This is a genomic window from Brevundimonas sp. (assembly GCF_035998205.1).
Lineage (GTDB): Bacteria > Pseudomonadota > Alphaproteobacteria > Caulobacterales > Caulobacteraceae > Brevundimonas.
Window position 1 is genome coordinate 1 of the sequence record NZ_DASYHT010000005.1, and the last position, 217944, is coordinate 217944.

Annotated in this window: 225 protein-coding genes, 1 tRNA gene, 1 other RNA gene and 1 riboswitch (1 of these 228 only partly in view); of the genes, 125 read left to right on the forward strand and 102 right to left on the reverse strand. The window is 73.0% G+C overall.

Annotation, left to right across the window (positions count from 1 at the left end; translation table 11 throughout):
- A partial coding sequence (locus VGN74_RS07230; protein ID WP_327446695.1) for an alpha/beta hydrolase occupies positions 1–880 on the forward strand: 880 nt, incomplete at its 5' end.
- A gap of 33 nt (positions 881–913) precedes the next feature.
- Here VGN74_RS07230 and VGN74_RS07235 read toward each other — a convergent pair.
- The 7 genes from VGN74_RS07235 to VGN74_RS07265 all read right to left on the reverse strand — a co-directional run bounded on the left by VGN74_RS07235 (position 914) and on the right by VGN74_RS07265 (position 7351).
- Positions 914–1429, reverse strand: a complete 516-nt coding sequence (locus VGN74_RS07235) for a CHAP domain-containing protein (protein ID WP_327446696.1) — start codon at positions 1427–1429, stop codon at positions 914–916.
- Between the two features lie 85 nt (positions 1430–1514).
- On the reverse strand, positions 1515–2636 hold the full coding sequence (locus VGN74_RS07240) for an acyltransferase (protein ID WP_327446697.1): 1122 nt from the start codon (positions 2634–2636) through the stop codon (positions 1515–1517).
- Positions 2637–2670: 34 nt separating this feature from the next.
- Positions 2671–3138: a hypothetical protein gene (locus VGN74_RS07245; RefSeq protein ID WP_327446698.1), complete on the reverse strand. Its 468-nt coding sequence runs from the start codon at positions 3136–3138 to the stop codon at positions 2671–2673.
- A gap of 69 nt (positions 3139–3207) precedes the next feature.
- Positions 3208–3465: a hypothetical protein gene (locus tag VGN74_RS07250; RefSeq protein WP_327446699.1), complete on the reverse strand. Its 258-nt coding sequence runs from the start codon at positions 3463–3465 to the stop codon at positions 3208–3210.
- Positions 3466–3497: 32 nt separating this feature from the next.
- Positions 3498–3857, reverse strand: a complete 360-nt coding sequence (locus VGN74_RS07255) for a DUF1318 domain-containing protein (protein ID WP_327446700.1) — start codon at positions 3855–3857, stop codon at positions 3498–3500.
- Positions 3858–3870: 13 nt separating this feature from the next.
- Positions 3871–4068: a YnbE family lipoprotein gene (locus VGN74_RS07260; RefSeq protein WP_327446701.1), complete on the reverse strand. Its 198-nt coding sequence runs from the start codon at positions 4066–4068 to the stop codon at positions 3871–3873.
- 115 nt (positions 4069–4183) lie between these two features.
- Entirely contained in the window at positions 4184–7351 is a 3168-nt protein-coding gene (locus VGN74_RS07265; RefSeq protein WP_327446702.1) for an intermembrane phospholipid transport protein YdbH family protein, read from the reverse strand.
- 315 nt (positions 7352–7666) lie between these two features.
- Between VGN74_RS07265 and VGN74_RS07270 the strand changes: the two genes are divergently transcribed.
- The 8 genes from VGN74_RS07270 to VGN74_RS07305 all read left to right on the forward strand — a co-directional run bounded on the left by VGN74_RS07270 (position 7667) and on the right by VGN74_RS07305 (position 17372).
- On the forward strand, positions 7667–9043 hold the full coding sequence (locus VGN74_RS07270; RefSeq protein WP_327446703.1) for a M23 family metallopeptidase: 1377 nt from the start codon (positions 7667–7669) through the stop codon (positions 9041–9043).
- Positions 9044–9139: 96 nt separating this feature from the next.
- Positions 9140–11584, forward strand: a complete 2445-nt coding sequence (locus VGN74_RS07275) for a DNA translocase FtsK (protein WP_327446704.1) — start codon at positions 9140–9142, stop codon at positions 11582–11584.
- 293 nt (positions 11585–11877) lie between these two features.
- Positions 11878–12519, forward strand: coding sequence for an outer membrane lipoprotein carrier protein LolA (locus VGN74_RS07280; protein WP_327446705.1), 642 nt, complete (start codon positions 11878–11880; stop codon positions 12517–12519).
- Positions 12520–12994: 475 nt separating this feature from the next.
- The gene (locus VGN74_RS07285; RefSeq protein WP_327446706.1) at positions 12995–13789 is read left to right on the forward strand and encodes an exodeoxyribonuclease III; all 795 of its coding nucleotides are present in this window, start codon (positions 12995–12997) and stop codon (positions 13787–13789) included.
- Between the two features lie 26 nt (positions 13790–13815).
- Positions 13816–14541 (forward strand): tRNA (guanosine(37)-N1)-methyltransferase TrmD, encoded by a 726-nt coding sequence (gene trmD / locus VGN74_RS07290; RefSeq protein WP_327446707.1) that lies wholly within the window; start codon positions 13816–13818, stop codon positions 14539–14541.
- Positions 14542–14543: 2 nt separating this feature from the next.
- Positions 14544–14963, forward strand: a complete 420-nt coding sequence (rplS, locus tag VGN74_RS07295; protein ID WP_327446708.1) for a 50S ribosomal protein L19 — start codon at positions 14544–14546, stop codon at positions 14961–14963.
- Positions 14964–14991: 28 nt separating this feature from the next.
- Positions 14992–16230, forward strand: coding sequence for a TIGR03862 family flavoprotein (locus VGN74_RS07300; protein ID WP_327446709.1), 1239 nt, complete (start codon positions 14992–14994; stop codon positions 16228–16230).
- Positions 16227–17372: a serine hydrolase domain-containing protein gene (locus tag VGN74_RS07305; protein ID WP_327446710.1), complete on the forward strand. Its 1146-nt coding sequence runs from the start codon at positions 16227–16229 to the stop codon at positions 17370–17372. The genes VGN74_RS07300 and VGN74_RS07305 overlap by 4 nt, the downstream gene beginning before the upstream one ends.
- Before the next feature lie 63 nt (positions 17373–17435).
- Here VGN74_RS07305 and acnA read toward each other — a convergent pair whose 3' ends face one another.
- The gene (gene acnA, locus VGN74_RS07310; RefSeq protein WP_327446711.1) at positions 17436–20132 is read right to left on the reverse strand and encodes an aconitate hydratase AcnA; all 2697 of its coding nucleotides are present in this window, start codon (positions 20130–20132) and stop codon (positions 17436–17438) included.
- Positions 20133–20394: 262 nt separating this feature from the next.
- Between acnA and ccmA the strand changes: the two genes are divergently transcribed.
- From ccmA to rlmN, 3 genes are all read left to right on the forward strand, one after another.
- Positions 20395–21006 carry a heme ABC exporter ATP-binding protein CcmA gene (ccmA, locus tag VGN74_RS07315; protein ID WP_327447690.1) on the forward strand — a complete coding sequence of 204 codons (612 nt, stop codon included), beginning with the start codon at positions 20395–20397 and terminating at the stop codon, positions 21004–21006.
- Positions 21003–21668 carry a heme exporter protein CcmB gene (ccmB, locus tag VGN74_RS07320; RefSeq protein ID WP_327446712.1) on the forward strand — a complete coding sequence of 222 codons (666 nt, stop codon included), beginning with the start codon at positions 21003–21005 and terminating at the stop codon, positions 21666–21668. Before ccmA ends, ccmB begins: the two co-directional genes overlap by 4 nt.
- A gap of 98 nt (positions 21669–21766) precedes the next feature.
- On the forward strand, positions 21767–22933 hold the full coding sequence (gene rlmN, locus VGN74_RS07325; RefSeq protein ID WP_327446713.1) for a 23S rRNA (adenine(2503)-C(2))-methyltransferase RlmN: 1167 nt from the start codon (positions 21767–21769) through the stop codon (positions 22931–22933).
- Here rlmN and VGN74_RS07330 read toward each other — a convergent pair.
- A complete protein-coding gene (locus VGN74_RS07330; protein WP_327446714.1) occupies positions 22905–23378 on the reverse strand; it encodes a hypothetical protein in 474 nt (157 codons plus the stop codon). The genes rlmN and VGN74_RS07330 overlap by 29 nt on opposite strands.
- A gap of 189 nt (positions 23379–23567) precedes the next feature.
- Here VGN74_RS07330 and VGN74_RS07335 point away from each other — a divergent pair, with 189 nt between their 5' ends.
- From VGN74_RS07335 to VGN74_RS07350, 4 genes are all read left to right on the forward strand, one after another.
- Entirely contained in the window at positions 23568–23798 is a 231-nt protein-coding gene (locus VGN74_RS07335; protein WP_327446715.1) for a hypothetical protein, read from the forward strand.
- Positions 23795–24841, forward strand: coding sequence for an SPFH domain-containing protein (locus tag VGN74_RS07340; RefSeq protein ID WP_327446716.1), 1047 nt, complete (start codon positions 23795–23797; stop codon positions 24839–24841). Before VGN74_RS07335 ends, VGN74_RS07340 begins: the two co-directional genes overlap by 4 nt.
- Positions 24842–24956: 115 nt before the next feature.
- Entirely contained in the window at positions 24957–25397 is a 441-nt protein-coding gene (locus VGN74_RS07345; RefSeq protein ID WP_327446717.1) for a DUF350 domain-containing protein, read from the forward strand.
- 9 nt (positions 25398–25406) lie between these two features.
- On the forward strand, positions 25407–26225 hold the full coding sequence (locus VGN74_RS07350; RefSeq protein ID WP_327446718.1) for a serine protease: 819 nt from the start codon (positions 25407–25409) through the stop codon (positions 26223–26225).
- A gap of 106 nt (positions 26226–26331) precedes the next feature.
- Here VGN74_RS07350 and VGN74_RS07355 read toward each other — a convergent pair whose 3' ends face one another.
- Complete coding sequence (locus VGN74_RS07355; protein WP_327446719.1) at positions 26332–27216, reverse strand: isoaspartyl peptidase/L-asparaginase family protein; 885 nt, start codon at positions 27214–27216, stop codon at positions 26332–26334.
- 111 nt (positions 27217–27327) lie between these two features.
- Between VGN74_RS07355 and VGN74_RS07360 the strand changes: the two genes are divergently transcribed.
- From VGN74_RS07360 to VGN74_RS07420, 13 genes are all read left to right on the forward strand, one after another.
- Entirely contained in the window at positions 27328–28329 is a 1002-nt protein-coding gene (locus tag VGN74_RS07360) for an NADPH:quinone oxidoreductase family protein (RefSeq protein ID WP_327446720.1), read from the forward strand.
- A complete protein-coding gene (locus VGN74_RS07365; RefSeq protein WP_327446721.1) occupies positions 28326–29036 on the forward strand; it encodes a 2OG-Fe(II) oxygenase in 711 nt (236 codons plus the stop codon). The genes VGN74_RS07360 and VGN74_RS07365 overlap by 4 nt, the downstream gene beginning before the upstream one ends.
- Positions 29037–29129: 93 nt before the next feature.
- On the forward strand, positions 29130–29699 hold the full coding sequence (locus VGN74_RS07370; RefSeq protein WP_327446722.1) for a NifU family protein: 570 nt from the start codon (positions 29130–29132) through the stop codon (positions 29697–29699).
- A gap of 95 nt (positions 29700–29794) precedes the next feature.
- Positions 29795–30346: a helix-turn-helix transcriptional regulator gene (locus VGN74_RS07375; RefSeq protein WP_327446723.1), complete on the forward strand. Its 552-nt coding sequence runs from the start codon at positions 29795–29797 to the stop codon at positions 30344–30346.
- 84 nt (positions 30347–30430) lie between these two features.
- A complete protein-coding gene (locus tag VGN74_RS07380; RefSeq protein ID WP_327446724.1) occupies positions 30431–30847 on the forward strand; it encodes a helix-turn-helix transcriptional regulator in 417 nt (138 codons plus the stop codon).
- A gap of 10 nt (positions 30848–30857) precedes the next feature.
- Positions 30858–31523, forward strand: a complete 666-nt coding sequence (tsaB, locus tag VGN74_RS07385) for a tRNA (adenosine(37)-N6)-threonylcarbamoyltransferase complex dimerization subunit type 1 TsaB (protein WP_327446725.1) — start codon at positions 30858–30860, stop codon at positions 31521–31523.
- Complete coding sequence (locus VGN74_RS07390; RefSeq protein ID WP_327446726.1) at positions 31520–31963, forward strand: GNAT family N-acetyltransferase; 444 nt, start codon at positions 31520–31522, stop codon at positions 31961–31963. The genes tsaB and VGN74_RS07390 overlap by 4 nt, the downstream gene beginning before the upstream one ends.
- 51 nt (positions 31964–32014) lie before the next feature.
- A complete protein-coding gene (locus VGN74_RS07395; RefSeq protein ID WP_327446727.1) occupies positions 32015–32488 on the forward strand; it encodes a Fur family transcriptional regulator in 474 nt (157 codons plus the stop codon).
- A 40-nt stretch (positions 32489–32528) separates the two neighbouring features.
- Positions 32529–33965 carry a tRNA (N6-isopentenyl adenosine(37)-C2)-methylthiotransferase MiaB gene (gene miaB / locus VGN74_RS07400; RefSeq protein ID WP_327446728.1) on the forward strand — a complete coding sequence of 479 codons (1437 nt, stop codon included), beginning with the start codon at positions 32529–32531 and terminating at the stop codon, positions 33963–33965.
- Positions 33965–34933 (forward strand): PhoH family protein, encoded by a 969-nt coding sequence (locus VGN74_RS07405; RefSeq protein WP_327446729.1) that lies wholly within the window; start codon positions 33965–33967, stop codon positions 34931–34933. The genes miaB and VGN74_RS07405 overlap by 1 nt, the downstream gene beginning before the upstream one ends.
- The gene (gene ybeY / locus VGN74_RS07410; RefSeq protein ID WP_327446730.1) at positions 34930–35415 is read left to right on the forward strand and encodes an rRNA maturation RNase YbeY; all 486 of its coding nucleotides are present in this window, start codon (positions 34930–34932) and stop codon (positions 35413–35415) included. Before VGN74_RS07405 ends, ybeY begins: the two co-directional genes overlap by 4 nt.
- Positions 35412–37055, forward strand: a complete 1644-nt coding sequence (lnt, locus tag VGN74_RS07415; protein ID WP_327446731.1) for an apolipoprotein N-acyltransferase — start codon at positions 35412–35414, stop codon at positions 37053–37055. The genes ybeY and lnt overlap by 4 nt, the downstream gene beginning before the upstream one ends.
- Before the next feature lie 174 nt (positions 37056–37229).
- Positions 37230–37631, forward strand: a complete 402-nt coding sequence (locus VGN74_RS07420; protein ID WP_327446732.1) for a helix-turn-helix transcriptional regulator — start codon at positions 37230–37232, stop codon at positions 37629–37631.
- A gap of 212 nt (positions 37632–37843) precedes the next feature.
- Here the strand turns inward: VGN74_RS07420 and VGN74_RS07425 are convergent, their stop codons facing one another.
- Positions 37844–38404, reverse strand: coding sequence for an S-type pyocin family protein (locus VGN74_RS07425; RefSeq protein ID WP_327446733.1), 561 nt, complete (start codon positions 38402–38404; stop codon positions 37844–37846).
- A gap of 130 nt (positions 38405–38534) precedes the next feature.
- On the opposite strand from VGN74_RS07425, the gene coaBC reads away from it, so the two are divergent.
- Positions 38535–39761 (forward strand): bifunctional phosphopantothenoylcysteine decarboxylase/phosphopantothenate--cysteine ligase CoaBC, encoded by a 1227-nt coding sequence (gene coaBC, locus VGN74_RS07430; RefSeq protein WP_327446734.1) that lies wholly within the window; start codon positions 38535–38537, stop codon positions 39759–39761.
- Positions 39758–40207: a dUTP diphosphatase gene (gene dut / locus VGN74_RS07435; RefSeq protein ID WP_327446735.1), complete on the forward strand. Its 450-nt coding sequence runs from the start codon at positions 39758–39760 to the stop codon at positions 40205–40207. The genes coaBC and dut overlap by 4 nt, the downstream gene beginning before the upstream one ends.
- Positions 40208–40223: 16 nt before the next feature.
- Here the strand turns inward: dut and dapB are convergent, their stop codons facing one another.
- From dapB to dnaK, 3 genes are all read right to left on the reverse strand, one after another.
- Complete coding sequence (gene dapB / locus VGN74_RS07440; RefSeq protein WP_327446736.1) at positions 40224–40970, reverse strand: 4-hydroxy-tetrahydrodipicolinate reductase; 747 nt, start codon at positions 40968–40970, stop codon at positions 40224–40226.
- A complete protein-coding gene (dnaJ, locus tag VGN74_RS07445; protein WP_327446737.1) occupies positions 40967–42154 on the reverse strand; it encodes a molecular chaperone DnaJ in 1188 nt (395 codons plus the stop codon). Before dnaJ ends, dapB begins: the two co-directional genes overlap by 4 nt.
- Positions 42155–42387: 233 nt before the next feature.
- On the reverse strand, positions 42388–44298 hold the full coding sequence (dnaK, locus tag VGN74_RS07450) for a molecular chaperone DnaK (RefSeq protein WP_327446738.1): 1911 nt from the start codon (positions 44296–44298) through the stop codon (positions 42388–42390).
- A 239-nt stretch (positions 44299–44537) separates the two neighbouring features.
- Here dnaK and VGN74_RS07455 point away from each other — a divergent pair, with 239 nt between their 5' ends.
- The 3 genes from VGN74_RS07455 to VGN74_RS07465 all read left to right on the forward strand — a co-directional run bounded on the left by VGN74_RS07455 (position 44538) and on the right by VGN74_RS07465 (position 48485).
- Entirely contained in the window at positions 44538–45164 is a 627-nt protein-coding gene (locus VGN74_RS07455) for an alpha-ketoglutarate-dependent dioxygenase AlkB (protein WP_327446739.1), read from the forward strand.
- Between the two features lie 77 nt (positions 45165–45241).
- Positions 45242–46147, forward strand: coding sequence for a dienelactone hydrolase family protein (locus tag VGN74_RS07460; protein WP_327446740.1), 906 nt, complete (start codon positions 45242–45244; stop codon positions 46145–46147).
- A 55-nt stretch (positions 46148–46202) separates the two neighbouring features.
- The gene (locus tag VGN74_RS07465; protein WP_327446741.1) at positions 46203–48485 is read left to right on the forward strand and encodes a S8 family peptidase; all 2283 of its coding nucleotides are present in this window, start codon (positions 46203–46205) and stop codon (positions 48483–48485) included.
- A gap of 190 nt (positions 48486–48675) precedes the next feature.
- Here the strand turns inward: VGN74_RS07465 and grpE are convergent, their stop codons facing one another.
- Both grpE and hrcA read right to left on the reverse strand, forming a co-directional pair.
- Positions 48676–49272, reverse strand: a complete 597-nt coding sequence (grpE, locus tag VGN74_RS07470) for a nucleotide exchange factor GrpE (protein ID WP_327447692.1) — start codon at positions 49270–49272, stop codon at positions 48676–48678.
- A 26-nt stretch (positions 49273–49298) separates the two neighbouring features.
- Complete coding sequence (gene hrcA, locus VGN74_RS07475; protein ID WP_327446742.1) at positions 49299–50366, reverse strand: heat-inducible transcriptional repressor HrcA; 1068 nt, start codon at positions 50364–50366, stop codon at positions 49299–49301.
- Between the two features lie 129 nt (positions 50367–50495).
- Here hrcA and rph point away from each other — a divergent pair, with 129 nt between their 5' ends.
- Positions 50496–51212, forward strand: coding sequence for a ribonuclease PH (gene rph / locus VGN74_RS07480; protein WP_327446743.1), 717 nt, complete (start codon positions 50496–50498; stop codon positions 51210–51212).
- Positions 51213–51381: 169 nt separating this feature from the next.
- Here rph and VGN74_RS07485 read toward each other — a convergent pair whose 3' ends face one another.
- On the reverse strand, positions 51382–51648 hold the full coding sequence (locus tag VGN74_RS07485; protein ID WP_327446744.1) for a DUF6356 family protein: 267 nt from the start codon (positions 51646–51648) through the stop codon (positions 51382–51384).
- Positions 51649–51759: 111 nt separating this feature from the next.
- On the opposite strand from VGN74_RS07485, the gene VGN74_RS07490 reads away from it, so the two are divergent.
- The 3 genes from VGN74_RS07490 to VGN74_RS07500 all read left to right on the forward strand — a co-directional run bounded on the left by VGN74_RS07490 (position 51760) and on the right by VGN74_RS07500 (position 55034).
- Complete coding sequence (locus tag VGN74_RS07490) at positions 51760–52932, forward strand: acyl-CoA dehydrogenase (protein ID WP_327447694.1); 1173 nt, start codon at positions 51760–51762, stop codon at positions 52930–52932.
- Positions 52933–53094: 162 nt separating this feature from the next.
- Positions 53095–54441: a trypsin-like peptidase domain-containing protein gene (locus VGN74_RS07495; RefSeq protein WP_327446745.1), complete on the forward strand. Its 1347-nt coding sequence runs from the start codon at positions 53095–53097 to the stop codon at positions 54439–54441.
- Between the two features lie 269 nt (positions 54442–54710).
- Complete coding sequence (locus tag VGN74_RS07500) at positions 54711–55034, forward strand: DUF2794 domain-containing protein (protein WP_327446746.1); 324 nt, start codon at positions 54711–54713, stop codon at positions 55032–55034.
- A 78-nt stretch (positions 55035–55112) separates the two neighbouring features.
- On the opposite strand, the gene VGN74_RS07505 is transcribed toward VGN74_RS07500, so the two are convergent.
- Positions 55113–55868, reverse strand: coding sequence for a Bax inhibitor-1/YccA family protein (locus VGN74_RS07505; protein ID WP_327446747.1), 756 nt, complete (start codon positions 55866–55868; stop codon positions 55113–55115).
- A 137-nt stretch (positions 55869–56005) separates the two neighbouring features.
- On the opposite strand from VGN74_RS07505, the gene thpR reads away from it, so the two are divergent.
- The 3 genes from thpR (at position 56006) to VGN74_RS07520 (ending at position 57488) form a co-directional block, all read left to right on the forward strand.
- A complete protein-coding gene (gene thpR / locus VGN74_RS07510; RefSeq protein ID WP_327446748.1) occupies positions 56006–56539 on the forward strand; it encodes an RNA 2',3'-cyclic phosphodiesterase in 534 nt (177 codons plus the stop codon).
- 11 nt (positions 56540–56550) lie between these two features.
- Positions 56551–57111 (forward strand): GNAT family N-acetyltransferase, encoded by a 561-nt coding sequence (locus VGN74_RS07515; RefSeq protein ID WP_327447696.1) that lies wholly within the window; start codon positions 56551–56553, stop codon positions 57109–57111.
- A gap of 146 nt (positions 57112–57257) precedes the next feature.
- Positions 57258–57488, forward strand: coding sequence for a DUF1902 domain-containing protein (locus VGN74_RS07520; RefSeq protein ID WP_327446749.1), 231 nt, complete (start codon positions 57258–57260; stop codon positions 57486–57488).
- Here the strand turns inward: VGN74_RS07520 and VGN74_RS07525 are convergent.
- Positions 57485–57679, reverse strand: coding sequence for a type II toxin-antitoxin system HicA family toxin (locus tag VGN74_RS07525; protein WP_327446750.1), 195 nt, complete (start codon positions 57677–57679; stop codon positions 57485–57487). The genes VGN74_RS07520 and VGN74_RS07525 overlap by 4 nt on opposite strands.
- A 72-nt stretch (positions 57680–57751) precedes the next feature.
- On the opposite strand from VGN74_RS07525, the gene mmcB reads away from it, so the two are divergent.
- Positions 57752–58198, forward strand: coding sequence for a DNA repair putative endonuclease MmcB (mmcB, locus tag VGN74_RS07530; protein WP_327446751.1), 447 nt, complete (start codon positions 57752–57754; stop codon positions 58196–58198).
- A gap of 35 nt (positions 58199–58233) precedes the next feature.
- A complete protein-coding gene (locus VGN74_RS07535; RefSeq protein WP_327446752.1) occupies positions 58234–58599 on the forward strand; it encodes a four helix bundle protein in 366 nt (121 codons plus the stop codon).
- 36 nt (positions 58600–58635) lie between these two features.
- Here VGN74_RS07535 and VGN74_RS07540 read toward each other — a convergent pair whose 3' ends face one another.
- Together VGN74_RS07540 and VGN74_RS07545 are read right to left on the reverse strand one after the other, a co-directional pair.
- On the reverse strand, positions 58636–59193 hold the full coding sequence (locus VGN74_RS07540; protein WP_327446753.1) for an ActR/PrrA/RegA family redox response regulator transcription factor: 558 nt from the start codon (positions 59191–59193) through the stop codon (positions 58636–58638).
- Positions 59194–59292: 99 nt separating this feature from the next.
- Positions 59293–60789, reverse strand: a complete 1497-nt coding sequence (locus tag VGN74_RS07545; protein WP_327446754.1) for an ActS/PrrB/RegB family redox-sensitive histidine kinase — start codon at positions 60787–60789, stop codon at positions 59293–59295.
- A 55-nt stretch (positions 60790–60844) separates the two neighbouring features.
- Between VGN74_RS07545 and VGN74_RS07550 the strand changes: the two genes are divergently transcribed.
- The 4 genes from VGN74_RS07550 to VGN74_RS07565 all read left to right on the forward strand — a co-directional run bounded on the left by VGN74_RS07550 (position 60845) and on the right by VGN74_RS07565 (position 63984).
- A complete protein-coding gene (locus tag VGN74_RS07550) occupies positions 60845–61462 on the forward strand; it encodes an SCO family protein (protein ID WP_327446755.1) in 618 nt (205 codons plus the stop codon).
- 87 nt (positions 61463–61549) lie between these two features.
- The gene (locus VGN74_RS07555) at positions 61550–61909 is read left to right on the forward strand and encodes a four helix bundle protein (protein ID WP_327446756.1); all 360 of its coding nucleotides are present in this window, start codon (positions 61550–61552) and stop codon (positions 61907–61909) included.
- A 97-nt stretch (positions 61910–62006) separates the two neighbouring features.
- A complete protein-coding gene (locus tag VGN74_RS07560) occupies positions 62007–63287 on the forward strand; it encodes a polyhydroxyalkanoate depolymerase (RefSeq protein ID WP_327446757.1) in 1281 nt (426 codons plus the stop codon).
- Positions 63253–63984, forward strand: a complete 732-nt coding sequence (locus VGN74_RS07565) for a SprT family zinc-dependent metalloprotease (RefSeq protein WP_327446758.1) — start codon at positions 63253–63255, stop codon at positions 63982–63984. The genes VGN74_RS07560 and VGN74_RS07565 overlap by 35 nt, the downstream gene beginning before the upstream one ends.
- A gap of 369 nt (positions 63985–64353) precedes the next feature.
- Here VGN74_RS07565 and VGN74_RS07570 read toward each other — a convergent pair whose 3' ends face one another.
- A complete protein-coding gene (locus VGN74_RS07570) occupies positions 64354–66411 on the reverse strand; it encodes a PBP1A family penicillin-binding protein (protein ID WP_327446759.1) in 2058 nt (685 codons plus the stop codon).
- Between the two features lie 102 nt (positions 66412–66513).
- A complete protein-coding gene (locus VGN74_RS07575; protein ID WP_327446760.1) occupies positions 66514–67452 on the reverse strand; it encodes an alpha/beta hydrolase in 939 nt (312 codons plus the stop codon).
- A 109-nt stretch (positions 67453–67561) separates the two neighbouring features.
- Here VGN74_RS07575 and VGN74_RS07580 point away from each other — a divergent pair, with 109 nt between their 5' ends.
- Positions 67562–68683 (forward strand): aromatic ring-hydroxylating dioxygenase subunit alpha, encoded by a 1122-nt coding sequence (locus tag VGN74_RS07580; RefSeq protein ID WP_327446761.1) that lies wholly within the window; start codon positions 67562–67564, stop codon positions 68681–68683.
- A gap of 22 nt (positions 68684–68705) precedes the next feature.
- Here the strand turns inward: VGN74_RS07580 and VGN74_RS07585 are convergent, their stop codons facing one another.
- Positions 68706–69365, reverse strand: coding sequence for a TetR/AcrR family transcriptional regulator (locus tag VGN74_RS07585; protein WP_327446762.1), 660 nt, complete (start codon positions 69363–69365; stop codon positions 68706–68708).
- A 135-nt stretch (positions 69366–69500) separates the two neighbouring features.
- Positions 69501–71342: a cation:proton antiporter gene (locus tag VGN74_RS07590; protein ID WP_327446763.1), complete on the reverse strand. Its 1842-nt coding sequence runs from the start codon at positions 71340–71342 to the stop codon at positions 69501–69503.
- Between the two features lie 119 nt (positions 71343–71461).
- On the opposite strand from VGN74_RS07590, the gene VGN74_RS07595 reads away from it, so the two are divergent.
- Positions 71462–73591 carry a M13 family metallopeptidase gene (locus VGN74_RS07595; protein ID WP_327446764.1) on the forward strand — a complete coding sequence of 710 codons (2130 nt, stop codon included), beginning with the start codon at positions 71462–71464 and terminating at the stop codon, positions 73589–73591.
- A gap of 867 nt (positions 73592–74458) precedes the next feature.
- Here the strand turns inward: VGN74_RS07595 and hisS are convergent.
- The 6 genes from hisS to VGN74_RS07625 form a co-directional block, all read right to left on the reverse strand.
- A complete protein-coding gene (gene hisS / locus VGN74_RS07600) occupies positions 74459–75928 on the reverse strand; it encodes a histidine--tRNA ligase (protein ID WP_327446765.1) in 1470 nt (489 codons plus the stop codon).
- A 204-nt stretch (positions 75929–76132) separates the two neighbouring features.
- The gene (locus VGN74_RS07605) at positions 76133–77365 is read right to left on the reverse strand and encodes a DUF418 domain-containing protein (RefSeq protein ID WP_327446766.1); all 1233 of its coding nucleotides are present in this window, start codon (positions 77363–77365) and stop codon (positions 76133–76135) included.
- 100 nt (positions 77366–77465) lie between these two features.
- Positions 77466–78029, reverse strand: a complete 564-nt coding sequence (locus VGN74_RS07610; protein WP_327446767.1) for a phthalate transporter — start codon at positions 78027–78029, stop codon at positions 77466–77468.
- Complete coding sequence (locus VGN74_RS07615; RefSeq protein ID WP_327446768.1) at positions 78026–78904, reverse strand: 3-hydroxybutyryl-CoA dehydrogenase; 879 nt, start codon at positions 78902–78904, stop codon at positions 78026–78028. The genes VGN74_RS07610 and VGN74_RS07615 overlap by 4 nt, the downstream gene beginning before the upstream one ends.
- Before the next feature lie 72 nt (positions 78905–78976).
- A complete protein-coding gene (locus VGN74_RS07620) occupies positions 78977–79900 on the reverse strand; it encodes an electron transfer flavoprotein subunit alpha/FixB family protein (RefSeq protein ID WP_327446770.1) in 924 nt (307 codons plus the stop codon).
- Positions 79901–79902: 2 nt separating this feature from the next.
- Positions 79903–80670 (reverse strand): electron transfer flavoprotein subunit beta/FixA family protein, encoded by a 768-nt coding sequence (locus tag VGN74_RS07625; RefSeq protein ID WP_327446772.1) that lies wholly within the window; start codon positions 80668–80670, stop codon positions 79903–79905.
- Positions 80671–80789: 119 nt separating this feature from the next.
- Here VGN74_RS07625 and VGN74_RS07630 point away from each other — a divergent pair, with 119 nt between their 5' ends.
- Positions 80790–81122, forward strand: a complete 333-nt coding sequence (locus tag VGN74_RS07630) for a hypothetical protein (protein WP_327446774.1) — start codon at positions 80790–80792, stop codon at positions 81120–81122.
- Positions 81123–81125: 3 nt separating this feature from the next.
- Here VGN74_RS07630 and VGN74_RS07635 read toward each other — a convergent pair whose 3' ends face one another.
- Positions 81126–81698 carry a cob(I)yrinic acid a,c-diamide adenosyltransferase gene (locus VGN74_RS07635; RefSeq protein WP_327446776.1) on the reverse strand — a complete coding sequence of 191 codons (573 nt, stop codon included), beginning with the start codon at positions 81696–81698 and terminating at the stop codon, positions 81126–81128.
- 4 nt (positions 81699–81702) lie between these two features.
- Positions 81703–81906 carry a twin transmembrane helix small protein gene (locus tag VGN74_RS07640; RefSeq protein ID WP_327446778.1) on the reverse strand — a complete coding sequence of 68 codons (204 nt, stop codon included), beginning with the start codon at positions 81904–81906 and terminating at the stop codon, positions 81703–81705.
- 131 nt (positions 81907–82037) lie between these two features.
- Between VGN74_RS07640 and VGN74_RS07645 the strand changes: the two genes are divergently transcribed.
- Positions 82038–83198, forward strand: coding sequence for a hypothetical protein (locus VGN74_RS07645; RefSeq protein ID WP_327446780.1), 1161 nt, complete (start codon positions 82038–82040; stop codon positions 83196–83198).
- On the opposite strand, the gene ahcY is transcribed toward VGN74_RS07645, so the two are convergent.
- A complete protein-coding gene (ahcY, locus tag VGN74_RS07650) occupies positions 83199–84590 on the reverse strand; it encodes an adenosylhomocysteinase (protein ID WP_327446782.1) in 1392 nt (463 codons plus the stop codon). It lies immediately after the preceding gene.
- 185 nt (positions 84591–84775) lie between these two features.
- Between ahcY and VGN74_RS07655 the strand changes: the two genes are divergently transcribed.
- The 4 genes from VGN74_RS07655 to VGN74_RS07670 are packed head-to-tail and all read left to right on the forward strand — an operon-like array spanning position 84776 to position 88587.
- Complete coding sequence (locus VGN74_RS07655; RefSeq protein WP_327446784.1) at positions 84776–86119, forward strand: amidohydrolase family protein; 1344 nt, start codon at positions 84776–84778, stop codon at positions 86117–86119.
- Positions 86120–86165: 46 nt separating this feature from the next.
- Positions 86166–87089 carry a glycerophosphodiester phosphodiesterase family protein gene (locus VGN74_RS07660; protein ID WP_327446786.1) on the forward strand — a complete coding sequence of 308 codons (924 nt, stop codon included), beginning with the start codon at positions 86166–86168 and terminating at the stop codon, positions 87087–87089.
- 54 nt (positions 87090–87143) lie between these two features.
- Positions 87144–88154 carry a biotin synthase BioB gene (bioB, locus tag VGN74_RS07665; RefSeq protein WP_327446788.1) on the forward strand — a complete coding sequence of 337 codons (1011 nt, stop codon included), beginning with the start codon at positions 87144–87146 and terminating at the stop codon, positions 88152–88154.
- 34 nt (positions 88155–88188) lie between these two features.
- The gene (locus VGN74_RS07670) at positions 88189–88587 is read left to right on the forward strand and encodes a Tat pathway signal protein (RefSeq protein WP_327446789.1); all 399 of its coding nucleotides are present in this window, start codon (positions 88189–88191) and stop codon (positions 88585–88587) included.
- Between the two features lie 216 nt (positions 88588–88803).
- Here the strand turns inward: VGN74_RS07670 and VGN74_RS07675 are convergent, their stop codons facing one another.
- From VGN74_RS07675 to ftsY, 3 genes are all read right to left on the reverse strand, one after another.
- Positions 88804–89457, reverse strand: a complete 654-nt coding sequence (locus tag VGN74_RS07675; RefSeq protein ID WP_327446791.1) for a MarR family winged helix-turn-helix transcriptional regulator — start codon at positions 89455–89457, stop codon at positions 88804–88806.
- A gap of 86 nt (positions 89458–89543) precedes the next feature.
- The gene (locus VGN74_RS07680) at positions 89544–90173 is read right to left on the reverse strand and encodes an inner membrane-spanning protein YciB (protein ID WP_327446793.1); all 630 of its coding nucleotides are present in this window, start codon (positions 90171–90173) and stop codon (positions 89544–89546) included.
- Positions 90170–91117, reverse strand: a complete 948-nt coding sequence (gene ftsY / locus VGN74_RS07685; protein ID WP_327446795.1) for a signal recognition particle-docking protein FtsY — start codon at positions 91115–91117, stop codon at positions 90170–90172. Before ftsY ends, VGN74_RS07680 begins: the two co-directional genes overlap by 4 nt.
- 191 nt (positions 91118–91308) lie before the next feature.
- On the opposite strand from ftsY, the gene VGN74_RS07690 reads away from it, so the two are divergent.
- The 4 genes from VGN74_RS07690 to VGN74_RS07705 all read left to right on the forward strand — a co-directional run bounded on the left by VGN74_RS07690 (position 91309) and on the right by VGN74_RS07705 (position 96442).
- Positions 91309–93351 (forward strand): NAD(+) synthase, encoded by a 2043-nt coding sequence (locus tag VGN74_RS07690; protein ID WP_327446797.1) that lies wholly within the window; start codon positions 91309–91311, stop codon positions 93349–93351.
- Between the two features lie 82 nt (positions 93352–93433).
- Positions 93434–94096, forward strand: a complete 663-nt coding sequence (gene rpe, locus VGN74_RS07695) for a ribulose-phosphate 3-epimerase (RefSeq protein ID WP_327446800.1) — start codon at positions 93434–93436, stop codon at positions 94094–94096.
- A gap of 2 nt (positions 94097–94098) precedes the next feature.
- A complete protein-coding gene (locus VGN74_RS07700; protein WP_327446802.1) occupies positions 94099–95892 on the forward strand; it encodes a heparinase II/III family protein in 1794 nt (597 codons plus the stop codon).
- Between the two features lie 55 nt (positions 95893–95947).
- Positions 95948–96442, forward strand: a complete 495-nt coding sequence (locus tag VGN74_RS07705; protein WP_327446804.1) for a hypothetical protein — start codon at positions 95948–95950, stop codon at positions 96440–96442.
- Between the two features lie 74 nt (positions 96443–96516).
- Here the strand turns inward: VGN74_RS07705 and VGN74_RS07710 are convergent, their stop codons facing one another.
- From VGN74_RS07710 to VGN74_RS07735, 6 genes are all read right to left on the reverse strand, one after another.
- Positions 96517–96900: a hypothetical protein gene (locus VGN74_RS07710; protein WP_327446806.1), complete on the reverse strand. Its 384-nt coding sequence runs from the start codon at positions 96898–96900 to the stop codon at positions 96517–96519.
- A gap of 96 nt (positions 96901–96996) precedes the next feature.
- Entirely contained in the window at positions 96997–97395 is a 399-nt protein-coding gene (gene arfB, locus VGN74_RS07715; protein ID WP_327446808.1) for an alternative ribosome rescue aminoacyl-tRNA hydrolase ArfB, read from the reverse strand.
- A 51-nt stretch (positions 97396–97446) separates the two neighbouring features.
- Positions 97447–98805: an amidohydrolase family protein gene (locus VGN74_RS07720; RefSeq protein ID WP_327446810.1), complete on the reverse strand. Its 1359-nt coding sequence runs from the start codon at positions 98803–98805 to the stop codon at positions 97447–97449.
- Complete coding sequence (locus VGN74_RS07725) at positions 98805–100295, reverse strand: amidohydrolase (protein WP_327446812.1); 1491 nt, start codon at positions 100293–100295, stop codon at positions 98805–98807. The genes VGN74_RS07720 and VGN74_RS07725 overlap by 1 nt, the downstream gene beginning before the upstream one ends.
- An 81-nt stretch (positions 100296–100376) precedes the next feature.
- On the reverse strand, positions 100377–100691 hold the full coding sequence (locus VGN74_RS07730) for a DUF167 domain-containing protein (protein ID WP_414643537.1): 315 nt from the start codon (positions 100689–100691) through the stop codon (positions 100377–100379).
- On the reverse strand, positions 100688–101017 hold the full coding sequence (locus VGN74_RS07735; RefSeq protein ID WP_327446814.1) for a YggT family protein: 330 nt from the start codon (positions 101015–101017) through the stop codon (positions 100688–100690). Before VGN74_RS07735 ends, VGN74_RS07730 begins: the two co-directional genes overlap by 4 nt.
- A 274-nt stretch (positions 101018–101291) precedes the next feature.
- On the opposite strand from VGN74_RS07735, the gene VGN74_RS07740 reads away from it, so the two are divergent.
- The 4 genes from VGN74_RS07740 (at position 101292) to VGN74_RS07755 (ending at position 102564) form a co-directional block, all read left to right on the forward strand.
- Positions 101292–101367, forward strand: a tRNA-Ala gene (locus VGN74_RS07740).
- A 118-nt stretch (positions 101368–101485) separates the two neighbouring features.
- Positions 101486–101713, forward strand: a complete 228-nt coding sequence (locus VGN74_RS07745; RefSeq protein WP_327446816.1) for a hypothetical protein — start codon at positions 101486–101488, stop codon at positions 101711–101713.
- 13 nt (positions 101714–101726) lie between these two features.
- On the forward strand, positions 101727–102050 hold the full coding sequence (locus tag VGN74_RS07750; RefSeq protein ID WP_327446818.1) for a hypothetical protein: 324 nt from the start codon (positions 101727–101729) through the stop codon (positions 102048–102050).
- A gap of 100 nt (positions 102051–102150) precedes the next feature.
- Entirely contained in the window at positions 102151–102564 is a 414-nt protein-coding gene (locus VGN74_RS07755) for a BLUF domain-containing protein (RefSeq protein ID WP_327446820.1), read from the forward strand.
- A 183-nt stretch (positions 102565–102747) separates the two neighbouring features.
- Here the strand turns inward: VGN74_RS07755 and VGN74_RS07760 are convergent, their stop codons facing one another.
- The 5 genes from VGN74_RS07760 to VGN74_RS07780 all read right to left on the reverse strand — a co-directional run bounded on the left by VGN74_RS07760 (position 102748) and on the right by VGN74_RS07780 (position 106303).
- Positions 102748–103026, reverse strand: a complete 279-nt coding sequence (locus tag VGN74_RS07760) for an HPr family phosphocarrier protein (protein ID WP_327446824.1) — start codon at positions 103024–103026, stop codon at positions 102748–102750.
- Complete coding sequence (locus tag VGN74_RS07765) at positions 103023–103427, reverse strand: PTS sugar transporter subunit IIA (protein WP_327446826.1); 405 nt, start codon at positions 103425–103427, stop codon at positions 103023–103025. Before VGN74_RS07765 ends, VGN74_RS07760 begins: the two co-directional genes overlap by 4 nt.
- A 131-nt stretch (positions 103428–103558) precedes the next feature.
- Positions 103559–104014, reverse strand: coding sequence for a serine kinase (locus tag VGN74_RS07770; protein ID WP_327446828.1), 456 nt, complete (start codon positions 104012–104014; stop codon positions 103559–103561).
- The gene (locus tag VGN74_RS07775; RefSeq protein WP_327446830.1) at positions 104011–105630 is read right to left on the reverse strand and encodes an ATP-binding protein; all 1620 of its coding nucleotides are present in this window, start codon (positions 105628–105630) and stop codon (positions 104011–104013) included. Before VGN74_RS07775 ends, VGN74_RS07770 begins: the two co-directional genes overlap by 4 nt.
- Positions 105599–106303, reverse strand: coding sequence for a response regulator transcription factor (locus VGN74_RS07780; RefSeq protein WP_327446832.1), 705 nt, complete (start codon positions 106301–106303; stop codon positions 105599–105601). Before VGN74_RS07780 ends, VGN74_RS07775 begins: the two co-directional genes overlap by 32 nt.
- A 167-nt stretch (positions 106304–106470) precedes the next feature.
- On the opposite strand from VGN74_RS07780, the gene VGN74_RS07785 reads away from it, so the two are divergent.
- Entirely contained in the window at positions 106471–108213 is a 1743-nt protein-coding gene (locus VGN74_RS07785) for a hypothetical protein (protein WP_327446834.1), read from the forward strand.
- Positions 108214–108319: 106 nt separating this feature from the next.
- Positions 108320–109066, forward strand: a complete 747-nt coding sequence (locus tag VGN74_RS07790) for a dienelactone hydrolase family protein (RefSeq protein ID WP_327446836.1) — start codon at positions 108320–108322, stop codon at positions 109064–109066.
- Positions 109067–109078: 12 nt separating this feature from the next.
- On the opposite strand, the gene VGN74_RS07795 is transcribed toward VGN74_RS07790, so the two are convergent.
- From VGN74_RS07795 to mutS, 6 genes are all read right to left on the reverse strand, one after another.
- Entirely contained in the window at positions 109079–109534 is a 456-nt protein-coding gene (locus tag VGN74_RS07795; RefSeq protein WP_327446838.1) for an OsmC family protein, read from the reverse strand.
- The gene (gene trpS / locus VGN74_RS07800; RefSeq protein WP_327446840.1) at positions 109531–110577 is read right to left on the reverse strand and encodes a tryptophan--tRNA ligase; all 1047 of its coding nucleotides are present in this window, start codon (positions 110575–110577) and stop codon (positions 109531–109533) included. Before trpS ends, VGN74_RS07795 begins: the two co-directional genes overlap by 4 nt.
- Positions 110577–112172 (reverse strand): murein biosynthesis integral membrane protein MurJ, encoded by a 1596-nt coding sequence (murJ, locus tag VGN74_RS07805; protein WP_327446842.1) that lies wholly within the window; start codon positions 112170–112172, stop codon positions 110577–110579. The genes trpS and murJ overlap by 1 nt, the downstream gene beginning before the upstream one ends.
- Before the next feature lie 27 nt (positions 112173–112199).
- The gene (glnD, locus tag VGN74_RS07810) at positions 112200–114959 is read right to left on the reverse strand and encodes a [protein-PII] uridylyltransferase (RefSeq protein WP_327446844.1); all 2760 of its coding nucleotides are present in this window, start codon (positions 114957–114959) and stop codon (positions 112200–112202) included.
- A gap of 58 nt (positions 114960–115017) precedes the next feature.
- Complete coding sequence (locus VGN74_RS07815; protein ID WP_327446846.1) at positions 115018–116832, reverse strand: methyl-accepting chemotaxis protein; 1815 nt, start codon at positions 116830–116832, stop codon at positions 115018–115020.
- An 81-nt stretch (positions 116833–116913) separates the two neighbouring features.
- Positions 116914–119619, reverse strand: coding sequence for a DNA mismatch repair protein MutS (gene mutS, locus VGN74_RS07820; protein WP_327446847.1), 2706 nt, complete (start codon positions 119617–119619; stop codon positions 116914–116916).
- 176 nt (positions 119620–119795) lie between these two features.
- Between mutS and VGN74_RS07825 the strand changes: the two genes are divergently transcribed.
- On the forward strand, positions 119796–120428 hold the full coding sequence (locus VGN74_RS07825; protein WP_327447700.1) for a DUF4328 domain-containing protein: 633 nt from the start codon (positions 119796–119798) through the stop codon (positions 120426–120428).
- 64 nt (positions 120429–120492) lie between these two features.
- Positions 120493–120666: riboswitch (cobalamin riboswitch) on the forward strand.
- A 173-nt stretch (positions 120667–120839) separates the two neighbouring features.
- On the forward strand, positions 120840–122687 hold the full coding sequence (locus VGN74_RS07830) for a TonB-dependent receptor plug domain-containing protein (RefSeq protein ID WP_327446848.1): 1848 nt from the start codon (positions 120840–120842) through the stop codon (positions 122685–122687).
- Positions 122688–122693: 6 nt separating this feature from the next.
- Here the strand turns inward: VGN74_RS07830 and VGN74_RS07835 are convergent, their stop codons facing one another.
- From VGN74_RS07835 to VGN74_RS07845, 3 genes are all read right to left on the reverse strand, one after another.
- Entirely contained in the window at positions 122694–123572 is an 879-nt protein-coding gene (locus VGN74_RS07835) for an aldo/keto reductase (protein ID WP_327446849.1), read from the reverse strand.
- Positions 123573–123666: 94 nt separating this feature from the next.
- A complete protein-coding gene (gene maiA / locus VGN74_RS07840) occupies positions 123667–124323 on the reverse strand; it encodes a maleylacetoacetate isomerase (protein ID WP_327446850.1) in 657 nt (218 codons plus the stop codon).
- Positions 124320–124979 carry a fumarylacetoacetate hydrolase family protein gene (locus tag VGN74_RS07845; RefSeq protein ID WP_327446851.1) on the reverse strand — a complete coding sequence of 220 codons (660 nt, stop codon included), beginning with the start codon at positions 124977–124979 and terminating at the stop codon, positions 124320–124322. The genes maiA and VGN74_RS07845 overlap by 4 nt, the downstream gene beginning before the upstream one ends.
- Before the next feature lie 258 nt (positions 124980–125237).
- Here VGN74_RS07845 and VGN74_RS07850 point away from each other — a divergent pair, with 258 nt between their 5' ends.
- The 3 genes from VGN74_RS07850 (at position 125238) to VGN74_RS07860 (ending at position 126256) form a co-directional block, all read left to right on the forward strand.
- Positions 125238–125582: a DUF883 family protein gene (locus VGN74_RS07850; protein ID WP_327446852.1), complete on the forward strand. Its 345-nt coding sequence runs from the start codon at positions 125238–125240 to the stop codon at positions 125580–125582.
- Positions 125582–125980 (forward strand): hypothetical protein, encoded by a 399-nt coding sequence (locus tag VGN74_RS07855; protein WP_327446853.1) that lies wholly within the window; start codon positions 125582–125584, stop codon positions 125978–125980. The genes VGN74_RS07850 and VGN74_RS07855 overlap by 1 nt, the downstream gene beginning before the upstream one ends.
- 96 nt (positions 125981–126076) lie before the next feature.
- Positions 126077–126256 (forward strand): DUF1328 domain-containing protein, encoded by a 180-nt coding sequence (locus tag VGN74_RS07860; protein ID WP_327446854.1) that lies wholly within the window; start codon positions 126077–126079, stop codon positions 126254–126256.
- A 46-nt stretch (positions 126257–126302) separates the two neighbouring features.
- Here VGN74_RS07860 and VGN74_RS07865 read toward each other — a convergent pair whose 3' ends face one another.
- Genes VGN74_RS07865 through VGN74_RS07875 form a run of 3 tightly spaced genes read right to left on the reverse strand, consistent with a single transcriptional unit; the run spans position 126303 to position 128492 of the window.
- Positions 126303–127157 carry a metallophosphoesterase gene (locus VGN74_RS07865; protein WP_327446856.1) on the reverse strand — a complete coding sequence of 285 codons (855 nt, stop codon included), beginning with the start codon at positions 127155–127157 and terminating at the stop codon, positions 126303–126305.
- Positions 127157–128104 (reverse strand): diacylglycerol/lipid kinase family protein, encoded by a 948-nt coding sequence (locus tag VGN74_RS07870; RefSeq protein ID WP_327446858.1) that lies wholly within the window; start codon positions 128102–128104, stop codon positions 127157–127159. The genes VGN74_RS07865 and VGN74_RS07870 overlap by 1 nt, the downstream gene beginning before the upstream one ends.
- Positions 128105–128147: 43 nt before the next feature.
- Positions 128148–128492 carry a hypothetical protein gene (locus VGN74_RS07875; protein ID WP_327446860.1) on the reverse strand — a complete coding sequence of 115 codons (345 nt, stop codon included), beginning with the start codon at positions 128490–128492 and terminating at the stop codon, positions 128148–128150.
- Between the two features lie 176 nt (positions 128493–128668).
- On the opposite strand from VGN74_RS07875, the gene VGN74_RS07880 reads away from it, so the two are divergent.
- The 7 genes from VGN74_RS07880 (at position 128669) to VGN74_RS07910 (ending at position 136879) form a co-directional block, all read left to right on the forward strand.
- On the forward strand, positions 128669–129022 hold the full coding sequence (locus VGN74_RS07880; protein ID WP_327446862.1) for a YMGG-like glycine zipper-containing protein: 354 nt from the start codon (positions 128669–128671) through the stop codon (positions 129020–129022).
- A gap of 70 nt (positions 129023–129092) precedes the next feature.
- A complete protein-coding gene (locus VGN74_RS07885) occupies positions 129093–129560 on the forward strand; it encodes an OmpA family protein (RefSeq protein WP_327446864.1) in 468 nt (155 codons plus the stop codon).
- A gap of 50 nt (positions 129561–129610) precedes the next feature.
- The gene (locus tag VGN74_RS07890; protein WP_327446866.1) at positions 129611–131851 is read left to right on the forward strand and encodes a protein-disulfide reductase DsbD family protein; all 2241 of its coding nucleotides are present in this window, start codon (positions 129611–129613) and stop codon (positions 131849–131851) included.
- A gap of 31 nt (positions 131852–131882) precedes the next feature.
- Positions 131883–134765: a DNA polymerase I gene (polA, locus tag VGN74_RS07895; protein WP_327446868.1), complete on the forward strand. Its 2883-nt coding sequence runs from the start codon at positions 131883–131885 to the stop codon at positions 134763–134765.
- A gap of 32 nt (positions 134766–134797) precedes the next feature.
- Complete coding sequence (locus VGN74_RS07900; RefSeq protein ID WP_327447702.1) at positions 134798–135247, forward strand: nucleoside-triphosphatase; 450 nt, start codon at positions 134798–134800, stop codon at positions 135245–135247.
- 67 nt (positions 135248–135314) lie between these two features.
- The gene (locus VGN74_RS07905; protein WP_327446870.1) at positions 135315–136112 is read left to right on the forward strand and encodes a cytochrome b/b6 domain-containing protein; all 798 of its coding nucleotides are present in this window, start codon (positions 135315–135317) and stop codon (positions 136110–136112) included.
- Complete coding sequence (locus tag VGN74_RS07910) at positions 136109–136879, forward strand: molybdopterin-dependent oxidoreductase (RefSeq protein ID WP_327446872.1); 771 nt, start codon at positions 136109–136111, stop codon at positions 136877–136879. Before VGN74_RS07905 ends, VGN74_RS07910 begins: the two co-directional genes overlap by 4 nt.
- 311 nt (positions 136880–137190) lie before the next feature.
- Here the strand turns inward: VGN74_RS07910 and nudC are convergent, their stop codons facing one another.
- Complete coding sequence (gene nudC / locus VGN74_RS07915; RefSeq protein ID WP_327446874.1) at positions 137191–138123, reverse strand: NAD(+) diphosphatase; 933 nt, start codon at positions 138121–138123, stop codon at positions 137191–137193.
- Positions 138124–138517: 394 nt separating this feature from the next.
- Between nudC and ffs the strand changes: the two genes are divergently transcribed.
- Both ffs and VGN74_RS07925 read left to right on the forward strand, forming a co-directional pair.
- An RNA gene (ffs, locus tag VGN74_RS07920) (signal recognition particle sRNA small type) lies at positions 138518–138611 on the forward strand.
- Positions 138612–139531: 920 nt separating this feature from the next.
- Positions 139532–141442 (forward strand): DNA polymerase III subunit gamma/tau, encoded by a 1911-nt coding sequence (locus VGN74_RS07925; protein WP_327446876.1) that lies wholly within the window; start codon positions 139532–139534, stop codon positions 141440–141442.
- A 152-nt stretch (positions 141443–141594) separates the two neighbouring features.
- Here VGN74_RS07925 and VGN74_RS07930 read toward each other — a convergent pair whose 3' ends face one another.
- The 6 genes from VGN74_RS07930 to VGN74_RS07955 form a co-directional block, all read right to left on the reverse strand.
- Entirely contained in the window at positions 141595–143160 is a 1566-nt protein-coding gene (locus tag VGN74_RS07930) for a DUF5677 domain-containing protein (RefSeq protein ID WP_327446878.1), read from the reverse strand.
- A gap of 216 nt (positions 143161–143376) precedes the next feature.
- The gene (locus tag VGN74_RS07935) at positions 143377–143655 is read right to left on the reverse strand and encodes a hypothetical protein (protein ID WP_327446880.1); all 279 of its coding nucleotides are present in this window, start codon (positions 143653–143655) and stop codon (positions 143377–143379) included.
- Between the two features lie 18 nt (positions 143656–143673).
- Positions 143674–144237, reverse strand: coding sequence for a hypothetical protein (locus tag VGN74_RS07940; protein WP_327446882.1), 564 nt, complete (start codon positions 144235–144237; stop codon positions 143674–143676).
- Positions 144238–144314: 77 nt separating this feature from the next.
- A complete protein-coding gene (locus tag VGN74_RS07945) occupies positions 144315–144557 on the reverse strand; it encodes a hypothetical protein (RefSeq protein ID WP_327446884.1) in 243 nt (80 codons plus the stop codon).
- A gap of 63 nt (positions 144558–144620) precedes the next feature.
- Positions 144621–144836 (reverse strand): hypothetical protein, encoded by a 216-nt coding sequence (locus tag VGN74_RS07950; RefSeq protein ID WP_327446886.1) that lies wholly within the window; start codon positions 144834–144836, stop codon positions 144621–144623.
- Between the two features lie 161 nt (positions 144837–144997).
- The gene (locus tag VGN74_RS07955; protein ID WP_327446888.1) at positions 144998–145612 is read right to left on the reverse strand and encodes a malonic semialdehyde reductase; all 615 of its coding nucleotides are present in this window, start codon (positions 145610–145612) and stop codon (positions 144998–145000) included.
- Between the two features lie 200 nt (positions 145613–145812).
- Between VGN74_RS07955 and VGN74_RS07960 the strand changes: the two genes are divergently transcribed.
- From VGN74_RS07960 to truA, 10 genes are all read left to right on the forward strand, one after another.
- Entirely contained in the window at positions 145813–146142 is a 330-nt protein-coding gene (locus VGN74_RS07960; RefSeq protein ID WP_327446890.1) for a YbaB/EbfC family nucleoid-associated protein, read from the forward strand.
- Between the two features lie 13 nt (positions 146143–146155).
- Positions 146156–146761, forward strand: a complete 606-nt coding sequence (recR, locus tag VGN74_RS07965; RefSeq protein ID WP_327446892.1) for a recombination mediator RecR — start codon at positions 146156–146158, stop codon at positions 146759–146761.
- A gap of 286 nt (positions 146762–147047) precedes the next feature.
- Positions 147048–148292 carry a DNA recombination protein RmuC gene (locus tag VGN74_RS07970; RefSeq protein ID WP_327446894.1) on the forward strand — a complete coding sequence of 415 codons (1245 nt, stop codon included), beginning with the start codon at positions 147048–147050 and terminating at the stop codon, positions 148290–148292.
- Positions 148293–148353: 61 nt separating this feature from the next.
- Entirely contained in the window at positions 148354–148764 is a 411-nt protein-coding gene (locus VGN74_RS07975) for an acyl-CoA thioesterase (RefSeq protein WP_327446896.1), read from the forward strand.
- A 57-nt stretch (positions 148765–148821) separates the two neighbouring features.
- Positions 148822–149385 carry a peptide deformylase gene (gene def / locus VGN74_RS07980; RefSeq protein WP_327446898.1) on the forward strand — a complete coding sequence of 188 codons (564 nt, stop codon included), beginning with the start codon at positions 148822–148824 and terminating at the stop codon, positions 149383–149385.
- Positions 149382–149609 (forward strand): hypothetical protein, encoded by a 228-nt coding sequence (locus tag VGN74_RS07985; RefSeq protein ID WP_327446900.1) that lies wholly within the window; start codon positions 149382–149384, stop codon positions 149607–149609. Before def ends, VGN74_RS07985 begins: the two co-directional genes overlap by 4 nt.
- Before the next feature lie 32 nt (positions 149610–149641).
- Positions 149642–149851, forward strand: coding sequence for an antitoxin MazE family protein (locus VGN74_RS07990; RefSeq protein WP_327446902.1), 210 nt, complete (start codon positions 149642–149644; stop codon positions 149849–149851).
- Positions 149848–150171: a type II toxin-antitoxin system PemK/MazF family toxin gene (locus tag VGN74_RS07995; protein ID WP_327446904.1), complete on the forward strand. Its 324-nt coding sequence runs from the start codon at positions 149848–149850 to the stop codon at positions 150169–150171. The genes VGN74_RS07990 and VGN74_RS07995 overlap by 4 nt, the downstream gene beginning before the upstream one ends.
- 15 nt (positions 150172–150186) lie before the next feature.
- The gene (gene fmt / locus VGN74_RS08000) at positions 150187–151116 is read left to right on the forward strand and encodes a methionyl-tRNA formyltransferase (protein ID WP_327446906.1); all 930 of its coding nucleotides are present in this window, start codon (positions 150187–150189) and stop codon (positions 151114–151116) included.
- The gene (gene truA / locus VGN74_RS08005) at positions 151116–151853 is read left to right on the forward strand and encodes a tRNA pseudouridine(38-40) synthase TruA (RefSeq protein WP_327446908.1); all 738 of its coding nucleotides are present in this window, start codon (positions 151116–151118) and stop codon (positions 151851–151853) included. Before fmt ends, truA begins: the two co-directional genes overlap by 1 nt.
- 504 nt (positions 151854–152357) lie before the next feature.
- Here truA and VGN74_RS08010 read toward each other — a convergent pair.
- The gene (locus tag VGN74_RS08010) at positions 152358–152495 is read right to left on the reverse strand and encodes an entericidin A/B family lipoprotein (protein WP_327446910.1); all 138 of its coding nucleotides are present in this window, start codon (positions 152493–152495) and stop codon (positions 152358–152360) included.
- A gap of 110 nt (positions 152496–152605) precedes the next feature.
- Between VGN74_RS08010 and VGN74_RS08015 the strand changes: the two genes are divergently transcribed.
- Together VGN74_RS08015 and VGN74_RS08020 are read left to right on the forward strand one after the other, a co-directional pair.
- Positions 152606–154285 carry a thiamine pyrophosphate-binding protein gene (locus VGN74_RS08015; protein WP_327446912.1) on the forward strand — a complete coding sequence of 560 codons (1680 nt, stop codon included), beginning with the start codon at positions 152606–152608 and terminating at the stop codon, positions 154283–154285.
- Positions 154286–154562: 277 nt separating this feature from the next.
- Positions 154563–156407, forward strand: a complete 1845-nt coding sequence (locus VGN74_RS08020; protein ID WP_327446914.1) for a DUF885 domain-containing protein — start codon at positions 154563–154565, stop codon at positions 156405–156407.
- Positions 156408–156536: 129 nt separating this feature from the next.
- Here the strand turns inward: VGN74_RS08020 and VGN74_RS08025 are convergent, their stop codons facing one another.
- Complete coding sequence (locus VGN74_RS08025) at positions 156537–157223, reverse strand: response regulator transcription factor (protein ID WP_327446916.1); 687 nt, start codon at positions 157221–157223, stop codon at positions 156537–156539.
- 87 nt (positions 157224–157310) lie between these two features.
- Positions 157311–158003: a YggS family pyridoxal phosphate-dependent enzyme gene (locus VGN74_RS08030; protein WP_327446918.1), complete on the reverse strand. Its 693-nt coding sequence runs from the start codon at positions 158001–158003 to the stop codon at positions 157311–157313.
- Between VGN74_RS08030 and VGN74_RS08035 the strand changes: the two genes are divergently transcribed.
- Complete coding sequence (locus tag VGN74_RS08035; protein ID WP_327446920.1) at positions 158002–158682, forward strand: thiamine phosphate synthase; 681 nt, start codon at positions 158002–158004, stop codon at positions 158680–158682. The two genes, VGN74_RS08030 and VGN74_RS08035, sit on opposite strands and share 2 nt — an antisense overlap.
- Here the strand turns inward: VGN74_RS08035 and VGN74_RS08040 are convergent.
- Positions 158679–159083 (reverse strand): NtrZ family periplasmic regulatory protein, encoded by a 405-nt coding sequence (locus tag VGN74_RS08040; protein WP_327446922.1) that lies wholly within the window; start codon positions 159081–159083, stop codon positions 158679–158681. The genes VGN74_RS08035 and VGN74_RS08040 overlap by 4 nt on opposite strands.
- A gap of 286 nt (positions 159084–159369) precedes the next feature.
- Between VGN74_RS08040 and VGN74_RS08045 the strand changes: the two genes are divergently transcribed.
- From VGN74_RS08045 to holA, 4 genes are all read left to right on the forward strand, one after another.
- Complete coding sequence (locus VGN74_RS08045) at positions 159370–159813, forward strand: DUF3576 domain-containing protein (RefSeq protein ID WP_327446924.1); 444 nt, start codon at positions 159370–159372, stop codon at positions 159811–159813.
- 43 nt (positions 159814–159856) lie between these two features.
- Positions 159857–162445 (forward strand): leucine--tRNA ligase, encoded by a 2589-nt coding sequence (gene leuS / locus VGN74_RS08050; protein ID WP_327446926.1) that lies wholly within the window; start codon positions 159857–159859, stop codon positions 162443–162445.
- Entirely contained in the window at positions 162445–162933 is a 489-nt protein-coding gene (lptE, locus tag VGN74_RS08055; RefSeq protein WP_327446929.1) for an LPS assembly lipoprotein LptE, read from the forward strand. Before leuS ends, lptE begins: the two co-directional genes overlap by 1 nt.
- A 207-nt stretch (positions 162934–163140) precedes the next feature.
- Positions 163141–164196 carry a DNA polymerase III subunit delta gene (gene holA / locus VGN74_RS08060; protein ID WP_327446931.1) on the forward strand — a complete coding sequence of 352 codons (1056 nt, stop codon included), beginning with the start codon at positions 163141–163143 and terminating at the stop codon, positions 164194–164196.
- Positions 164197–164411: 215 nt separating this feature from the next.
- On the opposite strand, the gene VGN74_RS08070 is transcribed toward holA, so the two are convergent.
- From VGN74_RS08070 to hemE, 11 genes are all read right to left on the reverse strand, one after another.
- Entirely contained in the window at positions 164412–165035 is a 624-nt protein-coding gene (locus VGN74_RS08070; protein ID WP_327446933.1) for a class I SAM-dependent methyltransferase, read from the reverse strand.
- Positions 165014–165907, reverse strand: a complete 894-nt coding sequence (locus tag VGN74_RS08075; RefSeq protein WP_327446935.1) for a ParB/RepB/Spo0J family partition protein — start codon at positions 165905–165907, stop codon at positions 165014–165016. The genes VGN74_RS08070 and VGN74_RS08075 overlap by 22 nt, the downstream gene beginning before the upstream one ends.
- Positions 165908–165948: 41 nt before the next feature.
- Complete coding sequence (locus tag VGN74_RS08080) at positions 165949–166767, reverse strand: ParA family protein (protein WP_327446937.1); 819 nt, start codon at positions 166765–166767, stop codon at positions 165949–165951.
- The gene (gene rsmG / locus VGN74_RS08085) at positions 166757–167371 is read right to left on the reverse strand and encodes a 16S rRNA (guanine(527)-N(7))-methyltransferase RsmG (protein WP_327446939.1); all 615 of its coding nucleotides are present in this window, start codon (positions 167369–167371) and stop codon (positions 166757–166759) included. Before rsmG ends, VGN74_RS08080 begins: the two co-directional genes overlap by 11 nt.
- Positions 167372–167383: 12 nt before the next feature.
- On the reverse strand, positions 167384–169267 hold the full coding sequence (gene mnmG, locus VGN74_RS08090; RefSeq protein WP_327446941.1) for a tRNA uridine-5-carboxymethylaminomethyl(34) synthesis enzyme MnmG: 1884 nt from the start codon (positions 169265–169267) through the stop codon (positions 167384–167386).
- Between the two features lie 210 nt (positions 169268–169477).
- Positions 169478–170776, reverse strand: a complete 1299-nt coding sequence (gene mnmE, locus VGN74_RS08095; protein WP_327446943.1) for a tRNA uridine-5-carboxymethylaminomethyl(34) synthesis GTPase MnmE — start codon at positions 170774–170776, stop codon at positions 169478–169480.
- A 163-nt stretch (positions 170777–170939) separates the two neighbouring features.
- Entirely contained in the window at positions 170940–171179 is a 240-nt protein-coding gene (locus VGN74_RS08100; protein ID WP_327446945.1) for a DUF6489 family protein, read from the reverse strand.
- A 153-nt stretch (positions 171180–171332) separates the two neighbouring features.
- Positions 171333–172736, reverse strand: a complete 1404-nt coding sequence (rho, locus tag VGN74_RS08105; RefSeq protein WP_327446947.1) for a transcription termination factor Rho — start codon at positions 172734–172736, stop codon at positions 171333–171335.
- Between the two features lie 588 nt (positions 172737–173324).
- Positions 173325–173792 carry a CopD family protein gene (locus VGN74_RS08110; protein WP_327446949.1) on the reverse strand — a complete coding sequence of 156 codons (468 nt, stop codon included), beginning with the start codon at positions 173790–173792 and terminating at the stop codon, positions 173325–173327.
- Positions 173789–174847 (reverse strand): ferrochelatase, encoded by a 1059-nt coding sequence (gene hemH, locus VGN74_RS08115; protein ID WP_327446951.1) that lies wholly within the window; start codon positions 174845–174847, stop codon positions 173789–173791. Before hemH ends, VGN74_RS08110 begins: the two co-directional genes overlap by 4 nt.
- The gene (gene hemE, locus VGN74_RS08120; protein WP_327446953.1) at positions 174844–175884 is read right to left on the reverse strand and encodes a uroporphyrinogen decarboxylase; all 1041 of its coding nucleotides are present in this window, start codon (positions 175882–175884) and stop codon (positions 174844–174846) included. The genes hemH and hemE overlap by 4 nt, the downstream gene beginning before the upstream one ends.
- A gap of 495 nt (positions 175885–176379) precedes the next feature.
- Between hemE and VGN74_RS08125 the strand changes: the two genes are divergently transcribed.
- From VGN74_RS08125 to dnaQ, 5 genes are read left to right on the forward strand one after another with little or no spacing between them, the layout of a single operon-like run.
- Positions 176380–177237: a pyruvate, water dikinase regulatory protein gene (locus tag VGN74_RS08125; protein WP_327446955.1), complete on the forward strand. Its 858-nt coding sequence runs from the start codon at positions 176380–176382 to the stop codon at positions 177235–177237.
- Entirely contained in the window at positions 177234–177830 is a 597-nt protein-coding gene (locus VGN74_RS08130; RefSeq protein WP_327446957.1) for a Maf family protein, read from the forward strand. Before VGN74_RS08125 ends, VGN74_RS08130 begins: the two co-directional genes overlap by 4 nt.
- Positions 177827–178651, forward strand: coding sequence for a shikimate dehydrogenase (locus VGN74_RS08135; RefSeq protein WP_327446959.1), 825 nt, complete (start codon positions 177827–177829; stop codon positions 178649–178651). The genes VGN74_RS08130 and VGN74_RS08135 overlap by 4 nt, the downstream gene beginning before the upstream one ends.
- On the forward strand, positions 178648–179289 hold the full coding sequence (gene coaE, locus VGN74_RS08140) for a dephospho-CoA kinase (protein ID WP_327446961.1): 642 nt from the start codon (positions 178648–178650) through the stop codon (positions 179287–179289). Before VGN74_RS08135 ends, coaE begins: the two co-directional genes overlap by 4 nt.
- A 6-nt stretch (positions 179290–179295) precedes the next feature.
- Positions 179296–180042, forward strand: coding sequence for a DNA polymerase III subunit epsilon (gene dnaQ, locus VGN74_RS08145; RefSeq protein ID WP_327446963.1), 747 nt, complete (start codon positions 179296–179298; stop codon positions 180040–180042).
- Between the two features lie 12 nt (positions 180043–180054).
- Here the strand turns inward: dnaQ and secB are convergent, their stop codons facing one another.
- The gene (secB, locus tag VGN74_RS08150) at positions 180055–180567 is read right to left on the reverse strand and encodes a protein-export chaperone SecB (protein WP_327446965.1); all 513 of its coding nucleotides are present in this window, start codon (positions 180565–180567) and stop codon (positions 180055–180057) included.
- Between the two features lie 185 nt (positions 180568–180752).
- Here secB and timA point away from each other — a divergent pair, with 185 nt between their 5' ends.
- From timA to VGN74_RS08165, 3 genes are all read left to right on the forward strand, one after another.
- The gene (gene timA / locus VGN74_RS08155) at positions 180753–181379 is read left to right on the forward strand and encodes a TIM44-related membrane protein TimA (RefSeq protein WP_327446967.1); all 627 of its coding nucleotides are present in this window, start codon (positions 180753–180755) and stop codon (positions 181377–181379) included.
- A complete protein-coding gene (locus VGN74_RS08160; RefSeq protein WP_327446969.1) occupies positions 181376–182512 on the forward strand; it encodes an MltA domain-containing protein in 1137 nt (378 codons plus the stop codon). Before timA ends, VGN74_RS08160 begins: the two co-directional genes overlap by 4 nt.
- Positions 182513–182588: 76 nt before the next feature.
- Entirely contained in the window at positions 182589–182825 is a 237-nt protein-coding gene (locus VGN74_RS08165; protein WP_327446971.1) for a hypothetical protein, read from the forward strand.
- 61 nt (positions 182826–182886) lie between these two features.
- Here the strand turns inward: VGN74_RS08165 and VGN74_RS08170 are convergent, their stop codons facing one another.
- Both VGN74_RS08170 and VGN74_RS08175 read right to left on the reverse strand, forming a co-directional pair.
- On the reverse strand, positions 182887–183411 hold the full coding sequence (locus VGN74_RS08170; protein ID WP_327446973.1) for a hypothetical protein: 525 nt from the start codon (positions 183409–183411) through the stop codon (positions 182887–182889).
- A complete protein-coding gene (locus tag VGN74_RS08175; RefSeq protein ID WP_327446975.1) occupies positions 183408–184916 on the reverse strand; it encodes a helicase HerA-like domain-containing protein in 1509 nt (502 codons plus the stop codon). The genes VGN74_RS08170 and VGN74_RS08175 overlap by 4 nt, the downstream gene beginning before the upstream one ends.
- Before the next feature lie 114 nt (positions 184917–185030).
- Between VGN74_RS08175 and VGN74_RS08180 the strand changes: the two genes are divergently transcribed.
- The 4 genes from VGN74_RS08180 to hslU all read left to right on the forward strand — a co-directional run bounded on the left by VGN74_RS08180 (position 185031) and on the right by hslU (position 193176).
- Positions 185031–186182 (forward strand): AI-2E family transporter, encoded by a 1152-nt coding sequence (locus tag VGN74_RS08180; RefSeq protein WP_327446977.1) that lies wholly within the window; start codon positions 185031–185033, stop codon positions 186180–186182.
- A gap of 271 nt (positions 186183–186453) precedes the next feature.
- Positions 186454–191334, forward strand: a complete 4881-nt coding sequence (locus tag VGN74_RS08185) for an NAD-glutamate dehydrogenase (RefSeq protein WP_327446979.1) — start codon at positions 186454–186456, stop codon at positions 191332–191334.
- A 23-nt stretch (positions 191335–191357) separates the two neighbouring features.
- Positions 191358–191822 carry a universal stress protein gene (locus VGN74_RS08190; protein ID WP_327446981.1) on the forward strand — a complete coding sequence of 155 codons (465 nt, stop codon included), beginning with the start codon at positions 191358–191360 and terminating at the stop codon, positions 191820–191822.
- A 52-nt stretch (positions 191823–191874) separates the two neighbouring features.
- Positions 191875–193176 (forward strand): ATP-dependent protease ATPase subunit HslU, encoded by a 1302-nt coding sequence (gene hslU / locus VGN74_RS08195; RefSeq protein WP_327446983.1) that lies wholly within the window; start codon positions 191875–191877, stop codon positions 193174–193176.
- Between the two features lie 6 nt (positions 193177–193182).
- Here hslU and VGN74_RS08200 read toward each other — a convergent pair whose 3' ends face one another.
- A complete protein-coding gene (locus tag VGN74_RS08200; RefSeq protein ID WP_327446985.1) occupies positions 193183–194376 on the reverse strand; it encodes an NAD(P)/FAD-dependent oxidoreductase in 1194 nt (397 codons plus the stop codon).
- A gap of 65 nt (positions 194377–194441) precedes the next feature.
- Between VGN74_RS08200 and VGN74_RS08205 the strand changes: the two genes are divergently transcribed.
- Entirely contained in the window at positions 194442–195449 is a 1008-nt protein-coding gene (locus VGN74_RS08205; RefSeq protein ID WP_327446987.1) for a calcium/sodium antiporter, read from the forward strand.
- A gap of 9 nt (positions 195450–195458) precedes the next feature.
- Here VGN74_RS08205 and VGN74_RS08210 read toward each other — a convergent pair whose 3' ends face one another.
- The 5 genes from VGN74_RS08210 to VGN74_RS08230 are packed head-to-tail and all read right to left on the reverse strand — an operon-like array spanning position 195459 to position 198322.
- Positions 195459–195941: a hypothetical protein gene (locus VGN74_RS08210; RefSeq protein ID WP_327446989.1), complete on the reverse strand. Its 483-nt coding sequence runs from the start codon at positions 195939–195941 to the stop codon at positions 195459–195461.
- A 26-nt stretch (positions 195942–195967) separates the two neighbouring features.
- On the reverse strand, positions 195968–196162 hold the full coding sequence (locus tag VGN74_RS08215; protein ID WP_175359511.1) for a Trm112 family protein: 195 nt from the start codon (positions 196160–196162) through the stop codon (positions 195968–195970).
- 9 nt (positions 196163–196171) lie between these two features.
- On the reverse strand, positions 196172–196825 hold the full coding sequence (locus VGN74_RS08220; RefSeq protein ID WP_327446992.1) for an LON peptidase substrate-binding domain-containing protein: 654 nt from the start codon (positions 196823–196825) through the stop codon (positions 196172–196174).
- Between the two features lie 14 nt (positions 196826–196839).
- Positions 196840–197736, reverse strand: coding sequence for a co-chaperone YbbN (locus VGN74_RS08225; protein WP_327446994.1), 897 nt, complete (start codon positions 197734–197736; stop codon positions 196840–196842).
- A gap of 31 nt (positions 197737–197767) precedes the next feature.
- Positions 197768–198322 (reverse strand): prolyl-tRNA synthetase associated domain-containing protein, encoded by a 555-nt coding sequence (locus tag VGN74_RS08230; protein WP_327446996.1) that lies wholly within the window; start codon positions 198320–198322, stop codon positions 197768–197770.
- An 84-nt stretch (positions 198323–198406) separates the two neighbouring features.
- On the opposite strand from VGN74_RS08230, the gene VGN74_RS08235 reads away from it, so the two are divergent.
- Positions 198407–199150, forward strand: coding sequence for a DUF6065 family protein (locus tag VGN74_RS08235; RefSeq protein WP_327446998.1), 744 nt, complete (start codon positions 198407–198409; stop codon positions 199148–199150).
- Between the two features lie 109 nt (positions 199151–199259).
- On the opposite strand, the gene VGN74_RS08240 is transcribed toward VGN74_RS08235, so the two are convergent.
- From VGN74_RS08240 to htpX, 6 genes are all read right to left on the reverse strand, one after another.
- A complete protein-coding gene (locus VGN74_RS08240; RefSeq protein WP_327447000.1) occupies positions 199260–199790 on the reverse strand; it encodes a CC0125/CC1285 family lipoprotein in 531 nt (176 codons plus the stop codon).
- A gap of 338 nt (positions 199791–200128) precedes the next feature.
- Positions 200129–200776: a LysE family translocator gene (locus VGN74_RS08245; RefSeq protein ID WP_327447002.1), complete on the reverse strand. Its 648-nt coding sequence runs from the start codon at positions 200774–200776 to the stop codon at positions 200129–200131.
- Positions 200777–201036: 260 nt separating this feature from the next.
- Entirely contained in the window at positions 201037–201573 is a 537-nt protein-coding gene (locus VGN74_RS08250; protein WP_327447004.1) for a hypothetical protein, read from the reverse strand.
- A 79-nt stretch (positions 201574–201652) separates the two neighbouring features.
- Positions 201653–202120 (reverse strand): hypothetical protein, encoded by a 468-nt coding sequence (locus tag VGN74_RS08255; RefSeq protein ID WP_327447006.1) that lies wholly within the window; start codon positions 202118–202120, stop codon positions 201653–201655.
- Positions 202121–202195: 75 nt separating this feature from the next.
- Positions 202196–203422, reverse strand: a complete 1227-nt coding sequence (locus VGN74_RS08260; RefSeq protein ID WP_327447008.1) for an argininosuccinate synthase — start codon at positions 203420–203422, stop codon at positions 202196–202198.
- A gap of 97 nt (positions 203423–203519) precedes the next feature.
- Positions 203520–204494: a zinc metalloprotease HtpX gene (gene htpX, locus VGN74_RS08265; protein ID WP_414643533.1), complete on the reverse strand. Its 975-nt coding sequence runs from the start codon at positions 204492–204494 to the stop codon at positions 203520–203522.
- 83 nt (positions 204495–204577) lie between these two features.
- On the opposite strand from htpX, the gene VGN74_RS08270 reads away from it, so the two are divergent.
- Positions 204578–204826 carry a DUF1674 domain-containing protein gene (locus VGN74_RS08270; protein ID WP_327447010.1) on the forward strand — a complete coding sequence of 83 codons (249 nt, stop codon included), beginning with the start codon at positions 204578–204580 and terminating at the stop codon, positions 204824–204826.
- Positions 204827–204855: 29 nt separating this feature from the next.
- Here the strand turns inward: VGN74_RS08270 and rhuM are convergent, their stop codons facing one another.
- Positions 204856–205908 carry a RhuM family protein gene (gene rhuM / locus VGN74_RS08275; RefSeq protein ID WP_327447012.1) on the reverse strand — a complete coding sequence of 351 codons (1053 nt, stop codon included), beginning with the start codon at positions 205906–205908 and terminating at the stop codon, positions 204856–204858.
- Between the two features lie 178 nt (positions 205909–206086).
- Between rhuM and VGN74_RS08280 the strand changes: the two genes are divergently transcribed.
- Positions 206087–206668 carry a hypothetical protein gene (locus VGN74_RS08280; RefSeq protein WP_327447014.1) on the forward strand — a complete coding sequence of 194 codons (582 nt, stop codon included), beginning with the start codon at positions 206087–206089 and terminating at the stop codon, positions 206666–206668.
- On the opposite strand, the gene pyrF is transcribed toward VGN74_RS08280, so the two are convergent.
- Complete coding sequence (gene pyrF, locus VGN74_RS08285; protein WP_327447016.1) at positions 206659–207369, reverse strand: orotidine-5'-phosphate decarboxylase; 711 nt, start codon at positions 207367–207369, stop codon at positions 206659–206661. The two genes, VGN74_RS08280 and pyrF, sit on opposite strands and share 10 nt — an antisense overlap.
- A 62-nt stretch (positions 207370–207431) precedes the next feature.
- Between pyrF and VGN74_RS08290 the strand changes: the two genes are divergently transcribed.
- From VGN74_RS08290 to VGN74_RS08315, 6 genes are all read left to right on the forward strand, one after another.
- The gene (locus VGN74_RS08290) at positions 207432–208130 is read left to right on the forward strand and encodes a MarC family protein (RefSeq protein WP_327447018.1); all 699 of its coding nucleotides are present in this window, start codon (positions 207432–207434) and stop codon (positions 208128–208130) included.
- Positions 208131–208412: 282 nt separating this feature from the next.
- Positions 208413–209135 (forward strand): heme ABC transporter permease CcmC, encoded by a 723-nt coding sequence (gene ccmC / locus VGN74_RS08295; RefSeq protein WP_327447020.1) that lies wholly within the window; start codon positions 208413–208415, stop codon positions 209133–209135.
- Between the two features lie 13 nt (positions 209136–209148).
- Positions 209149–209325: a heme exporter protein CcmD gene (gene ccmD, locus VGN74_RS08300; protein ID WP_327447022.1), complete on the forward strand. Its 177-nt coding sequence runs from the start codon at positions 209149–209151 to the stop codon at positions 209323–209325.
- The gene (locus VGN74_RS08305) at positions 209322–209861 is read left to right on the forward strand and encodes a DsbE family thiol:disulfide interchange protein (protein ID WP_327447024.1); all 540 of its coding nucleotides are present in this window, start codon (positions 209322–209324) and stop codon (positions 209859–209861) included. The genes ccmD and VGN74_RS08305 overlap by 4 nt, the downstream gene beginning before the upstream one ends.
- A gap of 56 nt (positions 209862–209917) precedes the next feature.
- Entirely contained in the window at positions 209918–210181 is a 264-nt protein-coding gene (locus tag VGN74_RS08310) for a hypothetical protein (RefSeq protein ID WP_327447026.1), read from the forward strand.
- 42 nt (positions 210182–210223) lie between these two features.
- Entirely contained in the window at positions 210224–210874 is a 651-nt protein-coding gene (locus tag VGN74_RS08315) for a trimeric intracellular cation channel family protein (RefSeq protein ID WP_327447028.1), read from the forward strand.
- 6 nt (positions 210875–210880) lie between these two features.
- Here VGN74_RS08315 and VGN74_RS08320 read toward each other — a convergent pair whose 3' ends face one another.
- The gene (locus VGN74_RS08320) at positions 210881–211855 is read right to left on the reverse strand and encodes an ABC transporter ATP-binding protein (RefSeq protein WP_327447030.1); all 975 of its coding nucleotides are present in this window, start codon (positions 211853–211855) and stop codon (positions 210881–210883) included.
- Between the two features lie 176 nt (positions 211856–212031).
- Here VGN74_RS08320 and VGN74_RS08325 point away from each other — a divergent pair, with 176 nt between their 5' ends.
- The 4 genes from VGN74_RS08325 to VGN74_RS08340 all read left to right on the forward strand — a co-directional run bounded on the left by VGN74_RS08325 (position 212032) and on the right by VGN74_RS08340 (position 213967).
- Positions 212032–212283, forward strand: a complete 252-nt coding sequence (locus VGN74_RS08325) for a hypothetical protein (protein ID WP_327447032.1) — start codon at positions 212032–212034, stop codon at positions 212281–212283.
- Positions 212284–212382: 99 nt separating this feature from the next.
- Positions 212383–212622, forward strand: a complete 240-nt coding sequence (locus VGN74_RS08330; protein WP_327447035.1) for a zinc-finger domain-containing protein — start codon at positions 212383–212385, stop codon at positions 212620–212622.
- Positions 212623–212915: 293 nt separating this feature from the next.
- Positions 212916–213356, forward strand: coding sequence for a VOC family protein (locus VGN74_RS08335; RefSeq protein WP_327447037.1), 441 nt, complete (start codon positions 212916–212918; stop codon positions 213354–213356).
- Positions 213356–213967 (forward strand): DUF6655 family protein, encoded by a 612-nt coding sequence (locus VGN74_RS08340; protein ID WP_327447039.1) that lies wholly within the window; start codon positions 213356–213358, stop codon positions 213965–213967. The genes VGN74_RS08335 and VGN74_RS08340 overlap by 1 nt, the downstream gene beginning before the upstream one ends.
- A gap of 195 nt (positions 213968–214162) precedes the next feature.
- On the opposite strand, the gene VGN74_RS08345 is transcribed toward VGN74_RS08340, so the two are convergent.
- Complete coding sequence (locus tag VGN74_RS08345; RefSeq protein ID WP_327447041.1) at positions 214163–214648, reverse strand: hypothetical protein; 486 nt, start codon at positions 214646–214648, stop codon at positions 214163–214165.
- 116 nt (positions 214649–214764) lie between these two features.
- Here VGN74_RS08345 and pgi point away from each other — a divergent pair, with 116 nt between their 5' ends.
- Complete coding sequence (pgi, locus tag VGN74_RS08350) at positions 214765–216384, forward strand: glucose-6-phosphate isomerase (RefSeq protein WP_327447043.1); 1620 nt, start codon at positions 214765–214767, stop codon at positions 216382–216384.
- Positions 216385–216394: 10 nt separating this feature from the next.
- A complete protein-coding gene (locus VGN74_RS08355; RefSeq protein ID WP_327447045.1) occupies positions 216395–216754 on the forward strand; it encodes a bleomycin resistance protein in 360 nt (119 codons plus the stop codon).
- Between the two features lie 188 nt (positions 216755–216942).
- On the opposite strand, the gene VGN74_RS08360 is transcribed toward VGN74_RS08355, so the two are convergent.
- Complete coding sequence (locus tag VGN74_RS08360; RefSeq protein WP_327447047.1) at positions 216943–217476, reverse strand: hypothetical protein; 534 nt, start codon at positions 217474–217476, stop codon at positions 216943–216945.
- A gap of 221 nt (positions 217477–217697) precedes the next feature.
- Between VGN74_RS08360 and groES the strand changes: the two genes are divergently transcribed.
- Positions 217698–217944: the 5' portion of a co-chaperone GroES gene (gene groES, locus VGN74_RS08365; protein ID WP_054764370.1), read on the forward strand. 41 nt of this gene lie beyond the right edge of the window; 247 of the gene's 288 nt are visible here — the first part of the coding sequence; its start codon is at positions 217698–217700; the stop codon falls past the right edge of the window.

Below are 217944 nucleotides of genomic sequence, written 5' to 3' on the forward strand. Positions count from 1 at the left end.
GGACGCCGCCCGGCTGACCCCGCCCCGCCGCCTCGAGATCCCGCTGCCGGAGCGTGAGCCCGACGGCGTGATGACGGCGCTCGAGCTCGGCCCGACCGACCGGCCCGTCGACCTGCTGTTCCTGCACGCCAACGGCTTTCACGGCGGCGTCTATCGCCAGCTGCTGACGCCGCTGGGCGGGGCCCTGCGCGTCCTGGCCCCGGACCAGCGCGGCCACGGCCACAGCCGGCTCACCGCGGCCCCCGAGGGACGGCGCAGCTGGGCCGACCTGCGCGACGACATCGTCGCCCTGCTGGACCGGCTCGACGGCCCGCCGCTGGTGCTGGCCGGCCACTCCATGGGCGGCACGGTCGCCCTGCTGGCCGCCGCCGCCCGCCCGGAGCGGGTGTCCAGCCTGGTGCTGCTCGATCCGGTGATCTGGCCGCGCGCCGCCACCCTGATGCTCAACCTGCCGCTGGCCGGCCGGCTGGCGGGGAAGATCCCGCTGGTGCAGGGGGCCCTGCGCCGCCGCCGCGCCTTCCCCGACCGCCTCGCCGCCGTCGCCGCCTATCGCGGCCGCGGCGCCTTCCGCGGCTGGCCCGATGCGGTGCTGGCCGACTATGTCGCCGACGGCTTCGTCGAGGCCGGGGACGAGGTGCGCCTTGCCTGCGCCGCCGAATGGGAGGCCTCCAACTACGCCGCCCAGGCCCATGACCCGTGGGGCGCCCTGGCCCGCGTCGGCCGGCCGGTGCGGGTGCTGCGCGCGGCGCAGGACAGCACCTGCCATGTCCTGCGCCCGACGCGCCCGGGGGTCACGGTCGAGACCGTCGACGCCGGCCACTTCTTCCCCATGACTGACGCCGGCCTCGCCCGCGACGCCCTGTTCGACGCCGCGGTCTGAGCCGCGTCACGCTATGTCAGAGGGTGGGGCCCGTCAGGGCTGGCCGGACGCCGTGTCCCGGGCCGCATCGCGGGCCGCGTCACGGGCCGCAGTGTAGATGAAGCCATAGGTCGGATAGACCGTGGTGCCGAGGTCGCGGATCGGGCCGTACCAGACCCGCACGGCGCTCCAGTCGCCGGCCTCGGAGACGTCGACCACGGTGACGTCCTCCTCGACCCGGCCGCGGCTGCCGCCCCAGTTGGCGTGGGTCACCTTGATGGCCCGGTCGGTCAGGACGCTGGAGACCACGGCGACGTGGCCGCGGGACATGCGGCCGTGCGGGCGGAACACCAGCACCGAGCCGGTCTCCGGGCTGCGGCCGGTGCGGAAGCGGTCCACCGCCTGGTTCCACCAGGTCCAGGCGTCGCCGAAGATCTGGATGCCCGAGATCATCCGGGCGAAGGTCACGCACTGCCAGTAGGGCTCGTCCGCACGCACCTGAAGCGGGGTCGCCGCCACCAGAACGCCGAGGGTCGCCGCAACCGCGGCGGCTTTGAGCCGTTGAAGCATGTCGGAACTGTTCGCCGTTTCGGGGAAAATTAGGCTTAACCGATCTCCGCGCGGGAGAGAACCCCCCGGCGCGGACGACGCGGCCTCAGGTCGCGCCGGCCGCCGTCGCCGGGCCGGACCGGGCCGCGCCAAGGCCGCGCAGCCAGCGCCGCGCCGGGTGCTCGACCAGGTGGTAGGACACCGCCGCCGCCGCCGGCAGGGCGGCGATCACCGCCAGCCACAGCCACAGCGGCAGGACCTTGTCCTCGGCCCCGACCAGCCGCGCGGCCAGATTGACCGCCAGGATCTGCCAGGGCGCGGCGATCATGTAGACCGAATAGCTGATCTCCCCGAGGTAGACCCCGGCGCGCGACGACATCAGGCCGGCGCGGGCGTTCTCCAGCCCGGCCAGGCCGAGGATCAGCGGCGCGAACAGCAGCACGATCAGCCCGTCCCACAGGGCCGGAAGCGGGATCAGCCCCGGCGGCAGGCTGGCGGCGGCGACCACGCCGAGCCCGGCCAGACCCGCCATCAGCCCGGGTGCCGGAACCGGCCCGCGGCGGTGGATCAGATACAGGGCGCAGCCGAGGGCGAAGCACGGGACGATGCGCAGCGCGCCCCAGCGGATCGTCGCCTCGGTCAGCAGGAAGCCGGCCAGCTGCGCGAACACGACATAGAGGGCCAGCAGCCCCGCGGCCGCGGCGAGGGTCGCCAGCACCGGCCGCGTCCGCAGCCGCCAGGCGACGAAGGCAAAGCCCGGGAACAGCAGATAGGCGAACCACTCCGCCGAGATCGACCAGGACGGATGGTTCCAGCCGGCCTCGGGCGCGAAGCCCCAGGCGTGCAGCAGCAGCAGGTTGGCCGGCAGCGACTCCCAGCTCAGCAGGCTGCCGTCCACGGCGATGCCGGCCAGCCCGGCCACCACCGCCAGCGCCCCGACCCCGACGAGGGTGAACAGGTGCAGCGGATAGACCCGGGCCAGCCGCGCCCACAGGAAGCCGCGATAGCGGAAGCCGCCGGTTCCGGCCGCCTCCAGATAGACGTGGCTGAGGATGAAGCCCGACAGCACGAAGAACAGCTCGACCCCGAGGTAGCCCTTGGTCGCCAGCGTCGGGACGAAATCGACGTCGAGGTTCTTCCAGAAGGTGAACATCACCACCCACATGGCCGCGATGAAGCGCAGGCTGGTGAGGGCGCGCAGGTCAGCGGGGGGCGCGACGGGGGTCATGCCCCCTGCATAGCGACGTCCGCTTCAGGAAAGGTTACGCGCCCGGGCCTTCCATGAGCCGGGCGGTGGCCTCGGCGCAGCCGGCCAGTTCGGTCTCGCCTGCCTCGAACCGCGCCGTCAGGGGATAGACCCGATCGCTCATGCCGTCCGAGCATTCGGTGGCGATCAGGGTCAGGGTGGCCGTGGCGCCGTCCGCCGCCTCGCCCCGCCAGACCGCCGTGGTGCCGACCAGTTCGGGGCCCTCGGCGGCGAACCGCTGCTCCGGCCGGTCGACCCCGGTCAGGGTCAGGGCGCCCTCGCCGATGTCGACGCCCCAGAAGGGCTCCGTGCCCAGCGCCCGCACCGGCTGGCCCAGATCGACGCCGCCCAGCACCACCGGCGCCGTGGGCTCCGGCGGACGCTCCCCTTCCCACGCGCCATCGCCCGCAGGCTCGCAGCCGGCCAGGGCGAGGCCGGCGCACAGGTTCAGGACGGCGAGGGACGGGCGCAGGACGGCGGACATGGATCGCTCCGGACAGGGGACCGGATCAGGCCCCGCGCCCGCGCCCCGGTCAAGCGTCGCCGCAGCGGCTCAGCGCTCGTGGTCGGGCGGCCGTCCGGGGTCGAGGGTGTTGTTGACCCGGTCGTCCCAACCCTCGCGGTGCGAGCGGAAGGCCAGGGCCATCAGCCCCCAGGCCAGACCGAAGGTGCCGAGGATGCCCAGCGCCAGGGCGATCCAGCCGTGCACCGACATCTCGCCGCCGCCGATCGCCTCCCAGGTCGCCCCCAGCAGCCAGGTCGAGAACCCGGCCACCATCAGCGAGAGCAGCAGCAGCAGGGCAAAGCGCATGACCCGCTCGGCGAGGGGCGGGCGCTCCGGCGTCACCGCTGCACCCACTGGCCCTGGGCGTTGCGGTACCACTCACCCGTGGCGATGCGCGGCAGCAGGTTCAGCTCGAACATGCGCGCCCCGGCCACCGCGGCGGTGGTGCCCGCCGCCTCGGCGCTGCGGGCGTAGACCTGGGCCCGGGCGGCGTTGGTCGAGCGCACCGCCTCGCGCAGGGGCGCGTCGTTGCTCTCGAGGCGGAAGCCGACGAAGCCGTCGGCCTGCTCGCCGACCACGCCGGCGGCCTTGGCGGCGTCGATGCGGGCCTTCTCGGCGGCGGTCTGGGCCAGGACCGGGGCGGCCGCCACGGCGGCCACGGCGGCGACGGCCATGAACACATGCGGGGGACGGAACATCACAGCTCTCCGGTCAGAACAGATTGGGGTTTTCGCGCAGCAGCTGCTGCAGCTCCTGGTCCAGACGCACGCGCACATCGGCGTCCAGCCGGGCGTAGATCTGGATCGGATCGACCTGCAGCCGCACCGTCGGGGTGCAGGCCGCGCCGGCGAGGGCGGCCGTCGCCGCGACAAGGGCCAGCGCCGGCCGGACAGGAACGCGCAGGGTCATGGGCGAAATCCGGAAGAAGGAGACGGGGCGTCACACGGAAGACTGAAGGGCCGGACCAGACAACGCGCCAGCGCCTGAACCGGTTCTGAACGAGCCTTCTGATGCTGTCGAGGCGTCACGGCGTCGCCGCCCCGCGCCGCGCCTGATCCAGCGCGATCAGGTCGGCGAACAGCTCGTCGGCGTTGAAGTCCACGTCCAGCGTCAGGTCGATCTCCGTACCCGAGGGCAGCGGCAGCGGCTTGTCGGCGAAGCGCCGGCGGATCACGTCCATCCAGCTCAGCCGGATCTCCTGCCGTTGCGGCGGGTCGTGGCGGCCGTCGACGTTGAAGCGCAGCCGCATCCGGCCGTCGTCGACGCTGTCGATGCTGGCGGTCAGGCTGTCGTAGGCGAGGTTCTCCATGGCCTGGTAGGCCAGGTCCTCGACCATGTTCGGCGGCGCGCCCGGGGCCGCCTCCGCCGGGACCCCGCCGCCTGCCGTCACCTGGCTCAGGGCCGAGCGCGGGATCGACAGCCGCCCGGGCTCCACCGCCGCCAGCTGGCCGCCGGAGATGCGCAGCCGGCCGTCCGCCAGCCGGGTGAACGGCAGGCGGCCGGAGACGCGGGCGTCGATGCGGATGTCCTCGCCCAGCCCGAGGGTGCGCAGGATCTCGCCCAGCTCCACCCCTTCGAAGGTCAGGGCCCCGCTCAGCTCCGCCCCGGGCGCCAGGGGCGCGTCGAACGGTTCGACCCGGATCAGGCCGCCGGCGGCGGTGGCCCGCCCGCCCTCGATGTGCACCCGATCCTCGGCGAGGGTGAAGGTCAGGGCCAGATCATTCAGCGGCGCGAAGGCCGCCACCGCCTCGGCGGTGAGCCGCTGCCCCGGATCGGTGGTCAGCGGCGCCAGGCTGTCGAAGGCCAGGGCGCTGTTCAGCCCCTCGACCCGACCCAGCGGGCTGTCGAAGGCCAGGCCCCGCGCCTCGGCCACGCCGCGGCTGGTCGCCCCCGCCGGCGTCCAGTCGAAGCGCCCGGCGAAGCGCGCCTCGCCCTCGACCGCCCCCGTGATGAAGTCGGCGCCCAGCGGGGTCAGATCGACGGGCTGCAGCCCGCGCGGCGCGAAGGTCAGCGCCGGCGTGTCCAGCGTCAGGGCCCCGACGCCGCTACGCCCGTCGTGGCGCAGCAGGGCCGTGGCCACCGGTCCGGGGGCGCGCGTCGCCGCCGCCGCAGGGACAAGATCGAACCGGCCCTCCCAGATCTCGTCCGTCAGCGCCGCCGCGCCGGTCGCCGCCAAGGTCTCGAAGCGACGCGGCCCGGCCAGATCGACCAGCCGCCCGCTCAGCGCCGGGGCCGACAGGCTCAGCGCCCGCCCGCCGCGCACCGTCAGCGGCCCGCGCGCGTCCTCGACCGCGGCGACGAAGCCGGGCAGGCGCGCCGCCCCGTCCTGCACCGTCGCCTGCAGCCGCCAGCCGCCGTCGCTCACCTGCAGGAACGGCCCGGCGCCGCGGCCCAACACAGGGCACAGGGCCCCGCGCGCCGCCTCGGCGTCGTTCTCCCCCAGCTCCAGCCGCGCCGCCGCCACCGCGACACAGCCGTCCGGCCGGAAGGTCAGGCCGGCGGCGCCGGTCGTCAGGGTTCCCGCCGCCGTCAGGGTCAGGTCCTCGGCCGGGGCGAAGTCCAGCGCCGCCCGGCCCTGCACCCCGGCGACCAGGCCCTCGCCCTGCAGCCGCCAGCGCGCCACCGTCGCCCCCAGCGCCGGCAGCGGCCCCCCCGCCGCCGAGGTCAGGGCCAGGGCCCCGCCGCCCTCGGTCGAGGCGAACAGCGGCCGCCCCGGCAGGGCCGCTACGGTCAGCCGTCCGCCCGCCGCCGGGATCGCCGTCACGACCTGGCCGAGGTCGAGGCGCACCGCCCCCTCCGCCACGCTCAGCCGCACGTCCGGGGCCGTCACCGCCATGTCGGCCAGCGCCCGCTTCATCCCGGCGATCTCGGGCGCGTCGCCGGCGGCCGGGGCCCCCAGCAGCGGCCAGGCCGCCCGCCCGCCGAGGCCGCCCTCGAAGCCGGCGATCAGCGTCTCCCCGGCGCGCAGGTCCAGCCGGCCGCGCCCGCCCACGTCCGACAGGGTCAGGGCGCCGCTCTCCACGCGCCGCGCCGCCAGACTCGCGGGCCCGGTGCTCTCGACGGCCGTTCCCGCCCCGCCGAGTCCCAGCCGGGCGGAGCTGAGCGCCACCGCCTCCAGCGTCAGGCCGGGCCCGACTGCCCGCTCGGCCGCCAGCCGCGCCGGCCCGTCGAGGCGCCAGACAAGACCCTCGTCCCCCTGCGCCGCCCGCCCCGCCCCGGACAGGGTCGCCGACGGCCGCGCCAGCCGCGTCTCGCCCGCCTGACCCGCGGCCGCGGTCAGGCTCGCCGCCACGGTTCCGGCGAAGGCGGGCGCCTCGACGGCGAGACCCGTCAGCCGGCCCTCGGCCGTGATCTCCGCACGCCCCTCGTCAAGGCTCAGCCCGCCCAGCGTCAGCCGCGCCGCCGCCAGCGACAGCGCCAGCTGCGCCGGGCCCTCGCCCGGGCCGATCCCCTCGGCCGCCGCCGGGGCGTCCAGCGCCAGCGTCAGCGTCGCCGCCTCGCCCGCCAGCCCCTCCGCGGCGCCGGTCAGGCCCTCGACCCGGCCGCGCACCGCCAGCCGGCTCCCGACCGTCGCCGCCCCGAGCCGCACCCGCGCGATCGTCGCCGGCCCCTCCGGCCCGTCCAGCCGGATCTGTCTCGCGTCGAGACTCGCCCGGCGCAGCCGTCCGTCCTGCAACAGGGCGTCGATCCCGGCCTCCACCGGTCCCCACGGGGTCGTCAGCACGACCGTCCCGTCGCGCACCTCGATCTCCGGCGACGGGGCGTCGGGGTCAGGCGGCGTCTCGGCCAGCCGCTGCGCCAGCCGGTCCAGCGCGCCCAGATCCAGCCGCCCGTCGGTCCAGCGCGCCCGCAGCCGCGGCTCGGTCAGCACGATGCGCGATGGCCTGAGCGACAGCCCCCCGGCCCAGGGCGCGATCAGGCCGTAGTCGACCTCGATCCGCGCCACGGTCAGGTCCGGGGCCGCCTCGGTCCCCAGCCGCACCCGCCCGGCCGCCCCGTCGACGCCGACCCGGTCAAAGGCCACGTCGGCGGCCACGCCCTGCCCGGCCAGCCAGCGCTCCAGCGCCGCCTCGGCCAGCGGGCCGCGGCCCAGCCAGGCGGCCCCGAGGCCGGCGGCCAGCAGCAGCGCGGCGGCCGATGCGGTCGCCAGCGCCCGGCGGCGACGGACAGGTTTCAGATCAGGACCGGTCAAGGCTGTGTGTTTCCCGGGTCACAAGGGCGTGTCTTGCGGGCCACTTTGAATAGTACAGGCCCCAACATCTGGCACAATGGCGGCGCATCATGTCAGCACCTCGTCGGCATGGCGTGCACATCTTGGCCACAGACTCCGAAGCCGCGGATTTTCCACGGTCACGCCGGTTAACCGTTTGTAACCACCGTCTTCCCAAGATGGTTCGGGCAGGCTATACGCCATCCCCTCGGATGCCGGGGGGACCTTGGCGCCGATCCTGCACCAGTTCGCGTACCGTACCCAGGCGCTGCCCGCGCCGTCGAATGCCGGGGACCGATGGCTCAGTTTGATCCGCGCCGCCAGCCGATGCGTCTGGCCCCCCACGTCTTCACCGCGGTGGCGGCCGTCAGCGTGGCCCTGCTCGCGGGCCGGGTCTACCAGCCCACCGAGGCGGCGGCCGACGAGGCCGGGGTCATGCGGCTCACCGACGACCAGGTGGCGGCGCTGGAAGCCCGGGCCTTCGTGGCGGCCGGCGCGCCGGAGGGCCTCGGCGCCCCCGAGGCGATTCCGGTCGAGGTGCGGCGCGGCGAGAGCTTCGAGGATGCGGTGATGCGCACCGGCGTGGAGGCGGACGACGCCCGCGCCCTGGTGGCCACCGTCGCCAACGCCTTTGACGTGTCGCGCATCGAGGCCGGCCTGCGCTTCGAGACCGCCGTGGCCAAGCCGCGCTCGGGCCGCGGCTCCGCCCGTCTGGTCGGCATGACCATGCGCACCGGCCCGGCCAGCCAGCTGACCGTGTCGCGCAGCTTCGACGGCGCCCTGAAGGTGCGCGCCCTCGAGGAGAAGGTCACCCGCGAGACCCTCGTCGCCACCGGCGAGATTTCCGGCTCGCTCTCCGCCTCGGCCCGTCGCGTCGGCGCGACCACGCCGATCGTGCGCAAGATCTCGCAGATCTTCGCCCACAAGTTCGACTTCGACCGCGACATCCGCCGCGGCGACGACTTCACCCTGGTGTTCGACCGCGCCGTCACCGAGAACGGCCGCACCATCGAGACCGGCGAGCTGCTCTACGCCCAGCTCAAGGGCCAGGTCTTCTATCGCTTCCAGCCGGCCGGCGCGCGCGAGGCGCAGTATTTCGACGCCACCGGCAAGAACACCCGCTCGGCCTTCATGCGCACCCCGATCGACCGGGCCCGCGTCAGTTCAAATTATGGCATGCGCCGCCACCCGATCGCCGGCTACCGCCGCATGCACCAGGGCATCGACTTCGCCGCCCCGACCGGCACCCCGATCGTGGCCCCAGCCGACGGCGTGGTGGTCGAGGCCCGGCGCTGGGGCGGCTACGGTAACTGGTTGCGCATCCGCCACTCCAACGGCCTGGAGACCGGCTACGCCCACCTGTCGCGCTACGCCTCGGGCATGCGCGCCGGCCAGCGCGTGCGCCAGGGCCAGGTGATCGCCTACGTCGGCTCGACCGGCGCCTCGACCGGCCCGCACCTGCACTACGAAGTCTGGCGCCGCGGCCAGCGCATCAATCCGGCCAGCATCCGGGTCGAGGAAGGCACCGTCCTCGCCGGCGCCGACCTGGCCGCCTTCCGCGCCGAGAAGGCCCGCATCGACCGGATCATCGCCGCCGGCGGCGAGCGCCGTCCCGAGGTCGTCCAGGCCACCGTGCGCGGCCTGCGCCCGGTCGAGGCTCCCACCCGGGGCTGATCGAAACCGGGACCGGCGGCCGGCGGTAAACAGCCGCTTAACCCTGACGCGCGCAGATAGGGCTCCGTTCCACGTCGGCCGGAGATTCCGTTCGCCATGACCGCCGTCGACCTCGGCCTGCGCACCGTCGCCCAGGCGAACGCCGTCTGGCGCGCCCCGGTCGTCGCCCGCTTCCGCAGCGCCCTTCTGGCCCTGCTGGCGGCGCTCGCGCTCGTCGCCCTCGCCTCCTGGAATCCGGCGGACCCGAGCCTCAACGCCGCCTCGGGCCTGGCCCCGTCGAACTGGCTCGGGGCGCACGGTGCGACGCTCGCCGACCTGTTCATGCAGACCCTCGGCCTCGCCGCCTGGCCCGCCGCCCTGCTGCTGCTGGCGTTCGGCAGCGCCCGGGCCCTCGCCGGCGCCGTGTCCAGCCGGCTGAACGCCGGGCCGGCGCGGGTCTGGGCCGCCGCCGGCGGCGTCGTGGCGCTCGCTGCGGGCCTGTCGGCCCTCGCCGCCCCCGCCGCCTGGCCGATCGCCGCCGGCCTCGGCGGGCTCGCCGGCGACGTGCTGGTCTGGGCCGTCAGCGCCGCCGTCGACGGCCTCGGCCTGCCCGGCGGCCGGCTGGTCGCCGGCCTGATCGCCGCTCCCCTGGCCCTGGGCCTGCTGGCCTTCGCCCTCGGCCTGACCGGGCGCGACGTCCGCGACGCCGTCGCCTGGCTGCGCCGCGGCGCAGCCCCCCGTCCGGCCGCGCCGCCCGCGCCCGCCGCCGCGAAGCGCCCGGGCCGCAGCCGCGCCCGGGCCGCCGACGCCGATACCGCCCCCCGCGCCCGGGCCGCCGCCCCCGCGCCGGGCCGGCCCCTCGACCGCGCCTTCGCTGACGACGCCCCGGAGGTCGAGGACGACGACGCCCCGCCGTGGGATGCGCCCGCGCCGCGCCCCGGCGCCGGCCGCGCCGCCCCCGCGCCGGCGTCCGAGCCCCGCGTCGCCGCCATCAAGGCCCCGAAGCCGGCCCGCAAGGACGTGGACGACGCCCAGCAGGCCTTCGACTTCGCCCGCCCCTCGACCGGCTTCGACCTGCCGCCCCTGGCCATGCTGGCCAAGCCGACCCGGCGCGTCGGTTCCGTCGACGAGGCCGCGCTCAAGGCCAACGCCCAGATGCTCGAGGGCGTGCTGCAGGAGTTCGGCGTCCGCGGCGTGATCGACCAGATCCGCCCGGGCCCGGTCGTCACCCTCTACGAGCTGGTCCCCGCCCCGGGCATCAAGCACGGCCGGGTTGTCGCCCTGGCCGACGATATCGCCCGCTCCATGTCGGCGCGGGCCTGCCGCATCTCGGTGGTCCAGGGCCGCAACGCCATCGGCATCGAACTACCGAACGCGAAGCGCGAAACCGTCTATCTGCGCGACCTGCTGGCCTCGTCGGAGTATGCCAAGCCCGGCCACCTGCTGCCGCTGGCGCTGGGCGAGACCATCGGCGGCGAGCCCTATGTCGCCGACCTGGCGCGCATGCCCCACCTGCTGATCGCCGGCACCACCGGCTCGGGCAAGTCGGTCGGGGTCAACGCCATGATCCTGTCGATCCTCTACCGGCACAGCCCGGCGGAGTGCCGCTTCATCATGATCGACCCGAAGATGCTGGAGCTCAGCGTCTACGACGGCATCCCGCACCTGCTGGCCCCGGTCGTCACCGACCCGAAGAAGGCGGTGGTGGCCCTGAAGTGGACCGTGCGCGAGATGGAGGACCGCTATCGCCGCATGTCCAAGCTCGGCGTGCGCAACATCGCTTCGTACAATGAGCGCGCCCGCGAGGCGGTGGCCAAGGGCGAGCACTTCGAGCGCACCGTCCAGACGGGCTTCGACGAGCAGGGCCGGCCGGTCTACGAGTCCGAGAAGATCCGCCCCGAGCCCATGCCCTATCTGGTCGTGGTGATGGACGAGATGGCCGACCTGATGCTGGTCGCCGGCAAGGACGTCGAGGGTGCGGTGCAACGTCTGGCCCAGATGGCCCGCGCCGCCGGCATCCATCTGGTGATGGCCACCCAGCGCCCGTCGGTCGACGTCATCACCGGCACCATCAAGGCCAACTTCCCGACCCGGATCAGCTTCCAGGTCACCTCCAAGATCGACAGCCGCACCATCCTCGGCGAACAGGGCGGCGAGCAGCTGCTGGGCCAGGGCGACATGCTCTACATGGCCGGCGGCGGCCGCATCACCCGCCTGCACGGCCCCTTCGTCACCGACCAGGAGGTCGAGGAAGTCTGCAAGCACCTGCGCAGCCAGGGCGAGCCGGAGTATCTCGAGGCCATCACCGACGGCGGCGATGAAGAGGACGGCGGCGGGGCCGGCGAGTTCGGCGGCGGCGGCGACGGCTCCGAGGACCTCTACGACCGCGCCGTGGCGGTGGTCACCCGCGACCGCAAGGCCTCGACCTCCTACGTCCAGCGCCGCCTGCAGATCGGCTACAACCGCGCCGCCTCCCTGATCGAGCGCATGGAGCAGGAAGGCGTCGTCAGCCCCGCCAACCACGCCGGCAAGCGCGACGTCCTCGTCGGCCCGCCGCCGTAGGGCGGCCGAGCCCCTCCGTCTCGCCAGCCGCTCTCCTCCCCCGCGTGCGGGGGAGGGGGACCGCCGAAGGTGGTGGAGGGGGCGACCACATGCGCCGCGCTTGATCGCGCCCCCTCCACCATGCTGCGCATGGTCCCCCTCCCCCATACGCTCCGCTATGGGGGAGGAGATCTCCCCCCCCATGAACGCCCGCTCATCCGGCGGCCGGAATATGGTCAAGGCGGCGCCGCGCCCTTGCCGTCGGTCGCGCGTTATGTGCACTCGGACACAGCCGCCAGGAGGTTCCAGACCCCATGACCGCCCACCTCACCGACCGCCGCACCCTGACCCTGTCGGGCCTCGCCCTGCTGTTCGCCGGCCCGGCGCTGGCGCAGTCCGCCAGCCTGTCGGCCGAGGACCGCGCCGTGGTGGCCGAGGCCCAGGCCTACTTCCAGACCCTGTCGGCGGCGCGCGGCCGCTTCACCGAGACCGGTCCCGGCGGCCAGCAACGCGCCGGCCAGTTCTGGCTGCAGCGGCCCGGCCGCATGCGCTTCGAATACACCGACCCGGCCGGCCTGCTGGTCGTGTCGGACGGCTACAACGTCAAGCGCTACGACCCGCGGCTGGAGACCTTCCAGCAGGTGCCGCTGGGCCAGACCCCCCTGTCGACCTTCCTCGCCCGCAACGTCCGGCTCGACGAGGGGGTGCGCATCGACCGCGTCACCCGGACGCCGTCGGGCGCCTTCGCCATCGTCGCCCGCGACGCGCGCCGCCCCAACGAGGGCGCGGTCGTGCTGGCCTTCGCCGGCAGCCCCGTGCGTCTGCAGGAGTGGACCATCATCGACGGCCAGGGCCAGCGCACCCGCACCCGGCTGACCGAGCTGGAGCCGGCGTCGGGCCTGCCGGGCAGCCTGTTCCAGCTGCGCGATCCGACCCGCCGCCCCGGCCGCAACTGACGACGATCACGGATATGTGACAGAATGGACACGCCGCCGCACCCATTCGAATTCTCTTGAACTTTGGACTTGGCCGTGACATATCAACAACAGGACGGCGGCGGTCGTCCTTTGCCCGACTCGGTCAATCCCCTCCCGACGACGGCGTGAGAGAGAGACGGACTGGAAGGCGTCCGGGGCGACCCGGGCGCCTTCTTTTTTTGGCCCAGCCGTCATCCTCGGGCTTGGCCCGAGGATGACGACGGAGCAACGGGGATGAGCCCGGCGCCCTCTCCCTTCCCCCTCGATGGGGGAAGGGTCGGGGATGGGGGTGGGAACACCGGGCGGCGAAAGACATGGCGCAGGAGGCGGGCGCGTCTCCGTCGTTCGCCCGTCAATGATGCGGTCTCACCCCCACCCAAACCCTCCCCCATAGAGGGGGAGGGCTTTCGCTCTGGGCCCCGCCCCCCGCCCCCGAATCTGCTACCCCTGCCCCATGCTTCGCGTCGCCACCTGGAACATCAATTCCGTCCGGCTGAGGATCGACCAGGTCGCCCGCTTCGTCGCCGAGGCCCGGCCCGACGTCCTGTGCCTGCAGGAGATCAAGTGCCGCGAGGGCGAGTTCCCGGTCGAGGCCTTCCGCGCCATGGGCCTGCCTTACCTGCGCATCGCCGGCCAGAAGGGCTGGCACGGGGTGGCCATCGCCAGCGCCCGGCCGATCCGCGACGCGCCCCGCCTCGACGTCTGCCGCGAGGGCCACGCCCGCTGCGTCGGCGCCGTGGTCGAGGGCGTCGAGATCCAGAACTTCTACGTCCCGGCCGGCGGCGACCTGCCGGACCGGACGCTGAACCCCAAGTTCGACCACAAGCTGGACTTCTACGCGCGCCTCACCGCCGACGTGACCCGCCGCGACCGCGCCGCGCCGCTGGTCATCGCCGGCGACCTCAACATCGCCCCCGGCGAGAACGACGTCTGGAACCACCGCTACATGTCGAAGGTGGTCAGCCACACGCCGGTGGAGGTCGAGACCCTGACCCGGCTGCAGGCCGCCGGCGGCTTCGCCGACGTCGTGCGCGACGCCTTCCCCGACCCGCAGAAGCTGGCCAGCTGGTGGAGCTATCGCGCCGCCGACTTCCGCAAGAGCGCGCGCGGCCTGCGGCTGGACCACCTCTGGACGTCGCCCGGCCTGACCCCGGCCGTCGTCCCCGCCTCGGCCCGCATCCACGAGGAGGTGCGCGCCTGGGAGCGGCCCAGCGACCACGCCCCGGTCACCGTCGATCTGGCCCTCTGAGCCGTTTGCGCCTATGGCGCGGGCCCATGCCCTTCACCGCCACCGTCCTGACCATGTTCCCCGAGGCCTTTCCCGGGCCGCTCGGCGTCAGCCTGATCGGTACGGCCTGGCGCGAGCGCGGCCTGTGGGCGCTCGAAACTGTGGACATCCGGGCCTTTTCCGACGATAAGCGCGGCTTCCTGGACGACACCCCTGCGGGTGGCGGCCCCGGACAGGTTCTAAAAGCGGACGTGGTGGCCCGGGCTCTCGACAGCCTGACAGGGCCGCCCCGGCCGCTTTTGTACATGAGCGCGCGGGGTCGGCCCCTCACCCAGGCGCGCGTTCAGGACTGGGCGAACCAGGACGGCGTCGTCGTCCTGTGCGGCCGGTTCGAGGGGGTGGACCAGCGGGTGCTCGACGCCCGGGGGTTCGAGGAGGTCGCCGTCGGCGACGCGGTCCTCGCCGGCGGCGAGGCGGCGGCGATGGTGGTGATCGAGGCGTGCGTACGACTGCTCCCCGGAGTGCTCGGCCAGGCGGACAGCCTGTCCTCCGAGAGCTTCGAGGACGGGCTTCTGGAGCATCCGCAGTACACGCGACCGCGGACGTTCGAGGGGCTCGACATCCCGGAGGTCCTGCTCTCCGGCGACCATCAGAAGGTCGCCCGGTGGCGTCAGGAGCAACGGGAGATGACCACGCGGGAACGGCGCCCGGACCTCTGGGCGGCGCATCTCGCCAAATCACAGCTAAAGGGCGACAAAGCCCGAGGAGAATGAAGATGAATATCGTTCAGCAGCTCGCTGCCGAGGAAAAGGCCCGCCTGCTCGAGGGCAAGACCATCCCCGAGTTCCAGCCGGGCGACACCCTGCGCGTCAACGTCAAGATCAAGGAAGGCGAGCGCGAGCGCGTCCAGGCCTTTGAAGGCGTCTGCATCGCCCGCGCCGGCGGCGGCATCAACGAGACCTTCACCGTCCGCAAGATTTCGTTCGGCGAAGGCGTCGAGCGCAAGTTCCCGATCCTGTCGCCGTCGATCGAGTCGATCGAGGTGAAGCGTCGCGGCGTCGTGCGGCGCGCCAAGCTCTATTACCTGCGCGATCGTCGCGGCAAGTCGGCGCGGATCGCCGAGCGCCAGATGCAGCGCAAGGAGGTCGCGGTCCCGACCGAAGGCGCCGCCGAGACCCCGTCGGCCGAGAGCTGATCCGCTCCGGCCGGCTGACGGGCCGCCGATGACCGGTCCCGCCACGGCTTCAAGTCCCGACCCCGCCCGGCCGCGCCGGGTGGTGGTCGTGGGCGCCGGCCCCGCCGGCCTGACCGCCGCCGCGCGCCTCGCCGCCGGCGGCGTTTCCGTATCCGTGCTGGAGGCCATGCCCTCCCCGGCGCGCAAGTTTCTGATGGCCGGCCGCGGCGGTCTCAACCTGACCCACAGCGAGCCGCTCGACCGGTTCCGCAGCCGCTACGGCCCCGCCCGCGCCCGCATCGACGCCTGGCTCGACCGCTTCGGCCCCGCCGACCTCGTGGCCTGGGCCGAGGGGCTGGGCCAGCCGACCTTCACCGGCGTCTCCGGCCGCATCTTCCCGAAAGCCATGAAGGCCTCCCCCCTGCTGCGCGCCTGGCTGGCGCAGCTGCAGGCGCTGGGGGTGGAGATCCACCTGCGCCGCCGCTGGACCGGCCGGGACGACGACGGCGTCACCGCCGACGGGCCCGACGGACCGGAACGCTACCCCGCCGACGCCGTGGTGCTGGCCATGGGCGGCGCCAGCTGGCCGCGGCTGGGCTCGGACGGCGGCTGGACCGGCCCACTGGCCGCCCTCGGGGTGGAAATTGCGCCCTTCCGGCCGGCCAACATGGGGGTGAACGTCCCCTGGAGCCCGGCCATCTCCACCCGCTGGGCCGGGGCGCCGCTGAAGAACCTGCGCCTGACCGTCGGCGACCACACCGCCCGCGGCGAGGCGGTGATCACCCGCTACGGCCTCGAGGGCGGCGTCGTCTACGCCCTGTCCGCCCCCCTGCGCACCGCGTCGTCCCTGACGCTGGACCTCAAGCCCGACGTGCCGCTGGACCGGCTGGCGGCGAAGCTGGCCGCCGCCGCCCCCGGCGACAGCCTCGCCAACCGGCTGCGCAAGGCCGCCGGCCTGACCGGCCCCGCCGCCGCCCTGCTGCGCGAGGCCGGCCCGCTCCCCGCCGACCCGGCCGCCCTCGCCGCCCGGATCAAGGGCCTGACCCTGCCGGTCACCGGCGTGCAGGGGCTGGAGCGGGCCATCTCCAGCGCCGGCGGCGTGGCGCTCGACGAGGTCGACGACCGGCTCATGCTGCGCCGCCTGCCCGGGGTGTTCGTGGCCGGCGAGATGCTGGACTGGGAGGCCCCGACCGGGGGCTATCTGCTGCAGGCCTGTTTCGCCTCCGGCACGGTGGCCGCCGACGGCGTGATGGCCTATCTGGCGCAGCGAGAGGGGATCAGCCGATGACCGACACGCCCGAGATCCACGGCGTCTGCCCGCCGCGCTTCGCCGCCGTGCGCGACGCCTTCGCCCGCAATTTCACCGGCGCCCCCGAGGGGCTGAACGAACAGGCCGCGCGCTTCGCCGTCTGCCTCGAGGGCGAGCCGGTCATCGACCTGTGGGCCGGCCGCGCCGACGCCGCCGGGACCACCCCGTTCGGCCCGCAAACCCTCACCCCGGTCTTCTCCACCGGCAAGGCGGTGATGGCCCTGCTGATCGCCTGGGCCGTCGAGCGCGGCAAGCTGGCCTATGAGGAGAAAATCGCCGACCTCTGGCCCGAGTTCGGCGACGCCGGGAAGGACCGCATCACCGTCGGCCAGCTGCTGTCGCACCAGGCCGGCCTGCCCGGCTTCGACAGCCCGGCCGAGCCGGACATCTGGTTCCAGCCGCAGGCGGTGCTCGACCGCCTCGCCGCCCAGGCGCCCATGTGGCCGACCGGCGAGGGCTCCGGCTACCACCCGATCACGGTCGGCTTCCTCGCCAACGAGGTGTTCCGCCGCGCCGACGGCCGCACCATGGGTCAGGCCCTGCGCCAGGACTTCGCCGAGCCCTTCGGCCTCGACCTGTGGATCGGCCTGCCCGAGGCCGAGCACGGCCGCGTCGCCCAGCTGAAGAAGCCCTCCGCCGCCCCCGACCTCGGCGAGATCGACGCCATCAAGCGCGCCGCCTTCCTCGACCGCGGCTCGGCGCCCGGCGGGCGCGGCTCGACCGAGTGGCGCCTGGCCGAGATCCCGTCCGCCAACCTGCACGGCACGGCGCCGGCCCTCGCCCGCCTCATGGCGGTCCTGGCCAATGGCGGCCGGCTGGGCGAGCGCCAGATCCTGTCCGCCCCGGTCCTGACCCAGGCCATGCGCGAGCGCGTCTGGGGCCGCGACCGGGTGCTGCCGTTCGACATCAGCTGGGGCGCCGGCCTGATGCGCAACAAGCGGCTGAACGTGCTGGGCCCGAACCCGGACGCCGTCGGCCACTACGGCTGGGGCGGCTCCTGCGCCTTCGCCGACCCGGCCGCCCGGGTCTCGGGGGCCTATGTCATGACGCGCCAGAGCCCCCACCTGATCGGCGACCCCCGCGCCCTGGCCCTGATCGAGGCGCTTTACGGGGCCCTCTGAAACGCAAAGGGCGGGGCGACCCTTCGGCCGCCCCGCCCCTCAGGTCCTGCCCGGACCGCGGCGTCAGCCGCGCGCCAGGTTCCGCAGCACGAACGGCATGACGCCGCCGGCCTTGAAGTATTCCATCTCGGTCTCGGTATCGATGCGGCAGCGCACCGGGAAGCGGGCCATCTTGCCGTCCGCCGGACGGAACAGCTCGACGAACAGCTCCTGACGCGGCTTCAGCTTGCCGATGTTGGCGTCCGACAGGCCGCGGATGGTGACGATCTCGTCGCCGGTCAGGCCCAGCTTCGTCCAGCCGTCCGCCTTGAACTGCAGCGGCACCACGCCCATGCCGACCAGGTTGGAGCGGTGGATGCGCTCGTAGCTCTCGGCGATGACCGCGCGCACGCCCAGCAGGCGCGTGCCCTTGGCCGCCCAGTCGCGCGACGAGCCGGTGCCGTACTCCTTGCCCGCGAACACGACCAGCGGCCGGCCCTCGGACTGGTAGCGCATGGCCGCGTCATAGATCGACATCACCTCGCCCGAGGGGAAGTGCTTGGTCACCCCGCCCTCGATCTCCGGCGTGATCCGGTTGCGGATGCGGATGTTGGCGAAGGTGCCGCGCATCATCACTTCGTGGTTCCCGCGGCGGGCGCCGTAGGAGTTGAAGTCCAGCGGATCGACGCCGTGGCCGGTCAGGTACTTGCCGGCCGGCGAGGCGGTCTTGATCGAGCCGGCCGGGCTGATGTGGTCGGTGGTGATCGAGTCGCCGAAGATGCCGAGGATGCGGGCCTCGACGATGTCGGCGATCGGCGCCGGCTCCATCGACATGCCCTCGAAGTACGGCGGGTTGCGCACATAGGTCGAGGCGTCGTCCCAGGCGTAGGTCTGGCCGCCGGTGACGTCGATCGCCTGCCAGTGGCTGTCGCCCTTGAACACGTCGGCGTAGCGCTTGGCGAACATCTTCGGGGTGACGGACTTCTTCTGGATCGCGGCGATCTCCGCCGAGGTCGGCCAGATGTCCTTGAGGAAGACGTCCTTGCCCTTCTTGTCCTGGCCGATCGGCTGGGTGGCCAGGTCGAGGCGCATGGTGCCGGCCAGGGCGTAGGCCACCACCAGCGGCGGGCTGGCCAGGTAGTTGGCGCGCACGTCCGGGTTCACCCGGCCCTCGAAGTTGCGGTTGCCCGAGAGCACGCTGACGGCGACGAGGTCGTTCTCGTTGACCGCCTTCGAGATGTTCTCCGGCAGCGGGCCCGAGTTGCCGATGCAGGTGGTGCAGCCGTAGCCGACCAGGTTGAAGCCGAGGGCGTCGAGGTCCTTCTGCAGGCCGGCGTCGGTCAGATAGTCGGTGACCACCTGCGAGCCCGGGGCCAGCGAGGTCTTGACCCACGGCTTGACCTTCAGGCCCAGGGCGTGGGCCTTGCGGGCCACCAGACCGGCGGCGATCAGCACCGACGGGTTGGAGGTGTTGGTGCAGCTGGTGATGGCGGCGATCACCACATCGCCGTCGCCGACGGTGAAGTCCTCACCGGCCACCGCGGCGCGCGGCGCGTCGGCCGGGCGGGCGAAGGTCTCGGTCAGATGGCCCTCGAACTCGGCGGCGGCGCCGGTCAGCAGCACGCGGTCCTGCGGCCGCTTCGGCCCGGCCAGCGACGGCACCACCGTCGAGACGTCCAGCTCGAGCACGTCGGTGAACACCGGGTCCTCGGAGCTCTCGTCGATCCACAGGCCCTGCGCCTTGGCATAGGCCTCGACCAGCTGCACCCGCGCCTTGTCGCGGCCGGTGGCGGTCAGATAGTCGAGCGTCGCCTGCGACACCGGGAAGAAGCCGCAGGTGGCGCCGTATTCCGGGGCCATGTTGGCGATGGTGGCCTGGTCCTCGATGGTCAGGGCCGAGACGCCCGGGCCGAAGAACTCGACGAACTTGCCGACCACGCCCTTCTTGCGCAGCATCTGGGTGACGGTCAGCACCAGGTCGGTGGCGGTCGCGCCTTCCGGCAGCTTGCCGGTCAGGCGGAAGCCGATGACCTCGGGGATCAGCATCGGGATCGGCTGGCCCAGCATGGCCGCCTCGGCCTCGATGCCGCCGACGCCCCAGCCCAGCACGGCCAGGCCGTTGATCATGGTGGTGTGGCTGTCGGTGCCGACGACCGTGTCCGGATAGGCCACGGTGGCCTTGCCCTCGGCGGCGGTCCAGACGGTCTGGGCCAGGTTCTCGAGGTTCACCTGGTGGCAGATGCCGGTGCCCGGGGGCACCACGCGGAAGTTGTTGAAGGCCGACGAGCCCCAGCGCAGGAAGCGGTAGCGCTCGATGTTGCGCTCGTACTCGCGCTCGACGTTCTGCTGGAAGGCGCCGGCGGTGCCGAAGTGGTCGACCATCACCGAGTGGTCGATGACCAGGTCGACCGGGTTCAGCGGGTTGATCTTGGCCGGATCGCCGCCCAGCGCCGTCATGGCGTCGCGCATGGCGGCCAGGTCGACCACCGCCGGCACGCCGGTGAAGTCCTGCATCAGCACCCGGGCCGGGCGGAAGGCGATCTCGTGCTCGACCGCACCCTTGTTGTCGATCCAGGCGGCCACGGCCCTGAGGTCGGCGTCAGTGACAGACACCCCGTCCTCGTTGCGCAGCAGGTTCTCCAGCAGCACCTTCATCGAGCGCGGCAGGCGGGCGATACCGGTCAGGCCGGCTTCCTCGGCGGCGGGAAGGCTGTAATAGGCGTACTTCTTGCGCCCGACGGTGAGATCGCGCCGGGTGGAGAGGCTGTCGACTGACGGCATGGGAGGGTTCCTCTGGTCATCGCCGCCCGACAATTCGGTTGCGCCCCCGCGCGCTCGGCGACGGGGCGCACAGGACCTCGTCGCGCGCGGCGGAGACCCGCTGCGGCGAAGGGTCTCTTAGTCCCGCCGAACGTCGGCGTCCATGCGCGCGCGAACATGAGAAACGCTCGCAAGATCAGCCCTCTCCTCCCCATGCAATGGGGAGGTGGCGCGGCGCGAAGCGCCGTGACGGAGGGGCGGCTTCAGCGTGGCGCGACCTGACATGATCACCGCCCTGTCCCTTCGCAGCCTCGCCCTGTCGCGCGGCGAGCGGCCGCTGTTCCGCGACCTCGACCTCGACCTGAACGCCGGCGAGGCCGTGGCCCTGACCGGGGCCAATGGCGCCGGCAAGACCTCCCTGCTGCGCGCCGTCGCCGGGCTGCTGCGCCCCGACGCCGGGACCGTGGGCTTTGCCGGCGCCGGCGGCCTGCTGGACCCGGACGAAGCCCGCGCCGGCCTGCATCTCGTCGGCCACCTCGACGGCCTCAAGGGGGCGCGCACCGTGGCCGAGGAGCTGGCCTTCCAGAGCCGCTGGCTGGGCGGCCGCAACCCGTCGGACGCGATCGCCGCCCTCGGCCTTCAACGGTTGACCGGGCTGGAGGTGCGCCGCCTCTCCGCCGGTCAGCGCCGCCGCGTCGCGCTGGCCCGGCTGATCGCCGCGCCCCGGCCCCTGTGGCTGCTGGACGAGCCCCTGACCCCGCTGGATGCGACCTGGCGCGCCGCCTTCGGGGAGTTGATGACCGCCCACCTCGCCGGCGGCGGCCTGATCCTCGCCGCCGTGCACGATCCCCTGCCGGTCCCGGCCCGCGAGATCGTCGTCGGAGCCCGCCCATGAGCGCCGCCCTCCTGCTGCTGCGGCGCGAGCTGGCGCTGGCCTGGTCCGGGGGCGGCGGGCCGCTGCTGGCGCTCGCCTTCCTCGCCGGCCTGACCACCCTGATCCCGCTGGCCGTGGGCTCCGACCCGCGCGTGCTGGCGACCCTCGCCGGCGGCGTCGCCTGGATCGCCCTGACGCTGGCCACCCTGCTCTCCCTCGAGCGCCTGTTCGAGCGCGACCTCGAGGACGGGGCGCTGGACCTGCTGACGCTCGGGCCGCTGCCGCTGGAGGCGGTGGTGGCGCTCAAGGCCCTGGCCCAGTGGCTGGCGCTGGGCCTGCCGCTGGCGGTCGCCGCCCCGGTCGCGGCCCTGGCGCTGGGCCTGCCCGCCGCCGCCGTCCCGACCGCCGTCGCCGCCGGGCTGATCGGCGGGCTGGGGCTGGCCTTCACCGGAGCGCTGGGCGCGGCGGTGGCGCTGGGCGCGCGCCGCGGCGGGGTGCTGATCGCCGTCGTCGCCCTGCCCCTGTTCATCCCGCCGGTGATCTTCGGGGCCGGCGCGGTGCTGCGCGCGGCGGAGGGAGCCTCGCCGGTCTCCGCCCTCGCCTTCCTCGGCGCCTACAGCCTGTTCGCCGCCGCCCTCACCCCCCTGTTCGGCGCCGCCGCCCTCCGCAACGCGCAGGGTTAGGCGCCCGCCCCGATCAACCGGCGTTCCGCCGCCGGCCTTAAATCCGCGCCGATCCGTGCTATAGGCCGCCGCTCCCGCCGCCCCTTCAGGATCCGCCCGTGAGCGTCACGCTCGACCTCAGCCGCGCCGCCGCCCCCGCCGCGACGACGCCCGCCGCCCCCGTCAACCTCACCGGTCTGACGCGCGAGGGCCTGCGCGAGGCCCTGATCGCCGCCGCCATCTGCCCGCCGGAGAAGGCGAAGATGCGCGCGTCGCAGGTCTGGCGCTGGATCCACCACTACGGCGTCACCGATTTCGCCCTGATGAGCGACGTGGCCAAGGAGACCCGGGCGAAGCTGGCCGAGGCCTTCACCCTCGCCCGGCCCGAGATCGTCGAGCGCCAGGTGTCGAAGGACGGCACCCGCAAGTGGCTGATCCGCACCGCCCCGGGCATCGAGATCGAGACGGTCTTCATCCCCGACGTCGGCCGCGCCGGGGCCCTGTGCGTGTCCAGCCAGGTCGGCTGCACCCTGAACTGCACCTTCTGCCACACCGGCACCCAGAAGCTGGTGCGCAACCTGACCGCCGCCGAGATCGTGGCCCAGGTCCAGGTCGCCCGCGACGACCTCGGCGAATGGCCCTCGCCGAAGGAAGACCGCCGCCTGTCGAACATCGTGTTCATGGGCATGGGCGAGCCGCTCTACAATCTCGACCACGTCGCCGACGCCATCGACATCATCGCCGACGGCGAGGGCATCGCCATCTCGCGCCGCCGCATCACCGTCTCGACCTCGGGCGTGGTGCCGATGATCCCCGAGCTGGGCGAGCGCACCGGGACCATGCTGGCGATCAGCCTGCACGCCACCAACGACCCCCTGCGCGACGTGCTGGTGCCGCTCAACAAGAAGTATCCGCTGGACCAGCTGATGGCCGCCATCCGCGCCTATCCGGGGCTCGGCAACGCCAAGCGGGTGACGTTCGAGTACGTCATGCTCAAGGGCGTCAACGACAGCCCGGACGAGGCCCGCGCCCTGGTGAAGCTGATCCAGGGCATCCCGGCCAAGGTCAATCTGATCCCGTTCAACCCCTGGCCGGGCACGGACTACCAGTGCTCCGACTGGAAGACGATCGAGGCCTTCGCCGCCATCCTCAACCGCGCCGGCTACGCCAGCCCCATCCGCACCCCCCGCGGCCGCGACATCCTCGCCGCCTGCGGCCAGCTCAAGTCCGAGAGCGAGAAGATCCGCGCCTCCGCCCTCAGGAAGGCCGGCCAGGACGCGGCCTGACCGGCAGGATCACCACGCGCCGGAACATCAGGGCTCCCGCGCCGCCGGCGAGAAGCGCCGGAGCGGCCATCAGAAGTCCGTCCGCCTTGTCCGCCAGCGGCACGAGAAACATAGCCGCGGCGGAAAACGCCGCGACGCTGCCAGTGAGCGCGGCGATAAGCCGCCCCGTCTGACGGGACAGCAAGGCGAAGCCCCACATGGGAAGCCCGACCACCAATGCGCCGAAGAAGTAGAACGGCGCCAGCAAGGGGATTCCGACCAAGGCGAGGATTGCGACCCCCGTCGGCGTGCGAAATGTCTCCAGCGGAATGACGGGAAGCAAGGCGACGAGCCCCACGCCGTGGATCGTCGCGGCGAGGGCTGCAGAGAGCGAGGCGGCTTTGGCCGCAGTCGAAATCCGCCGGGCCGCCGCCGAACCCCTGAAGTCCTCGAATGCACTGGTCATGGCGGCGCCCGTGGAGTGGGGGTCAAGCTTCTGTCACCGAAGCCATGCTCCTGCATCCTTCAGCCCCTCCGCAAGGGCGGCGATACTGCCGCCCCGACCCCGCCTGAACCGGGGTGTCGCACCCCTGCCGATTTCCCTTGTAAGCGTGGCCGCGGCACCGCACCGTCGCAGGGCAGCGAGGGAGGCGGCGTGACGCGGGATCTCAAGGTCGGTCTGGGCATCGCCGCCGGCGCGGCCGGTCTGGTGATCGGCTTCCTGATCCTGTTCCGCGGCCTCGTGCCCATGATCCTGTCGGCGCGCATCAGCGGCAGCCTGCCGCTGGCCATCGTCGCCGGCGTGGCCGGGGCCCTGCTGCTCGCCGCCCTCGCGGTCCTGTTGTGGAAATGGGTGGCGCGCGCCGCCCGGGGAGAAACGAAATGAACGGGTTCGGAAACCTGCAGACGCCCTTCGGCAATGGCGGTAACGGCGGCGGCGGCGGCCTGGGCCCGACCGAGGCGCGGCGCATCACCGCCGTGGCGGTGGCCGCCATCGCCGTGATGATCGTCGGCGGCCTCAGCGTGAACTCGTGCAGCGTCACGGTCGAGAGCGGCTACATGGGCATCAAGACCACCAAGTTCGGGGCCAACCCGGGGGTGCAGCCCAACGAACTCGGCCCCGGCTTCCACTGGGAAGGCATCGGCGAGAAGATCCGCACCTATCCGACCCTGCAGCGCACCTACAGCTACACCCGCGAGCCCAACGCCGACGGCGGCGAGAACGAGGAGATCGCCTTCTCCGACGTGCTGGGCCTGCCGATGACCGCTGACGTGGCCCTGACCTTCAAGGTGCGCGAGGACAAGGCCGCCGACCTGTTCGCCACCTGGCGTCAGGAGTTCGACGTCTTCATCGACGGGCCGCTGCGCACCTCGGTGCGGGCCGCCATCGCCCGCGAGACCGAGAAGCTGCCGGTCGCCTGCAACGCCGAACAGGCCGAGGCCCCGGTCCCGCTCCCGGCCGGCGCCCCGGCCCAGCCAGGCGTGCCCGACGCCGCCGACTGCCCCGGCCAGCTGATCGGCCCCGGCCGCCAGATCGTGCTGGCCCAGGCCATGCAGGCCCTGCAGCGCGAATGGGGCCCGCAGGGGCTCGACATCATCCGCATGGAGTGGGTCGGCTCGATCCGCTACCCGGAGGCCGTGGTCGCGGCGATCCAGTCGCGCACCACCGCCGAACAGAACACCCGGGCGGCGCTGGAGCGGGTCAACCTCGAGCGCGCCAACGCCGAGGCCCGCATCGCCCAGGCCCGCGGCGCGGCCGAGGCCAACCGCCTGCTGGCCGAGTCGATCCGCTCCAATCCGGAAGTGGTGCGCCTGCGCGAGGTCGAGCGCACCCTCGGCATCTGCCCGCTCGACGCCGAGACCTGCGTGGTCGGCTCCGACGTCAACATCTCGGCCCTCGTGGCGTCGCGCGACGGGGCGGCCAACTGAGCCGGCGGGCGGGGTCGCGTAACGATTCGTCACAGACTGTGCCCGGGCCGCGCTTGCGGTTCCGGGCGGGAATGAGGCAAGCGTCAGTCCCCGGCCCCGCATCCCCGACGTTGTGATGGACCCCCTCTCGCTGCCCAGCCTGTCGTCGCCGGAAGTCCAGGCCTTCGCCGCGGGCTTCCCCACCACCCTGCTGCACGCGGCGGTGACTTCGGTCCTGCTGTTCGTGGGGGCGACGGTCTACGCCCTGCTGACGCCGTGGAAGGAAATCGAGCTGATTCGCCAGGGCAACTCGGCGGCGGCCGTGGCCTTCGGCGGGGTGCTGATCGGGCTGGCGGTGCCGCTGGCCGTGTCCATGTCGGCCTCGACCTCGCTGCTGGAGATCACCCTGTGGGGCCTCGCCGCCTTGGTCATCCAGCTGCTGGTGTTCCGCATCGTCGACGCCGTGCTGAGCGGCCTGCCCCAGCGCATCCAGGAGGGGGAGGTGTCGGCGGCGGTGCTGCTGGTGTCCGCCAAGCTGGCCAGCGCCGTCATCCTCGCCGCCGCCTTCAGCGGCTGAGGCGCCGCGGTGCGCCTGCCCGACTGGCTGATCTACACCCTGGTCGCCCTGGCGGTGCTCGGGGCCTCGCTCAGCCGTGAACGCGCCGCCGCCCCGCCCGCGCCCCCGCCGCCGGACGAGCTGGAAGGGGCCCTGCTGGGCCCGATCACCCCGTTCGACCCGACGGTCATCGTCGACGCCCCGGACACGCCGTTCCAGCCGTCGTCCGGCACCGCCTTCTCCATCGCCTCGGACGGCCGCTGGCTGACCGCCCGCCATGTGGTCGAGGGCTGCCGCCAGCCGGCGCTGGTGGTCGGCGGCGGCCGCGCCATCGCCGCCGACGTGCGCCTCGCCCCGCGCGCCGACATCGCCCTGCTGATCACCCAGGGCGGCCCGCCGGCCCTGCCGGTCGCCGCCAGCATTCCCCTGCGCGAGGGCCAGCGCGGCTTCCACCCGGGCTATCCGCAGGGCCGGCCGGGCGAGGTGACGACCCGCCTGCTCGGGCGCGAGACGCTGAAGGTGCGCGGCCGCGGGGCGCGCGACGAGCCGGTGCTGGCCTGGGCCGAGGTCGGCCGCACGGAGGGCCTGCGCGGCACCCTCGGCGGTCTGTCCGGCGCCCCGACGCTGGACCGCCAGGGCCGGATGGTGGCCATCACCCTGGCCGAGGCCCCGCGCCGCGGCCGGGTCTACACCACCGCCCCCGACACCCTCGTGCCCGCCATCCGCGGCGAGCAGCGCCCCGACGAGCCGGTCACCGGCCGCGCCGTCACCATCGACAACTACGGCCTCGTCGCCGACGACCTCCGCCGCGAGCTGCGCGTCGCCCAGGTGGTGTGCCTTTCGGCCTAGGGCTTAGGGCTTAGGGCTTAGGGCTTGGGGAAGTAGCAGAGGTTGCGACGGTCAGTACCGGGAAACGCTCCCTAAGCCCTACTCCCTAAGCCCTAAGCCCTAAGCCCTACCCCTCGAACACCTTCACCGACACCTCCCCGTCCGCCGACAGCCAGGCGCGCTTCATGCCCTGGCTGTTGAACGGCTCGGCGAGGGCGCCGTCGCGGTCGAGCGCGATCAGACCCCCGTCGCCGCCCAGGGCGCCGATGCGGTCGATCACCCCGCGCGCGGCCTCGGCCAGCGGCCGGCCGGCCTCGACCTCGAAGCCGAGGCGGGCCGCGGCGGCGGTGCGGATGAAATACTCGCCCTGGCCGGTGCAGGAGACGGCGACGCGGCCGTCGGCCCAGGTCCCGGCGGCCACCAGCGGCGTGTCGCCGACCCGGCCCGGCAGCTTGCCGAACACCCCGCCGGTGGAGGTCGCCGCCGCCAGCCGGCCGTCGCGGTCCAGCACGCAGCAGCCGACCGTGCCGTGCTGCAGCGCCCCGCCCATGCCCGGCGGATGGTTGTCCTCGCCCTGGCCGGCGCGGGTGAACCAGGCCTCCGGATCGCCGACCGGCTCCAGCCCGGCGTCGGCGGCGAAGCGCGCCGCCCCCGCCCCGGCCAGCAGCACGTGCGGCGTGCGGTCCATCACCGCCCGGGCGGCGCGGATCGGGCTCCTGAAGCCCACCAGGGCCGCCACCGCCCCGGCGCGGCCGCTGGCCCCGTCCATCAGGGCGGCGTCCAGCTCATAGACCCCGGCGGTGTTGGGCGAGGCCCCGCGCCCGGCTACATAGAGCCCCGAGGCCTCCAGCCGTTCGACCGCCTCGACCGCCACGTCCAGCGCCGCCGCGCCGTCGGCCAGTCTGGGCCGCACCGCCTCCACCACCTCGCGCATGTGCACGATCTCGGCGGCGTAGTCGCGGCTGCGGCGCGCGCCGGCGCCGCCGTGCAGAATGAGGGCGAAACGGGACATCCTGGCTCCTGGGCGTTTGACCGGGCCTCTTTTCACGGGCCCTGCCGCTGATTAGCGTCGCGACGACCCGGGCGCCATCGCCCGGCCCCGAAACCTCCGAAGCGAGACCCCATGCGCGCAGTCCTGTCCAAGACCCCCGGCGGCCCCGAAACCCTGGTCGTCGAGGAGGTGCTGGACCCGACGCCGGGCCCCGGCCAGGTGGTGATCGACGTCCGCGCCGTGGGCATCAACTTCCCCGACACCCTGATCATCGAGGACAAATACCAGTTCCGGCCCGAGCGCCCCTTCTCGCCGGGCGGCGAGGCGGCCGGGGTGATCGAGGCCGTGGGCGAAGGGGTCAAGGGCCTGTTCAAGGGCGACCGCGTCATCGCCGTGCCCGGCTGGGGCGCCCTGGCCGAACGCCTCGCCGTCCCCGCCGCCAGCGTGCTCAAGATCCCCGAGGCCATGAGCTTCGAGGAGGCCGCCGCCTTCGTCATGACCTATGGCACCAGCTACTACGCCCTCAAGCGCCGGGCGCAGCTGCAGCCGGGCGAGCGGCTGCTGGTGCTGGGCGCCGCCGGGGGCGTGGGCGCCGCCGCGGTCGAGCTGGGCAAGGCCATGGGGGCCCATGTGGTGGCCGCCGCCTCGACCAACGCCAAGGTCGAGTTCGCGCTGGAGCTGGGGGCCGACAACGGCCTGATCTACCCCACCGGGCCGATGGACAAGGCGGCCCAGAAGGCCCTGTCCGGCGAGCTCAAGCTGGCTTGCGGCCGCGACGGCGCCGATGTCGTTTATGACGCCGTCGGCGGCGACTATGCCGACCCGGCCCTGCGCGCCATGGACTGGAACGGCCGCTATCTGGTGGTCGGCTTCCCGGCCGGTATTCCCTCGCTGCCGCTCAACCTGACCCTGCTCAAGTCGGTCAGCGTCATCGGCGTCTTCTGGGGCGCGGCGGTGATGCGCGACCCGGCCGCCCACGCCGAGGACATGGCCGAGCTGTTCGCCCTCTACGCCGAAGGCAGGATCCGCCCGCGCATCAGCCGCACCTACCCGCTGGAGCAGGCGGGGGAGGCCATCGCCGCCCTGTCCGCCCGCGACGTCATGGGCAAGGTCGTGGTCCGGATCGAGCCGTGACCCCGCCCGCCGCCGCCATCGACCGCCTGGCTCGCACCGGCCGCACCCGGGTGGCGGACCTGCTGCCGGCGGCGGAGGCCGGGGCCCTGCACGCCCTGCTCGACCACGGCCCGGTCGACTGGCAGCGCGCCATCGAGACGCCCGGCGACATGGAGGTGCCGGTCGCTGTGTTCGAGGCCCAGCAGATCGAGGAGCAGATTCGCATCCTGTCCAAGGTGCACGGCGAGGCCCGCGACGGCTTCCAGTTCCTCTTCGACCGCTGGCGCATCGACGTCGGCGGCCAGCCCTCGCCGCTCGCCCCGGACCTGCTGGCCGACCTGCACCGGCGCTTCAACAGCCCGGACTTTCTGGCCTTCGCCCGGGCCCTGACCGGCGACGACCGCATCGCCTATGTCGACGCCCAGGCCACCCGCTTCCTGCCCGGCCACTTCCTCAACCGGCACAGCGACCAGCTGGACCGCGCCGGGCGGCTCTACGCCTATGTGCTCAACCTGTGTCCGCGCTGGCGCATCGAGTGGGGCGGGCTGCTGCAGTTCCTCGACGACGACGGCGACGTCACCGAAACCCTGACCCCGGGCTTCAACACCCTCAACCTGTTCCGCGTGCCCCGGCCGCACGCGGTCAGCATGGTGGCGCCCTTCGCCGGGGCCCCGCGCCTGTCGATCACCGGCTGGTGGCGCGCCTTCCCGCCCGAGCCGGTCGCCTGAGGCAGGCAGGCTGAGGCAAGCAGGCTGAGACTGGCAGGCTGAGACAGGGGGGGGCGCCTTGCGGCCGGGCCGGGCCGGGGGCATCTGTGGCCCATGTTCATCCAGACCGAACCGACGCCGAACCCGAACGTCCTGAAGTTCCTGCCCGGCCGCGCCGTGGCGGTGGACGGTCCGCTCGAGTACCGCGACATCGAGGCGGCGACCGCCTCGCCCCTGGCCGAGGCCCTGTTCGAGGTCGAGGGGGTGGCGTCCGTCTTCTTCGGGACCGACCACGTCTCGGTCACCCGCGCCGCCGACGGCCCGGACTGGACCGCCATGAAGGCCCCGCTGCTGGCGGCGCTGATGGACCATTTCGTGTCAGGCGCGCCGCTCACCCGCGACAGCGCCAGAACCGGCGCCGGGGCCGAGGGCCACGCCGAGGACGACAGCGAGATCGTGGCCGAGATCAAGGCCCTGCTCGACAGCCGCGTGCGCCCGGCGGTGGCCCAGGACGGCGGCGACATCCTGTTCGACCGTTTCGACGAGGCCGAGGGCGTGCTCTATCTGCGCATGCGGGGGGCCTGCGCCGGCTGCCCCTCCTCCTCGGCCACCCTCAAGGCCGGGGTCGAGCAGATGATGCGCCACTATGTGCCCGAGGTGCAGCGGGTCGAGCAGACGCTTTAGGGTTTCATTGACAACCTTTTTGCTGGCGGGCGCCCGAAGGCTTTGCCATTGTGCCCGCCATGCCGCGGTTTGACCGGGAAAAGGCGAGTGAAATCATGCGTCTGGCCAATGCCCTGGCGACGCTGCGGCGCAGCCGTGGGCTGAGCCAGGCCGACGCCGGCGACGCCATCGGCATGACCAGCCAGGCCTGGGGCCTGTACGAGGCCGGCCGCCGTCCGGGCCTGTTCCGGCCCGATGTGCAGGACCGCATGACCGGGGCCCTCGGCCTGAGCCGCGAGGACCTGCTGCTGACCGCCGCCCGTCAGGGGCCCGGCCCGGTCGGGCGCGGACCCGGGGTCGAATCCCCGGCCCGCCCCTTCGTCGGGGCCGAGGACGCGGAGGCCCGCCGGCTGCAGCTCGACGACGACCGGCTGGCCCCCTGGGCCCTGTCGGGGGTCATTGTCGAATATGTGCCGGGCCGCTGGCCGCGCCGCGATCAGGGCTGTGTGGTCGAGACCGAGGACGGCGAGACCTGGGTGCGCCTTTACGACGGCGGCGACGCCGAGGCGGTGTGGCTGCGCGGCGCGACCGGGCTTGATGCGGTGGAGCGCCTGCCGCGCGCCCGTCTGCGCGGGCTGCATGCGGTCGTGGCCCGGATCGAGCCGTGAACCCGGTCGCGGCCCGGCGCGCCGATGAAACGCGCATGAAATCTTTTTGTTGCCAAGCCGCGCATGCCGGGGCAGTCTGGCGACATGACCCGTCCTGTCCCGCGCTCCCCGCGTCCCCGGCAGGCCGACCCGGCCCTCGACGCCGCGGTCGGGGCGCGGATCGCCGCCCGCCGGCAGGGCCTGGGCCTGTCCCAGGCGGCCCTCGCCGGGCGCATCGGCGTCAGCTTCCAGCAGCTGCAGAAGTACGAGAGCGGGACCAACCGCATCTCCGCCTCGCGCCTGCACCATCTGGCGCAGGCGCTGGGCGCGCCGGTCGGCGCCTTCTTCCCGGACGGGGAGCCGCCGCTCGCGCCGCCGGCCGCCCTCACCCTGCTGGACACCCCCGAGGGCCGGCGACTGGCCTCCGGCTTCAGCCGCATCCGGGCCCGGGCCACCCGCCGCGCCCTGGCCCATCTGGTCGAGGCCTTGGCCGCCGCCGACCCGCCCCCCTCCCGCGCCTGAGGTCCCGCTGATGCGCGGTCTGGTCATCGACACCGCCCTGGGCGGCCTGTCCGTCGTCCTGTTCGAGGACGCGCACATCCTCGTCTTTCGCCACGAACTCATGGCCAAAGGGCACCAGGAGCGGCTCGGCGGTCTGGTGCGCGACGTGGCGGCGGAGGCCGGCGGCTTCGCCGGTCTGGACCGCATCGCCGTCACCGTCGGCCCCGGCTCCTTCACCGGCCTGCGCGTGGGCCTCGCCTTCGCCCTCGGCCTCGGGGCCGCCCTGGACCGGCCCGTGCTGGGCGTCACCACGCTGGAGGCCCTCGCCCTCGGCGTCGACGTCGCGGACGGCCTTCCCGTGCTGGCGGCCATCGACGCCCGTCGCGGCGAGGTCTACGCCCAGGCCTTCGCTGGCGACCGGCCGTCCGGCGAGCCGGAGGCCCTGACCCTCGCCGCCGCCCGCGATCTCGCCCGCGCCCTCGGCCCCGCCCGCCTCGTCGGCTCCGGCGCCCCGTTGCTGGCCGAGGCCTGCCCCGCCGCCGCGGTCGAAGCCCTCGCCGCCCCCTCGCCCGAAGGCCTGGTCGCCGCCGCCCGGCGCGCCGACCGGCCGGCCCGGCCGCTCTATCTGCGCGCCCCGGACGCCACCCCGCCGACCCGGCTGCCCGGCCAGCCGCGCCCCGCCCGGGAGCCCTCATGACCGACCCGGCCGCCGACCCGACGCCGGAGCTGGCGACCGCCCTCGCCGCCCTGCACGCCATGGCCTTCGCCGATCCGTGGCCGGCCAGCGCCTTCGCCGCCCTGCTGTCCCTGCCGGAGACCCGGCTGGACGCGGTCGCTGACGGCTTCATCCTGACCCGCCTCGCCGCCGACGAGGCCGAGATCCTGACGCTGGCCGTCTGTCCCCTCGGCCGGCGTCGCGGCGTCGGCCGGCGTCTCGTCGACACCGCCTCGGCCGCCCTCGCGGCGGAAGGCGCGACCCGGCTGTTCCTCGAGGTGGCCGAGGACAACGCCGCGGCCCGGGCCCTTTACGCCGGGGCCGGATTCGCCGAGGTCGGCCGCCGTCCGGGCTACTACGGCCGCCCCTCCGGGACCGTCGACGCCCTCGTGCTGGCGCGGGATCTCGCGTCACTCGCCTGAACGGCGATCCGGCGCTTCCCTGACGCGCCGCGAGCGCCTATTTTCCGCCGCATGGAACGGATCGAAAAACTCTGCGTCGAACGCGGCATGCGCATGACCGAGCAGCGGCGGGTCATCGCCCGGGTGCTGTCGCAGGCCCAGGACCACCCGGACGTGGAGGAGCTGTACCGCCGCGCCTCCGCCATCGACCCGCACATCTCGATCGCCACCGTCTACCGCACCGTGCGCCTGTTCGAGGAAGCCGGCGTGGTCGAGAAGCACGACTTCGGCGACGGCCGCAGCCGCTATGAAGAGGCCGGCGACGACCACCACGACCACCTGATCGACACCCGCAGCGGCGACGTCATCGAGTTCTTCGACGCCGAGATCGAGAAGCTGAAGTCCGAGATCGCCCGCCGCCTCGGCTTCGAGCTGGTCGGCCACAAGCTCGAGCTCTACGGCAAGCCCATCCCCGGCGCCTCGCCCGAGGACCGCGAGGGGCTGGTCTACAAGCGCCACCACCAGCGCGATTCCACCGCGTCCTGACCGGTGGCCGACGAGCCCGCTTTCGGGCTATGAGGCCTCTATGACCGACACGCCCCCGACGGCCACGGGAACCGGCGCGCCGAAGCGCCTGTTCATCAAGACCTATGGCTGTCAGATGAACGTCTATGACTCCGAGCGCATGGCCGATGTCCTGCGCCCGCTCGGCTACGCCCCGACCGAGGCGGTCGAGGACGCGGACTTCGTCATCCTCAACACCTGCCACATCCGCGAGAAGGCGGCCGAGAAGGTCTATTCCGAGCTCGGCAAGCTGCGGCAGCTCAAGGAGGCGAAGGACGGCGGCCTGACCATCGCCGTGGCCGGCTGCGTCGCCCAGGCCGAGGGCGAGGAGATCATGCGCCGCCAGCCGGCGGTGGATCTGGTGGTCGGGCCCCAGGCCTATCACCAGCTGCCGGAGCTGCTGACCCGCACCGCCCGCGCCCGCGGCGAGCGCATCGGCGCCGACTTCGCCCCGGTCGACAAGTTCGACGCCCTGCCCGCCGCCCGCACCGTCGAGGGCGTCACCGCCTTCCTCACGGTGCAGGAGGGCTGCGACAAGTTCTGCACCTTCTGCGTCGTGCCCTACACCCGCGGGGCCGAGTGGTCGCGCCCGGTGGCGGCGGTGCTGGCCGAGGCCCGCGACCTCGCCGCCCGCGGCGTGCGCGAGATCACCCTGCTGGGCCAGAACGTCAACGCCTACAACGGCGAGGGCCCGGACGGGGCCCCCTCCAGCCTGGCGCGCCTCGCCGCGGCCCTGGCGGAGATCCCCGGCCTGGACCGCATCCGCTACACCACCAGCCACCCCAATGACTTCAGCGACGACCTGATCGCCGCCCACCGCGACCTGCCGCAGCTGATGCCGTATCTGCACCTGCCGGTGCAGTCCGGCTCGGACCGCATCCTGCGGCTGATGAACCGCAAGCACGGCCGGCAGACGTATTTCGACCTGATCGACCGCATCCGCGAGGCGCGGCCGGACCTGGCCCTGTCCAGCGACTTCATCGTCGGCTTCCCCGGCGAGACCGACCGCGACTTCGAGGACACCCTCGATCTGGTGCGCCGCGTCGGCTACGCCTCGGCCTTCTCCTTCCTCTATTCGCCGCGCCCCGGCACCCCCGCCGCGACCATGGCCGCCCCGGTGCCCGACGAGGTCGCCCGCACCCGCCTGCACGCCCTGCAGGCCCTGCTGACCGAACAGCAGGTGGCCTTCAACGCCGCCCAGGCCGGGCAGGTGCTGCCGGTGCTGTTCGAGAAGCGCGGCCGCCACGGCCGGCAGGCCATCGGCCGCTCGCCCTTCCTGCAGTCGGTCCACGTCGACGACGCCGACCACCTGATCGGCGAGATCGTCGAGGTCGAGATCGTCTCCGGCCAGCAGAACAGCCTGACCGGGCGGTTGCCCGCCACCGCCGCGGACGGCCCTCCCCCGCCCCTCGAGCAGCGAGCGACCGCGTCGCGAGCGGTAGGGGCGACCCCGGCATAATGGCGCGTAGTTCCGAGTTCCTGCCTCTCGACGACGCCGCCCTCCGGGCCGTGATCGGCCCCGGCAGCCGTCACGTCGCCCTCATCGAGGACGCCTTCAAGGTGCTGATCGAGGCCCCCGGCGGCGGCGTGGCCATCAATGGCTCCGCCCGCGACCGGGCCCAGGCGCGCCGCGTGGTCGAGGACCTGGCCGAGCGGGCCGCCACCGGCGCCGAACTGGGCGAGGCCGATGTGCGCGCGGCGGTCGCCGCGGCGATCGGCGGCGGCGAGGCCGGGCCCCGCGCGGGCGTCGCCCTGCCGGTCGGCCGGCGCGGGCCGATCGCGCCCAGGACCCCGGCCCAGGCCCGCTATCTCGAGGCCCTGGCCAACTGCGAGCTGACCTTCGGCGTCGGTCCGGCCGGCACCGGCAAGACCTTCCTCGCCGCCGCCTATGGCGCCTCCCTGCTGCGCCGCGGGCAGGTCGACCGGCTGGTCATCACCCGCCCGGCGGTCGAGGCCGGCGAGCGGCTCGGCTTCCTGCCCGGCGATCTGAACGAAAAGGTCGATCCCTATCTGGCGCCGATCTGGGAGGCGCTGAACGACATCCTCGGCCCCGACGACGTGCGCCGCCGCCGCGACAAGGGCGAGATCGAGGCCGCCCCGATCGCCTTCATGCGCGGCCGCACCCTCAGCCATGCCTTCATCATCGCCGACGAGGCCCAGAACCTGACCCGGCTGCAGATGAAGATGGTGCTGACCCGCCTCGGCGAGGGGGCGCGCATGGTCGTCACCGGCGACCCCAGCCAGGTCGATCTGGTCAACGCCCGCGACTCCGGCCTGGCCCACGCCCTGGGTCTGCTGAAGGACGTGAAGGGCGTCGGCATCATGACCTTCGAGGCCCGCGACGTGGTGCGCCACGCCCTCGTCGAGCGCATCGTGCGCGCCTACGACAGCGACGCCGCCCGCGGCCGCGGCGAGGGCGGCGCATGAGCGCGCCCGGCGGGATCTCGGTGGAGATCGAGGCCGAGGCCTGGTCCGACGACCTGCCGGACGTGGAGGCCGTCGTCGCGCGCGCCGCGGTGGCGGCCCTGGCCGCCGCCGGGGTGGCCGGCGAGGTGGTGGTGCTACTGACCGACGACGACGCCCAGGCCGGGCTCAACGCCCGCTTTCGCCAGCGTGAGGGCTCGACCAACGTCCTGTCCTTCCCGGCCGCGCCCGGCTTTGTCCCGCCGGGGGCGCCCGTCCCGCTCGGCGACCTGTCGCTGGCCCATGGCGTCTGCGCCGCCGAGGCCGCGGCCCAGGGTAAGACCCTGGCCGACCACCTGACCCACCTCGTCGTCCATGGCGTCCTGCACCTGCTCGGCCGCGACCATCTGGAGGAGGCCGAGGCCGAGGCCATGGAGGCCGAGGAGCGCGCCATTCTGGCCGGCCTCGGCGTCGCCGACCCCTATGCCGCGGAGCGCGCCGCATGAGCCCTGCCCGTCGCCCCCGTCTGCCGGACCCGCATGCCCTGGCCCGCGGCGCCGCGGCGCTGGGCTGCGGGGCCCTCGCCGCCCTCGCCCATCCGCCCTTCAGCGTGCTGCCGGGCCTGCTCGGCTACGCCGCCCTCGTCCTGCTGGCCGACCGCGCGCCCTCGGCCGGGAGCGCCTTCCGCCTCGGCTGGCTGGCCGGGTTCAGCTACTTCCTGATCAGCTGCTGGTGGGTGGCCGAGGCCTTCCTCGTCAATCCGGCCCAGGCCTGGATGGCCCCCTTCGCGGCCGCCCTGCTGCCCGCCGGGGTGGCCCTGTTCTGGGCCGCGCCCCTGGCGCTGTACCGCCGGTTCGCCCCCGCCGGCCTCGGCCGGGTGCTGGTCTTCCCGGGCCTGTTCGTCCTGTTCGAGTGGCTGCGCGGCCATGTGCTGACCGGCTTCCCCTGGAATCCGGTCGGGGCCAGCTGGGCCGCCGGCTCGCCCATGTCCCAGACCGCCGCCGTGGTCGGGGTCTATGGCCTGTCCCTGCTGACCCTGATCGGCCTGTGCGCCCCGCTGGCGCTCGTGCGACCCGGGCCGCGCAAGGCCCGCGCCGGCATCGCCCTCGCCGGGATCGCCCTGCTCGCAGGCCTGTGGCTGGCCGGGGCCTGGCGGCTCAACCACGCCGTGGTCCAGCCCGGCGATACCCTGCTGCGCATCGTCCAGGCCGACGTCCAGCAGGAGACCAAATGGACGCCCGAGGCCTATGCCGGCATCGTCCGGCGCTACATCAACCTGACCGCCCGGCCCGGCGCCGCCACCCCCGACGTGGTGATCTGGCCCGAGGGCGCGCTGCCGGCCCTGGCCAATGACGTCTTCGCCCCCGGCGCGCCGGAGGCCGAGGCCATGGCCCGCGCCCTGCAACCCGGCCAGACCCTGCTGCTCGGCCTCGGCCGCGGCGCCCCCGGCCCTGATGGCGAGATGCGCTACCACAACGCCCTGTTCGCCCTGCAGGACGAGGGCGAGGCCGGCCTGCGCATCGCCGCCGTCTATGACAAGCACCGGCTGGTGCCGTTCGGCGAGTATCTGCCGCTGGGCGATCTGATGAGCCGGCTGGGCGTGCGCAGCCTCGTGCATGTGCCGGCCGACTTCACCCCCGGACCGAAGCCTGCCCCCATCACGGTCCCGGGCCTCGCGCCGGTGCAGCCGCTGATCTGCTACGAGAGCCTCTATCCCGGCTTCACCCCCGGCGGCGGGGCCCGCCCGGCCTGGATCGTCAATGTCTCCAACGACGCCTGGTTCGGCCGCTCCTCGGGCCCGCTGCAGCACCTCAACCTCGCCAGCTTCCGGGCCATCGAGACCGGCCTGCCGGTCGTCCGGTCCACGCCCACCGGCGTCTCGGCCGTGATCGACCCCTGGGGCCGCGTGGTCCCGGGCGCCCGCCTCGACTCCGGCGAGAGCGGCGTCATCGACGCCCGCCTGCCCCGGCCGGCGGCGGCCACCCCCTATGGCCGCTTCGGCGACGGGCTGTGGCTGCCGCTGCTGCTGGCGGCGCTCGCGCCGCTCGCCGGCGGCGCGGCGGGGCGCGCCGCGGTCGCCCGGGTGCGCGCGCCCCTGCGCGACCTTGTCGCGCGGCGCCCGGACCGAAGCCCTCCGGACGCCTGATTTCAGGCCGGATCGCCGCCCACACGCCGGGTGGCATAGGGGATACCCCGGAGTTGCGCCGCCCGGACCCTGAGGCGTAAGCCGGTCATGGCCCGCGAAGAACAGCCGTTCACGGACAGCCCGGACCACCGGGCGGCCGGGCCATGGCTCAGGACGCATCAAGGAGTGGCAGACATGGCGAGATCCGAGGACGAAGGCCCCCACCCGGTTGACCGGCACGTGGGCCGCCGCGTCGCCGAGAAACGCATCGCCCTCGGCTACAACCAGACCGACCTCGGCCGGGCCCTGGGCGTGACCTTCCAGCAGGTGCAGAAGTACGAGAAGGGCTCCAACCGCATCTCGGCCTCCAAGCTGTGGCAGGTGGCGCAGTTCTTCCGCGTCGACCCGGGCTATTTCTTCGAGGGTCTGGCCGACACCCGCGCCGGCGTCGCCGAGGGCGAGGGCGAGGCCTACGCCCACGACTATCCGTCGACCCGCCACACCATCGAGATCGGCCGCCTGGCCCCCCGCCTGTCGACGGCGCGCCAGCGCCTCGTCGCCGAGCTGGTGCGCGAGCTGGCCGACACCCCGGAGTAGGGGGCCCGGGCGACGCGCTACCTGTAGCCGTCACCCCCGGGCTTGTCCCGGGGGCCCATGGCGGGGTCAGGCGCCGTCGCGCGCAGCTTTAGCGGGCCCGCCAGCGACACCCAAGGATCGCGCCTCGCGGAACGAGGGGCCCCCGGGACAAGCCCGGGGGTGACGATGCTTTCTGCACCGGCTGCGACGCCCGCGGGCTACAGGATCGCGGCCTAGCCGCCCCCGGACCGCTGGCCGAAGGTCGGGGCGCGGGCCTTCTGCTCCGCCCAGTAGGCCGGCCCGTCGTCGGGCTTGAACATGGTGCGCGGCACCCCGTCGGCGTCGACCACGGCGAAGGTGTTGCTCGAGGCCTGGTACAGCAGCACGTCGCCGTTGGGCCGCGTCACCCGCTCCACATCCGCCGGCGGCCGCCGGGTGAAGGCCTCGACCTGCGCCAGATAGGCCTCCGGCGTCGCCGCCCCGAACGCCGCGCCGTTGCGTTCGAACAGCCGGCGCGTCTTCTCGTCCACGCTCTCGCGCCGGTTGGCGGTCAGGACCGGCGCCGCCGCCGCCCCGGCCGCCGCGACCGCCGGGGTCGCCGCCGTATCGACCCCGGCCGTCGCCGCCTCGACCGCCTCGCGCGGTCGGGTCTCCACCGCCGAGGGCGCGGCGTCACAGCCCGCCGCACCGGCCAGCGCCGCGACACAGGCTGTCGCCGCGACACAGGCTGTCGCCGCCAGACGCCTCAGGGTTCCCATGACCCAACCTGTCGTCCAGCCCGTTGTCCAGCGCATGGCCGGCCTCCTTCCTCCACAACCGGGCCGATACTGCCACACTCCCGATGTTCGCGCAATGTTCCATATCGTCGTTCGCCGAATCGCCCGGCGCTCGACGGCGGGAGCCCGTGCCGCTAGAGCGGAGGCCATGGACATGGGCCTCACCGGACGCCGCCTGCTGCTCGTCATCGGCGGCGGCATCGCCGCCTACAAGACGCTGGAGCTGATCCGCCTGCTGCACCGGGCGGGCGCCGAGACGCGCGTCGTCCTGACCGAGGCCGGGTCGCGCTTCGTCACCCCCCTCTCGCTCGCCGCCCTGACCGGCCATCCGCCCCGCACCGGCCTGTTCCAGCCGGACGAGGAGACGGCCATGGGCCATATCGAGCTGTCGCGCTGGGCCGATCTGGTGGTGGTCGCCCCGGCCACCGCCGGCCTCATCGCCAAGGCCGCCCAGGGCCTCGCCGACGACCTCGCCTCCACCACCCTGATCGCCACCGACAAGCGCGTCCTGATGGCCCCGGCCATGAACGTGCGCATGTGGCTGCACCCGGCGGTGCAGGCCAATGTCGCCCGTCTGGCGGCCTTCCCCGGCCCCGGCGTGGCCTTCGTCGGCCCCGACGAGGGCGACATGGCCTGCGGCGAGTTCGGCCCCGGCCGCATGGTCGAGCCCCCGGCCATCCTCGCCGCCATCGCCGCCGAGCTGGCCGGTCCCGCCGCCCGCCCTCTGGCCGGTCGCCGGGCGCTGGTCACCGCCGGCCCCACCTTCGAGCCGATCGATCCGGTGCGCGGCCTGACCAACCGCTCCTCCGGCAAGCAGGGCTACGCCATCGCCGCCGCCCTCGCCGCGCGCGGGGCCGAGGTGACGCTGGTGTCCGGACCGGTGGCGCTGGACGCCCCGCCGGGCGTGACCCGCGTCTGGGTCGAGACCGCGCGGGAGATGCAGGCCGCCTGCGACGCCGCCCTGCCCGCCGACCTCGCCGTCATGACCGCCGCCGTGGCCGACTGGCGCCCCGACCAGGTCGCCACCGGCAAGATCAAGAAGGCCCCCGGCGGTCCCCCGGCCCTGGCCCTGACCGAGAACCCCGACATCCTCGCCGGCCTGTCCGCCGCCGGTCCGCGCCGCCCGGCCCTGGTGGTCGGCTTCGCCGCCGAGACCGACGACCTGATCGCCAACGCCCGGCGCAAGCTCAGCCGCAAGGGCTGCGACTGGATCGTCGCCAATGACGTCAGCGCCGACGTGTTCGGGGCCGACGGCAACGCCGCCACCCTGATCACCGGCGACGGCGAGGAAAGCTGGCCGCGCCAGTCCAAGACCGCCCTCGCCGCCGCCCTCGCCGACCGCATCGCCCGCCATTTCACCGGAACGCCCGCATGATCGCCGTCCGCCTGCAGCGCCTGCCCCATGGCGCCGACCTGCCCCTGCCGGCCTATGAGACCGCGGGCTCGGCGGGCATGGACCTGCGCGCGGCGGTGCCGGAGGACGCGCCGGTGACGCTGGCGCCCGGGGCCCGGGCCCTGGTGCCGACCGGGCTGAAGATCGCCCTGCCGCCGGGCCATGAGGCCCAGGTGCGGCCGCGCTCGGGCCTGGCCCTCAAGCACGGCGTCACCTGCCTCAACAGCCCGGGCACCATCGACGCCGACTATCGCGGCGAGGTCGGGGTGATCCTCATCAACCATGGATCGGACCCGTTCGTGGTCCGGCGCGGCGAGCGCATCGCCCAGATGGTGGTGGCCCCGGTGCTGCAGGTGGCCCTGGTCGAGGCCGAGGCGCTGGACGAGACCGCCCGCGGCGCCGGCGGCTTCGGCTCGACGGGGCGCTGAGCCTCCGTCAACCGCCTCAGGCCTGACGGAAGCCCAGCACGTCCTGCATGTCGTAGAGGCCCGGGCGGCGGTTGCGCACCCAGGCGGCGGCCACCACCGCGCCCTTGGCGAACAGGGAGCGGTCGATGGCGCTGTGCGACAGGGTCAGCACCTCGTCGTCCGAGGCGAACATGACGGTGTGCTCGCCGACGATGCCGCCGGCGCGGATGGCCGAGAAGCCGATCGAGCCGGCGACCCGCTCCGCCAGCCCCTCGCGGGCCGGGGTGCGCAGCGCCGCCAGGTCCTCGCCGCGCCCGGCGGCGGCGGCCTCGCCCAGCATCAGGGCCGTGCCCGAGGGGGCGTCGACCTTGCGCCGGTGATGCGCCTCCTGGATCTCGATGTCCCAGGCCTCGGCCGGCAGCCGCAGGGCGGCGTGCTCGACCAGACCGATCAGGATGTTGACGCCCAGCGAGAAGTTGCCGCTGCGCACGATGGCGACGCGGGTCGCCGCCGCCTCGATGGCCGCCTCCTGGGTCGCGTCGAAGCCGGTCGAGCCGATCACCAGCGCCGGGCCGCCGCGGTCGGCGCAGGCCGCCGCCAGCTCGGCCGAGGCCTCCGCCGTCGAGAAGTCGATGACCACGTCGCACAGCGACAGGTCCGGCTGGTCGCCGCGGTCGAAGCGGGCCGCCACCACCACGTCGCCGCGGGCGTCCAGCACCTGGCTCAGGGCCCGGCCCATGCGGCCGCGGGCGCCGGAAATGCCGACATGGAACAGGCCGGTCACGCGGCGGTGTCTTTCGAAGCGTCGTCGCCGCCCATGATCTCGGCCCAGAAGCGCTTGGCCTTGCCGGCGAAGCTGGTGTTGCGCGGACTCTGGGCCTCGCCGCAGGTCTCGGCAAGCTCGCGCAGCAGCTCTTTCTGCCGGGCGCTGAGGTTGGTCGGGGTCTCGACGAACAGCTCGACCACCAGATCGCCGCGCTGGCGGCCGTTCAGATGCGGCATGCCCTTGCCCTTGATGCGCACGGTGCGGCCGGTCTGGGCCCCCTCGGGCACCTGCACCTCGGCGCGGCACTGGCCGTCGCAGGCCTCGGAGACCAGACAGGGCGCCTCGATCATCCCGCCCAGCGCCGCCGTGGTCATCGGCACCGGCACGGTCACCAGCAGGTCGAGGTTGTCGCGCTCGAACAGCTCGTGCGGCCGCACCGAGACGAAGACATAGAGGTCGCCGCGCGGCCCGCCGCGCATGCCGGCGTCGCCCTCGCCCGACAGGCGGATGCGCGACCCGTCGTCGACGCCCGCCGGCACCTTCAGCGCCAGCTTGCGCGTCTTGCGCACCTGGCCGTGACCATGACAGGCCTCGCAGGGGTCGGCGATCATCTGACCGGCCCCGCCGCAGCGCGGGCAGGTGCGCTCGACCTGGAAGAAGCCGTTGGCGGTGCGGATCCGGCCGGCCCCGCCGCAGGTGGTGCAGGTCACCGGCCGCGTCCCCGGCTTCGCGCCCGAGCCGTCGCACACGTCGCAGGCGGCGGTGACCGGGAAGCTGATCTCCACCTCGTCGCCGCGATAGGCCTGCTCCAGCGTGACCTCGAGGTCGTAGCGCAGGTCCGAGCCGCGCCGCGGCCCGCCGCGGGTCTGGCCGCGCGCCCCGCCGAACACGTCGCCGAAGGCGTCGCCGAACACCTGGGAGAAGATGTCGTTGATGTCGTTGAAGGCCGCGCCGCCGCCGGGGCCGCCCCCGCCGCCGCCCACCCCGGCATGGCCGAAGCGGTCATAGGCGGCGCGCTTCTGGGCGTCCGACAGCACCGAATAGGCCTCGGAGATCTCCTTGAAGCGCGCCATCGACTCTTCCGAACCGCCGTTGCGGTCCGGGTGATGCTGCATCGCCAGCTTGCGATAGGCGGATTTCAGCCCGGCCTCGTCGACCGAGCGATCGACGCCCAGGATCTCGTAATAGTCTCGCTGCGCCATCGGGCGTTACGACCTCATGACCCCCACCCGCGCGCCCGCCGTACCGGCGCGGGACGTGCGACGCCCCTCACATGGGGCCCGCCGGCGGGGATGCAAGAATGGTGACAGGGGGGCCGCCCCTCCGTCCGGTCGCTTCGCGCCCGGCCACCTCCCCATTCCATGGGGAGGAGAGGCGCCTTTCCTCCCCACGAAGTGGGGAGGGGGACCGCGAAGCGGTGGAGGGGCGGCCGGGTTCAGGCGCTCTTCTTCTGGTCGTCGTCGGAGACGACTTCCTCGAACTCGGCGTCGACCACGCCGTCATCGGCCGGGCGAGCCTCGCCGGCGTCGCCGCCGTCGCCCTGCTGCGCCTTGTACATGGCCTCGCCGAGCTTCATCGACGCCTGGGCGAGGGTCGAGGTCTTTGCCCGGATGTCTTCCGGGTCGGTCCCGTCGCGGGCGGCCTTGAGATCGCTGATGGCGGTCTCGATCGCCGCCTTCTCGTCAGCGGAGACCTTGTCGCCGTGCTCGGCCAGGGCCTTTTCGGTCGAGTGGATCAGGCTGTCGGCCCCGTTCTGGGCCTCGACCAGCTCCTTGCGGGCCTTGTCCGCCGCGGCGTTGGCCTCGGCTTCCTTGACCATGCGCTCGATGTCCGCGTCCGACAGGCCGCCGTTGGCCTGGATGCGGATCGACTGCTCCTTGTTGGTCGCCTTGTCCTTGGCCGAGACATTGACGATGCCGTTGGCGTCGATGTCGAAGGCGACCTCGATCTGCGGCATGCCGCGCGGCGCCGGCGGGATGCCCATCAGGTCGAACTGGCCCAGCAGCTTGTTGTCCGCCGCCATCGGCCGCTCACCCTGGAAGACCCGGATGGTCACGGCCGACTGGTTGTCGTCGGCGGTGGAGAACACCTGGCTCTTCTTGGTCGGGATGGTGGTGTTGCGCTCGATCAGCGGGGTGAATACCCCGCCCAGGGTCTCGATGCCCAGGGTCAGCGGCGTCACGTCCAGCAGCAGCACGTCCTTGACGTCGCCCTGCAGCACCCCGGCCTGGACCGCGGCGCCCAGCGCCACGACCTCGTCCGGGTTGACGCCCTTGTGCGGCTCCTTGCCGAAGAAGGCCTTCACCGCTTCCTGCACCTTGGGCATCCGGGTCATGCCGCCGACCAGCACCACCTCGTCGATGTCCGAGGCCTTCAGACCGGCGTCCTTCAGGGCCTTCTGGCACGGCTCGATGGTGCGCTGGATCAGGTCGTCGACCAGGGCCTCCAGCTTGGCGCGCGACAGCTTGATGTTCAGGTGCAGCGGGCCCGAGGCGTTCATCGAGATGAACGGCAGATTGACCTCGTACTGGCTCGTCGAGGACAGCTCCTTCTTGGCCTTCTCGGCCTCTTCCTTCAGGCGCTGCAGGGCCAGCTTGTCCTGGCGCAGGTCGACGCCCTGCTCCTTCTTGAACTCGTCGGCCAGGTAGTCGACCAGACGCAGGTCGAAGTCCTCGCCGCCGAGGAAGGTGTCGCCGTTGGTCGACTTCACCTCGAACACGCCGTCGCCGATCTCGAGGATCGAGACGTCGAAGGTGCCGCCGCCGAGGTCATAGACGGCGATCTTCTGGCCGTCGTTCTTCTCGAGGCCATAGGCCAGCGCCGCCGCGGTCGGCTCGTTGATGATGCGCAGCACCTCCAGCCCGGCGATCTTGCCGGCGTCCTTGGTGGCCTGACGCTGGGCGTCGTTGAAATAGGCCGGGACGGTGATCACCGCCTGGGTGACCTTGTCGCCGAGGTAGGCCTCCGCGGCCTCCTTCATCTTCATCAGGGTGAAGGCCGAGATCTGCTGCGGCGAGTAGTCCTTGCCGTGGGCGCGCACCCAGGCGTCGCCGTTCGGGCCCTTGACGATCTCGTAGGGCACCATGCCCTTGTCCTTGGCCACCACCGGATCGTCGAAGTTGCGGCCGATCAGGCGCTTGATGGCGAAGAAGGTGTTCGACGGATTGGTCACCGCCTGGCGCTTGGCCGGCTGGCCGACCAGGGTGTCGCCGCCGTCCTGGATGGCGACCACCGACGGGGTGGTGCGCGCGCCCTCGGCGTTCTCGATGACCTTGGGGGTCTTGCCGTCCATCACGGCCACGCACGAGTTGGTCGTGCCGAGGTCGATGCCGATGATCTTGCTCATGGCGGGCTTTCCGTCTCCTTGCGGCGGGCGATGCGGCGGCCTCCGGGTCGAGCGCCGCGCCTGATCGCCCCCATGGTGAAAATACAGCGCCGCGCCTTGGGGTTCGCCAGAACCGGCGGACGCGACAGGGGTTGATGTGGTCGTTCCGGGATCAGGTGTCTGCGACACCGGAACGCTTGGCCCCGCATATGGGGAAGGCCACATGGCCCGCAAGGGTTTGTCGGGCCGGGAGGGCGGCGATGCGTGATTCTCCGGCCGGACCGGCGCTGGAGCCCCTGCCGGGCCTGAAGCTCTGGCCCGGACGGCTGGACCTCTCGGCCCAGACCGCCCTGCGCGATGCGGTGCTGGCGGCGCTCGAAGCCGCGCCGCCCTATCGCCCCGTCACCCCCGGCGGCCGGCCGATGTCGGTGCGGATGAGCAATCTCGGCCCGCTCGGCTGGGTCACCGACGCCGCCGGCGGCTACCGCTACCAGCCGACCCACCCGCAGACCGGCCGGCCGTGGCCGCCGATCCCGCTGGCCCTGCTGGACCTGTGGGCGCAGCACGCCGACCCGGACCGGCCGCCGGACGCCTGCCTCGTCAACCTCTACGACGGCGACGCCCGCATGGGGCTGCACCAGGACCGGGACGAGGCCGACCTGACCGCGCCGGTGCTGTCGGTCTCGCTCGGCGACACCGCCGTGTTCCGCTTCGGCCCGGCCGGGGGCGGGCCGACCCGGTCGCTTCGGCTGGCGTCCGGCGACGTCCTGGTCTTGTCCGGCCCGGCCCGCCTGTGCCGGCACGGCGTCGACCGCCTCCTGCCCGGCTCCTCGCGTCTGCTGCCCGGCGGCGGACGGCTGAACCTGACCCTGAGGCGGGCAGGCTGACGCATCACGGCAATGGGAGTCGACGGCTCCCGGACAGCCTGCGATGGTCCGGACAGCTGCATTCCCGGGGGATCGCCATGACCATGCTTCACCGTCCCGAGGGCCCCGCCCCCGAAGACGCCGTCCTCAGCCGCCGCGGCCTCGCCGGGGCCCTGGTCGGGGCCGCCGCCTTCGCCGGCTACGCCCCGGCCGCCCTGGCCCAGGCCGCGCAGCCGATCGTCACCGACGCCGACGGCCTGGTGATCAGCGAGGTGACCTACCCGGCGCCGGACAGCTTCGACCTGCCGGCCTATGTGGCCCGGCCCGAAGGCGACGGCCCCTTCCCGGTGGTGATCGTCGTCTCCGAGATCTTCGGCCTGCACGCCTGGATCATGGACATCTGCCGCCGGCTGGCGAAGGCCGGCTACGCCGCCGTGGCCCCGGCCTTCTTCGTCCGCGTCGCCGATCCGGCCCCCCTGACCGACTTCGCCGAGATCCAGCGCATCGTCGCCGCCGCCGGCTACGAGCAGGTCATGGGCGATATCGCCGCGACCCTCGCCTGGACCGACCAGCAGCTGTGGGCCGACAGCGCCCGGGTGGGCATCACCGGCTATTGCTGGGGCGGCAAGGTGGTGTGGCAGGCCATGGCCCGCTTCGCCGCGCTGGACGCCGGGGTCGCCTGGTACGGCCGGCTGGCTCCGGCCGACAACGCCTCCCCCGAACAGCGGGCCGCCGGCGCCCCCTGGCCGGTCGACGTCGCCGCCGACCTCAAGGGGCCGGTGCTCGGCCTCTACGGCGGCCAGGACCGCGGCATCCCGCTGGACACGGTCGAGGCCATGCGCGCGGCGCTGGGCCGCGCCGGGGCCGCCGACAGCGACATCGTCGTCTATCCGGACTCGCAGCACGGCTTCCTCGCCGACTACCGGGCGGCGTACGACCCGGTGGCCGGTCCCGACGCCTGGGCCCGGCTGCTCGCCCATTTCACCGCCCACCTCAATCGTTGAGTAAGGACACCGGACCGATCCTTGGAAGGGCGGATCGGCCGGAGGAGCGTCTCACATGAAATCCCTGCGCACCCTCGCCGTGCACGCCCTTCTCCTCGCGGTCCTCGCCGCGCCGCTCGCCGCCTGTGGCGGCGGGGGCGGCGGGGGAACCGGGGGGGGCGTGGTCACCCCGCCGCCCCCGCCCCCGCCTCCGCCGCCGCCTCCCCCACCACCGCCGCCGCCGCCGCCGCCGCCGCCCGCGCCGTCCCCGACGTCGGCCGAGGTCACGCGCAGCTATGGCATCGGCAACAGCCGGGCGGTCGCGGCCTGGAACCGCGGGGCCACCGGGGCCGGGATCACCGTCGCCGTGGTCGACACCGGCATCGACCTCGACCAGACCGACCTCGACGCCAACATCTCGCCGCGCTCCACCGACATCGTCGTCGGCCGCAATACGCCCGAGGGCGAGAGCCGGCACGGCACCCGCGTCGCCGGGGTCATCGGCGCCGAGTTCAACGGCTTCGGCACCATCGGCGTGGCCTACAACTCGACCATCCTGTCGATCCGCGCCGACATCAGCGACTGCACCGACCCGGACGACACTGAATGCTTCCGCTCCGGCGACCTGGCCCGCGCCCTCGACTACGCCGTGGCCAACGGGGCGAAGGTGATCAACCTGTCGCTCGGCGGCGACGGGCCGCTGGGCGGGACCTTCGAGGCCGCCCTGCTGCGCGCGGTCCAGGCCGGCGTGGTGATCGCCGCCGCCTCGGGCAATGACGCCGAGGCCAATCCCTCCTGGCCCGGCCGCTACGCCTCGGATCCGCGCTTCCTCGGCGGGATCATCGTCGTCGGCTCGCACGACGCGGCCAACGTCATTTCCGACTTCACCAGCCGCGCCGGGGTGAGCGCCGACCGCTTCATCTCCGCCCCCGGCGACGAGGTCATCACCGACTGCGACGGCACCAGCTGCTGGCGCGTCAGCGGCACCTCCTTCGCCGCCCCCCATGTGGCCGGAGCCCTGGCCCTGCTGCTGCAGGCCTTCCCCAACCTGTCAGGCCGGGACGCCATCAACATCCTGCTGGATACGGCCCGCGACGCCGGCGACGCCGGCACCGACACCACCTACGGCCGCGGCCTGCTCGACATCGAGCGCGCGTTCCAGCCGGTCGGGACCACCGCCACGCCCACCGCCGCCGGAACCGCCGTGCGCATCGCCGAGGTCCCGGGCAGCCATATCGGTTCCGCCTTCGGCGGGGCCCTGTCGCGCGAGGGCCTGACCACCATCGCCTACGACAGCTACGAGCGCCTGTTCACGGTGGACCTGGGCGGCCTGCTGCGCCCGGCGCCGCGCCGCAGTTTCCAGCCCGAGACGCCCGAGCCGGTGCAGACCGCCACCGTGTCAGGCGAGACCGCCTTCGGCACGCGTCTGGCCCTGACCGCCGCCGTGCCGGTCCCCGAGGACCGCGAGGCCCTGCGCCGCGACACCCCCTTCCGCGCCCCCTGGCTGGGCTCGGAGACGCGCCGCGAGGCCCTGGCCACCATCGAGGGCGGCCGCCTCGGCTTCGCCGCCTGGCAGGGCGAGGGCGGGGCCCGCGCCCCCTTCGCCACCGGGGCCGGCGACGGCTTCGCCGCCCTGGCCCAGGCCGACCACGCCCTGCGCGGGGCGCTCGACCTCGGCCGCTTCAGCCTGACCGCCGAGACCGGCGGCGGCGACCGCCCCGTGCCCCTGCGCCGCGCCGAGGAGGACGCCGCCCGCTACAGCCGCGCCGGTCTCGCCTGGCGCGTCGACGAGGTCCTGACCCTCAACCTGTCCGCCGGCCGTCTGGACGAGCGCCTCGGCCCGCTCGGCGGCTACTTCCCCTCGACCTCCGACTTCGCCATGCCGGCCTCGACCGACTTCGGCGCCGTCGGCTGGCGTCTCGACGCCGGCCGCGGCCTGACCCTCGACGGCGAGCTGGGCGCCTCGCGCACCCGGATCCGCGACGGCCTGCTGACCCTGGCCGAGCCGGCCCTCGGCTCGACCTGGCAGATCGGCCTCGCCGGCGCCTGTCCGGCCTGGCTGCCGGCCTGCGATACCCTGAGGCTGGAGCTGTCCCAGCCACTGCGCATCGAGGACGGGACCTTCGAGGTCGAGCTGGCCGATGTGCCGCTGGAGTATTTCGACCCGGTCACCTTCTCGGTGCGCCGCCTCTCGGCCGCGCCGGACGGGCGCCAGATCGACCTGTCGCTCTCGACCCTGCACCGCACCGGCCCGGACTCGGCCCTGTCGCTGCGCGCCGTGCTGATCCGCGACGAGGGCCACCGCCGTGACGCCGGCGCCAGCCTCGCCCTGCTCGCCAGCTGGCGCCGGGGGTTCTGAAACAGCGGCGCCGCCGCGCCTTTCCTCCCCACGCCAGTGGGGAGGGGGACCGCGAAGCGGTGGAGGGGCCCGGTCGCCAGGGCGACCGGCGGGCGGTGGAGGGGCTGCGTCGCGCCACGCTGGCGCGCCCCTCCGTCACGGCGCTGCGCGCCGCGCCACCTCCCCATTTCATGGGGAGGAGAGACGTTCCCTACCCCTGCGTGCGCGCGCCGGCGGCGGCGTAGGCGGCGTTGGCGGCGGCCTGGGCCCCGGCGTCCGGGGCCGGGCCGGAGCCCTTGGCGGCGACCACCACCATGGCCGGGCGCACGGTGCGGCCGAACAGGACGTAGCCGGGCTGCAGGGTCTGGATCACCTGGCCTGCGGCCACGGTCTCCGAGGGCTGCTCCATCATGGCCTGGTGCTGGTGCGGGTCGAAGGCGGTCCCGGCCTCGGGCGCCACCCGGGTCAGGCCATTGCCCTCGAACGCCGTCAGCAGCGCCTTGTGGGTCATCTCCAGCCCGGTGACGAGGCCGGCGGCCGGGCCCTCGGCGTCCTGGGGCGCCGCCTGCAGGGCGCGCTCGAGGTTGTCGGCCACGCCCAGCAGGTCCTTCGCGAACCGCTGGATGGCGTAGGCCCGGGCGTCGTTCATCTGGGTCTCGGTGCGCTTGCGCACATTCTCGGCCTCGGCCGCGGCGCGCAGGGCCCGGTCGCGCCAGGCGTCGCGCTCGGCGATGACCTGGTCCAGCGGGGCCAGGTCGCTGTCCGCCGGGGGCAGGGCGGCGTCGCCGTCCTCCTCAAGGCCGGTCAGGGTCTCGTCGTCTCGGGGCGTGTCGCTCACGTGTCGTTTCCGTCCAGCATCCGGCCCAGCACCCGGGCGGTATAGTCCACCAGCGGGATGATCCGGGCATAGTTGAGTCTTGCGGGGCCGATCACGCCGATGGCGCCCAGCACCCGCTGCCGGCCGCTCATATAGGGCGCCGCGACCACGGCGGAACCCGACAGCGAGAAAAGCCGCGTCTCGGCGCCGATGAAGATGCGCACGCCCTCGGCCTCGGCCACCCCGTCGAGCAGGCCGATCAGCTGGGCCTTCTGCTCCAGGTCCTCCATCAGGCCGCGCACCCGCTCGAGATCCTCCAGCGCCTCGCGGTCCTGCAGCAGATTGGCCCGGCCGCGCACGATCAGGGCCCGCTCGCGCTCGGCCCCGCCGGCCCAGGCGGCCAGTCCGTCCTCGACCAGCCGCGCCGCCGCCGTGTCCAGCTCGCGCCGCGCCCGCTCCAGCTCGACGGTCATCTCCGCCCGGGCCTCGGCCAGCGGCCGGCCCTTGAGGCGGGCGTTGAGGAAGTTGGAGGCCTCGCGCAGGGTCGCCGGCGTGACCCCGGCCGACAGCCGCATCAGCCGGTTCTCCACCGTGCCGTCCTCGGCCACCAGCACCGCCAGGGCCTCGTCGGCGGCCAGCGGCACGAACTCCACATGCTTGACCCCGGACGCCCGCACCGGCGCGGCGACGATGCCGGCCCCGCCGGCCAGGCCCGAAAGCAGCACCGAGGCCTCGTCCAGCGCCTCCTCGAACGACCGTCCGCGCCCGGCCAGCCGGCCGTCGATCTCGCGCCGCTCCTCCTCGCTGAGGTCGCCGATCTCCAGCAGGCCATCGACGAACAGCCGCAGCCCGGCATGGGTCGGCACCCGCCCCGCCGAGGTGTGCGGCGAGGCCAGCAGGCCCGCCATGGTCAGGTCCTGCATGGTGTTGCGGATCGAGGCCGGCGACAGGGCCAGGCCGCCGCGCGACACGGTGCGCGAGCCGACCGGCTCGCCGGTCTCCAGATAGGTTTCGACAATGCGCCGCAGGATATCCCGCGCCCGCGCGTCCAGATCGGTCAGGGAGGCGCCGCCGGAGAGCAGCATGGTCACGCCTCCGCCGGCGCGGAACGCCGGGGCCGGAGACGGCGGGAGAGCGGCGAATCGGTGTGGGCCATGTGGACGCGTCCTTCGGCTTTAGGATAAGCCCCTCGCCTCGCCCTTCAAGGAGTCCGCATGCGCCCTTCCCACCGCGCCCCCGACCAGCTGCGCGCCGTGACGCTGGAGACCGGCGTCAACCGCTACGCCGAGGGCTCCTGCCTCGTCAGCTTCGGCCACACGAAGGTTCTGGTCACCGCCACGGTCGAGGAGAGCCTGCCGGGCTGGCTGCGCGGCAAGGGCCAGGGCTGGGTCACGGCCGAATACGGCATGCTGCCGCGCGCCACCCACACCCGCGGCCGGCGCGAGGCCGCCGCCGGCAAGCAGTCGGGCCGCACCCAGGAGATCCAGCGCCTGATCGGCCGCTCCCTGCGCGCCGTGGTCGACCTCAAGGCCCTCGGCGAGCGCCAGGTGGTGCTGGACTGCGACGTCATCCAGGCCGACGGCGGCACCCGCACGGCGGCCATCACCGGCGCCTGGGTGGCGCTGGCCTCGGCCCTGCAGCATCTGCGCGATGAGGGGGTGATGACCGTCGATCCGATTCTCGACCAGGTCGCCGCCGTCTCCTGCGGCGTCTGCGCCGACGTGCCGGTGCTGGACCTCGACTACGAGGAGGACTCCTCCGCCGAGGCGGACTCCAACTTCGTCCTGACCGGGGCCGGCGACATCGTCGAGATCCAGGCCACCGGCGAGAAGCGCGGCTTCACCCGCCCCGAGTTCGACCGCCTGTTCCAGCTGGCCGAGACCGGCTGCGCCGAGCTGTTCGCCCTGCAGCGCGCGGCCCTGGGGCGGTAGGTTTCGCCTGCCCCATCGCGAAGCGGATGGGCGCGACGTCGCCCCTCCGTCTCACCGGCTTCGCCGGCGATCCACCTCCCCATTTCATGGGGAGGAGAGGCGCCTTTCCTCCCCACGCAGTGGGGAGGGGGACCGCCGAAGGCGGTGGAGGGGCCCGACCCCGCCCCCCCTAAAGCCCCGGGTCGTACGCCCCTTCCCGCGCGCAGCGGCTTTCCAGGGCGGTCTGCTTGCGGCCGCGCAGTTCGTCGGCCATGGCGCAGACCTGGTCCGAGGCGGCGGTCTTCAGGGTCCCGGGCATGAGGGCGTGGGCGAAGGCCGCGCCGGCCGCCCCGAGCAGCCGCACCCCGTAGGCCGATGCCGCGAGGAAGTGGCGGCCATAGCTCTCGCCCACCTCGCGGGGGTGCTCCAGAAACAGGCGGTCCAGCAGCTTCAGCATGAGGCGCAGCATAGCCATGCGGCGCGGCGCAGCCTACCCGCCGGCGGCGAAAGGGCCTAAAGCGGGGCCCGAAGATACGGGAGACACGACATGGCCGACGGCGCCGCGCAGATGACCGCCAAGGGGTTCCGCTGGGACGATCCGCTGGATCTGGACGGCCGGCTGACCGACGACGAGCGCATGATCCGCGACGCGGCCCGGGCCTATGCCCGCGAGAAGCTGCTGCCGCGGGTGGTCGCCGCCTTCCGTGACGAGACCTTCGACCGGGCCATCATGACGGAGCTGGGGGCGATGGGCTTCCTCGGCGCCACCCTGCCGGAACAGTACGGCGGGGCCGGCGCCAGCCACGTCGCCTATGGCCTGATCGCCCGCGAGATCGAGGCGGTCGACAGCGGCTACCGCTCGGCCATGTCGGTGCAGAGCTCGCTGGCCATGTATCCGATCTACGCCTTCGGCTCGGAAGAGCAGCGCATGCGCTTTCTGCCGCGCATGGCGGCGGGCGAGCTGGTCGGCTGTTTCGGCCTGACCGAGGCCGACGGCGGCTCCGACCCGGCCTCGATGAAGACGAAGGCGGATAAGGTCGACGGCGGCTATCGCCTCAACGGGGCCAAGTACTGGATCACCAACAGCCCGATCGCCGACCTGGCGGTGGTCTGGGCCAAGCTGGACGGCGAGATCCGCGGCTTCATCGTCGAACGCGGCATGGACGGCTTCACCACGGACAAGATCGGCGACAAGCTGTCCCTGCGCGCCTCGATCACCGGCGACATCGGCCTGAATGACGTCCTCGTGCCGGAAGCGAACCTGCTGCCCGGCGTGAAGGGGCTGCGCGGTCCGTTCAGCTGCCTCAACAAGGCCCGCTACGGCATCTCGTGGGGGGCGATGGGCGCGGCCGAGTTCTGCTTCCACGCCACGCGCGACTATGTGGCCGAACGCAAGCTGTTCGGCCGGCCGCTGTCGGCGCGCCAGCTGGTGCAGAAGAAGCTGGCCGACATGCAGACCGAGATCTTCCTCGGGCTGGAGGGGGCGCTGGCGCTGGGCCGCCGCCTCGACAACGGCGACTGGTGCCCCGAGGCCATCTCGATGATGAAGCGCAACAACTGCGGCAAGGCCCTGGCCATCGCCCGCGAGGCCCGCGACATGCACGGCGGCGCCGGCATCACCGGCGAGATGCACGTCATGCGCCACGCCATGAACCTCGAGACGGTCAACACCTACGAGGGCGCCCACGACGTCCACGCCCTGATCCTCGGCCGCGCCATCACCGGTGAAAGCGCCTTCTAGGGCTTAGGGCTTAGGGAGTAGGGCTTAGAGCTTAGGGTGCTCTGCTGCACCGCAGCGTCAACCCTACTCCCTAAGCCCTACTCCCTACTCCCTAAGCCCTCGACAATCGCCGTCGCCCGGCGTCTGATCTGCGTCGCCGCCCGCTGCGCCCGAGGAGTCCCGATGCGCCTGAAGTCCGCCCGCCGTCCCGCCTCGCGCGTCGCCGTCGCCGCCCTCGCCCTGGCGCTCGTCGCCGGCGCCCCCCTGACCGCAGCGGCCCAGGATGCCCTGCCCCTGCCCTATGATGCGAGCCGCGGCGTGTTCAGCTTCGCCGCCGGGCTGGAGCGCAGCCTGCCGGCGGTGGTCCAGGTCACGACCCTGGGCGGCGGCGAGGGCCCGACCACCGGCGAGGGCGAGGCCATGCCCCTGTCCGGCGGCTCCGGCGTGATCATCGACGCCGCCGCCGGCATCATCGTCACCAACCACCACGTCATCGAGGGCGGCGAGAAGTTCACCGTCGACCTGACCGACGGCCGGCTGTTCGAGGCCGAGCTGGTCGGGGCCGACAAGGCCACCGACCTGGCCGTGCTGCGCATCAGCGCCCCGGACCTGGCCCAGGTCGAGGTGGTGGATTCCGACACCCTGCGCACCGGCGATCTGGCCTTCGCGGTGGGCTATCCGCTGGGGCTGGACCAGACCCTGACCATGGGCGTCATCTCCGGCCTCAACCGCTCCGGCCTCGGCGACGCGGTCGAGGACTACATCCAGACCGACGCGGCGGTGAACTCGGGCAATTCCGGCGGTCCTCTGCTGGACAGCCGCGGCCGGCTGATCGGCATCAACACCTCGATCCTGTCCGGCGGCGGCGACTTCCTGGGTCTGGGCGGCGGCAACGACGGCATCGCCTTCGCCGTGCCCACCCGCATCATGATGTTCGTGGTCGAGCGCCTGCGCGCCGAGGGCGAGGTTCGCCGCGGCCGGATCGGGGCCACCCTCGGCTCGCTCAACGCCCAGCGGGCGCGCGAACTCGGGCTCGCCTTCGTGCGCGGCGCCGTGGTCGAGGACGTGGCGCCCGGCTCGCCGGCCGATCGCGCCGGCCTGCAGCGCGGCGACATCATCACCCGCATCCAGAACCGCCCGGTGGCCAACGCCGGCTCGGTCCAGGCGGTGATCGGCGTCGCCGAGATCGGCGCCGGGATCACCCTGAGCTGGCTGCGCGACGGCCGCACCCTGACGGGCGAGGTGTCCGCGCGCGAGCCGGTGGCCGACCGGGTCCAGGCCGGCAGCCGCGAGGTCGCCGCCCTCGGCGCCGTGTTCGCGGCGGCGACCGATGGGGAGGGGGTGGTGGTCATGTCGGTGCAGGGCGGGCCGGTCGAGGGCCTGGTCGCCGGCGACCGGGTGCTGGAGGTCGAGGGCCGCGAGGTCACCGGCCTGGCCGGTCTGGCCCAGCGCCTGCGCGATGCGCGCAGCCCGATCCGGCTGCTCGTCGCCCGCGGCGGCGAGACCCTGACGGTCACTCTGGAGGGCTGAATGCGGTGCGCCCGCCCGGCCTGGAGGGGGAGGAGGTGGCCGGACGGGCGCGTCGCTTGGAGGAAGCATCGGCCCGCCTGCGCCCCTGAGGGAGTGATCCCGGGGGGCTGGGGGGGCTGTTCAGGTTCCGGAACCGCTCCGGGCGCTGGCGAGCCGACGCTCACCTTTTCCCCTGCTCACAAGGCTGCGTCAGGACCGAATCGGGGCCATTTCATGTCGCAGAACGCCAGAATGTCGCAGCCGGACGCCCGCATCATGGGCGGCGTCGCATGAGCGCCGAGGGGCTTCCCGCCGGCCCGGTCTTCTTCGACCGGCGCGAGCTGGACCAGATCCTGCGCGTCTACGGCCGCATGGTGGCCCAGGGCGAGTGGCGCGACTACGCCATCGCCGGCCATCGCGACCTGGCCGAGTTCGCCGTCTTCCGCCGCGCCGGCGACGCCCCGGCCTACAGGATCGAGAAGCGCCCGGCGCTGCAGGCGCGTCAGGGCCAGTGGGCGGTGATCGGCGAGGGCGGCCAGGTGCTCAAGCGCGGCCGCGACCTGGCCCAGACCCTGCGCGTGTTCGACAGCCGGCGCTTCACCGTCATCGACTGACGGCAAGGGCGTGGCGCCCCACGAAAAAGGCCCCGGCGTCGCCGCCGGGGCCTGGTCGTGTCAGCGGTCAGGCCGCGCCTATTCCCGGTTGCCGAGGAAGGCCAGCAGGAACTGGAACAGGTTGATGAAGTTGATGAACAGGCTGAGCGCGCCGAACCCGGTCATCACCGCCATGGCGTTCGGATCGCCGCCCAGACGGTAATAGTCCATCTTCAGCCGCTGGGTGTCGTAGGCGATCAGGCCCGAGAACAGCAGCACGCCCACCGCATTGATGGCGTAGTAGAACACCGGGTTCTGGGCCGCCGGCAGGAACATGAACACCAGGCTGGCGATGACCAGGCCGATGACGCCCATGATCAGGAAGGTGCCGAGCGGGCCGAGGTCGCGCTTGGTGGTGTAGCCGAACAGGCTCAGGCCGCCGAAGGCCGCCGCCGTGACGAAGAAGGTCGAGGCGATCGACGCGTCCGTGTAGCGCAGGAAGACGATGCCGAGGCCGGCGCCGATCGAGCCGACCACCGCCCAGTAGAGCAGGTTGACGCCGCCCGCGGTCGGGTTGCGCATGAAGAACATCGAGCCGAACAGCAGCACCAGCGGCAGGAACTGGATGATCATGCCCAGGGGCGTCAGGGCGACGCGGCCGTCGGCGGTCAGGCCGAACAGCAGCTGCTGCACCGCCGGCACATTGCCGGTGACGTAGGCCAGCACCCCGGCCACCACCAGGCCGATCGCCAGCTTGTTGTAGACGCCGAGCATGAAGGCCCTGAGGCCGGCGTCCACCGCCATGTCGGCCATGGCCGGCGTGGCGCGCGTGTAGCCGTTACGGAAATCGCTCATCGCGAAAGGGTCTCCCAGAAAAGCGAGTGACCGGCGGGACGCCGACCGCTCCAGCTGGCAAATATCGGGTCAAGCCGGCAGGGCTTCAAGCGAAACCGGACTGGCCGGGTTCCCGCGGGGGCGCTACCAAAGGCCGCATGCTCCGTCTGTTCGCCGCCATTGCCTTGCCCGAGGACGTCGCCGGAGCCCTGAGTCGGCGGCAGTCCGGCCTGCCCGGCGCGCGCTGGCGGCCGGCGGACCATCTGCACATCACCCTGGCCTTCTATGGCGAGGTCGCCCCGCGCATGGCCGACGATCTGGCCGTCGAGCTGACCCGCGCGGCGGTGGCCCCGTTCCCCCTGGAGCTGGCCGGGACCGGCGCCTTCGGCGACGCCCACCAGACCGACGCCATCTGGGCCGGGGTGGCCCCGTCCGAGCCGCTGACCGTGCTGGCCGGCCGTTGCCGCGCCGCCGGCGAGCGGGCCGGAATCAACATTGAGAAGCGCGTCTATCGCCCGCACGTCACCCTCGCCTATCTGCGCGGCGCCCAGCCGGACCGCATCGGGGCGTGGATGAGCGGCCACAACCTGCTGGCCTCGCCGCCGTTCCGGGTGGATCGCTTCGGCCTGTATTCCAGCGTCCTGACCCACGAGGGCAGCCGCTACACCCTCGAGCGGGAGTATCTGCTGTGAGCACGCCCCTGATGGGTCCCGGCCCGGTGCTGGAGACGCCGCGGCTGATCCTGCGCCCGCCGCGGCTGGAGGACTTCCCGCGATGGGCCGAGGCCATGGCCCATGAGAGCGCCCGCTTCATCGGCGGACCGCTCGACACCCCGGCCGCGGCCTGGCGCCCCTTCATGACGATGGTCGGGGCGTGGGCCCTGACCGGCATCGGCATGTTCTCCCTGATCGAGAAGGACACGGGCCTGTGGATGGGCCGGATCGGCCCGTGGCGGCCGCTGGACTGGCCGGGCAACGAGGTCGGCTGGGGCGTGCACCCGGAAGCGGCCGGCCGCGGCCTGGCCCTGGAGGCGGCCGAGGCGAGCATGGACTACGCCTTCGACGTGCTGGGCTGGGACGACGTCATCCACTGCATCGACCCGGACAACCTTCCCTCGCAGCGGCTGGCGATGAAGCTGGGCTCGCGCAACCAGGGCCCGACCCGGATCCCCCCGCCGTTTCACGAGGTCAAGGTCGACAAATGGGGCCAGTCCCGCGCCGACTGGGCCGTCAACCGGCTCAAGCCCCCGGCGCAGCGGGGGTAGGGGGTGCTTCTCCTCCCCCGCGCGCGGGGGAGGGGGACCACGCGGAGTGTGGTGGAGGGGGCGAGGGTCGTCTGCGACGACTCCTGACCACGCCGCCACGCATTGACTTCGCAGCCCCCGGGACGGAGGGTGATGGCGAGCTGGCCATGAGCAACCCGACCTTCTTCGTCAGAGCCAACTGGGACGCCGAGGCCGCGGTCTGGGTCTCGGACACCGACATCCCCGGCCTGGTGATCGAGGCCGACAGCCTGGCCGAGTTCGAGCAGCTGATCTTCGCCCTCGCGCCGGACCTGTTGAATGACAATCTCGGCCTCCCGGCCGGACAGGTCACGATCGACTTCCAGGCGACCGCCCGACGCCATCTGGACGTCGCCTAGAAGGCCTTAGGCAGCCCCGCCTGTTTCAGCACCTCATTGGCGGTGTGGCGACTTTTCGAGCGCGGCACGATGAAGGTGCGGCCGTTGATCGGACTGCGCCACTTCTCGTGACTGCCCTTGCCGCCGTCCACGCGCCAGCACCCTGCCTCGCGCAGCAGGCGGGTCAGGTCCGCATGGAAATCGTGGCCCATGTCAGGAGCGTGCGGGCGATCCCCCCCCGACGCAACGCTTGACCGACGCGGAACAGACGCGGAACATGAGCCATGGCCGCCGCCCTGCTGCAGATCGAGCTCGTCACCCGCCGGCCGGAGACGACCCTGGCCGTGACCCGCGGCGCGGCGCGGCTGATGCGCGACCTCGGCCACGCCCCCCTGCTCGAGGTCGGCCTGCCGAACGGGCGCCGCGCCGACGTCATGGCGCTGGGCCCGCGCGGCGAGATCGTCATCTGCGAGGTCAAATCCGGCGTCGAGGACTTCCGCTGCGATCAGAAGTGGCGCGAGTACGGACCGTTCTGCGACGCCTTCTACTTCGCTGTGGCCCCGGACTTCCCGCAACCATTGATCGACGAGGCCTGCGGCCTGATCGTCGCCGACGGCTTCGGCGGGGCCATCCTGCGCGAGGCCGCCCCGACGCCCCTGGCCCCCGCCCGCCGCAAGGCGCTCACCCTCGCCTTCGCCCGCCTGGCGGCGCTCCGGGCGGGGCAGGGGTAGGCGGTAGGGGTAGGCGGTAGGGAAGGGGTCGGGAGATGGGCGGTTACAGGGACCTGGAGGTCTGGCGCCGGTCTATGGATCTCGCCGAAGCGGTCTATCTGCTGACCCGCTCGTTCCCGGCGGATGAGCGGTTCGGCCTGACGTCGCAGGCGCGACGCGCCGCCGTTTCTGTTCCCGCGAACATTGCCGAAGGCCATGGACGGGGCACGCGGCCGGCCTACGTCAGCTTCGTCCGGATCGCGCAGGGATCGCTGAAGGAGCTGGAAACCCATCTCCTGCTGGCAGCCCGGGTCGGCGCCTGCCAGTCGCCGGACATCGACAGCCTTCTCGACGAAGCTGACCAGCTCGGCCGCATGCTGCGCCGTCTGGCCGACAGTCTCTCGGACGGCGGCAGGGCCTGACGCCCCTACCGCCTACCCCTAACGCCTAACCCTCACCTACCGCGGCGCGCGCTTGGCGAGGATGCGCTGGAGGGTGCGGCGGTGCATGCCGAGGCGGCGGGCGGTCTCGGAGACATTGTGGTCGCACAGCTCGTAGACGCGCTGGATATGCTCCCAGCGCACCCGGTCGGCGCTCATCGGATTGTCCGGCGGCTCCGGGGCCTCGCCGGCGTCGGTCAGCAGGGCCTTGACCACATCGTCGGCGTCGGCGGGCTTGGACAGATAGTCCACCGCCCCGGCCTTGACCGCCGCCACCGCCGTGGCGATGGCGCCGTAGCCGGTCAGCATGACGATGCGCGAATCCTCGCGGCGCTCGCGGATCAGCTCCACGACCTTCAGGCCGTTGCCGTCCTCCAGCCGCATGTCCAGCACGGCGAAGGCCGGCGGGGTCTGGCGCAGGGCGGCCTGGGCCTCGGCCACCGAGGCGGCCGTGGTCACGGCGAAGCCCCGGGACTCCAGCGCCCGGCCGAGCCGGTTGCGCAGGGCGTTGTCGTCGTCGAGCAACAGCAACGACTTGTCGGGCAGGGCGGCGACGCGGGCGTCGAGATCGGTCATCCGGGTTCTCCTTCGGCCCTCGGCGGGTGCCGGGGCGGCGCGGTCAGGCCGCGCAGGACGTTCTAGCTACGGTCCATGTTGGACCCGTGGCGCGGCGCGTCAATGGATGCGGCGATCCGCCGCCAGATCGACCGGCTGATCGAGATCCGGCTCCAGCCGCGCCCGCGGCCAGCGCACCGCCACCCGGGCCCCGCGGTTGTCGCCCGGGCCGCCGTCCCCGGCCCCGACCGTGACCTCGCCGCCGGTCCGCTCCATCAGGGTGCGGGCGATGAAGAAGCCGAGGCCCATGCCGCCCTGGCTGGGGGCCACCTCGGCCGGGGGCGGCGCGCTCCCGCGGCGGCCGCGGGTGGCCGAGCGCAGCTGTTCCGCCAGGGCCCGGCGCGCCTTGGCCTGGGGCCGGCTGGTGACATAGGGCTCGCCGAGGCGCGGCAGGATGTCAGGCGAGATGCCCGGGCCGTCGTCGACGATCTCGATGACGATCCAGCCGGCGTCGACGATGGCGCTGACCCGCACCCGCGAGGCGGCGAAGTCGGCGGCGTTCTCGACGAAGGCCGACAGGCCGTGGATGATCTCCGGCAGGCGGCGCACCCGCGGCGTCTCCTGCCCCGGCGGGGTGCGCACGAGGATCTCGAAGTCGAGATCGAAGCCGCGGTGCGGCTCGACGATCTCGTTGAGCAGGGCCTTCAGCGACACATCGGCATAAAGGCGGTCGCCGGTGTCCGGCGCCTGGGACAGCTGCTTGAGGATGTCGCGGCAGCGCTCGGCCTGCTGCAGCAGCAGCCGCGCGTCCTCGGCGATCGGTCCCTCGGACCGGCTCTCGCGCAGCAGCTCCTTGGCCACCACCTGGATGGTCGCCAGCGGCGTGCCCAGCTCGTGCGCCGCCGCCGCCGCCAGACCGCCCAGCGCCGCCAGCTTCTGCTCGCGCTGCAGCACGTCCTGGGTGGTGGCCAGGGCCAGCTCCAGCTTCTCGGCGTCGGCCGCCACCCGCCAGGCGTAGGTGGCGGTGAACACCACCCCGGTGACCAGCGCCAGCCAGATGCCGAGCAGATAGAGGTACGGCAGCTCCAGCGGCTGGCCCTTCACCCACGGCAGGGGCATGGCCCACAGGAACAGGCCCGCCGAGGCGATCAGGGCCATCAGCCCCAGCAGCATGGCCTGCCGCGCCGGCAGGGAGGCCGCGGCCACCGTCACTGGCGCCACCAGCAGCAGGCAGAACGGGTTCTGCAGCCCGCCGGTGAGCCCCAGCAGCAGGCTGAGCTGAAGGATGTCGAAGCCGAGGTGCAGCGCCGTCTGCGGCCCGTCGGCGAGGTTGCCCTCCTGCCGGTTCAGGCGGGTCATGGCGGCGAAATTGACCAGGGCCCCGGCCGCCACCACCGTCATGCAGGCGGTGACCGGCAGGTCGAAGTGCAGCCAGACCTGGGCCAGGGTGATGGTCGCCGTCTGGCCGGCCAGCGCCGCCCAGCGCAGGATCACCAGGGTGCGCAGCGACAGGCCGCGGCCGCGCCGGATGCCGCCAACATCGCGCGTATGCGACAGGGCGGGCCCCGCGGCGGCGGGACGGAACTGCGACGACGACAGGGCTTCTTTGAACGGCACGTTCTTCCTATAGACGGCCCGCGCCGGATTGTCGGCGCGGCTTTCGGACCTGCCCATGCCGCGTGGTCGCATTTTCCTGTTCGCCGCCGCCTGCCTGGGCGTCGCCCTGGCCCTGGCGCTCGTCACCGTGATCGTCGTCGGCGGCCGTGACGCCGCCGAGCCGCGGGTCATCTCGACCGGCCAGCCGGACGTCGGCGGGCCGTTCCAGCTGGTCGACCAGACCGGCCAGCCCTTCACCGAGGCGAAGCTGGAGGGCCGCTGGAGCCTGGTGTTCTTCGGCTTCACCTACTGCCCGGACTACTGCCCGGCGACCCTTGCGGCGATCGAGGCCACCGTCGACCGGCTCGGCCCGGCGGGCGAGGCGCTGCAGGTGGTGCTGATCTCCATCGACCCGGCCCGCGACACGCCCCAGGCCCTGTCGGACTATCTGTCGAACGAGGCCTTCCCGGCCGGCACGATCGGCCTGACCGGCACGGAGGCCCAGGTGGCCGAGGCCGCCCGCGTCTACCGCGCCGTCTACGAGAAGGTCGGGGAGGGCGAGTACTACACCATGAACCACACCCTCACGATCTACCTGATGGGCCCCGACGGCCAGTTCCGCTCGGCCCTCGCCCACGACCTCGGCCCCGACCGCATGGCCGAGGTCATCCGCCGCGCGATGGACCGGGGGTAGGGCTTGGGACTCAGAGCTTAGGGCTTAGGGCTTAGGGCTTAGGGCTTAGGGAGTAGAATGTAGCCGCCATGACACGTGGAGGCTGCAATGGACGGTTACAGGGATCTGGTGGTTTGGCAGCGCGGCATGAGCCTCGCAGAGGCCACCTACAGGGTGACACAGGCGTTTCCGCGGGAAGAGCAGTTTGGTCTGACGTCGCAGGCCCGGCGGGCCGCGGTCTCGATCCCGGCAAACATCGCCGAGGGTTACGGCCGGGGAACGAGGCCGGCCTACATCAGCTTCGTCCGCATCGCGCAGGGCTCGCTGAAGGAACTCGAGACTCACCTGCTCCTTGCCGGCCGATTGGGGCTCTGCCGCAAGGAAGCGATCCAGCCGCTGCTGGCCGAGGCCGACGAGCTCGGCCGAATGATCCGGGCGCTTCTGACGCGGCTCCGCCCTAAGCCCTAAGCCCTACTCACTACCCCCTCCCCCGCTAATCCTTTCTCAGCCCCCGCGCGGTAACCTCCCTTGACCGCCATCGTGCGGGGGCAGACAACGGACGCGTATGCTGTACGCCCTACATGAGCTCGCCTATCACTCGGCGACGCCGTTCCGGATCGGGGCCCAGTGGGCCCGCGACTTCTGGACCCATCCGTTCAATCCCGCGTCGGACACCGCGCTGGGCCGCACGGCCTACGCCTCGGCCGAGCTGTTCGAGAGCCTGACCCGGCGCTACGGCAAGCCGGCCTGGCGGCTGGAGACCATCCCCGTCGGCGACCGCACCGTACGCACCACCGAACAGGTGATCTGGGCCTCGCCCTGGTGCCGCCTGGTCCGCTTCGCCCGTCACATCGGCGACCTCAAGCGCGCCGGCAAGCCGGCCAACGCCCCGGCGGTGCTGATCGTGGCGCCCCTGTCGGGCCACTACGCCACCCTGCTGCGCGGCACGGTCGAGACCTTCCTGCAGGACCACGACGTCTATGTCACCGACTGGGTCAACGCCCGCCAGGTGCCGATGCTCGAGGGCCGCTTCGACTTCTTCGACTACATTGACCACGTCCGCACCATGCTGGCCGAGATCGGTCCGCGCGCCCACGTCGTCGGGGTCTGCCAGCCGGGCCCGCCGGTGCTGGCCGCCGCCGCCCTGATGGCCATGGACGAGGACCCCAACCGGCCGGCCTCCATGACCTTCATGGGCTCGCCCATCGACGCCCGCCTGTCGCCGACGGTGACCAACCAGCTGGCCGAGGCCAAGCCCTTCACCTGGTTCCGGTCGAACATGATCCACACCGTGCCCCTGCCCTATCCGGGCGTCGGGCGGCGGGTCTATCCGGGCTTCGTCCAGCTCTACAGCTTCATGTCGATGAACGAGGCGCGCCACGTCGACGCCCACCGCCGCTATTTCGAGGACCTGGTGAAGGGCGACGGCGACGGGGTCGAGAAGCACGAGGGCTTCTATGACGAGTATCTGTCGGTGCTGGACCTGACCGAGGAATTCTACCTCCAGACCATCGACATCGTGTTCCAGCAGCACCTGCTGGCGCGCGGCCTGCTCAGCCACCGCGGCCGCCACGTCGACCTGTCCGCCATCACCGACATCGGGCTGATGACCGTCGAGGGGGCCGAGGACGACATCTCCGGCGTCGGCCAGACCCAGGCCGCCCACGTCATCTGCCCCAACATCCCCGACGCGCGCCGCGTGCTGTACGTCCAGCCTGAAGTGGGCCACTACGGGGTCTTCAACGGCCGCCGCTTCCGCGAGGAGATCTACCCGCGGGTCACGGCCTTCATCGCCGACAACGAGCGTCTGAGTGCGGTTCCGGGACGGTCAGCGACTGCAGCTTGAGCATCCGGCGCGCGGCGGCCGCGCGCCCCTGACCCTGCGCCTGTCGGTCAACCGGCGGGCGCGGCGCATCTCCGTGCGCATCGACGCCCGCGCCGGCGAGGCCGTGGTCATCGCCCCGCACGAGCGCGGCCTCGAGCAGGCGGTGGCCTTCGCCGGCAGCCGCAGCCTGTGGATCGCCGAGCGGCTCACCGCCCGGGCCCCGGGCGTGGCCATCGCCCCCGGCGCCACCCTGACGGTGCTGGGCGAGCCCGCCCGGCTGGAGGCCGTCGGCGGCGCCGGCGCGGCCCGCTTCGCCCGCGACGGCGCTCAACTGTTGATCCGGGCCGGCGGCGAGGGCGAGGCCTTCACCCGCCGGGTGCTGAACCTGCTGCGGGCCGAGGCGCGGCGCCGCCTGGCCGACCGCACCGCGGTGCATCTGCAGACCCTCGGCCTGCCCCCCGTCACCCTGTCGATCGGCGATCCGAAGAGCCGCTGGGGCTCCTGTACGCCGCAGCGGCGGGCCATCCGCTACTCCTGGCGCATCGTCATGGCCCCGCCGGCGGTGCTCGACTATCTCGCCGCCCACGAGGTCGCCCACCTGATCCGCGCCGATCACAGCCCGGCCTTCTGGGCCGTGGTCGCCGAGCTGATCGGCGACCCCGCCCCCCACCGCCGCTGGCTCCGCGACCACGGCGCGACCCTGCACGCCGTGGGCTGAGGGCCGGGCGGCGCCACACCGCCCCTCCACCGCCTTCGGCGGTCCCCCTCCCCACTGCGTGGGGAGGAAAGGCGCCTCTCCTCCCCATGCAATGGGGAGGTGGCCGGGCGCGTAGCGACCGGACGGAGGGGCGGCGGCTGGCGCCCTGTGAAGGGGGGGGCGATGTCGCGCCCTGCTAACTCCCGCCGTCACGATCCCCCTTCCCCCTCGAGGGGGGAAGGGCCGGGGATGGGGGTGGGACCGCAACGCCGCATGGGGCGGCGCCGGAGGCGGTCCGGCCTCTCGCGCCCCTTCCGGAGACGGAAGCGAACCCACCCCCACCCAAACCCTCCCCCCTCGAGGGGGAGGGCTTCGGTCCCGGATGCCCCCTCAGAAAAACAGCGGCTCGGGCCGTTTCTCGGGCGGGGGGGCCTCGCCGCGCAGGTCGGGGCCGGCCGGCGGCGTCGAGGGCTGGGGCGCGGTCGGGCGCACCACCGGCCGGTCGGTGGCGGGCGGGGTCGAGGGCTCCGGCGCGGCGTCAGGGGCCTTGACGCCGTCGTCGCCGCCCAGCTGGCCGAGCAGGTCGCCGATCGGATCGGGCGGCGTCCAGCCCTCGGGCATGGCCGGGCCGGACGGGATCGGCTGCACGTTCAGGCGCGGCAGGGCGGCGTCCATGAAGCCCTTCCAGATCGCCGCCGGGGCCTGACCTCCGGTGACGCCGCGCATCGGCGAATTGTCGTCCTTGCCGACCCAGACCGCGACGGTGAAGCCGCCGGTGTAGCCGACGAACCAGGCGTCCTTGTAGTCCGAGGTGGTGCCGGTCTTGCCGGCCACGTCGCGGCCCGGGACATTGACCGCCCGCGCCGTGCCGCGCTGGACCACGCCGCGCAGCATCTCGTTCAGATAGTAGAGGTGCGGGTTGTTGATGGCCTGGCCGCCGGCCTCGCCGCGCGCCGCGCGCTGGTAGATGACCCGGCCGGCCGGCGTGCGGATGCGGGTGATGCCGTGCGCCTCGACGCGGCGGCCGCCGTTGGCGAAGGCGTCATAGGCCTGGGCCATCTCCAGCGGACTGACCTCGACGGCGCCCAGGGCCATGGCCGGCTCCAGCCCGACCCGGCTGGTGATGCCCAGACGGCGAGCGGCGCGGGCCACGGAATCGCGGCCGATCTGGTCGGCGATCGAGGCCGCCACAGTGTTGGTCGACTGGGCCACGGCCTCGGACAGGGTCATCGGCCCGGCGAAGGTGCCCGAATAGTTGCGCGGCTCCCAGGCGCCGATGCGGATCGGCTCGTCCACCACCGGCGTGTCGGGGGTGTAGCCGGCCTCAAGCGCCGCCAGATAGACGAACGGCTTGAAGGCCGAGCCGGCCTGGCGGCGGGCGTCAATGGCGCGGTTGAACTGGCTGTCGGCGTAGGAGGCGCCGCCGATCAGGGCGCGCACCCGGCCCTCCCCGTCCAGCGCCACCAGCGCCGCCTGCTCCACGCCGCGGCCCCCGTCGCGCTCGAGGATCCGCCGCACCGAGCGTTCGGCGGCGGTCTGCAGGGTCAGGTCGAGGGTGGTCTCCACCACCAGATCCTCGGTCGGCTCGCCGACCAGGCCGCGGATCTCCCGGTCCAGCCAGTCGATGAAGTACTGGGCGTGCTGGCTCGCCAGGGTGCGCGACACCCGCACCGGCTCGGCGGCGGCGGCGCGGCGCTGCTCGGCGGAGATCACCCCCGCCTGCTCCATCTCGTCCAGCACCACCGTGGCCCGGGCCGCGGCGCGCGCGCTCTCGGAGACCGGCGAATAGCGCGACGGGGCCTTCAGCAGCCCGGCCAGCAGGGCCGCCTCGCCAACCGTCAGGTCCTTGGCGGACTTGTCGAAATAGCGCTGCGAGGCCGCCTCGATGCCATAGGCCCCGGCGCCGAAATAGACGCGGTTCAGATAGAGGGCGAGGATCTCCTCCTTGGAGAACTTCATCTCCAGCCACACCGCCAGCATCAGCTCCTGGGTCTTGCGCCGCAGGTTCTGATCCGGGGTCAGGAACAGGTTCTTGGCCAGCTGCTGGGTGATGGTCGAGCCGCCCTCGACCACCCGGCCGGCGCGGACATTGCGCACCGCGGCCCGGCTCATGCCGATCGGGTCGAAGCCCGGGTGCCAGTAGAAGCGCCGGTCTTCGATGGCGATGAAGGCGGCCGGCACATAGTCGGGCAGCTGGCTCAGGTCCGCCGGCGGCGCCTGCTGCGAGCCGCGCGTGGCGATCAGGGCCCCGTTGCGGTCCAGATAGGTGATCGAAGGCTGGCGATCGACGTCATAGAGGGCCGAGGTGTCCGGCAGGCCGCGCGCGAACACGGCGAAGAACACCACCAGGAAGATGACCACCCAGACGGCCGCCACCCCGCCCCAGTAGAGCGCCTTCTGCAGGGGCGTCCGTCCGCCCGCGCCGCCTGTCGCCGTCCGACCCGCCATCGTCGCCCTCAGAACCCTGTTCGCCCGGTCTTAGCCTGTCCGCGCGCAGGCGAAAACGCCCCGTCATCATCGATGACGGGGCTTTCGGCCGTTTTCGCGGCGTCAGTCTAAAAAGGCGTTCACCTCGGCGGCGAAGACCTCGGGCTGGTCCAGCATGATGAAGTGGGCGCTGTCGTCGATGCGCGTCAGCTGCGCCGACGGCAGGGTCTGGAACGAGGCGCGATAGATGCCGTCGGTGACCTCGGCGCCCATGCCGGGTGCGTTGAAGGCCACGTACAGGACCTCGACCGGCGCGGTGATGTTCGGCAGCTCGGGGCGCAGATCGGTGACGATCAGCTCGCGATAGGCGTTGGCGCTGACCGTGCGGTCGCTGCGCAGGGCCTGGTCCAGCGGCCCGGCGCGCTCGGACTCGGTGTTGATCATGCCGTTGATGGTGCCGACCAGCTGGGCGTTATAGGCCTCGACCGGCGCGGCCAGCATGCCGGCGCGCACCTGGTCGGCGATCGGCGCCACGCTCTCCGGCGTCGCCGTCGGCCCGCCGAACATCGGCCCCATGAAGGGGATCATGTCGACCACCATCAGCTTGCCGACGCTGTCCGGGTGGCGGGCCGCCAGCATCATGCCGATGGTGCCGCCCATGGAGTGGCCGATCACCACCGGCTTCTGCAGGCCCTGTTCGGCGATGTAGCGGGCCAGCTCGGCGGCCACCGGCGCGGCCACCGGGCCCTCGGCATTGGCCTCGGCCGGGGCGCCGGAGAAACCGGCCACGTGCACGGCGTGGATGCGCCAGCCGGGCTCCAGCCGCGAGATCAGGCCGTTGAACACGTCCGGATGCGACGACAGGCCGGGGATCAGGATCAGGTCGCGGCCGGGCGCCGAGGCCTCGCCCTCGACCCGCACATGGAAGCGGCCCGACTCGAAGTCGGCGTGCTGATGCCCGTGCGCGGCCGGCGACTGGGCGAGGGCGGCCGTCGGCACGGCGAGCGCCGGAGCGGTCGCGGCCAGCAGCAGGGCGAAGGCGGAAGCGGCGGTGCGGATCATCTTGAGGTCTCCCCTTGGTGTGAGGGAGAAATGGCACAACGACTTTGCGATGTAAAGTGCTTTATCGGCCCCGCTCGCCGACCGCGTCCGGCCGGTGTAGACAGGCCCCATGAGCGCCGCTGACTCCTCCGCCCCCCGGTCCTCCTCCGATCCCGCGACCGCCGCCCCGACCCGTTTCGGCCAGGGTTTCGTGCGCGACGCCTGGTACTTCGCCGTGCTGGGCCGCGACGTGGCCCCGGGGTCGTTGAAGCGCCACGAGCTGCTGGGCGAGCCGGTGCTGATCGGACGCACCCGCGCCGGCGAGGTCTACGCCATGCGCGACATCTGCCCTCACCGCGCCGCGCCCCTCTCCGCCGGCCGGCTGGTGCAGCACCCGGGCGAGGGCGAGACGGTCGAGTGCCCCTATCACGGCTGGCGCTTCCGCACCGACGGCGTCTGCGCCGCCATCCCCTCGCTGGTCGAGGGCCAGGGCCCGGAGGCGGAGCGCATCCGCGTGCGGTCCTATCCGGTGCGCGAGAGCCAGGGGCTGGTGTTCGTCTGGATGACCGCCGACGCCCGCGCCCCGGCCGAGCCCGACCACGCGCCCCCGGTCTTCCCCGGCGTCGTTGGCGGCGGCCCCCGTCTGGTCGAGGCCATGGACTTCGACAGCCACGTCGACCACGCCGTGGTCGGACTGATGGACCCGGCCCACGGCCCCTATGTGCACCAGCAGTGGTGGTGGCGCTCGACCCGGTCGATGCACGCCAAGGCCAAGGCCTTCGAGCCGCGCGAGTACGGCTTCGCCATGGCCCGGCACGCCCCCTCGTCCAACTCGCGCGCCTACCGCATCCTCGGCGGGGCCCCGGCGACCGAGATCACCTTCCGCCTGCCCGGCTACCGCTGGGAGCATATCGAGGTCGGCTCCCGCCAGGTGCTGGCCCTGACCTGCCTGACCCCGGTGCACGAGACGAAGACCCGCATCACCCAGATGTTCTGGTCCGATCACTGGGTGTTCGGCCTCGCCCGGCCGTTCCTGCGGCAGGGCGTGCGCGCCTTCCTGAAGCAGGACGGCGGCATGGTGAACCTGCAGAACGAGGGGCTGCGCTACGACCCGGCGCTGATCTGGATCGACGACGCCGACACCCAGGCCAAATGGTACCAGCAGCTCAAGCGCGAATGGAGCCGGGCGCGGGCCGAGGACCGGCCGTTCCGCAATCCGGTAAGCCCGACCACCCTGCGCTGGCGCAGCTGACCGGCGACGTCGGCCCCCTCTCCTAGCGGGCCAGGGCCCCGGCGAGGATCGCCTTGATCTGCAGGCCCAGGTGGGCGCTCATCCGCGCCGCGTCCCAGCCGTCATAGGCGGCGCGGCGATAGTTGGCGACGAAGCCTTCCCAGATCAGCGAGGCCAGCAGCGGCACGTCCGCGCCCTTCTGCAGCTCGCCGGAGGCCACGCCGTCCGCCAGCGTCGCCGCCACCGCCCCGGTCAGCGGGGCCAGGGCCTCGCGCGAACGCTTCTCGGCCGCGGCCGGCTGGAACCAGGCGCGGGCCACCACGGCCTGCACGAGCGGCAGCTGGTCGTAGGAGGCGTGATAGGCGGCCGACAGGCCGGCCTCGAGCCGGGTCGCCGTATCGCCGGGCCGGGCCAGCGCCTCGGTCAGGGCCGCCGACACCCGCTCCAGATCCTCGGCCAGCACCGCGTCGAACAGCTCGGCCTTGTCCTGGAAATTGGCGAACACGGCCCCGGTGGACATGCCGGCGCCCTTGGCGATGTCGCGGATGGTGGCCGGCTCGTAGCCGCGCTCGGCGAACAGGGCGCGGGCCGCAGCCATGACCTTGTGGCGCGTCCGGACCTTGGCGGCCTGACGCCGGTTCAGGCGCGGCGCCTCGGCGGCGGCAGCCTCGGCGGGACGGGTCTCAAGGGCGCTCTGGGGCATGACGGCAAGCACTCGAACTGGGCGCGGGCGGGGAGGCGCGCGGGACAGGCGACAGCAACTCCGGAACACCGTTCCGAAGGGGCGAAGGGGCCAGCCTTGAGCACCGAACCGTGACGAAAATGGGGAGAAACTGGCTTAACGGCCCGCCGGCGGGGCATTCCGGCGGGTCGAGCGCAGGGCCCGGGCCGGCCGGTCGCCGCGGCCCTCCGGCGCCGCCGCCTGGAACAGCTGGCGGTACTGGTCGCGGCGCTCGTGGATCGAGGCCAGCACCAGCCCCATGGGCACGCCCAGATCGACCAGGGTGTTCTCCGCCAGCTGCAGGCTGGCCTCGGTGGTCTCCGGCACCGCGTCCGTCACCCCCATGGCGTAGAGCCGCGCGGCATGGCGGTCATCCCGCGCCCGGGCGATCAGGATCAGGTCCGAGCGCGCGGCCCGGGCGGCTGCGGCCACCTCGTCGATCTTGGCCGGGCTGTCCATGGTGATCACCAGCGCCCGGGCCCCGGCCACCCCCAGCCGGCGCAGCAGGTCGGGCCGGGCCGCGTCGCCATAGACTACCGGCAGGCCCTCGCGCCGCGCCGCCGTCACCGCCGCGGCGTCGGCGTCGACCGCCAGCCAGGGCTGGCCGTGCTCGCTGAGCAGCTCGGACACCAGCCGCCCGACCCGGCCGAAGCCTACGATCAGGGTGCGGGCCTCGTCCGCCTCCGCCTCCGCCTCGGGTCCGGGCGCCGTCTCTTCCTCCGTCGGGCGCTGCGGCAGCCGCTGCGCCAGGCGCTGGCCGACCGCGGCCAGCAGCGGGATGCTGAACAGGCTCAGCGTCGCCGAGACCATCAGCGCCTGGGTGAAGGCCGGGGTGGCCAGCCCCTCGACCAGACCGGTGTTGAGAATGACGAAGGCGAACTCCCCCGCCGGGCCCAGCACCAGACCGATCTCCAGCGCCGCGCGCCAGCCCAGGCCCCAGGCCCGCGCCAGCCCGGCGATCAGCACCGCCTTGGTCAGGGTCAGCAGCGCCGCCAGGCCGAACACCGTGACCGGGTCCGCGGCCACGGCGTCGAGATCGAGCCCGATCCCGACCCCGACGAAGAAGACGCCGAGCAGCAGGCCCTTGAACGGCTCGATATGGCTCTCGACCGCCCGGCGGTACTCGGTCTCGGCCAGCAGCAGCCCGGCCACAAGCGCGCCGAGGCTCATCGACAGCCCGGCCGCCTGGGCCGCCGTCCCGGCCCCGACCACCACCAGCATGGCGGCGGCGACGAATAGCTCGGAGCCGTCGGCCCGGGCCACCAGCCGGAACAGGGGGCGCACGACGAGGCGGCCCAGCAGCACCAGCAGGCCCAGCCCGATCGCCGCCGGCACGAGCGACAGCAGGGCGGTTCCGACCGCGCCGGCGTCCGGGCCGGCCGCCGCTCCGGCCCCGACCACGGCGGCGATCACGGCCACGGTGATGAGGATCGGCGCCACCGACACATCCTGGGCCAGCAGGACGGCGAAGGTGGCGCGGCCGACCCCGCTCTTGAGCCGGCCGCTCTCGGCCAGGGTCGGCATCACCACGGCGGTCGACGACAGGGCCAGGGCCAGGCCGGCCACCGCCGCCGCCCCGAGGCTCTGGCCGGCCAGCAGGAAGCCGCCCGCCAGCACGAGGCTGCACAGCACGACCTGGGTCAGGCCGAAGCCGAACACCAGCCGGCGCAAGGCCTTGAGCCGCTCCCACGACAACTCCAGCCCGATCATGAACAGCAGGAAGGCGACGCCCAGCTCGGACAGCACCGCCACCTGCTCGCGGTCGGTGATGGTCAGCCAGGCCAGCCACGGCGCCTGATCGGCGAACCGGCCCAGCCCGTGCGGCCCCAGCAGCACCCCGGCGGCGAGGAATCCCAGCACCGGGCTGAGCTTCAGCCGGCTGAACAGGGGCGCCACCACGCCGGCCGCGGCGAGAAACAGCAGCAGGTCCTTGTAGTCTTCCCCGCCGTGTCCCGGCATGCCCCCTCCAATGTCCCCGTGCGACAGCTGGCCGCCGAATCATGAACGATTTTTTAGGCGGCGTCGCCGGGCCTGCCCGATAGGGTCCGGCCACGCTCTTTTCGCGTGAGGAAATGCTTATGAAGCGACTGCTGACGGGAGCCGCCGTGGCGGCCCTGCTGTGCGCCGGATCGGCCAACGCCCATGACGGGCCGGACCATGACGTCTGTCTCGACGAGGCCTGCGAGATGGTTTCCCTGTTCCGCCAGGTCACCCCGGCCCTGGCCGAGACCGGCTTCGTCGGCACGGTGGCGCCGCGCTACGGGACCTGGGGCTTCGACCTCGAGGGCCGCGACCTGTCGGTGGCCCCGGGCGACGACTTCTTCCGGCACGCCAACGGCGCCTACATGGACGCCCTGGTGATCCCGGCCGACCGCACCCGCTTCGGCTCCTTCGACATCCTGCGCCAGCTCTCGGACAACCGGCTCGAGGCCATGATGGCCGAACTGGTCGCCGACACCGCCGCCGATCCGGCCAGCGACGAAGGCAAGCTGGCCAATCTCTACCGCAGCTACATGGACGAGGCCCGGCTCGAGGCGCTCGACGCCCAGCCGCTGCAGCCGCTGCTGGCCGACATCCGCGCCGCCGGCGACCACGCCGCCCTCGCCCGCCTGATGGGCGCCCGCCAGGGCGGGTTCGGCTCGTCCTTCTTCGGCTTCGGGGTCTCGGACGACGCCCGCAACCCGGACCGTTACGCCGTCTACGTCAGCCAGGCCGGCCTCGGCCTGCCGAACCGCGACTACTATCTGACCGAGCGTTACGCCGACAAGAAGGTGGCCTACCAGGCCTATGTCGGGACCCTGCTCGGCATGATCGGCTGGGACCAGCCCGAGGCCATGGCCCAGGCCATCCTCGACCTCGAGACCCGCATCGCCCAGGCCCACTGGACCCCGGTCGAGAGCCGCAACCGCGACCGCACCTACAACCCCCTGACCCCGGCCCAGCTGATCGAGTCCGCCCCGGGCTTCGACTTCGCCGGCTTCATGGGCGCCGCCGGCCTGACCGACGTCGACCGGCTGGTGATCCGTCAGGACAGCGCCATGCCGCGCCTCGCCGCCATCTTCGGCGAGACCCCGGTCGAGGTGCTGCAGGCCTGGCAGGCCTTCCACACCGCCGATGACGCCGCCCCCTATCTGTCGAAGCGTTTCGTCGACGCCCACTTCAACTTCCGCTCGCGCGAGCTGGCCGGCCAGCCGGAGCAGCGCAGCCGCCAGCAGCGCGGCGTCAGCTTCGCCGAGGGCGTGATGGGCGAGGCCATGGGCCGGCTCTATGTCGAGGAATACTTCCCGCCCGAGTCCAAGGCCCAGATGGAGCAGCTGGTCGCCAACCTGAAGGTGGCCATGGCCAACCGCATCCGCGGCCTGCAGTGGATGAGCGAGGCGACCAAGGTCGAGGCCCTGGCCAAGCTCGACAAGTTCGGCGTCAAGATCGGCTACCCCTCGACCTGGGAGGACTACAGCGCCCTCGAGGTGCGTCCGGACGACCTGTTCGGCAACCAGGCCCGCGCCGGCGCCTTCCGCTGGCAGGACCAGCTCAGCCGCATCAACAGCCCGGTCGATGACGAGGAATGGGGCATGACGCCCCAGACGGTGAACGCCTACTACAGCCCGGTGAAGAACGAGATCGTCTTCCCGGCGGCGATCCTGCAGCCGCCCTTCTTCGACCCCTCGGCCGACCCGGCGGTCAACTACGGCGCCATCGGCGGGGTGATCGGCCACGAGATCGGCCACGGCTTCGACGACCAGGGCCGCAAGTCGGACGGCGACGGCGTGCTGCGCGACTGGTGGACCCCGGCCGACGCCGCCGCCTTCGAGGCCCAGGCCGCCCGCCTCGGCGCCCAGTACGACCAGTACGCCCCCCTGCCGGGCTTCAACCTGCAGGGCGCCTTGGGCATGGGCGAGAACATCGGCGACCTCGCCGGCGTGACCCTCGCCCTGGAGGCCTACAACCTGTCGCTCAACGGCCAGCCGGCCCCGGTGCTGGACGGCGTCACCGGCGAGCAGCGGGTGTTCTACGGCTGGGCCCAGGTGTGGCGCGGCGCCCTGCGCGACGAGGCGATGAAGAACCAGGTCGCCACCGGCCCGCACTCGCCGCCGCAGTTCCGGGTGATCGGCCCGCTGCGCAACATCGACGCCTGGTACGAGGCCTTCGGGGTCCAGCCGGGATCGACCTACTACCTGCCCCCGGAAGAGCGCGTCCGCCTCTGGTAGGGCGGATCGTTTGACCGCGGATCAGGCCGGGTTCCGAAAGGGGCCCGGCCTTTTTCGTGCGCGTGAAGCCCCCCTCTCCTCCCCCGCGCGCGGGGGAGGGGGACCCCGCGCAGCGGGGTGGAGGGGGCGACCGCAGGCGCGGCCCCCGAAAGCCCCGCGCTCCGTCCCTCCCCGCCCCAACCCCGTCATCCTCGGGCTTGACCCGAGGATCGGGGGTAACCGCAGCGCAAGGCCGGCCAACGATCCACCGCGGACAGCCCGACCCTCGGGTCAAGCCCGAGGGTGACGGCAAGGCTGTGAGGAACATGCGGCGCCCCCCCTCTCCTCCCCCGCGCGCGGGGGAGGGGGACCACGCGGAGCGTGGTGGTGGGGGCGAGGGACGGAGCGCCAGGGGTCGCCCCCTCCACCGCCTTCGGCGGTCCCCCTCCCCCATACGCTCCGCTATGGGGGAGGAGAGGGCGTCGCCACTTCACCCCGTCATCCTCGCGACTGACCCGAGGATCGGGGGTAACCGCGGCGAAAGGCCGGCCGACGATCCGCCGCGGACGGCCCGACCCTCGGGTCAAGCCCGAGGGTGACGGCAAGGCTGTGAGGAACATGCGGCGCCTCTGAACCCGCGCGGCAAGCCAGGCTCCGGACACGAAAAAACCCGCCGCGGGGGATACATCGCGGCGGGTCTTCTCGCTCACTGGGAGCGGACGTTTCCTCCCCGAAACGTCTTCGGCGCGGCTGCTTTCCAGCGGCGTCACCGAGTGACCCCACATGACCCGGGGTCATATCGCAAGTCAATCAACTCGCAGGGGAAATCCGCGATTTTCTTGACTGATCGTTGATAAGACCCCGGCGGGTCCCCGCGTTTCTCGAAGGTTATTCGAGAATACGTCGAACGGCCGCTGTCAGCTCGCTCCGCGCCACCGTCACCTGCCCCGGCCGGGCGGCCTTCCAGGCGTCGTGGTCGGCGATCCCGGCGGCCGCGGCGCGCCCGGCGTCGAGGTCCTTGAGCGTGACCTGGCCGGCCGCCAGCTCGTCGCCGCCGAGGATCACCACCGCCGGCGCCCCGCGCCGGTCGGCGTATTTCATCTGCGCCTTCATCCCGGCCCGGCCGAGATAGACCTCGGCGGCGATGCCGGCGCCGCGCAGCTCGGCGGCGGCGGCCAGATAGGCCGGCATGTCCGCATCGGAGAAGCAGATCACCACCACCGGCCCGCGCGCCTCGGCGGTCCGGTCCAGCCCGGCGGCGCGCAGGGCGGCGGCCAGGCGCGACACCCCGAACGAGGCGCCCGTGGCCGGCACGTCCTGGCCGGTGAAGCGGGCCACCAGCCCGTCATAGCGGCCGCCGCCGACGATCGAGCCGAAGCGCACCGGACGGCCCTTGTCGTCGCGGGTGTCGGCCAGCAGCTCGGACTCGAACACCGCCCCCGTATAGTACTCCAGCCCGCGCACCACGGCCGGATCGAAGCGCGCCTCGGCCCCGACCCCGAAGGCCTTCAGCGCCGCGTCGATGCGGGCCAGGTCGGCCAGCCCCTCGGCCCCGGCCGGCGTCGCCCCGACGATCGGGTCCAGCGCATCCAGCACCCCGGAGCGCGGCCCCTCGGCCGGCACGGCGAGGAAGGCCAGCACCGCGTCGATGCCCGCTTTCGACAGCCCGGCGCCCCGGGTGAAGTCGCCGGACTCGTCCAGCCGCCCCTCGCCCAGCAGCAGGGTCACGCCCTGCGCCCCCAGCCGGTCCAGCTTGTCGATGGCGCGCAGCACCGTCAGCGTCTGGGCCTGCCCCTCGACCCCGGCCGCCTGCAGCACGCCGTTGACCAGCTTGCGGCTGGCGATCTTGACCACCGCCTGCCCCTCGCCGAGGCCCAGCGCCGCCAGCCCCTCCAGCGCCATGGCGACGATCTCGGCGTCGGCCTCGGGCCGGTCCGACCCGACCGTGTCGGCGTCGCACTGCCAGAACTCGCGGAACCGCCCCGGCCCCGGCTTCTCGTTGCGCCACACGGGGCCATAGGCATAGCGGCGGTAGGGCTTGGGCAGGGTCTCCCAGTGCTGGGCCGCGAACCGCGCCAGCGGCGCGGTCAGATCGTAGCGCAGCGCCATCCACTGGTCGTCGTCGTCCTGCAGGGCGAACACCCCCTCGTTGGGGCGGTCGGCGTCGGGCAGGAACTTGCCGAGGGCGTCGGCGTATTCGAACGCCCCCGTCTCCAGCGGCTCGAAGCCCCAGCGGGCGTAGACCGGAGCCAGGGTCTGGACGATGCGACGCTCGGCCATGGCCTCGGCCCCGCGACGATCGGAAAAGCCCCGGGGGGCGCGGGCTTCGGGACGGGGCGCAGCGGGCATGTCGGACATGCGCGCCGCTTAAGCCATCCCCCGCCCCGCTTCAATGCGACGGGGGCGACGCGCCCGCTCTCCTCCCCCGTGAAACGGGGGAGGGGGACCGCCGAAGGCGGTGGAGGGGGCGACCGCAAGCGCGACGCCTGACCTCGCCCCCTCCACCCCGCTGCGCGGGGTCCCCCTCCCCCATACGCTTCGCTATGGGGGAGGAGAGGGCCGCTACCGCCGCAGCAGCGGCGGCAGGCGGCCGTAGGTCAGGCCGCGCCACAGCCATTCCAGCGGGCCCATCTCGAACCGGCTGAGCCACAGGGGCGACCAGATCAGCTGGACGACCCAGATCCCGCCGACCAGCATCCACAGGCCGGCCGGGCCCCAGGCCAGATCGCCGAAGGTCAGCGGGGCCCACGGCAGGTAGAACAGGCTGGCCATGATCAGGCTCTGGGTCAGGTAGTTGGTGAAGGCCATCTGCCCGACCGGGGCCAGCCGCCGGGTGATCACCCCGAGGCCGAAGCGGGTCATCAGGATCAGCACGCTGGCGTAGCCCAGGGTGATGACCCAGGCGAAGCTGGCGCCGACCCCGGACATCCCGGCCGAAGGGGTCTCGCCCGCCGGCGCATTGGCGTCCATCCAGGCGTTCGGGGCGAAGAAGGCCAGGTTGCCCGCCGCCAGCGCCGCCAGCAGCAGATAGACCCACACCGGGGCCCGGCCGGTGAAGAAGCCGGTCTTGAACAGCCCCAGACCCAGCCACATCAGGGCGATGGTCACGGGCGCGAGGAACAGGCTGAAGGTGGCCAGCAGCAGCCAGCTCCTGAAGTTCTCGATCTGCGCCGCCGGCCAGCCCGACTGGTAGGTGGCGATGGCCGCCTGGATGTCCTCGGGCGTCATGGCGAAGGGGTTGCCGCCAGCGCCCGCCCCGGCCTGACCGGCCATGGCCGCGGTGGCCCAGAGGGCCAGCGCCGAGAGCAGGGCGAACAGCAGGCTCAGCCCGCCGCCGACGAGGACCAGCCGCCGGCCCGACCAGGACCGCGCCAGCATGGCGATCAGGCCGCAGTAGGCGTAGTGCAGCAGGATGTCGCCCATCCAGATGGCGGCCCCGTGGATGGCCCCGAACAGGCCCAGCCACATCAGGCGCCGGTGCAGCACCGGCCCCTTCGCCTCGTCATGCCGCTCGCCGCCGATCAGGAAGATCGACACCCCGAACAGCATGGAGAACAGGCTGCGGAACTTGTCGCCGAAGAAGACGTCGACCACCCACTGGCCGGTGACGTCCGCCGGGCTGCCGGCCCACGGCCGCGCGAGGGTCGGGTCGAACTCGAGCGCCGACGGCCAGGCGAAGGTGGCGGCGTTGACCGCCAGGATCCCCAGCACGGCCCAGCCGCGCAGGATGTCGAGATAGATGATCCGGTCCTCGCGCCGGATCGGCGCCGGCGCGGCGGTGGTCGTGGCGGTCATGACGGCAAGCCCCCTTGTCACGATGACAAGTCAGCTTGACGCATTTCCGGTCCGGGGAAAACTGAATTCGCCGTAAGGCGGGGCCGCAAGCCCCTTGGCGTCAGCCGCGCTCGCCCATCAGCCCCAGACGGTCGCGCACCTCGGGCTGGGCCTCGAAGGCGATGAAGGCGCAGCACAGCCCGGCCCACAGGGCGTAGCTGACGCCGACGATCATCGCCACCGGCAGGCCGCCGACGCCATAGATCAGGATGGTGGTCTCGCTGGCCCCGGCCGCCTGGGCCACTCCCCCGGCCTCGAACCAGCCGAGCACGGTGACGACAAGGGTCATGCCCACCTGCAGGATCGCTGCGGCGGCCCCGCCGTACAGCAGGAAGCGCCAGACGATGCCGAGCCGGCTGTCCGGCCGGCCGCGGCCGTCCCGCTCGCGCGCCACCAGATACAGGGCCACCGGCGTGGCCACGAGGCCGGCCGCCAGGGCGATCAGCCGCCAGTCCATCTCCGGGCCCAGCGCCCAGGTCTCCGGCGGCCAGACCGGCAGGGTCAGGACCAGCGGCGGCCAGGCCGCCCCGGCCAGACAGGCCAGCACCACGAACACCGGCGCCGAGCCGCGCCAGCGCACCCGCGAGCGGCCGGGCAGGTCGGCGAAGCGCTCGGGCGGCTTCATCGGGTCGGCTCCGGAACCTCGCCGGAATAGTCGTAGAAGCCGCGGCCGGACTTGCGGCCCAGCCAGCCCGCCTCGACATACTTCACCAGCAGCGGGCAGGGGCGGTACTTGGTGTCGGCCAGCCCGTCGTGGAGCACGTTCATGATGGCCAGCACCACGTCCAGCCCCATGAAGTCGGCCAGCTCCAGCGGCCCCATCGGATGGTTGGCCCCGAGGCGCAGGGCCTTGTCGATCGAGGCCACATTCCCCACCCCCTCGTACAGGGTGTAGATCGCCTCGTTGATCATCGGCACGAGGATGCGGTTGACGATGAAGGCCGGGAAGTCCTCGGCCTCGGTGGTCGTCTTGCCCAGCGACTCGGCGAAGCTCACCGCCGTCTCGTAGGTGGCCTTGGACGTGGCGATGCCGCGCACGATCTCGACCAGCTTCATCACCGTCGCCGGCTTCATGAAGTGCAGGCCGATGAACCGCTCGGGCCGGTCCGTGGCCGAGGCCAGACGGGTGATGGAGATCGACGAGGTGTTGGACGACAGCAGGGTGTCGGCCCCGAGATGCGGCGTCAGGGCGGCGAACACCGCCTTCTTGACCGCCTCGTCCTCGGTCGCCGCCTCGATCACCAGATCGGCCCCGGCCGCCTCGGCCAGGGTCTCGACCGGACGGATGCGCGCCAGGGCGGCGTCGGCGTCGGCCACGGCCAGGCTGCCGCGGGCGACATTGCGCGCCAGGCTGGCGGCCACGGCGGCGATCGCCTGCGGCGGCCGCGCCGGGTCGGCGTCATAGAGGCCGACCTCATAGCCGCCCAGGGCCACGACCTGGGAGATCCCCAGGCCCATCTGGCCCGCGCCGATGACGGCCACTCGCCTGATCGCGCTCATCCGGACTGTCGTCCTCGCCTCGTGAAGAAGGACGGCCTTCTTACGCCATCCGCTCGCAGGCGCGAAAGACCCTTATCCGAGGGCGGACATGAGTTCCGGCACGGCGGTCTTGTAGTCCGCCACCCAGCCGAAGTCGGCAACCTGGAAGATCGGCGCGTCCGGGTCCTTGTTGATGGCCACGATGACCTTGGAGTCCTTCATCCCCGCGAGGTGCTGGATGGCGCCCGAGATGCCCACCGCCACATACAGGGCCGGGGCCACCACCTTGCCGGTCTGGCCGACCTGGTAGTCGTTCGGGGCGTAGCCGGCGTCGACCGCGGCGCGCGAGGCGCCCACGGCGGCGCCCAGCTTGTCCGCCAGCGGCTCGATCACGGCGCGGAACTCCTCGGCCGAGCCGAGCGCGCGGCCGCCGGACACGACGATCTTCGCCGCGCCCAGCTCCGGGCGATCCGACTTGACCATCTCGGCGCTGACGAAGCTGGCCTTGCCGGCGTCGACCGCGGCCACGGTCTCGACCGCCGCCGAGCCGCCCTCGCCCGCCGCCTTGAAGGCGGTGGCGCGCACGGTAATGACCTTCTTCGCATCCGACGACTGGATCGTCTCCAGCGCGTTGCCGGCGTAGATCGGGCGGGTGAAGGTGTCGGCCGAGACCACCTCGATGATGTCCGAGATCGGGGCCACATCCAGCCTGGCGGCGATCCGCGGGGCGTAGTTCTTGCCCTCGGTGGTGGCCGGGGCCAGCACCGCCTCATAGTCGCCCATCAGCGGCAGGACGGTGGCGGCGACCGCCTCGGCCAGGCCGTGGCCGACCTCGGCGCCGTCGGCGACGCGCACCTTGCGCACGCCCTCGATCTTCGCGGCGGCCTCGCCGACCGCCTTGGGGCCCAGCACCAGCACATCGACGTCGCCCGACAGGGCGCGCGCGGCGGTGACGGTCTTGTGGGTGGTGTCGCGGACGGCGACGCCGTCGTGATCGGCGATGACGAGCACGGCCATGGTTACAGCACTCCCGCTTCGTTCTTCAGCTTGCCCACCAGATCGGCGGCGCTCTCGACCTTGACGCCCGCCGAGCGCTTCGGCGGTTCGACCACCTTCAGCGTCTTCAGGCGCGGGGCGACGTCGACCCCGTAGTCGGCGACCGCCTTCATGGCGATCTCCTTCTTCTTGGCCTTCATGATGTTCGGCAGCGAGGCGTAGCGCGGCGTGTTCAGGCGCAGGTCGACGGTGACCACCGCCGGCAGCGGCGCCGCCACGGTCTGCAGCCCGCCGTCGACCTCACGGGTCACGGTGGCCTTGCCGCCGCCGATCTCCAGTTTCGAGGCGAAGGTCGCCTGCGGCCAGTCCAGCAGGGCCGCCAGCATCTGGCCCACAGCGTTGTTGTCGCCGTCGATGGCCTGCTTGCCCATCAGGACCAGCTCGGGCTTTTCCTCATCGACCACCGCCTTGAGCAGCTTGGCCACCGCCAGCGGCTCCAGGTCGGCGTCGGACTGGATCAGGATGCCGCGGTCGGCGCCCATGGCCAGGGCGGTGCGGATCGTCTCCTGCGCCTGGCTCGGCCCGATCGAGACCACCACGATCTCCGAGGCCGTGCCTGCGGCGTGATGCTCCTTGCCTTCCTTGAGCCGGACCGCTTCCTCGACGGCGATTTCGTCGAAGGGGTTCATGCTCATCTTGACGTTGGCCAGGTCGACGCCCGACTGGTCCGCCTTGACGCGCGCCTTGACGTTGTAATCGATCACCCGCTTGACCGGGACGAGAACCTTCATGAGCCTGTCCATAGGATCGCCGAAATGTTGAGGGAGGGAATGGGGACATCGCCCGCGCCTGTCAACGTGACGCGAGGTCAAGGGGCGGGCCGTCGGGGCCGCCTCGCACGGAGTTTTCGATGAGCCGCTACCTCAGCCTCAAGCGCCTGGGCATCCTGTTCTTCGGCCTGTTCGCCCTGTCGGTGACGGCGACCCTGGTGTTCCAGAGCTACTGGGTCGACCCGGGCGAGCGCTGCGAGGCCGGAGGCGGCTGGTGGGACATCGAGAGCCGCACCTGCGCCCGGCCGATCTACATTCCCGACATCACCGGCCGGCCTGCCGGCGTGACCCGCGCCGAGGCCTCGGACGCCGGCAACCGCGAGCTGCTGTCGCTGGAGCGCCAGGTGCGGGCCCAGCAGCAGGCCCAGACAGCGGCCCAGGCGGCGGCTCCGGCCGAAACCCCCGCGCCGTAACCGTCAGCGCGTCGCGCCGGGGACCCACTTCACGTCGTGCGCGCCGTCGTCATTGGCGCGGCGCCCGGCGCAGAACAGGTGGTCCGACAGCCGGTTGAGGTAGCGCAGGGCCTCGGGATTGAAGGCCACCCCGGCGCCTTGCGCCCGCACGCTGTCGCGCTCGGCCCGCCGCGCCACGGTGCGGGCCAGGTGCAGATGCGCCGCCAGCGCCGAGCCGCCGGGCAGGATGAAGCTGTCCAGAGGCGCCAGCCGCGCGTTCATGGCGTCGATCTCGGCCTCGAGCCGCGCGACCTGGCCGGCGACGATGCGCAGCGGCGTCCATTCCGGAGCCGGCTCCAGCGGCGTGGCCAGATCGGCCCCGAGGTCGAACAGCTCGTTCTGTATCCGCCCCAGCATGGCGTCGAGCTCGGGGTCCGCCGCCGTGTGCAGCCGCGCCAGCCCCAGCGTCGCGTTGAGCTCGTCGACGGCCCCATAGGCTTCGACCCGCGGGTCGGCCTTGGACACGCGCGCGCCCCCGACCAGGCCGGTCTGGCCGTCGTCGCCGGTGCGGGTGTAGATGCGGTTCAGCCGGACCATGCCGTCAGCCGCCCTGGGTGGACTTCCACCACATGCCGGCGACCAGCAGCAGCACCGCCAGCGCCTGCAGCCCGACCCGCAGCCGCATCAGCTTGTTGGACTGGCTGCGCGCCTCCGCCCCCGGGGTGAACAGGGCCTTGAGCCCGAAGCCCAGGGTCACCGCCACCGCGCCGATGGCCAGCAGGATCAGGATGTCGAACACGGTCATGGCTGCAACCTAGGCCTCCGGGGCCCGCCGCGCCAGCGACGAGACGCCGCGTTAACCCCCGGTCCACCCTGTCGGCTGACGGCCCTGCAACCTTTCCCGCGCAGGGTGTGCCCCGCCGTCGAGGGGGACTGATGCGCGACCGGACCATACGAAACCTGGCCCACCTGCAGACGTCGGGGTCCAGCGCGCGCCTGCTCAACCTGCACCGGGTCCACCGCGAGCATGGCCGCACGCCCGAGTGGGCGGCCGAGCCCCTGTTCCGCGACCGGCTCCTGAACCGCGCCCTGATCGTCAAGCACCGCCTGCGCCGCGACGAGCTGCAGCGCTTCCGCGGCCGCCGCTTCGTGGCCACCAAGATCATCCTGCCGATCGACCCTGACGACCTCAGCGCCGGCGGCCGCTACATGTTCGTCGGCCAGGCCGAGTATCCGCGCACCCTGGCCCAGAACTTCGGCCTGCGGCTGGAGGACGAGGACGCGCGCCGGCTCGAGCTGCTGGACCGGCTGCCGGCGCTGGATCCCTTCCTGCTGCGCGAGTATCTGCGCGGCCACGGCGTCGAGGCGGCGGGCTGCTACTTCGACCTCAGCCCCGGCGACGCCGAACGCATGAAGGCCTTCGTCAACCGCGAGATCGCGCCGCTGGTCGACCTCAGCCTCGGCGACGAGTTCGACCTGGCCATCGAGAACCCGGTCGGCCGCCTGACCGCCCGCATCCTGTCCAGCGAGTCCGACCGCGACCTGGCCCTGCTGGGCCGCACCTTCCGCATGGCCCCGGCGCAGTACCGCGAGGGCGTCTTCTGCTGGAAGGGCTTCCTCTACTACAAATGGATGCTCAGCCGCATCGTCGCCGAGGTGGCCGAAGTGGCCGAGGCGGTGCGCACCGTGCGGCCCCAGGGCCGTCTCGACGCGGCCGTGTCCGCCGGGCTGGACCGCAGCCGCACCCAGATCCGCGACCGCATCATCGAGGCCTGCGAGGCCTCGACCCTGATGCTGGCCACCTATGACCGGGCCTATGAGGCGCTGGTGGTGGGCGGGCGGCCCGAGGGCTTCCGCGACTTCCTGCTGCGCGCGCCCGGCCTGTTCGCCCGGCTCGGCGAGCGGCTCGGGGCCATCGAGCACATCATCAGCTTCTGGCGCTACCGCTTCCAGCGCGGCAAGACCCAGCCCGACGCCGGCGAACTGATGGAGCTGTTCGCCGACTTCGAGATCAGCCTGGGCGGCGGGGCCGGCGCCAGCCGGCCCGCCCTGCTCCCGGCGCCGCGGCTGTTGCCGGCGCCGGGCCTGGCCGCCTGATCAGTAGCGGTAGTGCTCGGGCTTGAACGGCCCGGACACCGGCACGTTGATGTAGCTGGCCTGCTCGGCCTTCAGCACCGTCAGCTTGGCCCCCAGCTTGCCCAGGTGCAGCGCCGCGACCTTCTCGTCGAGGTGCTTGGGCAGGGTGTAGACCGCCTTGTCGTAGGCCGACTTGTTGGTCCACAGCTCGATCTGGGCCAGCGTCTGGTTGGTGAAGGACGCCGACATCACGAAGCTCGGGTGGCCCGTGGCGTTGCCGAGGTTCACCAGACGGCCTTCCGACAGCAGGATGATCTTCTTGCCGTCCGGGAATTCCACGTGGTGGACCTGCGGCTTGATCTCGTCCCACTTGAAGTTCTTCAGCCCGGCGACCTGGATCTCCGAGTCGAAGTGGCCGATGTTGCAGACGATGGCGTTGTTGCGCATCGCCCGCATGTGATCGACGGTGATGACGTCCTTGTTGCCCGTGGCGGTGACGAAGATGTCGGCCTTGTCGGCCACGTCCTCGAGGGTCTGGACCTCATAGCCTTCCATCGCCGCCTGCAGGGCGCAGATCGGGTCGATCTCGGTGACGATCACCCGGGCCCCGCCCTGGCGCAGGGAGGCGGCCGAGCCCTTGCCCACGTCGCCGTAGCCGCACACCACCGCGACCTTGCCCGACAGCATCACGTCGGTGCCGCGGCGGATGGCGTCCACCAGGCTCTCGCGGCAGCCGTACAGGTTGTCGAACTTCGACTTGGTCACGCTGTCGTTGACGTTGATCGCCGGGAACGGCAGCTCGCCGCGCTCGGCCATCTGGTAGAGGCGGTGCACGCCGGTGGTGGTCTCTTCCGACACCCCGCCGATGGCGTCGCGGATGGCCGAATAGAAGCCCGGCTTCTCCTTCAGGTACCGCTTCATCACCTTGAAGAGGGCTTCCTCCTCCTCGTTCTGCGGATTGTCGAGCACCGAGGCGTCCTGCTCGGCCTTCGGGCCCAGCACGCACAGCAGGGTGGCGTCGCCGCCGTCGTCGAGGATCAGGTTGGGATAGCCGCCGTCGGCCCACTCGAAGATCTTGTGGGCGTAGTCCCAGTACTCCTCCAGCGTCTCGCCCTTGACGGCGAACACCGGGGTGCCGGCCCGGGCCACCGCCGCGGCGGCGTGGTCCTGGGTCGAGAAGATGTTGCACGAGGCCCAGCGCACCTCGGCGCCCAGCGCTTCCAGCGTCTGGATCAGCACCGCCGTCTGGATGGTCATGTGCAGCGAGCCGGCGATGCGCGCGCCCTTCAGCGGCTGCGCCTTGCCGAACTCGTCGCGCAGCGCCATCAGGCCGGGCATTTCGGTCTCGGCGATGGCGATTTCCTTGTCGCCCCAGTCGGCCAGGCTGATGTCGCGGACGATGTAGTCGGGCATGGGAGCTCCTGTTCGGGGGGCGTCGCCGGGGCGCGCCGGGCATGGGCGCGCCTATAGACGCTGGCGGCCACAGGAGCAACAAACCCATAAGGATGTCTTTATATGTCCCTCCGGACGCCTCCGCGGCGCGCTGGCGTCCCGCCTCGTTCTGCGCTCTAGTCCGGGCTTCGACGGGGGGACTGACGATGCGGACATGGACAGCGCGCCTGGGGGCGGGTCTGGCGAGCGCGGCGGCGCTCTTGGCCGGGGCGGCGGCGGCGCAGGAGACGCCGGCCGTGGAGGGCCCGGTCACCCTCGTGCACGCCGGCCGGCTGCTGGACCGGCCCGGACAGGCCCCGCGCGGCCCCTCGACCCTGGTGATCCGCGACGGCCGCGTCGTCGAGGTGCGCGACGGCCACGCCGACCCCGCCGCCTTCCCGGGCGCCACGGTGGTCGACCAGTCGGACCGCTTCGTCCTGCCCGGCCTGATCGATAGCCATGTGCACCTGACCTCGGACCTCGGCGGTCAGGCGCGCTTCCTCGCCGGGATCACCGACAACCTGCCGGCCCACGCCTTCCGCGCCGCCGAGAATGCGCAGAAGACCCTGATGGCCGGCTTCACCACCGTGCGGAACCTCGGCGACAGCGGCGGCGTCACCCTGGCCCTGCGCGACGCCACCGCCGGGCATCGCCTGCCGGGCCCGCGCATCGTCGACGCCGGGGAGAGCATCTCGACCACCTCCGGCCACATGGACGGCCGGCTGGGCTTCAACGACGACTTCCGCGAGCACATCGACCACGACAACGTCTGCAACGGGCCGGAGAGCTGCCGCGAGGCGGTGCGGCTGCAGGTCGGCCGCGGCGCCAATGTCATCAAGATCGCCACCACCGGCGGGGTCAACAGCCGCATTGGCGCCGGCCTCGGGGCCCAGATGTTCGAGGACGAGGCCCGCGCCCTGATCGAAACCGCCCACCTCTACGGCCTGCGCGTGGCCGTCCACGCCCACGGCGCCGACGGGATCAACCTGGCCCTGCGGCTCGGCGCCGACTCGATCGAGCACGGCACCATCTTCGACGACGAGACCCTGCGCCTGTTCCGCCAGAGCGGGGCCTACTACGTCCCGACCCTGTCGACGGTGAACGGCTATCTCGAGCGGCTGGCGGCCGACCCCAACGCCTATCCGCCCGAGGTCATGCCCAAGATCCGGTGGCGCATCGAGATCACCGGCCAGTCGCTGGCCCGGGCCGTCCCGGCCGGGGTGCGCATCGCCTTCGGCACCGACGCCGGGGTGTCGAAGCACGGCCGCAACGCCGACGAGTTCGGCCTGATGGTGCGCTACGGCATGACGCCGATGCAGGCGCTGGAGGCGGCCACGGTCAACGCCGCCGACCTGCTCGGCCTCGCCGACGAGATCGGCTCGCTGGAGCCCGGCAAGCGCGCCGACCTGATCGCCGTCGACGGCGACCCGCTGCAGGACGTGACGGTCCTGACCGACGTCGACTTCGTCATGCGCGACGGCCGCATCTATCGCGACGACGCCCGCGACTGAACGCGCCGCATCGACAGGCGGGGGCGGACCGTGGCATCGGGCCGCCATGATCCGTTCGTCCGCCGCCGTCGCCGCCGTCGCTGTCCTGCTCGCCGCCTGCGCCGGCGCCCCGGTCGCCGCCACAGGGCCCGCAGCCGGCGAGGCGCTGACGTCGCGCTTCGACTGCCTGCGCCAGGATGAGGCCCTGCTGGTCTCGGCCCACCGCGCCGTGTGGGACGCCTCGACGCCGGAGAACTCGCTGGCCGCCATCCGCCGCACCGGGCGCGAGATCCCCGGCGTCATGCTGGAGATCGACGTCGCCCTGACCGCCGACGGGGCGCTGGTGCTGATGCATGACGACGACCTCGACCGGACCACCGACGCTTCAGGAGATGTCGCCGATCTGACCCTCGCCGAGATCCGCCGCGCCCGCCTGACCGACGCCACGGGCCGGGTCACGGACGAGGCCCCGCCGACCCTGGCCGAGGCCCTCGCCGCCGTGCGCGAAGTCGGGGGCGTGGCCTCGATCGACTTCAAGATCGAGGACGACGCCGACCGCCTGTTCCGCGCCGTGGTCGCCGCCGTGCGCGAGGCCGGGATGCAGCAGGCGGCGGTGCTGATCGCCCCCTCGCGCGACGCCGCCACGACCCTGCACCGGCTGGCCCCGGAGCTGACCCTGTCGGTCCCGCTGCGCGCCGCCGGGGACCTCGACGGCCTCGACCCGGCCCGGGTGCTGGCCTGGACCGGCACGTCCGAGCCGCGGCCCGAGCTGTGGACCGCGCTGGCCGCCCGCGGCGTCGAGCCCATGTTCGGCACCCTCGGCCGCGCCGGCCGCCGGCTCGACGACCGCTACGCCGCCGACGGCGACCCGTCCGAGTACGCCGGTCTGGCGGCGCAAGGCGTGGCCATCCTCGCCACCGACACCCCCGGCGCCGTGCGTCAGGGGGCCCCGGACGCCGTCGCCCGCGCCTCGGCCTGCCTCGTCCGCTGATACGACCCCGTGAGCGGCTTGGCGGGGCCCGCCCCCGCTGCTAGGCCCCGGGCCATGACCCGTGACCCCGCCCTGCCCCGCCACGACTGGACCCTCGACGAGGTCGAGGCCCTGTTCGCCCGCCCCTTCATGGAGCTGGTGTTCGAGGCGGCGGCGGTGCACCGCCGCACCTTCGACCCGTCCGAGATCCAGGCCTCGCGCCTGCTGTCGATCAAGACCGGCGGCTGCGCCGAGAACTGCGGCTACTGCAGCCAGTCGGCCCATTTCGACACCGGCCTGAAGGCCGAAAAGCTGATGGACGCCCGGGCCGTCCTCGCCGAGGCCATGGCCGCCAAGGCCGGCGGGGCCAGCCGCTTCTGCATGGGGGCCGCCTGGCGCGAGCTGAAGGACCGCGACACCCCGAAGCTGGCGGCCATGATCGCCGGGGTGAAGGCGCTCGGGCTGGAGACCTGCGCCACCCTTGGCATGCTCACCGCCGACCAGGCGAAGCAGCTCAAGGCGGCCGGTCTCGACTACTACAACCACAACCTCGACACCGGGCCGGAGTACTATGCCGAGGTGGTCACCACCCGGACCTACCAGGACCGGCTCGACACCCTGCAGCACGTGCGCGACGCCGGCATGGCCACCTGCTGCGGCGGCATCGTCGGCATGGGCGAGACGCGCCGCGACCGCGCCGGCCTGCTGCACGCCCTGGCGACCCTGCCGGCCCATCCCGACAGCCTGCCGGTCAACGCCCTGGTGCCGATCACCGGCACCCCGCTGGGCGACCGGGTCAAGGCCGAGGGGACGATCGACGGCATCGAGTTCGTGCGCACCATCGCCGTGGCGCGGCTGGTCTGCCCCCGGTCGATCGTGCGCCTGTCCGCCGGGCGCGAGACCATGTCGGCCGAGCTGCAGGCCCTGTGCTTCCTCGCCGGGGCCAATTCCATCTTCGTCGGCGGCCGCCTCCTGACCACGCCCAACCCCGGCGAGGACGCCGACGCCGACCTGTTCGCCCGCCTCGACCTCAAGCCCATGGGGGCCGATCCGGCCGTGGCCGTGGAAAATCGTCCGGCCGCGTAACCGCTTCTTCAGTCTGCGGCGCCAGACTGCAGACATGGATCGTCGCGCCCTCCTCGGCCTCGCCGCCCTCACCGCCGCCACCCTGCCCGCCCCGGCCAAGGCCGGGGGCGGCGGAGGCGGCAATGCGCCCGCGGCCGCCTATGTGCGCCTGCCGGTCACCACCGCCTCGATCACCCGCAGCTCGGGCAGCCGCGGCGTGCTCACCATCGAGGCCGGCATCGACGCCCCCGCCAATCTGGCCCTGCGCACCACCCAGTCGGTGCCGCGCCTGCGCGCCGCCTTCGCCGAGGTGGCGCAGCGCCTCGCCAACGAGACCCGCGCCGGGTCGCCGCCGGATGTGTTGCGGCTGTCGCGGGACCTGCAGGCCGAGGTCGACCGCGTGCTGCGCGGCCCCGGGGCCCATGTGCTGCTGGGCACCGTGATGCTGAACTAGGCGCGTTCCCGAACCTGACGAGATCTCGCGTCGGACGATTCCCAAAGCGTCGTCATCCCCGGGCTTGTCCCGGGGGCCCATCGCTCCGCGAGGCGCGGTCAGTGGATCAGGGCTGGCGGACCGTAGAAAGCTGCCCGGGGCTGCGCGTGACCCTGCCATGGGCCCCCGGGACAAGCCCGGGGGTGACGATCTGGAGGATCATCGGGCGCCCCGGCCTCAGGCCGCGTCGGGCTCCGGCGCGGCCTTGATCTTGTCCGGCCTGGCCTTGTCGCCCTTGCGCCTGGCGCCCTTGCCCTTCGCCTTGGCCGCCTTGCGCTCCAGCGCCTCGGCCGCCTTGCGCGCCGCCTTCTCGGCCTTGCGGGCCTCCTTCTCGGCCTTGCGCGCCGCCTTGGCCGCCGCCTCGGCCTCGGCCGGCGCGCTTTCGGCCGCCGCGGCCAGCTCGCCGAGCACCTCGAGGAAGGCCTCGCGCCGCCCCTTGGGCAGCAGCGCCAGGATGCGCCGGTCCGCCGCCTCCACCCGCGGCCGGGCCGCCTCCAGCGCGGCGCGGCCCTCCGGCGACAGGCTGACGGCGTTGGCCCGGGCGTCGATGACCGAGCGCTCGCGCACCAGCAGCCCCTTGGTGGTCATCCGCGCCACCAGATCGGCCAGGGTCGAGCGGTCGATGCCCGTGGCCTTGACCAGATCGGTCTGGGTCAGACCGTCCTTGAGGGCGCACGCCTCCAGCACGGCGAACTGCCGCTGGGTCGGGGCGTCCGGACCGGTCTCCTCCGCATAGATATCCAGCGCCAGCTGCAGCACCCGGTGCAACTGATGGCTCGGCGATCGCGCCAGCGCGCCGAGCGTCGCCTCGGCCTTCTTGCCCTTCACCATGCCGGAATCCCCGTTTCGGTCGGGGGATGGCTAGCAGGCCGCCTTGACGGTTTCGAGACAGGCGGTCCGTGGACGGACCCGGCGGCTCACAAGCCGGCGTCGGGCGAGGTCGGGGCCGGCGACTCCTCCGGCTCATCCTTGATCATGTGCTTCATGATGTAGATCACCTGCCAGATGCCGAAGGCCGCCGAGGCCAGCCACAGACCGCCGCGGAAGCTGACCCAGACGTCGTCCGACTGGGTCCGCCAGATCACTTCGTTGACGATGGCCACCGCCGCGAAGAACAGGCCGTAGCGCAGGGTCAGGCCGCGCCAGCCGGTCTCGGTCAGGCGGAAGGCGCTCTCCAGCAGGTATTTGAACGGATAGCGGCGGAACGGCAGCGAGCCGAGCAGCACCGTGGCCAGCAGCCCGTTCTGGATGGTCAGCTTGAGCTTCAGCAGGGTCGGGTCGTTGAACAGCAGGGTCAGCCCGCCGAAGATCAGGGCGAACCCCCCGGCCAGCAGCGGCAACGGCGCCAGCCGGCGCTCCACCAGCCAGCCGACGATCAGGGCCAGGGCCGAGGCCCCGACCAGCACCCAGGTCGCCTCCACCAGCGCCTGCTGCCCGTCCAGCCCGCGCACGAACCGGTGCACCAGATAAGCCCCGAGAAAGGCCACCAGCGCCCCGAAGTCGACGGCCTGGCGGATGCCGCGGCGGGTGTCGGTCGTCGCGCTCATGCCTCATCCTCCGCGGGCAGCCCCATAAGCGACCGGGCGAAGGCCCGGGCGTCGAACGGCTGCAGGTCGTCGATCCCCTCGCCGACCCCGATCAGCTTGATCGGCGCGTCCGAGGCCTGGGCCACCGGCACCAGCACCCCGCCGCGCGCGGTGCCGTCCAGCTTGGTCATGACGAGGCCGGACACATAGGCCGTCCGACCGAAGATCTTCTCCTGCTCCAGCGCATTGCGCCCCACCGTGGCGTCCAGCACCAGCAGGGTCTCGTGCGGCGCCTCCGGATCGACCTTCTTCAGCACCCGCACGATCTTCAGCAGCTCGTCCATCAGGGCCGACTTGTTCTGCAGCCGCCCGGCGGTGTCGATCAGCACCACGTCGAAGCCTTCCGCCCTGGCCTTGACGAAGGCGTCATAGGCCAGCCCCGCGGCGTCGGCCCCGTCGCGCCGGCTCTCGAAATGGGCCCCGGCCCGCTCGGCCCAGACCTTCAGCTGCTCGCGCGCGGCGGCGCGGAAGGTGTCGCCGGCGACGATCATCACCTTCGCCCCGCGCCCGGTCAGGTCGGCGGCGATCTTGCCGAGCGTCGTGGTCTTGCCCGAGCCATTGACCCCGACGAACAGGGTCACGAACGGCTTCGGCCCGGCCAGCGGCTCATAGCGCGCCTGATGCCCCGACAGCTCGTCGGCCACGGCCGCGGCCAGCGCCGTCTTGACCTCGACCTCCGACGGATTGGGTCCGAAGCGCAGCTCTCGGAAGCGGGCGACGATGCGATCCGTGGCCGCCGGCCCCAGATCGCTCTCGAGCAGATGTTCCTCCAGCCCTTCCAGCGCCGCCTCGCCCAGCGGCTCCTTCACAAAGGCCGAGACGACCTGGTCGGTCATCTGCTTCGAGGAGCGGCTCAGGCCCTCGGTCAGCCGCGAGAGCCAGCCCTTCTTGGGTGCGTCGGTCATACGCCCTGCCTAGACTACCGCTCATCCCCGCGAAAGCGGGGACCCGGTTCTTTGGCGCGGCCCTCCGCCGTCATCCCCGGGCTTGACCCGGGGATCGAGTTGTCGGCAGGCATGCGGCCGGCGGGTCGCCTCCCGGCCGGCGAGCGGCTGCGCCCTTGATCCCCGGGTCAGGCCCGGGGATGACGGAGCCCATGATGAGCCACCCCTTCCACAGCCCGCACACCCACGGCTTCGTCCGCGTCGGGGCGGCCACGCCGGTGGTGCATCTGGCCGATCCGGCCGCCAACGCCGAGGAGCATCGCCTGTGGATCGCCGCGGCCCAGGCCGAGGGCGTCGAGCTGCTGGTGTTCCCCGAGCTGTCCCTGAGCGGCTATTCGATCGACGACCTGCACCTGCAGGGGGCCATGACCGCGGCGGTCGAGGCGGCCCTGCTGGACCTGGCCGCGGCGGCGAAGGATCTGGTGGTGGTGGTGGGCGCCCCGCTGCGGCTCGGCGACCGGCTCTACAACACCGCCGTGGTGCTGGCCGGCGGGCAGGTGCGCGGGATCGTGCCCAAGACCTATCTGCCCAACTACCGCGAATACTACGAGAAGCGCTGGTTCGCCCCGGCCGGCGGCGACGATCCGGCCGAGGTGCGGCTGGGCGAGACCTGGGTGCCGTTCGGGACCGACCTGCTGTTCGAGGTCGAGGACCGCGACGGCTTCGTCTTCGGCGCCGAGCTGTGCGAGGACTACTGGGCCCCGCTGCCGCCCTCCACCCGCCAGGCGCTGGGCGGCGCCCGCATCCTGCTCAACCTGTCGGCCTCCAACGTCCTGATCGGCAAGGCGGAGGACCGCGCCGTCCTGTGCGCCAGCCAGTCGGCCCGGGCCGTGGCCGCGTATGTCTTCACCGCCTCGGGCTGGGGCGAGTCGACCACCGACCTGGCCTGGGACGGCCAGGCCACGATCCACGAGCTGGGCGCGCGCCTGGCCGAAAGCCCCCGCTTCGCCCTCGACGGGGCCCTGACCGTGGCGGACGTCGATGTCGACCGCATCGGCCTGGAGCGGCTGCGCAGCGGCACCTTCGCCGACTGCGCCCGGCGCGAGCTGGAGGCCGACAGCTTCCGCCGCATCGCCGTGCCGGCCCCGAGCGTGGCCGTCGCCGGCCCCCTGCGCCGGCCGCTGGACCGCTTCCCCTTCGTGCCCGACGACCCGGCCCGGCTCGACCAGGACTGTTTCGAGGCCTTCAACATCCAGGTCCAGGGCCTGATGCGCCGCCTCAAGGCCACCGGCGGGCGCAAGGTGGTGATCGGCGTCTCCGGCGGGCTGGACTCGACCCAGGCCCTGCTGGTCGCGTGCCGCGCCTTCGACCGGCTGGAGCTGCCGCGCACCGGCATCCTCGCCTTCACCCTGCCCGGCTTCGCCACCTCGGACGGGACGAAGGCCAACGCCTGGGCCCTGATGCAGGCGCTGGGCGTCACCGCCGCCGAGATCGACATCCGCCCGACGGCCATGACCATGCTGGAGGCGATCGGCCACCCCTTCGCCGGCGGCGAGCCAGTCCACGACATCACCTTCGAGAACGTCCAGGCCGGGCTGCGCACCGACTATCTGTTCCGGCTGGCCAACCAGCACGGGGCCTTCGTGGTCGGCACCGGCGACCTGTCCGAGCTGGCGCTGGGCTGGTGCACCTATGGCGTCGGCGACCACATGAGCCACTACAACGTCAACGCCGGGGTGGCGAAGACGCTGATCCGCCACCTGATCCGCTGGGTGGCGGCGCGCGAACTGGTCGGGGCGGCGGCGACCCCGACCCTGCACGCCATCCTCGACACCGAGATCTCGCCCGAGCTGGTGCCGGCGACCGACGGGGCGATCCAGTCGACCGAGGCGACCGTCGGCCCCTACGCCCTGAACGACTTCTTCCTGTTCTACCTGTCCCGCTTCGGGCTGAAGCCGTCGAAGGTGGCCTGGCTGGCGCTGCAGGCCTGGGGCGACCCGGCCCGCGGCGACTGGCCGGCGGGCACGCCGCAGGACGAGCGGGTCGCGTACGACCTGCCGACCGTCCGCCACTGGCTGGAGAAGTTCCTCGTGCGCTTCTTCCAGACCAGCCAGTTCAAGCGCTCGGCCCTGCCCAACGGGCCCAAGGTCATCAGCGGCGGCTCCCTGTCACCGCGCGGCGACTGGCGCGCCCCCTCGGACGCCCCCGCCGCGGTCTGGCTGGCCGAGCTGCGCGCCCATGTGCCGGACGCCTGAGACGGGTCCCGAAGCGGTTCCCGAGGCGGTTCCGGCCGCCGCAAGGCTTGCCCCGTCCCCGGCATCCGCCTAATCCCCGGGCATGGTCCAGCCCCTGATCTGTCCCTCCATCCTCGCCAGCGACTTCGCCCGGCTGGGCGAGGAGGTCGCCGCGCTCGAGGCCGCCGGCGCCGACTGGGTCCATGTCGACGTCATGGACGGCCACTTCGTGCCCAACCTGACGATGGGCCCGGACATCGTGAAGGCCCTGCGGCCGCACACCTCCCTGCCGTTCGACGTGCACCTGATGGTCGCCCCGGTCGACCCCTGGCTGGAAGCCTATCGCGCCGCCGGGGCCGAGGTGCTGAGCGTGCACCCGGAAAGCGGCCCGCACCTGCACCGCACCCTCGGCCGCATCCGCCAGCTGGGCGCCCGCGCCGGCGTCGTGCTCAACCCCGGCACCCCCGTGGCCGTGGTCGAGGAGGTCATCGACATGGTCGATCTGGTGCTGATCATGTCGGTCAACCCGGGCTTCGGCGGCCAGAGCTTCATCGACAGCGCCCTGCGCAAGATCGCCCGGGTGCGCGCCCTGCTCGACGCGGCCGGCTCGCCGGCGGTGCTGCAGGTCGACGGCGGGGTCACCGCCGCCAACGCCGCCGCCTGCGTCGACGCGGGGGCCACGGCCCTGGTCGCCGGCACAGCGGTGTTCCGCGGCGGCCCGTCGGCCTACGCCGCCAATATCGCCGCCCTCAAGGGCGCGGCCTGACCGTGGTCCAGCCGGTCGCGGACGTCCCCCCCGGCCTGCCCGGCGCCCCGGTCCGCACCCCGGTGCGGGCCACAGGCGCGGCCACCGGCCCGGCCCTGTGGCCGGCCATCGCCAGCCGGATGCTGTCGCGCCAGCTGTGGGTCGAGCTCTATGGCCTGCCCGGCTACGCCCTGACCCTGAAGGGGGCCGGCAAGACCGCCGCCTTCGCCGCCAGCCCGCGCGATCCCCGACCGCACGAGCCGACCCTCGGCAAGCTGATGCTGGGCGGCCGCCTGACCCTCGCCGGGGCCAGCCTCGACCTCGCCCCCGGCGCCGACCCCTTCAACCGCATCTGCCCGACCAAGGCCTTCGCCATCGAGCTGCACGAGTTCGCCTGGCTGCCCTCGCTGATGCTCAACGGCGAGCGCGGCGCGCGCGAGGCGGTGCGCCTGACCCAGCTGTGGCAGACCGGCTTCAGCCGCTGGTCGCCCTTCGCCTGGGCCCCGGAGATCCTCGCCCGCCGGGTCTTCAACCTCGCCGCCGCCGCCCGCCGCATGGGCCAGGTCTGCGCCGAGGCCGACCGGCTGGCCCTCGCCGACCTGCTGGCCCGTCAGGCGCGCCAGCTGCTGCGCCCGCCCGGAGCCCTGGCCGACCGCGCGCCGCGCCTGACCGCCGCCGCCGTCGCCGGCTGTGTCATCAGCGGCCCCGTCGGCGCCCGGCTGCGCCGCCGCGCCCTGGCCCGGCTCGGCCCGGCCCTCGCCCAGACCGTCGCCGGCGACGGCGGCCACGCCGCCCGCAGCCCCGAGGCGGCGCTGGAGCTGCGCCTCGACCTGCTGACGCTCGAGGACGCCCTGGCCCAGGTCGGCGAGACCGCCCCCGAGCCGGTGCTGGCCGCGCTGGAGCGACTGGCCCGCGGCCTGATACGGCTGACCCTGCCCGACGGCCGGCTGGTGGCGTTGCAAGGCGGCGGACCGGCCAGCGCCGCGCGCGTCGCCGCCGCGCTCGCCGACCGCGAGGCCGCCCCCGAGGCCCCCGGCCCGGGCGCCACCGCCGGCTTCCGCCGCATCGCCAGCCCGCTGCTGACCCTGATCGCCGACGCCGCGCCGCCGCCCCGCGGCCCCTGGGGCGGGACCGCCTGCGCCCAGCCGCTGGCGCTGGAGATCGTCTGCGGCCGCGACCGGCTGGTCAGCGGCTCGGCCTGGACCCCGCGCGCCGTCGAGCGCCAGGCCCTGCGCCTGACCCCGGCGGCCTCGACCCTGACCCTCGGCGACGGCTCGCTGGGCGAGCCGCTCGGCGGCTGGCGCGCCGACCTGCTGGGGCCGCGCCTGATCGGGGCCGACCTCAAGGTCACCGAGCAACACCGCGAGGCCGAGGGCGCCGTCTGGCTCGAGCTGGAGCACGACGGCTGGGTCAAGCCCTACGGCCTGCTGCACCAGCGCCGGCTCTATCTCGACCAGCGCCTCGACGAGCTGCGCGCCGAGGAGCGGCTGCATCCGGCCCCCGGTTACGGGCGCGGCGAGTCCCATGCTGTGCGCGTCATCGCCGCCCCCTACGCCGTACGCTTCCATCTCGAGCCGGGCGTCCAGGCCTCGCTGGCGCGCGACCGCCGCTCGATCCTGCTGCGCGGCCATTCCGGGCGAGGCTGGTGGTTCCGCACCGACGGCCCCGATGTGGCGATCGAGCCCTCGGTCCATGTCGAGGACGGCCTGACGCGCCGCGCCTTGCAGATCGTGGTGCGCGGCTCGGCCCGCACCGACGCGGAGACGCGCATCCGCTGGAAGCTCAACCCCGCGGGCGGAGCCGGCGACCCCACCTGAATCCCGCCGGTTGGCGAACGCCGCGTTTGCGCCGATAGTTGGAGCCGGAGGGGACATGCTGGCCATCGCCTTGACGCTGTTCGCCCTGACGCCGGCCGCGGCGCCCCAGGAGCCCCCCGCCGGGGCGGCCGCGGGCGCGCGCGCCACGCTCGAATCCTGCCTGTTCGAGGACGGACGCTGGGTCTGCCGCTACCGGATGCCCGACATCGCCGTGGTGCCCGCGAGCGGCGCGGCCGCCCCCGCGCCTGCTGCGGCCCCGGCCCCCGCCTCGCCGGCGACGGACGAGGCGCCGGTCCTGACCGCGGCCGAGGCGGACCTGGTCCTGCGCTGCGCCGAGGCGACCTGGCTGTCCCTGTGCACCCCGACCCAGCGCCGCACCGCCCGCGCCCTGCGCGACCGGGCCGAGGCCGACGCCGCCCTGCGCCGCGAGGTGGGGGCCCGGCTGGCGACCGGCGACTGCGCCGCCGCCGAACGGCTGGCGCTTGAGGCCGGACGGCTCGGCCTCGCCGCCCGGGTCCGCCCCCTGTGCCCGGCCCCGGCCACGCCCTGACACGCCCCTGAACGCAGAAAGGGCGGGGCCCCCCGACCCCGCCCTCTCCTCACCCCCTCGGGCGCCGGCGATCCCTATGGACGGCCGGGCGGACAGCTGCTGCCGGCCGGGCAGCCCTCGAAGCTGACCACCGGCGGCGCGATGATCACCTCGGACGGCCGCACCCGGATGTCCGGGCGGGCGATGCGGATGTCGGCCGGGCCGACGTGCACCGGCGGCGCATCGACATAGATCGTCGGGCCGGCCACATGCACCACCGGGCCCGGCACATGGACCGGCGCCCCGCGCACCCGCACCGCCGGCGCATGCACATGGACCGGCGGCCCCGGCGGCCGCGGCGTGTAGAACACCACGTCATAGACGCACTCGCAGCCGTCGCCGGGCGTGTGCGGATGCGGATGACAGTCGTCGGTCGCCGGACCGGACATCAGGGCGGCGATCAGAAGCGAACCCAGCATGAAACATCCCCCTCAGGCATCGTCCTCGAACGACGATACGCAAGGGGTAGATTAACCCTGAGGATCGGGCAACCGCGACTCGCCCGAAAGGCGAAGTCAGTCGAGGGTCGGCCGCCCTCGCCCCGCCTTGACCTCGGCGCGGCGGCCCTTGGCCTCGAGCCGGCGCGTCTTCGAGCCCAGCGTCGGCCGGGTGGCGATGCGCTTCACCGGGGCGATCATGGCCTTGTCCAGCAGGCCGTTGAGCCGCTCGACGGCGTCGGCGCGGTTGCGCTCCTGGGTGCGGAAACGCACGGCGGTGATCAGGATCTCCCCGGCCTGGGTGGCGCGCGCCCCGGCCAGCTTCAGGAGGCGTTCGCGCACGGGATCGCTCAGGGACGGGGAATTGCGCGCGTCGAAGCGCAGCTGCACCGCGGTCGAGGTCTTGTTGACGTTCTGCCCGCCCGGACCGCCGGCGCGGAAGAAACGGAACTCGAGCTCGTCCTCGGGGATGGGCATGCGGTCCTGTAGCCCCTCCCGTCCCCGCGGGGGAAGGGAGGGGCCCCGGACTCAGCGGCTGTAGGCCGGGGGCAGGGCCCCCTCGCCGCCGTCGCGGTAGCGGTCGCGCAGCATCAGGCCGCGGCTGGTCAGGGGCTGTTCGGCCCCGGCGATGAACATCGCCTCCGGCTGGCTCAGCGGCTCCAGCGGATCGCCGGACCAGACCACCACATCGGCCTCGGCCCCGGGGGCGAGGACGCCGTAGCGGCCCTCGTCGCCGAAGATGCGCGCCGGATTGACGGTCAGGGCCGCCAGCGCCGCCGCGTGCGGCAGGCCGTGGGCCACCGCATTGCCGGCGTTGTAGCGGGCCTCGCGGGCGCGGTGCACGCCCACGCCCTTGATGGCGATGGTCACCCCGGCGGCGTTGAGCGCCGCCGCGTTGCCCAGATGGGCGGCGCGGGTCTCGAAGTTGCCCGGCAGGTTGGCGGTGGCGCTGAGCAGCACCGGCACCCGCGCGGCGGCGATCTGGTCGGCCACCAGCCAGCCCTCCTCGGCCCCGTCGAGAATGACCCTCAGGCCCTCCTCGCGGGCGAGACGCAGCACCTGCAGGATGTCGGCGGCGCGGTGCGCGCTGATGATCAGCGGCATGCGCCCCTCGGCCACCGGCACGAGCGCCTCGAGGTCGGCCCGCGACAGCATCAGGTCGCGCAGCCCGGCCCGCTCATAGGCCTGGCGGTTGCGGGCGTAGAGCCGCACCTCGGCCAGGGTCTCCTTGAACAGCACATAGGCGGCGCCGCGCGCGCCCCCGGCGACGCCGGCCCCGGCCTCGCCGAACGGCGCGACCATGGCCACCCGCGGGCGCACCAGGATGTCGGCGCCCTGGGCCAGGTGGATCACCGCCGCCTGGCCGCCGAACAGGCCCGGATCATGGTAGCCGCCCTCGCCCGCGCCCGCCGCGTCATGCTCGTGGATGTCGGTGTTGGACGAGCCGGCGTGGGTCGGCACCACCACCGCCCGCGTCAGGCCGCCCAGCCGGGCCACCGGCAGGGTGAAGGACCAGGGGTCGAGCCCGTAGGAGACGTCGAAGGCGGCGCTCAGGGTGTTCGACCGGTTGCCCATGTCGTCCGAGCCGGGCACCGACGACACCTCGCTGCCGCCGAGGCCGGAGTCGACCGCGACGAAGCCCGGGGTGACGATCTTGCCGCGGGCGTCAATGATCCGCGCCCCGGCCGGGGCCGGACCGGTCCCGACCGAGACGATGCGGCCGTTGCGGAACACCACGGTGCCGTTCTCGATCACCGAGGCCCCGGTGTGCACCTGGCCGCCGGTGACCGCCACGGTCCCGGACTGGGCCGTCGCCGCGCCGGGCAGGGCCAGGGCGACGAGGGCGGCGGCGGCGGTCAGGCCGCTGAAAAGGCTGCGCGCGCGCATCAGCGGGCTCCTCCGATGGCGGGGGTCAGGCCGTAGCCGGGCTGGCCCAGTTCAAAGTCCGACGCCGGCTGGCGGCGCGGATCGGTGCGGTCGAAGGCGATGGCCCCGTCGATGAACACCTGGTCGGCCCGGGCGTAGATGCTGAACGGATTGGCGCTCCAGATCACCACATCGGCGCGCTTGCCCGGCTCCAGCGAGCCGGTCTCGTCGGCGATGCCGATGGCCCGGGCGGCGTTGGAGGTGATCCAGCTGATGGCGTGCTCCTCGGCGATGTCCATGCCGGCGCGACGGCCGGCGGCCAGGGCCGCGGCGGTCTCCTGGTTGAGCCGCTGGGTCAGGATGGCGTCATCCGAATGGATCACGGCGCAGGAGCCTTCCGGCGCGTCCACCAGGGCGGCGTTCTCCTCGATGCCGTCGAGGCTCTCCATCTTGAAGCCCCACCAGCCCGTCCAGGTCAGGGCGCAGACCCCCTCGCGGGCCAGCCGCGGCGCGATCTTGTAGGCCTCCGAGGCGTGGTGGAAGGCGGTGATGCGGAAGCCGAACTCCTCGGCCAGGTCCAGCATCAGCGCCATCTCGTCGGCGCGGTAGCAGTGGTTCTGCACCAGGATGGTGCCGTCCAGCACCCCGGTCAGGGTCTCGAGCTGCAGGTTGCGGGTCGGCGGGTTGCCCTCGCCGCTTTCGCGCCAGGCGTCCCAGCGGGCCTTGTACTCGCGGGCGGCGATGAAGGCGGCGCGATAGCCGGCCATGTTGCCCATGCCGGTGGCCGGGCTCTGGTTGCGCGAGCCATAGACCCGCGACGGGTTCTCGCCGCAGGCCATCTTCACGCCGTAGGGCGCGCCGGGGAACTTCATCCCCTGCATGGTCACCGCCGGCACATTGCGCACGGTGACCGCGCGGCCGCCGACCAGATTGGCCGAGCCGGGCAGGATCTGCAGCGTCGTGACGCCGCCCTCGCGGGCCCGGTTGAAGCCGGGGTCCTGCGGCCAGATGGCATGCTCGGCCCAGACCTGGGCGGTGTTCGGGCTGGTCGCCTCGTTGCCGTCGCTCATCCCCTGCACGCCCGGCGAGGGATAGACGCCGAGGTGGCTGTGGGTGTCGATGATGCCCGGGGTGACGAAGCGGCCGCGGGCGTCGATGACGCGGTGGCCGGCCGGGACCGGGGTCTGGGCCCCGCCGACGGCGGCGATGCGGCCCCCGGTCAGCACCACCACCCCGTTCTCGATGCGCTGGCCCGTGGCGGTGAACACCGTGGCCCCGACGATGGCGACGTCCTCGGCCGGCAGGGGCTGGTAGGTCGACGGATAGGGATCCGGATTGGCGGCGACGTCGAGGCCGCGGGCCAGCGGCTCACGCTCGGCGGTCGCGGCCGGGGCGGCGGGATCGGCCCCGGCCCCGGTCGTGGCGCAGCCGGCGAGGCCGGCGAGGCTGAGGCCCAGGGCGGCGGCCCCGAGCAGACGGGCGCGCAGACCTGCGCGACGGTGGACAGACATAACGGAAAGCTCCCCCATGGCTCGGGCGCAAGGCGACGCCGAGGGAGGCATCCAAGCGCGTCACGGCGCCGTCGTAAAGCGTCAATCCCGACCGGCCGGCGGCGCGACGGCCCCCAGCCGGGCCTGCACCGCGGCGGCGTCCAGCCCCTCCAGCCGCAGCCGCTTGATCCGCGCCTGGTCGCCGGCCTCCAGCGTCACCCGCGACCGCGGCACGCCCAGCAGCTTCGCCAGCAGCGCCACCAGGGCGGCGTTGGCCTGGCCCTCCACCGGCCGGGCCCGCACCCGCACGCGCAGCAGCGGCCGGCCGGCGGCGTCCTCGCCCCAGCCCTCGACGGCGTCGGCCCGGGCCCCGGGCGTCAGCCGCACGGTCAGATGGGTCGCCGGACCGGAGGTCAGAAGCCGCCGAACAGCTGGCGCAGGGCGATGCAGAACGGCGGCAGCAGGTAGCCCTGGATGCCCGAGATGATCAGCAGGGCGATGATCGGGGTGATGTCCAGCCCGCCCAGCGACGGGATGAAGCGGCGCAGCGGCGCCAGCACCGGGGTGACGACGGCGTCCAGCGTCTGCGCCACCTGGGCGACGAAGCGGTTGCGGTAGTTGATCACCTCGAAGGCGAACAGCCAGCTCAGGATGGCGTTGATGATGATCGCCAGCCACAGCAGCTGGAACAGCGAGCCGATCAGAAAACAGATGAAGCCTGCAAGTCCGCCGCCGAATCCCACGTGATGCTCCTGTCGTGCCTGCCGCCGCTTCTAGAGCCTGATCGGTCGAGATGGAATCGCTTTGCGATTCCGTCGAGGCCGTGAATCAGGCTCCCGGTTTAAAGCGGACCGAAATCTGAGCCGAGCTGGACGGCGTCCACCTCGACCGATTTCGGTCTAGCCGCCGAACCCCGCCCCGCCAAGCGGGGGGCCGGGGGCGCAGGGGCGGGCCGCGAGGATTCGGTTGACGCCGCCCCGCGCCGCTTCTATGTCGCGCCCTCGCCTTCCCGGGTTCGGGGCCGTAGCTCAGTTGGTAGAGCGCGTCGTTCGCAATGACGAGGTCAGGGGTTCGACTCCCCTCGGCTCCACCAGGCGATTTCCCGCGTTTTGACGGTCCACCCGTTGCCGGCAGCGGCGGCGCGGCGGGTTTGCGGCAACCTCCGGCGGCCTCAGGGATTATCTCCGGCACACGCAAATCCGGAGATTTCGATGACCGACAGGACGCCTGACGCCCCGACCGATGCGACGCCCCAGACCGAGCTCTCGGAGGCGGCGCTGCGGTTGAAGGAGTCCGCCCCGCCGCCGGCGCATCCGGATCCCGGCCGCACGGCGCGCGACGGCATGGCCGATACGCCCAACCCGCGCATCGCCCCCTCGGGCGCCCTCGAGGCCGAGGGCCACCGCCCGGTGCTCGAGCGTTCGCGCAAGGTGCGCTGAGAGGAAGGCGCCCATGGACATCCAGATCAACACGGCCAACACCCTCGACGGCCGCGAGGCCATGATCGCCCGGCTTGAAGGCCTCGTGCGGGAGCGGCTAGCGCGCTTCGACGGCCGGCTGACCCGGATCGAGCTGCACCTGAGCGACATCAACGGCCCGCGCACCGAGGGCGACGACATCCGCTGCCAGCTGGAGGCCCGGCTGGCCGGCGCCGAGCCGCTGTCGGTGACCGACCAGGCCGCCACCGCGGACCAGGCGGCGGCCGGCGCCCTGACCAAGGCCGCCACCGCGCTGGACCGCGCCATCGGTCGGACCACCAGCCGGAAGGGCCATTGAGGCGACACGGGTGGGGGCGCCCCGCTTGATTGTGCGCCGCGGGTTGTGACTCTATGTCGCGCTGACCGCCCCCTGCGGCGGTCGATTCGGGACAGGACCCATGCCGGCGCTTGAGCAGATCGCCTATGTCAGCCGGGCGCGGGTGGAGATGAACTCCCTGCTCGCCGTGGCCGAGCTCCTCGCCGCCTCCCAGCGCAACAACTGGCGCGACGAGATCACCGGCGCCCTGGCCTACAGCGACGGCCGCTTCTTCCAGGTGGTCGAGGGCAGGGCCGAGGCGGTCGATCGGCTGATGCGCCGGGTCGAGGCCGATCCGCGCCACGCCGGGCTCAAGGTGGTCCTGCGCCGGCCCATCGACGAGCGCGCCTTCCCCGACTGGGCCATGGCCGTGCCGCGGGTCAGCCCCGAGACCGCGCCCCTGATGGCCGAGACCCTCAGCCTCGCCGAGGACGACCCCGCCGGCGCCATCGCCACCCTGCGCCGCCTCACCGAGATCGACGCCATCCATTCGTGAGTGAGGCGGGCGGCGGTGGCCCCTCCGTCCGGTCGTTGCGCGCCCGGCCACCTCCCCATTGCATGGGGAGGAGAGGCGCTTTTCCTCCCCACGCAGTGGGGAGGGGGACCGCCGAAGGCGGTGGAGGGGCCCGGTCGCCAGGGCGACCGGCGGGCGGTGGAGGGGCCCTTGCAGCCCCCCCGCCTACTCCCCTTCGTCGAAGCGGCGGTCGACGAGGGCGACGAGGGCGGCCACGGCGGCGTCCGCGTCCGGGCCCTCGGCGGCGATCTCGATGTCGCAGCCCAGCCCGGCGCCCAGCATCAGCAGGCCCATGATCGAGCGGGCGTCGACGGTCGTCCCGTCGCGCGTCACCTTCACCTCGGACTCGAAGCCCGAGGCCGTCTTGACGAACTTGGCCGAGGCCCGGGCGTGCAGGCCGCGGGCGTTGCAGATGTTGACGGTGGCCGAGGCGGTCGCGCTCATTTCTCGCCCGCGAGCACCCACGACGCCACGGAGATGTACTTGCGCCCGGCGTCCTGGGCGTGGGCCACGCAGGCCTCCAGCGGCTCGCGCCCGCGCACGCTGGCCAGCTTGATCAGCATCGGCAGGTTGAGCCCGGCGATGACCTCGGCCCCGGTCTGCTCCATCACCGAGATGGCCAGGTTCGAGGGCGTGCCGCCGAACATGTCGGTCAGCAGGATCACCCCGGCCCCGGCGTCCACCGCCGCGGCGGCGTCGATGATGTCCCGGCGGCGCCGGTCCATGTCGTCCTCGGGGCCGATGCAGATGGCCGCGACGCCGCGCTGCGGCCCGACCACATGCTCCATGGCGGCGAGGAATTCCGAGGCGAGGCCGCCATGGGTGACAATCACAAGCCCGATCATTCGCCCGCGCTTCCGCGTCCCTGGCTTCCGGGTCTCGGGGTTCCGGGTCTCGGGGTTCCGATGTGTCGGGTTCCGCTCATGCCGCCTTCACTGGCTCCGCGCCCCCCGGGCTCGCGCACAGGCGGGCTGTCTTAGGGCAAGACCGGGTCACAAGGAAGGCGTCTCAACGCGCGGGCGACCAGCCCGGCCGTCATCGGGGCGTCAAGCCGCAGGGCCAGCTGCGGAATCTCCAACCCGCACAGGGCCCTGACGCGGGGCTCGGGCAGGCGCTCCGGGGCCGGGTCGGCGATCACCGCCAGGGCCAGCGGGACCAGGGGCAGGGGCGGCGCCTCGACCAGGCCGAGGCCGCGCGCCTCGATCCGCCCGCGGATCCGGTCCGGCCCGCGGGCGTGCAGGCGCCCGCCGGAGGCCCAGACCTGCACATAGTCGTCCCCGACCAGTCGCCAGCCCATGGCCATCAGCTGCAGGGCCAGGCTGCTCTTGCCCGCGCCGGACGGGCCCTCGATCAGCACCCCGCGCCAGCCCGTCGAGGTCCAGGCGGCGACGACCGAGGCATGCACCAGGGTCGGGCCGGCCGCCCCGCTCATCGCAGCCGGCGCGGCTGGCCCGGGCGCACCGCCGGCAGCCGCACCACGAACACCGCGCCGCCGCCCGCGCCGTTCTCGGCATGGATGCGCCCGCCGTGGGCCTCGACGATCTGGCGGGCGATCGACAGGCCGAGGCCGGAGTTGGCCCCGAAGGCCGTGCCCTTGGGCCGCGAGGTGTAGAAGCGCTCGAACACCGTCTCCAGATTGTCCGGCGGCACGCCGGGGCCCTGGTCGCTGACCCGCACCCGCAGCGGCAGATCCGGATCCTCGCCGTCCTGTTCGAGACGGACGTCGACCACCCCGCCCGGCGGGCTGAACGAGCGGGCATTGTCGATCAGGTTGCGGAACACCTGCCCCAGCGGACCGTCGCGCCCCATCACCAGGGCGCTGTCCAGCGCGCCGGCGCCAAAGCGCACCTCCGGCTCCCCGGGCCGCGCCGAGGTGACGTAGACATTGACGATCTCGGCCAGCAGACGGCCCAGATCCACCGGCCGGGGCCGGTCGCGCGACAGTTCGGCGTCCAGCCGCGAGGCGTTGGAGATGTCGGTGATCAGCCGGTCCAGCCGCCGCACATCGGCCTGCAGCAAGGCCGTCAGCTTCTCGCGCTGGGCCTCGGCCTTGACCAGCGGCAGGGTCTCCAGCGCCGAGCGGATCGAGGTCAGGGGGTTCTTGATCTCGTGGGCCACGTCGGCGGCGAAGCGCTCGATCGCGTCCATCCGGTCCGACAGGGTGCGGGTCATGGTTTCCAGCGCCCGCGCCAGGTCGCCGATCTCGTCCTTGCGGCCCTCCAGGTCGGGCAGGGAGATGGCCCGGGCGCGCTGCAGTCGCACGGCGTCGGCGGCCGTCGACAGGCGCGTCATCGGCCGCACCACGAACAGATGCATCATCAGCGAGGACAGCAGGGACACCAGCACCGCCACCACGGCGAAGGGCATCAGCGCCCGGCGCTGGGCGTTGACGGTCTCGTCGACGTCCCCGGCCTCGAGCGTCAGCACCCCCAGCACCTGGCGCACATGGCGCACCGGGATCGACACCGAGACCACCCGGTCGCCACTCTCGGACAGGCGCAGGCCGGCGCGGGCCTCCCCCGCCAGGGCGGCCGTCACCTCGGCCTCCAGCTCGGTCCGGGCCTGGGCCAGCTCGCGGGCGTCCGCCTCACGGTCGCGCGGCGGCGGCGGCGCCTCGCCGGCGGGGGCGGCGGGCGGCAGGGCGGCGCCGGGGATCTCCTCGGACACGGCGTAGCTGTCGGTGACGAGGAAGCCCTGGTCGTCGAACAGACGGGCGCGCTGACCGACCGGAATGAAGTTGTCGCGCAGCAGCAGGGCCGCATCGACCGGATTAAGCGTGGGATAGGGCTCGCCCCGGGTCGCCCCGGCCTCGCCCAGCAGATTGGCGAGCAGCTCGGCCTGGGCCGTCAGCGAATCCAGCCGGGCGTCGATCAGGTTGCGCCGCCACTCGTTGAGCAGCAGCGCCCCGACCAGCAGGATCAGCAGGCTGAACAGGTTGAGGGCGAGGATCAGCCCGCCGAGCCGCGATCCGGCCAGCCGCAGCGGCCGCCGGACGGGATCGCCGTCGTCCCCGGGCTCAGCTCTCGCGGTATCTGTAGCCGACGCCATACAGGGTCTCGATCGCGTCGAACTCGGGGTCGACGACCCGGAACTTCTTGCGCATGCGCTTGACGTGGCTGTCGATGGTGCGGTCGTCGACATAGACCTGGTCGTCGTAGGCGGCGTCCATCAGGCTGTCGCGGCTCTTCACGAAGCCGGGGCGCTGGGCCAGGGCCTGCAGCAGCAGGAACTCGGTGACCGTCAGCTTCACCGCCAGGCCGTCCCAGGTGCACTCGTGGCGCGCCGGGTCCATCACCAGCTTGCCGCGGCGGATGGCCCGGCCGGCGACCTCGGCGCTCGCCTCGGGCTCGTCGCCCGGCTGGCCGGTGCGGCGCAGGATGGCCTTGACCCGCTCGATCAGCAGCCGCTGGCTGAACGGCTTGTGGATGTAGTCGTCGGCGCCGAGGTTGAAGCCGAGGATCTCGTCGATCTCCTCGTCCTTGGAGGTCAGCATGACCACCGGCACGCTGGAGCTCTGACGCAGGCGGCGCAGCACCTCCATCCCGTCCATGCGGGGCATCTTGACGTCGAGGATGGCCAGGTCGGGCGGGCTGGCCTCCAGCGCCTCCAGGCCGCTGGCCCCGTCGTGGTAGGCGGTGACCGTATGGCCATGGCTCTCCAGCGCCAGCGACACGGAGGCCACGATGTTCTCGTCGTCGTCGACCAGGGTGATGTTGGCCAAGGCGAATATCTCCTCGTTGCGGCGTGCGCCGGGCCCGCCGGGCGGTGAAACGCGTGGCAAGCGTTACCGTTTCGCCGCCGATCGGGTTCAGATTAGGGCGTTCCGCCGGCCTTTTCCAAGCGCTGGACACCGGAACTTAAGGCGCGGCGCCTATCTTCGGGGTCGAGATGGCGTTCGAACGGGTGGGGGCGATGTCCGGTCAGGTTCATTACGAGGTCTATTCGCGCAAGACCGCCCTGTCGGGCTGGGCGCTGGTGCAGGCCTGCGAGAACCGGCAGCAGGCGGTCGACACGGCCGAGGACCTGCTGGCCGACAAGCGCGCCATCGGGGTCAAGGTGACCAAGGAGATCCTCGACCCGGGAACGATGCGCTTCGAGAGCATCGTGGTCATGACCCGCGGCGACACCGAGATCCCGAAGCGCCGGCCGGTGACGGAGGAGGAGGTGGCCCCGCGCTGCCTCGCCCCGGACGACCTCTACGCGCCCCACGCCCGCGACCTGTTGGCCCAGATCCTCGAGGACTGGCTGCGCCGCCAGTCGGTCACCGCCTTCGAACTGCTGCACCGCCCCGATCTGGCTGAACGGCTCGAGGCCTCGGGCGTCGAGCTGCAGCATGCCATCCAGCGCATCGCCGTGCCCGACAGCCAGGCCAGCGGCCAGCCGATCCACGAGGTCGTGCGCCACTACCAGAAGCTGGCCGACCAGACGCTGGAGCGCGTCATCGAGGCCGGCCGCAAGGGCCTGTTCCCCGATCTCGCCAACCGCTCCCTGGCCGAGCTGGCCGACCGCCTCGCCGGCGCCCCCGAGCGGGCCTTCGTCATGGGCGGGACCCTGTCCGGCGCCCTCGTCGGCCTGCGCCTGCACAGCGAGCGGCTGGACCGGCTGATGGACCTCGCCGACCTGGCCCCGGCCGCCGGCCCGGGCCGGGCGCTGGTCATGGGCGCGATCGAGCAGATCCTGCGCGAGATGCTGGCCTCGCGGGCCGTCCTGTCGCAGATCCTAGGCCCCGAGCTCGACCTCGGCGCCAGCCTCGCCGCCGCCGTGCGCATGGTCGCCCCGCGCGAGATCGAGATGCTGCTCAAGGCCGACCCGCGCTTCGCCGGCCAGATGCCGGAGATCAGCGGCCCGGCCAGCCGGCTCGGGGCCCGTCTCGCCGCCGGCGAGTTCCCGCAGCTGTCCACCGCCCTGGTGCGGATGGTGGTGCGCGAGCTGACCGGATCGCGCCGGCTGCGCCCCTCCAGCGCCCGCGGCGAGATCGACGTGCTGCGCGCCCTGGCCATGGGCCTGACCGCCACCGCCGGCCGGCTGATGACGCTGGAGGAGGTGCAGATCGCCTTCACCGAACGCTCCAAGACCCTGGTGGCCGCCGACTTCGTCGCCGCCTTCGTGTCCCAGTGCGACACCGCCCTGTGCGAGGCCGAGCACCTGACCCGCCTGTGCGAGAACGTCACCGGCGGGGCCAACAAGCGCGCCGCCGCCCGCTGGCTGTCGGCCTGCGTCACCTCGCTGAAGTTCGAGACCGAGATGCGTACGGGCCTGTCGGCGGGCACGGCCATGCAGCGCCTCGCCATCCTGGCGAAACTGGCCCGCAGCGTCGCCGCCGCCGCCCTGGGCGAGGCCGACCAGGCCGCCATCACCACCGCCATCGGCACGGTCGCCGCCGGGCTGGAGGCCGAAACGAAGCTGGTCGCCCAGCTGGGCCGCTCGCCGGCGCCCCTGCCGCACAAGCTGTCGGCTCTGCTCAAGCTGGCCGCCGGCGAGGCCGGCCCCCCCGGCGTGGTGGCCGACCGGGCGAAGACCGAGGTGATGCGCCTCTACAAGGCGCCGGAAACCCGCGCCGCCCTCGCCGCCGATCCGGCCGCCCTGCCCATGCTGCAGCCCATGCTGCGCGCCGTCGGCATCGCCGCCTGAGGTCATCCCTCGGCCCTCGGATCGCCTGACCGGCGAGCCTGCGATCGTTCCGACACAGTTCGGCTATAAGCCCGGCCCCAGGGGAAACCGGTCGGGGGGGCGACCGATGGAGACGCTGCAGGAGCGCTGGGCGCGGCTGGCGCCTCATGCCGAGCTGGTCACGCCGGCCGGTCGCGGGCCGTTTCCGACCGTCATCCTGTTCCACGGCTGCGGCGGCGTGCGGGGCCATATTCACGCCTATGCGCGGGCGGCCGCCGCCGCCGGCTGGGCGGCGCTGGTAATCGACTCCTTCGCCGCCCGGGGCTGGAGCCGACGGGTCGCGCAGCTTCTGGTCTGCACCGGCCTGATCTTCCGCGGCCGCCGGCGCGCCGGCGACGTGCTGGCGGCCCTGCACGGCGCGCGGCGCATGCCGATCGTGGCGGCCGACCGGCTGGCGGTGGCCGGCTGGAGCCACGGCGCCTGGGCCATCATGGACCTGTGGGCCCAGCCCCTGACCCGTCGCGGCGAGGTGCGCCTCGCCGACGCCGACGCGGGGTCGCTGGCGGGGGTGACCGGCGGCTTCCTGGCCTATCCCTATGTCGGGATCGCCTCCGCCAGCGGCGCCGGCCAGCCCTGGCCGCGGCCCCTGCGGCTGCTGTCGATCGTGCCGCGACGCGACCACCTGGCCAGCGTGCGCCGGCACATGCGGGCCCTCTCGGCCGCGGTCGCCGCGGGCTCCGAAGTGTCGATCTGGAGCGTCGACGCCACCCACGCCTTCGACGAGCCCGGCCTCGCCCACCGCCTGTTCACCTATGACGAGGACCTCGGGGCCGAGGCGATCCGGCGCTTCCAGGCGTATCTCCGGTCGCTCTGACGGCGCGCGCCGTCAGCCCTCGACCACCACCTCGCCGCGAATCGAATTGGCGATGTAGCAGAGCCGGTGCGCCTGCTCATGGAACCCGGCGAGGGTTCCGGCGTCCGGCGCCGGTCCGCTCCAGACGATCTGCGGGCGCAGCGTCACCCGCGTCACCGACATGCGGCCGCGGTCGTCCCGCTCCAGCAGGGCTTCGGCCCGGTCGTCGTAGCGGTCGATGACGCACCCCGCCTTCGCCGCCAGCGCCAGGAAGAACAGCATGTGGCAGCTGGCCACGGCGGCGGCCAGCGCCTCCTCTGGATCAACAGCGGACGGGTCCGACAGCGGCGGCGCCACGCTGGTCGGGGCCGAGGAGGCCGGGACCTCCGCCCCGCCGTCGAAGCGCCAGACATGGGCGCGGCTGTAGCCGTGATCGAGGAAGGCGGCGTCGCCGCGGCTCCAGCTGACCTCGGCCGTGTGCAGGCTCACGGCTTGCGCCAGAAGCCGACGAGGTCCTTGACCTCGGCCACGGTGGCCTCGGCGATTTCCGCCGCCTGTTCCGCGCCGCGGGCCAGGGCCCGGTCGATCTCGGCCGGGTCGGCCATCAGCCGGCGCATCTCGGCGGTGACCGGGGCCAGGGACTCCACCGCCAGCTCGGCCAGGGCCGGCTTGAAGGCCCCGAAACCCTGGCCGCCGAAGCGGGCCAGCACCTCGGCCGGGGTCTGGTCGGCGAGGGCCGCATAGATCGACACCAGGTTGCGCGCCTCGGGCCGGCCCTCCAGCCCCTCGACCGTCTCCGGCAGGGCCTCCGGGTCGGTGCGCGCCTTCTTGATCTTGGCGGTGATGGCGTCGGCGTCGTCGGTCAGGTTGATGCGGCTCTGGTCCGACGGGTCCGACTTGGACATCTTGGCCTGGCCGTCGCGCAGGCTCATCACCCGGGTGGCCGGCCCCTGGATGACCGGCTCGGGCAGGGGGAAGAAGCCCGGCGCATTGAAGTCGGTGTTGAACTTGGCGGCGATGTCGCGGGTCAGCTCGAGGTGCTGCTTCTGGTCATCGCCGACCGGCACCTCGGTGGCCTTGTAGAGCAGGATGTCCGCCGCCTGCAGCACCGGATAGGTGTAGAGGCCGACCGAGGCCCGCTCCTTGTGCTTGCCCGACTTCTCCTTGAACTGGGTCATCCGGTCCAGCCAGCCGAGCCGGGCGACGCAGTTGAAGATCCACGCCAGCTCGGCATGGGCCGGCACCGCCGACTGCGGGAAGATCACCGACCGGGCCGGGTCCAGCCCCGAGGCCAGATAGGCCGCGGCGATCTCGCGCGTCTGGGCCTGCAGCTTCTCCGGCTCCTGCCAGACGGTGATGGCGTGCAGGTCGGCGACGAACACGAACACCGGCGCGCCCTCGCCCTGCAGGGCCACGAAGCGCTTCAGGGCGCCGAGATAGTTGCCCAGATGCAGGGCGCCGGAGGCCTGGATGCCGGACAGGATGCGGCGCGGGCCCTGATACGCGGGCGGCGGGGAGGTCGGTTCAGTCATCAGTCCAGTCCGGAAGTCGGGGGGCCGCCGGGCTCACGGCGCAGGGCCGACTTGAGCTCGGAGAGGGTGGCGGCCCGGAAAAGCACGACCGCCAGCGCATAGACAAGCCCGCCGGCCGCGACCGTGGCGACAACCGCCACCTCCTTGGTCAGCAGGGCCGACAGGGCGGCGTAGTTGACGCTGGCCGCGAACAGCACCGCGCCCATGGCCGCGACCGCCAGCCCGACCCGGGCCAGCCGCGCCACCAGCGCCGGCGAGGGCCGCCACACCGCCTCGCGCACGAGCGTCGCCGCCAGCAGGCCGACGTTGAGCCAGGCCGCGGCGCTGGTGGCGATGGCCAGGCCGATCACCCCGTCCGCGCCCAGCGCCTTGAGGCCGAAGAACAGGGCCGCGCCGAGGGCGATGTTGGCGACCACCGAGATGACCGCGTAGCGCATCGGCCGGCGCGTATCCTGGCGGGCGAAGAAGGGCGGGGTCAGCACCTTGGCCAGCACGAAGGCCGGCACCCCCCAGGCGAACTGGCGCAGCACCTCGGCGGTGCGCGCCGCGTCCCCGGAGGTGAAGGCCCCTCGGGTGGTGGTGGCGTCGATCAGCACGAAGGGGATGACGAACAGGGCCGCCGCCGCCGGCAGGGTGAAGGCCATGGCCAGGGCCACGCCGTCGTCGAGGGTGCGCTGGCCGCCGGCCTCGTCGCCCGTGACGAAGGCCCGCGTCAGCCGCGGCACCAGCGCCAGACCGATGGCCACGCCGATCAGGCCCAGCGGCAGCTGGTAGAGGCGGTCGGCGTTGTAGAGCACCGAGCGGGCCCCCTCGTCCGAGCCCGACAGGATCTGGCTGACCACGCTGTTCAGCTGCATGGCGCCGCCGGCCAGGGCGCCCGGGATGGCGATCTTCAGGGTCTTGCGCACCGCCGGGGTCAGACGCGGCAGATGCAGCCGCAGCCGCACGCCGAGCCGGCGCACGCCCCACCACAGCAGCCCCGCCTGCAGCACGCCCGAGACGGTGACCGCCGCGCTGGTCAGCAGCAGGATCGTCTCCGGCCGCCAGTCGAGACCGAACATCGGCGCCGCCAGCGGGATCAGGGTGCACAGGTTGAGCAGCACCGGCACCCCCGCCGACAGGGCGAAACGGCCGGCGGTGTTGAGCACCCCCGACAGCAGCGAGGCCAGCGACATGCAGGCGAGGTAGGGCATGGCCAGCTGGGTGGCGATCACCGCCAGCCGGAGGGTCTCCGGGTCGTCGCGATAGGCCGACAACAGCAGGGGCATCAGCCACGGCATCAGGATCTGCAGCAGCAGACAGAAGGCCGCGACGAAGGCCATCAGGAAGGCCGCCGTCTCCGACGCCATGCGCGCCGCCGCGGCCTCGCCGTCGCGCTCGCGCGCCTCGCCATACAGGGGCACGAAGGCCTGGGCGAAGGCCCCCTCGGCGAACAGCCGCCGGAACAGGTTGGGCAGCATCAGCGCCGTGGTGAAGGCGTCCATCAGCGGGCCCTGGCCGAAGCGGGCGGCGAGGAACAGGTCGCGCACGAAGCCGAGCAGGCGACTGCCCAGGATCAGGGTCGACTGGACGAGGGTGTTGCGGGCGAGGCTCATCGGGGCGTCCAGCGGAGTGGAATGCCCTTACCCCGCTTCGGCGACGCTGGATACGGCCGGGCGGCGGCGGCGGCGGCGCTTCAGGTCGGACATGTCGCGGGCGCTGGCCCGGGCCCGGATCAACGGTGGACCGGCCGGCAGGGTCGGGCCGTCCTCCAGCACCGCCTCCAGCGCCGTCTGCAACCGGTCCAGGGTGGCCTCGGAGGTCAGCTTCCGCCCCTCGGCGTCGGTGACATAGAAGCTGTCCACGGCCCGCTCGCCATAGCCGGCGATATGGGCCGAGCGGATCGACACCTCGTGCCCGGTCAGGGTTCGCGCCAGATCCGCCAGCAGCCCCGGCCGGTCGGCCCCGGACACCTCGATCACCGTGGCGCGCGGGCTGGTCTCGGTGTCGATCATCACCACCGGCCGCACCTCGAAGGCGGCCCGGCGGCGGCTGAGCGGCGTCGTTTCCGCCGCGCGGGCCGGGCGCCGGCCCAGCGCCGCCGCCTGCAGCGCCGCCTTCAGCCCCGGCAGGCGCCGCGTCTCGGCCTGGCCCCACGGCGCCCCCGCCCCGTCCTGGATCAGGAACACGTCCAGCGCCCAGCCGTCATCGGTGGTCGCCACCCGCGCTCCGGCGACATCGGCCCCGGCCGCGGCCAGGGCCTCGGCCAGGTCGGCGAACAGCCCCGGCCGGTCGCGCGCCGCCACCGCCACCTCGGTGACGTGGGCGCTCTCGTCGGCGTCCGCGGGGCCGCGCGGCCGGGCGCCGGGGGCGCGCACCTCGACCGCCGCCCCCGTCGCCTGCGCCGCTTCAAGCAGGCCGGGATGCTCGGCGAGGGGATCGGCCCGGGCCACGGACTCGCCGCGGAACAGGGCCTCGACCTGGGCGTAGAGGTCGCGCATCAGCCGGCCCTTCCAGCTGTTCCACACCCCCGGCCCGACGGCGCGGATGTCCGCCACTGTCAGCACCAGCAGCAGCCGCAGCCGCTCCGGGTCCCCGACCAGCTCGGCGAAGGCCCGCACCGTGGCCGGGTCGGACACGTCGCGCTTCTGGGCGTAGTCGGACAGGGCCAGGTGATGGCGCACCAGCCACACCACCTGCTCGATGCGCCGGGCGTCGACCCCCAGCCGCTCGCAGGCGCGCCGGGCGGCGATGGCCCCGTCCTCCAGCTGGCCGCGCTCGCCGCCCTTGCCCACGTCGTGCAGCAGCATGGCCAGGAACAGGGCCTCACGGTCGGCGATGCGGTGGACGATCTCGGAGGCCAGCGGATGGTCGTCGTTCAGCCGCCCGGCGGCGATGTCGGCGATCACCCGGATGGCCTGCAGCGTGTGCTCGTCGACCGTATAGGCGTGGTACATGTTGAACTGGGTCTGGCCGACGATGCGGCCCCACTCGGGCAGGAAGCGTCCCAGCAGCCCGGTCTCGTTCATCAGGGTCAGCACCCGGTAGGGATTCTGCCCGTGCGCCAGCACGTGCAGGAAGGCCGCCGCCGCGCGCGGATCGCGCCGCAGGGCCGGGCTCACCCGCGGCAGGGCCCGGATCACCGCCGCATAGGCGTCCGGATGCAGGTCCAGGTCCTCGGCGTCGGCGGTGACGAACAGCTCCAGCAGTCGCACCGGATCGGCCTCGAACACCTCCGGCCCGGTCACAGACAGGCGGCCGGCCTCGGCCACGAAGCCCTCCCCCCCCAGCCGGCGGGCGCGTTTCGGCAGCAGCCGCGACAGCCCCAGCGCCGGCTTCTGCTGGCGCGCCTCCAGCTTGGCGCTGATCGCCCGGGTCAGGGCGCCGACGTCGCGCGCCACAAGGAAGTAGCGGCGCATGAAGCGCTCCACGGCCGGCTCGTCGCCGCGGCCGCGCCAGCCCATGCGCCGCGCCACCTCGGGCTGCAGGTCGAAGCTGAGCGTCTCCGCCGCCCGGCCGGCCGCCAGATGCAGGTGGGCCCGCACCCGCCACAGGAAGTCGAAGGCGAAGGCGAAGGTGCGCCGCTCGCGCGGGGTCAGCAGCCCCTCCAGCACCCGGTCGCCGGACTCGTCACGGCTGTCGTCCCCGGCCGTCTCGAAGTCGTGGCCGCGTTCGGGGGCCACGCCGCGGGCGATCCAGAACAGGGTGTTGAGGTCGCGCAGCCCGCCCTTGCCGTCCTTGACGTTGGGCTCGACCTTGTAGCGCACCGCCCCGGCCTTCTGGTGGCGCTGGTCGCGCTCGGCCAGCTTGGCGGCGATGAAGGGGCGCGGATCGCTGCGGGCCACCTCCTGCCGGAACCGGTCCAGCAGGGTCGCCGCCAGGGCGGCGTCGCCGACCAGCGGCCGCGCCTCCAGCAGCGTCGTACGGATGGTCATGTCCTGCCGCGCCAGCGACAGGCTCTCGTCCACCGAGCGCACCGCCGAGCCGACCTTCAGCCCCAGGTCCCACAGGACATAGAGCATGAACTCGACCACCGACTCGGTGCGCGCCGTGGTCTTCCACGGGCGCAGGAACAGCAGGTCGAGGTCGGAGAAGGGGGCCAGGACGCCGCGGCCGTAGCCGCCGACCGCCAGCACGGCCAGCCGCTCGGCCTCGGTCGGGTTCGGGGCCGGGAACAGCACCCCGGTGGTGAAGGCCCACAGCTGGCCGATCATCTCGTCGGCGGCCGCCGACAGGCCCCGGGCCACCTCGACCCCGCCGGCCCCGGCCTCCAGCCGGCGGAACACCCGCGCCCGCGCCGCCTGGTGCCGCGCCGCCAGCAGGGCGGCCACAGCCTCGCGCGGATTGGCCGCCGTCGCGGCGGCGGCCAGGTCGTCATCCGGCCCGGGGAGGGAAGCGGTCATCGGCCCAGCATAGCGCAAAACGGCCGGCGAATGCGCCGTCCCGCCGTCGCGTCCGGGATCAGGCGGCCTCGGCGGTCATCCCGGCGCGCCCGCCGGGGCGGTCGAGACGGAAGCGCGACACCAGCTGGGCCAGACGGTCGGCCTCGTCGCTGAGCGCCTGCGTCGCCGCCGTGGTCTCCTCCACCATGGCCGCGTTCTGCTGGGTCGTCTGGTCCATGTGGTTCACGGCGGTGTTGATCTCCGCCAGACCCAGGGCCTGCTCCTGCGAGGAGGCGGCGATCTCGGCCGCCAGGGTGTTGATCTCGGCCACCTGGCCCAGCAGCCCCTTCAGGGTGTCGCCGGTCTGGGCCACCAGCCGGGCCCCGGCCTCGACGTTCTGGGTCGAGGCCGAAATCAGCGCCCCGATCTCGCGCGCCGCCTCGGCCGAGCGCTGGGCCAGGCCGCGGACCTCGGTGGCCACGACGGCAAAGCCGCGACCGGCCTCGCCGGCCCGGGCCGCCTCGACCCCGGCGTTGAGGGCCAGCAGATTGGTCTGGAAGGCGATTTCGTCGATCACCCCGATGATCTGGCCGATCTTGGAGGAGGAGGATTCGATCTCCTCCATGGCCCGGCGGGTTTCCTCCAGCGTGGCGTTGCGGGCCTCGCTGCCCTCCCGGGCGGCGGCGGTGATGTCGGCTGCGGTGCGCGCGCCTTCAGCCGCGCGGCGCACGGTGGCGGTGATCTCGTCCAGCGCCGCGGCGGTCTCTTCCAGACTGGCGGCCTGACGCTCGGTGCGGCGCGACAGGTCGTCGGCGGCGCCGGACACCTCCATGGCGCCCGACCGCATGGTGGCGATGCGCTCCACCACCTCGCGCAGGGTCTCGCCCATGGCGGTGACGGCGGCGTTGTAGTCGGTCTTGAGCTGGCGGCTGCGCGGCGCGAACTCGACCTCGATGCGGTGCGTCAGGTCGCCCGCGGCGAGGGCCGCCAGACCCTTGCCCAGCGCGGCCACCACGGTGGCGTCCTCCTCGGCGAGGCGACGCCGTTCGGCCTCGGTCGCGGCGCGCTCGGACTCGGCGCCCGAGCGCGCGGCCTGGGCCTCCGCCTCGATCTGGGCCCGCTCGGCGGCGGCGTCGCGGAAGGCCAGCAGCGCCCGGCTGATCTGGCCGATGTCGTCCTTGCGCCCGGCCCAGGGGGCGTCGATGTCGGTCTGGCCGGCGCGCAGCCGCTCCATCCGGTCGCACAGCCCCTGCAGCGGCGAGAACATCCGGCGCGACAGCCACAGCACGGCGCCGACGATGAGCAGCGCCACCACCGTGGCGGCGATCCACAGGGAGACCAGCAGCTGGTTCACCGATGACATGAAGTCGGCCTTGGGAATGCCGACATAGAGCACGCCGATGACCTCGCCGCCGGCATTCTTGATCGGATCATAGGCGACGAAGAACGGGCGGCCGAGGATGTCGGCCTGGCCACGGTAGGGCTCGCCGCGGCCCAGCACGGCGTCATGGACCGGCCCCCGCGCCAGCGGCGTGCCGACGGCGCGGTTCCCGTCCGGCTTCATCACGTTGGTGGTGACCCGCATGTCGCCCATGAAGACGGTGGCGGTGCCGCCGACCAGGCCCTTGATCCTGTCGACCGGCGCGAAATTGTTGTTCAGGGGCGTGTCGCCGACCAGCAGCACGCCGTTCTCGACACGATAGCCGTCGCCATAGTCGTTCAGCACGTCCCAGGCGACGCGCATGTTGGCTTCCTGCCGCTCCTCGGCCCGGGCCTCGGCGTCACGCTGCACCAGGGTGGCGGTGACGCCCATCATCGCCAGGGCGAGGACGCCCAGCGAGAGGACCACCATCAGGGCGGTCTTGGTGGACAGGGACATCGACGTCAGCGACATGAGAGACCCCGGATTCGGACCAATACGCTCCGGGGTAGGCGTTTGCGTATTAAGGTTACCCCACCGAAGGCATACGTAGTTTTACGTAGTCGTCAGTCGCTTCAGCCGATAGATCAGCTCCAGCGCCTCGCGCGGGGTCAGGTCGTCGGGCTGCACCTCCTGCAGCGCCCGCTCCACCGGCGAGGGGCCGGCGGAGACCGCTGCGGGGGCCGCGGCGGCGGCGCCGGCGAACAGCGGCAGGTCGTCCAGCCGCGCCTGCGCCCGGGCCTCGCCCTCCAGCCGCGCCAGCACCTCGCGCGCCCGCTCGACCACCGCCGGCGGCACCCCGGCCAGCCGCGCCACCTGCACCCCGTAGGAGCGGTCCGCCGCCCCCGGTCGCGCCTCGTGCAGGAACACCAGCTCGCCGTTCCACTCCCGCGCCTGCATCGACAGGTTGCCGACATGGGCCAGCCGCGCCTCCAGCTCGGCCAGCTCGTGATAGTGGGTGGCGAACAGGGTGCGGGCGCGGGTCATCTCGTGCAGGCTCTCGGCCACCGCCCAGGCGATGGCCAGGCCGTCATAGGTCGCCGTGCCCCGGCCGATCTCGTCCAGCACGATGAAGCTGCGGGCCGTGGCCTGGCTGAGGATGGCCGCGGTCTCGACCATCTCGGTCATGAAGGTCGAGCGGCCCCGGGCCAGATCGTCCCCGGCCCCGACGCGGCTGAACAGCCGGTCCACCACCCCCAGCCGCAGCGACGCCGCCGGCACGAAGGCCCCGGCCTGGGCGAGGATCACCAGCAGGGCGTTCTGGCGCAGGAAGGTCGACTTGCCGGCCATGTTCGGCCCGGTCACCACCGCCAGCCGGTGACCCAGCGCCCCGGCCCCGTCCAGCCGACAGGGGTTGGGGGTGTAGGGCAGGCCCTCGGCCTTGACCGCCGCCTCGACCACCGGGTGGCGCCCGGCATCGACCTCGAAGGCCAGGCTGTCGTCGACGACAGGGCGCACCGCCCCGGTCTCCTCGGCCCATTCCGCCAGCGCCGCATGGGCGTCCAGCGCCGCCAGCGCCTCGGCCGCCGCCCCCAGCGCCGGCCCCAGCGCCTCGACCCGGCCGCGCCAGCCCTCGAAGGCCTCCAGCTCCAGCGCCAGCGCCCGGTGCCCGGCCTGGGTGATGCGGGCGTCCAGCTCGGACAGCTCCACCGTGGTGAAGCGCACCTGGTTGGCCAGGGTCTGGCGGTGGATGAAGGGGCTGTCCGGGTCGCGCGACCCGTCCGGCCGCAGCAGCGGCTCGGCCGCCTTCGCCGTGGCCTCGAGGAAATAGCCCAGCACGGCGTTGTGGCGCACCTTGAAGGGCACGCCGGAGGCCTGCACCGCCCGCGCCTCCAGCTCGGCCACCACCTTGCGGCTGTCGTCGCGCAGGGTCCGGGCCTCGTCCAGCGCGGGCCGATGGCCCGGCAGGACAAAGCCGCCGTCGCGGGCCAGATGCGGCGGCCCCTCGACCAGACCGGCGCGCAGCTCGGCCAGCAGGGCCCCGGTCTCCGCCGTCGGCGTCAGGGCGTCCAGCGCCGCGGCGATCTCCGCCGGGGCGGCGGCCAGCGGCCCGGCCCCCTCCAGCATCCGCGCCGCCAGCGCCTCGCCGGCGGTCAGGGCGGCGCGCACGGCGGCCAGGTCGCGCGGCCCGCCGCGGCCCAGCGCCAGCCGGGTCGTGGCCCGCGCCAGATCTCCCGCCCCGCCAAGCAGCGCCCGCACGTCGCGGCGCAGGTCGCGGCGCGCGACGAACCAGTCCACCGCGTCCAGCCGGGCGGCGATGCGCGCCGGATCGGTCAGCGGCCGGGCCAGCCGCTCGGCCAGCGCCCGGGCCCCGCCGGCGGTCACGGTGCGGTCGATACAGGCCAGCAGCGACCCCTCGCGCGTCCCGCGCTGGGTGCGGTCGATCTCGAGGCTGGCGCGGGTGGCCGGGTCGATGGCGAGGAAGCCCGCCTCCCCGGCCCGGCGCGGCGGCTTCAGCGGCGGCAGGCGCCCGGCCTGGGTGCTCTCCAGATAGGCCGCCAGCAGCCCCAGGGCGACCACCTCGGCCGGGGCGAAGGCCCCGAAGCCGTCCAGCGCCCGCACGCCATACAGCCGCTCGGCCCGGGCCTGGGCCCCCGACGGCTCGGCCAGGGCCTGGGCGAGCGCCTGCACCGCCCCGCCGCTGGCGTCCAGCGCCGCCCGCGCCAGCGGATCGGCGAACAGCCGCTCGGGCGCCAGCACCTCGCTGGGCCGGAAGGCGGCCAGCACCGAGGCCAGGGCCTCCGGCGCGCAGGCCACGGTCTCGACCTCGGCGGAGGACAGCTCCACCACCGCCACCGCCGCCGCGCCGCGCACCAGCGCCACCGCCGCCAGCCGGTTGGCCCCGCGCGCGTCCAGCAGGGACTCCTCGGTCAGGGTGCCGGGCGTCACCACCCGCACCACCTCGCGCCGCACCACCGCCTTGGAGCCGCGCTTCTTCGCCTCGGCCGGGTCCTCGGTCTGCTCGCAGATGGCGACCTTGAAGCCCTGCCGGATCAGACGGGCGAGATAGCCCTCCATGGCGTGCACCGGCACCCCGGCCATGGCGATGTCCTCGCCCAGGTGCTTGCCGCGCCTGGTCAGGGTCAGGCCCAGCGCCGCCGCCGCCACCTCGGCGTCCCTGAAGAACAGCTCGTAGAAGTCGCCCATGCGGAAGAACAGCAGGCTGTCCGCATGCGCCGCCTTGGCCTCCAGAAACTGGGCCATCATCGGCGAGACGGCCTCGGCGGCCGCGGGGAGGGCAGGGCTGACAGGGGCGTTCATGAGAGCGCCGGAAGGTGACGGATACCGTCGCCCCGCTCAAGCGGCTTGCGGGCCGGGCGAGTTCGGACAATCATGAGGCGAGAAAGGCGGAGGGGGCTATCCGGATGGCGACGTCAGGCGGTCAGAGAACGACCCGAGGCCTCTGGGGCGCGCTGCAGACGTTTGCCGTGCTGTTCATGGCCGCCGGTCTTGTAGTCGCCACCCTTCACGGCTGGCGGCTCTGGGCCTTGCAGGGCCTTTCGCCGGACGCGACCGTCAACGGAGGGGGCGGGTTAGAGGAGTTCCTGCCCGTGGAGTGGGTCCCCGTCTACGCCATCGCCCTGCTCGTTCTGCTGGCGACCTACGTCGTCGCCGCGATCCTGACCCTGATCTGGTATCAGCGGTCGGTCCGCAACGCGCGAAGCCTCGTCCGCGGAGTCCGGACGACGCCGGCCTGGGCCGTGGCCTTTTTCTTCATTCCCGTCCTCTCCCTGATCAAACCCTATGCCGTGACCAGTGAGTTGTGGCGCTCCAGCAAATCGCCGGACCGCTGGCTCGGGCAGCCGGACCCCGCAGCACTGCGCTGGTGGTGGGGGCTGGTGCTGATCGGCGGGCTCGCCAGCGCGACAGCCCGCTATCTGGAAGTTCCAGGCGCCACCGTCGCCTCGCTGATTATGGCCGACGCGACCATGATCCTCAGCCTCGCCTTGCATATCCTCGCCGGCGTGCTGTTCCTGCAGATCGGCGGGGCCATCACCCGGGCCCAGAACGGTCTGATCGACTCCGGCTACGCGCCGCCGCCCTCCGACCTGCCGCGCTGGGCGGCCTGATCGTCCTGCCCCCCGCCCGCTTGCCCCGCCCCCCGACGCCTGCCACAAGGCCGGCAGGCGGTTAAGGGAACGCGGTCGAACACCGCGGCTGTGCCCGCAACTGTAGGCGGCGAGACCGCCGTCCGCCCCGCGCCGCCTTCGGGCGATGCGGCGTCACTGGAAGGCCGACCGGGTGCGCCCGGCCGGACGACCGGGAAGGCGAGGACGACCGGTCGATGACCCGCAAGCCAGGAGACCTGGCCGCCGACGTCGCTCGTCGCCTGTCCGGGACCAGACAGTGACACGGGATCGATCCGTCGAAGCGACCCGACCTTCGCGACGTCCGCTGGAGCCCCGCTCCGGGGGGCGGGTCGGCGCGCGCTTCAACCTGCCCGGACCCGCGCGAGTCCGGGCCCTGAACGAGGATCGTCCATGAGACGCCTTCTGCTTGTCAGCGCCGCCCTGTCGGCGCTCGCCTCCCCCTGCCTGGCGTTCGGCCAGGACCCTGACCCCGCCGACGACGCCACCGAAGTGGCCGAGGTGGTGGTCACCGCCACCCGCCTGCCGGCCCTGCAGCTGCAGACCCCCGGCGCCCGGGTGGTCGACCGCCGCGAGATCGAGCGGCGCGGCGCGGTGCTGGCCACCGACCTGTTCGCCGCCATCCCCGGCCTGACCGTGACCCGCGCCGGCCCGTTCGGCGGCGTCGCCCAGGTGCGGATCCGCGGCGCCGCCCCGGGCAAGACCCTGGTGCTGATCGACGGCGCCCCGGTCAACGACCCGGCCGAGGTCAACGGCGCCTATGACTTCGGCGGGCTCGACCTGGCCGGCGTGGCGCGGGTCGAGACCCTGTCCGGGCCGCAGTCCTCCCTGTGGGGCTCGGACGCCATCGGCGGGGTCATCGCCCTGATCACCGCCGAGGTCGACGGCATCGACCTCGAGGCCGAGGCCGGCAGCCTCGGCACGCGCCGCGGCCGCCTCGCCGCCGGCCGCTACGGCGAGACGGGCGGCCTGTCGGCCTATGTCTCGCGGGTCGAGACCGACGGCGTCTCCGCCGCCGACGCCCGCGACGGCAATGTCGAGACCGACGGCATGGTCAGCGTCACCGCCGGGCTCAAGGCGCGCCGCGACCTCGGGCCGGTGCAGCTGGACGGCAGTCTGCGCTACAGCGACCTGGACGCCGACATCGACGGCTTCCCGGCCCCGCGCTTCGTGCTGGCCGACACCGCTGACCGCATCGCCAGCCGCAGCTGGTCGGGCGTCGCCGGGGTCAGCTTCGCCGCCGCCGGGCTGCAGCACCGCCTCAGCGTCTCCGGCCTCGATCTGGAGCGCGACACGGTCTCGGCCTTCCCCAGCCGTTTCGTCGCCGACCGCACGATCTGGCGCTGGCAGGCGGAAGGGCAGCTCGGCGACCGTCTCGCCGTGGTCGGCGGGGTCGAGCACGACGCCTCGACCGGCTCGATCTCGACCGGCGCGGACGAGACCCTGACCACCACCTCGGCCTTCGTCACCGGCCGCTGGGCCGTGCTGACCGGGCTGAACCTGACCGCGGCCCTGCGCCACGACGCCACCGACGACTTCGGCGAGGAGACCACCGGACGCCTCTCGGCGGCCTGGAGCCTGCCCGCCGGCCTGATCCTGTCGGGCGCCTGGGGCACGGGCTTCAAGGCCCCGAGCCTCAGCCAGGCCCTTTGTGACTATTGCTTCTCGGCCAATCCGTTCCCGCGCCTGCGCGCCGAGACGGCCGAGGGCGGCGAGGTGGCGCTGGGCTGGCGCTCCGGCGACGGCCGGCTGGAAGGCCGGATCACGGCGTACCGGCTCGAAGTCGAGGACCAGATCACCTACGTCTTCGATCCGGTTATCTTCGACAGCGTCTACGTCAACCTCGCCCGCACCGAGAGCGAGGGGATCGAGCTGGAAGGCCGCGCGGTGCTGCCGGCCGGCTTCGACCTGACGCTGGCGTACGCCGCGACCGATGCGGTCAACGCCGTCACCGGGGCCCGGCTGGCGCGCGTGCCGGAGCACACCGGCTCGGCCCGCCTCGGCTGGACCGGGGCGCGCGGCGGGCTCGACCTGATCGTGCGCGGCGAGAGCGAGGCGGTCGATCCGGCCGGGCCGCGCGACGGCTTCGTCGTCGCCGACCTGACCGGCCGGCTGCGGCTGACCGACGAGATCGAGCTGACCGCCCGGGTCATCAACCTGACCGACGAGGCGTACCAGCAGGTGCGCGGCTACGGCGAACCGGGCCGGTCGGCCTATCTCGGGGTGCGGCTGAGCTTCTAGGGACGCTCAGGCCGCAAAGGCGGTCGCCGGGTCCGTCAGGGCCTCGGCGGCCGCCGGCTCCAGCGCGAACTCGGCCCAGTCGGGGCCGGGACCGCGGCCGCCGGCGTGCACCGCCGCCAGCATGGCGCGCAGCTCCGCCGCCGAGGCGCAGGACACCACCAGCACCGGGGCGCCCGGCAGACTGAGCGCAAAGCCCAGCGCCGCCTGCATCGGGTCCATGCGGGCCTCCGCCAGCCGCCGGCGCGTGCGCGACAGGCCGGGGGTGTGGCCGGCCGCGGCGTCGCCGCCGGAGAACAGCTGGCCGTGGGCGAAGACAGCCGACACCTGCACCTCGATGCCGGCGTCGACGAGACTCTCGATCCCGCCGCTGCGCAGGGCGCGCTGGTCCAGCAGATTGCACGGCAGCCGCACCACGTCCGGGGCGAAGCGGCGGCTCAGCAGTTCGGGCGCATCTTCAGGCCCGGCGCACAGGCCGATGCGGCGGTACAGGCCCTGGGCCTTCAGCTTCTCAAGCCGGTCCCACAGGGCGCGACCCTCGGCTCCGGCCAGGTCGGCGGCGCGGCTGACCAGCAGGGTCTCGCCGCGCGGCAGGCCCATGCGTTCAAGCGAGCGGCGGGCGCGGGCCTCGACCCGGTCCAGCCCCTCGGCCAGCGGCGCGGTGCAGGCGTCCACCTTGAAGGGACTGGGAAACGGCCAGGCCTGGCCCAGCGCGCGCTCGACGTCGCCGAGCGGGCGCGAGGTCACCCGGCGAACCCCGGCGGCGGCGGCCGTCTCCAGCAGCGGCCGCGCCACATCCTCGGTCAGGGCGGCGCCGGCGCGACCTCCTGTCGACGCCAGGGCGACGCACAGGCGTTCAGCGGGATTCGGGCGTGCGGGCTTGGTCACCCCCGCACCGTGCACGGCAAAGTTTAAGGGGAGGCTTCCGAGACCCTGACGAGAAGTTACCGAACGCCGGTTCTTCCGGCGTCCCCGCGCGGCTTCAGGCCGCCGGACCGGCGTCCGGCTGGCGGTCCGGATGGGCGGCGGCGAAGGCCGGATGGCCCTCGGCCCGGGCGACGATCGCCGCCAGCCGCGGCCAGGCGTCCATCGCCACCCCGAAGCGCGCCGCCGAATAGGCCTGCGGAATCAGATAGCAGTCGGCCAGGGTCGGGGCGTCGCCGAAGCACCAGTCGCCGCCGTCGCGCGCCACCAGCGCCTCCAGCGCCGTGAAGCCCGGCGCGATCCAGCTGGCCGCCCAGGCGTCGACCGCGGCCTGGTCGGCCCCGAAGGTCGTGCGCAGGGCGGTCAGGACGCGCAGGTTGTTGAGCGGATGGATGTCGCAGCCGATCACCGCCGCCATGGCCCGCACCCGGGCCCGGTCCGCCGGCGCGGCGGGCAGCAGCGGCGGGGTCGGGAAGGCCTCCTCCAGCCATTCGAGAATGGCCGGGCTCTGGGTCAGGACGACGGGCCCGCCCTGCTCGGGCCCGACCTCCAGCGCCGGCACCAGCCCCTGCGGATTCAGCGCCCGGAAGGCGTCCGAGCGCTGGGCCCCCGTGCGCAGGTCGACCCCCGCCTGCGCATAGGTCAGCCCCTTGAGATTGAGGGCGATGCGGGTGCGATAGCTGGTGCCCGAGCGCCAGTAGCCGTGCAGGATCACGCCGCCGCCTCCGTGATCTCGAGGTCCAGCGGGGCCAGGCCGGCGATGCGGCACTCGACCCGGTCGCCCGGGCGCACCGGGCCGACGCCCTCCGGCGTGCCGGTGAAGATCAGGTCGCCGGGCGCCAGCCGCCACAGCCGCCCGGCCTCGCGCACGATCTCCTCGGGGCTCCACACCATGTCCGACAGCCGCCCGGCCTGGCGCGTCTCGCCATTGACCGTCAGCCGGATCTCGCCGTCCGGATCGGGCAGGGCGCCGAGGGTCAGGGCCCCGCACGGGGCCGAGTGGTCGAAGCCCTTGGCCGCGTCCCACGGCCGGCCCGCCGTCTTGGCCGCCGCCTGCAGGTCGCGCCGGGTCAGGTCGCAGCCGACCGCCCAGCCGGCGATGGTCCCGCCCGGGCCGATGGCCGCCACCAGCTCCACCTCATGGTGCAGGTTGGCCGTCGCCGACGCATAGGGCACGGCCCCGCCGCCGGGCACGAGGGCGTCGCCCGGCTTGGCGAAGAAGAAGGGCTCGGCCCGCGCCGCGCCCATCTCGCGCGCATGGGCGGCGTAGTTCTGGCCGACGCACAGGATGCGGCGCACCGGGAAGCGGCGGGTCTCGCCGACGATCGGCAGGGCGGGGACGGGGGCGGGATCGAACAGCCAGGCGCTCATGTCCCAAGGCTTAGAGCCTGATCGGCTGAGATGGAATCGCCTTGCGAGTCCATCGATGCCGTGAATCAGGCTCTCGCTTGAAACTGGACCGAAATCTGAGCCGAGTTGGACGGCGTCCAACTCGGCCGGTTTCGGTCCGGCGCTGGCCTGTCCGGCTGTCGATCAGCCGCGACGGGGCGGAACAAGCGGCCACCGTCTGGCGTTCGGCCACGGGGTCCCCTAGATCAGGGATCGCACAGCTTTCTGCAGGAGCGCACCATGCCCACGTCCAAGGCCCGGGAAGACGTCAAGACCGACCTGAACGCCCTCAAGGAGGACCTCAAGAGCGTCGGCCGCGAGGAGAGCGCCCGTCTGCGCGCCAGGGCCGCCGAAGCCGAGGCCGCCCTGCGCGAGAAGGCCGAGGTCGCCCGCGAAAAGGCCCGCGTCTACTACGACGACGCCCGCGTGCGCGGCCGCGAATACTATGACGAGGCGGCCGAGCGCCTCGACGAGGCCCAGCGCTATCTGGTCGAGCGGGTGCAGGAGCGCCCGATGCAATCGACCGCCATTGCGCTTGGCGTCGGCGTCGTCATCGGCCTGCTGCTCGCGGGCCGGCGTCACTGATGGTCGGCAAGGGGCTGGTGAAGCGTCTGGCGGCGGCGCTGGCCGTCGCCGGCTGCGCCTTCGTCGTCATCGTCAGCCTCGGGGCGACCGTTTTCTACGCCCTGCAGCTGGTGGTGACCCCGCTCGCCGCCGCGGCCCTGACCGCCCTGACCTTCGCCGCCCTGGCGGGGATCATCGGCGCGGTCTTCCTCGGCAAGGCCGGGGGTTACGATGATCCGGAAGAGGACGACGAGCCGCTCGGCCTCGGCGCCCGGGCCGTGCAGCTGTTCCGTCAGCGCCCGATCCTGGGTGTCGCCGCCGCCCTCGCCGGCGGCTTCATCTTCCTGCGAAACCCGGCGCTGGCCACCATGGTCGCCGCCGCCTTCACCGAGCAGAGCGGGCCCCGTCGGCGCCGTTAAGCCGCACCGCGACGGAACCCTCGGCAAGCGGAACCGTTGTTATCGGCAAGGTCGGCAAGTCTTCGCCGCCTTGCTGATCAACAACGGAGGGCTCCCATGCTTCGCTGGGCCATTATCTTTCTTGTCGTCGCGCTCGTCGCCGCCGTGCTCGGCTTCGGCGGCATCGCCAACTTCTCTTTCGAGATCGCCAAGTTCGTGGCGGTGATCGCCCTGATCCTGTTCGTCGTGTCGATCGTGGCCGGCGGTCTGCGCGGCCGGGGCAGCCCGCGGGTCTAGCCCAACGGTCGTGACCCCCGCATGGCTTCACACAGCCGCCGTCTCCTCAGACGGCGGCTGTTGTCATGGCGGCGTCGACGTCGGGCGTGGCCGGACGGGTTTCGGCGTGGCGGGTGTCCTGCCGGCGCGGCAGCCGCCACGTCTCATGATCGACGAACCGGCCGTCGATCCAGGCCACCGCCGTCACCGTGATGGCGTGCGCGTCCCACTCCACCCGGTTGAAGCTGGGCGGCGTTCCCCGCTCCCGCCGCGAGAGGGTGCCGCAGCCGACGGCATAGGAGCAGCCGTCGCCGCGCCGGATCGGCAGGGCGAAGGGCACATGCACATGGCCGGTCATGACCAGATCGACCCCGGCCTCGGCGAAGATGCGCGCCGCCCGGTCGCCGCGCCGCACGTCCCCGGTCATCGGGGCCCCGGCCATCTCGATCAGGGGATGGTGGCAGGCCAGGATGCGCAGGTCCCCGGTCGGGGCGGCCGCGAGCGCCGCGGCGGCGCGCCGGGTCTGCTCCAGGTCGATCACCCCCTTGGACCAGTTGAGCCGGGCCTGCCAGCCGCGGGCGGTGGTCACCCCGCGCACCATGACCCCCTCGCCGCGGTGCTCGTGGTCGTGCGCCGGATGGCCGATCACGGTCTCGAACGCCCGCCACGGCCAGAACAGCCGCGCCATCAGGTCGTAGTAGGGCACGTCGTGGTTGCCGACGGTGACGAACACCGGCGCCGGCAGGGCGGCGATCCAGCGGGCCGCGGCGGCGAACTCCGCCGGCAGACCCTTCTGGGTGACATCGCCGGTGACCAGCACCAGGTCGGGCGTCGCCGTGCGGGCGTAGTCCAGGGCCGCGGCGCAGGCGTCCGCATGCTCGACCCCGAAGTGCACGTCGGAAAACTGCAGCAGCCGGCGCATCAGACCTGCGTCTCATCCGCCGACGGGCGCGGGGCGAGGGCGCGGAAGGCCCGCGGCGTGAAGCGCACCCGGGCGCGCGGCGCCAGCAGCACGGACTCCCCGTCCAGCACCGCCGGGATGCGCGAGCGCGCCTCGACGCGGGCGCTGCGCACCTTGGCGGTCAGCACCGAAGGGTCGTGGCGCCAGTCGCTGGTCAGGGCGTGATAGGCCAGCCGGAAGGCCTCGGCGGCGTCGGTCGGGCTCAGGGCTGCCGCCTCCAGCCCGTCCTCCGCCTCGTGCAGGGCGCGGGAGATCAGCGGGCAGAGCAGGGCCAGCGCCTCGGCCCGCCGCACCGGGCCGCCATCCAGCCGGTAGCGCACCCGCCCGCCGAAGGCGCGCCTCAGCGCCTTGCGCGCGTGGGACCAGGCCAGGTCCAGCCGCCCCTTGCGCACCGCCTCCCGCGCCGGGGCCCACAGGGCCGGCGAGCCGAGGATGGCGGCGCAATAGAAGGTGTGGCCGTCGATGTCGCCGCCGCTGACGTCCTGTGGCGCCCCCGACTCGAGCGTCCGCGTCAGGGCCTCGACCCAGTCGGTCGTGCCGTACAGGGCCTTGGGCAGCATGTTCATGGTGCCGCCGGGCAGGGGGGCGATCAGCGGCCCGTCCGGCCCGGCCAGCCCGGCCGCAGCCCGGGCCGTGCCATCCCCCGCCAGCACCGCGAGCAGGTCCGGCCTCTCGGCCAGGGCCGCGCCGATCTGCGCTTCCAGGTTCTCGCCCTCAAGGGCGATGACGCGAGACTCCAGCGGCCAGGCCGCCAGCAGGGCGGTGGCGCGCTCGACCGCCCCGGGCCCGGTCGAGCCGGACAGGGGGTTGACCAGCAGGGTCACGGACCGCAGCGCCACGTGGGGCGTCAGGGGTCGGGTCGCCGCCGGATCGAGGATCGGGGCTTCGGGGTCGGCGGCAGGGCTCATCCGGACGGCAACGCTTGGACGCCCGCCGCGTTCCCCCCGGTCGTCACGGCGTGGTGGTCAGCTCGTCGCGGGCCGCCTCGGCCCCGGCCGACGCCGCCGCGGCGGCCTTCTCGGCGGCGGCTTCGGCGGCTTGCGCCGTCTCGTCGGCGGCCTCGGTCGCCTCCTCGCCGGCCTGGCCGACCAGACCGCGGCCGAAGTCGATCACCGCGGCCAGGGCCCCGTCGAGGGTCGCGCCGGCCCCGGCGAACGACCGCTCCTTGATCGCCAGACCGGCCGTCGCCGCGCCGAGCAGGGCCAGGGCCCCGACGATCAGGCCCACCACAGGCACGCCGCCGCCCTTGTGCCGCTTGGCCCGGGTCCAGACCGGACCGCCGCTGTCGTCCGCCATTCGAACAGGTTGAAGGAATCGCATGTCGAGGCCCTCCCGCGCTCGTGATCGCCCCGTCCTCCCCGACGGGGTCCGGTGATGATACACCACCGTTGTGGCGCAACCCTGCCCCGGAACCGCCACGCTGGTCCAGCGTTCTCACCATGGGGGCGAAACGCAGGGATGAGGATTCTCACATGAAAAAGGCGATCATCGCCGTTGCAGGCGCCGGGCTGCTGGCTTCGGCCTGCGCCAGTGATCCGTACGGCTACGGCGGCGGCCCGAACGAGACCGTGCGCCAGGGCGCCATCGGCGCCGGCATCGGCGCGGTGGCAGGCGCCATCATCGGCAACAACGTCGGCGACGGCAACGCCGGCACGGGCGCGGCCATCGGCGCCGCGGTCGGCGGCGTGGCCGGGGCCGTGCGCGGCTCGCGTCAGGATCGCGCAAACCAGCAGCGCTACTACGACAACCAGCGCCGGGCCTACTACTACTGCTACGACGGCCGTCAGGTGGAGTGCTACTGGGAAGACGGCTCGCGCCGCTACTGAGGCGCGCCGCACGTCGGACGATATCCAGGGGCGGCGCCGCGGGCGTCGCCCCTTTTTCGAGGGGGCTCTCATGACACCGATGGATTTCCGCCGCCGCGCCCTGGCCGGGGCCGGCCTCATCGCCGCCAGCGCCGGGCTGGCCGCCTGCGCCGGCGACCCGTTCGTCCGCGCCGGGCTGGTGACGCCGGCCGCCGCCTGCCGCACCCACACCTTCGAGGTCTATTTCCGCGAGGGCGAGGCGCGGCTGACCGATCCGGCGCGCGAAGCCGTGCGGCTGCACGCGCGGCTTGTCGCGCCCTGCCGCGTGCAGGCGGTCGAGGTGCTGGGTCTGGCCAGCGCCACCGGCTCGGCGGCCCGCAACCTGACCCTGTCCGAGCGCCGCGCCGTCACCGTGGCCGAGGCCCTGGTCGAGGCCGGCCTGCCGGCCCCGCGCTTCGAACTGCTCGCCGCCGGGGACCAGGGCGCCGTCACCCACGCCGGGACCGCCGAGCCCCTGCGCCGCCGGGTCGAGGTGCGCATCGACGCCGGGACCCGATAGCGCAGCCGCCGAGGCTGGCGGGCGCCCTCGGCGGTCGCTAGATCAGCGCCATGTTCCCGCGCGCCCGCCGCCTGTCGGCGTTCCTGCCGTCGCTGTCGCCCGCCCTGCTGGCGTTCGTGCTGGCGTTCGGGCTGGCCGCTCTGCCGGCGCTCGCCGCGGCTCCGACCGCCCCGGTCGCGCGCAGCTTGCCGGCCGCCACGTCGGCGGCCCCCGTCGCCCCCGGCCCGCGCGAGGCCCCCAACCTGACCGCCGAGCTGGTGGCCATGAACCGCTGGGCCACGCCCGGGGCCACCGCCGTGGTCGCCCTGCGCCAGCAGATCGCCCCGGGCTGGCACACCTACTGGCGCAATCCCGGCGATTCCGGCGGCCCGACCAGCCTCGCCTGGACCCTGCCGCCCGGGGTGGTCGCCTCGGACATCGTCTGGCCCCTGCCCGAGCGCCAGAGCCTCGGGCCGCTGGTCAACTACGGCTATTCGGGAGAGGTCTGGCTGCCGGTGCTGGTGGAGATCCCCGCCGACGCCGTCCCGGGCCGCCCGATCGCCCTGAGGGCCCGCGCCGACCTGTTCGTGTGCAGTGACGAGCTGTGCATCCCGGTCAGCCTCGATCTCGCGCTCGACCTGCCCGTGGCCGAGGGCGCCGCGCCCGAGGCCCGGCCGCACGGCCCGCGTCTCGCCCGGGTGCTGGCCGACGCCCCCCGGCCCGGACCGCTGGAAGCTCGGCTCACCCGGACCGGCGAGACCCTGACCCTGAGCGTCGCCGGCGCCCCGCTGGCCGGGGCGAAGACCGTCTGGTTCTACCCCTTCGTCCAGGGCGCGCTGGACCATGCCGCGCCGCAGCCGGCGGTGGCCGGGCCGGACGGCCTCAGCCTGACCCTGACCCCCGGCCGCCGCTTCGATCCCGCCGCGCCGCTCGAGGGCGTGCTGGCCACCGAGGCCGGGGCCTGGCAGATCCGCGCCGAGCCCGGGCCGGCCCTCGCCGGCGCCGCCGGCGGCGCAACCCTGCGCCCGCAGGAGACTGCTGCGACCGCCCCGGCCTCCGCCGGCCTGATCCTGCAGGCGGCCCTGTTCGCCCTGCTGGGCGGGCTGATCCTCAACCTCATGCCCTGCGTCTTCCCGGTGCTGGCGATGAAGGCCGCGGCCCTCGCCGGCGGGGCCCACGCCCCGGCGGAAGCCCGGCGCGACGGCCTCGCCTACAGCCTCGGCGTGCTGGTCAGCTTCCTCGCCCTCGCCGGGGCCCTGCTGGCCCTGCGCGCCGGGGGCGCCGCCGTCGGCTGGGGCTTCCAGCTGCAGGTCCCGGCCGTCACCGCCGCCCTGGCCCTCGTCATGCTGGCGGTCGGGCTGAACCTGTCGGGCCTCTATCACGCCGGCGGCGGGCTGCAGGCGCTCGGCGGCCGGGTGCGCGGCGGCGGGGCCTTTCTGACCGGCGTGCTGGCGGTGATCGTCGCCGCCCCCTGCACCGCCCCCTTCATGGCTTTCGCGCTCGGCGCCGCCCTGACCCTGCCGGCGGCGGCGGCGCTGGCGGTGTTCGCGGCGCTCGGCCTCGGCTTCGCCCTGCCCTTCCTCGCCATCAGCCTGAGCCCGGCCCTGATGCGCCGTCTGCCGCGCCCGGGTCCGTGGATGACCACCCTGCGCCGGGTGCTGGCCCTGCCGATGTACGCCGCCGCCCTGTGGCTGGCCTGGGTGTTCAGCCGCCAGACGGCCCTGGCCGGCGTCGGCCTGCTGGCCCTCGCCGCCCTCGCCCTGACCGTCGCCCTCGCCCTGTGGGGCCGCCGCCAGACGTCGGGTCAGGGACAGGGCTCCCGCCCCATCCCCCTCGCCGCCCCGCTGGTGGCCGCCCTGTCGGCGCTGGTGCTGACCGGCCTCGCCGCCCGCATCGCCCCGCCCGAGACCGCCGCCGCCGAGCTCGACGCCCGCGCCTGGTCCCCCGCCGCGGTCGAGGCGGCGCTGGCCGAGGGCCGGCCGGTGCTGGTCAATCTGACCGCCGACTGGTGCGTCACCTGCAAGTTCAACGAGGCCACGGCGCTGGAGACCGCGCCGGTGAAGGACGCCCTCGAGCGCACCGGCGCCGCCTATCTGGTCGGCGACTGGACCCGGCGCGACGCGGCCATCGCCGCCGAGCTGGAGCGCCACGGCCGCTCGGGCGTGCCGCTGTATCTGGTCTATACGCCCGGCCGGGCCGAGCCGGAGCTGCTGCCGCAACTGTTGACGCCGGCGATCGTCGCCCGCGCCCTCGACCGCGCCGCTTCAGAGACGGTTTCAGGGACCGCTGCACAGACCGTTTCTGGCCGGTGACGGCCCGTCGCCCCGCCCCTATGCTGGCCCCATGACCGACGCGACTCCCGCCCCCGACGCTCCCGCCCCGCTGCGGCTGTGGATGATCGACGCCTCGGCCTACATCTTCCGCGCCTACCACGCCCTGCCGCCCCTCACCCGCAAGTCCGACGGCCTGCCCGTCGGGGCGGTGCAGGGCTACTGCAACATGCTGTGGAAGCTGCTGCGCGACATGAAGGGCGAGGACGGCCCGACCCACCTCGTGGCCATCTTCGACCATTCGGAGAAGACGTTCCGCAACGCCCTCTACGACGGCTACAAGGCCCACCGCCCGCCGCCGCCCGAGGATCTGGTGCCCCAGTTCGCCCTGGTGCGGCAGGCCACGGCCGCCTTCGGGGTGCACGGCGTCGAACTGGCCGGCTACGAGGCCGACGACCTGATCGCCACCTACGCCTGTCAGGCCCGAGACGCCGGCGGCCGCGCCGTGATCGTCAGCTCCGACAAGGACCTGATGCAGCTGATCGGCCCGTCGGTGGTCATGTACGACCCGATGAAGGACCGGGTGCTGGCCGAGGACGCGGTGATGGAGAAGTTCGGGGTCACCCCGGACAAGATGGTCGATCTGCAGGCCCTGATCGGCGACAGCGTCGACAATGTCCCGGGCGCCCCGGGCATCGGCCCCAAGACCGCCGCCCAGCTGCTGGACGAGTACGGCGACCTCGACACCCTGCTGGCCCGGGCCGGGGAGATCAAACAGCCGAAGCGGCGCGAGACCCTGATCGCCTTCGCCGACCAGATCCGCCTGTCGCGCGAGCTGGTGCGCCTGACCTGCGACGCCCCGGCGCCCGAGCCGCTGGCCGACTTCGCCGTGCGCGATCCGGACCCGGAGGCCCTGTCGGCCTTCCTCGAGCAGATGGAGTTCCGCTCGCTGGCTCGCCGCGTCGGCGACGGCAAGGCGCCGGAACGTGACGGGCCAGCCATGGCCCGGGCCCCTTCGATGTCGGCGCCGGTGGCGACGCCGCGCTACGCCCCCGCCGCCCCGGTCACCCCCGGCGACGAGACCTTCGACCTCGACGCCTACGCCTGTGTGCAGACGCTGGAAGAGCTCGACGCCTGGATCGCCCGGGCCCGCGAGGCCGGGGTAATCGGCTTCGACACCGAGACCGACGCCCTGTCGGCCACCCACGCCGGCCTGTGCGGCGTGTCGCTGGCGGTCGGGCCCAACGCCGCCTGCTACATCCCCCTGGCCCACGAACATGCCCCGGTCGAGGGCGCCGGCGGCCTGGATTTCGGCGGCGAGGGCGACAGCCGCGCCCCCCTGACCCAGATCGACGCCGACACGGCCATCGCCCGGCTGAAGGCCCTGCTGGAGGACCCGGCGGTGCTCAAGGTCGGCCAGAACATCAAGTACGACCTGGCCGTCATGGCCCGGCGCGGCGTCCGCGTGGCCCCGATCGAGGACACCCTGCTGCTGTCCTATGTCGTCGACGGCGGCCTGCACGGCCACGGCATGGACGAGCTGTCGCGCCGCCACCTCGGCCACGAGCCGATCGCCTTCAAGGCCGTGGCCGGGACGGGCAAGAGCCAGATCAGCTTCAAACACGTCGAGCTGAAGACGGCGACCCGCTACGCCGCCGAGGACGCCGACGTCACCCTGCGCCTGTGGCGGGTGCTGAAGCCGCGCCTCGTCGAGGACCGGCTGATGACCGTCTACGAGACGCTGGAGCGCGGCATGCCGCCGGTGCTGGCGGACATGGAGCTGGCCGGCATCCGCATCGACCCGGACCGGCTGCGGCGGCTGTCGTCGGAGTTCGGCCTGCGCATGGCCGAGCTGGAGGAAAAGGCCCACGGCCTCGCCGGCCGGCCCTTCAACCTCGGCAGCCCGAAGCAGATCGGCGACATCCTGTTCGGCGAGATGAACCTGCCCGGCGGCAAGAAGACCGCCACGGGCCAGTGGGGCACCGACGCCAGCGTGCTGGAAGAGCTGGCCCTGACCCACGACCTGCCCGCCACCCTGCTGGAGTGGCGCCAGCTGTCCAAGCTCAAGGGCACCTATACCGACGCCCTGGTCGCCGCCGCGGATCCGGCCACCGACCGGGTGCACACCTCCTACCAGCTCGGCGCCGCCACCACCGGCCGGCTGGCCAGCTCCGACCCGAACCTGCAGAACATCCCGATCCGCACCGAGGTCGGCCGCCAGATCCGCCAGGCCTTCATCGCCGCGCCCGGCCATGTCCTGATCTCGGCCGACTATTCGCAGATCGAGCTGCGCCTGCTGGCCCATATCGGCGACATCGCCGAGCTGAAGCGGGCGTTCAGGGCCGGTCTGGACATCCACGCCGCCACCGCCAGCGAGATGTTCGGCGTGCCGGTCGAGGGCATGCCGGCCGAGACCCGCCGTCGGGCCAAGGCCATCAACTTCGGCATCGTCTACGGCATCTCCGCCTTCGGCCTGGCCAACCAGCTGGGCATCGACCAGGGCGAGGCCGCCGCCTACATCAAGACCTACTTCGAGCGCTTCCCCGGCATCCGCGCCTATATGGACCGGACCAGGGCCGAGGTGCGCGAGGCCGGCTTCGTCTCGACCCTGTTCGGCCGCCGCATCCACATCCCGGCGATCCATTCGAAATCCAACGCCGAGCGTCAGTTCGGCGAGCGGGCGGCCATCAACGCCCCGATCCAGGGCGCCGCCGCCGACATCATCCGCCGCGCCATGATGCGCATGCCGGGGGCCCTGACCGACGCCGGGCTGAAGACCCGCATGCTGCTGCAGGTGCACGACGAACTGGTGTTCGAGGCCCCCGAGGCCGAGGTCGACCGGGCCCTGCCGCTGATCCGCCGGGTGATGGAGACCGCCGCCGAGCCGGCCGTGGCCATGACCGTGCCGCTGGTGGTCGAGGCCAAGGCGGCGGCGAACTGGGACGACGCCCACTGAGCCCGGCTGCCCCCGGCCCCGGCGCCACCCTGATCCTCCACGGACCGGTGGGCAGCGGCAAGACCACCCGCGCGAGCGATCTGGCCCGCACCGCCGCCCTGTCCGGGCGCCGCGTCGGCGGCCTGCTGGCGCTGAAATCCCCGGCCGGGCGGCGCTTCCATGACCTGTGGACCGGCGAGGAGATGGCCAAGGAACCCGCAGCCGGGGGCGAGCCGGTGATCGAGGTCGGGCGCTTCCGCTTCCGGACCGCCGCCTTCGTCTGGGCCGGGCAGCGCCTCGCCGCGGCGGTCGCCGCCGGGGCCGACCTGCTGGTCATCGACGAGGTCGGCCCGCTGGAGCTGCGCGGCGAGGGGCTGGCGGGCGCGCTGGACACCCTGCCGCCGGGGCCTGGCCGCGTCCTGCTGGTCCGCACCGGGCTGGAGGCCGCCGTCGCCGCCCGCTTCGCCGTCGGCCCCATCGCCTTCGATCGGCCGCGCGATTGATCCGCGCCCCCGCCCGTGACAGGCTCCGGCCCCGGGTCCGCCGCCGGGGCGGGATCCGGAGACGCCGATGACCGCCGTGCCCCTGCCAGAAGGTCTGCCCGAAGATCTCCCCGAGGGTCTGCCGCAGGACCGCCGCGCCGACCGCCCCCTGCCCGGCGGCCGCACCGACACCTGGCGCCATCCGCCGCTGGTGCGGATCACCCACTGGATCAACGTCACCGCCGTGGTGGTGCTGATCATGAGCGGGCTGAACATCCTCGCCGCCCATCCGCACCTCTACTGGGGCCTCGATTCCCGCTTCGACGCGCCGTGGATGAGCTTCGACCACATCCCGCGCTGGGCCATGATCCCGCCGGCCCGCAATCTGGCCGAGGCGCGCGACTGGCACTTCTTCTTCGCCTGGGTGTTCGTCCTCAACGGCCTGATCTACCTCGCCTGGGTGCTGTGGAGCGGCCGGCTGAAGCGGCGCCTGTGGCCGAGCCGCGGCGACCTGGCCCACCTCGGCCCGTCCATCGTCGAGCACGCCCGCCTGCGCTTCCCGAAGGACGAGCAGGCCCGGGCCTACAACGTCCTGCAGAAGCTGGCCTATCTGGCCATGATCCTGGTCATCCTGCCGATGATGCTGGTCACCGGCCTGTCCATGTCGCCGGGCTTCAACGCCATCGGCGGCATCCTGCTGGAGCTGATGGGCGGGCGGCAGTCGGCCCGCACCCTGCATTTCCTCTCCGCCGCCCTGATCGTCGGCTTCATCGTCGTCCACGTCGGACTGGTGATCTGGACCGGCCTGTTCAATAACCTGCGCGCCATGATCACCGGCTGGTTCATCCTCGAGCCCTCGCGCCCCGACCCGGAGGAGCCCCGGTGAGCGGGCCCAGCCGCCGCCGCTGGCTGGCCGGGGCCCTGGCCGCCGCCGGCGCCGGCCTGCTGGCCGCCTGCGACCGCGTCGCCGCCAACCCGGTGGTGCAGCAGACCCTGCGCATGGCCCACGGCCTGACCTACCGGGCGCAGCGGCTGATCGTGCCGCGCGAGGCCCTGGCTCCGGAGTACAGCGAGGCCGACATCTCGCCGGACTTCCGCGCCAACGGCTCCACCAACCCCGCCGCCGCCGACTATGTCGCCCTGCGCCGCGGCGACTTCGCCGACTACCGGCTGGTGGTCGACGGCCTCGTCGAGCGGCCGCTCAGCCTGTCGCTGGCCGACCTGCGCGCCCGCCCGTCGCGCACCCAGATCACCAAGCACGACTGCGTCGAGGGCTGGACCTCGATCGGCAAGTGGAAGGGCACGCCCCTGTCGGTGATCCTCGAGGAGGCCGGGCTGAAGCCCGAGGCGCGCTACATCGTCTTCTACTGCTTCGACGCCCTCGATCAGCGCGAGGACGGCGACCGCTATTACGAGAGCATCGACCTGGTTGACGCCTACCACCCGCAGACCATCCTGGCCTACGAGATGAACGACCGGGTCCTGCCGGTGCCGCACGGGGCCCCGCTGCGCCTGCGGGTCGAGCGCCAGATCGGCTACAAGCACGCCAAATACATCCGCCGCATCGAGGCCGTGGACAGCTTCGCCCACATCGGCCGCGGCGAGGGCGGCTACTGGCCCGACCGCGGCTACCAGTGGTACGCGGGGATCTAGGGGTCGCGTCGCGGGATCAAGGGATCACAGCGGGCACAGCGAGGTCTCGACGGGCACATCGGCGTGGCGGGGCTGCGCACGTCTCCCTTCCCCCTCGAGGGGGGAAGGGCCGGGGATGGGGGTGCGCACGCCGTCAGCACAAGGGGCCCGCGAGAGGCGGCGCCGCCTCCTGCGCCTGTCCGGACGCGTCGCACGGTTCACCCCCACCCAAACCCTCCCCCCTCGAGGGGGAGGGCTTCGGTCGCGCGCGCCGCCGCACAGGTCCCGTTGTGGTCGCTGTGCCCGATGTGATCCCTTGAGACCCCCCGCCCCTACCCCTCGAACCCGTCGACCCACGCCCGCAGCAGGGTGTGGGCGATGGCGAAGGGCGGGGGGGCGAGGATCGTCGGGTGGGTCCCGTCCAGCGTCGCCCGGGCCTCGGCGCGGGTCAGCCAGGCCACCGCCTCCAGCTCGGTCTGGTCCGGCCGGGCGTCGTTGCCGGCCACCTCGGCGATCAGGCCGATCATCAGCTGCGACGGGAAGGGCCAGGCCTGGCTGGAGTGGTAGCGCACCCGGGTCACCTCGAGCCCCGCCTCCTCGGCGATCTCGCGGGCGCAGGCCTCCTCGATGGTCTCGCCGGGCTCGAGGAAGCCGGCCAGGGCCGACATGCGCCCGACAGGCCAGGCCGCCTGCCGGCCCAGCAGGCACAGGGGCTCAGCTCCGCCGCGCCACACCGGCAGCATGATGGTGACCGGATCGACGCGCGGGAAATGCTCCGCCCCGCAGGCCGGGCAGAGGCGCTTCCAGCCGCCCGCCGCGTCCTCCGTGGCGTGGCCGCAGACGCCGCAGAAGCCGTGCCGGCGGCGCCAGTCAAACAGGCTGCGCCCGACCCCGGCCATGGCCAGGTCCTGCGGCGGCAGCACGGCGGCGGCGGCGCGCAGCTCCTCGAAGCTGCCCAGCCCGGCCAGCGGCCCGGTCGCCGGGTCGTCCGCCCCCTCGACCTCGACGGCGAACACCGGCGCAGCCTTCCACAGGCCCAGAAAGGCCCGCCGGTCCGGCGCCACGTCGCGCGCGTGCCCATAGGAAAGCCAGGCCAGCCGCGGCCCGGCGGGCCCCGCCTCGACCAGCACCCGCCCCTGCCAGACCACCGCCGCCAGCGCCTCGGGATTGGCCTCCTGCCCCGCCAGCCAGGCGGGATCGTTGCGCCGGTCCCCCGCCCGATCGAGCGGATTGCCGGAAAAGGCGGTCTGGGCGAGGCCGAGCATCCCGCCCCATAGCGCGCCCGGGCGTGTGGCGGGAGGGGGCGGGGCGGGCTTCAAGGGATCACAGCGGCCACAACGAAGGCACGACGGGCACAGCGACGTGGCGGGGCTGCGCCCCCTCTCCCTTCCCCCTCGAGGGGGGAAGGGCCGGGGATGGGGGTGGGAGCGCCAGGGTCGACGGAAGGAACGCCCGAGGCGGTGGCGTCTCCCGCGCGTTTCCACATGCCCCTGAGTGTTCACCCCCACCCAAACCCTCCCCCCTCGAGGGGGAGGGCTTCGGTCGCGCGCGCCGCCGCACAGGTCCCGTTGTGGTCGCTGTGACCTCGCCGTGTCCGCTGTGATCCCTTGCCCGCCCCCGCCCCGCTTGATTCCCGCGCCCGGGCGGGCCATATCCCAACCCGGAGATCGCGGGCGAAGGCTTCGCCAACCTGGTCAGGGCCGGAAGGCAGCAGCCACAACGAATTCCCCTTCGGGTCGCGGTCTCCACCTTCCCCTTTATTCTGGCCCTACCGCTCGGCGCGCGGCGCCTCGCTGCTTGAGGGCGTTTATTCTGGCCCTACCGCTCGGCGCGCGGCGCCTCGCTGCTTGAGGGCGTTTGTTCCGGCCCTACCGCTCGCGCCGCGGGCGCGCGCTGCTTGAGGGCGTTAGCAGCTCTCCTCCCCCGCGTGCGGGGGAGGGGGACCGCGAAGCGGTGGAGGGGGCGAGGGACGGAGCGCGGCGCTTGAGGTCGCCCCCTCCACCCTGCTGCGCAGGGTCCCCCTCCCCCATGCGCTTCGCTATGGGGGAGGAGAGCGCCGTGGAAGGTTCATCACAGAGAGCACGGAGAATGGCACGGAGGGCACGGCGGCCCTGTGCATCGGCGCGCGCAGCGCCTTCTCCTGCTGGTCGCAAGACAAGGCGCCTTCAGCGCAGAGCCGCGACCCCGCCGTGTCCTCTGTGTCTCTCTGTGCTCTCTGTGATGAACCTTCGACGGTCGCCAGATCAGCAGAGCATCGGCGCTGGCGCCTGACGCCGGCGGGGCCGGGCAATTCCTCCCCCACAGGGGGAGGTGGATCGCCGCGCCGCGGCGAGACGGAGGGGGCATAAGGTGCGCCGTCGGGAACGACCCCCCTCCACCCTCCTTCGCCCTTCGGGCTCCGGACGGTCCCCCTCCCCCATACGCTCCGCTATGAGGGAGGAGAGGGCCGCCGGAGGTTCATCACAGAGAACACGGAGAAAGGCACGGAGATCACGGCGGCGTGGCGGCGCTGCGCCGCAGGCGCCTCTCCTTCCGACCTCTCAGGAGAAAGCGCTTCGCGCGCCGCGGCGCAGGGCCCGTTGTGCCCTCTGTGACCCCTCCGTGCGCTCCGTGATGAACCGGCGACGTCGCTCCCAGTGGCGCCGCCCGCCCCCTTCGCTATAGGGTCCCGGGATGAGCCACGTCGATGCCGAGTCCGGCGCGCCCCCCTGGGACGAGGACCTCCCCGCGGAGGAGGTCGTCGAGCGCGATCCCAACACCGACGACATGTTCGGCGCCCCCGCGCCTGCCCCCGCGCCCGCAGCCGCGGCGGAACCGTCCCCCCCGCTCACCCCCGCGGACGCGGGGGCCCCTGCCCCTACCCCTACCCCTACCCCTACCCCTACAGACGCCGCCGCCTACCAGGTGCTCGCCCGCAAGTACCGGCCGCGGACCTTCGAGGACCTGATCGGCCAGGAGGCCATGGTCCGGACCCTGACCAACGCCTTCGCCACCGGCCGCATCGCCCACGCCTTCATGCTCACCGGGGTGCGGGGGGTGGGCAAGACCACCACGGCGCGCCTGCTGGCCCGGGCGCTCAACAACGAGACCGACGCCATCGACCGGCCGTCCCTGGCCCTCAGCCCCGACGGGCGGCACGACGCCGCCATCATGGCCGGCCAGCACATGGACGTGATGGAGATGGACGCCGCCAGCCACACCGGCGTCGGCGACATCCGCGAGATCCTGGACAGCGTCCGCTACGCCCCGGTCGAGGCCCGCTACAAGGTCTATGTGCTGGACGAGGTGCACATGCTGTCGACGCAGGCGTTCAACGCCCTGCTGAAGACGCTGGAGGAGCCCCCGCCCCACGCCAAGTTCATCTTCGCCACCACCGAGATCCGCAAGGTGCCGGTGACCATCCTGTCGCGCTGCCAGCGTTTCGACCTGCGCCGCGTCGAGCCGGACGTGCTGTCGCAGCACCTCGGCCGGGTGGCCGAACGCGAGGGGCTGCGCATCGAGGCCGAGGCCCTGGCCCTGATCGCCCGCGCCGCCGAGGGCTCGGTGCGCGACGGCCTGTCGCTGCTCGACCAGGCCCTGGTCCAGGCCGAGCGCGGCGAGACGGTCAGGGCCGAGGTGGTGCGCGACATGCTGGGGCTGGCCGACCGGGCCCAGACCATCGCCCTGTTCGAGGCGGTCATGGCCGGCCGCACCCCCGAGGCGCTGGAGGGCTTCCGCCAGCTCTACGGCTACGGCGCCGACCCGGTGCAGGTGGTCAATGACCTGCTGGAGCACTGCCACGCCGCCTCGGTGGCCAAGATGCTGGGCCCCCAGGCCACCCGCCTGCCCAACGACCAGGCCCGGGCCCTGGCGGCCCTCGGCGCCGCCCTGTCGGCCGCCACCCTGTCGCGGGCCTGGCAGATGCTGCTCAAGGGCCTCGACGAGGCCCGCCGCGCCCCCAACCCGGCCGAGGCGGTGGAGATGCTGCTGATCCGGCTGGCCTATGCCGCCGACCTGCCCGGGCCGGAGGAGGCGCTGAAGGCCCTGAAGGACGGCCGGCCCCTGCCCGGCGGCTCCGGCGCCCCCGCGCGCGGCCCGTCAGGCGGCGGCGGCGGTGGCGGCGGAGCCGTGGCCCGCGCCCCGCAGGCCATGCCGGCCGCGGACGCCCCGCCCCAGAGCGCTTCAGCCCTGCCCGACCCGCAGAGCTTCGAGGCCGCCGTGGCCCTGATCGGCGAGCGCCGCGACATCTCCCTGCAGCTGGACGTGCAGCGCTACGTCCGGCCGGTGTCGTTCAAGCCCGGCGCCATCGTCTTCGAGCCCGCCCCCGGCGCCCCCGCCGACCTGGCCCGGCGCCTGTCGTCGCGGCTGAAGGAGTGGACCGGCCGCACCTGGCTGATCGCCGCCAACGGCGCCGGCGGCGGCGAGACCCTGATCGAGCAGGAAAAGAAGGCCCGCGCCGCCGAACGCGCCGCCATCGAGGCCGACCCCTTCGTCCAGGCCGTCCTGACGGCGTTTCCGGGCGCCCAGATCGGCGAGGTCCGCGTCACCGCCCCGGTGGTCGAGCTGCCGGCCATCCCGGACGAGGTGGAGGAGGAGGAGGACTGAGGGGATTGTCAGCGGACCTTGTCGTCTCGGTGAGAACATGACCCTCTAATCGACCCCGGGAGATTATCAGCTTCCTGGTCGCCCAACGCATCTGCCGCGCATGCCTCGAATGCTGTTGCTTTCTATCCGGCGCTATTTCCCCTTGCTCATGATCACGACATAGCTCCAGAGACATCTTCGGGCTGCTCCCCGAAGTAGTCGAAGGCGTCGGACGGCATATCGACAAGCCCAATCGTGTCATCGAAATGCTTGAGGGTTTTGGTCAGATACTTAGCGGCCAAGAACAGCCAATTCAGGTCAGGCGGAGTCGGCACCATTGCGGGGACCCGGTGGCCACGGTGAGCCGGGTTCTCACAAAACAACGTATTGAACATGCTGACGTGCGCCCAGTTGGAGTGAGCTACGCCACTGAACGGCTGGTAGACATAGTTGTAAAAGTCGAGGAACCCAGCTTCCTCGGCCATCTTCCGGGTGTTGAGGCCGGACCAGCTGCCGAGGTTAACCTCCACGAACTGCTCCATTCTCTGCATCGTCAACCACTCACGCCAAACCTCGATCATAATCTTTATTTCGGCTACGTCCTCTGGCGCGGCGGTTTCCAGTGCGCGTTCTTGATGCGCGATCTGGAGCTTGATCGCGCCCAGTCCGTCTTCGACGAACTTGGTCGCCCGGGGTCCCGGGTCTTTCAGGATCCAGGCTGTAGTGATGAAGACATCCGCCATTGCGCGCAGCGTCACGGGACCCGAATGCGGCGTCCACATTGAAGGCGCGGCGGCGAACTCGATGGCGAGCGTAGCCTGACGGCTCAGAAGCGCGGCGATGACCTCGAAGGCTTCGATCTCATTCAGACTAAGATGCCACTCGTTAAGGCGGGCGCGCAAATCGGTCCTGACCGCATTTCGAAAGCCTCGAACGAACGCTTCAACGCTGTCGTCGTCTTCGCCATCCTCGTTTTTAAAGGTGTCCTCGAATAAACATGGTCCTAAGCCGGCGACCCCATCCCAGAAGAGGCCCACCCAGCTGTCGTCTTCGCGGAATCCACTTCCGTCCTCCAACGGCACCATCAAAAGCATCGGCGCGGCCGCTCGGAACCGGCCAGCCGCATCTTCGGATGCCTCCGTTGTCGGATAGTCGCCAATCACCGCGAACGCATGATTGAGCCCGTCAATCAGGTGCGGGGCGACATGGACCTTGCCCTGGGCAAGCCCCAGCTCATAGGCGAGAGCAAGAGACAAAACGGCGAGTCGGCTATTTCGATCATAGAACGCCGGCACGATCGCGGGCAGCCGTTCCGCATCTTCGGATTCCAGCGCAGCCCCGTCGTCAAGAAAAGCCAGCGGATGGTCCACGGACACTCGCCTAAGCGGTCGCAGCGCCGTCTGGATACGCACTAAAGTCGGCTCTTCCAGCTTGGAGATGATCGTCGCTTTGGCCTTTTCGTCGAGCGAACCGTATGCGCTCGCCTTCACAAAAAGCGGACTCGGTTCTTCTTGGAAGGCTCCTTGAGCCGCTAGAACGAGGGATCGACAGATTTCGCGGGCCGAATCATAGCCGAACCTATCGATTATGAGCCCGAGCCAGAGCGCCTCTGGGACGAGTTGCCGGGTCCAAGAGTACAGAGACAACTTGCCTCCCAACGCACTCACGAACGGCGGAATGAGCTTGCGTTTCAACGGGACGTGATCGCCGAGTACTGGATTTCGGGGTTCTTTACTCATTCCATCATCCCATCTCGGCGCGAGTCGCGCAGTTTAAGGCCCTACCGGGTCACAAACCGCACTATGTATTTCCTAAGTGAACTCGTAAAACCCGTAGCGCTTGGGTCGCCTTCGTCCTGATCGGGCTGGGGATGTTCCGCCTGTTCGGGGCGGTGGAGCGGCGCTACCGGGCCTGCATCGCCAGCCGGGTCAGATAGGCCCGCGCGTCGCGGGGTTTCACGGGATCATGCCGAGCGGGACCCACGCCGCCGCCGCGACCAGCAGCCCGATATTCACCGCCCCGATGAGACCCAGGGTGAGGGCCACGACCGCCCGCTTGCGGCGGCGATACACGACCACGGCGGCCACGGCGCTCCACGCCCCGACGGCGAGGACAGCGAACGCGTAGCCCTCCAGCAGCCAGAGCGTCGGGACGAACCACAGCGCCACGCCTGAGACGTAGAGGGCCGCCAGCAGAGACGGACGGTCCCGACCCCCTTCGCGCATCGCCGCCATGGCCGCAGCCCTCCGCCCCTACGTCACCCACCGCCACAGGACGTAGCCGAACAGCAGCGTGGCCACGAGGGCGAAGCTCCACAGCTGGGCGGGGGTGATCCGGGGCGTCGGTTCGGACGTCAGGGCGGTCCCGGGGGCGGGCTCGCCCGCGGCAGCGGCGGGATGAAGGACAAGTCCCCCGCCCCCCATGGCAATGAGGGCTACCGCCTCGCCGGCAAGGCGGAAGCGCCCCTCCCAGCCTTCGTAGCCGGAAGAGTTGTTCAGCAGATCGAGGTGGAGGCCATTCGAGAGCCGCAGCTGGAAGTCCGCGGTCACGCGATCGACGGCGGCAGAGGCCACCGTGGCCCCGGCGAAGCTGGCGTTCGCCCTCGCCTCGGCATCCACAGGCGCCGGGAGGCCGAAGCGGTGCCCGTCATCCCCGTCGGTCAGGACGATGCCCTCGGCCGAGACGATCCGCCAGTGACAACCCACGGCGAGGCTGACCGCCTCCCCGAGATGGAACACCCAGTCGGCCGCTCGGCGTTCGAGCCGGCAGGTCCGGCCGACAACCGCGGCTTCAAGCAGCGGGACGGGGTCGGTCATGGCGCATCTCCCGATCGGGCCGGCGGGCAGGGCAGGGCATCCGCGCCCCCACAATAGCGCAGGTTGACCCATTCACGTCAGCCTTGCGGCGGCTCCCCGTTTCGCCGGACCAGCTCGGACCAGAAGGGAATCTCCCGCACCGGCGGCCAGGGGCGGTCGTCCCAGCCGTCGTCCTCGCGCGCCTGCCAGTCGGCCAGATCGGCGCCGTAGAGGATCACGTCGGACTGCCAGACCGAGAACACCGGATTGCCCGCGGCGGCCGGGGTTTCCGGCAGGTAGCGGTGGCCGAAGACCGGGATCAGGCGGGGCGCGGCGGCCACGACCTGCCGCAGGACCTCGGCGCGACCCTCCGCCGTCGCGGGGCGCTCGCCCCACTCGGGCCACTACAGGACGTTGTGCTCGACGTCGAACAGCAGCCCCTCATAGGGCCAGGCCAGACGTTCGCGGATGTCGGCCTCGTTCGTCCAGTCCGGCCCGCGCGCCGGGCGGCGCTCCAGCAGCAGGTCGACCAGGTCCGGCGGGAAGGTCAGGCCGAACCGCTCTTGCGCCCGCTCCAGCGCGGCGCGGCCATAGCCCCGGGTCCAGACGAGCGCGGTCATGGCGCAAGGCTAGGGCCGCAATCACGGCCCGCCAAGGCCGCCGCCGGCCCTCGGCCACGGCCCGGCTTAACGACAAGGCGCTAGGCCCTGCTCACCCCTTGCTCACCAGCACTGTTCACTCACCACTCACCACTCACCACTCGCCACTCGCCACTCCCCCCTCACAAAATCTCCGCCGCCTCCTCGAACCCCAGCCGCGGCGCGCGCGGATACAGGTTCTCGTCGCTCCCGTAGCCGAGGTTGACGATGAAGTTGGGCTCGATGGCCGTGCCGGCGAAGAACTCCGCCTTGACCCCCGCGGCGTCGAAGCCGGACATGGGGCCGACGTCGAGGCCGAGGGCGCGGGCGGCCAAGAGGAAGTAGCCGCCCTGCAGCGAGCTGTTGCGGAAGGCGGCCTCGCGGCGGGCGGCGGGGTCGGCGAACCAGTCCTTCGCGCCCGGGGCGTGCGGGAACAGGGTCGGCAGGGTCTCGGGGAAGTCCAGGTCCATGCCGACGATGAGGGTGACCGGGGCCGCGGCGGTCTTGGCCCGGTTGCCCTCGCTCATCAGCGGCAGCAGGCGCGCCTTCGCCGCCTCGGAGGTGACGAAGACGAACCGGGCCGGGGTGCTGTTGGCCGCGGTCGGGCCGAACTTCGTCAGGTCGTACAGCCGGCGCAGCAGGGCCTCCGGCACCGGCCGGTCGGTCCAGCCGTTGCGGGTGCGGGCCTCGGTGAACAGCTGCGCCAGGGCGGCGTCGGCCAGCGGAACATCACGGGCGGGAGGGGTGTCGTAAGCCATGGCGGCGCCTTTCCGGGGCAGAACAGCAACAGGTGGCGTTCCAGATAGGCGCCCCCGCGCCCGGCGCCATTGCCCTGCCGCCGGACGGATCGTCGCGCCACGCCCGGCTCACCCCTTGCTCACCAGCACTGTTCACTCGCCACTCACCACTCGCTACTCGCCACTACCCCCTCGCCGCCGAACCCCCTATCTAACCCCCCATGAAAGACCTCAACGCCCTGATGCAGCAGGCCCAGGCGATGCAGCAGAAGCTGCAGGACGCCCAGGCGAAGATGGCCGAGACCACCGCGGAGGGCACCTCCGGCGGCGGTCTGGTGACGGTGACCCTGAAGGGGCCCGGCGAGATCACCCGCGTGGCGATCGACGACAGTCTGATGGTCCCCGGCGAGGGCGAGATCCTCGCCGACCTGATCGTCGCGGCCCACGCCGACGCCAAGCGCAAGCTGGACGACGAGAACGGCCGGCTGATGCGCGAGGTGGCCGGGCCGCTGGGCGGGATGAACATCCCGGGCATGCCGAAACTGTTCTGACCGTTCCGCATTTATGGCCGCCACCGCCGGACCCGAGATCGAGCGCCTGATCGGCCTCCTGGCCAAGCTGCCCGGCATGGGGCCGCGCTCGGCCCGGCGCGCCGCCCTGGCCCTGCTGAAGCGGCGCGAACAGCTGCTGGAGCCGCTGGCCCAGGCCATGCGCGACACCGCCGACCGGGTGGTGTCCTGTTCCGTCTGCGGCGCCCCGGACACGCGCGACCCCTGTTCGGTCTGCGCCGACGAGACCCGCGACAACGGGCTGGTGTGCGTGGTCGAGGAGGCCGGCGCCCTGTGGGCCATGGAGCGGTCGGGCGCCTTCCGCGGCAAGTACCATGTGCTGGGCGGGCTGCTGTCGGCGCTGGACGGGATCGGGCCCGAGGCCTTGCGCATCGGCGAGCTGGTCGGCCGGGCCCGCTCCGGCGCGGTGCGCGAGGTGGTGCTGGCCCTGCCCGCCACCGTCGATGGCCAGACCACCGCCCACTACCTGGCCGAGCGGCTGAAGGACAGCGGGGTGGAGATCACCTCCCTGGCCCGCGGCGTGCCGGTGGGCGGCGAGCTGGACTGGCTCGACGACGGGACGATCGTCCAGGCCCTGAGGGCCCGCCGGCCGGCGGGGTAAGGCCCCCAAAGAAGCCCTCCCCCTCGAGGGGGGAGGGTTTGGGTGGGGGTGAACCGTGCGACGCGTCCGGACAGGCGCAGGAGGCGGCGCCGCCTCTCGCGGGCCCCTTGTGCTGACGGCGTGCGCACCCCCATCCCGGCCCTTCCCCCCTCGAGGGGGAAGGGAGAAGGGCGCAGCTCCGCCACGCCGCTGTGCCCGTCGTGCCTTCGCTGCGGCCGCTGTGATCCCTTGAGGCCGACGCGCCGCCGCCCTTTCGCCCCTGCCGGACTCACGCTAGGAACGGAGCATGAACACCCTCGTCGTCGCCCTCGCCCTGCTGTCGCTCGTGCTGGCGGGGGGCCTCGTGTGGGCGTTTCTGGGCTGGCAGGCGGCGAAGGCGGCGCTGGCGGCGGCGGAGCAGCGCATCGTCCTGATCGAGGAGAGCCGGCGCGAGACCGCCGAGTTCATCAAGGCCCAGTCGGCCCAGTCGGCCCAGGCCGTGGCCGAGCAGCTGGTGGCCCGCGCCACCGAGACCTTCCAGGCCCAGGACCGGGTGGCGCGCGAGCGCATGGAGGCCCAGCTCAAGCCCGTGGCCGAGACCCTCAAGGCCTTCCAGGAGAAGGTCTCCCTGCTGGAGAAGGAGCGGGCCGAGCAGACCGGCGGGCTGAAGGAGCAGATCGGCCTGCTGATGGCGGCCTCCAGCGCCACACGGGACGAGGCGCGGCGCCTGACCGAGGCGCTCAAGGGCAACACCGGCCGCCGCGGCCGCTGGGGCGAACAGACCTGCCGCAACGTCCTTGAATCCGCAGGGATGGCCGGCCGGTTCGACTTCATCGAACAGACCTCGACCGATGACGAGGAGGGCCGGCGGCAACGCCCCGACTTTCTCGTACGGCTGGCCGGCGGCGGCTGTTTCGTCATCGACGCCAAGGTGCCGGTGGCCTTCGGCGACGAGACGGACGGCGATGAGGAGGCCCGGGCCCGCGAGATCGGCGCGCGGATCGCCCTCAGCCTGAAGACCCACGTCCGGCAGTTGGCGTCCAAGGGGTATCAGGACCAGTTCCGGCCCAGCCCCGACTTCGTCGCCCTGTTCGTCCCCAGCGAGGCCCTGCTGTCCTCGGCGCTGGATCACGAGCCGGACCTCCTGACCGAGGCGATGGGGTCCCGCGTCGTGATCGTCACCCCCTCCACCCTGTTCGCCCTGTGCAAGGCGGTCGCCTACGGCTGGCGCGCTGAGGAGCAGGCCCGCAACGCCGACGAGGTCGCGAAGCTGGGCCGCCAGCTCTATCAGCGCCTGTCGGTCATGGGCGGTCATGTCGAGGGGCTGCGGAAGGCGCTGGAGGGCGCTGTCGGCAAGTACAACCAGTTCGTCGGCTCGCTGGAGAGCCAGGTGATGGTGGCGGCCCGCCGCTTCGAGGACCTGCACGTCAATCACGAGGGCAAAACCCTCGAGGAACTGGGGCCCGTCGAGCAGACCCCGCGCACCGTGGCGCGCCCCGAGCTGACCGCCGCCGAGCCGCCGGAGCGGCCGCGCCTGATCTCCGGGGAGTGATCCCGGGGGCGTGACGCGGGACCCGTAGCCCGACATGGCGGGCGCGGGCATAAGCGCCGCCATGACCGACCTCCCCCCTGCGTCCTCCGCCCCCTCCCCCGCCGCCCAGCTGGTCGGGCGCATGATCGCCATGCCTGCCGACGCCAATCCCGAAGGCGACATCTTCGGCGGCTGGCTGCTGGCCCAGATGGACCTGCACGGCTCCAGCCCGGCCTTCGACCGCGCCGGCGGCCGCTGCGCCACCGTGGCCGTCGACGCCATGGTGTTCCACCAGCCGGTCTCGGTCGGCGACGAGATCAGCCTCTACGCCGAGATCCTGCACACCGGCCGCACCTCGGTCCGGGTGCGGGTCGAGGCCTTCAAGCGCGGCCGCGCCCGGGAGGACAGCGTCCGCGTCACCGAGGGGGTGTTCACCTATGTGGCCATCGACGCCGATCGTCGGCCGCGGCCCCTGCCGGACCTCGCCGATTAACCCAGCGCCGCGGTCGGAAATCTTGACCCGACGGCCCCCCGGCCTTACCTGCGGAGCATGACCGTGCGCCGCATCCTGACCATCGACACCCCCGCCGACCTGGCCGTGCTGAAGCAGGTCTCGGCCCCCGTGGAGACCGTCGACGACGGCGTCCGGGCGCTCATGCAGGACATGCTGGAGACCATGTACGACGCCCCGGGCATCGGCCTGGCGGCGGTGCAGATCGGCGAGCTGAAGCGCGTCGTGGTCATGGATCTCGGCGACGGCGAGCCGGACCCGGAAGCGAAGGACGGCGAGGACGCCCGCCGCCCGAACCCACGCTATTTCGTCAATCCCGAGGTGCTGTGGGCCTCCGACGAGCTCTATCCCTACGAGGAGGGCTGCCTGTCGATCCCGGAATACTTCGACGAGGTGAAGCGCCCGGCCCGGGTCCGCGTCGCCTATCTCGACCGCGAGGGCCGTCGCGTCGAGGAAGAGATCGAGGGCCTCTACGCCGTCTGCTTCCAGCACGAGCTGGATCACCTGAACGGGGTCCTGTTCATCGACCACCTGTCGCGCCTGCGCCGCGAGCGCGCCGTGGCCAAGGTCAAGAAGGTGGCGCGCGAGAGGGCGGCGGCATGACCCGGCGACGCGGCGGCAGGAGCCACATCATCGATCCGCGCGGCCGGCGCCGCCTGACCCGCTCCGAGCGCGTCGGTCTGGCGGGGGTCATCACCCTCGTCGGCGTGGCCGCCATCGGCGTGGTCGCCGGCCTGCTGCTGGACCGGCTGCTCGACTTCGACGACGCCCTCGACGCCGGCGGCGAATGGGACGAGGGCGGCGGGGTCTCCACCCGCTGGCAGTAGGGCGGGGACCGGACATGTGCTAGGCTCGGAGCATGTCCAGGTCCGCCAAGCCTGTCGCCGAGGACGAGGCCGCCCTGCGCGCCGAGGGCCTGCGGCCTGTGGAGATCTGGGTCCGGGACACCCGGGACCCGGCCTATCAGGCGCGCCTCGACCGGCAACTGGCCATCCTCAGACACAGTCCCGAAGAGGCGAAGCTCCTGAAGGAGCTCGACGAGTTCCTCGACTGGGATGACGGGGATTGAAACGCGGCGACGTGGTCATCGCCCTCGTCCGCGGCGACTACGGCAAGCCGCGGCCCGTGGTCGTCGTCCAGAATGATCGCTTCGCCGGCCATACCTCCGTCACCGTGGCTCTGATCACCAGCACCCTGACCGAGCTGGACGACGTCCGCCTGACCCTCGCCCCTACGCCCGAGAACGGCCTGCGGGCGACCTCACAGGTTCAGCTGGACCGCCTGCAGTCCATTCCCCGCAGCCGGCTGCGGGATGTCATTGGTCACCTGACCCCGGCGCAGATGACGCGGATCAACCGCGGTCTCGCCCTGTTCCTTGGGCTGGCCTGAGGCTAAACCCCCGCCATGCGTCTCGCCTTCATGGGCACACCCGCCTTCGCCGTTCCGTCGCTCGCCGAGCTCGTCGCCGCCGGCCACGAGATCGTGGCCGTCTATTCGCAGCCGCCGAAGCCGCGCGGCCGCGGCCAGAAGCTGACCCCGAGCCCGGTCCACGCCTTCGCCGAGACCCTCGGCCTCAGGGTCCTGACCCCGCCGTCGATGAAGGCGCCCGGAGCCATGGCGGCGTTCGCGGCGCTGGACCTCGATGTCGCCTGCGTCGTCGCCTATGGCCAGATCCTGAAGCCCGAGGTGCTGGACGCCCCCCGGCTGGGCTGTCTCAACCTGCACGGCTCGCTGCTGCCGCGCTGGCGCGGCGCGGCCCCGATCCAGCGGGCCATCATGGCCGGCGACCGCCAGACCGGCGTGCAGATCATGCAGATGAGCGCCGGCCTCGACGAGGGCCCGATCCTGCTGTCCGAAGTCGTGCCGATCGGGCCGGAGGACACGGCCGGGACGCTGGGCGAGCGCATGGCCGCGGTGGGCGCCGGCCTGTGGCCGCGGGCGCTGGCGGCGCTGGAGCGCGGCGGGCTGGAGCCGCAGCCCCAGGTCGGCGAGGTCACCTACGCCGCCAAGATCACCCCGGCCGAAGCCCGCCTGGACTGGACCCGGCCGGCGGCCGAGGTCGATGCCCGCATCCGCGGCCTCTCGCCGGCCCCGGGCGCCTGGTTCGAGGCCCCCGGCCCGGACGGCCCGGTCCGCATCAAGGCCCTGGCCTCGCGGCTGGAGGGCGACGCCGGCGGCGCGCCGGGCGAGGTGCGCGACGAGGCCCTGACCATCGCCTGCGGCGACGGGGCGGCCGTGCGGCTGCTGCGGGTCCAGCGCGAGGGCCGCGGGGCCCAGCCGGCGGAGGAGCTGCTGCGCGGCTTCCCCATCCCGGCCGGGACGAGGCTGGCCTGATGCCGCGCTACCGGCTGACGGTCGAGTACGACGGCGGCGCCTACAACGGCTTCCAGGTGCAGGACGGCCAGCCGACCGTGCAGGGGGCGCTGGAGCGGGCCATCCACGCCTTCAGCGGCGAGAGCGTGCGGATCGCCGCCGCCGGCCGCACCGACACCGGCGTGCACGCCACCGGCCAGGTGGTCAGTTTCGACCTGACGCGCGACTGGCCCGCCGCCACGGTGATGAACGCCCTCAACGCCCATCTGGTCGAGGAGGCGGTGGCGGTGATCGCGGCCGCCGTGGCCGATCCCGAGTTTCACGCCCGCTTCTCGGCCACGGGGCGGGCCTATCTCTACCGGGTGCTGAACCGGCCGGCGCGGCCGGCGCTGGACCGGGGCCGGGTCTGGCATGTGAAAGGGGAGCTGGACGTGGCCGCCATGGCCGCGGCGGCGCAGGCCCTGGTCGGCGAGCACGACTTCACCACCTTCCGCCATGTCGCCTGCCAGGCCGCCTCGCCGGTCAAGACGCTGGATGTGGCCACGGTCGCCCGCGCCGGCGACGAGGTGCATCTGGTGTTCGAGGCGCGCAGCTTCCTGCACCGCCAGGTGCGCTCCATGACCGGCAGCCTGGTGCAGGTCGGGCTGGGCCGCTGGCGCCCCGCCGACCTCGCCGACGCCCTCGCCGCCCGCGACCGCAAGGCCTGCGGCCCCGTGGCGCCCTCCGACGGGCTGTACCTGACCGGCGTGCGGTACTGAGCGGGCACCTTCCTTCTCCCCTTGTGGGAGAAGGTGTCATGCGGAGCATGACGGATGAGGGGTGTCAGCGCCGACGCCCTGCTGTGGTGTCGCCCGTCGCTGGTTCATCACAACGAGCACAGAGAAGGGCACAGAGGACACAGCGGTGTCGCGCGAGCTGCGCAGGAAGCGCCGCCTACGGCCAAGGTGCGGGAGGATTGCGCTTCGCGCCCGCCCCCCGTCTCCGTAAAGCGCTCCGTCACCCTCGGGCTTGACCCGAGGGTCGAGTCTTCCGTCGCAGATCACTGACAGGCCGGAGCGTCCGGTCAGACCCGCGATCCCCGGGTCAAGCCCGAGGATGACGGCCGTGAAACGGTGACGTCGCGATCCCTGAAAGGCCCCTCCGTCTCGCCGCTCCGCGGCGAGCCACCTCCCCATTTCATGGGGAGGAGAGGCGTTCTTTCCTCCCCATCGCAGATGGGGAGGGGGACCGCGAAGCGGTGGAGGGGCCCCACCAGACAGCCGTCAGTTCCGCGCCTCTTCGGCGGCGCCGGCGACGGCCTGACCGGCGGCGGAGACGTCGCGGCCGAGGCCGGCGACGGTGTTGCAGGCCGACACCGCCAGGGCGGCGGCGACGAGGCCGAGAGCGACGATCTTCTTCATGGGAATCCCCGTGTGCGGTTGAAGCCGAAGGCGTCAACGCCAAGCGTAGCCATTCGGTTGCACGCGCCCCGGCATGGCCAGATCGCGCCCGCCTCTGCTATCTCCCGCCCATGACGCGCCCCGCCCCCCAGGCCCCGAACACCGCCGCCCGCCGCCTTGTCGAGACCCTGATCATCAATGGCATCGACCGGGTCTTCTGCGTGCCGGGCGAGAGCTATCTGGCCGTGCTCGACGCCCTCGCCGACGTCCGCGACCGCATCCAGGTGATCACCTGCCGGCACGAGGCCGGGGCCGCCAACATGGCCGAGGCCTATGGCAAGCTGACCGGCAAGCCGGGCGTCTGCATGGTCACCCGCGGGCCGGGGGCGACCCACGCCGCCATCGGCGTGCACACGGCGCACCAGGACTCCACGCCGATGCTGCTGTTCGTCGGCCAGATCGCCCTCAAGGACCGCGGCCGCGGGGCCTTCCAGGAGGTCGACTACCGCGAGGTGTTCGGCGGCCTGGCCAAGTGGGCGACCGAGCTGGAGAGCCCGGAGCGCACCGTCGAGATCGTCGAGCGCAGCATCGCCACGGCCCTGCAGGGCCGGCGCGGCCCCGTGGTCATCGCCCTGCCCGAGGACCTGCTGGAGGAGGACGGCGGCCCGGCCCCGGTGCGGGCCGTGTCGCCCGCGCGCGCGGGGCTCGACCCGGCGGTGCTGGCCGAGATCGGGGCCCGTCTCGCCCGGGCCGAGCGGCCGCTGCTGGTGGTCGGGGGCTCGGGCTGGACGGTCGAGGCCGCCCACGCCCTGGCCGACTGGGCCGAGCGGCTGGGGATCCCGGTGTCCGGCTCGTTCCGGCGCAAGGACATCATCGCCAACGACCGGCCGACCTATGCCGGCGACCTGGGGCTGGGCTGCAATCCGAAGCTGATCGCCCGGGCCCGCGCCGCCGATCTGGTCATCGCCGTCGGCGCACGGCTGGGGGAGAACCCGACCCAGGGCTACACCCTGTTCGACCGCGAGCACACGGCGAAGGTGCTGGTCCATCTGCACCCCGGGCCGGAGGAGCTCGGCCGGGTCTGGCCGACCGCCCTCGCCGCCGTGGCCGACAACAGCCTCGCCGCCGAGGCCCTGACGACGCTTGAGCCCGGCCGCACCTGGGCCGAGGGGGCGGCGGCCCACGCCGACTATCTGGCCTTCTCGACGCCGCTGCCGGTGACCGGCCGGGTCAATCTGTCCGAGTGTATGGCGCATCTGAACACGGCCCTGCCCGCCGATGCGGTGATCACCAACGGCGCCGGCAACTTCGCCGCCTGGCTGCACCGCTTCTACCGGCACCGGGCCTGCCGCACCCAGCTGGCGCCGACCTCGGGGGCCATGGGCTACGGCTTCCCGGCGGCGATCGGGGCCAGGGCCGTCCATCCCGACCGCGAGGTCGTCTGCGTCGCCGGCGACGGCGACTTCCTGATGACGGCGCAGGAGCTGGCCACGGCCGTCCAGCACAGCCTGCCGGTGGTGGTGATCGTGGTGGACAACGGGACCTACGGCACCATCCGCATGCACCAGGAGACCCACTATCCCGGCGCGCCGCGGGTCATCGCCACCGACCTGAAGAACCCGGACTTCGTGAAGTATGCGGAGGCCTTCGGGGCCTTCGGGGTGCGCTGCGAGACCACCGGCGACTTCCCGGCGGCGCTGGCGGCCGCGCGGGCGGCGGCGAAGGGCGGGACCCCGGCGCTGGTGCATCTGATCGCCGACGCCGAGGACATCGCGCCGGGCCGGACGCTGACGGGGCTGCGGGGCGGGTAAGCGAACCCCTGAAGCTGAAGCGACATCGCTTTCGCATTCAAATGAACGTCACCCCCGGGCTTGTCCCGGGGGCCCATCGATCCGCTTGGCGCGATCGGTGGATCAGGCTGGCGCTACGTGAAAACCGCGCACGGCTGCGCGTGACCCCTCCATGGGCCCCCGGGACAAGCCCGGGGGTGACGGATTGAGGGGGTGGGGCAGATGCTTGCCACGCCCGCCCCCCGGCGCGAAGGTGCGGCCGAACGGCCGGCCACACGGCCGCACGGGGGAAGTGTCCATGCGTATCCAGTCTCTGCTCGTCGTCTCCACGCTGGCGCTGGGGGCGGCCCTGCCGGCCGCGCCGGTGCTGGCCCAGGCGCCCGCCGCCGCCGAGGCCCCGGCGGTCCAGGACGCCGAGCTCAACGCCTTCTTCGAACAGGCCTTCCAGGCGCGCATCGCCCTCAGCCCGCAGCAGATGACGGCGCTGGGCCTGAAGGTCGACTACGACCGGCTGGACGACGTGTCCGAGGCCGCCGCCGATCGGGCCCTGGCCCTGCAGGCGGCGCAGCTGGCCGAGATGCGGGCCCGCTTCAGCCCGGACCGGCTGAGCCCGCAGGCCCAGCTGTCGTACCGGCTGTTCGAATACGGGGTGGAGCAGGCCCGCGCCGCCGCCCGCTGGCGCAACCGCGGCTTCCAGTTCACGGCCAACGGCAATCCGACGACCGGCCTGCCGGTGTTCATGATCAACAACCACCGGGTCAGCTCGGTCAGCGACGCCGAGGCCTATGTGGCCCGCCTGACCGAGGTCGAGCGTTACATGGGCCAGGTGGTCGACACCCTGAACGCCCGCGCCGACGCCGGGGTGATCTCGCCGCGCTTCGTCTTCGCCCCCGCCCTGACCGCGACCCGGGCGGTGATCGCCGGGGCCCCGTTCGACGACGGGCCCGACAATCCGGTGTGGGCCGACTTCCAGCGCAAGGTGGCGGCGCTCGACGCCCCCGCGGCCGACAAGGCCCGGCTGCTGGCGGCCGGCCGTGAGGCCCTGACCGGCCCGTTCCGGCGCGGCTACGAGCAGGTGCTGACGGCGCTCGAGGCCGTCGGCCAGCGCGCCGATTCCGACGCCGGGGTGTGGCGCCTGCCGGACGGCGAGGCCTACTACAACGCCCGCCTGCGCTTCTCGACCACCACCGACCTGACCGCCGACCAGATCCACGACATCGGCCTGGCGGAGGTCGCGCGCATCCAGGCCGAGATGGAGGCGATCAAGGCCGAGGTCGGCTTCGAGGGCTCGCTGCAGGACTTCTTCACCTTCGTGAAGACCGACCCGCGCTTCCAGTATCCCAACACCGCCGAGGGCCGGGAGCAGTATCTGGCCGACGCCCGCGCCTTCGTCGCCCAGGTCATGGCCGTAGGCGACCAGTGGTTCCGCGACCTGCCGGAATCGGCGCTGGAAGTCCGCGCCGTCGAGGCCTGGCGCGAGGCGACCTCATCGATCGCCTTCTACAACGCCCCGGCCCCGGACGGCTCGCGCCCGGGCATCTACTACGTCAACCTGTCGGACATGACCCAGGTGCTGAAGCCCCAGATCGAGGGCATCAGCTACCACGAGGGGGCGCCGGGGCATCATTTCCAGATCGCCTACGCCCAGGAGATGGACAGCCTGCCGCGCTTCCGCCGCTTCGGCGGCTACGGCGCCTATGCCGAGGGCTGGGGCCTCTACGCCGAGCGGCTGGGCCGGGAGATGGGCTTCTACCAGGACCCGTACTCGAACTTCGGCCGGCTCTCGACCGAGCTGTGGCGCGCCGTGCGGCTGGTCACCGACACCGGCCTGCACGCCCGCCGCTGGACCCGCGAGGAGGCCATTGAATACTTCCGCGCCAATTCGCTGCTCAGCGAGCGCGACATCGTCAAGGAAGTCGAGCGCTACATCACCAACCCGGGCCAGGCGACCAGCTACAAGATCGGCGAGCTGAAGATCATGGAGCTGCGCGACCGCGCCCGCACGGCGCTGGGCGACCGCTTCGACATCCGCGACTTCCACGCCGTGGTGCTGGGCTCCGGCTCCATGCCGCTGGACGTTCTGGAGGACGTGGTCGACGCCTGGATCGCCGCCGGCGGGGGCGACCCGACGGCGGGGGCCTGACGAGGCCCCTCCGTCACGGCGCTGCGCGCCGCGCCACCTCCCCATTGCATGGGGAGGAGACTGACTTTCCTCCCCACGCAGTGGGGAGGGGGACCACGCGAAGCGTGGTGGAGGGGCGACGCCCCCCGCCTACGGCTGCAGCCGGTACCCGCCGGCGTCGGTGAGCAGCAGGCGGGCCTGGCCGGGCTCGGGCTCGATCTTCTGGCGCAGGCGGTAGATGTGGGTCTCGAGCGTGTGCGTCGTGACCCCGGCGTTGTAGCCCCACACCTCGGTCAACAGCTCCTCGCGCGACACCGCCTTGGGCCCGGCGCGATAGAGGTACTTGAGGATGTTGGTTTCCTTCTCGGTCAGCCGCACCTTCCGGCCCTTGCCGTCGACCAGCATCTTGGCCGCCGGACGGAACTCGTAGGGGCCGACGGCGAAGACCGCGTCCTCGGACTGCTCGTGGCTGCGCAGATGGGCGCGGATGCGCGCCAGCAGCACGGCGAAGCGGAACGGCTTGGTGACATAGTCATTGGCCCCGGCGTCGAGGCCGAGGATGGCGTCGGCGTCCGAGCTCTGGCCGGTCAGCATGATCACCGGGGTCGACACCCCGGCCTTGCGCAGCAGGCGGCAGGCCTCGCGCCCGTCCATGTCCGGCAGGTCGACGTCGAGCAGGATCAGGTCGGCGCGGGTCTCGCGGCCGAGCTTCAGCCCCTCGGCGGCCGTGGCCGCCTGCACCGGGCGGAATTCCTCGTGCAGGGCCAGCTGCTCGGCCAGGGCCTCGCGCAGGTCGTCGTCATCGTCGATGATCAGGAGGCTCTTGGGGCTGGGCATGGGGACAGAATGGCGACGCCGTGGGGCCACGCCAAGGCCGGACGTGGCGAAATCTCGTCGCGCCGGGCGGGACGGCCCGGTCGCCGGTCAGTTGCGCGGGCCGAACAGGGCCGAGCCGAGCCGCACATGGGTGGCCCCGAAACGCACCGCCGTCTCGTAATCGTCGCTCATCCCCATCGACAGCACCGGCAGGCCCTCGCGCGCCGCCAGCTTCGCCAGCAGGGCGAAGTGCGGCCCGGCGGCGGCCTCCACCGGCGGGATGCACATCAGCCCCTCGACCGCCAGATCCAGCGCCCGCGCGGCGGCGATCAGGGCCGGCGCCTCGCCCGGCAGGACCCCGGCCTTCTGCGGCTCGGCCCCGGTGTTGACCTGCACCAGCACCCGCGGCCGGCGCCCGAGCTTTTGGCCGGCGTCGGCCAGGGCCCGGGCCAGCTTCTCGCGGTCGAGGGTCTCGATGACGTCGAACAGCTCCAGCGCATCGGCGGCCTTGTTGGTCTGCAGCGGGCCAATCAGCCGCAGCTCCGGCGCGGTCCCGGCGGCGGCGTCCGGGCCCCAACGACCTTGCGCCTCCTGCACCCGGTTCTCGCCGAACACGGTCAGGCCCGCGGCGCGGGCGGCGGCGACGGCCTCCGGCGGCTGGGTCTTGGTCACGGCCACCAGGGTCACGGCGCCCTCGGGGCGGCCGGCGGCGCGGCAGGCCTTGAGGATCCGGCGCTGCGCCGTGGCGATGCGTTCCGCGATGCTGGACGCGGCGGGCGCGGCGGGCGAGAGATCGGCCATGATCCTGTCTCCTCAGGCCCGGGCGCTGTGGGACGCGGCCTGCGCCCTGTCGCCCGGTTCGGGGGCGGATGTAGGCGCGCCCGGCGCCCGCGTCAGCCCCGCCGTGCCGCCGCTGTGGTTCCTGACCGACCCGGAGCGCACCCCGGAGCCCTGGCGAACGGCCGCGCGCCTGCCGGCCGGGGCGGGGGTGATCCTGCGCCACTTCGGCCGGCCCGAGGCCCGCGACACGGCCCTGCGCCTGCGCGAGGCCACGGCGGGCAGGGGCGTGCTGTTCCTGATCGCCGCCGACCCGGCGCTGGTCGAGACGGTCGAGGCCGACGGGCTGCACCTGCCCCAGAGCTGGCTGGCGGGCGGGCTGGAGACGCCGCCCACGGTTCCCGCCGGCTGGCGGCTGACGGCGGCGTGCCGCTCGGTGGAGGCGCTGGCGCAGGCGGAGGCGATCGGGGTTGAGGCGGCCTTCGTCTCGCCGGTGTTCGCCCCCGGCGGCCGCTCCGCCGATCGGCCGGGCCAGACGCCGCTGGGGATCGAGGGGCTGACGGCGAGGGCTCAGGCCACGCGGCTGCCGGTCATCGCCCTCGGCGGCCTCGACGCGGCGCGGATCCGCACCCTGTCGGGAACCGGCGCGCGCGGGGCGGCGGCGGTGGAGGCGGTGCAGGCGGCCTTCGGGCCGACGACCTAGAAGCGGAAGATCGACTCGAGCCGCACGCGCGGCTGGGCCCGGCGGTCGCTCTCGGCGGCGCGGGCGGGGTCGGGCTCGGCGCGGCCGAGGCCGGCGGAGGCCCCGAGGCGCAGGCGCGGATTGACCCGGTAGTAGGCGCCGGCCTCGATGTCGCCCCACTCGGTCTCGCGACCGACGGGCTGACTGACGCCGAGGTCGAGACCCCAGCGGCCACCCTCGCGGAACTGCAGGACACGGCGCTGCGGCACGGAGCGCTGGGCCTCGGCGAGGCTGAGGGCCGGGCGCACGCTCTCACGACCGCTTGTGGCGGGCGACGTCGTCTGGGCGGCGGCCACGCCCGCGGTCAGACCCGCGGTCAGGCCGACCACGGCGACGGCGCAGATCCAGCCGGCGAGACGCATGACGCGAGCCCCTTCGAGGCGAGACGCCGGCCCCATGCCGTGTCTTCGGGCGAGTTAGACCCCCGGAGGGTGAACGGTCAATGAAGGCCGCAAGGCCCCTCGCGGTTCCCCTCGCGCGTGTGTCGCCGCCGTCACGGCCGGTCCGGCACCCGGTCGCGCGGGCTGCGCTTGTCAGGGCCCCTTTCGGGCATGCTATAGACCACGGTCTGGCGCGGGGTGGCGCTTCGCGGGCTTCCTGTCGCGCCTGATCGCGCGGTGCGACCCGCTGACGACGGAGAAGAGACGGATGGGCTTTGTTCGCGGCGCCTCGATCGCCCTCTCACTCGCCCTGGCGGCGACCGGCCTGTCGGCCTGTGGCGGCCTCGGCGGCGGCCGCGCCGCCGATGACGACGTCAGCGCCCGGCTGGGCATCGGCGTCAACGCCTTCCTGTGGCGCGCCTCGCTCGACACCCTGTCGTTCATGCCGCTGGCCAGCGCCGACCCCTGGGGCGGCGTCATCACCTATGACTGGTACGTCAATCCCCAGGCCCCGGACGAGCGCTTCAAGGCCACCGTCTTCATCCTCGACCGCCGCCTGCGCGCCGACGCCCTGAACGTCAGCGTCACCAAGGAGGTCCGCGGCGCCGACGGCCAGTGGACCACGACCCCGGTCGCGGCCCAGACCGAGTCGGACCTCGAGAACGCCATCCTGACCCGGGCGCGCCAGCTGAACCTCGCCGCCGGCGGCTGACCCGGGTCCGCCGCCCCCTTCCCGCCTTCCTTCAGGACCCGACGTGGCCCGCTACGACCCCAAGACCGCCGAGCCCCGCCAGCAGGCGCGCTGGCAGGCGGCCAACGCCTTCGCCGCGCCCGTCGCCGACGACGGCCGCCCGACCTACTATGTGCTGGAGATGTTCCCCTACCCCAGCGGGAACATCCACATGGGCCACGCCCGCAACTATGTGATGGGCGACGTGGTGGCGCGCTTCAAGCGGGCCCAGGGCTTCGCCGTTCTGCACCCGATGGGCTGGGACGCCTTCGGCATGCCGGCCGAGAACGCCGCCATGGAGCGGGGCGTCCATCCCAAGGCCTGGACGTACGACAACATCGCCAACATGCGGGCCCAGCTCAAGCTGCTCGGCCTGTCGCTGGACTGGAGCCGCGAGTTCGCCACCTGCGACCCGGCCTATTACGGCAAGCAGCAGGCCTGGTTCCTCAAGCTGTTCGAGCGCGGCCTGGTCTATCGCAAGGACGCGGTGGTCAACTGGGACCCGGTCGACAACACCGTGCTGGCCAATGAGCAGGTGATCGACGGCCGCGGCTGGCGCTCGGGCGCCCTGGTCGAGAAGCGCAAGCTGACCCAGTGGTTCCTGCGCATCACCGACTATGCCGACGAGCTGATCGACGGGCTCAAGACGCTGGACCGCTGGCCGGAGAAGGTCCGGCTGATGCAGGAGAACTGGATCGGCAAGAGCCGCGGGGCCACCCTGTGGTGGGACATCGCCGAGGCCCCGGCCTTCCTGCCGGCCTCGCCCGAAGGCGAGCCGAACCACGCCCGCGATCCGATCGAGGTCTACACCACCCGGCCGGACACCCTGTTCGGGGCCAGCTTCCTGGCCCTCGCCGCCGACCATCCCCTGACCCAGGCCATCGCCGCCCACCGGCCGGAGGTCGCCGCCTTCGTCGCCGACTGCGCCCGCTCGGGCACCAGCGAGGCCGATCTGGAGAAGGCCGAGAAGCTGGGCGTCGACCTCGGGGTGCGGGTGCGCCATCCGTTCGACCCCGAGCGCACCGTGCCGGTCTGGGCCGCCAACTTCGTGCTCTCGACCTATGGCTCGGGGGCCATCTTCGGCTGCCCGGCCCACGACCAGCGCGACCTCGACTTCGCCCGCAAGTACGGCCTGCCCGTCCTGCCCGTGGTGCGGCCCGACGGCGCCGGCGACGACTTCGCCGTGGCCGACGAGGCCTATGTCGGGCCCGGCAAGCTGTTCAACTCCGCCTTCCTCGACGGGCTGGAGGTCGAGGCCGCCAAGGCCGAGGCCATCGCCCGGGTCGAGGCCGCCGGCCAGGGCAAGGGCGCGACCGTCTATCGCCTCAGGGACTGGGGCGTCAGCCGCCAGCGCTACTGGGGCTGCCCGATCCCGATCATCCACTGCGACAGCTGCGGCGCGGTGCCCGTGCCCGACGACCAGCTGCCGGTCGAGCTGCCCGAGGACGTGACCTTCGACGTGCCCGGCAATCCGCTGGCGCGGCACCCGACGTGGAAGCACGTCAAATGCCCGTCGTGCGGCGCCGACGCCGTGCGCGAGACCGACACCCTCGACACCTTCGTCGATTCCAGCTGGTACTTCGCCCGCTTCGCCGACCCGACCGCCGCCGCGCCGATCGGGGCCGAGGCCGCCAACCGCTGGCTGCCGGTCGACCAGTACATCGGCGGGGTCGAGCACGCGGTCCTGCACCTGCTCTACGCCCGCTTCATCAGCCGCGCCCTCTCGGACGCCGGCCTGATGGACGTGCGCGAGCCCTTCGCCGGCCTGTTCACGCAAGGGATGGTGGTCCACGAGACCTACCGCCGCGCCGACGGGGCCTGGGTCGAGCCGACCGACGTCGAGATCCTGACCGAGGGCGGCGAGCGCCGCGCCCGGCAGCTGTCCACCGGCGAGGCGGTGACCATCGGCGACATCGAAAAGATGTCGAAGTCGAAGAAGAACGTGGTCGCCCCGGCCGAGATCCTCGACACCCACGGGGTCGACGCCGGCCGCCTGTTCGTCCTGTCCGACAGCCCGCCGGAGCGGGACGTGCAGTGGACCTCCGGCGGCCTCGAAGGCGCCGGCCGCTTCGTCCAGCGCGTCTGGACCCTGTTCGACGGCCACGATCCGGCCAAGGCCGGCGAGACCGCCGCCGACGAGTCCCTGCGGCGCGAGACGCACAAGGCCATCAAGGCCGTGACCGAGGGCGTCGACGGCTTCCGCTTCAACTCGGCCATCGCCAAGCTGTACGCCTTCGTCGCCACCGTGCGCGATCACGAGGCCGCCGGCGGCGCGACCCGGGCCGAGGCCCTGTCGGCCCTGGCCCGGCTGATCGCCCCCTTCACCCCGCACCTGGCCGAGGAAGGCTGGGCCCGGCTGGGGATGGAGGGCATGGTTCTCGACGCGCCCTGGCCGGTCTATGATCCGGCCCTGGCGGCGGACGACGAGGTGGTCCTGCCGATCCAGGTCAACGGCAAGCGGCGCGCCGAGATCCGCGTCGCCCGCGGCCTGGAGCCGTCCGAAGTGGAGGCGCTGGTGCTGGCTGACGAGACCATCAAGGCGAAGCTGGAAGGCCAGGCCATCCGCAAGGTGGTGGTGGTCAAGGACCGCATCGTCAATCTGGTGGTGGCCTGATGCGCCGGGCCGCCGCCGTCGCGGCCCTCGCCGTGGCCCTGCCGGCCCTGTCGGCCCTGGCCGGCTGCGGCTTCACGCCCCTCTATGCCGATCCGCAGCTGGGCGGCCTGTCGCGGGTGGCGGTCTCCGCCCCGGACGACCGGCTCGGCTTCCGCGTGCGCGAACAGGTCGAGGACGCCCTGGGCCGCACCCCGGGCGCCGCGCCCAGCCACCGGCTGGAGATCGCGCTGGACCCGCAGCGCCGCCCGCTGGGCCGGCGTATCGACGACACCGCGGTGCGCTACGAGCTGGTCGTCACCGCCGACTGGACCCTGACCCCCGCCGGCGGCGGGACGCCGGTGACCGGGCGCGAGATCGTCACCACCACCTACGCCGCCGCCGACCAGCCCTATGCCGCCATCGCCGCCCAGCAGGACGGCGAGGAACGCGCCGCCGCCGAGCTGGCCCGCCGCCTCCGCCTCGCCCTGATGCGGGCCCTGGCGGAATGAGGGGGCGGCATCAAGGGATCACAGCGGCCACAGCGAAGGCACGACGGGCACAGCGATGTGGCGGGGCTGCGCCGCAGGCGCCTTTCCTGTCGACGTCAGAAGGAAAGGCGCTTCGCGCACCGCAGCACAGGTCCCGTCGTGGTCGCTGTGACCTCGCCGTGCCCGCTGTGATCCCTTGATCCTGTTCTGCCAAAGGCAGACCCGCCCATGATCCTGTCCAGGCGCCCGGAGATCGACCGCTTCCTCGCCCGGCCCGACGCCGCGGTGCGGGCGGTGCTGCTGCACGGCAAGGACCGGTCCGGGGTGGCCGAGCGGGCGCAGGTGCTCGGTCGCACGGTGGTGGCCGATCTCAATGACCCGTTCAACGTCACCCTGCTGACCGAGGGCGACATCGACGCCGGCGACGGCCGGCTGGAGGACGCCCTCGCCGCCATGTCGATGATGGGCGGCCGCCGGCTGGTGCGGGTGCGGCTGGGCGGGTCGCTCAAGGCCGGCGTCGACAAGGCCCTGGCCGAGGCCCTGAAGCAGCATGCCGACGGGGCCTTCAACCCCGACAGCCTGCTGGTCATCGAGGCCGATGCGCTCGGCCGCGACTCCGCCCTGCGCAAGGCCGCCGAAGGCGCGACCGGCGCCGCCGCCATCGCCTGCTACGAGGACGAGACCGGCGACGTCGCGCGCATGACCCGCGAGGCCCTGGCCGCCGACAAGGTCGGGCTGACCTCGGATGCGCTGGAGCGGTTCGTCGCCCGGCTGCCCCGTGAGCGCGGCCTGATGCGGCAGGAGATCGAGCGGCTGGCCCTCTACATCGGCCCGGGGAGCGGCCGCACGCTGGATCTGGAAGGGCTGGAGGCCCACCTCGGGGTCGAGCCCGACGCCTCCCTGCAGGACGCGGCGCTGGACGCCTTCGGCGGCCGCGCGGACAAGGCCCAGTCCGCCCTGCGCCGGGCCTTTGCTGAGGGCGAGAGCGCCGTGTCGGCCCTGCGCCAGCTCAGCCTGCAGCTGCAGAAGCTGCGCCGCATCGCCGTGCTCACCGCCAACGGCGCCGGGGCCAAGGAGGCGGCCAAGGCCGCCGGGGTGTTCTGGAAGCAGGAGGCCGAGATGCTGCGCCAGGCCCGCTCATGGCGGCTGGAGCTGCTGGAGGAGGTGCACGAGGCCCTCTACGCCGCCGACGCCGCCGTCCGCTCCACCGGCTCCCCCGACCAGCTGCTCGCCGAACGCGCCGTGCTGGAGATCGCCGCGAAGGCCCGCCGGGCGGGGTTGTAGCAACTCCCCCTCTCCTCCCCCTTCATGGGGGAGGTGGCGCGGCGCGCAGCGCCGTGACGGAGGGGGCGGCGCTGGCTCCCCCTCCACCGCTTCGCGGTCCCCCTCCCCCATAAAGGGGGAGGAGAGGGAGGAAACCTGCCTGCGGCGCAGCCCGCGCGACGTCGCTGTGGCCGTTGTGACCTCGCTGTGGCCGCTGTGATCCCTTGAACCGCCTGCTAGGCGCCCGCTTTCCGCGCCAGCCAGATCGTCGCGTCGCCGGTGGAGGGGTCGTCGCGGATGTGGGCGGCGACCTCCAGACCGCCGGCGGCCAGCGCCGCGCGGTAGCCGTCGGCATCAAGGCTGGCGTGGTAGAGGGGCGCGCCGTTCCAGTCGCCGAGGGTCTCGCCCGCCGCGCCGCCGCTCGTGAACATGAGCACCCCGCCAGGGACCAGCCAGTCGCCGATCCGGGTCAGCAGGGCCGCCTGTTCGGGCGGGCGCAGGTGAAACAGGCTGTGCCAGGCGATCACCCCGGCGGCGGGCGTGGCCGGGCTCCACGTGCGCATGTCGGCGCAGACCCACGTCGGGTCCGGCAGGGCGCGCGCGGCCGCGGCCAGCAGGCCCTCCGAGGCGTCGACCCCCTCCACCGCCCGTCCCTGCCCGGCCACATAGGCGGCGATGGGCCGGCCAGCCCCGCAGCCGAGATCGATGATCCGGCCAGGCGGGGCGAGGGCCAGCATCCGGTCCAGCCAGGGCCGTTCGAACAGGCTGAGGCTGCGCCGGGCGATGAAGTCGTCGGCGCCATCGCGATAGAGGTCGACGACCGCCGCCGCGGCCGTGCTCAGCGCATCAGCCGGCGGCACAGGTCGTCGAGCTGTTCGAGCGTGCCGAATTTCAGGGTCAGGTCGCCGCGGCCGTCGCGGTAGGCCAGCTGCACCTTCAGCCCCAGCACATCGGCCAGGTCCTGCTCCAGCGCAGCGATGTCCGGCGAGGCGTCGCCGCCGCCGCTGCGCGCTTTCGGCGTCCGGGGGGCGCCGGGGCCCTGCACCGCCTGACGGGCCAGGGCCTCGGTCTGGCGCACGTTCAGCCCCTTGGCGAGCACCTCGTCGGCCAGGGCGCCCGGATCCGGCGCGGTGATCAGGGCCCGGGCGTGGCCGGCGCTGAGGCGGCCGTCGGCGACCATGCCGCGCACCTCTTCCGGCAGCTGCAGCAGGCGCAGGATGTTGGCCACATGGCTGCGGCTCTTGCCAACGACGCCGGCCAGCGCGTCCTGGGTGCGGCCGAACCGCTCCATCAGCTGGCGATAGGCCTCGGCCTCGTCGATCGGGTTGAGGTCGGCGCGCTGGACGTTCTCGATGATGGCGACCTCGAGCACCTCGATGTCGTCCATCTCGCGCTCGATCACCGGCACCTCGGTCAGGCGCGCCGCCTGGGCCGCGCGCCAGCGGCGTTCGCCGGCGATGATCTGGTACATCCCCGGTTCGCCCGGCCAGGCCCGCACGAGGATGGGCTGCAGCACGCCCTTGTCGCGGATCGAGGCGGCCAGCTCGTCCAGCTCGGTCTGGCCGAAGTGGCGGCGCGGCTGGTCGGGATTGGGCTTCAGGGTCTCGATCGGCGCGCGGCGCACCCCGCCGGGAGCCGGCTCGGCCGCGCCGGAGACCGGCGCCTCGACGGCGATGTCCTCGCCCAGCAGCGCCGACAGACCGCGCCCCAGACCCCGCTGGCGTTCACTCACCACTTTCCCTCACCCCTGTTCAGATCGTCTCGGGCTGCTCTTCAGGCCGCCGCCGCCTGGCGACGCTGGCGCTCGCGCGCCACCACCTCGCGGGCCAGCTTGAGATAGGCCTGGCTGCCGGCGCACTTGAGGTCATAGATCAGGGCCGGCTTGCCGAACGACGGCGCCTCCGAGACCCGCACATTGCGCGGGATCACCGCGTCATAGACCTTGTCGCCGAAGTGGGCCCGCACGTCGTTGGCCACCTGGCCCGACAGGGCGTTGCGGCGGTCGAACATGGTCAGGACCAGGCCCTGGATCTCCAGCGCCGGATTGAGGCTGCGCTTGACCATGTCGACGGTGCGCATCAGCTGGGTCAGGCCCTCCAGCGCGAAGAACTCGCACTGCAGCGGCACCAGCACGGCGTCGGCGGCGGCCATGGCGTTCAGCGTCAACAGGTTGAGCGACGGCGGGCAGTCGATCAACACATAGTCATACCGGGTCTGACCGGGCCCCTGCCCCTGCTTCGCCAGCCCGTCGCGCAGACGGAAGGAGCGGCGGTCGGCATTGGCCAGCTCGATCTCGATGCCGGACATGTCGGCGTCGGCCGGGATGATGTCGAGGCCGGGCACCGAGGTGCGCACCGCCGCCTCGTCCACGGCGCGGCCGTCGACGATCACGTCATAGATGGTCACCCGCCGCGTTTCACGTGGAACGCCCAGCCCCGTGGAGGCATTGCCCTGGGGGTCCATGTCGACGATCAACACCCGCTCGCCGATGGCGGCGAGGGCCGTGCCGAGGTTGATGGCGGTGGTCGTCTTGCCGACCCCGCCCTTCTGGTTGGAGACGGCGAGGACGCGGGTGGAACGCTCAACGGACACGGCGAAGTCTCCGGACGAGAACAAGCCGGCCGCGGGGATCGCTGGCCGACGGGAGAAGCTCGGCGTCGATCTGCCAGGATTTTCGGGCGTCGCGCAACTCGTCCTCCGCCCGCTGTCCCTTGAGGAACAGGCCTTGTCCACCGGCGACGATCCAGGGCTGTGCGTAACTGAGCAGTTTCTCCAGCGGGGCCACGGCGCGGGCGGTCACCACCTCGACCTTCAGGCGCTGGTCCTCGGCCCGGCCGTTGACGACCGTGGCCGGCAGGCCCAGCGCATCAACGATGGACTCCAGAAAGCGGCAGCGCTTGGCCAGGCTCTCGACCAGCCAGACGTGGGCGCCGGGCCGCCCCTTCAGAAGTATGGCCAGAACCACCCCGGGAAAGCCTGCCCCGGCCCCCAGGTCCGCCCAGGTCAGGGCGTCCGGTTTCACGTGAAACAGCTGGGCGCTGTCCCAGGCGTGACGGTTCCAGAAATCCGGCAGGGTGTCGGGCCCCACCAGATTCATCACCGCATTGCCCTCGGTCAGGCGCACGAGAAAGGCGTCGAGGTCGGCCATGGCCGCGTCGCTGGCGCCGGTGCGCGCCTGGAACTCATCGCGGGTCATCAGGGCGGCTCATCAGGCGGCCGCGTCGCGGTCGCGGCGGCGGACATGGGCGAGCAGGGCGGTCAGGGCGCCGGGGGTCAGCCCCTCGATACGGCCGGCCTGGCCCAGCGTCCGCGGCCGCACCCGGGCCAGCTTCTCCCGCGCCTCGGCCGACAGACCGCCGATGGCGGCATAGTCCAGATCCTCCGGCAGGCTCAGGGCTTCGTCGCGGCGCAGGGCCTCGGCCTCGACCGCCTGGCGGTCCAGATAGCCGGCGTAGGCGGCGTCGATCTCCACCTGCTCGCGCACGGCGGGGGTCCAGTCGGCGATGGCCGGGGCGGCGGGCCGGAACTGCTCCAGCGTCACGCCCGGATAGGCCAGAAGGTCGAGGATGGAGCGGCGCTGGCCGTCGGCGTTGACAGCGATGCCAAGGGCCCGGGCTTCGTTGGGGGTGAAGCGGGTCTCGCGCGCCAGAGCCTGGGCCGCCGCCAGCGCTGTCGCCTTGGCGGTGAAGCGGGCGGTGCGGTCCGCCCCGGCGAGGCCCAGCTCGACCGCCAGCGGCGTCAAGCGTTGATCGGCATTGTCGGCCCGCAGGGTCAGCCGGTACTCGGCCCGGCTGGTGAACATGCGGTAGGGCTCGGTCACACCGCGGGTGACCAGATCGTCGATCATCACCCCGATATAGGCCTGGTCGCGGCCGAGCACGACGGGATCGGCCCCGGCGGCGGCGCGGGCGGCGTTGAGCCCCGCCATCAACCCTTGAGCCCCGGCCTCCTCATAGCCGGTGGTGCCGTTGATCTGGCCGGCCAGATACAGGCCCGGCAGGGCCTTGACCTCCAGCGCCGGGGTCAGCTCGCGCGGGTCGACATAGTCGTATTCGATGGCGTAGCCGAAGCGGAACACCTCGACCGCCTCCAGCCCCGGAATGGTGCGCAGGAAGGCCAGCTGGGTGGCGTCCGACACCGAGGTGGAGATGCCGTTGGGGTAGACCGTCGGATCGTCCAGCCCCTCGGGCTCGAGGAAGATCTGGTGGCTGGTCTTGTCGGCGAAGCGCACCACCTTGTCCTCGATCGAGGGGCAGTAGCGCGGACCCCGACCCGACAGCCGGCCGCCATAGACTGCCGACTCGCCGAGGTTTTCGGCGATGATGCGGTGGGTCTCCCCGGTCGTGTGCGTCACGCCGCAGGCGATCTGCGGCACGGTGATCCGGTCGGTCAGGAAGCTGAACGGGACCGGAGCCTCGTCCGCCGCCTGCATCTCCAGCCGATCCCAGGCGATGGTGCGGCCGTCCAGCCGCGCCGGGGTGCCGGTCTTGAGGCGGCCCAGGGCCAGCCCAGCGGCGTGCAGGTCGGCGGCGAGGCCGGTGGAGGGATCCTCGCCGAAGCGCCCGGCCGGCAGGCGCAGCTCGCCGCGATGGATCACCCCGTTGAGGAAGGTGCCCGTCGTCAGGACCACCGCCCGCGCGGTCAGGGTGCGGCCGTCGCCGGTGACCACCCCGGCCACCCGCCCGTCGACCTTGTGCAGCCCCTCGGCCGTGCCCTCGACCAGCGTCAGGTTCGGCGTCGCCGCCAGCTCGGCCTGCATGGCCTCGCGGTACAGGCGCCGGTCGATCTGGCTGCGCGGCCCACGCACCGCCGCCCCCTTGGAGCGGTTGAGCAGGCGGAACTGGATGCCGGAGACATCGGCCAGCCGGCCCATCAGCCCGTCCAGCGCATCGATCTCGCGCACCAGATGGCCCTTGCCGAGCCCGCCGATCGCCGGGTTGCAGCTCATCTCGCCGATCGTGTCGAGGCGCTGGGTCAGCAGGGCCGTCCGGGCCCCCAGACGCGCCGCCGCCGCCGCCGCCTCACAGCCGGCGTGCCCGCCGCCGATGACGACGACGTCAAAGTCCAGGGTCGGGTCGGACAGAGAAATCATGGGGCCGGACACATAGGCGAAACGCGCCCGACTGGCGAGTCCGGCAAGGGGCGTGTTTCACGTGAAACGCTTGGGCAGGCTCTGGCCCCTCCACCGCCTTCGGCGGTCCCCCTCCCCACTCCGTGGGGAGGAAAAGCAGTCTCCTCCCCATGACATGGGGAGGTGGCGCGGTGCGCAGCGCCGTGACGGAGGGGCCCTCGCAATCCGCTCCTACTTGCCGATGCAGAAGCTGCTGAAGACCTCGCCCAGAATGTCTTCGACCCCCACCTCGCCGGTCACCGCGGCGAGGGCGTCGGCGGCGCGGCGCAGGTCGTCGCCGGCCAGCTCGGGGGCGTCGGCGAGGCGGGCGCGCGCGGCGGCGACGGCGGCGCGGGCGGCCTCCAGCCGGCGAAGGTGCCGCGCCCGGGTGACCGGCGGGAAGTCGGCTCCGGCCAGGTCCCGCGCCACCCGGTCGGCAAGGGCGGCCCTGAGCGCATCGAGCCCCTGCCCCGTCGCCGCGCTGACCGCCAGCCCCGGGCCCGCCGGCGCCGCCGCCAAGTCCGCCTTGCTGAACACCACCAGATCGTCCGGCCGGGCATAGGCCGCCGCGTCGCCCTCGAGGTCGCCCGGCCCGCGCACCCAAACCCTCAGGTCGGCGGCCTCGGCCCGGGCGCGGGCGCGACGCACCCCCTCGGCCTCGACCGGGTCGTCGCTGTCGCGCAGCCCCGCCGTATCCGACAGGCGCACGCGATAGCCGCCGATCTCCAGCTCGGCGTCGAGCACATCGCGCGTCGTGCCCGGAATGGCGGTGACGATGGCCGCCTCGCGCTCGACCAGGGCGTTGAACAGGGCGCTCTTGCCGGCGTTGGTCTCGCCGATCAGCACCACCCGATAGCCGTCGCGCACGCGCTCGCCGCGGCCGGCGTCGGCCAGGGCCGCGTCCAGCGCCGCGGTCAGGGCGTCCAGTTCGGGCCCGGCCTGCTGCGCCAGCTGGTCGGGCACGTCCTCGTCGGGGAAGTCGATCTCGGCCTCGACCAGGGCCAGGGCGCGCAGCAGACGGGCGCGGAAGCCGGCGTAGGTGCGGGCCAGGGCCCCGTCCAGCTGGCCCAGCGCCTGACGCGCCTGGGCCGCCGTCTCGGCGTCGATCAGATCGGCCACCGCCTCGGCCCGGGTCAGGTCCATGCGCCCGTTCTGGAAAGCGCGGCGGGTGAACTCCCCGGGCTCGGCCGGGCGCAGGCCGAGCTCGAGCAGGGCGGCGCTGACCGCCTCCACCACCGCCCGACCGCCGTGCAGGTGCAGCTCGGCGGCGTCCTCGCCGGTGTAGCTGTGCGGGGCGACGAAGCGCAGGATCAGCGCCTCGTCCAGAACCTCACCCCCATGGCGCAGGGTCCGCAGGCTCGCCCGGCGCGGCTCCGGCGTCCCGGCCCCCAGCCCCTCGAGCACGGCGACGACGCCTGGCCCCGACAGGCGGATCACGGCGATCGCCCCCCGACCGGGCGGCGTCGCAAGGGCGAACAGGGTGTCGGTCATGCGCTCCTTCCGGTCGGTTGGCGAGGTTCAGCCCCTCCACCACGCTACGCGTGGTCCCCCTCCCCACTGACGTGGGGAGGAAAAGCAGTCTCCTCCCCATGACATGGGGAGGTGGATCGGCGGCGAAGCCGGCGAGACGGAGGGGCTATTCCGCCGCCCGCCCCTACCCCTTCGCCCCGCCGGACACCGCGGCTTCCATCAGGCGGCGGAACTGGTCCTGGGCCTGGAGGCCGAAGCCGGCCCAGGTCTTCATCAGCTCCTCGGGCTGCAGGGCGGCGACATTGGCCTCCATGCGGCGCTGCATCTCGGCGACCAGGGCCTCGTTCAGCGGCGCCACGTCGGGCAGGCCCAGAAAGGCCCGGGCCTCAGCCGGGGTGCAGTCGATCTCGATGTTGAGCTTCATCTCCGCCTCCACCGTTTCACGTGAAACATAGACCCCGGGGCCCCAAGCCGCGAGCGCTACGCTCCTGCTGGCCTCAAACAGCGAGCCCCCGCGGGGCGAGCGGTAGGCCAATGCAACATGCCGCCCGCGGCGCGAGCGGTAGGCCCCCCAGGATCAGGTATTCATGCTCTGGAAGAACTCGCCGTTCGACTTGGTCTGGCGCAGCTTGTCGAGCAGGAACTCGATGGCGTCCTGCGGCCCCATCGGGTTCAGGATGCGGCGCAGGACATAGGTCTTGGCCAGCTGGTCCTTCGGGGTGATGAGGTCTTCCTTGCGGGTGCCGGACTTGAGCACGTCGATGGCCGGGAAGATGCGCTTGTCCGCCACCTTGCGGTCCAGCACGATCTCCGAGTTGCCGGTGCCCTTGAACTCCTCGAAGATCACCTCGTCCATGCGGCTGCCCGTGTCGATCAGGGCCGTGGCGATGATGGTCAGGGAGCCGCCCTGCTCGACGTTCCGGGCCGCGCCGAAGAAGCGCTTGGGCCGCTGCAGGGCGTTGGCGTCGACGCCGCCGGTCAGCACCTTGCCCGACGACGGCACCGTGGCGTTGTAGGCCCGGCCCAGGCGGGTGATGGAGTCGAGCAGGATCACCACGTCCTTCCTGTGTTCGACCAGGCGCTTGGCCTTCTCGATCACCATCTCGGCCACGGCCACGTGACGGGTCGCCGGCTCGTCGAAGGTCGAGGCCACGACCTCGCCCTTCACCGTGCGCTGCATGTCGGTGACTTCCTCGGGCCGCTCGTCGATCAGCAGCACGATCAGGATCACTTCCGGGTGGTTGCGCTCGATCGACTTGGCGATGTTCTGCAGCATCACCGTCTTGCCGACCCGCGGCGGGGCGACGATCAGGCAGCGCTGGCCCTTGCCCAGCGGAGCGACGATGTCGATGACCCGGCCCGAGCGGTCCTTCAGGGTCGGGTCCTGGATCTCCATGTGCAGCCGCTCTTCCGGATAGAGCGGGGTCAGGTTGTCGAACAGGACCTTGGTCTTGACCGTCTCCGGGTCTTCCAGATTGATCGTGTCGACCTTGAGCAGGGCGAAGTAGCGCTCGCCCTCGCGCGGGCCGCGCACGGCGCCGTGCACCGTGTCGCCCGAGCGCAGGCCGAAGCGGCGGATCTGCGACGGCGAGACATAGATGTCGTCCGGACCGGGCAGGTAGTTGGCGTCGGGGCTGCGCAGGAAGCCGAAGCCGTCCGGCAGGATCTCCAGCACGCCGTCGGCGATGATCTCCACCTCCTCGTCGGCGAGGGCCTTGAGGATGGCGAACAGCAGGTCCTGACGGCGCAGGTTCGAGGCGTTCTCGATCTCCAGCTGCTCGGCGAAGGCGACCAGATCGGCCGGCGTCTTCTCGTTCAGCTCGGCCAGGGTGATGCGGCCGTTGGGGACGATCGGCTCGCCGTCCTCCTCGTCGTCCTCGACCGTGGTGTCGACGCCGGAATCGCCGTCGGCGGCGCCCGTGTCCAGGGTGTCGAGCTCCGTCTCGGGAGCGGTCGGATCGGTGTCGTGGACGTCGGACATGGTGAGGACTCTGGGTCAGGACTCTGGGCGCGCGCAGGTCCGCTCGCCGGAGCGAGGCGGGGCGGCTAGGGATGCGTGGCCTCGCGGCCGGGGGAGGGCGACGGGTCCCGGGTCACAAGACGCAGGGGTCGCCAGAGAAAGGACCCCAGCCGAACCACAGGGGCGCAGCGGCGTCAAGCGGGGCGGGGGCGGGTGGGGCCGGTCAGCCCCTCCACCGCTTCGCGGTCCCCCTCCCCACTCCGTGGGGAGGAAACGCGGTCTCCTCCCCATGAAATGGGGAGGTGGATCGGCGGCGAAGCCGGCGAGACGGAGGGGCGATCAAGGGATCACAGCGGGCACAGCGAGGTCACAGCGAGCACGACGGGACCTGTGCAGCGGCGCGCGCAGCGCCTTCCTTTGTAGCGTTGGCAGGAGAAGGCGCCTGCGGCGCAGCGGCCGCCACGCCGTTGTGTCCTCAGTGCCTTTCGCTGTGGTCGTTGTGATGAACCGGCTACGGTCGGGCCAGACGGGCGGCGTCGGCGCTGACACCCCTCATCCGGGCCGCTCCGCGGCCCACCTTCTCCCGCAAGGGGAGAAGGAAAGGCTCGTCTACGCTCCCCACTCCAGCGTCACGGACAGGACCATGACGATAGCGATGAGGAAGGGGATTTCGTTGGTCATGCGCCAGAAGCGGCCGGTGCGGACCGAGGTCCCGGCCTGGATGCGGCGGAACTCGGCGGACAGGTAGCCGTGCCAGCCGCTGAGGGCGAGCACGCCGGCCAGCTTGGCGATCATCCAGGGCTGGTGAGCGAAGCTCCAGTCGGCGCCGTCGCCGCTGCGGATCCACAGCAGCCACAGGCCCAGCCCCCACGAAACAACCATCGCCGGGTTGAGGATGATCTTCAGCAGACGCCGCTGCCAGGTGCGCAGCAGGTCGCGCATCTCGCCGCGCAGGGGCTCGGCCTTGTCGGCCTGCTCGGCGTCATAGGCATAGAGCCGCGGCAGGAACAGCAGCCCGGCCATCCAGGCGATCACCGCCAGGATGTGCAGGCCGCGGGCGAGGTCGTACAGGTTCACGCGGCGCGCTTCCCGAGCTGCTCAGCCTGGCAGGGGCAGGCTTTCCAGCGGCCCTGGCAGCCGGGGCCGAAGGGCGCCACGCCGGTGCGGCCCAGCGCCTCGCCCACGGCGTCGGCCAGGGCGCCGATGAAGCGCGGCGCGACGCTCACGGTCGGGGCCCGCAGATAGGGGCTGATGCCGTGCTCATGGGCCAGCTCGCCGTACTCGATGTCCAGCTCGACCAGGGTCTCGATATGCTCCGAGACGAAGGCGATGGGGACGAGGATGACCCCCTTGCCGTCGCGGCCGGCGGCCTCGATGGCGTCGGGCGTGGCCGGGCCCAGCCACTTCAGCGGCCCGACGCGGCTCTGGTAGCACAGGCTCCAGTCGACCGGCCCGAGGCGGGCGGCGACGGCGGCGCAGGTGGCCTCGACCTGTTCCTGGTAGGGATCGCCCTTCCCGGTCACCAGCATCTCCGGGATGCCGTGGGCCGAGAACAGAACGCGAACAGGACGGTCCCCGGCCTCATTCAGCCGTTCGCGGATCATCTCCGCCTGGGCCTCGAGCCAGCCCTCCGCCTGCGGATAGCAGCAGACGGTGCGGCTCTTGCCCGGCCCGCGATAGGTCTCGTTCCACAGCTTCAGCGACGACTGGGTCGTGGTGGTGGAGAACTGCGGATAGAGCGGCAGCAGGACAATTTCATCCGGCCCGAAGGCCGCCACCTCGGCCGCCGTCTGGGCCGTCATCGGGTGCCAGTAGCGCATGGCGATGAAGACCCCGACCTCGGCCCCCGGGTGGCGCGCCGCCAGCTCGGCCTTGAGGGCCTCGGCCTGGCGCCGGGTCTCCGGCAGCAGCGGCGAGCCGCCGCCCATGCGGGCGTAGTTCTCCTGCGCCTCGTGCTCGCGGCGGCTGGAGATCAGCCGGGCCACGAAGGTGCGCAGGATCCCGGGCAGGCCGATGATGGCCGGGTCGTTGAACAGGTTGAACAGGAACGGCTTGACGCTGGCCTGGTCGTCCGGGCCGCCCAGGTTGAACAGGACGACGGCGATGCGCCGGCCCGCAGCTGTGTCCGTCATTCCGCGCCGATCCTCTTCAGCACCTGTTCCACATGGGCGATCGGCGTGTCCGGAAGGATGCCGTGCCCGAGGTTGAAGACGTAGGGACCCTGTCCCCAGGCGTCCAGCAGCTGATCCACCCTGCGATCCAAGGCCGCGCCCCCGGCGCGCAGCAGCAGCGGGTCGAGGGCGCCCTGGATCGGCTTGATCGCCTGCACCCGGCGGCCGACCTCGAGCGGACAGGCGGTGTCCAGCGCCACGGCCTGGACGTCGCAGGCGGCGGCGTAGCGCTCGGCCAGGGCCGCCGAGCCGCGCGGGAAGCCGATCAGGGGCACGGTCACGCCCAGCGCGCGCACCCGGGCGACCAGCTTCTGATGCGGGGCCAGCACCAGCCGGTCGAACAGATCGTCGGACAGGCCCTCGGCCCAGCTCTCGAAGATCTTCAGCACCTGGGCCCCGGCGTCGGCCTGCATCTTCAGATAATGGGCGGTGGCCTCGACCAGCACGTCCAGCACCGCCTCCACATGGGCGGCGTCGCGATAGACGAAGTCGCGGGCCTGGGCGCGCTCGCCCTTGCCGATAGTGCGGTTGGCCCCGTCGAGCATGTAGGTGGCCACGGTCCAGGGCGCGCCGGCGAAGCCGATCAGGGTGCGCTGCGGATCCATCGCCGCCCGCACCCGGGACAGGGTCTCGCCCACCGGCGAAAGAGCCCGGCCGGCCCCCTCGGCCAGCCCGGCCATGGCCGCGACCGGCGGCAGCTCGCCCAGCACCGGCCCCTCGCCGGCCTCGAAGGCCACCTTCTGCCCCAGCGCCTGCGGGATCAGCAGGATGTCGGCGAAGACGATGGCGGCGCTGAACGGGAAGCGGCGCAGCGGCTGCAGCGTGGCCTCGGCGGCCTTCTCCGGGTCGAGGCAGAAGGCGACGAAGTCCGGCGCCGTGGCCCGGAGCGCGCGGTACTCGGGCAGGTAACGCCCCGCCTGACGCATGAACCAGACCGGCGGCGTCGCCAGGGTCTCGCCGTCAAGAACGCGAAGGAGGGCCGGGCGCGAAGAGCTCATGGGGCGGCTCTAGGGCGCCGGGCCCGACGGCTCAATCCCCGTCCCTTCTCCCTACCCTGTCTCTCTTTTGAAAAGAGATGGAGGAAGAAGGTGGCGGGGGCGAACACCGGGCGCCGTTGCGGCCTTGTCCCGCCGCGAAGCCGGGTTCTCCACGGCCCGGACGGGATCACCCGACTGTCCCCCGGGGGCCTGTCGATAACCGGGACAAATCCTAACGAAACCTTACCGGCCGGGGCCTGGGGAAGCGCGGATCGCCACGGTCACGCTGTGGGCCGTTAGGGATTGATTAACCTTTCCCCCGAAACCCGGCCGGGCGTCGTCCTCCGGGGGACAAACCCCCTGCCCGGCGCCCCGCTTCTCCCCGGTCATCCCCGCTCGCCGCCGGCGGAGGCCCGCGCTATAGGAAACGGCGCCCCGCGGCCCCGGCCGTGTCCGGGCGTCATCCACAGGACATCCAGAGTCCGACGCGAGATCACGCACGGGAATCCGCCGCTCATGCATAAGCCGCACGGCCGGCTCGCCACCTACTTCCACGTCCACCTGGTGTCGGACTCCACCGGCGAGACGCTCAACGCCATGGCCAAGGCGGTCGTGGCCCGCTTCGACGGGGTCATCCCAATCGAGCACATCTATGCGCTGGTGCGCTCGCGCAAGCAGATGGACCGGGTGCTGGAGGAGATCGCCGCCGCCCCCGGCGTGGTGCTGCACACCATCGTCGACAAGGAGCTGCGCGCGGCGCTGGAGGACGGCTGCCGGGCGCTGGACGTGCCGCAGATCGGGGCGCTGGACCCGCTGGTCGGGGCCCTGTCGCGCTATCTTGGCGCCGCCCTGTCGACCCGGGTCGGGGCCCAGCACGCGCTCGACCACGAATACTTCAACCGCATCAGCGCCCTCGATTTCGCCATGGCCCATGACGACGGCCAGGGCACGGCCGAGGAGCTGGAGCGCGCCGATGTGGTGCTGTGCGGGGTCAGCCGCACCTCCAAGACCCCGACCTGCATCTATCTGGCCCACCGCGGCATCCGCGCCGCCAATGTGCCGCTGATCCCGGGCCAGGAGGACGGCGAGCGGCTGGTCGGGCTGCGGAATCCGCTGGTGGTGGGGCTGACGGTGTCACCGGACCGGCTGGTGCAGATCCGCCGCAACCGGCTGGATGCGCTGAACGCCGACCGGGCCTCGGCCTATGTCGACCACGAGGCGGTGCGCGACGAGACGGTCAAGGCGCGCCGGGCCTTCGAGCGCCGCGGCTGGCCGGTGATTGACGTCACCCGCCGCTCGGTCGAGGAGACCGCCGCCGCCATCGTCAACCTGCTCAGCGAACGCCGCACCCGCCGGCTGGGAGCCAGCTGGTGAGCGCGCCGCCGTTCGTCCTCGCCTCGGCCAGCGCCGCCCGGCGCGCCCTGCTGACCGGAGCCGGCGTGCCCCACGCCGTCGAGCCGTCGCGGGTCGACGAGGCGGCGCTCAAGGCCGGCTGGCCCGACGCGACCCCCGCCGAGGTGGCGCAGCGGCTGGCCGAGGCCAAGGCGCTGGACGTCTCGGCCCGCCGGCCGGGCGCGCTGGTGCTCGGCTCGGACCAGACGCTGGATCTGGACGGCCGCACCCTCGACAAGGTCCCGGACCTGGCCGCCGCCCGCGACCGGCTGCTCGCCCTGCGCGGCCGCGCCCACCGGCTGCACAGCGGCGCGGCCCTGGCCCGCGACGGCGCGGTCCTGTGGACGACGCTGGACAGCGCGACCCTGAGCGTCCGCGATTTCTCCGACGCCTTCCTCGACGCCTATCTGGCCGAGGAGGGGCCGCAGGCGCTGGGCTCGGTGGCCTGCTACCGGCTGGAGGGGCCGGGCCTGCAGCTGATGGACCGGGTCGAGGGCGACCACGCGACCATCCTCGGCCTGCCCATGCTGCCGGTGCTGGCGGCCCTGCGCGACCACGGGGTCCTGGACGCATGAGCGGGCCGGTCACCGCCGGGGTCGCCGGCCGTCCGATCGGCCATTCGCTCAGCCCCCTGATCCATACCGCCTGGCTGCAGGCGGCCGGGATCGACGGCCGCTACCTCGCCTTCGAGCCCGCCGACGAGGCCGACTTCGCCCGGCTGGTCGAGCGCATCCGCGCCGGCGCGCTGGCCGGGATCAATGTCACCGCCCCGTTCAAGGAGGCGGCGCTGGCGCTGGCCGATGAGGCGACCGACACGGCCCGGGCGGCGGGCTCGGCCAACGGGCTGGTCCTCGTCGATGGCCGGCTGCTGGCCGACAGCACCGACGGGCTGGGCCTGCTGGAGGCGCTGGCGCATCAGGCCCCGGCGCTGGACCTGACCGCCCGGGCGGCGGTGATCCTCGGGGCCGGAGGCGCGGCGCGGGCCGCGGTCGAGGCGCTGCGGGCCGCGGGCGCGCCGGAGATCCGGCTGGTCAACCGCACCCGGGCCCGGGCCGAGGCGCTTGCCGAAATCTTCGGCCCGCCCGTGCGCGCCGCCGGGCCCGAGGCGCTGGATGGCGACGCCGGGCTGGTGGTCAACGCCGCGGTCGGCGGGGATCTGCCCGACCTGTCGCGCCTGCCGGCCGGCGCGGCGGTGATGGACATGACCTACAAGCCCTTGGAGACGCCCCTGCTGGCGGCGGCCCGGGCCCGCGGCCTGACCCCGGTGGACGGGCTGGGCATGCTGATCGGCCAGGCCCGACCGGCCTTCGCCCGCTTCTTCGGGGCGCCGGCGCCGGACCTCGACGTGCGCGCGCTGGCGCTGGCCGAGCTGGCCCGACGGGAGGCGCAGCCGTGATCGTGCTCGGCCTGACCGGCTCGATCGGCATGGGCAAGTCGACCACCGCCGGCCTGTTCGCCGAGGCCGGCTGCCCGGTGTGGGACGCGGATGCGGCGGTGCATCGCCTCTATGGTCCCGGCGGGGCGGCGGTGGCGCCGGTGGCGGCGGCCTTCCCCGGCGTCGAGGTCGAGGGGGCCATCGACCGGACCCGGCTGGCCGCCGCCCTCGCCGCCGACCCGGACGGTTTCGCCCGGCTGGAGCGGATCGTGCACCCGCTGGTCGCCGCCGACCGGGCCGCCGCCCTGACCAGCGCCGCGGCCATGGGCGCGACCGTGGCCGTGGCCGACATCCCCCTGCTGTTCGAGACCGGCGCCGAGGGCCAGGTCGACGCCGTCGTGGTGGTCACCGCCCCCGCCGGGGTGCAGGCGGCCCGCGTCCTGGCCCGGCCCGGCATGACGCCGGAGCGTTTCGCCGCGCTTCTGGCCCGGCAGACCCCGGACGCCGAGAAGCGCCGCCGCGCCGACTTCGTCATCGACACCAGCCAGGGCCTCGACGCCGCCCGCGCCGCGGTCGCCGACATCCTCGGGACCGTGCGCGATCCGGCGTGGATATCCCCGCGCCGGGGGATTTCCGCCGCCGGCGAACCGGGCCAGTAAAGGGCCATGGCCCGCGAGATCGTCCTCGACACCGAAACCACCGGCATCGACCCGCGTCAGGGGCACCGGCTGATCGAGGTCGGCTGTCTCGAGCTCGAGGACCTGATGCCGACGGGGCGGACCTTCCACCGCTTCATCAATCCCGAGCGGCTGATCGACCCGGACGCCATCCGGGTGCACGGCATCACCGACGACAAGGTGCGCGACGCCCCGGTGTTCCGGCTGGTGGCCGAGGAGCTGCTGGACTTCGTCGGCGACGCCCCGCTGATCGCCCACAACGCCGCCTTCGACCGCGGCTTCATCAATCACGAGCTGGGCCTGTGCGGCATGGGCGAGCTGCCCGAGCCGCGCTGGATCGACACCCTGAAGCTGGCCCAGGCCCGCTTCCCCGGCATGGCCAATTCGCTCGACGCCCTGTGCCGGCGCTTCAAGATCTCGCTGGTCGAGCGCACCCTGCACGGGGCGCTGATCGACGCCCGCCTGCTGGCCGACGTCTATCTGGAGCTGAAGGGCGGGCGCGAGCGGGCGCTGGATCTGGGGTCCGGCGCAGCCGGGCGCGGCCGGATCGCGGCGGGCGACGGCGCGGCGGCGGCCGGCCACGGCCCGCGGCCGCGGCCTCTGGCGGCCCGGGTCTCGGCGGAGGAGGCGGCGCGCCACCTCGCCTTCGTCCAGGCGCAGCTCAAGGACCTGTCGCTGTGGACGGCCAACGGGCTGGAGATCGAGATCAGGGCCGACGCCGATGCGTCGGCCTGATCAGACTGCGAGTCAGGCCTGGCCGGCGGCCGGAGCTTCCATCTGCGCCTGCTGTTGCTGGCGACGGGCCATGTAGATGGCGGCGAAGTCGATCGGCTCCAGCAGCAGCGGCGGATAGAAGCCGCCGTCCGAGGTCTGCTTCGACACGATCTCGCGGGCGAAGGGGAACAGGTAGCGCGGGCACTCGACCAGCAGCATCGGCTCGATGTCCTGCTCGCGCACGCCCTGCAGCTGGAACAGGCCGCCATAGACCAGCTCGACGTGGAACAGGGCCTGCTCGGCCTGGGACGCCTTGACCGACAGCTTGATGTCGACTTCGAACAGGCCGTCGGGACGGCCCTGGGCGCTCATTTCCACACCCATGTCGATGGCCGGCTTGCCCTCGACGCGCAGGCTTTCCGGGGCGCGCGGGTTCTCGAACGACAGGTCGCGCACGAACTGGGCCAGCACGCGATAGGCCGGGGCCGGCGGCGCGCCCGCTCCGGTCAGGGTGGTGTCGGCGGGCGGGGCGGAGGCGTCGGTCATGGGGAAAGGGACCCTGTTTCGGCTCGGAAGGCGTCGCAAAAGTTGCGCTGGCGAGGGGCGGCGACTAGCACGCCCGGTCCCGCCGGGGCAACGCTGCGCCCCCCGGCGGCGATTCGCCCGGGAGCGGACTCGCGCTTGCCTCCCTATCTAGGGCTGCTAGATCGAACCGACACCAGGGAAAACCCGTGCCGCAACAGTTCCAGATCGTGATCTTCGCCGCCATCGCGGCCGTCGTCCTGTTCAGCCTCTACAATGTGCTGGGCAAGAAGGTCGGCCGTCAGCCCGAGGACAATGCCGCCAAGACGCCGCCGGGCATTCCGCCGGGCGAGATCGTGCAGCAGCCCAAGGCCCCGCCGCTGGTCGATCCGGCGACGGCCGCCGCCGCCGCGTCGCTCAAGGCTCGCGATCCGGCCTTCGACCCGCTGCGCTTTCTCGAGGGCGCCCGCACCGCCTACGAGACCATCGTCCGGGCCTACGCCGCCGGCGACGCCGCCGCCCTGCGGCCGCTGCTGACCGCGCCGGTGATGGCCTCGTTCGAGGCCGCCATCGCCGCCCGCGAGGCCCGCGGCGACCGCGAGGAGGTCGAGCTGATCCAGGGGCCGCGCGCCGATCTCGACGCCACCACGGTCGACGGCGACCGCGCCTCGGCCCGGGTCCGCTTCCTCGCCGAGCTGCGCAGCCGCGTGACCCACGGCGAGAGCGAGCCGGTGGTCGAGGAGCGCCGCACCGCCGAGCACTGGACCTTCGAGCGCACTCTCGGCGCCTCGGACCCGAACTGGGTGCTGGCCCGGGTCGAGCCGGCCGAGGCGTGATCCACCGGGGGTCCGCTGTCGGGCTGACGCTCGGCCTGCTGGCCGCCAGTCTGGCGGCCTGCGCGCCGCGCGTGGCCGAGGCGCCCCGGCCCGGAGCTCTCCCCTCACCCGCGCCTGCGCCGGTTCCGCCGGCTCCGCGCCCGCCGATGTCCGACGGCACGGTCGCCGCCCTGCCCGGCTGGGCCGAAGAGGACCACCGCGCCGCCCTGGTCGCCTGGGCCGCCGCCTGCCGCGTGCATCCGGGCGCGCCGGAGCGGGCCGCCTGCGCCGCCGCCGCCGATCTGGCCCCGGTGGCCACCGACGACCTGGCCCGCGCCTTCTTCGAGACCCGCTTCACCGCCGTGCCGGCGACCACCGCCGACGGCGGTCCGGGCCTGCTGACCGCCTATTTCGCCCCGGAGTATCCGGCCCGCACCACGCCGTCAGCGGAGTTCGACGCCGCCGTGCTGGCCCGGCCGGCCGATCTGGTGCGCGAGGAGGGCCGGGTGCTGCGCCGCACCGCCGGCGGCCTCGTCCCCTATCCGGGCCGCACCGAGATCGAGGCCGGGGCGATCACCACCGAGATCCTCGGCTGGATGCGCACCGAGGACCTGTTCTTCATGCAGATCCAGGGCTCCGGCTACCTGACCTTCGAGGACGGACGCCGGGTGCGCGCCGCCTATGCCGCCGACAACGGCCAGCCCTTCGTCGGCATCGCCCGCCCCATGGCCGAGCGCGGCCTCCTGCCCCGCGACGGTACGTCCGGCGAGGCCATCCGCGCCTGGCTGGCCGCCCGCCGCGGCCCCGAGGCCCGGGCCGTGACGGCCCTGAACCCGCGCTACATCTTCTTCCGCATCGAGCCGGACGACGGGGAGCCGGCCGGGGCCGCGGGCGTGCCGCTGGCGCCGCGCCGGTCGATCGCGGTCGACCCGGCCTCGTGGCGCTATGGCGATCTGGTGTTTCTCGACGCCGACGCCGGCAATCTCCGGGGCGCGCGGCGCGGCTACCGCGGCCTCGTCACCGCGCTGGACACCGGCAGCGCCATCCGCGGCCCGGTCCGCGCCGACTTCTACATGGGCCGGGGCGACGCCGCCGGCGAGGAAGCCGGCACCGTCCGCCACCCCCTGCGCATGTGGCGGCTGGTTCCGCGGTAGTCAGGTCGCCGGGTCCCCGGGATTCTCGGCGGACTCCGGGTGTGCTACCTTTCGGGAGTATTCGAGGGGGGCTGGAATGGAAACGGCGGTCCTGACCGAGGAGATCAAGGCGTTCGACGACATGCTGCCGCGTCTGCGGCAGGAGTACGGGGGGGTCTGGGCCGTGCTGGTCGGTCAGGACTTCAAGGGCGCCTTTCAGGAGTTCAGGCAGGCGGCGGCTTTCGCGGTCGCCAACTTCGCGGATACGCCTTTCCTGATCCGGCACACCGAACAGCACACGGCGCAGATCCCCTTCGTCGCGATTGATCCCTGAATGCCGCAGTGGACCTTCGGCCCGGCGACGCCTGCATCTGGGGGGCTTGGTGCTGCGGTAGTCAGGTCGCCGGGCCGGCGCAAGGCAACAGGAGATCGCGCATCTGCTCCGCTGCCCGGTGGATCGCCCCTTCCTGACGATCCACCAGCGTCATCTCGACGTCCGAGCCGTCGAGGATGCCGTAGGCTGTATAGCGCGCCTCGGCGCCGTGCGGTCCCAGTCGCGGCCGCGTCGTCCGGATTTCTCCCGGCGGCGTGGGCTGCAGGGCCTCCCGCGGCAAGGCCGTCAGCGCCTCGCTGATGGCCGGACACGCGCGACTGTCGAGCCAGCGATCGATCGCGGGCGCGACGCCGGGGAGCTGGGCCGCGTAGCGCAGGCGGACCATCCAGAAGGCCGCCGCGCCGCCATCAGAGGGTCTTGAGACGCGGTAGACCCTGATGTCGGTCTGCTGCCGGACGCCGAATCCGGCGCTTCGGCTCTCGAGCGTGTACCAGCGGTAGACGGACTCGTCCGGCGCCAGGCCCGGTGGCCGTTCTGTATCTTGATGAGCCATCAGGGCCAGGGCCAAGGCGAGCGACCAGATCACCGCCGCCGCATCCCGCCCAGGACGCCGCGCAGGATTTCGCGGGTGATCGTCGAGCCGGCGGTGCGCAGGACCGACTTGGTCAGGGCCTCCATCGGCGTCTCGCGGCTCCGCGGCGCGGCGCGCGGCCGCGGCTCAGCCCTCGTCTCAGCCCTGGAGCGCTCGACCGGCGCGGTCTTCGGGACCGCCGCCTCCGCCGCGGCGCGCGTCTCGGCCTCGGCCCGGGCGGCCAGAACCTCGGCGGCGGACTCGCGGTTCAGGGCCGTGTCATAGACCCCGCGCACCGGGCTGTTCGCCATCACCGCCGCGCGCTCGTCGGCGGTGGCCGGGCCCAGCCGCGAGGCCGGCGGGCGGATGCGGGCGCGGGCGGCGACCGTCGGCGCCCCCTTCTCGTCCAGCACCGAGACCACCGCCTCGCCGACGCCCAGGGCCTGGATCGCCTCGGCCGTGTCGAAGGCCGGATTGGCGCGGAAGCTGTCGGACGCCGCCTTCAGCCCGCGCTGCTCGGACGGGGTGTAGGCGCGCAGGGCGTGCTGGATGCGGTTGCCCAGCTGGGCCAGCACCGTGTCGGGGATGTCGGCCGGGTTCTGGGTGACGAAATAGACCCCCACCCCCTTGGAGCGGATCAGCCGCACCACCTGCTCGATCTTCTCCAGCAGCGGTTTGGGCGCGTCGGTGAACAGCAGGTGCGCCTCGTCGAAGAAGAACACCAGCCGCGGCTTGTCCGGGTCGCCGATCTCCGGCATCCGCTCGAACAGCTCCGACAGCAGCCACAGCAGGAAGGCGGCATAGACCCGCGGGCTGTTCATCAGCCGCTCGGCCGCCAGCACATTGACCTGGCCGCGGCCCGACAGGTCGGTGCGGATCAGGTCCTCCAGCCGCAGCGCCGGCTCGCCGAAGAAGGCCTTGCCGCCCTGCGTCTCCAGCTGCAGCAGGGCGCGCTGGATGGCGGCGACCGAGGCCGGGGCGACATGGCCGTAGCGCTTGCCGATGGCCTCGGCGTTCTCGGCCACATGGGTCAGAAGGGCGCGCAGGTCATCGAGGTCGAGCAGCAGCAGCCCGTCCTGGTCGGCGACGTGGAAGGCGACCGTCAGCACCCCTTCCTGCACCTCGTTCAGGTCCAGCATGCGCGCCAGCAGCAGCGGGCCGATCTCGCTGACCGTGGCCCGGACCGGGTGGCCCTTCTCGCCATACAGGTCCCAGAACACCGTCGGGGCCGCCTGCGGCGTCAGGGTCAGACCCATCTCCGCCGCGCGGGCCAGCAGCTTGTCGTTGGGGCTGCCCGGCTGACTGATGCCTGACAGGTCGCCCTTGATGTCGGCGCAGACGACGGGGACCCCGGCGTCGGAGAAGCCCTGGGCGAGGATCTGCAGCGTCACCGTCTTGCCCGTGCCGGTGGCCCCGGCGACCACCCCGTGCCGGTTGGCGCGCCGGAACAGCAGGCTCAGCGCCGGGTCCGCACCCGTGTCGCCCGACGCCCCGAGGAACACACCCGCCGTCTGGTCCATTGATCCGGATCCCGTCCTGCCTGCCGACATCCCTCGATAGGGCAGGTCGCCACAGGGCTCCAGCCGAAAGACCGCCGATTGACGCCCCCCGCTGCGCCCCCGACAAGGAGACGGATGAAGAGCCCCGTCGCCCTGCCCGCCTCGACCGTGACCCGCAACGCCGTGGTGCTGCTCGCCGCCGTGGCGGTGGGCGCCGCCCTCTACTGGCTGCGCGACATCCTCACGCCCCTGGCCATGGCCATCTTCCTGCTGATCATGATCGACGGGGTGAAGCGGGCCATCGAGCGGCGTCTGAAGCTGCCGCCGCGCGCCGCGGGTCTGGCCGCCCTGCTGCTGGTCATCCTCGGCTTCTTCGCCTCGATCGGCATCCTCGTGAACGGCGCGGCGGGCTTCTTCACCGACGCCTCCGGGGTGTCGGCCAACCTCGGCCCGCGGCTGGACGCCATCCTGCGCGACGGGGCCGCCCTGTTCGGGCTCGGCGCGGCGCCGACGGCGGCGGAGCTGGTCGAGGGCGTCGACCTGCGCGGCTACCTGACGGATCTGGCGTTCCAGATGCAGGGCATCCTGTCCGGGGCCTTCTTCGTGCTGGTCTATCTCGGCTTCCTGCTCGCCGCCCAGGCCGGATTCCGCAAGAAGCTGGTGGCCATGTTCCCCAACCGGGAATCCCGCGGCGAGGCCCTGTCCGTTTTCGAGCGGGTGCGCTCGGGGGTCGAGGGCTATCTCTGGGTCCAGACCGTCACCGGGGCGCTGATCTGCGCCGTGGCCTGGGCCCTGATGCGCGCCGTCGGCCTGCAGAACGCCGAGTTCTGGACCTTCGTCATCTTCGTGGTCGGCTTCATCCCGGTGCTGGGCGGGGCCATCGCCGGCCTCGCCCCGCCCCTGTTCGCCCTGGTCCAGTTCGAGAGCTACTGGCCCGCCCTGATCCTGCTGATCGGGCTGCAGACCATCCTGTTCCTCGTCGGCAACCTGGTGCAGCCGCGCATGCAGGGCGACAACCAGAACATCGACCCGGTGGTGGTGCTGCTGTCGCTGGCCCTGTGGGGCAAGCTGTGGGGCGTGATCGGCATGTTCCTGTCGACGCCGCTGGCGGTCATGGCCATGGCCATCCTCGCCGAGTTCCGCGGATCGCGCTGGATCGCCGTGCTGCTGTCCGGCGACGGCGAGCCCGACGGACCGCCGCGCCCGGGTTCCGGGCCGGGCCAGGCGCATGCCCGCGACAAGCCGCCGCGCCGGTCAGCCCCCGCCGCGCCCCCCGCGGACCATTGACGAGCGGCCGCCGGCTTCCCACCTCGAGATCACCGGCGGGCCTCCTCCCTCCCCCCCTCCCGAAGGGGTCCGCCCGGACGACGACCGGTTCCTCCCTCCCCTCCCCCCGGGACCGGTTACGAAGACCGCCGGCTGCACCTGCGCCGGCGGTCTTTTCGTTTGGCCGTCGGGGATTGGCGCGGGTTTTCTTTTGTCCGGTTGATCGCCGCAGCCATCGGTCTAGTTTGCGCGCCAGAAGCGGCCGCAGGGCCGCCTGAAGTCCAGGATCCCGATGTCCGCCCCCACGCGCCCCGCCCTCTCTCCCGTTCCCCCGAGCGCGGAGGAGCTGACCCGCCTGTTCGCCGCGGCCCTCGGCCAGACCGCCGCCGATCTCGCCCCCGGGGCCCGGGACTATCTGGCCCAGGCCTGGGAAGACTATGTCGCCGACGAGACCCCCGAGGTCGATGTACCCGACCTCGCGGCCCTGCTGGCCGAGGCCTGGCAGGCGGCCGGCGAACGTGCGCCGGGCGAGGCCCCGCGCATCGGCGTCGGTCCGTTGCGCGGCGCCGACGACCGCCCCACCGGCTATGACCTGATCCGCATCTTCCAGGACGACGCCCCGTTCCTCGTCGACAGCGTCATGGGCGAGCTGGCCGACGCCGGGGCCTCGGTGCGCGCCCTGTTCCACCCGGTCGTCACCCTGCCCCGCGCCGGCGGAGCCGCGACGCGCGAATCGCTGATCCTGGTGATCATCGACCCGGTGCCGCAGGAGCGCCGCGACGCCCTTGGCGAGGGCCTCGCCGCGGCCCTGGCCGACGTCCACGCCGCGGTGGCCGATCACCAGGCCATGGCCGGGCTGATGGCGGAGTCCGTGCGCCAGCTGGAGACCGCCCAGGAAGGGCTGGACCCGGAGGTGGTGGCCGAGAACCTGGCCTTCCTGCGCTGGCTGAAGGCCGACCACTTCGTCTTCCTCGGGGCCCGCGACTACGCCTATCCGCGCACGCCGGACGGCGGCTACGAGGCCGAGGCGCCTCTGGACCAGTCGGGCGAAGGGCTCGGCGTCCTGCGCGATCCGGCCCGCACCGTGCTGCGCCGCGCCTCGGAGCCGGCGGTGCTGACCCGGCAGATGAAGCGCCAGCTGGACCTGTCCGAGCCGGTCACCGTGGCCAAGGCCAACCTGCGCTCGCGGGTCCATCGCCGGGCCTACATGGATTATGTCGGGGTCAAGCGGTACGGGGCCGACGGCCGGCCGGCCGGCGAGACCCGCTTCGTCGGCCTGTTCACCGCCGAAGCCTATGACCGCGCCGCGTCGGAGGTGCCGCTGGTACGCCGCAAGCTGGCCAACGCCCTGACCCGGGCCGGCAAGCTGCCGGGCAGCCACAACGAGAAGCGCCTCAAGAACATCCTCGAGAATTACCCGCGCGACGAGCTGTTCCAGATCAGCGAGGACGAGCTGCTCGACGCGGCCCTGGGGATCCTGCACCTGTACGACCGGCCCAAGGTCAAGCTGTTCACCCGCAAGGACCCGTTCGACCGCTTCGTCTCGGTGCTCGCCTTCATTCCGCGCGAGCGTTACGACGCCAGCGTCCGCGAGCGCATCGGCCGGCTGCTGGTGCAGGCCTGGGGCGGGCGGCTGTCGGCCTGGTATCCGCAGCTTTCCGACGCCCCGCTGGTGCGGATCCACTACATCATCGGCGTGACCCCGGGCGACCATCCGACCCCGGACCCGGCCCTGCTCGAGGCGGCGGTGGTCGAGACCTCGCGCAGCTGGACCGACCGGTTCGAGGCCGCCGCCCGCGCCGCCGACTTCGCCGAGGCCCAGATCGGGGCGGTCAGCGCCCGCTGGGCCGAGGCCTTCGGCGCGGCCTACCGCGCCCGCTACGACGCCTTCGAGGCGATCACCGACCTCGTTAGCATGGACAGCCTGAGCCCCGACGGGTCGGGGCCGGACGGCATCGCCGTGCGCGCCTTCCGCGGGGCCTCGGACACGCCGCTGCAGTTCCGCTTCAAGCTATACAAGCGCGGCGGGGCCGCGCCCCTGTCCGACGTGCTGCCGATCCTCGCCGACATGGGCCTCAAGACCCTCGAGGAGTTCGGCCACGAGGTGCGCCCGACCGGCGCCCCGGCCATCCACATCCACGAGTTCCTGCTCGAGGACCCGCGCGGCGAGGCGCTCAGCTTCAGTGACGTGAAGGCCCCGTTCGAGGCCGCCTTCCGCGCCGTCTGGGCCGGGCGCACCGAGAGCGACGGCTTCAACCGGCTGGTGCTGGAGCTGGGGGTGTCGTGGCGCGAGGCGGCCCTGATCCGCACCCTCGCCAAGTACCGCCAGCAGTCCGGGCTCGACCCCAGCCAGGCGGTGCAGGAAGAGGCGCTGATCCTCTATCCGGACGTGGCCCGGGCGCTGCTGGAGCTGTTCCACGCCCGCTTCGACCCGGCCGGCGGCCCGGTCGAGAGCCGCGAGGCGACGGTGGCCGCCCTGCGCGCCCGCATCGCCGAGGGCGTGCAGGCGGTGAAGAGCCTCGAGCACGATCGCGTGCTGCGCCGGCTGGCCGACCTGATCGAGGCCATCAAGCGCACCAACTACTACCAGACCGACGCCGACGGGGCGTCCAAGGCCTACATCTCGATCAAGATCGCCTCGCGCGAGCTCGAAGACCTGCCCCTGCCCAAGCCCTACCGCGAGATCTTCGTCTGGGCGCCGCACATCGAGGGGGTGCACCTGCGCTTCGGCCCGGTGGCCCGCGGCGGCCTGCGCTGGTCGGACCGGCGCGACGACTTCCGCACCGAGGTGCTGGGCCTGGTCAAGGCGCAGCAGGTCAAGAATGCGGTGATCGTGCCGGTCGGCTCCAAGGGCGGCTTCTATCCCAAGGGTCTCAGCGCCCTGACCCGGGCGGGCGCCGACCGTGACGCCATCCAGGCCGAGGCCATCCGCGCCTACCGCACCTTCCTGTCCGGCCTGCTGGACGTGACCGACAACATCGAGGCCGACGGCGGCGTGCGCCGGCCCGACGCGGTGGTGGCCTGGGAGGGGGACGACCCCTACCTCGTCGTCGCCGCCGACAAGGGCACGGCGACCTTCTCGGACATCGCCAACGGGGTCTCGGCCGACTATGGCTTCTGGCTGGGCGACGCCTTCGCCAGCGGCGGCTCGGCCGGCTACGACCACAAGGTCATGGGCATCACCGCCCGCGGGGCGTGGGAGGCGGTCAAGCGCCACTTCCGCGAGATGGGCAAGGACATCCAGACCGAGCCCTTCACCGTGGTCGGCGTCGGCGACATGTCCGGCGACGTGTTCGGCAACGGCATGCTGCTGTCGAAGGCCACGAAGCTGGTCGCCGCCTTCGACCACCGCGACATCTTCATCGACCCGACCCCGGATCCGGAGAGCAGCTGGATCGAGCGCAAGCGCATGTTCGAACTGCCGCGCTCGTCGTGGCAGGACTATGACGTCTCGAAGATCTCGAAGGGCGGCGGGGTGTTCTCGCGCGCGGCCAAGTCGATCGCCCTGTCGCCGGAAGCCCGGGAAGCCCTCGGCATCGAGGCCGAGGCGCTGGATCCGGCCGCGCTGATGAACGCCATCCTCAAGGCCCCGGCCGAGCTGCTCTACCTCGGCGGCATCGGCACCTATGTGAAGGGCCCCGGCGAGACCGACGCCCAGGTCGGCGACAAGGCCAATGACGCCCTGCGCGTCGAGGCCGGCGAACTACGGGTCAAGGTGGTGGGGGAGGGGGCCAACCTCGGCCTGACCCAGGCCGCGCGCATCGCCTTCGCCCTCAACGGCGGCCGCATCAACACCGACGCCATCGACAACTCGGCCGGGGTCGATTCCTCGGACCACGAGGTCAACATCAAGATCCTGACCGGCTCGGCCATCGTCTCGGGTGCGCTCAAGGCGGAGGATCGCAATCCGCTGCTCGCCTCGATGACCGAGGAGGTGGCGCAGAAGGTGCTGGCCCACAACATCGACCAGACCCTGGCCCTGACCCTGCGCGAGGCCCACGGCCTGGCGGAGCTGGATCACCAGCAGGCCTTCATGCGCCGTCTGGGCGAGGCCGGCCGGCTGGACCGCAAGGTCGAGGGTCTGCCCACCGACGCCCAGATCGCCGAGCGCCGCGACCACGGCAAGGCCCTGACCCGGCCGGAGCTGGCGGTGCTCCTGGCCTATTCCAAGCTGGAGCTGAGCGAGGCCATCGTCGCCTCGAAGGCCCCGGAAGACCCCTTCTTCGAGGAGACCCTGGTCCGCTACTTCCCCGGGCCGCTGGCCCGTTTCGAGGGGGAGATGAAGACCCACCGGCTGCGGCGCGAGATCGTCGCCACGGTGATGGCCAACGAGATCGTCAACATGGCCGGCTTCACCTTCCCGGCCCGGCTGACGGCGGCGGCGGAATGCGACACCACCGCCCTGGTGGTGGCCTTCGAGGCCGCCCGCCGCGTGTTCCGTCTCGACGAGGCGTGGGACGCGGTCTCGGCGCTGGACCTGAAGATCCCGGCCGAGGCCCAGACCGCCCTCTATACCGAGGTGGCCACGGCCCTGCGGCGCCAGACCCTGTGGCTGGCGCGCCGCGCCAACGGCGGCGGTCACGGCGTGGCCGGTCTGATCGCCACCTACCGGCCGACCGCCGATGCGCTGCGCGGCGCCGGGGCCGATGTGCTGTCGCGCTTCGCCCGGTCGCGCCTGGCCGAGCGGGTCGAGGCCCTGACGGCGCTCGGCGCGCCCGCGGACCTGGCCGCCGACCTGGCCATGCTGCAGCCGCTGGTGCCGGCCGCCGACATCGGCGACCTGGCCCGACGCGCCGGCTGGCCCGACCCGGCCATGGCCCGGCTGTATCACCAGGTCGGGGCCGCCTTCGACTTCGACCGGCTGCGCGTCGCCGCCCGTCAGGTGCCGTCCGAGGACCAGTATGACCGGCTGGCGGTGCGTCGCCTGATCGGCGAGCTGATGACGGCCCAGATGGAGCTGACGGCGGCGGTGGCGGCCGGAACCGACGCCTCGGTCGGCGACAGCGAGGCCGCCGCCGAAGGCGCGGTCGACGCCTGGATCGGCCCGCGTCTGGCCGAGGTCGAGGGCCTGCGCGCCAGCGTCGACGAGATCGAGCAGTCCGGCCGCGGCTGGTCCTTCGCCAAGCTGACGATCGCCCACGGCGCGATCCGCAGCTTCGCCCGGGCCCTCTAGGGTCCGGGGCGGGGGAGGGGGCCATGCCGCGCAAGTTCCTGGTCGTCGCCGACGATACGCCGGAGTTCCCGAGCGCCCTGGCCTTCGCCGCCCGGCGCGCCCGGGCCACCGGCGGCCGGGTGGCGCTGCTGCGCGTCATCTCCCCCACCCATGACGAGCACTGGTCCGGGGTGCGCGAGGAGATCGAGCGCCAGCTGCGTGAGGAGGCGGAGGCCCTGCTGCGGCGCTTCGCCGAGGAGGCGGAGACCCGCTCCGGGGCCCAGCCGGTGCTGCTGATCGAGACCGGCGACGTGCAGGGCGCGATCCGCAAGGCGGTCACCGACGACCCGGAGATCAAGATCCTCGTGCTGGCCGCCGGCGCCGGGGCCCGCGGGCCCGGCCCGCTGATCAGCGTCCTCCTCAAGCAGGGCGGCCTCGGCGGCCGGCGCCTGCCGGTCACCATCGTCCCCGGCGACCTGTCCGAGGCGGAGCTCGAGGATCTGGCCTGATCCCTGTCCCCGCCCCCTCCCGCCGGAGCCGGTTGACGCCTATGTGGCGGGGATGACGGACCTTTCCCCCCGCGAGATCGTCTCCGAGCTCGATCGCTTCATCGTCGGCCAGGCCGAGGCCAAGCGCGCCGTGGCCGTGGCCCTGCGCAACCGCTGGCGGCGCAAGCGCGTCCCCGAGGATCTGCGCGACGAGGTGACGCCCAAGAACATCCTGATGATCGGCCCCACCGGGGTCGGCAAGACCGAGATCGCCCGGCGGCTGGCGAAGCTGGCCGGGGCGCCCTTCCTCAAGGTCGAGGCCACCAAATTCACCGAGGTCGGCTATGTCGGCCGCGACGTCGACCAGATCGTGCGCGACCTGGTGGAGGCGGCGCTGGTCATGGTGCGCGACCGTCGCCGCGGCGAGGTGCGGGCCCGGGCCGAGGGCCAGGCCGAGGACCGGCTGCTGGAGGCCCTGGTCGGGCCCGGGGCCCAGCCGGCCACCCGCGACGCTTTCCGCCGCAAGCTGCGCGCCGGGGAGCTGGACGACCGCGAGATCGACCTGGCCCTGGCCGAGGCGGCGCCCGGCCTGCCCGGGCTGGACCTGCCCGGCGGCGGCCAGATGGGGATGATCAACCTGTCGGAGATGTTCGGCAAACTGGCCGGCGGACGGACCCGCACGGTGAAGATGGCCGTGCGCGACGCCTGGACCCCGCTGATCGCCGAGGAGAGCGACAAGCTGCTGGACACGGAGAGCCTGACCCGCGAGGCGGTGTCGCTGGCCGAGAACGAGGGCATCGTCTTCCTCGACGAGATCGACAAGGTGGCGGCCCGGTCCGAGGCGCGCGGCGCCGACGTCAGCCGCGAGGGGGTGCAGCGCGACCTGCTGCCCCTGATCGAGGGCACCACCGTGTCGACGAAGTACGGGCCGGTGAAGTCGGACCATGTGCTGTTCATCGCCTCGGGCGCCTTCCATGTGGCCAAGCCGTCGGACCTGCTGCCCGAGCTGCAGGGCCGGCTGCCGATCCGGGTCGAGCTCAAGGCCCTGACCCGCGACGATTTCGTGCGCATCCTGACCGAGCCGGAGGCCAATCTGATCCGCCAGAACCAGGCCCTGCTGGCCACCGAGGGGGTGACGCTGGAGGTCACGCCGGACGGGGTCGAGGCCCTCGCCGACGCCGCCGTGGCGGCCAATTCGGCGGTGGAGAACATCGGCGCCCGACGGCTGCAGACGGTGATCGAACGGGTGCTGGAGGAGACCAGCTTCCGCGCCTCGGACCTGTCGGGCCAGACGGTGACCGTCGACGCCGCCCTGGTGCGCGAGCGGGTCGGCGAGCTGGCCGGCGACGCCGATCTGAGCCGCTACATCCTCTAGGCCCCGTCAGCAGGCCTGGCCGGCGGCCCAGCCGGACGACCAGGCCCACTGGAAGTTATAGCCGCCCAGCCAGCCGGTGATGTCGACCGCCTCGCCGATGACGAACAGGCCGGGGCGGCGGCGCGCCTCCAGCGTCTTCTGGTTCAGCTCGTCGGTGGCCACGCCGCCCAGGGTCACCTCGGCGGTGCGATAGCCTTCCGACCCCACCGGCTTGACCCGCCAGCGGTTGACCGCCTCGCCCAGCGTCGCCAGCCGGGCGTCGGGCTGGTCAGCGAGGGTTCCGGTCGCGCCGGCCTCTTCCGCCACAAGCTCCGCCAGCCGCCGCGGCAGGGCCTCGGCCAGGGCGGTGACCACGCCCTGCCTGCCCGTCGCCCGCTTGCGCGCCTTCAGGACGGCGCCGAGGTCGAGGTCGGGGGCCAGATCCAGCTCGATCGCCTCGCCCTCGCGCCAGTAGCTGGAGACCTGCAGCACCGCCGGGCCGCTGAGGCCGCGGTGGGTGAACAGCACGCCCTCCCGGAACCTGCCGGCCCCGGCCTTCACCACCGCGTCCGGCTGGGCCACCCCGGCCAGCGGCTTCAGCCGCTCCAGCAGCCCCGTCTCGAAGGTCAGGGGCACCAGCGCGGGCCGGGTGTCGGTGACGCGCAGGCCGAAGCGCCGCGCCGTGTCATAAGCCCAGCCGGTGGCGCCCATCCTGGGGATCGACTTGCCGCCGGTGGCCAGCACCAGCGCGGCGACCGAAAGCCGACGGCCGTCCGACAGGGCGACGTCGAAGCCGCCGTCGGGGCCGTCCCCGACCGTCTCCACCGCGGTCCCGAGCGACAGGACCGCCCCGGCGGCCTTCAGCTCGCTCACCAGCAGGGCGACGATGGCCTTCGCGCTGTCGTCGCAGAACAGCTGGCCGAGCGTCTTCTCGTGCCACCCGATCCCGTAGCGGTTCACCAGGGCGATGAAGTCGTGCTGGGTGTAGCGGCCCAGCGCCGAGGCGGCGAAGCGCGGGTTCTCGCCCAGGAAGGCGTGGGGGCCGCAGCCGAGGTTGGTGAAGTTGCAGCGGCCGCCGCCGGAGATGCGGATCTTCTCGCCGGGGGCCCGGGCGTGATCGACGACCAGCACCGAGCGCCCGCGCTTGCCCGCCTCGGCGGCGCACATCATGCCGGCGGCGCCGGCGCCGACGATCAGCACGTCGAGGACTTCGCGTTTCATCCCGCCCCATACCGCGCCCGGCGACCCGCGTCAGGTCCGACCCGGCCGCGTTCACCGTGTCGCGGTTGCGCTTTTTCGCCGCCCATGAGAGCAGCGGGGCCATGGAAGGCGCCATTCTCACCTATTCGCTGCTGGCCCTCGGGCTGGTCCTGCTCACCGTCGGGGGCGACACCCTGGTTCGCGGGGCCTCGACCGCCGCCAGGAGCCTGGGCGTCTCGCCCCTGCTGATCGGCCTGACGCTCGTGGGCTTCGGCACCTCGACGCCGGAGCTGGTCACCAGCCTGACCGCGGCCTTCGCCGACAGCCCCGGCATCGCCGTGGGCAATGTGGTCGGCTCCAACAGCGCCAACATCCTGCTGATCCTCGGCCTGACGGTGCTGATCGCGCCCTTCGCCGTGGACCGGACGGCGTTCAAACGCGACGGGACCATGCTGGTCGTGGCCACCCTGATCTGCGTCGCCGCCGTGCTGGCGGGCGTGGTCGGGCGCATCTGGGGCGTGGCCATGGTGGCCATGCTGATCGCCTACATCGTGCTGGCCTATCTCGGCGAGCGGAACGTCCAGGACGCCGAGCGGGCCAAGTTCGAGCACATCGCCGAGGATGCCCCGGACGCCAAGGGCGGCATCTGGGCCGGTCTGGGGCTGGCCGTGCTGGGCATCGCCCTGACCATCGGCGGCGCCCGCCTGCTGGTCGACAACGCCATCGTCATCGCCCGCGACCTCGGCGTCTCCGACACCATCATCGGCCTGACCGTGGTGGCGATCGGCACCTCCCTGCCGGAACTGGTGACCTCGGTCGTGGCCGCGCTGCGCCGCCACGCCGACGTGGCGCTGGGCAACGTCATCGGCTCGAACCTCTACAACATCCTCGGCATCCTCGGGATCACGGCCATCGTCACGCCGATCCGGGTGCCGGTCGAGATCGCCCGCTTCGACATCTGGGTGATGCTGGCGGCCACGGCCCTGCTGATCGTGTTCGTGCGCACCGGCATGCGGCTGTCGCGCTGGGAGGGCTTCGCCCTGTTCGCCGCCTATGTCGTCTATGTCGGCTGGCTGGTGCGCGGCGCGCTCTGACGCCTGACCTCAGGGGCGGGTCGTCGCCGTCCGCGCCTCGGCCTCCAGCGCCAGACGGCCGACGCGGCAGCGCTCGGTCTCGCCGCGGCGGCAGGCCTCGCTGACCTCGCGCCACAGGGCCATGCGGCGCGCGTACTCGGCCTGCTGGCGGGCGACCATGTCCGCATGGGCGGCCAGCCGGGCCTGATGCGCCGCCTCGGCCTCGGCCACCGCCCGGGCGTGAGCCTCGGCCCGCGCCGCATTCTCCGCCTCGACCGCCTTGAGATCGGCGACCTCGGCCTGCTCGGCGAGGGCGTTCTGGGTCAGGATCTCGGCGTTGAGCGCCGCCGTCACCCGCTCCGCCTCCGGGTCCGGGGCGATCACCTTGCCGGGGGCCTCCGCCTCGCCGCGCAGCAGCTCGGCCACGGGGTCCTGGGCCCCATTCCCGGCGGCGGTCGGCGAGGCGGCGGCGGTGAGGGCGAGGGCGGCGAGAAGGGCGGTGGTGGCGCGCATGGCGAGCTCCCGGGTCTGAAGGCGGGTCAGTCGAGCGGACGGGCGTCCTCGGGCAACAGGATCGGCACCCCGTCGCGGATCGGATAGGCCAGCTTCGCGCCCTCGGAGACCAGCTCCTGGCGCTCGCGGTCATAGCTCAGCCGGCCGCGGGTGACCGGGCAGACCAGCACCTCCAGAAGGCGCGGATCGACCGAGGGCGGGGTGTGAAAGGCGTCGGACATGGTCTGGCTCTATTGCAGGCGCGGCTCGCCGTCACCGGGTTCGGCGGCGTCGATGCGCATCAGGGCGGTCAGGGCGCCGGCGCGGTCCTCGAGATCCGAAGCCTCCAGCAGGGCCTGTTTCTCGGCCGCCTCGAACGGCAGGGCCATGGCCAGGCTGTTGATCAGGGCCTCCGGCGGGGCGGACTCGGCGGTCTCCCAGTCCACGTCCAGCCCTCGCCGCTCCAGATAGAGCCGCAGGGCGTCGAAGAAGGCCGGCCGGTCAAAGGCCACCGGCTCCACGGCGGGGCTCAGGTCGGCCTCGAAGGCTCCAAACTCGGCGCGGACCTGGCGATAGGGCGTGGCCGCCTGCAGCTCCGTGGTCACGCGGAAGCGCGCCACCCCGGTCAGGGTGATGAGATAGCGCCCGTCCGAGGTCTCGGCGAAGTGGGTGATGCGCCCGGCGCAGCCGATCGGGGCCAGGGCCGGCCGCTCGCGCGGCCCGCCGGTGGTCTGGATCATGCCGATCAGCCGGTCCCCGGCCATGGCGTCATCGATCATGTTGAGATAGCGCGGCTCGAAGATGTTGAGCGGCAGCTGGCCGCGCGGCAGCAGCAGCGCCCCGTCCAGCGGGAACACCGGAAGGGCCTGCGGCAGGTCCGACGCCTTCAGATAGCTGTGGGCCATGCCGCGCTCCCGGGTCAGGCGAAGAGGATGGAGGACAGGCGACGGCGACCGTCGCGGGCGATGTCCGAGCCGCCGCCGGCGGCCTCGAAGATGGTCAGCAGCTCGCGCCGGGCGGCCTGCTCGTTCCACTCGCGGTCGGCCTGGACGATGGTCAGCAGCTCGTCCACCGCCGCCTTCAGCTCGCCGGTCGAGGCCAGGGCGCGGGCCAGCTCGAAGCGGGCGGCGTGGTCGGCCGGGTCGGCGGCGACCTTCGCCCGCAGCGCGGCGGTCTCGCCTGCGGCCCCGGCCCCGGCCTCGAGCAGGCGGATCTGGGCGCGGGCGCTCTGCACGTCCGGGTCCTGGCTGTCCCCGGCCATGGCCAGCGTCTGGCGCGCCTGGTCGGCGTCGCCGGTGGCCAGATAGACCTTGGCGAGGCCGGCGATGGCCTTGACGTTCTCCGGGTCCATCGAGAGGACCTCGGCATAGGCCTGGGCGGCGCCGCCCCAGTCCTGCAGGCTGAGGGACTCGGCGCCCAGCGACAGCAGCTGGGCCAGGTCGGCGTCGGCCGAGGACCCGCCGGTCAGCTTGTCGATGAAGGCCTTGATCTGGCTCTCCGGGATCGAGCCCTGGAAGCCGTCGACCGGCTGGCCGTTGACGAAGGCGTAGACGGTGGGGATCGACTGCACCCGCAGCTGGCCGGCGTAGGCCGGGTTCCTGTCGACGTCGATCTTGACCATCTTCACCGCCCCGCGGGCGGCGCGCACGGCCTTTTCCAGCGCCGGGCCCAGGGTGCGGCACGGGCCGCACCAGGGAGCCCAGAAGTCGACGATCACCGGCTGGCGGCGCGAGGCCTCGACCACGTCGGTCATGAAGGACGCGTCGGAGCCCTCCTTGATCAGGTCCTCGGGGGCGGCGGGATCGGCGAAGCTCATGGTCATCCTCGGAAGCGGAACGCTCGGGGTCTCAGATGGTCGCGCCGTCCATGACAGACAAGCGCGCGAAGTCGACGACAATCGGGCGGCGGCCCAGCGCCTTCAGCACGGCGCGGAAGGCGGGCTGCGCCAGCCCGGTGGTGGCGGTGTTGGTCAGGGGGTGGAAGTTGACGATGTCCGCCTCCCACAAGGCCCGGTCCAGCACGAAGGTGACGCGCTGGTCCGGGTCGTTGATCAGGCCCAGGGCCGTGACCGAGCCGGGGCGCACCCCCAGCGTCTCCCGCATCAGGGCCTCGTTGCCGAACGACAACCGGTCCGACCCGATCACCCGCGGCAGGGCCTTGAGGTCGATCTCCGTGTCCTGACGCGCCGAGACCAGCCACAGCCGGCCCTTCTTGTCCTTGAGGAACAGGTTCTTGGTGTGGGCGCCGGGCAGGGCGGCCTTGAGCTCCAGCCCCTCCTCGACCCGGAACACCGCCGGGTGGTCATGGGTGACGTGGGCGACGCCCTGGGCCGCCAGCCAGGCCAGCAGCCGCTCGCGATCGAAGGCGGGGATGACGTCCTGTTCGGGCGGGGCGGCGCTCATGCTCGGGCGGGTCCGGCTTTACGGCCCGCGGCGGGCCCGGCTAGAGCAACGGGTCTAGACGCCACGTGCGAAAGGGCCAAGGTCTTGGAACTGGAATGCTACCCGATGACCCAGCGGCCGCCGGACCTGGTGCCGGGGCGCCAGTCGCGGGCCTGGATGGACGCCTTCGCCGCGCGCCACCCCTACCGCTGCCTGCCGCTGAACATGGCCAACACCACCGGCTGGGAGATCCTCTGCCCGTTCGGCTTCACGGCCGAGTGGACCGGCGGGCCGTCGCAGGCGGACATCACCATCACCCCGGACCGGCCCAATCCCGAGCTGGATCACTTCGTCACCTCGCACTTCTCGCGCGGGGTGCTGACCATGCACCCGCAGTATCTGTTCCGCACCCCGCCGGGCTGGGGGATGATGTGCTCGGGCGCGCCCAATCACATCAAGGACGGCATCCAGCCCCTGACCGGGCTGATCGAGACCGACTGGCTGCCCTTCCCCTTCACCATGAACTGGCTGTTCACCCGGCCCGGCCGCGTCCGCTTCGACAAGGGCGAGCCCTTCTGCTTCATCAGCCTCGTCGAGCACCGCAAGATGGACCAGGTCGATCCGGTGATCCGCTCGCTGGAGTCCAATCCGGTGATGAAGGGCCAGTTCGAGGCCTGGAACCGCCAGCGCACCGACTTCAACAGCCGGCTGGCCAGCGGCGACCCGGACGCGGCGCGCGAGGCCTGGCAGCGCTTCTACTTCAAGGGCGAACTGCCCGAGGAGACCGGGCCGGCCCCCAAGGACCACGTCAACAAGCGCCGCCTGCGCACGCCGCGGGTCGGGCTGTAGGGCGCGGGTCGCCGGGTTTCAAGTTGCAATCACCCCCGGGACAAGCCCGGGGGTGACGAGGGTTGAGAGGGTCAGGTCCGCTGGCGAACCCCGGGCCCGCGCGCGTAGGTTACGGCCGGCGCGGCACGCGGCCGGACAGGTTGGACACCACCTCGCGGGCGTCGAAGGCGTTGGGATCGCCGGCCGGCTTGGGTCCGCGGCCCAGCACGATCTCGGCCGAGGCCTCGAACCGGTCGATCTGGCGATAGTCGAAATCGCGCGCCCACGGGTCGAACGGCCGCCAGGCGCCGCCGCCCCAGTACCGCCAGTAGGGCGACCAGAACGGGCTGTAGCGCGAGGACAGCGGGTCGGGCGTGGCCACCAGACGGCTGTCGCGGTCGGTGGCGCGGTTCACCGTGGCGAACCAGTCATAGCCGTCGGCCACGGTCAGCTCGGCGGCCCGCAGCAGCAGGGCCATCTCGACCTGTTCGCGCGAGGTCACCGAATTGCCGGCGAAGGTGACGCGGTAACGGTCGCGCTCGAGCCGGGTTTCGCTGTAGCCGCCGGCCCCGCGGGCGTCGGCCGGGCCGTAGGCGGTGGGGGTGGCGCAGGCGCCGACCGCGAGCGCGGCGGCGACGGCGGCCAGGGCGAGGGAACGCATGCGAAGACTCCTGGAAAGACCCCTGTCGTCAGAACCCTAGCATGGGCAACGCAACGCCGTCGCGCACCGTTCCGCGACGTCGCGCCCGGTCACAGACGCGTGAGGGGGGGGTGGCCTGTCTGCCCTTGTGGTCTTTGTGAGCGTCGCCGGTTCATCACGGAGAGCACGGAGAGACACAGAGGGCACGACGGCGTACTGCAAGCTGCGCCGAAGGCGCCTTTCTCCGCCGGGGCGGGGAGGAAAGCGCTTCGCGCGCCGGCGCGCATGGACCTTTGTGCCCTCCGTGATTCCTTCGTGCTCTCCGTGATGAACCGGCGACGAGAGCGAAGGGGCGTCCGCTACAGCCGCGACAGGATGAGCGCGGCGGCGAGGAGGAGCAGGACGCCGGTACCGGCGCCGAAGGCGCGGCGCACCCCGGGGCGGGTCATGGCCAGGGCGAGGGCGGCGCCGCCCAGCCCGTAGGCGCTCATGCTCAGCACATCGAGCCCGACCGTGGCGACGGCGAACAGGCCCAGCTGCGGCGCCGCCGGCCGGGCCGGATCGAGGAAGGGCGGCAGCACGGCGGTGAAGAACAGCACGGCCTTGGGGTTGAGGATCTGCACCATGAAGCCCTCGACGAAGGCCCCGCGTCCGGGCCGGGCCCCGGCCCCCTCGGCCAGCGCGGGCGCCGGGGCGTCAGCCACGGTCCGGGCCGCCCACAGGGCCTTCAGCCCCAGCCAGCCGACATAGACCGCCCCGGCCACGGCGATCAGGCGGAAGGCTTCGGGGAAGGCGGCGATCAGGGCGCTGAGGCCCAGGGCGGCGGCGGCGAACCACACCAGGGTCGCCATGTTCATGCCCGCCACCCCGGCGAGCGCGGCCGCCGGCCCGCGCGCCATGCCGGTGGCGACGGCGAACAGATTGGCCGGTCCCGGGGTGATCGCCATCACTCCCATGACCCCGAGGAAGGTCAGATAGAGGCCGGGATCGACAGGCAGGGCGGACATGCCGCCCTGTGCGGCCGGGGGTGCGGCGCGTCAAGCGGGGGCGGGGTCGGGCCCCTCCACCGCCCGCCGGTCGCCCTGGCGACCGGGCCCCTCCACCGCTTCGCGGTCCCCCTCCCCACGGCGTGGGGAGGAAAGGCGTTCTCCTCCCCATGAAATGGGGAGGTGGCGCGGCGCGTAGCGCCGTGACGGAGGGGCGAGCGCTCCCCACTACACCCCGTCATCCTCGGGCTTGACCCGAGGATTACGGAAGCGTGCGCGCCTCAAGCCGGCGGGGCGGCCGGGCGGACGGGCGGGGTGGGGACGGTGAGGGCGGCTTCGGCCTCGGCGGCGGCCAGGCCGGCCGCCATTTCCGCGGCGGCGGCGGCGAGGCCGGCGGACGCCTCGGCGAGGGCGGCGCGCACCTGGGCTTCCAGCTCCGGCCCGGCCACGCCGGCGACGGCGCTGGTCACGGTTTCGAGGTCCATGGTCGCCAGCATCGTGGCCGCCACCTGCACCCCGGTCTGGGCGGCGCCGAGGGCGAGGTCGGCCATGTGCGGCTGCAGCGTCTCGACCGCCGCCTGCAGGCGCTCGGCGCGGGTCTCCGGGTCGAGGTCCGGGTCGCTGACGATGGCCAGCAGGGCCGAGGTCAGGGCCGCGGCGCTCTCGGGACCGCCGGCGTCGATGGCCCGCTCCAGCGCGCTGGGCTGGTAGCCTGGCAGGGTGTGGCGGGTCTCGACCGGGCGTTCCTGGGCGACCGCCGGGGCGGCGGCGAGGACCAGGCCGAGGAGGGCGGGAACGGCGAGGACGGCGCGGCGCATGGCGGTCTCCGGGAAGGGCGATGTCTTGGCAGGGCGACCGGGACGGGCGTGCGGCCCCGTCCCGGCCGGACATCAGGGATCAGTTGGCCGGCGCAGCCGGGGCGGGGGCGGCCGCGGCCTGTTCGACCTGGGCGCGCACCATGGCCGGGACGCTGCGGATCTGGGTCAGGGCGGCGGCGATGCCGTTGCGTACGGCGGTCTGCTGGTCGGCCGGCATGGCGGCCAGCTGGCTGTCGACGAAGGTCTGCAGCTCCGCGGCGAAGGCGTCGGCCTCGGGCTGGTAGCGCGCCTGGATGACGTCCAGCGCGGCGCTGCGGCGGGCGGCGTCGGCCCCGGCGGCCTCGGCCGCGGCGCCCATCTCCTCGGCCATGCGCTCGATGCTGGCCTCGAAGGCCTCGGCGCGGGCCTCGAAGGCGGCTTCCGCGGCGGCTTCCGCGGCGGCTTCGGCGGCGGCCGGAGCCGCCGGGGCGTCCTGGGTGAGGGCGAAGGCCGGGGCGGCGGCCAGGGTGGCGGCGGCCGCGGCGGCGGCGATGAGGGTCAGGCGCATGGTCGAACTCCGTTCGTCTTTCGGAGCGAAACCTGCGCCCGACCTCCCGTCAGGCCAAGTGAATACGCCGTAAGGTCAGCCGCGGCGGTCGCGGCGGGCCAGCACCCTGAGACGGAGCGCGTTGAGCTTGATGAAGCCCTCGGCGTCGCGGTGGTCATAGGCCACGGCGCCCTCCTCGAAGGTCACCAGCTCCTGGTCGTACAGGCTCTGCGGGCTCTCGCGGCCGATCACCGTGACATTGCCCTTGTAGAGCTTGACCCGCACCGTGCCCTCGACCCGCTCCTGGCTCTTGTCGATGGCCGCCTGCAGCATCTCGCGCTCCGGCGAGAACCAGAAGCCGTTGTAGACCAGCTGGGCGTACTTCACCGCCAGCTCGTCCTTCAGGTGCATGGCCCCGCGGTCGAGGGTGATGGACTCCACGCCGCGGTGGGCGGCCAGCAGGATGGTCCCGCCGGGGGTCTCGTAGACGCCGCGCGACTTCATGCCGACGAAGCGGTTCTCGACCAGGTCGAGGCGGCCGACGCCGTTGTCGTGGCCCAGCTGGTTCAGCCGGGTCAGCAGCTCCGCCGGCGACAGGCGCTGGCCGTCGATCGACACCGCGTCGCCCTTCTCGAAGCCGATCGTGAGGACCGTGGCGGCGTCGGGCGCGTCCTCGGGGCTGATGGTGCGCTGGTGCACGAACTCGGGGGCCTCGACCGCCGGGTCCTCCAGCACCTTCCCCTCGGAGGAGGAGTGCAGCAGGTTGGCGTCGACGCTGAACGGGGCGTCGCCGCGCTTGTCCTTGGCGATCGGGATCTGGTGCTGCTCGGCGAAGGCCAGCAGGGCCTCGCGGCTGCGGAACTCCCACTCGCGCCAGGGGGCGATGACGCGGATGTCGGGCTCGAGCGCATAGTAGCCCAGCTCGAAGCGGACCTGGTCGTTGCCCTTGCCGGTGGCCCCGTGACAGACGGCGTCGGCGCCGACCTGGCGGGCGATCTCGATCTGGCGCTTGGCGATCAGCGGCCGGGCGATCGAGGTGCCGAGCAGGTACTGGCCCTCATAGAGGGTGTTGGCGCGGAACATCGGGAAGACGAAGTCCCGCACGAACTCCTCGCGCAGGTCGTCGATGAAGATGTTCTCCGGCTTGATGCCGAGCTTGAGCGCCTTCTCGCGGGCCGGGGCAAGCTCCTCGCCCTGGCCGAGGTCGGCGGTGAAGGTGATGACCTCCGCGCCGTATTCGGTCTGCAGCCACTTGAGGATGATCGAGGTGTCCAGCCCGCCGGAATAGGCGAGCACGACCTTCTTCGGGGCGGGCAGGGTCATGGGCGGGGTCCTTGCAGCGATCGACGGGCGCGGGGAGGCGTCGCGCGCGCTTAAAGGGCCAACGCCCGCCGGATGCAAGTCCGCCGCGCGGCCGGCGTCAGCCCCAGGGGCCGCGCGACGCGCCGTTGGCCTGTTGCGGGCGCGCCGGGGCCTCGGTGACGGGAACGGCGCTGCGGGCGGGGCCGGCGGCGACGGTCGAGGGGGCGGTGCGCGCGGAGACGCCCATCTTCACCGCCAGGTCCATCAGGGCGCGGATGCGGTTGCCGGTGGCCGGGTGGGTCGAGAACAGGTTGTCGGCGCCGCGCCCGGCCAGCGGATTGATGATGAACAGCTGGCCCGAGGCGGGATTGCGCTCGGCGGTCGGGTTGAGGATGCGGCGCGAATAGGCGTCGATCTTCTCCAGCGCCGCGGCCAGGGCGTGCGGGTCCTGCGCGATCTCGGCGCCGACGCGGTCGGCCTCGTACTCGCGCGCCCGGCTGATGGCCATCTGCACCAGGGCGGCGGCCATGGGGGCGAGGATCATCAGGGCGATGGCGCCGATCATGCCGCCGGGCCGGTCGCGGTCGCCGCCGAAGAACAGGGCGAAGTTGGCCAGGGCCGAGATGGCGCCGGCGACCGTGGCGGTGACGGTCATCACCAGGGTGTCGCGGTTCTTCACATGAGCCAGTTCGTGCGCCATCACCCCGCGGATCTCCTCGCGGGTCAGCATGTCGAGCAGACCGGTGGTGGCGCAGACCGCGGCGTTCTCCGGGTTGCGGCCGGTGGCGAAGGCGTTGGGCTGGTCGTTGGGGATGATGGCGATGGTCGGGACCGGCATGCCGGCGCGGACCGCCATCTCGCGCACATCGGCGACATAGGTGCGCACGACCGCGTTGGGGTGGCTCTCGTCCACCGGCTGCGCCTTGTACATGCGCAGCACGATCTTGTCGGCGTTCCAGTAGCTGAACAGGTTCATGCCGCCGGCCAGGGCGATGGCGACCAGCATGCCCGTGGCCCCGCCGATCATGTAGCCGACGCCGGCGAACAGCGCCGTCAGCGCCGCCAGCAGGATGAAGGTTTTCAGATGGTTCATCGCAGGTTACTCGGCCGCATGGCCCCCAGCCTCTCGCCGGTCTATGTGCTGAAACGTTCCGGATTTCTCAAGAGCGCGCGCCTGTGACCGAACAGCCTACCGTTGAGCCTGACGTCGACGCCGCGGAGACTCCGCGGCACAACGCCGATGTGCCGCACGCCACGCCCGAGCGGCCGATCAGCGCCGTGGCCCGCCAGGCGCTGGAGGAGGCCGCCGCCCGCCGCGCCGCCGCCGCCGCGGCCGTTCTCCCGCCCGAGGACGGCGGCCCGCGCGGCCCCGAGCCGACCCGCTACGGCGACTGGGAGAAGAAGGGCCTGGCGATCGACTTCTGAGGCGTCGCGCCGACGCTGCGCTGCCGGGCCTAGACCTTCGGCCGACGGCCGCGTGTTTTCGGCAGCGCCGCGGCGGCGGCCTTGAGCGCGGCCAACTCGGCGTCGGCGGCCGCCTTGCGGGCTTCCCGCCGCCGCTGATCGAAGACCTCGTACTGGGCAAGGGCGTGAGCCTCGGCGTCCTGCCGAAGAACTGTGCCGCCATGGTCAAGCACGCGACGGCCCATGTGAAGGAGCGAGCTCTCCAGCTGTCCGCGCGCATGGGCCATGGTGGTGAGACGCCCCATCTCGAGCTGGTCCTCGAAGATGTCGAGAAGGAGCGAGGTCAGGCGGTTGAGCTCAGCGATCTCGCGGTCGTCGAGGTAGTTCTTCGACACCGTCACATCGGCCTTGCGCAGGGTGGACTTCGGCCAGGTCTGCAACCCCATCGCCTCGTGGGACGCATCCGATCGCTCCCGGAGAATCTCGGCCGGGGTTTGGCCGGTGACGGCGTAGAACAGCTTCGCCTGGGTTTCGCGATAGAAGGCCTGGGCCGTGTCGGACCTCAGATCGTAGTCCTGACAGAGCGCGCAGATCCGGCGCAGCTCGGCGTAGAGGTTCGCCTCCGAACTGCGGATGTCCCGGATGATGTCCCGGAGTTCGCGCACCCGGTCGTGTTCGGCCGGGGCCTTCAGCCGTTCGGAGTCGACGACGAAGCCGCGGGTGGCGAACCGGACGAGCACAGAGGTGGCCCAGCGCCGGAACAGCGTCGCCTGCGCCGAGCTGACCCGATAGCCGACCGAGATCACCATATCGAGGCTGTAGAGGGTCACGGGCTTCGCCGACCTGGCAATTTGCACAAAATGCAAATTGCCCTCCGAGGGCAGCTCTCCCTCCTCAAGCACCTTGGCGATGTGCCGCGAGATCACCGACACATCGCGCCCGAACAGGGTCGCGACCTGCGCCTGCGTCATCCAGAGGGCGTCCCCCTCGTAGCGGAGCTGGACGTTGACCCCCCGCGCATCGGTGTAGATCAGCACCAGGTCGCCCGTGCCGTCGAGCGCCTGCAAACGGATGGGGGCGTCGGGGGAAGGGGGATCGGCCATGCCGGGAACAATACCGGAACACCGTTCGAGGCGCCACACCCCGGCGTGGATCGAGGCTCTGCACTGGCCGCATGTGGCGCGCCTGCCCGGGCCTCGTCGTCTCGCCGGCTGCGAGAAAAGCGAACCGTCCGGCGCGGAAAGGGTTAACCTGCGTTAACGCCTGTCGCCGGAGGACCGCATGCGCCGCGCCCTGATCCGCCTGTTCGCCCCGCCTGCCGCCGCCGCTCTGGCGGCCCTGCTGCTCGCGGGATCGCCCGCGGCCGCCCAGCACGCCGGCCATGGCTACAGCTACGCCCCGCCGCCGCCCGCGCCGACCTATGCCCCGGCCCAGGGCTTCGGCCGGGCCGGGACCTATCTGTACGGCTATGGCGGGGTCGGGACCGCGCCGGCGCATGGTGCCGGGCATGGCTCAGGGCATGGCCCGGTCGCCGCATACGGCTACAGCTACGACTACCGGTACGATTACGGGCAGGCCCCGGGCTACAGCTACGGCCGGCCGGTCCCGGACTGCGGCGGGCGCTATGGCTACTCCCCCTGCGAGCGGCGCTACAGCTCAGCGCACAGCCATCACGGCTACCGGCAGGGCCACGCCCGCGGCGACTATGGCCGTCCGGCGCGCGGCTATCGCGACCGCGACGGCTATCATGACGACCGTCCGCCGGCCTACGGCCGCGTTGACGGCGGTTACGCCTGGATCGAGCGCGGCCGGCGCGACACCGGCCATGGCTGCGACTGCCCGCGCATCCCGCTCTACGACTGAACCGCCGCCATCTCGGCGACGATGGCCCGGGCGGCGGCGGCCGGGTCGGGGGCGCCGATGATCGGCCGGGCCACCACCAGATGGGTGGCGCCGGCGCTCAGGGCCGCCGCCGGGGTGGCGACGCGCTGCTGGTCGCCATGGTCGGCGCCTGCCGGGCGCACCCCGGGGGTGACGATCAGCAGGTCGGGACGGCCCAGCTCGACCGCGATCTCGCGCACCCGCGCCGCCTCCAGCGGGCTGGATACCACCCCGTCGACGCCGCAGGCGATCGCCTGACGCACGCGCTGCTCGACCAGGGCTGCGGCCGGGGCGCTGTAGCCGATCTCGACCAGATCGGCGTCGGACAGGCTGGTCATGACGGTGACGGCGAGGATGCGGGTCGGGCGATCGCCGCGGCCGGCCACGGCGGCGCGCATCACCTGTGGCTCGGCATGGACGGTGAGCAGGTCGCAGCCGCCCTCGGCCACCGAGCGGGCGGCGCCCTCCACCTGGGCTCCGATGTCGTGCAGCTTCCAGTCCTGGAACACCGCCTTGCCGGCGGCGCGCAGGGCGTGGGCCAGCGTGACCCCGCCGGGCCGGGCCAGCAGGGTCAGGCCGATCTTGTAGGCGCTGACCGTGTCGCCCAGCGTCGCCACCATGGCCTCGGCCGCCGCCACGGACGGCAGGTCCAGCCCCACGATCAGACGGGCGTCAGCGGTCATCGACGGGCTCCTCAACTCGCGATAGGGAAGGGGCGGGTGCAGCGGGACAGCGGGGGCGAGGCATGGACGCGGTCGATCTGGGGGTCAACCTGTTCGTGGCGCTGTTCGCGCTGGTCGATCCCATCGGCAATGTGCCGATCTTCGCGGCGGCCACGGCCGGGGCGACCCTGAGCCAGAGGCTCAACGTCTCGGCGATGATCTGCCTGTTCATCGTCGCCTTCCTCGCCTTCTTCTTCTTCACCGGCCTGTGGCTGCTGCAGTTCTTCGGCATTTCGCTGGCGGCCTTCCGCATCGCCGGCGGCATCCTGCTGCTGCTGCTGGGCCTCGACATGGCGCGCGAGGACTTCCTCAAGATCTTCGCCGACGCCGACGCGGCCAAGGACCTGGCCGATGTGCGCGGCTACGCCCGGCGGCGCTTCCAGCGGCTGATCGTGCCTTTCGCCATGCCGCTGCTGATCGGTCCGGGGGCCATCTCCACCGTCATCATCCAGGCCGGCGAGGCCCAGGCCATCGGCCCGGCGGGCACGGTGGCCGGTCTGGTCGCCATCGCCGCGGCGGGCGTCGCCACCTTCATCTGCTTCGGCCTGACCGGCCCGATCAGCCGCCTGCTGGGCGAGGTCGGCATGGCCATTGTCGTGCGGGTGCTGGGCCTGATCCTGTGCGCCCTGGCCATCCAGTTCATCCTCGCCGGCCTCGGCGAGGCCATCCCCGGCATGATCAGCGCCGGCGTCACCAGCCCCTACCCGACCGGCGGCCACTGACGGGGAGGGGGGGACCCGGGGTTCATCACGGAGAGCACGGAGCCTGAAGCCACAGAGGGCACGGGGGGACCTGCGGCACGGCGCGCGTAGCGCCTTCCTTCTCACGTCGACCGATGAACGCGCCTGCGGCGCAGCGTGCGCGTCGTCCCTGTGTCCTCCGTGCCTTTCTCAGTGCTCTTTGTGATGAACCTGCTCAGGCGGGGACATCCACGCGGCGTCGGCCCGGCCCCCCGCGACGGCGATGCGCTTGCGGGGCGGGCCGGGGGCGACTAAGCCGCGGCCATGTTCGGTCTGGCCAATCCCGAGCGCTTCATGCGCTTCACCCGCGGGCTGGTGATCCCGCTGTGGATCGCCGCCGCGGCGCTGCTGGCGGTCGGGACCTGGCTCGCCTTCACCGCGCCCGAGGACTACCAGCAGGGCGACACGGTGCGGATCATGTTCGTGCATGTGCCGGCCGCCTCGATCGGGCTGGGCATCTATGCGGCGCTGGGGGTGTCGAGCTTCTTCGCCCTGGTGTTCCGCCATCCGCTGGCCGATGCGGCCGCGCGGGCGGCGGCCCTGCCCGGGGCGGTCTACACGGGTCTGGCCCTGGTCACCGGCGCGGTCTGGGGCAAGCCGATGTGGGGCGCCTGGTGGGTGTGGGGCGACGCCCGGCTGATGTCCGTGCTGGTGCTGTTCCTGTTCTACCTCGGCTACATGGCCCTGCGCGCGGCCATCGAGGACGAGGCCCGGGCCGCCCGCGCCGCCGCCGTGCTGGGCCTCGTCGGCCTGATCAACCTGCCGATCGTGCGTTTCTCGGTCGACTGGTGGAACACCCTGCACCAGCCGGCGACCCTGCTGCGCGCCGACGGCCCGGCCCTGACGGCCGAGTTCCTGTGGCCGCTGCTGACCATGATGGCGGCCTATGCCGTGCTGTTCCTCGCCGTCTGGCTGACGGCCATCCGCACCGAGGTGACGCGCCGCCGGGCCGTGGCCCTGCGCGCCCGCGCCGCCTGGCGCGCCTGACGGGAGGCGAACGATGCTCGATCTCGATATGAGCCCCTACGGCCCCTACGTCTGGTCGGCCTGGGCGGTCAGCGCCGCCGCGCTGGCGGGCGTGGTCGCCGCCACCGTCGCGGCGGCGCGCCGCTGGCGCCGGGACCTCGAGGCGGCCGAGGCCGAGGCGGGCCGCGCGTCCCCGGAGGACGCGGCGTGAGCCGCTGGCTGTCGCTCATTCCGCTGGTGGTGCTGGCCCTCCTGGCCGCCCTGTTCGTCGGCTGGTCGCTGCAGCGGGATCCGGTCTACCGGCCCGACGCCCTGGTGGGGCAGCCGATCCCCGAGACGGTCCTGCCGCGGCTGGTCCCTGACGCCCCGGCCGGGGCGCCGCCGGAGGTGCTCGACCTCAAGACCGCGGGCCTCGGCAAGCCGATGATCCTCAACGTCTTCGCCAGCTGGTGCGCGCCGTGCCGGATCGAGCATCCGCGCCTGCTGGAGCTGCAGGCCCAGGGCATCCATGTGGTCGGCGTCGCCTACAAGGACGACCCGGCCGCGACCCGCGCCTTCCTCGAGGAGCTGGGCGACCCCTATGCGCTGGTGCTGGTCGACCGCGAGGGCGGGGCCGGGCTGGATCTCGGCATCTCCGGCGTGCCGGAGACCTACGCCGTGGATGCGCAGGGGATCATCGTCGCCAAGCACGCCGGGCCGCTGCTGACCGACGAGGAGGTCGAGCGCCTGACCTCGGCCCTGAGGTAGGGCGCCCCAGCCCACGCGTTAACCTTTCCTCGACACACCTGGTTAACCCTGTCGGCATGTCGCTGCCGCCGCTGTCCTCGCAGGTGTTCAACGGTCTGGGCCAAACCTCCGGCCAGACCAGCCAGCCGTCGCGCGCCGGACAGGCCGCCTTCTTCCGCGCCGCGCTCGGCGGGGCCGCGGCGCCGGCGGCTCCCGCCGCCGCCCCGGTCGCCGCTCCCGCGCGGCCCGTCCTCGCGCCCGTCGCGCCCGAGCCGGCCGCCGCCGCGAGCGATGCCGCCCCGCTGCGCCGGCCGGGCGCCCTGCTCGACATCCGGGTCTGACCCCGCGGGCGTCGACCGCCCCGCGCCGGCCGGAGGCCGCCCATGCTGTCCCTGCCGCCCGATGACGTCACCCCGGTCCTGATCCCGGCGCTGGAGGCGCTGAACTACGTCGGCATCGGCGTGTTCGCCGCCTCCGGGGCGGTGCTGGCGGCCGAGCGGCGCCAGACGCTGGTGACCTTCCTGTTCTTCGCGGTGGTGACGGCGGTCAGCGGCGGGACGGCGCGCGACCTGCTGATCGGGGCGCCGGTGTTCTGGGTGGCCGAGAATGTGACCCTGCTGGTCTGTTTCGCCGGGGCGCTGGTGGTGTGGACGGCCCCGCGCTGGCTGTGGGGCGGGGCGGCGCTGGCCTGGCTCGACGCCATCGGCCTGGCCGCCTACGCCGTCTACGGCGCCTCCAAGGCGCTGGCCTGGGGCGTGGCCCCGCTGCCGGCTTTCGCGCTCGGGGTGGTGACCGCCTGCCTCGGCGGCATCATCCGCGACGTGCTGGCGGGCCAGCCGTCGATCCTGATGCGGCCGGAGCTCTATGTCACCGCAGCGGCCCTGTCGTCGGGGCTGATGGTCGGGCTCAGCCTGCTGGACGTGCGCATCTGGGTGGCCTCGGTGATCGCCGCGGGGCTGGGGTTCGCCCTGAGGGCCGCGGCCATCATCTGGCGGCTGGGCCTGCCCGCCTACGGCCCGCGCGAGCCGGGCTGAGGCGCGTCAGTCCGCGGTCGGCGCCGGGCGGCTGGCGTCGCCGTAGGTCATGGCCACGAACACGTCCTCGAGGTCCGGATCCTCGGTGGTGATGTCGCGAATGCCGACCCCGGCGGCGCGCACCGCCGCCAGCACCTGCTCGACGCTGCCGTGGCCGACCCGGTAGGTGACGGCGAAGGCCCCATTCGACCGGCCCGCCACCTCGTAGCCGGGCAGGGCCGGCGGGGCGGGCAGGGGTTCGCTCGGGGTCACCACCACATTGCGGGTGTCCAGCCGGCGCAGCAGCTGGTCAGTCGGCTCGCAGGCCACCACCTCGCCGCGGTTGACGATGGCGATGGTGTCGCAGAGCTCCTGCGCCTCCTCGAGGTAGTGGGTGGTCAGCAGGATGGTCACACCCTCGGCGTTGATCTTGCGGACGTATTCCCAAAGCTGGCGGCGCAGCTCGACATCGACCCCGGCGGTCGGCTCGTCGAGGATCAGCACCGGCGGGTTGTGGACCAGCGCCTTGGCCACCATCAGCCGCCGCTTCATGCCGCCGGACAGGGCCCGGACATAGGCGTTGGCCTTGTCCGACAGGCCGAGCGCGGCCAGCAGCTCGTCCGAGCGGCGTTCGGCCTTTGGCACGCCGTAGAAGCCGGCCTGGACCTCCAGCGACTCGCGCGGGGTGAAGAAGACGTCGGCGACGATCTCCTGCGGTACGACCCCGAGGGCGGCGCGGGCGGCGCGCGGCTTCGCGTCGATGTCATGGCCCCAGATGCGGACCTCGCCCTCCGACTTGTTCACCACCCCGGCGAGGATGTTGATCAGGGTCGACTTGCCGGCGCCATTGGGGCCCAGCAGGCCGAACATGGAGCCGCGCGGCACCACCAGATCGACGCCGCGCAGGGCGGTCTTGGCCGGCGCCTTGCGCGAGCCGGCGTAGGTCTTCTTCAGCCCCCGGACCTCGATGGCGTGGTCGGGCAGGGCGTCGGTCTGGGGCATCGGGCTTCCGGGGCAGGGGGGCTGCGGCCGAGATAGGCGCGCCGGGCCCCGACGCCAAGCGGTGAGGCGGCCGGCGACAAGGACGCAGGACGTTTTGGAAAGGGTGCTTGACTCCACGCGTAGGCATGTCTAGGTTCCTTGACACAACGACAACCTCACTTGACGGAGAGACCTGAATGACCCGCATCCGCCTGTTCGGCTTCCTCGCCCTCGGCCTCTGTGTGGTCGGCTATGCCGGCATGGGCCTGGCCATCCTGCTCGGGGCGCTGGACGTGATCGGCGTGACCGCCACGGTGATCGCCGCCATGGCCCTGGGCGTGCTCGGCGAGATCGGGCTTTGGGCGGCGGCCGGCTGCCTCGGCCTCGGCCTGTTCCAGCGCCGCAAGGCCCTGTTCGCGCGGCTCTTCGGCCAGCGCGCCGAGGCCTGACGCCGCCCGGGATCGGGGGGGCGCTTCCCAAGCCGGGAGCGAGGCATTAGGAACGCCGCATCGTTCGACGCGCGTCGACCTGGCCTGCAGGAGCCGTCCATGCCGCCCCGCCATCCCGCCCTTCCGGTTCCGCCGCCCGAGGAGATCGTGGTCACCAGCAAGCGCGTGGCCTGCGACGGCGGCGGCGGGGCCCTGGGCCATCCGCTCGTCTACATGGACATGGGCGAGGACGACTTCGTCGAGTGCCCCTACTGCGACCGGCGCTTCGTGCTGGCCGCCGACGGCCACGCCGAACGCCCCTACCCCAGCCCCGCCGCCCGCGCCGACGAGGCGCACTGAAGGGGCTCTCTCAACCGAAGCCCTCCCCCTCGAGGGGGGAGGGTTGGGTGGGGGTGAGCCCTGATCGATATCCGGACGGGCGCACGAGGCGGCGCCGCCTCATGCGCCTCGGCCGTCATGCGCGGCGCCCGCACCCCCATCCCCGACCCTTCCCCCCTCGAGGGGGAAGGGGGAGACGCCAGCCTTCCGCGGGGTCCGCATGGTCGAGCCCGAGGGACCGCGTTGAGCCCCGCCATTCGCTTCGGGCGCGCAACGCGTTACACAGGGGCGCCTCCTCCCGTAAGAGTTCTCCCATGCGCTATCTGCACACCATGGTCCGGGTGACGGACCTCGACGCCTCGCTCCGTTTCTGGTGCGACCTGCTGGGCCTGCAGGAGGTCCGGCGCATGGACAACGAGGCCGGGCGCTTCACCCTGGTGTTTCTCGCCGCCCCGAAGGATCTGGCGCGCTCGGCGGCCGAGCGGTCGCCGGAGGTCGAGCTGACGTACAACTGGGATCCGGAGGTCTATACGGGCGGGCGCAACTTCGGCCACCTGGCCTACAAGGTCGACGACATCTACGCCGCCTGCCAGCGGTTGATGGACGGCGGGGTGACGATCAACCGCCCGCCGCGCGACGGGCGCATGGCCTTCGTCCGCTCGCCCGACGGCATCTCCATCGAGCTGCTGCAGGAGGGCGAGCCGCAGGCGCCCGCCGAGCCCTGGGCCTCGATGCCGAACACGGGGACCTGGTGATGCGCGTCGCAAGCCTGATGATCGCCGCGGCGGCCCTGCTGGCCGGCTGCGCCCAGGTGACCGAGTCCCACACCGGCCGCACCGCCACCGAACAGCTGCTGATCGCGCGCGCCGCGGACCGGGCGGTCGAGGGGCTGGAGCTGCCGGTGCCCAAGTCCTCGCGCATCTTCGTCGACAACGCCTTCTTCCAGGCCGAGGGCTCGGCCTATGCGGTCAGCGCCGTGCGCCAGGCCCTGTCCGAGGCCGGCCATCCGCTGGCCAATGACCGCAACTCGGCCGATGTCATCCTCGAGATGCGCGCCGGGACCCTGGCGCTGGAGCAGATGCGCCGCGTGGTCGGCCTGCCGCCGCTGCGGGTGCCGATCAACGAGAGCCTGAACGTCGTGTCCCTGCCTGAGCTGTCGGTCTACAGCCGGCGCGACCGCACCGGCGTGGCCGAGTTCTCGGCCTTCGTCTACGACGCCCGCACCGGCGCCCCGCTGGGCGTGGTGCAGCCGATGGTCGGCGAGTACCGCATCCGCAGCCACACGGTGCTGATGATCATCGCCTGGGGCCAGCAGTGGGCCGACCCGGGCGAGACTGACCCTGGCGACAGCTGGACGGCGTTCTAGGGCGCTCCCCCATAATCCCGTCACCCCCGGGCTTGTCCCGGGGGCCCACGGCGAGTTCAAGCGGAGCCGCGTGCAGCGTTGACGTTCCGCCAGAGACATCGACGGATCGCGCTGGCGGACCGATGGGCCCCCGGGACAAGCCCGGGGGTGACGACCCTTTCAAATCAGACGTGAGGTCTGGCCGGGCGCCTGAGGTCAGGTCGCGGGCTGCGGCGGGGCGAGGATCACCGCGGCGTTGTCGTCGAGCAGATGCGCCAGCTCGGCCAGGGCCTCGGCGCGAGCCGGCCCCTGGCTGGTCTCGACCGCGGCGAGCCGCACCGGCAGGTCCTCGGCGATGCCGCGCAGGATGCACTTGAGGTCGCCGTCGGCGTCGCGCGCGGCCAGCCAGTGATGGGCCTGCAGGTCCAGCGCCGCCAGCGCCTCGGCCTCGGCCTTGAGCGCCCGGAAGGCCTCGCCTTCGGGGAAGGCGGGGGCCAGGCCGGCGCCGTCGGCGGTCCAGGCCTCGACCCGGGCCTTCAGGGTCCCCGCGCGGGTGACGATGTCGCGGAACAGGGGCTCGGCGGCGAGGGCGGCGTCGAGGGTCGCCGGGGCGGCGACCGGCGCGGCGACGGGCGCTGCGATCGCGGCCGGGCCGGACAGGGTCAGCAGCAGGGTGGAGGCGAGGGCGGCGCCGCAGGCCATGGCGGACTCCAGTTGTGATGGCGGCGCAACCGAATCGCCGTTGATCCAGTCTGGACCCGCCCCGTAAACGAGGGGTTGCGCCTTCCTCCCCCGCCCCAGCTCTCGCGGAGCCCGCCATGCCGTCCGACGCCCGCCCTTCCGAAGCCGCCTGGACTGCCCTGACCGCCGCCGCGCAGGCGGCCGCGCAGACCCGGCTGGCGGATCTGTTCGCCACAGAGCCGGACCGGCTGGCGCGGCTGACGCTGGCGGCGGCGGGCCTGCATCTGGACCTGTCGAAGCAGGCCTGGGACGCGGCGACGGTCGATGCGGCGCTGGATCTGGCGCGAACCATGGATGTGGAGGGGGCGCGGGCGCGGCTGTTCGGCGGCGAGGCGGTCAATCTGACCGAGGGCCGGGCGGTGCTGCACCCGGCGTTGCGCGCCTCGGACGGGGCCGCGTATGCGGCGCTCGGCGAGCCGGTCTCGGCCGAGGTCGAGGCTACGCGCCGGGCCATGGCCGACTATGCCGACGCGGTGCGGTCCGGGCGCGAGACCGGGGCGACCGGCCGGCCGTTCCGGGCCGTGGTGCACATCGGCATCGGCGGCTCGGACCTGGGGCCGCGGCTGGTGTGGGATGCCCTGCGCCCGCTCGATCCGGAAATCGATGTGCGCTTCGTCGCCAACATCGACCCGCGCGAGATGGCCGAGGCCCTGACCGGGCTGGAGCCGGAGACGACGCTGGTGATCGTCGTGTCCAAGACCTTCACCACCCAGGAGACCCTGGCCAACGCGGATCTGGCCCGGGCCTGGCTGGCGGCGGGGCTGCCGGAGACGGGGCGCGAACGGCACATCGTCGGGGTGACGGCGGCGCCGGAGCGGGCCGGGGCCTGGGGCTGCGGCCGCACCTTCGGGTTCAGGGATTGGGTCGGCGGCCGCTACTCCCTGTGGTCGGCGGTGTCGCTGAGCTGCATCATCGGCCTGGGGCCGGAGGTGTTCGCCCGCTTCCTCAAGGGCGCCGAGGCCCTGGACCGACATTTCCTGGAGGCGCCGCTGGCGCGCAACGCCCCGGTGCTGCTGGCCCTGGCCCAGATCGTCAATGTCGATGCGCTGGACCGGCCGGCGCGCACGGTGGCGCCCTACGCCCATGGCCTGCGCCGGCTGCCGGCCTTCCTGCAGCAGCTGGAGATGGAGTCGAACGGCAAGCGGGTGACGCGCGACGGCCGCCCGGCCGGGCGCCAGACCTGTCCGGTGGTGTTCGGCGAGCCGGGCACCAACGGCCAGCACGCCTTCTTCCAGCAGATCCACCAGGGGCCGATGGTGGTCCCGGCCGAGGTGGTGGTGGTGCGCCAGACGCATGAGACGGCGACCGGGGCGCCCCTGTGGGCCAACGCCCTGGCCCAGGCCCAGGCGCTGATGATCGGCAAGTCGGAAGCCGAGGCCCATGCCGAGCTGCTGGCCGGCGGCGCCGCCGCGGCCGAGGCCGACCGGCTGGCCCCGCACAAGACCTTCCCCGGCGACCGGCCGTCGACGACCATCCTGCTGCCGGCCCTGACCCCGGAGGCGCTGGGGGCGCTGCTGGCGCTCTACGAGCACAAGACCTTCGTCGAGGGGGTGATCTGGGACATCAACAGCTTCGACCAGTGGGGGGTCGAGCTGGGCAAGGTGCTGGCGAAGGCGATCCTCAAGGATGTCGACGCCGGGGCCCCGTCGCCGGGGCTCGATCCCTCGACCGCCGACCTGCTCACCCGTCTTCTGTAGGGAGGCCGCGATGGCCGATCACGCCACGCCCAACCTGCCGGCCCGGGACTTTTCGGCGACGGCGGACTTCTATGCGCGGCTGGGATTTCAGGAGCGCTATCGCGACCGCGGCTGGATGATCCTCGAGCGCGGCGGGCTGACGCTGGAGTTCTTCCCGTATCCGGACCTCGACCCGGCGGCGAGCAGCTTCTCCTGCTGCCTGCGGCTGGACGATCTGGACGGGTTCTACGCGCTCTGCCGCGCCGCCGGCCTGCCGGAAACGACGGTCGGCTGGCCGCGCCTGCATCCGCCGCGCGACGAGCCGTCCGGGGTGCGCGTGGCCTACATGATCGACCCCGACGGGACGTTGCTGCGGCTGGTGGCGAACTGAGGGGGCGGCGACCCGCCACCGCTCCCCGGTCGCTTCGCGACCGGCCCCTCCACCGCTTCGCGGTCCCCCTCCCCACTGCGTGGGGAGGAAAGGCGCCTCTCCTCCCCATGGAATGGGGAGGTGGCCGGGCGCGCAGCGACCGGACGGAGGGGCGATCCAGAGGTCGCCCCCTCATCCGTCAGTCGTCCCTACCAGCGGCGGTCGTGGCGATAGTCGCGGCGTTCGCGGCGGTCGCTCTGGCGGTACTGGCGGCGTTCCCAGCGGTCGTAGCCGTCGCGGCTGTTGATGCCGTGCTCGCGCTCCCAGTGGCCCTGGTTGCGCCAGCAGCGGCCGTCGCGCCAGTAGCCACAGTCGCCGCGGCGGTAGCTGTTGTGGCCGTAGCTGTAGCCGCGGTCGTAGCGGTAGCTGCCGCGATAGTCGCGATAGTCGCTGGACGACGAGGCGCCGAGCGCCGCGCCGGCGAGGGCCCCGCCGGCGACATAGCGGCCGTCGCCGTCGCCGATGATGGCGCCGGCGATCGCGCCCACCGCGGCGCCCACCAGCACGTCCTCGGTGCGGTCGTCGTCGCGGTCGCGGCGGCGGTCATAACGGTCGTAGCGATCGTAGCGATCGTAGCGGTCATGGGTCTGGGCCGCGGCCGGGGCGGCGGCGACGAGGGCCGCGCCCATGACGGCCACGAAAGAGCCGCCGAGGGCGGCGATACGGAGCGGGGTCGGCCTCATGGCGATCTCCTGTCAGGTCAGGCCCCCACCCTGACCGCCGGTCGCTGAACGGACCCGCAGGCTCCGGTTCATCCGCGGTTCATTTTGGCCCGGGCGCGACGCGGCGGCGCTTGACGCCCGTCCGCCCCGACCCTATCTGCCCGGCCGTTAGCACTCCCGGTCGTCGGCTGCCAAAGCCGCCGGGAGCCCTTCTGACTTCGACCCCATTGGGAGAACCATAGATGGCGTTTCGTCCTCTCGGAGACCGCGTGCTGGTGAAGCGCGTGGAAGAAGAGTCCAAGACCAAGGGCGGGATCATCATCCCCGACACCGCCAAGGAAAAGCCGCAGGAAGGCGAAGTCGTCGCCGTCGGCCCCGGCGCCCGCGACGACAGCGGCAAGGTCAATGCCCTGGAGCTGAAGGCCGGCGACCGCATCCTGTTCGGCAAGTGGTCCGGCACCGAGGTCAAGATCGACGGTGAAGACCTGA

What these genes read in the sequence shown, in the direction of transcription:
- VGN74_RS07235 (WP_327446696.1), bottom strand. Translation starts at nt 1,429, where the DNA reads ATGCTTCAACGGCTCAAAGCCGCCGCGGTTGCGGCGACCCTCGGCGTT.
- VGN74_RS07240 (WP_327446697.1), bottom strand. Translation starts at nt 2,636, where the DNA reads ATGACCCCCGTCGCGCCCCCCGCTGACCTGCGCGCCCTCACCAGCCTG.
- VGN74_RS07245 (WP_327446698.1), bottom strand. Translation starts at nt 3,138, where the DNA reads ATGTCCGCCGTCCTGCGCCCGTCCCTCGCCGTCCTGAACCTGTGCGCC.
- VGN74_RS07250 (WP_327446699.1), bottom strand. Translation starts at nt 3,465, where the DNA reads ATGCGCTTTGCCCTGCTGCTGCTGCTCTCGCTGATGGTGGCCGGGTTC.
- VGN74_RS07255 (WP_327446700.1), bottom strand. Translation starts at nt 3,857, where the DNA reads ATGTTCCGTCCCCCGCATGTGTTCATGGCCGTCGCCGCCGTGGCCGCC.
- VGN74_RS07260 (WP_327446701.1), bottom strand. Translation starts at nt 4,068, where the DNA reads ATGACCCTGCGCGTTCCTGTCCGGCCGGCGCTGGCCCTTGTCGCGGCG.
- VGN74_RS07270 (WP_327446703.1), top strand. Translation starts at nt 7,667, where the DNA reads ATGGCTCAGTTTGATCCGCGCCGCCAGCCGATGCGTCTGGCCCCCCAC.
- VGN74_RS07275 (WP_327446704.1), top strand. Translation starts at nt 9,140, where the DNA reads ATGACCGCCGTCGACCTCGGCCTGCGCACCGTCGCCCAGGCGAACGCC.
- VGN74_RS07280 (WP_327446705.1), top strand. Translation starts at nt 11,878, where the DNA reads ATGACCGCCCACCTCACCGACCGCCGCACCCTGACCCTGTCGGGCCTC.
- VGN74_RS07285 (WP_327446706.1), top strand. Translation starts at nt 12,995, where the DNA reads ATGCTTCGCGTCGCCACCTGGAACATCAATTCCGTCCGGCTGAGGATC.
- trmD (WP_327446707.1), top strand. Translation starts at nt 13,816, where the DNA reads ATGCCCTTCACCGCCACCGTCCTGACCATGTTCCCCGAGGCCTTTCCC.
- rplS (WP_327446708.1), top strand. Translation starts at nt 14,544, where the DNA reads ATGAATATCGTTCAGCAGCTCGCTGCCGAGGAAAAGGCCCGCCTGCTC.
- VGN74_RS07300 (WP_327446709.1), top strand. Translation starts at nt 14,992, where the DNA reads ATGACCGGTCCCGCCACGGCTTCAAGTCCCGACCCCGCCCGGCCGCGC.
- VGN74_RS07305 (WP_327446710.1), top strand. Translation starts at nt 16,227, where the DNA reads ATGACCGACACGCCCGAGATCCACGGCGTCTGCCCGCCGCGCTTCGCC.
- acnA (WP_327446711.1), bottom strand. Translation starts at nt 20,132, where the DNA reads ATGCCGTCAGTCGACAGCCTCTCCACCCGGCGCGATCTCACCGTCGGG.
- ccmA (WP_327447690.1), top strand. Translation starts at nt 20,395, where the DNA reads ATGATCACCGCCCTGTCCCTTCGCAGCCTCGCCCTGTCGCGCGGCGAG.
- ccmB (WP_327446712.1), top strand. Translation starts at nt 21,003, where the DNA reads ATGAGCGCCGCCCTCCTGCTGCTGCGGCGCGAGCTGGCGCTGGCCTGG.
- VGN74_RS07330 (WP_327446714.1), bottom strand. Translation starts at nt 23,378, where the DNA reads ATGACCAGTGCATTCGAGGACTTCAGGGGTTCGGCGGCGGCCCGGCGG.
- VGN74_RS07340 (WP_327446716.1), top strand. Translation starts at nt 23,795, where the DNA reads ATGAACGGGTTCGGAAACCTGCAGACGCCCTTCGGCAATGGCGGTAAC.
- VGN74_RS07345 (WP_327446717.1), top strand. Translation starts at nt 24,957, where the DNA reads ATGGACCCCCTCTCGCTGCCCAGCCTGTCGTCGCCGGAAGTCCAGGCC.
- VGN74_RS07355 (WP_327446719.1), bottom strand. Translation starts at nt 27,216, where the DNA reads ATGTCCCGTTTCGCCCTCATTCTGCACGGCGGCGCCGGCGCGCGCCGC.
- VGN74_RS07360 (WP_327446720.1), top strand. Translation starts at nt 27,328, where the DNA reads ATGCGCGCAGTCCTGTCCAAGACCCCCGGCGGCCCCGAAACCCTGGTC.
- VGN74_RS07370 (WP_327446722.1), top strand. Translation starts at nt 29,130, where the DNA reads ATGTTCATCCAGACCGAACCGACGCCGAACCCGAACGTCCTGAAGTTC.
- VGN74_RS07375 (WP_327446723.1), top strand. Translation starts at nt 29,795, where the DNA reads ATGCGTCTGGCCAATGCCCTGGCGACGCTGCGGCGCAGCCGTGGGCTG.
- VGN74_RS07380 (WP_327446724.1), top strand. Translation starts at nt 30,431, where the DNA reads ATGACCCGTCCTGTCCCGCGCTCCCCGCGTCCCCGGCAGGCCGACCCG.
- tsaB (WP_327446725.1), top strand. Translation starts at nt 30,858, where the DNA reads ATGCGCGGTCTGGTCATCGACACCGCCCTGGGCGGCCTGTCCGTCGTC.
- VGN74_RS07390 (WP_327446726.1), top strand. Translation starts at nt 31,520, where the DNA reads ATGACCGACCCGGCCGCCGACCCGACGCCGGAGCTGGCGACCGCCCTC.
- VGN74_RS07395 (WP_327446727.1), top strand. Translation starts at nt 32,015, where the DNA reads ATGGAACGGATCGAAAAACTCTGCGTCGAACGCGGCATGCGCATGACC.
- miaB (WP_327446728.1), top strand. Translation starts at nt 32,529, where the DNA reads ATGACCGACACGCCCCCGACGGCCACGGGAACCGGCGCGCCGAAGCGC.
- VGN74_RS07405 (WP_327446729.1), top strand. Translation starts at nt 33,965, where the DNA reads ATGGCGCGTAGTTCCGAGTTCCTGCCTCTCGACGACGCCGCCCTCCGG.
- ybeY (WP_327446730.1), top strand. Translation starts at nt 34,930, where the DNA reads ATGAGCGCGCCCGGCGGGATCTCGGTGGAGATCGAGGCCGAGGCCTGG.
- lnt (WP_327446731.1), top strand. Translation starts at nt 35,412, where the DNA reads ATGAGCCCTGCCCGTCGCCCCCGTCTGCCGGACCCGCATGCCCTGGCC.
- VGN74_RS07420 (WP_327446732.1), top strand. Translation starts at nt 37,230, where the DNA reads ATGGCGAGATCCGAGGACGAAGGCCCCCACCCGGTTGACCGGCACGTG.
- VGN74_RS07425 (WP_327446733.1), bottom strand. Translation starts at nt 38,404, where the DNA reads ATGCGCTGGACAACGGGCTGGACGACAGGTTGGGTCATGGGAACCCTG.
- coaBC (WP_327446734.1), top strand. Translation starts at nt 38,535, where the DNA reads ATGGACATGGGCCTCACCGGACGCCGCCTGCTGCTCGTCATCGGCGGC.
- dut (WP_327446735.1), top strand. Translation starts at nt 39,758, where the DNA reads ATGATCGCCGTCCGCCTGCAGCGCCTGCCCCATGGCGCCGACCTGCCC.
- dnaJ (WP_327446737.1), bottom strand. Translation starts at nt 42,154, where the DNA reads ATGGCGCAGCGAGACTATTACGAGATCCTGGGCGTCGATCGCTCGGTC.
- dnaK (WP_327446738.1), bottom strand. Translation starts at nt 44,298, where the DNA reads ATGAGCAAGATCATCGGCATCGACCTCGGCACGACCAACTCGTGCGTG.
- VGN74_RS07455 (WP_327446739.1), top strand. Translation starts at nt 44,538, where the DNA reads ATGCGTGATTCTCCGGCCGGACCGGCGCTGGAGCCCCTGCCGGGCCTG.
- VGN74_RS07460 (WP_327446740.1), top strand. Translation starts at nt 45,242, where the DNA reads ATGACCATGCTTCACCGTCCCGAGGGCCCCGCCCCCGAAGACGCCGTC.
- VGN74_RS07465 (WP_327446741.1), top strand. Translation starts at nt 46,203, where the DNA reads ATGAAATCCCTGCGCACCCTCGCCGTGCACGCCCTTCTCCTCGCGGTC.
- hrcA (WP_327446742.1), bottom strand. Translation starts at nt 50,366, where the DNA reads ATGCTGCTCTCCGGCGGCGCCTCCCTGACCGATCTGGACGCGCGGGCG.
- rph (WP_327446743.1), top strand. Translation starts at nt 50,496, where the DNA reads ATGCGCCCTTCCCACCGCGCCCCCGACCAGCTGCGCGCCGTGACGCTG.
- VGN74_RS07485 (WP_327446744.1), bottom strand. Translation starts at nt 51,648, where the DNA reads ATGCTGAAGCTGCTGGACCGCCTGTTTCTGGAGCACCCCCGCGAGGTG.
- VGN74_RS07490 (WP_327447694.1), top strand. Translation starts at nt 51,760, where the DNA reads ATGACCGCCAAGGGGTTCCGCTGGGACGATCCGCTGGATCTGGACGGC.
- VGN74_RS07495 (WP_327446745.1), top strand. Translation starts at nt 53,095, where the DNA reads ATGCGCCTGAAGTCCGCCCGCCGTCCCGCCTCGCGCGTCGCCGTCGCC.
- VGN74_RS07500 (WP_327446746.1), top strand. Translation starts at nt 54,711, where the DNA reads ATGAGCGCCGAGGGGCTTCCCGCCGGCCCGGTCTTCTTCGACCGGCGC.
- VGN74_RS07505 (WP_327446747.1), bottom strand. Translation starts at nt 55,868, where the DNA reads ATGAGCGATTTCCGTAACGGCTACACGCGCGCCACGCCGGCCATGGCC.
- thpR (WP_327446748.1), top strand. Translation starts at nt 56,006, where the DNA reads ATGCTCCGTCTGTTCGCCGCCATTGCCTTGCCCGAGGACGTCGCCGGA.
- VGN74_RS07515 (WP_327447696.1), top strand. Translation starts at nt 56,551, where the DNA reads ATGGGTCCCGGCCCGGTGCTGGAGACGCCGCGGCTGATCCTGCGCCCG.
- VGN74_RS07520 (WP_327446749.1), top strand. Translation starts at nt 57,258, where the DNA reads ATGAGCAACCCGACCTTCTTCGTCAGAGCCAACTGGGACGCCGAGGCC.
- VGN74_RS07525 (WP_327446750.1), bottom strand. Translation starts at nt 57,679, where the DNA reads ATGGGCCACGATTTCCATGCGGACCTGACCCGCCTGCTGCGCGAGGCA.
- mmcB (WP_327446751.1), top strand. Translation starts at nt 57,752, where the DNA reads ATGGCCGCCGCCCTGCTGCAGATCGAGCTCGTCACCCGCCGGCCGGAG.
- VGN74_RS07535 (WP_327446752.1), top strand. Translation starts at nt 58,234, where the DNA reads ATGGGCGGTTACAGGGACCTGGAGGTCTGGCGCCGGTCTATGGATCTC.
- VGN74_RS07540 (WP_327446753.1), bottom strand. Translation starts at nt 59,193, where the DNA reads ATGACCGATCTCGACGCCCGCGTCGCCGCCCTGCCCGACAAGTCGTTG.
- VGN74_RS07550 (WP_327446755.1), top strand. Translation starts at nt 60,845, where the DNA reads ATGCCGCGTGGTCGCATTTTCCTGTTCGCCGCCGCCTGCCTGGGCGTC.
- VGN74_RS07555 (WP_327446756.1), top strand. Translation starts at nt 61,550, where the DNA reads ATGGACGGTTACAGGGATCTGGTGGTTTGGCAGCGCGGCATGAGCCTC.
- VGN74_RS07560 (WP_327446757.1), top strand. Translation starts at nt 62,007, where the DNA reads ATGCTGTACGCCCTACATGAGCTCGCCTATCACTCGGCGACGCCGTTC.
- VGN74_RS07570 (WP_327446759.1), bottom strand. Translation starts at nt 66,411, where the DNA reads ATGGCGGGTCGGACGGCGACAGGCGGCGCGGGCGGACGGACGCCCCTG.
- VGN74_RS07575 (WP_327446760.1), bottom strand. Translation starts at nt 67,452, where the DNA reads ATGATCCGCACCGCCGCTTCCGCCTTCGCCCTGCTGCTGGCCGCGACC.
- VGN74_RS07580 (WP_327446761.1), top strand. Translation starts at nt 67,562, where the DNA reads ATGAGCGCCGCTGACTCCTCCGCCCCCCGGTCCTCCTCCGATCCCGCG.
- VGN74_RS07585 (WP_327446762.1), bottom strand. Translation starts at nt 69,365, where the DNA reads ATGCCCCAGAGCGCCCTTGAGACCCGTCCCGCCGAGGCTGCCGCCGCC.
- VGN74_RS07590 (WP_327446763.1), bottom strand. Translation starts at nt 71,342, where the DNA reads ATGCCGGGACACGGCGGGGAAGACTACAAGGACCTGCTGCTGTTTCTC.
- VGN74_RS07595 (WP_327446764.1), top strand. Translation starts at nt 71,462, where the DNA reads ATGAAGCGACTGCTGACGGGAGCCGCCGTGGCGGCCCTGCTGTGCGCC.
- hisS (WP_327446765.1), bottom strand. Translation starts at nt 75,928, where the DNA reads ATGTCCGACATGCCCGCTGCGCCCCGTCCCGAAGCCCGCGCCCCCCGG.
- VGN74_RS07605 (WP_327446766.1), bottom strand. Translation starts at nt 77,365, where the DNA reads ATGACCGCCACGACCACCGCCGCGCCGGCGCCGATCCGGCGCGAGGAC.
- VGN74_RS07610 (WP_327446767.1), bottom strand. Translation starts at nt 78,029, where the DNA reads ATGAAGCCGCCCGAGCGCTTCGCCGACCTGCCCGGCCGCTCGCGGGTG.
- VGN74_RS07615 (WP_327446768.1), bottom strand. Translation starts at nt 78,904, where the DNA reads ATGAGCGCGATCAGGCGAGTGGCCGTCATCGGCGCGGGCCAGATGGGC.
- VGN74_RS07620 (WP_327446770.1), bottom strand. Translation starts at nt 79,900, where the DNA reads ATGGCCGTGCTCGTCATCGCCGATCACGACGGCGTCGCCGTCCGCGAC.
- VGN74_RS07625 (WP_327446772.1), bottom strand. Translation starts at nt 80,670, where the DNA reads ATGAAGGTTCTCGTCCCGGTCAAGCGGGTGATCGATTACAACGTCAAG.
- VGN74_RS07630 (WP_327446774.1), top strand. Translation starts at nt 80,790, where the DNA reads ATGAGCCGCTACCTCAGCCTCAAGCGCCTGGGCATCCTGTTCTTCGGC.
- VGN74_RS07635 (WP_327446776.1), bottom strand. Translation starts at nt 81,698, where the DNA reads ATGGTCCGGCTGAACCGCATCTACACCCGCACCGGCGACGACGGCCAG.
- VGN74_RS07640 (WP_327446778.1), bottom strand. Translation starts at nt 81,906, where the DNA reads ATGACCGTGTTCGACATCCTGATCCTGCTGGCCATCGGCGCGGTGGCG.
- VGN74_RS07645 (WP_327446780.1), top strand. Translation starts at nt 82,038, where the DNA reads ATGCGCGACCGGACCATACGAAACCTGGCCCACCTGCAGACGTCGGGG.
- ahcY (WP_327446782.1), bottom strand. Translation starts at nt 84,590, where the DNA reads ATGCCCGACTACATCGTCCGCGACATCAGCCTGGCCGACTGGGGCGAC.
- VGN74_RS07655 (WP_327446784.1), top strand. Translation starts at nt 84,776, where the DNA reads ATGCGGACATGGACAGCGCGCCTGGGGGCGGGTCTGGCGAGCGCGGCG.
- VGN74_RS07660 (WP_327446786.1), top strand. Translation starts at nt 86,166, where the DNA reads ATGATCCGTTCGTCCGCCGCCGTCGCCGCCGTCGCTGTCCTGCTCGCC.
- bioB (WP_327446788.1), top strand. Translation starts at nt 87,144, where the DNA reads ATGACCCGTGACCCCGCCCTGCCCCGCCACGACTGGACCCTCGACGAG.
- VGN74_RS07670 (WP_327446789.1), top strand. Translation starts at nt 88,189, where the DNA reads ATGGATCGTCGCGCCCTCCTCGGCCTCGCCGCCCTCACCGCCGCCACC.
- VGN74_RS07675 (WP_327446791.1), bottom strand. Translation starts at nt 89,457, where the DNA reads ATGGTGAAGGGCAAGAAGGCCGAGGCGACGCTCGGCGCGCTGGCGCGA.
- VGN74_RS07680 (WP_327446793.1), bottom strand. Translation starts at nt 90,173, where the DNA reads ATGAGCGCGACGACCGACACCCGCCGCGGCATCCGCCAGGCCGTCGAC.
- ftsY (WP_327446795.1), bottom strand. Translation starts at nt 91,117, where the DNA reads ATGACCGACGCACCCAAGAAGGGCTGGCTCTCGCGGCTGACCGAGGGC.
- VGN74_RS07690 (WP_327446797.1), top strand. Translation starts at nt 91,309, where the DNA reads ATGATGAGCCACCCCTTCCACAGCCCGCACACCCACGGCTTCGTCCGC.
- rpe (WP_327446800.1), top strand. Translation starts at nt 93,434, where the DNA reads ATGGTCCAGCCCCTGATCTGTCCCTCCATCCTCGCCAGCGACTTCGCC.
- VGN74_RS07705 (WP_327446804.1), top strand. Translation starts at nt 95,948, where the DNA reads ATGCTGGCCATCGCCTTGACGCTGTTCGCCCTGACGCCGGCCGCGGCG.
- VGN74_RS07710 (WP_327446806.1), bottom strand. Translation starts at nt 96,900, where the DNA reads ATGCTGGGTTCGCTTCTGATCGCCGCCCTGATGTCCGGTCCGGCGACC.
- arfB (WP_327446808.1), bottom strand. Translation starts at nt 97,395, where the DNA reads ATGCCCATCCCCGAGGACGAGCTCGAGTTCCGTTTCTTCCGCGCCGGC.
- VGN74_RS07720 (WP_327446810.1), bottom strand. Translation starts at nt 98,805, where the DNA reads ATGCGCGCGCGCAGCCTTTTCAGCGGCCTGACCGCCGCCGCCGCCCTC.
- VGN74_RS07725 (WP_327446812.1), bottom strand. Translation starts at nt 100,295, where the DNA reads ATGTCTGTCCACCGTCGCGCAGGTCTGCGCGCCCGTCTGCTCGGGGCC.
- VGN74_RS07745 (WP_327446816.1), top strand. Translation starts at nt 101,486, where the DNA reads ATGACCGACAGGACGCCTGACGCCCCGACCGATGCGACGCCCCAGACC.
- VGN74_RS07750 (WP_327446818.1), top strand. Translation starts at nt 101,727, where the DNA reads ATGGACATCCAGATCAACACGGCCAACACCCTCGACGGCCGCGAGGCC.
- VGN74_RS07755 (WP_327446820.1), top strand. Translation starts at nt 102,151, where the DNA reads ATGCCGGCGCTTGAGCAGATCGCCTATGTCAGCCGGGCGCGGGTGGAG.
- VGN74_RS07760 (WP_327446824.1), bottom strand. Translation starts at nt 103,026, where the DNA reads ATGAGCGCGACCGCCTCGGCCACCGTCAACATCTGCAACGCCCGCGGC.
- VGN74_RS07765 (WP_327446826.1), bottom strand. Translation starts at nt 103,427, where the DNA reads ATGATCGGGCTTGTGATTGTCACCCATGGCGGCCTCGCCTCGGAATTC.
- VGN74_RS07770 (WP_327446828.1), bottom strand. Translation starts at nt 104,014, where the DNA reads ATGAGCGGGGCGGCCGGCCCGACCCTGGTGCATGCCTCGGTCGTCGCC.
- VGN74_RS07775 (WP_327446830.1), bottom strand. Translation starts at nt 105,630, where the DNA reads ATGGCGTCGGCTACAGATACCGCGAGAGCTGAGCCCGGGGACGACGGC.
- VGN74_RS07785 (WP_327446834.1), top strand. Translation starts at nt 106,471, where the DNA reads ATGGCGTTCGAACGGGTGGGGGCGATGTCCGGTCAGGTTCATTACGAG.
- VGN74_RS07790 (WP_327446836.1), top strand. Translation starts at nt 108,320, where the DNA reads ATGGAGACGCTGCAGGAGCGCTGGGCGCGGCTGGCGCCTCATGCCGAG.
- trpS (WP_327446840.1), bottom strand. Translation starts at nt 110,577, where the DNA reads ATGACTGAACCGACCTCCCCGCCGCCCGCGTATCAGGGCCCGCGCCGC.
- murJ (WP_327446842.1), bottom strand. Translation starts at nt 112,172, where the DNA reads ATGAGCCTCGCCCGCAACACCCTCGTCCAGTCGACCCTGATCCTGGGC.
- glnD (WP_327446844.1), bottom strand. Translation starts at nt 114,959, where the DNA reads ATGACCGCTTCCCTCCCCGGGCCGGATGACGACCTGGCCGCCGCCGCG.
- VGN74_RS07815 (WP_327446846.1), bottom strand. Translation starts at nt 116,832, where the DNA reads ATGTCGCTGACGTCGATGTCCCTGTCCACCAAGACCGCCCTGATGGTG.
- mutS (WP_327446847.1), bottom strand. Translation starts at nt 119,619, where the DNA reads ATGAACGCCCCTGTCAGCCCTGCCCTCCCCGCGGCCGCCGAGGCCGTC.
- VGN74_RS07825 (WP_327447700.1), top strand. Translation starts at nt 119,796, where the DNA reads ATGGCCGCCGGTCTTGTAGTCGCCACCCTTCACGGCTGGCGGCTCTGG.
- VGN74_RS07830 (WP_327446848.1), top strand. Translation starts at nt 120,840, where the DNA reads ATGAGACGCCTTCTGCTTGTCAGCGCCGCCCTGTCGGCGCTCGCCTCC.
- VGN74_RS07845 (WP_327446851.1), bottom strand. Translation starts at nt 124,979, where the DNA reads ATGAGCGCCTGGCTGTTCGATCCCGCCCCCGTCCCCGCCCTGCCGATC.
- VGN74_RS07850 (WP_327446852.1), top strand. Translation starts at nt 125,238, where the DNA reads ATGCCCACGTCCAAGGCCCGGGAAGACGTCAAGACCGACCTGAACGCC.
- VGN74_RS07855 (WP_327446853.1), top strand. Translation starts at nt 125,582, where the DNA reads ATGGTCGGCAAGGGGCTGGTGAAGCGTCTGGCGGCGGCGCTGGCCGTC.
- VGN74_RS07860 (WP_327446854.1), top strand. Translation starts at nt 126,077, where the DNA reads ATGCTTCGCTGGGCCATTATCTTTCTTGTCGTCGCGCTCGTCGCCGCC.
- VGN74_RS07865 (WP_327446856.1), bottom strand. Translation starts at nt 127,157, where the DNA reads ATGCGCCGGCTGCTGCAGTTTTCCGACGTGCACTTCGGGGTCGAGCAT.
- VGN74_RS07870 (WP_327446858.1), bottom strand. Translation starts at nt 128,104, where the DNA reads ATGAGCCCTGCCGCCGACCCCGAAGCCCCGATCCTCGATCCGGCGGCG.
- VGN74_RS07875 (WP_327446860.1), bottom strand. Translation starts at nt 128,492, where the DNA reads ATGGCGGACGACAGCGGCGGTCCGGTCTGGACCCGGGCCAAGCGGCAC.
- VGN74_RS07880 (WP_327446862.1), top strand. Translation starts at nt 128,669, where the DNA reads ATGAAAAAGGCGATCATCGCCGTTGCAGGCGCCGGGCTGCTGGCTTCG.
- VGN74_RS07885 (WP_327446864.1), top strand. Translation starts at nt 129,093, where the DNA reads ATGACACCGATGGATTTCCGCCGCCGCGCCCTGGCCGGGGCCGGCCTC.
- VGN74_RS07890 (WP_327446866.1), top strand. Translation starts at nt 129,611, where the DNA reads ATGTTCCCGCGCGCCCGCCGCCTGTCGGCGTTCCTGCCGTCGCTGTCG.
- polA (WP_327446868.1), top strand. Translation starts at nt 131,883, where the DNA reads ATGACCGACGCGACTCCCGCCCCCGACGCTCCCGCCCCGCTGCGGCTG.
- VGN74_RS07905 (WP_327446870.1), top strand. Translation starts at nt 135,315, where the DNA reads ATGACCGCCGTGCCCCTGCCAGAAGGTCTGCCCGAAGATCTCCCCGAG.
- nudC (WP_327446874.1), bottom strand. Translation starts at nt 138,123, where the DNA reads ATGCTCGGCCTCGCCCAGACCGCCTTTTCCGGCAATCCGCTCGATCGG.
- VGN74_RS07925 (WP_327446876.1), top strand. Translation starts at nt 139,532, where the DNA reads ATGAGCCACGTCGATGCCGAGTCCGGCGCGCCCCCCTGGGACGAGGAC.
- VGN74_RS07930 (WP_327446878.1), bottom strand. Translation starts at nt 143,160, where the DNA reads ATGAGTAAAGAACCCCGAAATCCAGTACTCGGCGATCACGTCCCGTTG.
- VGN74_RS07935 (WP_327446880.1), bottom strand. Translation starts at nt 143,655, where the DNA reads ATGGCGGCGATGCGCGAAGGGGGTCGGGACCGTCCGTCTCTGCTGGCG.
- VGN74_RS07940 (WP_327446882.1), bottom strand. Translation starts at nt 144,237, where the DNA reads ATGACCGACCCCGTCCCGCTGCTTGAAGCCGCGGTTGTCGGCCGGACC.
- VGN74_RS07950 (WP_327446886.1), bottom strand. Translation starts at nt 144,836, where the DNA reads ATGACCGCGCTCGTCTGGACCCGGGGCTATGGCCGCGCCGCGCTGGAG.
- VGN74_RS07955 (WP_327446888.1), bottom strand. Translation starts at nt 145,612, where the DNA reads ATGGCTTACGACACCCCTCCCGCCCGTGATGTTCCGCTGGCCGACGCC.
- VGN74_RS07960 (WP_327446890.1), top strand. Translation starts at nt 145,813, where the DNA reads ATGAAAGACCTCAACGCCCTGATGCAGCAGGCCCAGGCGATGCAGCAG.
- recR (WP_327446892.1), top strand. Translation starts at nt 146,156, where the DNA reads ATGGCCGCCACCGCCGGACCCGAGATCGAGCGCCTGATCGGCCTCCTG.
- VGN74_RS07970 (WP_327446894.1), top strand. Translation starts at nt 147,048, where the DNA reads ATGAACACCCTCGTCGTCGCCCTCGCCCTGCTGTCGCTCGTGCTGGCG.
- VGN74_RS07975 (WP_327446896.1), top strand. Translation starts at nt 148,354, where the DNA reads ATGACCGACCTCCCCCCTGCGTCCTCCGCCCCCTCCCCCGCCGCCCAG.
- def (WP_327446898.1), top strand. Translation starts at nt 148,822, where the DNA reads ATGACCGTGCGCCGCATCCTGACCATCGACACCCCCGCCGACCTGGCC.
- VGN74_RS07985 (WP_327446900.1), top strand. Translation starts at nt 149,382, where the DNA reads ATGACCCGGCGACGCGGCGGCAGGAGCCACATCATCGATCCGCGCGGC.
- VGN74_RS07990 (WP_327446902.1), top strand. Translation starts at nt 149,642, where the DNA reads ATGTCCAGGTCCGCCAAGCCTGTCGCCGAGGACGAGGCCGCCCTGCGC.
- fmt (WP_327446906.1), top strand. Translation starts at nt 150,187, where the DNA reads ATGCGTCTCGCCTTCATGGGCACACCCGCCTTCGCCGTTCCGTCGCTC.
- truA (WP_327446908.1), top strand. Translation starts at nt 151,116, where the DNA reads ATGCCGCGCTACCGGCTGACGGTCGAGTACGACGGCGGCGCCTACAAC.
- VGN74_RS08010 (WP_327446910.1), bottom strand. Translation starts at nt 152,495, where the DNA reads ATGAAGAAGATCGTCGCTCTCGGCCTCGTCGCCGCCGCCCTGGCGGTG.
- VGN74_RS08015 (WP_327446912.1), top strand. Translation starts at nt 152,606, where the DNA reads ATGACGCGCCCCGCCCCCCAGGCCCCGAACACCGCCGCCCGCCGCCTT.
- VGN74_RS08020 (WP_327446914.1), top strand. Translation starts at nt 154,563, where the DNA reads ATGCGTATCCAGTCTCTGCTCGTCGTCTCCACGCTGGCGCTGGGGGCG.
- VGN74_RS08025 (WP_327446916.1), bottom strand. Translation starts at nt 157,223, where the DNA reads ATGCCCAGCCCCAAGAGCCTCCTGATCATCGACGATGACGACGACCTG.
- VGN74_RS08035 (WP_327446920.1), top strand. Translation starts at nt 158,002, where the DNA reads ATGATCCTGTCTCCTCAGGCCCGGGCGCTGTGGGACGCGGCCTGCGCC.
- VGN74_RS08030 (WP_327446918.1), bottom strand. Translation starts at nt 158,003, where the DNA reads ATGGCCGATCTCTCGCCCGCCGCGCCCGCCGCGTCCAGCATCGCGGAA.
- VGN74_RS08040 (WP_327446922.1), bottom strand. Translation starts at nt 159,083, where the DNA reads ATGCGTCTCGCCGGCTGGATCTGCGCCGTCGCCGTGGTCGGCCTGACC.
- VGN74_RS08045 (WP_327446924.1), top strand. Translation starts at nt 159,370, where the DNA reads ATGGGCTTTGTTCGCGGCGCCTCGATCGCCCTCTCACTCGCCCTGGCG.
- lptE (WP_327446929.1), top strand. Translation starts at nt 162,445, where the DNA reads ATGCGCCGGGCCGCCGCCGTCGCGGCCCTCGCCGTGGCCCTGCCGGCC.
- holA (WP_327446931.1), top strand. Translation starts at nt 163,141, where the DNA reads ATGATCCTGTCCAGGCGCCCGGAGATCGACCGCTTCCTCGCCCGGCCC.
- rsmG (WP_327446939.1), bottom strand. Translation starts at nt 167,371, where the DNA reads ATGACCCGCGATGAGTTCCAGGCGCGCACCGGCGCCAGCGACGCGGCC.
- mnmG (WP_327446941.1), bottom strand. Translation starts at nt 169,267, where the DNA reads ATGATTTCTCTGTCCGACCCGACCCTGGACTTTGACGTCGTCGTCATC.
- mnmE (WP_327446943.1), bottom strand. Translation starts at nt 170,776, where the DNA reads ATGACCGACACCCTGTTCGCCCTTGCGACGCCGCCCGGTCGGGGGGCG.
- VGN74_RS08100 (WP_327446945.1), bottom strand. Translation starts at nt 171,179, where the DNA reads ATGAAGCTCAACATCGAGATCGACTGCACCCCGGCTGAGGCCCGGGCC.
- rho (WP_327446947.1), bottom strand. Translation starts at nt 172,736, where the DNA reads ATGTCCGACGTCCACGACACCGATCCGACCGCTCCCGAGACGGAGCTC.
- hemH (WP_327446951.1), bottom strand. Translation starts at nt 174,847, where the DNA reads ATGACGGACACAGCTGCGGGCCGGCGCATCGCCGTCGTCCTGTTCAAC.
- hemE (WP_327446953.1), bottom strand. Translation starts at nt 175,884, where the DNA reads ATGAGCTCTTCGCGCCCGGCCCTCCTTCGCGTTCTTGACGGCGAGACC.
- VGN74_RS08125 (WP_327446955.1), top strand. Translation starts at nt 176,380, where the DNA reads ATGCATAAGCCGCACGGCCGGCTCGCCACCTACTTCCACGTCCACCTG.
- VGN74_RS08135 (WP_327446959.1), top strand. Translation starts at nt 177,827, where the DNA reads ATGAGCGGGCCGGTCACCGCCGGGGTCGCCGGCCGTCCGATCGGCCAT.
- dnaQ (WP_327446963.1), top strand. Translation starts at nt 179,296, where the DNA reads ATGGCCCGCGAGATCGTCCTCGACACCGAAACCACCGGCATCGACCCG.
- secB (WP_327446965.1), bottom strand. Translation starts at nt 180,567, where the DNA reads ATGACCGACGCCTCCGCCCCGCCCGCCGACACCACCCTGACCGGAGCG.
- VGN74_RS08165 (WP_327446971.1), top strand. Translation starts at nt 182,589, where the DNA reads ATGGAAACGGCGGTCCTGACCGAGGAGATCAAGGCGTTCGACGACATG.
- VGN74_RS08175 (WP_327446975.1), bottom strand. Translation starts at nt 184,916, where the DNA reads ATGGACCAGACGGCGGGTGTGTTCCTCGGGGCGTCGGGCGACACGGGT.
- VGN74_RS08180 (WP_327446977.1), top strand. Translation starts at nt 185,031, where the DNA reads ATGAAGAGCCCCGTCGCCCTGCCCGCCTCGACCGTGACCCGCAACGCC.
- VGN74_RS08185 (WP_327446979.1), top strand. Translation starts at nt 186,454, where the DNA reads ATGTCCGCCCCCACGCGCCCCGCCCTCTCTCCCGTTCCCCCGAGCGCG.
- VGN74_RS08190 (WP_327446981.1), top strand. Translation starts at nt 191,358, where the DNA reads ATGCCGCGCAAGTTCCTGGTCGTCGCCGACGATACGCCGGAGTTCCCG.
- hslU (WP_327446983.1), top strand. Translation starts at nt 191,875, where the DNA reads ATGACGGACCTTTCCCCCCGCGAGATCGTCTCCGAGCTCGATCGCTTC.
- VGN74_RS08200 (WP_327446985.1), bottom strand. Translation starts at nt 194,376, where the DNA reads ATGAAACGCGAAGTCCTCGACGTGCTGATCGTCGGCGCCGGCGCCGCC.
- VGN74_RS08210 (WP_327446989.1), bottom strand. Translation starts at nt 195,941, where the DNA reads ATGCGCGCCACCACCGCCCTTCTCGCCGCCCTCGCCCTCACCGCCGCC.
- VGN74_RS08215 (WP_175359511.1), bottom strand. Translation starts at nt 196,162, where the DNA reads ATGTCCGACGCCTTTCACACCCCGCCCTCGGTCGATCCGCGCCTTCTG.
- VGN74_RS08220 (WP_327446992.1), bottom strand. Translation starts at nt 196,825, where the DNA reads ATGGCCCACAGCTATCTGAAGGCGTCGGACCTGCCGCAGGCCCTTCCG.
- VGN74_RS08225 (WP_327446994.1), bottom strand. Translation starts at nt 197,736, where the DNA reads ATGAGCTTCGCCGATCCCGCCGCCCCCGAGGACCTGATCAAGGAGGGC.
- VGN74_RS08230 (WP_327446996.1), bottom strand. Translation starts at nt 198,322, where the DNA reads ATGAGCGCCGCCCCGCCCGAACAGGACGTCATCCCCGCCTTCGATCGC.
- VGN74_RS08240 (WP_327447000.1), bottom strand. Translation starts at nt 199,790, where the DNA reads ATGCGTTCCCTCGCCCTGGCCGCCGTCGCCGCCGCGCTCGCGGTCGGC.
- VGN74_RS08245 (WP_327447002.1), bottom strand. Translation starts at nt 200,776, where the DNA reads ATGTCCGCCCTGCCTGTCGATCCCGGCCTCTATCTGACCTTCCTCGGG.
- VGN74_RS08250 (WP_327447004.1), bottom strand. Translation starts at nt 201,573, where the DNA reads ATGCGCCGCGCCGTCCTCGCCGTTCCCGCCCTCCTCGGCCTGGTCCTC.
- VGN74_RS08255 (WP_327447006.1), bottom strand. Translation starts at nt 202,120, where the DNA reads ATGCGCCTGACCCTCATCGCCGCCGCCGCGGCCGCCGCCACCCTGGCC.
- VGN74_RS08260 (WP_327447008.1), bottom strand. Translation starts at nt 203,422, where the DNA reads ATGACCCTGCCCGCCCCGAAGAAGGTCGTGCTCGCCTATTCCGGCGGG.
- htpX (WP_414643533.1), bottom strand. Translation starts at nt 204,494, where the DNA reads ATGAACCATCTGAAAACCTTCATCCTGCTGGCGGCGCTGACGGCGCTG.
- rhuM (WP_327447012.1), bottom strand. Translation starts at nt 205,908, where the DNA reads ATGGCCGATCCCCCTTCCCCCGACGCCCCCATCCGTTTGCAGGCGCTC.
- VGN74_RS08280 (WP_327447014.1), top strand. Translation starts at nt 206,087, where the DNA reads ATGCGCCGCGCCCTGATCCGCCTGTTCGCCCCGCCTGCCGCCGCCGCT.
- pyrF (WP_327447016.1), bottom strand. Translation starts at nt 207,369, where the DNA reads ATGACCGCTGACGCCCGTCTGATCGTGGGGCTGGACCTGCCGTCCGTG.
- VGN74_RS08290 (WP_327447018.1), top strand. Translation starts at nt 207,432, where the DNA reads ATGGACGCGGTCGATCTGGGGGTCAACCTGTTCGTGGCGCTGTTCGCG.
- ccmC (WP_327447020.1), top strand. Translation starts at nt 208,413, where the DNA reads ATGTTCGGTCTGGCCAATCCCGAGCGCTTCATGCGCTTCACCCGCGGG.
- ccmD (WP_327447022.1), top strand. Translation starts at nt 209,149, where the DNA reads ATGCTCGATCTCGATATGAGCCCCTACGGCCCCTACGTCTGGTCGGCC.
- VGN74_RS08310 (WP_327447026.1), top strand. Translation starts at nt 209,918, where the DNA reads ATGTCGCTGCCGCCGCTGTCCTCGCAGGTGTTCAACGGTCTGGGCCAA.
- VGN74_RS08315 (WP_327447028.1), top strand. Translation starts at nt 210,224, where the DNA reads ATGCTGTCCCTGCCGCCCGATGACGTCACCCCGGTCCTGATCCCGGCG.
- VGN74_RS08320 (WP_327447030.1), bottom strand. Translation starts at nt 211,855, where the DNA reads ATGCCCCAGACCGACGCCCTGCCCGACCACGCCATCGAGGTCCGGGGG.
- VGN74_RS08325 (WP_327447032.1), top strand. Translation starts at nt 212,032, where the DNA reads ATGACCCGCATCCGCCTGTTCGGCTTCCTCGCCCTCGGCCTCTGTGTG.
- VGN74_RS08330 (WP_327447035.1), top strand. Translation starts at nt 212,383, where the DNA reads ATGCCGCCCCGCCATCCCGCCCTTCCGGTTCCGCCGCCCGAGGAGATC.
- VGN74_RS08335 (WP_327447037.1), top strand. Translation starts at nt 212,916, where the DNA reads ATGCGCTATCTGCACACCATGGTCCGGGTGACGGACCTCGACGCCTCG.
- VGN74_RS08340 (WP_327447039.1), top strand. Translation starts at nt 213,356, where the DNA reads ATGCGCGTCGCAAGCCTGATGATCGCCGCGGCGGCCCTGCTGGCCGGC.
- VGN74_RS08345 (WP_327447041.1), bottom strand. Translation starts at nt 214,648, where the DNA reads ATGGCCTGCGGCGCCGCCCTCGCCTCCACCCTGCTGCTGACCCTGTCC.
- pgi (WP_327447043.1), top strand. Translation starts at nt 214,765, where the DNA reads ATGCCGTCCGACGCCCGCCCTTCCGAAGCCGCCTGGACTGCCCTGACC.
- VGN74_RS08355 (WP_327447045.1), top strand. Translation starts at nt 216,395, where the DNA reads ATGGCCGATCACGCCACGCCCAACCTGCCGGCCCGGGACTTTTCGGCG.
- VGN74_RS08360 (WP_327447047.1), bottom strand. Translation starts at nt 217,476, where the DNA reads ATGAGGCCGACCCCGCTCCGTATCGCCGCCCTCGGCGGCTCTTTCGTG.